The organism is Streptomyces scabiei 87.22 (genome assembly GCF_000091305.1).
Lineage (GTDB): Bacteria > Actinomycetota > Actinomycetes > Streptomycetales > Streptomycetaceae > Streptomyces > Streptomyces scabiei.
In genome coordinates this window covers 690,806-920,735 of record NC_013929.1, presented here as the reverse complement: position 1 = coordinate 920,735, position 229,930 = coordinate 690,806, and the positions used below count along the sequence as shown (strand labels likewise).

Here is a 229,930-nt window from a genome sequence, read left to right as displayed (position 1 = left end):
ACGGACTCCACCGCCATCTGCCAATGTCCGGACAAGCGCTTTCTAAGTCGGCCGGGACGCCGACTTGGGGTGAGCCTCCCGCCTGTACTCGATGTCTCGAAGTACGGCAACCGCACGAGGGCGTGCCCGTGCGGTGACGGCCGGTACGGCCGGGGATTCCGCCCCGTGAGGACGACGCGGCCGGGCGAGGCCGTGGCCCCCGGAAAGCAGCCTTCCTGCACAATGCACCCGTGCCGCCTCGGTCGGCGCCGTGCTCCGTCCCCTACCGAAAAAAAGGGATCGAAGATGACCACTGTGGGTGTGCGGCGCTCAAGCCGACTCGGCCGCGGCGGTATGCGCCGCCTGGTTCCCCTCGCTGCCGGTGTCTCGGCCGCGACCCTGCTGCTCTCCGCCTGCGGAGGCGGCTCCGACTCGGGCGGCACCTCCAAGTCGCTGACGTTCTGGATCTCCACCGTTCCGGGCCAGGACGCGGGCTGGAAGAAGGTGGTGGCGCAGTACAAGAAGGAGAAGGGCGTCAAGGTCAAGCTCGTCAACATCCCCTACGACGGCTACACGACCAAGCTGCACAACGCCGCGCAGGCCAACTCCCTGCCCGACGTGGCCGCCGTGCCGGCGCTGGACCCGATCTGGTCGAACAAGCTGATCGACCTCAAGTCCATCGCCGACAAGAAGAGCAACAACATCAACCAGAACTTCCTGGCGAAGGACTCGTCCGGGAAGGTGCTGGCCATTCCCTCGGACGTCACCGCGTCCGGCATGTTCATCAACAAGTCGCTCTTCGAGAAGGCCGGCGTCGACTTCCCGACCTCGCCCGACAAGACCTGGACCTGGACCGACTTCATCAAGGCGGCGAACAAGGTCCGCGAGAAGACCAAGGCCAAGTACTCCCTGACCTTCGACCAGTCGCCGTCCCGGCTGCGCGCCATGGTCTACGAGATGGGCGGCAAGTACGTCCACGCGGACGACTCCGGCAAGTTCTCGGTGGACGACGCGACCAAGAAGGCCGTGAACACCTTCGTCGGGTGGAACGACGACAAGACCATGCCGAAGTCGGTGTGGACCAGCGGCGCAGACCCGTCCGCGATGTTCCAGAGCGGTGACGTCGTCGCCTACTGGTCCGGCGTGTGGCAGGTGCCCGCCTTCGCGGAGAGCATCAAGAAGTTCGAGTGGGCGAGCGTCCCGACCCCGGCCCAGCCGGTGCAGGCCAGTGACGTGAACGCCGGTGGCAACATCGTCGGCTTCAACAACAACGCCGACGCGGCCGGCGCCGCGAAGGGCTTCCTGTCCTGGCTGTACGAGCCCGACAACTACCGGACGCTGTGCGAGGCCTCCGGATTCCTGCCGGTCGAGAGCGGCCTGAACCCGACGTACCCGTTCAAGTCCGAGGCGGCGCAGGCGGCGTACAAGCTCTACAACGAGTCGATCCCGCTGTACGACCCGATCTCCGGCTACTTCAACGGTGCGCAGACCAACTGGGTGCTGAAGGGCAAGAGCCTCACCGAGGACCCGACCAAGACGGAACTCGGCAAGGCGATCAACGGCCAGCAGTCGGCCGACAAGGCCCTGGAGGCCATCGTGGCCGGCTACAACCAGCAGGTCGGCGGCTGAGCGTAGGCGAAAGGGTCCGGGCGGCGGGGTCCAGACGCCGCCGCCCGGACCGGGCGCCCGCGCAAGTCCGGGCTCATGGTGTGAGCCCGCGGGGCTCGCGCCGGTGAGCCCGCAGCAATCCATTCCACCAGCACGGAGTCAGGAAGATGACAAAACGCGCCTCGGCCGTGTCCGCGAGCCCGGCCAGGAGACGGAGCAAGTACACCCTCGCACCGCTCGTCCTCATCGCGGCCAATGTCGTGCTCTTCTCGCTGTTCTTCGTCTGGCCGGCGGTGATCGGGCTCATCTACAGCTTCACGAACTACACGGGAGTGGGGGCGTTCCAGTTCATCGGACTGGACAACTACCACAACCTGTTCGGTGACTCCACCTTCTACGCCGCGCTGACCCGGACCCTGCTGTACGCCGTGCTCTTCGTACCGCTGAACTTCGCGGTCTCGCTGCTCACCGCCAACCTGCTGGTGAGCAAGCACGCCAAGGGCGGGTCGGTCGCCCGCGTCATCTTCTTCATCCCCTGGCTCCTGTCGCCCATCGTCGTCGGTGTCCTGTGGCGCTGGCTGTTCGGCGAGAACTTCGGACTGGTCAACTACATCATCGAGCAGCTCGGCGGCAGCGCCGTTCCGTGGCAGTCCAACGCGGACCTGTCGCTGATCGTGGTCGTGATGGCCGCGTCCTGGGCCTGGACCGGCTTCTCGATGCTGCTGTTCATCGCGGCGATCAAGAACGTACCGGTGTCCTACTACGAGGCCGCCTCGCTCGACGGCGCCGGCCCGTGGCGCCAGTTCTTCAGCATCACCCTGCCGAGCATCGCGCCCACCTCGTTCATCGTCATCCTGCTCAACACGATCAACGCGATGAAGGAATACCCGGTGTTCGTCGCCCTCAACAACGGCGGACCCGGCACGTCGAACAACCTGCTCGTGCAGTACATCTACGAGACCGGCTTCAAACGGGGCCAGATCGGCTACGCGAGCGCCGCGTCGTTCGTGCTCATGCTCATCCTGATGGCCGTCGCGATCATCCAGCTGATCGTCAACCGGCGGGTGGAGAACCGATGACAACCACAGACATCCCCCGCCCGGTCGACACCGGGTCCGCACGGACCGTCTCCAAGAAGCGGCCCCGCGGCACCGCCACCGGCAGCCTCCGGCAGGCCGTGTCCGCGACGACCCTGCTGTGGATCCTGGCGTGCCTCTACGGGCTGCCGGTGCTGTGGTTCATCCTCAGCTCCTTCAAGCCGGCCAGCGACCTGTTCTCCTATCCGCTGACCCTGGTCCCGCACAACCCCACCCTGTCGGGCTTCGAGGCGGCGTGGGACAGCGCCAACTTCTCCCAGTACTTCATCAACACGGCCATCGTGTGCGTGATCACGACGATCCTCACGGTGGGCGTCAGCTGCTGCACGGGCTACGCGCTGGCCAAGTACGACAACCGCTGGCTCAAGGCCTTCTTCCTGTGCATCCTGGCCACCACGATGCTGCCGGGCGAGGTCATGCTCGCCCCCTCGTTCCTGGTGGTCCGTGACCTGGGCCTGTACAACTCGTTCGCCGGCATCATCCTGCCGGCGGTGCTCACCGCGACCGGATGCTTCATGTTCCGCCAGTTCTTCCTGACGGTTCCGGACGAGCTCGTGGAAGCCGCCCGCATCGACGGCGCGCGTGAACTGTCGATCTTCCTGCGGATCATGGTGCCGATCTCCCGGCCCATCATGCTCACCCTCGCCATCCTGTCCTTCCAGTGGCGCTGGAACGACTACATCTGGCCGCTGCTGATGCTCAACGACCCCAACAAGTTCACCGTGCAGATCGGCATCCAGAGCATCGTCGGCGCGCAGAACATCAACTGGTCGGTCCTGCTCGGCGCGTCGGTCATCTCCATGATCCCGCTGATCCTGGTCTTCCTGGTCTTCCAGCGCTACGTCATGGGCGCCGACATCAACGCCGGACTGAAGGACTGATCGTGCCCACCCCGCTCGACCCCGAGTTCGTCCGGTCGGCGGCCCGCGCCGCCGACCGGACGGCCGCCCCGCTCGCGGCCCGCCCCGACGAGGAACCCACCGCGGTGCCGCACCGCGAGCTGGCGCGGCGGGTGAAGACCCTGCTCGCGGCCCACCGGTCCCCGGACTCGGCCCTGCACGGCAGCGGGCAGGCCGTCACCGCCGCGATGACCCACCTGCGGGCCCTGCGGGCCACGCAGACCACCACCGGCCTCTTCGCCGGCGGCGACAACGTGCAGTCCCCGCCGGACTCCGCATTCACCGTCAACGACGTGTGCGACGCGCACGTCCTCGCCGCGGGCGGGGGGCCGGAACTGCGCGAGGCCGCGGCGGCCCTCGCCGAGATCGCCGGAGCCGCCCTCGACAGTCTCCTGACGGGCGGGGTGCACACCCCGAACCACCGCTGGGAGCTGTGCGCGGCGCTGGCCCGCCTGCACCGGTCCTTCCCCGACGACCGGCTGCTCGACCGCGTCGAGGAGTGGCTCACCGAGGGCGTCGACATCGACAGCGACGGCCTGTACTCGGAGCGGAGCGCCAACTACGCGGCCCACGTGTCCAACCCGTCCCTGCTGCTCCTCGCCGATGTGCTCGGCCGCGCCGACCTGCTCGACGCCGTCGAACACAATCTCGCCACCACTCTGGACCTCATCAGGCCGGACGGCACCGTCGAGACCGTTCTCTCCCGGCGGCAGGACCAGTACGCCCCGTTCCCGCTGGCGCCCTACCTGCCGCACTACCGGCTGCTCGCGATCCGCACCGGCCGGGGAGACTTCGCCCGGGCGGCACGGCTGGCGGCCGCCGACGGCATCGACGACCCCGACCTGCTCGCCCAGACCCTCCTCACCCCCGAACTGGGCCGCGCCCTGCCGGCCCCGGCCGCGGAGACACTTCCGCGCGCGCGGTACCTCCCCACCGCCCGGCTGGCCGCACGCGCCTCGGCCATCGCGCACACGGTGGTGTACGGCGGCTCAGATGTGCCCGCGCAGCGGCGCATCCGCTCGGGACTCGCCTGCAACCCCACCTTCCTGCGCCTGTTCGCCGGCGACGCCGTCCTCGACGCGGTCCGTCTCGCCCGAGGCTTCTTCGATCTGGGGCCGTTCCGTGCCGCGGAGACGCAGCAGCTCGCCGAGAACCGGTACCGGCTCACCGAAACCCTCACCGCCGCCTACTACCAGCCGCTCCCGAAGGACCGGCGGCGGGACGACGGCGACTACCGGCTGGTGGACGAGGGCCGTTTCTCGGCCGCGATGGCCTTCCCGGACCGCCCCCGGGACGAGGTCTCCCACACGACCCGCGTCGAGGCCGAACTGCGGGAGGACGGCGCCGACCTGCGGATCGACATCAGCGGCCCCCGGGTGCCCTGGGCCCTCGAACTGACCTTCCGGCCGGGCGGCACGCCGGAGGGCGCCGTACCGATCGGCGACGGCCGCTGGTGCCTGACGGCCGGGCCGATGACCTACCGGGCCGGTGACGACGAGATCCGCGTCGAGGTCGCCGTCGAGGCGGGCGAGCCGCTGGCCGGGCCGGACCGGGGCGAGGTGCTGCGCTACGACCCGGGCCAGGACCACACCGTCGTGGGCGGCACCGACGCCACCACCGGAAACCGTGTCTACCTGGGCGGCATGGGCCCGCACACCCTCACCCTCGCCCTGCGCGCCCACCGGCCCGCCCCCCCTCGCGTGACCGGGACGGACCCCACCTCACCCGCCTGATCGCGGGCCCCCGCACCGGCAGCCCGGCGTTCCTGACGACGCCGGGCTGTCTCATGTCCGGATGCGCTCCGGCATCGCCGACGCCGGCACCACCAGGTCGGCGTGGCATCTGCTCGCCGCCACCGCCTCCGCGTTGCGCCGATCCGGGCCGGCGACCCACGCGACCGCCTCCTCGTGCCCCTTGCCGAACTCCTCGTGCCGGGCCACCAGCCGCCGCACCCGTTCGCCCTCGTCGAGGTCGCAGAACCAGACCTCGTCGAGCCGGGACCGCACACGGGGCCAGACACCCGCCTCCAGCAGGAGGTAGTTCCCCTCGGTGACGACCAGCCGGGCGGACGGCGGCACGGGGATCGAACCCGCGACGGGCTGCTCCAGGGTCCGCTCGAACCCCGGCGCATACACGACGTCGTCCTCGTCCCGGCGCAGCCGCTCCAGCAGGGCCGCGTAGCCCGCCGCGTCGAACGTGTCCGGCGCGCCCTTGCGGTCCCGACGGCCGAGGCGGTCGAGTTCCACGTCCGCCAGATGGAAGCCGTCCATGGGCACATGGGCGACCCGGGGCTCACCGTCGCCGTTGAGCGCCCGGGTGAGCCGCTCGGCGAGGGTCGTCTTCCCCGCGCCGGGGCCGCCGGCGATACCGAGCAGGGTCCGGCGGCCGGGGCGGGCCAGCGAGGCGGCCCGGTGCAGGAGGTCGTCGAAGGTCAGGGGCATGCGGTCGACGGTAGCCCGCGTCCGGCGTACCCGGACAGGGACCGGGCAGACGAGCACCGCTGCCACGGAACGAGAACAGCGGAAGGTGCGCGATGGGAGCGGGACCCAGGCCGGAGGCCCACGGCGAGGACGAGGCGACCCGGGAGGAACTGGCGCGGCTGCGCGCCGAGGTACGCGGTCTGCGCACCCGGACGGAGGGCCGCACCCTGATCGCCCAGGCCCAGGGCATGCTGCGGGAGCGCTACGCCCTGCCGGACGCCGAGACCGCGTTCGCGCTGCTCCAGCGTGCCTCGCAGCAGCACAACGTCAAGCTGCGCACCCTGGCCGGCGCGGCACTGGGCGCGCCCCGGCCGCACAGCCGCACCGGGCTGTGGTTCCCCCGCCGGATCCGGCGGGCGGAGCCGGCCCTCGGCATCGGGGCGGCACGCGAACCCCGCTCCGGCCGGGGCAACCGCAGCGAGGTGCTGGCCGCCGTCCTCGACCGGACCCTCGCCGTCGTCGGCACCGACATGGGCAACGTCCAGATCGCCGACCGGACCGAGGGCGGACTGCGCATCGAACGGCACACGGGACTCACGGCCGACTTCGTCGACTTCTTCGCGTACGTCGGCGACGACGGCACCGCCTGCGCCAAGGCCGCGCGGGAAGCGTCCCAGGTCACGGTCCGGGACGTGGCGACGGACCCGGTGTTCACCGAGGAGGCCCGCGAGGCGATCCTGCGCGCGGGCAGCCGCGCCTGCCACAGCGTGCCGCTCACCACCGCCTCCGGGCTGGTCGTCGGCATGGTCTCGGCGCACTGCGAACGCCCCCTGCGGGACCTGAACCGCGCCCAGACCAAGGAGCTGACCGCCGTGGGCGCCCAGGCAGGCGAATGGCTGGCCTGGTACGACCGGACCGTCGTCCTCGACGCCCTGGAACACCTGCACACCCTCGGCCGCGCCCACGGCGGCGGCGGCGTCAGCAGACGGTGAGCGGTTTCTCGCCCGACCTCCTCACTGACTCCGGCCGCGCGGGGAACCCCGACCCCATGAACGAGACGACCGAACCGACCGCACTGGGCCTGCCCGAACAAATCCGGGCCTGTCTCTTCGACCTCGACGGCGACGCCTTCCGGCCGTTCGATCCGTCCGCCGACGACGAGGTGTACGTGGACGGCCGCCCCCGCGCCGGCCGAGTCAGCCGCAGAACGTGGACTCCAGCGTGTTGTTCACCGTCGCGTACACCGGGCCGTTGTTGGAGGTGTTGGCGAACGCGGTCACGCTGCGCTTGCCGTTCTTCGAGGTGAACGCCCAGGTGTAGTAGCCCTGCACGGTCCCGGTGTGCCCGTACACGGAGACTCCGCAGGACAGGTCGCGCCGGCGCAGCCCCAGCCCGTACGCCTGGGTGCTGTTCACCGGTGTCCACGTCATCATCTGCTTCAGCTGGGCGGCCGAGGTGAGCTTGCCCCGCACCAGCGCCGACATGAACTTGTTCAGGTCCTTGGCGCCGGAGACCAGACCTCCCGCGCTCTGCGCCCACGACGTCGTCTGCAGGGTCGAGTCGATCTTCTTCCCGGTGGAGTCGGCCGTCATGTAGCCGCGGGAGTACGTGCCGGGGATCGTGTTCTTCGGGTGGACGTAGAAGGTGTCGACCAGTTTCAGCGGCTTGATGATCCGGTCCTGGTAGGCCGTCGCCACCGGCTTCTTGGTGATCTTCTCGATGAGCATGCCTCCGACCACGAAGTTCGCGTTCGAGTATGCGTAGGCCGCGCCCGGCTTGCCGGTGCGCGGCTCGGCGAGGGACATGTCCATCAGCTGACGGTAGGTGAACACCTTGTTCCGCACCTTCTCGAACCCCGCCACGCTGGGGGAGAAGAGGGTGTTGGCGTAGTCGTACAGCCCGCTGCGGTGACTGAGGACGTGCCGCACGGTGATCTTCTTGTCCGGCAGCAGCCCCGGCAGATACGTGTTCACCGAGGAGTCGAGCTTGAGCTTGCCCTCGTCGACCAGCTGTAGCAGGACCACCGCCGTGAACGTCTTGGTGACGCTGCCGACCCGGATGCGGTCCCCGGTGCCGAGGGCCCGCTTGGTGGACCGGTTCGCGACACCTTCCGCCAGATGGTGCACCGTGCCGTTGTCGTCGATTCTCGCGAACGCGCCCGGCGCGCCCTGCGACAGCGCCGTGCGCAGCAGTTTGCGCAGCCCGGTCGTGTCGGGCCCCGCCTGCGGGGCCGCGTGGGCGGGGACCGCCACCAGGGACAGGGCGATCGCCCCCAGCGTCGCCACACCCGTGCCCACCGTCGTCGAAACCATCTGACTCGTCTCCCGTCGCTCTCCGTCATCGACAGGGTGCATTGGAGTCCAGCGATCACGGAGAGTCAAGTAGCCGAGTGGGGAGGCGAGTTGAGCGACCCGAAAGAGGGACAGTGACGGCGGGTCGGTTTCAGCCGCCGAAGAGCTGGGTCCAGTAGGTGCCGGCCTCGCCGCCGCCGACGAAACCGACACCTATATGGGTGAAGCCGCGTTTGAGGATGTTCGCGCGGTGACCGGGGCTGTCCATCCAGCCGCGCACCACCTCGGCGGCGGAGCGCTGGCCGCACGCGATGTTCTCCCCGACCGACCGGTGGGTGGAACCGGCCGCCGCCGCGCGGTGCCAGGGTTCACCGCCGTCGGGGGAGGTGTGCGCGTAGAAGGCCCGCGCCACCATGTCGGCGCTGTGCGCCTGGGCGGCGGCGGTGAGGCGGGCGTCGGGGGAGAGCGGTGGCAGGCCGGCCCCGGCCCGTTCGCCGTTGGTGAGGGTGATGACCTCGGTGGCGGTGCGGTGGAGGCCGGCCGGGGAGAAGGGGTGGGCCCACAGGGCCGTCCAGAAGACCGTTCCCGAACGGGGATCGGTGGCCAGGCCGAGGCCGGTCTCGCGCCAGGCGGGGTCGCGGAGGGTGCGTCCGGCCGTGGCGTCGCGACGGCAGTGGTCCACGAACTCGGCGGCGGTGCGGGGGCCGGAGACCAGGTGCTCGCCGATGGTGAGGTAGGTGTATCCCGTACCGGTGACGCGTTGGTGGACGAAGACGCCGTCCCGGCCCTCGGCGGACAGCCGGCCCTGGGCGGCCATCGCGCCGGCGTGCGCCCGGGCGGCGTCCGACAGACGGCTGTCCAGCGAGACGGGCGGAGAACCCGCCTCGGCGCGGACGGAGTTGACCAGACCGAGGAAATCGTCGGGGGCGGGGGAGGGAGAGGGAGCGACGGGGTGCGTGCGGGCCTGTGGGGGCAGGTCGCGTCCCCGGGGCGCGGTCGTGCGGGGCGCGGTCGTGCGGGGCGCGGCTGCGTGGAGCGTGGCCGGGTGACCCGCGGCCCCGCTTCCCGGACGGGGTGGTGGCGCCGGCGTCTCCTCCTCCAGCACCTCCACGCCGAAGTCCCTCGCCACTCCCGCCAGCCCGTCCGCGTACCCCTGGCCGAGGGCCCGCAGCTTCCAGCCCGTTCCCCTGCGGTAGAGCTCCGCGAGGAGCAGTACGGTCTCGCGGTCGGGTCTCGGCGGGGTGAAGCGGGCGATCGTGCGGCCCCCGGGGCCGGTGACGAGCAGGGCCGGGGCGGGCAGACGGCCGAGCGGTGTGCCGGGGGCGGCCGGACTGATCACGAGGGTGAGGCGGGTGGCGCCCGGGCGGAGGGCGGCCGGGGTCACCGTCAGGGTTTCCCCCGCCAGCCTGACCCCCGGGGCCGTCGGCTGGTTGTAGAAGACGAAGTCCGCGTCGCCGCGGACCCTGCCGGTGTCGTCGGTGACGAGGGCCGAGACGTCGAAGGGGCCCGGCACCCCGATCGTCAGGGTGCCGCTCGGCAGGGGGATGTTGCCCCCGGGTACCAGCTCGTTCATCGGTGCCGTCCGTCGCAGTGACCGTCAGCCCGACAACGCCTCATCCCCGTACGGCGGTTCCCGTGCCCTCCTGCCGCTCCATCGCGTCCAGGGCGTCCTGACGGCCGGAGCGCATGGACCTGATCGCCAGCAGGAGGACCCCGATGTCGTCCAGGTACACGGGGTCCGGCACCAGGTCGGTCGGCAGGACGAGATAGAGGACGGCACCCCAGAAGACCCACTTGGGGCCGGTCGGCAGTCCCGCGCGGTTCAGCTCGCGCCGGGTGCGCACCAGCCGCAGCAGCAGCCACACGGCCACGCCGAGGACGGCGGCGGCGATCAGCACGATCGCGGCGATCACACCCCAGGTCCAGGAATCCATCGGTCCGCCCCTCCGTCGGGCCGGGCGGTGCGCCCGGCCTGTGCCTGCCCATCGTCTTCCCCCCCGGGCGGCGCCGTGTACCGCGGCGCGCGGGGAGCGTGAGGGGGTCAGTGCGAGGCGCGGGCGAGGTTGTGGTCCACCAGGGCCCGGCTGACGGCCCGGATGGAGCGGGCCATGTGGCTCAGCTGCATGACCTCGGCGGCGTACATCTTGATGGTGTGCTCGATGACCGACTCGGACATGCCGAGGCTGGGCAGCTCGGAGCGGGCGGTCTGCAGGGCGGTGCGGGCGACCCGGATCTCGTGCTGGACCTGGATCTGGGCGTGGCGGGCGAGCAGCACGGGGTGCCGCATCATCGCCGGGTAGCTGCCGTAACGGGCCGGCACCAGCTCGCGCAGCCACTTGGCCGCGGACCTCTCCCAGTCGTAGCTGCCGGGTGTCTTGACCTGACACGGCCAGTCCGTGCGGAGGGGCGAGGTGGTCAGGGCCATGTGTAACGCTCCGTCTTGCATCGACGCCATTGGGTGCAGCGGGGGTGGAGTCTGGGCGGCCCCGGCATAGGGGATGGCCGGGGCCGCCTCACCCGGGGCGCCGTGGCGGGTAGGAGCGGACGGACCCGGGTGGACGACGTGACCCGGCGTCCACCGGGTCACGATCCGCGAGCAGTATTTATATATACCCCTGAGTATGCAAGGGCATGGAAAAATTCATGCGGGGAGACGGTGGGAGAGGCGGCGAGGCGATCCCCCGCCGCCCCGGCATCCGGGAGGGCGCGGCGGGATCAGTCCCTGAGGAAGAACTGATGCTGCTCCGACACCTGCTCGTACGCCTCCAGCCGCGCCTGGGTGCGCTCGGGGTCCGCGTCCGTCATGGCCTGGAGCAGGGCGGAGGACATCATCACGGGGGCGGCGTACGAGTCGAAGACCAGGCGTGAGCCGGTGCCGATGGCGAAGACGGCGTCGGCCTCGTCCGCCAGCGGGCCGAGCGCCAGGTCGGTGACGAGGGCCACCCGCAGTCCGGCGCCGTGGGCGACGCGCAGCGCCGTCAGTGTCTCCTGCGCGTGCCGGGGCATGGAGAACGCCAGCACCCAGGTGCCGCCTGCCTCCCGGGACTGCAGCAGGGCGTCGTAGGCGACCGTGCCGCCCTTCGTCACCAGCCGGACGTCGGGGTGGATACGGCGGGCGGCGTAGGCGAAGTACTCAGCGAGCGCACCGGAGATCCGCAGCCCGAGGACGGTCAGCGGGGCCGAGCGCGACAGGGCGCGGCCGACCCGGATCACCTGGTCGGGGTCGGCGAAGTCGCGCCGCAGGTTCTCCAGGTTCTCGATCTCGGCGTCCACGGCGGCCTGCAGTTCGTTGCTGCGGTCCGCCGCCGGGACGCCCGGGGCGCTGCCGAGGGTGGCGAGCGCGATGGACTGGAGCCGCTCCCGCAGCGCCGGGTAGCCGCTGAAGCCGACGGCCGCGGCGAACCGGGTCACCGAGGGCTGGCTGACACCGACCCGCTCCGCGAGGTCCGTGATCGACAGGAACGCGGCCTCGGTGATGTGCTCGATCAGGTACTGGGCGATCCGCCGCTGCCCGGGGGAGAGCCGGGGGCCGTCGAACAGTTCCCTGAGCCGGGACGTGGGCGACTGCTCGGTCTCCGGGGCGGTCCGCCCGGACGTGATCGCTGATGCCTGCGCCCGTGCCTGCTGCGGCGATGGCACGCGCGCGCCTCCTTCGTCTCCCACGAGCACTCAACATAGCCCACGCCCCGCGCGCCTCCCGGCGCCCGATCGCGCGACCTGCGAGAACCCCGTTTCGGGCACACCATGGGGGTACTCGGGGTACCCGCATCCTGTCGCCCACACGAGGGAGAAGGCTCGTGACCCTGCCCAGTCTGCCGGTGTCCCAGGTCGAGGTCGTGCTCTGCGACTGCTCGGCCGACGACGCCGAACGCGTCTTCGCGTGTCTGCGCGCCCACTTCGAGACGGACCGGCGCCCCGACGACCCGCCGCACGAGACCGGCACCGGCCGGCCGACCATGTGGACCGGCATGTACGACACGGCCGCCGCCGTCCCCTCCGGCACGGGGGAGCACCCCCGGCCGCCGTCCGCACCCGTCACGGTCGAGGTGCAGGGCAGTCCGCCCGCCGTACGGATGCTGCGCGAGGCGCTGGAGGAGGAGTACAGCGTCCGCCAGGTGGGCGTGGACGCCGGTGATCAGGAAGTGCAACTGCAACTGCGTGTAGAGGGGCGGGAGGGGCGTAGCTGATGACCACTCTGGGGGTGGGGCGCGGACGTGCCGCGCGGAGTTCGGTGACGGAGGGCGCGGCGCGCGCCGGGCTGACGGCGCGCGGCGTCATCTATCTGCTGGTCGGGGCCCTGGCCCTGCAGATCGCCTTCGGCGGAAGCTCGGAACAGGCCGACAGACAGGGAGCGTTGGAGGAGATCGCCGAGAAGCCGCTGGGCTCCGTGCTGCTGTGGGCGCTGGGCATCGGCCTGGTGGGCATGGCGCTGTGGCGGCTGTCGGAGGCGGTGTTCGGCGCGGCGGGCGCGGACGGCCAGAAGTGGACCAAGCGGCTGGCGTCCGCCGCCCGCTTCGCCTTCTACTCCTTCGTCGCCTACTCGATGCTGGCCTTCGCGGCCGGTGAGGGCGGCGGGGGCGGCTCCAGCGACGAACAGTCCCGGGACGTGACGGCACGTGCCCTCGAACTGCCCGGCGGCCAGTGGATCGTGGGCGCGGCGGGTGTCGGGGTCGTCGTCGCGGGCGGATGGATCGGCGTACGGGCCGTGATGCGCTCGTACCACAAGCATCTGCGGCTCGGCGAGATGTCCCGGCGCACGCGGCGGCTCGTCGACGTGAGCGGCGTGGGCGGCGGGGCGGCGCGCGGCCTGGTGTTCGCCGCGGCGGGTGTCTTCGCGGTCCGCGCCGCGATCCAGTACGAACCCGACGAGGCCAAGGGCCTCGACGACACGATCCGTTCCTTCGCGGACGCTCCCGCCGGTCCGGCGCTGCTCGCGTGCGTCGCGGCCGGGCTGGTGCTGTTCGGGGTGTTCTCCTTCGCGATGGCGCGCTGGCGCAAGGTGTGAGGGAGTCGGCGAGGCCCTCCCGGCCGGGAGGGTTCCGCCGGATGGATTCGCTCATGCGAATGAACTGGCGAGAGATGTGCTTGAGGTCCGGGCGTACGGCGTCATGGAGGGAGGGGAACATCGACTGCAGCGGCCGGGAGGGCACGTGAGCGAGGCGCGGGGCGACCGGGGCAGGGGGCGCGACGAGACCGAGGACGAGCGGGCCGACCGCCGCTGGGGCGAACTCATCCAGGAGGTGAGGGTCGCCCAGACCGGCGTCCAGATCCTGTTCGGCTTCCTGCTCACCGTGGTGTTCACCCCGCGGTACGAGAATCTGCCGCAGACCGAGCGGACGATCTACATCGTGACCGTCGTCCTCGGCGCCGCCGCCACCGGCGCGCTCATCGGCCCCGTCTCCTTCCACCGGGTCGTCGCCGGCCGCCGGATCAAACCCGCCGCCGTACGCTGGGCCGCCCGCCTGACCGTCGTCGGCCTGGTCCTGCTCCTCGCCACGATGACGGCGGCGCTGCTGCTGATCCTCCGCGTGGCCACGCACGACGAGTACGTACCCTGGCTGGTGGGCTGCGTCCTGCTCTGGTACCTGCTGTGCTGGTTCGTCCTGCCCGCGTGGATCCGGCGTCGGCACGCGGACGACTGACACCGGGTACGGCGCGCCGGGAGCAGGCGCCGCATGTCGTCCACCTGCTTGATCTCGTCAAGCCCGGCCCTTCACCGTCGCGACGACCTGCCGGCCGGTGATCAAGGGCGTGGCCGGCCGCCGCCCCGTCGACGCCCGCCACCGCCCGCCGTCACCCCCGTGGGTGACATCCCCGGTGGCGTGAATGGCGGTGTTGCCCGTGTGCCGGGCGGTGCGCGAGCGTGCCGTGTCATGGACCGTGACCAGAGTCACCGCACCCCGCCCCTGACCCGCCGTCAACTCCTCGCCGCCACCGGGGCCACCGGAGCCGCCGCGGTGCTCGGCAGCGCCGGTCCGGTCGCCGCCGGGCCGGGCTCCCCCGGTACCGGCCCCTCCCTCACCTTCACCCGGGCGACCAACGGCGCGGCGACCCTCGCCACCGGCGGCGACACCCTGATCGCCGAGGTGCAGAGCGGCCTGTGGTCCCTGCCCCGCGGCGGCGGCAGAGCGGTCCCCCTCACCCCGGCCGGACTCGAACCCAACCGGCCCACCCACTCCCCGGACGGCGACCTGGTGGCGTTCTGCGCCTACCAGGGCGGCGGTTTCCACCTGTGGACCATGCGCCCCGACGGCTCCGAGCTGAAGCGGCGCACCGACGGACCCTGGGACGACCGGGCCCCGGCCTGGTCGCCCGACGGCACCCGGCTCGCCTTCTGCTCCGAACGCGGCGGCGACCCGGACCGCCCCGGCGGCGGATGCCCCTACCGCGTCCACGTCCTCGACCTCGCGACCGGCGAGATCACCCGCGTCACCGGCCTCCCCGGCCAGGACGGCCCCCTTCAAGACGGCGGCTGGGAGGACTTCGACCCCACCTGGTCACCGGACGGCTCCCGGCTGCTGTTCGTGCGCGGCAAGGTCGTCACCACCGGCTCGACCCCGTCCGTCGAGGCCCGCACCGTCGCCGCCGTGGCCGCCGACGGCACCGGCCCGGTGACCGTCGCGCACACGGAGACCGAGGCCGCCCAGGTCATGACCCCCGCCCTCGCCCCGGACGGCCGCCTCGCGTACCTGCGCACCACACCGGCCCCGCACGGCACGTGCACCCTCGTCGTCGCCGGAGAGCCCGTCCCGGTCGACGGCGATCTCGCGCCCGTACCGCCCCGCTGGACGGCCCGCGGAGAGCTGCTGCTCACCCTGGACGGCCGGTTCACCCTCGTACGGCCCGAAGCACCCGCACGGACCGAGACGATCCCCTTCCGGGCCGTCCTCCCCGTGGACCGGCCGCGCCGCCGGACCAAGGAGTACGACCTCGGAGAGGCACGGGTGCGGCCCGCGCGGGGCATCCATCTGCCCGCGCTCTCCCCGGACGGGCGGAGTGTCGCGTTCGCCGCCCTCAACGCGCTCTGGCTGGCGCGGACGGCCGGCGGCCGCCCGCCGAGGCGGCTGCGGCAGTCGCCGCCCACCCGCTGGCTCCTCGCACCCGCCTGGGCGCCCGACGGACGGTCCCTCGTCTACGCCGACGACCGCGACGGCCTCCTCGGCGTGTACCGGCACGATCTGGCCACCGGCGAGGAGACCGCCCTCGCCACGGGCGGCCGGGTCATGCCCGCCCTCTCGCCCGACGGTCGGCGGCTCGCCTGCCTCGACATGGCCGGCCGCCTCGTCGTACGGGACCTCGCGAGCGGCGAGGAACGCGTCCTCGTGGAACCGCTCGGCGGAGGCGGCCTCCCCGGCAGGCCGAGCTGGTCGCCGGACGGCCGGTATCTCGCGCTGTGCGACCGCAACCGGCTCGGCGCCCGCTTCCGCGAGGGCTACAACCTGATCCGGGTGGTCGACGCCACCACGGGCGCCGACCGGCTGCACGCGGTCGCGCCCCACGCCTCGATCGCCGACCGGTACGACTCCGGGCCCGTCTGGTCGCCCGACGGCCGCTGGATGGCCGTGATCGTCGAGTCCGCGCTCCGCCTGCTGCCCGTGACCCCCGACGGCACCCCGCGCGGAAGGCTCCGCACCCTCACCACCGACCCCGCCGACCACCCCACCTGGTCCGGCGACTCCAGGACCCTGCTCCACCAGTCGGGCACCCGCCTCCGGCTCGTCGACGTCTCCGGCGGCCGCCCGCGCACGGTCCGCGTACCGCTCGACCGCACCCGGCCCACACCCGCCGACACCGTCGTCCACGCCGGCCGCCTGTGGGACGGCACCGGCGAGACGGTCCGCGAGGACGTCGACATCGTCGTCCGCGGCGGCCGGATCACCGTCGTCGAACCCCACCGCGGCGGCCGGCGGGCCGCCCTGCGCCGCATCGACGCCTCCGCGCACACCGTGCTCCCCGGCCTGTGGGACACCCACACCCACCCCTGGCAGAGCACCTACGGCAGCCGTCAGGCCGTCGGCCAGCTCACCTACGGTGTGACCACCGCCGTCTCCCTCGGCGGCTTCGCCCACGAACAGGCCCGCATCCGCGAGGAGGTGCACGCCGGACGGCTCGCCGGACCCCGCCTGCTCACCACCGGCGAACTCCTGGACGGCGCGCGGGTCGCGTACAGCATGGGACGCGCCCACCGGACGCGGGCGGGACTGCGCCGCTCGCTGGAGCGGGCCGCCGCGCTCGACTGGGACTTCGTCAAGACCTATGTGCGGGCGCCCGGTTGGGTGATGACCGAGGCCGCCCGCTTCGCCCACGAACGTCTCGGCGTACGCACCGGAGGCCATCTGCTCTCCCCGGGCGTGCAGCTCGGACAGGACCTGACGACCCATCTGCAGGCCACCCAGCGCGCCGAGTTCGGCCACGCCGTCACCGCGGGCGGGCGGGCGTACGAGGACGTCGTGGAGATCTACACCGGGCAGGGCGTGGGCTTCTCGTTGATCGCCACCCCCTTCACGGCCCTGCCTCTCCTCGGCGCGGACCCCTCCCTGGCCGACGACCCCCGGGTCACGGCCGTGATGCCACCGTGGGACGCCGCCTTCGTCCGGCAGGGAGCGGGAACTCCGCCCACGCCCGCCCAACTCGCCGCGCTGCGCACCGAGACCGATGTCTACCGGCGGATCCTCACGGCCGGCGGCATCGTCGCCCTCGGCACCGACCAACCGCTCGTACCCGTCGGCCTCTCCCTGCATCTCGCCCTGCGCGCACTGCACGCCGGCGGTCTCACCCCGGCCGAGACCCTGCGCACCGCGACCGTCCTCCCGGCCCGGCTCTTCGGCCTCGACGACCACCTGGGCACGGTCGGCGCCGGCAAGCTGGCGGACCTGACCGTCGTCGACGGCGACCCCTTCACGGACTTCACCGACCTCCTGCGCACGGTGTCGGTCCTGCGCGGTGGAACGCCGTACGCCACCGAGGAGTTGGTAGCCGCCTACCGGCCCGCGGCCCGGCGCGCGAAGGCCGTCGGGACCGAGGAGGAGTGGCTGGAGGTCGGCCGTCTGATGCGCCGGGACAGCTGCTGCCACGACGGCCCCTGAGCGAGGGCACGGTCCGGCCGCCGCGTCACCGCAGCCCGAACTGCCGTGCCCAGGCCGTGATGTCGGCCGTGGTGGCGTTGCCGCCGCAGACCACCAGACCCAGCCGGGCGCCGTCGCCGACCCGCTCCCGCACCTGCCGGGCCGCGGGCAGCAGGCAACCGGCGGCGGGTTCCGTCCACACCTTGGCGTGCTCGGCGAAGTCGAGGACGCCCTGGACGGCCTCGGCGTCGGGGACCACGAGGACGTCCTCGACGAAGGCGGTCACATGGTCGTAGGTGAGGCGGGAGGCGGACGGCGCGCTGAGCGTGGTGACGACGGAGGACAGGGGGACCGTGACGGGGCCGCCGGCCGCGAGCGCCTCGGTCATGGCCGTCGCGCCCACGGTCTCCACCCCCCAGACGCGGACGCCGGGACGCAGCGCCTCGAAGACCGCCGCGACACCGGCGATCAGCCCGCCACCGCCGATGCTCACGAGGACGTCGGTGAGCGCGCCGGGGCCGTCGGCCGCGCCGGTGTCCTCGACGAACTCCAGGCCGACGGTGCCCTGGCCGGCGATCACCAGCGGGTCGTCGAAGGGGTGGACGAGGGTGAGGCCCTCCTCCCGCAGCCGCTCGGTCAGTGCGAACGCCTCCGCCATGCCGTCCGTGAGCCGCAGCGAGGCCCCGGCCGCCTCGACGAGGTCGATGGCACGGCGCGGGGCGGTCCTCGCCATCACCACGGTCGCCTTGACGTGCAGTGCCGCGGCCATGTGCGCCAGCGCGATCCCGTGGTTGCCGCCGCTGACCGCGACGACGCCGGCCGCCCGCTCGGCGGGGGTGAGCGCCAGCAGCTTCGCCGTGGCGCCCCGGGCCTTGAACGAGCCGGTGCGCTGCAGCAGCTCCAGCTTCGTGGTCACGGGGACACCGAGCAGGTCGGACAGGCCCGGGCTCGGGACGGTCGGCGTCCGCACGATATGGCCGGCGATGGTGGTGGCGGCTTGGCGGATCTCGTCTGTCCCGATCAACACGGTGGCACTCCGTTCGGTGGGGCGGTGTCTGTGGTTCGCGGTGGGGGTGTGGTGGGGGTTTGGTTGCTGGGGCGTCTGCGGGTTCGGTGGGGGCTGGCCGCGCAGTTCCCCGCGCCCCTGAAAAGCGGGGGCTGCGCCCCGCGCTTTTCAGGCCCGCAGGGCCTGTTTTCGGGGGCGCGGGGAACTGCGCGAGAAGCCCCCGGGCCCGCACCCGCGATACTGCCCGAGCCACCCCATCACCTTGCGACATCCGCCCCCCGCGTCACCTCACCGCAGACGATCAGCCCAGTCGTCCGGCACCCGTCCGGCAGGGCCCGGGGCCGGCTGGGCCGTGGGACGGCTGAGCGGCGGGGCCAGGTCCGGTCCGGACTCGTACATCTCGGAGGTCGCGTAGTTCCAGAACCAGGACTCCCCGGGCTCATAGCTCCGCACGAAGGGATGCCCGGCACCGCTCGCGTGCGCCGTCGCGTGCTGCGCGGGTGACGAGTCGCAGCACCCGACGTGACCGCACTGTGCGCAGCGCCGGAGATGGAACCACCAGCCGCCGGCCGCCTCGCACTCCACGCAGCCCTCGCCGCTCGGCGGCACGGCGGGGTCGATTCCGGCGGGCAGGGTCATGGGGCCTCCTCGGGCGCGTCGGGAGAGGGGAGCGGGCGGTCGTCGGGGTCGTCGGCGAGGGTGAGGTCGAGGTCCGCCGCCGGTGCCGCCAGCGGCAGGAACACCTGGAAGCGGGTCTCGCCCGGCCGGGACCGGACCTCGATGTGCCCGTGGTGCTTGTTGACGACGATGCGCCAGGAGATGTCGAGGCCGAGCCCGGTGCCCTGCCCGACCGGCTTGGTCGTGAAGAACGGGTCGAAGATCCGGTCCCGGATGTCCGCCGGGATGCCGGGACCCGTGTCGACGAACTCCACCAGCACCTGGTCACGGTGGTCGAGCGCCGTGCGTACGGTCAGCGTGCCCGCGCCGCCGGTGTCGTTGATCGCGGAAACCGCGTTGTCGATCAGGTTCGTCCACACCTGGTTCAGCTCACCCGGGTAGGCGGGGATGCGCGGCAGGGTGCGGTCGTACTCCTTCACCACCTCGATCCGCTCGCCGATCTTCCCGGACAGCATCAGCAGGGTGCTGTCGAGGAGTTCGTGGACGTCGGCGTTCTGGTAGGGCGCGCGGTCCAGCTGCGAGTACTGCTTCGCCGCGTCGACGAGCTGGCTGACGCGCGTCGTGGAGTCCTCGATCTCGTTCATCAACAGCTCGGTCTCGACGGTGTAGTTGAGCCAGCGGACCGCGCCTTCGAGGGTGTGCTCGTCCACGGCGGCCGCGACCTGGTCCAGCCAGGCGGTGTCGAGCCCGGCCTGGACGAAGGTCGGCGCGAGCTGCCAGCCGCCCGCGATGCCGTGGTCGTCGAGCCAGTCCGACAGCTCGTCCTCCCGGTCGGACGCCTCCAGCGGACTGAGCGGGGTCGCCTTCGCCACCTGCTCGGCCGTCCGCTCCTGGAGGTCGACCAGCGACTCCAGCATCGCCCGCTTGTACGGCCCGGCGGCGATGACCCCGAGCTTGTGCCGCATGCCGGCCACCCGCTCCCGCAGCGCGGAGGTGGCCCGCACGGCCGCCGCGGCGGGGTTGTTCAGCTCATGGGTGAGCCCGGCCGACAGCGAGCCGAGCGCCAGCAGGCGTTCGCGCTGGTTGATGGTCCGCTGGGTGTTCTGATGGCCGAAGAACACGCCTTCGAGCAGGTGTACGGCCATGGGGAACCAGTCGCGCATGATCCGGGCGAAGGCGTCCGCGGGAAGGACGTAGAAGCGGGAGGGGACGGTGACCCGCATGGAACCCTTGTAGCGGGCCTGGTCCGCCTGGTCGCCGAGGTACGCCTGGAAGGCGCCCGCGTACACGCCGACCTGGGAGCTGCGGCTGACCTCGACGTCGTCGTCGCCGACCTGCCGGGACAGCACCACCGTGCCCTCCAGGAGCACGAAGAAGCAGGTGGCCGGATCGCCCTCCCGGTAGACGGGGCCGGGCTCGAACCGCTCCACCCGGCCCTCGCGGCACAGCCGGTCCAACTGCCCGTCGTCCAGCTTCTCGAACAGGAACAGCCTGCCCAGCTCGGCCCGGTCGCACGGGGACGGCTGCCCGCTCACGACGACGCCCCTCGGGACGTCATGACTGCTCCAGATACCTGTGCACCAGCATCACGGCCATCGCTCCCTCTCCCACGGCGGACGCGACCCGTTTCGCGGACTGGGACCGCGCGTCCCCGGCGACGAACACGCCGGGCACATTGGTCTCCAGGTGGTACGGGGGCCGGTCCAGCTCCCAGCCCGGCGGCGGACCCCCGTCGGCGGTCATGTCGGGCCCGGCCACGATGAACCCGCGCTCGTCGCGGAGAACGGTTCCCTCCAGCCAGTCGGTGTGCGGCTCGGCGCCGATGAACACGAACAGCCACTGGGCGTCGACCAGTTCCTCGCGCCCGCTCACCAGGTCCTTGAGGGTCAGCTGCTCCAGCTGGTTCGTGCCGTGCGCGGCCTCGACGACCGTGCCGGGGCGTACGAAGATGTTCGGCGCCTCGCCGAGCTGCTGGATCAGGTAGTGCGACATCGACGCGGTGAGCGACTCCCCGCGGACGAGCAGCGTGACCGACTTGGCGCCCCGCGACAGGTACATCGCGGCCTGACCGGCCGAGTTGGCGCCGCCGACGATGTACACGTCGTGGCCCTGGCAGCCGGCCGCCTCGGTGAGCGCGGAGCCGTAGAACACCCCGCAGCCGGTGAGGTCCGCGCAGCCCGGTGCGGCGAGCTGGCGGTACGACACGCCGGTCGCCAGGATCACGCTGTGCGCGGCGACGGCCGAGCCGTCGGAGAACCGGACCGTGCGGGCCGCCCCGTTCACCTCCAGACCGCTCACCTCGCGGGCCGTGAGGATCTCCGCCCCGAACTTGGCGGCCTGGCGCCGGGCCCGGCCGGTGAGCTGTCCGCCGGAGACGCCGTCGGGGAAGCCCAGGTAGTTCTCGATGCGTGAACTCTGCCCGGCCTGCCCGCCCGTGGCCGACCTCTCCACGAGCAGCGTCCGCAGCCCCTCCGAGGCCCCGTACACGGCCGAGCCCAGCCCGGCCGGTCCGCCGCCGATGACGACCAGGTCGTAGAAGTCCTCGGCCGGTGTCGTGGCCAGGCCCACCCGTTCGGCCAGCTCGGGGTCCTCCGGCGCCAGCAGCGGGGTGCCGTCCGGGGTGACGACCAGCGGCAGCCGCTGCCCGTCCGCGCCGGCCGCCGCGAGCAGCCGACGACCCTCCGGCTCGTCCGACGAGAACCAGCGGTAGGGCACCTGGTTGCGGGCCAGGAACTCGCGTACGCCGGACGACCGCGCCGACCACCGGTGCCCGACCACCTTGGTGGTGCCCGCACAGCTGCGGTCGGCGGCCCGCCAGGCCTGCAGCAGGTCGTCCAGGACCGGGTAGAGCTTCTCCTCCGGCGGGTCCCAGGGCTTCAGCAGATAGTGGTCGAGGTCGATGACGTTGATCGCGTCGATCGCCGCGCCGGTGTCGGCGTACGCGGTCAGCAGGACGCGCCGCGCGCCCGGATGGACGTCCAGGGCCTGTTCCAGGAACTCGATGCCGTTCATCTCCGGCATCCGGTAGTCGGCCAGGATCACCGCCACCTGGTCCCCGCGCAGCTTCAGCTCCCGCAGGGCCTCCAGCGCCGACTGCCCGGACTCCGCCCGCACGATCCGGTACGACTCGCCGTACCTGCGCCGCAGGTCCCGTGCCACCGCACGCGACACCCCGGGATCGTCATCCACCGTGAGGATCACGTTCCGCGCCGGACCGACCGCCTGAGTCATACGCCTCCACCCCGAGCCACTGCGCCCATCGTATGTTCGACCGTCCGGGTTCGCTCGGTTTCCCCGCGCGGGACCGGGGGCGCACGCCGGGGATCAGCTCCTGCGCGGGGCCAGGACGCAGAACTCGTTGCCCTCCGGGTCCGCGAGCACCACCCAGGGCTCGTCGCCGCGCTGCCCGACGTCCGCGTGCCGGGCCCCGAGGGCGAGGAGGCGGTCGACCTCCGCGGCCTGGTCGTCGGGGCGGAAGTCGAGGTGCAGCCGGTTCTTGACGGTCTTCGCCCCCGGATCGCGTCCGAACAGCAGTCCGGGGAGGCGGTCCGGGGCCGGGCGGATCTCGTACTCGTCGGGGGAGTCGTCCACGACGACCCAGCCGAGGGCCCGCGCCCACCAGCGCCCGAGGGCCGCCGGATCGGCCGCGTCCACCACCAACTGCTCCCACTCCAGGGTCATACGGCGAGCGTACGGAAGACTGGGCCCGTCAGCCATGTGACTACAGAGAGGTGGGCGATGACGACGCGCCCGATCACCGCCGCAGTGGACGGTACGCCCGAGAGCCTGGCCGCGCTGGCGTGGGCCGGCCGGGAGGCCGTACGCCGGGACCTGGCGCTGCGGGTGGTGCACGCGTGGCAGTGGGAGCCGCACGAGGCGGTCGCCGTGGACCGGGAGGGACAGGCCCGGTGGGCCGAGGAGGCCCTCGCCGAGGCGGCGCGAGACGTCCGCGAGCGGCACTCCGGACTGGCGGTGACGACGGAACTGCTCCAGGGCCCGCCGGTCGAGATCCTGGCCGGCGTCGCCGGCTCCGCCGAGGCGCTGGTGCTCGGCTCGCGCGGGCACGGCGCGGTGCTCGGCTTCCTGCTGGGCTCCGTCGGACAGCAGGTGATCGTGGAGTCCCCGTGTCCCGTCGTGCTCGTGCGCGCCGAGGACAGCCCGGCGGGCGAGGCCGCCGGACGCGAGATCGTCGTGGGCCAGCAGGGCACGGCGGAGGACAGCGCCGACGTGCTGCGGTTCGCGTTCGAGACGGCGGCGGCCCGCGGGGCGTCCCTGCGCGCGGTCCGGGCGTGGGCACTGCCGCCGCTGTACGCCTACAGCCCCGGCTCGCTGAAGCTCCTCGACGAGGCCGGCGGCCTGGAGCCGTACGAGAAGAAGGCGCTGGCCACCGCGCTGGAGCCGTGGCGGGAGAGGTTCCCCGGGGTCCCCGTCACCGAGCACGTCGAGATCGGCAGCGCCGGGCAGGTGCTGCTGTCCGTGGCGCACCGGGCGCAGCTGATGGTGGTCGGGCGCCGCGCCCGCCGAACGGCCGTCGGCGCCCGGATCGGTTCGGTCACCCACGGGGTCCTGCACCACGCGGGCTGCCCGGTGGCCGTGGTCCCGCACGGGTGAGGGCGGCCGGCGGTCCCGGCCGCCCGGCCGCTCACGCGGGGGCGGCGTCCTCCGCCGGGGGCGGCAGCAGCGCCAGCGTCCTCGGCAGGACGTTGTCGATGTAGTCCTTCACGGCCGTGTCCAGGCCGATGTCGTGCTGGGCCCGCTCGGACAGGTACCAGCGGTGTTCGAGGAGCTGGTGGTAGATCTCCGCCGCGTCCATCGAGCCGCGCAGTTCGAGCGGGACGGCGCGTACGGTCGGCCGGAACACCTCCCGCACCCAGCGGTGGGCCAGCACCTCGGGGCGGGCGCCCAGGGGGTCGCCCGGGGCGTAGTCGTCCTGGGTGGCCATCCAGCTCTCCAGGTCGTTCAGGAGCCGCCGGGCCTGGTTCTCCTCGGTGTCCAGACCGGTGAGCCGCAGCAGCTGCCGCTGGTGGTGGCCGGCGTCGACGACCTTGGGCACGAAGGTCACCGTGTCACCGTTGTCGGCGTGCTCGATCTGCATCTCGGCGACGTCGAAACCGAGTTCGTTGAGACGGCGGATCCGGCGCTCGATGTAGTGGTACTTCCCGGCCGGGTACACCGACCGGCGCGTCAGCTCCTCCCACAGCCCGTGGTAGCGGGAGCAGATCTCGTTGCCGAACTCGATCGGGTCCACCGAGGGGTGCAGCGCGCCGGACGCCTCCAGGTCCAGCAGCTCGCCGCTGATGTTCACCCGGGCGAGATCGAGGTCGTACTCCCGCTGCCCGGAGCTGAGCCGGCTGTGCAGGTCGCCCGTCTCGGCGTCCACCAGGTACGCGGCGTAGGCGCCCGCGTCCCGCCGGAACAGCGTGTTGGACAGCGAGCAGTCGCCCCACGCGAACCCGGTGAGGTGCAGCCGCACCAGCAGCACGGCGAGGGCGTCCATCAGCCGGTGCATGGTGGCCGGCCGCATGGTCGTCTCGAACATCGAGCGGTACGGCATCGAGCCGCCCAGATGCCGGGTGATCAGCACCGACTCCAGCGGATCACCCGCGTCGTCCAGCCGGCCGGTGACCACCCCGAGGGCGTCCACGGCCGGGATGCCGAGCCGGTCCAGGTCGCGCAGCAGCTCGTACTCGCGCAGGGCGGGCCGCTCGGCGAGCTCCTTGACGGCGACGACCTCGTCGCCGGCCCGGGCGTAACGCACCACGTGCCGGGAGATACCGCGGGGGAGCGGCACGAGATGGTGCTCGGGCCACTCCTCCAGCGGCACGTGCCACGGCAGTTCCAGCAGCAGCGCGGGGTGTTCCGGGTTGGTGGCGCTGATCTGCAGTGCCATGGGTCCTGGTCCTCAGCCTTCGTCTGACGGTGGTGCGGAGTGCTCGCGGGGAAGCGGTTTCCCGCTGCCACCCGGAGCATCTCCGCATCCGGAGGACCGTTTCGTCAACAGCAGCCCGGTCCGTGGTCAGGAGGGTGCGGGGGCGGTCGGCTCCCGGCTCGGCTCCTGCCGGGGCCGTCCGAGCGCGGACCGGACGTTCCAGCCGCCCACGGCCAGGCACACCAGTCCGGTGGCGCCCGGGTACAGCCAGACGCCGTTGTCCCGCACGACGGCCGTGGCCGACGACGCGTCGTCGACGTAGGCGGGCACGGGCCCGCTGGGCCTGCTCGCGAACGTGGTGTCGACCTCGACCCGCGGGACGCGGAAGGAGCCGTCGTGGGCCCGGAAGGACCCCTCGCACGACCAGTCGTCGTCGCCGTCCGACTCGGACACCTGGCACCGGGTGACCTCGAACTGCCCCGCCACCCCGTTCAGTTGCGTCTCCAGCCGGAGCAGTGCCGCTCCGAGCAGAAAGGCTCCGCCGCCCAGCGCCGTGACCGTGGTCAGCAGCTTTCTCGGGCCCATACGTGCCATGGATCGTCCCCCTGGTTGGATTCTGTTCGTTCTGGCCGGCTCCGTACGACCGTCTGGTCGGTACGGCGGTGCCGCGGTACGCCGGTGCGGTCAGTGCCGGGCGCGGCGGAAGACGTCGTCGGAGTCCGAGTCGTCCCAGTCCCCGGGCTCTTCCGGCACGCCGCGCCGCAGCGCCCGCGCCGAGGTCGCGTACATCGCCTCGATCTCCGCCTCGTACCGCCGTACGATCGCGTCCCGGCGCAGCTTCATCGACGGGGTGAGCAGGCCGTTGGCGAGGTCGAAGGGCTCGGGCAGGATGCGGTAGACACGGATCGACTCCGCGCGTGACACCGTGCTGTTGGCCGCCGCGATCGCCCGCAGCACCTCCTGCCGCAGCGCGTTCTCCTCCCGTGCCTCCCGGCCCAGCAGCTCACCCGGCGCGGACAGGGACCCCCGCCAGTGCGCGAGGAACTCCGGATCCAGCGTCAGCAGGGCGCCCACGCACGGCCGGTCGTCGCCCACGACCACCGCCTGGTGGATCAGCGGATGCATCCGCAGCTGCTCCTCCAGCGGCGCCGGGGCCACGCCCTTGCCCCCGCTGGTGATGATGATCTCCTTCTTGCGGCCGGTGATCGACAGATACCCCTCGTTGTCCAGCCGTCCGATGTCCCCGGTGGCCAGCCAGCCGTCCTGCAGCGCGGCCCGCGTGCCCGCCTCGTCGTTGACGTAACCCTGGAACACCGAGGGGCCGTTGACGAGGATCTCCCCGTCCCGGGCCACCCGGATCTCCGTCCCCGGCAGCGGACGGCCCACGGTGCCGAACTTCTCCCGGCCCACCGGCTGGGCGGTGATGCCGCCGGCGGTCTCGGTGAGGCCGTACCCGTCGTGGACGAGGATGCCGATGCCGGCGTAGAAGAGCGCCAGGTCGCGGTTGAGCGGGGAGCCGCCGGAGCAGCCGCCGCGCACCCGGCCGCCGAGGGCCCCGCGCAGCTTGCGGTACACCGCCTTCTCGTAGAACGCGTGTTGCAGCTTCAGGTCCATGGCCGGGCCGGCGCCGGTGCCCAGCCGCTGCCGTTCGGCGGCGAGGGCGTAGTCCTGGGCGGTGCGCACCGCGCGCTCGAACAACGGGCCCCTGCCGGCCTGTTGGGCCTTGCGCAGGAAGTTCTTGTAGATCTTCTCGAAGAGATAGGGCACGCCGAAGAGGAAGGTCGGCCGGAAGGAGCGCAGCGAGGCGGACAGGGCCTCCTCGGTCGGGTCCGGTTCGTGCGCGAGGAGCAGCCCGCCGCGCAGGCACATCCCCTGGATCATCAGGCCGTAGACGTGCGAGAACGGCAGGAACGCCAGGATCGCGGGCTGTTCGCCCGGCGCGGCGGTCGTCTGCCGCCACCCGGCGAGCAGCACGTCGCAGGGGCTGGCCAGGCTGCGGTGGGAGAGCGCGCAGCCCCGCGGGCGGCCGGTCGTGCCGGAGGTGTACGCGATCACCGCCGTGGAGTCCGGCATCACGATGCGGCGCAGCGAGTCCACCGTCGCGTCCGGCACCTCCCGGCCGGCCTCCACGAGCTGCGGCAGCGAAGCGGCGTCCAACTGCCAGACGTGGCGCAGCAGCGGCAGCTTGGCGCACACCGAACCGACGGTCATCACGCCCAGTTCGTCCTCGACGACCACGCCCACGCAGCCCGCGTCCCGCAGGATCCATTCGATCTGGTCGCGCGACGAGGTGGGACAGACCGGCACGATCTCGGCGCCCACGGCCCACAACGCGACGGCGAGCAGCGTCCACTCGTACCGGGTGCGGGCCATCACCGCGACCCGGTTGCCCGGACGGATCCCGGAGGCGATCAACCCCTTGGCCAGATCGGAGACTTCGTCCCGTGTCTCGGCCGCGCTCACCCGGGTCCAGGTGTCCGGGAAGGCGGGGTCGCGGCGCGCGATCTGCGGCAGCGCGGGATCACGGTGTGCCGTCTCGAACAGCGGATCGGCCAGCCCTCCGGTCATGACCGGTCCCGTCGGTGGAGCAAGACCGAAGTTGCCCATGCGACGCTCAGAACCTTCCCTGCACGCGACCTCGCCGAGCGGTGCGCCAACCGGCGGTGATCGAACGTAGCGTACGGCCCCCGCCTCGCGCGCGGGGAATCGGCAAGTCGGGCCGCCGCCCATCCGTACGGTGGGCCGTGGACGTGATGTGCGGCACGTGTGCGGCCGCCCGCGCGAGGCCCTCCCGGCAATCGTCGCTGCACACGGCTTGATCACCTCTGACCGGCGGTAATGCCCCGAACCCGGACGTCCGACGGGTGTGGCACTGTGGTGCGCGCGAACGCGGGAGAGGTCCCGCCGATGTGGAGAGGTGGACGGTGCGCGAGCCCAATGTGATCGGGGACTGGCAGGAGTACGACGGTGACCTGGCCGGCCTGCGCGTGCGTGTCCACCAGGTCGAGTGCGCCGAACCCCCTCGGGGCCGCGACGACGCCGCCGAGGGCCTCGCGTACTTCCGGTTCCGGGTGACGGTGGAGAACCGCGGCGCCGAGCACGTCGGGCTGCACCTGGAGGACGGCCAGCTCGACATCCGCACCGGGCCCGACGGCGAGAGCGCCTTCCTCGACTGGCGCAACTCCCGGTTCATCGAGGGCTTCGACCTGTACCCGCTGCGCCGCGCCACCTCCGTCCTCTACGCGGCGGCCCCCGAGGGCCACCTCAGCCAGTTCGACATCCAGGTCCAGCTGCGCGTCGACGAGGAGTGGACCGAGCGGTACCTGTGGTCCGGCGGCATCGGGATCGACGAGGACCTCCTCGATTCGTCGGCCGGTACGGGCCGGGAAGGCATCGCCGGGCAGATCAGCGCGTTCCTGCACGAGGAGGCGGAGCGGGGGGCGGCGGGCTGAACCCCGCCCCGGGAATCACCCCGGGCCGGCGGGCGTGCGGTGCCGGGCGCCCGGGAGCAGCCGTTTCAGCAGCGGCCGGGCCGGCCGCACGGCGATGACCGCGCTCACGGGTTGTTCACCGGGGTCAGGGCCGTGCCGGAGCCGTCGAGGAGGGAGCCGAAGGCGTCCACGTCGGAGCACTCCCATCAGCGGGCCGCCCGGCAGGGGCACCCCGAGCAGGTGGTCGAACAGGACGTACCGACCAGGGGGAGTGCCGGTGGTGTCCGCGTCCGCCGTCACAGCCCCAGCTCCTTCAGCACCGACACCACGCGCTTGTCCTGGGCCTCCAGGAATTCGCCGAACGCGTCGCCGGCCAGGAACGCGTCGTCCCAGCCGTGCCGCTTCAACGACTGGCGCCACTGCGGCGAGTCGTGCAGCTCCTCGACGAGCCGGGTGAGCCTGCCGCGCTGGGCGTCGCTGAGGCCGGGCGGGGCGACGATGCCGCGCCAGTTGGTGAAGCTCACGTCGTAGCCCGCCTCCCGGAGGGTGGGCGCGTCCAGCCCGGCCACCCGCTTCGGGCCCGTCACCGCGAGCACCCGCAGCTCGCCCGCCCTGATCTGGTCCAGGTACTCGCCGACGCCCGACACCCCGAAGGCGACCTTGTCGCCGAGGATCGAGGCGAGCAGTTCACCGCCGCCGTCGAAGGCGACGTAGTTGACGTCCTTCGGCGCGATCCCCGCGGCCCGCGCCATCAGCATCGGCGCCAGATGGTCCGGCCCGCCCGGCGCCGACCCGCCGCCCACCGGCAGCTCGCCCGGGTCCTCCTTCCACGCCGCGATCAACTCGTCGACCGTCTTGTACGGCGAGTCCTTCGCGACCACCACGACGTCCTGCTCCTCGGTGAGGCGGGCGATCGGTGTGGTGTCGGCGAGGGTCTTCGGCGCGTCGTTGGAGCGGACGGCGCCGACGACACCGAGGCCCATCGACATCGCGAGACTGCCGTTGCCGCGCTCGCCGACCAGCCGGCTCAGCCCGACCGTGCCGCCGGCCCCGGGCAGGTTGAACACCTCGATGCTGTGGGTGAGCCCGGCGTCCTCGGCGTTCTTCGCGGCCGTCCGGGCCGTGATGTCGTAGCCGCCGCCGGGCGTGTTCGGCACCATGAAGCGCAGGCCCGGGATCCGGGTGCCGGAATCGCCGCCGCTGCCGACCGTCAGCAGCGGCGGCCCCACGAGCACGAGAGCGGCCGCCCCGAGCAGGGCGAGGGGGGTGCGCAGCCGCACGAATGCCACCACCTGTCGGTCGGGGTCGAGGGGGCGAGTGATCTGGACCACATCGTGCCCAGGGGAAACGGAACCGGCTCCGTTGTGCACACAACGGAGGTTGTGGTCGTAGTGGTCACGGCCCCTGTCACCGTATGAGCACGTCCCGCACACCTCTCTTTCCCGGATCGGGACCGGGCGCCATGATTGTGCGACCCACCGCACAGGCCGGCGCCCGAGCCGCCTGACAAGTGTCGGCACGAGAGAAGAGTCCGTCGTGGTGTTCCGTCGCCATACCCTCGCAGGCGAGATGCTGGTGCTCCAGCTCGCCATCGTCGTGGTGGTGCTGCTGGCGGTCGCGGCGGTCTCGCTCACACAGTCGGCGGCCACCTTCAACCGGGTCGAGGGACGCCGGGTCACCGCCCTCGCCGAGCAGCTCGCCGCGAACCCCCTGGTCCGCGACCGGCTCGCCCAGCCCGTCGCGCACGAGGTGCTGGCGCCCCTGGTGAACTCCGTCCAGACGCAGTCGGGGGTCACGTCCGTGACCGTCGCCGACGCCGACGGCCGGATCGTCAGCTCCACCGACCCCACCGTGATCGGCGAGACGATGCCCGCCGACGGGACGGCGGTGGCGGGCCGTGGCTGGTCCGGCCCGCTGACCTTCGACGGCAACCGTGAACTGGTCGCCCAGGTCCCCGTCCTCGGCGCCACGGTCGACGACGACCTGGGCCGGCTGCTGGGCACGGTGATGATCGGCGAGGCCGCCCCGACCGTGTGGCAGCGCCTCGGCGGAGCCTCCTCCTACCTCCTCGCCTACCTCGGCATCGCCAGCGGTCTCGGCCTCGCCGGTTCCTGGCTGCTGGCCCGCCGCGTCAAACGGCAGACCCTCGGCCTGGAGCCCCAGGAGATCGCCGGCCTCGCCGAACACCGCGAGGCCATGCTCTACGGCATCGCCGAGGGCGTGATCGCCCTCGACCCCCAGCACCGGCTCACCCTCGCCAACGAGATGGGCCGGCGCCTGCTCGACCTGCCCGGGGACTGCGTTGGCAAGAGCCTGGCCGACCTCGGAGTGGAGGGGCGGCTACGGGACGTCCTGGTGGGAGCACAGGAGGCGGGCGGCGGCGCCCGCGACGACGGGACGGGGACGGGCGAGGGCACGGCGGGCCGTGATGCAGCCGAGGTCGCCCGTGCGGGAGAGACCGGTGCCCGCCCCACAGCCGTCGGTGCCCGCCCCGCAGCCGTCGGTGTCCGCGCCGGAGCCGCCGGCTCCGATGAAGGCGGCGCCGAGGAGCCCGACGAGAGCACCGGCCGCCCCGGCGACCCCGCCACGGCCCAGGACGCGCCGGCCGACCGGCGGGACGAGGTGGTCGTCCGTCGGGGCCGGGTGCTGGTGATGAACCGGATGACCGTCACCAAGGACGGGCGTCACCTCGGCTCCGTCACCACACTCCGGGACCGCACCGAGCTGGCCCGGCTCGAACGGGAGATCGGCTCCTTCCGCAGCTCCGCCGAACTGCTGCGCGCCCAGGCCCATGAGTTCGCCAACCAGCTGCACACCATCTCCGGACTCATCCAGATCGGCGAACAGGACGAGGTCGTCCACTACATCCGCGCGCTGAGCCGCCACCGCCACTCCCTCGACGTGACCCTCAGCCGCCGCGTCCGCGACACCGCCGTCGCCGCCCTGCTCACGGCGAAGACCTCCCTCGCCGCCGAACGCCGGGTCACCCTGCGCATTTCGGAGAGCACGGCGCTCGACCGGCTCGCCCCCGAGGACGCCGCCGACGTGGCGACCGTCGTCGGCAACCTCGTCGACAACGCGGTGGACGCGGCCGCCACCACGACCCTGCCCGACGGCCACGAGGCATGGGTCGAGGTGGAACTGCGCCAGGACGCCTCCAGTGTGGAGATCGTCGTCCGGGACTCGGGCCCCGGCGTGGCCCCCGAACTCGCCCGTGAGGTCTTCGCCCACGGCTTCACCACCAAGGCCGCGCGCGAAGGCGAACGCGGCATAGGCCTGGCCCTCACCCGCCTGGTCTGCGAACGCCACGGCGGTGAGATCTCGGTGACCAACACCCCCGACGGGGCCATGTTCACCGCCCGCATGACCGTCAGCCACCTCGCCGACGCGGTGGCGGAAGGAGCGTCACCATGAGCGGCACGAGCGGCACGAACGGCACGAGCAGCCCGCCCGGCACGATCGACGTGCTCGTCGTCGACGACGACTTCATGGTGGCCCGGGTCCACCGCGCCTTCGTCGAACGCGTCGAGCCCTTCCGCGTCGTCGGCGTCGCCAGCACCGGAGAACAGGCCGTGCAGGCCGTCGACGAACTCCGCCCCGACCTGGTCCTGCTCGACCTCTACCTGCCCGACGGCTTCGGCCTCGACGTCATACCCCGGCTGCGCACCGCCGGCCACGACTGCGACGTCATGGTCATCAGCGCCGCCCGGGAGGCCGACAGCGTGCGCGGCGCGGTCCGCCACGGCGTCGTCGACTACCTCCTCAAGCCCTTCGAGTTCGAGGAACTGCGCTCCCGGCTCCAGCGGTACGCGGCCCAGCGCGGCCGCCTGCTCACCACCGTCGTGCGAGGCCAGGCCGACGTCGACCGTGTCCTCGCCGGAGCGGCCGCGCCCGCCCCGGCGGCCGGCGCCCTGCCCAAGGGCATGAGCGTCGAGACCGCCGAACTCATCGAAGGCGCCCTGCGCGGCGCCGACGGCAGCCTCTCCGCCACCGAGTGCGCCACCCTCACCGGCATCTCCCGCGTCAGCGCCCGCCGCTACCTGGAGTACTTCCACGGTACCGGCAGCGCGGACGTCTCCCTGCGCTACGGAGTGGCCGGGCGGCCGGAGCGCCGGTACAGCTGGCGGGTGTGACGGCCCCGGACCGGCCCAGGACCGGCCCCGGCGGCCGCCGGGTCACGCGCCCGCTCGCCCGCCGATGCCCCGTCGCGCCCGCGGCGTCGGTACGCGTTCCAGGACACCGCCCGCGAAGACGTCGTACAGGGGCAGTGTCTCCAGGTGGACGTACCCGATGTGGCAGTCGCAGACGGCCAGCGGGCACGGGCGGGGCGCGAGCGCCGCGCGGAAGGAACCGTCGTAGAGGTTGCCCAGCTCCGCCTTGACGAAGTGGCAGCGCCGCACCGTCCCCTCGCCGTCCACGGACACGACCGTCGAGCCCGTACGGCAGGCGCGGCCGGCCGAGCGGTGCGGGTGACGGCTGAACGGGAAGAGGGGGTCGAGCCCGGTCCACACCGCCGCCTCCTCGTCGGTGTAGGTGTGCCCCTCGGCGGCGTTCACCCACAGGTACACCTCCTCCGGCAGCTCCCCGCGCAGCCGCCGGGCGTGCTCCAGATGCTCGGGCAGCCCGACGACGCCCACGCTGAACCGGATCCCCATCCCGGCCAGCCGCCGCGTCTTGTCGAGGAACCGCTCGTACGGGGTCTGCCCGGGGTGGTAGGTGCACCACAGCGCCACCGTGTCCCGGTCGGCCCGGTCCAGCCACTCCGTGCGGCAGCTGAGGTTCGTCTGGATCGCCACCCGGTCGATGTGCGGCTCGTGGGAGAGGCCGACCAGCGCCTCCCGGTACCAGGAGCGCGTCAGCCCCTCGCCCCACGGCGTGAAGAGGACCGAGAGCCGGTCCCCGGTCTGCTCCCGGGCCCAGCCGGTGAAGCGGTCCAGGTCCGCGCGGTCGGCCCGCAGCCGGTCCGGGGAGTCGCGGCGCTTGGCGAACGGGCAGTAGGGGCAGTCGTAGTCGCAGGAGGCGAGGGGGCCCCGGTACAGAATCGTCAGGTCCATGGGCTCCGTCACCTCGGCTCGTACCCGGCCATCGCGGCCCGCACGGCGGGGGAGAAGAAGCCGGGCCCGATCGCGTCCGAGTGCGCCAGCCCCTCGCCCGACAGGCGCAGCAGCCCCTCGCCCGCCTCCGCCAGCCAGCCGCGCCCGGCCAGCAGCTCCAGCTCCGCTGGGAAGTCCGCGTACGGGTCCGAGCCGAACCGGCTCCGGTACTCCGCCACCGGCATCCCCCGGGCCTGGAGCAGCGACTGCAGCAGATGACGCCGCCGCGCCTCGTCCTCGTCCACCTCCCGGCCGTGCACGGCCTGGCCGAAGTCCTCGGTGGCCGTGTAGTCGTCGATGATCGTGCGGATCCGGCTCATGCCGACCGCGTAGTCGAAGGAGTAGTGCAGCCTCGACGTGTACGACCGGGCGCCGCAGCCCAGGCCGATCATGCCGTCGGTCTGGCAGGCGTGGTCGTCCGGGCCCTGCGCCGGCGCGTCCGCGCGGCGGAACATCCGCATGGAGACCTGCTCGTAGCCCTGCGCGAGCAGATGGTCCCGGCCCTCGCGGTAGCGCCGCAGCCGGGTCTCGTCCCACTCGCGGTCCGCGACCGCCGGGTCCGCGTGGCGCCCGAGCCCCGTCAACGGCCGGACGTACAGCGGATAGAGATAGATCTCCTCCGGCCGCCAGGCGAGGGCCGCGTCCAGGGACAGCCGCCAACTGGCCGCCGTCTGCCCGTCGATGCCGTAGATCAGGTCGATGTTGAGAACGGGCAGGCCGGCGTCGCGGATCCGGCCGAGAGCGGCCTCGACGTCGGAGCGCCGCTGCGGGCGTACGGCCGCACGGGCCTCCTCGGCCACGAAGCTCTGCACACCGAGACTCAGCCGGGTGGTGCCCCGCTCGGCCAGGACCGCCAGCCGGTCGGCGGTCGCCGTGGCGGGGGACGCCTCCACCGACAGCGGGATCGCCCGCAGGTCCGCGCCCAGGTGCCGCTCGGCGATGTCGCACAGCCGCTCCAGCTCGGCGGCCTCCAGATAGGTCGGTGTGCCCCCGCCGAAGGCGGCGTTGGCGAACCGCACCGGCTCCTCGTCGCCGAGGGCCTCCCGCACCGCGATCGCCTGCCGTTCGAGGGCGTCGAGATAGCGGCCGGTCAGCCCGTCCGGAGCGCCGATGCGGGTGAACAGGTTGCAGAAGCCGCACCGCACCTCGCAGAACGGGATGTGCGCGTACAGCGACAGCGCCTGCCGGGACTCCCCGGCCCACAGCCCCGCCAGCCGCGGGGCGCCGGGCAGCTTCCGGTACGCCGTCTTGTGCGGGTAGGCGTACACGTAGTGCTGATAGGGCCGTACCGATGCCGGGGCGTCGGTGCCGGTGTCTGTGTCGGTCACGGTGACGGTCATGCGGACGGCTCCAGGAAGAAGTGGCTGTAGGGGACGGTCCACACGGCCTCGTGGCCGAGCCGGTGTCCGGTGTAGCCGTCCTCGCCGTAGGTGGTCCCGTGGTCGGAGCAGACGACGGCGAAGCAGCGGCGCCGCGCACTCATCGCGGCGAAGAGCCGCCCGATGTGCCGGTCGACGTACTCCAGGGCCGCCGCGTGCGTGGCCAGGCTGTCGCCCGCCTCCCGGGTGGCGCCCGGCAGATGGAACCAGTTCGGCTGGTGCAGCGCCGAGACGTTGAGGAACAGGAACAGCCGCTGTCCGGCGGGCAGTTCGGCCACGATCCGTTCGGCGCGGGCCACCTGGGACTCGAAGGAGGTCGGGGACGCCACGGAGAACTCCGGCTCCCAGTGGCTCTCCTGGAACAGGCCCGGCAGGACGCTGCCGAGGGCCCCCTGTTTGTTGAAGAAGCCGACACCGCCGACGCACACGGTGCGGTAGCCGCGCGCGGCGAGCGCCGACACCAGGTCGGGGCTGTCGAAGACGAACGTGTCGCCCGCGGTGGTCTCGCTGCCCGCGAACCGGCTCGCGAACAGCCGAGGATGCGGGCCGGGCGCCGCCGGGGTGGGCAGGAAACCCGCGAACATCGCCTGGTGCGAGGCGTAGGTGAAGCTGCCGGGCGCGTGGCGCTTCTCCCAGGCGCCGCCCGGCAGCCTGCCGGCCAGGTTCGGCAGCCGGCCCGCCGCGGCCAGCTCCACCGCCACGTCGTACCGCAGCGTGTCCAGGGTGAGCAGCAGCAGGTCGTCGCGGCCCACGACCTCGTTCATGTCGGGGGCGCCGGCCGGGTCAGCAGGGTGCATGGTCGTTCCTCGCGTGGGGGTGGTGCCAGGGGGCCGTGGACGAGGGGCCCGGTGGCGGGGCGTCGCGCACGGCGGCGAGCTGCGCCGCGTAGGTGTCCAGGCCCTCCGCCGGGCCGCCGGGCAGCCCGGTCAGCCGGGGCAGCAGATCACCGAATGCGTTGACCTCGCCCACGGCGAACCGGCGCCAGCCGATCGCCGGGAGCAGGTCCACGCCGACGCTCAGCGTGCCGGGGAAACAGGCGGCGGCCCGCTCGCAGATGTCGAGGGCCTGCCGCCAGCGGTCGCCCGCCGCCTCCACGACGGAGGTGAGATCGCCCCGCGCCCCGCCCAGATGGAGGTTGGTCATCGGGAAGCGGCTGGTGCGCACCACGGCGTGCGTGGCCCGGCCCGCCACGACCAGCACCCGCAGATCGGCCGACCGGCCGTGCGCGGACGCCTTCGGCAGCCAGCGCTCGATGTGCAGGCCGTCGGCCGCGAGCACGTCGACGATGCCGGCGATGTCCCGCTCGTCCGAGTAGCGGCGCACCCGCAGCGAGTTGTGCAGCCGGAGCGGGGCGCGCGGCCCGCCGCCGGCGGCGACCTCCACGGAGGTGGTGGCCCTGATCCGCCCGCTCGTCGACGACTCCACGGCCAGCACCCCGGACGCGGAGGACCCGTGGGCGAGCTTCACGAAGACACGGGGCATGCCGTGCTCCCGCATCGCCGCCCGCACGTCGTCCCAGCCGCGCACCGGCCACGCGCCGCCCGAGGTGGGCGACGGGGGCACCGGGACGCCCGCCGTGTCGAGCCGGGCGTGGCACAGCCGCTTGTCGAACAGCACCGGCAGGTCCGCCGGATCGTCCAGCCGCAGCCCGCCCCGCAACGACCCCACCGCGGCCATGAACCGGCCGTACCAGGTGCCCGACCCCTCCACCCGCGTGGGATCGTCGACGCCCCGCAGCAGCCGGTCCACCTCGGCGTTCTCGCCCGGCGAGTCCAGCCGTACGATCTCGTCCTCGGCGAACGTGTGGCCGCCGTCGCGCAGCACGTCCCGCCACTCGACGACCCGCGGCGTACCGACGCCGGCCGCCTCGGCCGCCGCGCGGAACAGCCCGACCCGCCGGTTCTCCCCGTTCCCGACGACCACCCACCGGTACGGGCCGGGACCCGCCCCCGCCGCACCGCTCCCACCGGACATGCCGCCCCCCTTTTTTCGACCGTGACCGTCTACGTGTTCACTCGCTCACCGCGACGAACCGCCAGACCGTGCCGTCCTCCTCCTCGTCCGACTCGGCGTCGTCGGCGTCGACGTCGACCTGGACCCCCTCGGCCTCCAGGGAGTCCCGGAGGCGGTCGCGCATTCCCGGGCTCAGGTAGTTGTGGTGCAGGTCCAGCGTGCGCAGGTGCGTCAGCGGCTGGCCCGTGAGGAGCGCGGTCGCGCCGTCGTCGGTGAGGACGCCCATGGACACGTCCAGGACGTCGAGGCGGGCCACCACGGGGGCCGAGGCCAGGGCGACGCAGATCTCGTCCTGCATCTCGCTGTTGCGCAGGGCCAGGTGCTTGAGGGCCGGCAGCCGGGTGCCGGCGAGGATCGGCGCGAGGTCGGCGACCTCGGCGTCGCCGCCGTACTCGGACGTCCCCAGCCACAGGTCCAGCTCGACCAGGGCCGGCAGGTCACTGCCCGCGACGCCCCGGACGGCTTCCACGGGCATGCCGCCGGTCTCCACCGTCAGCGAACGCAGCCGTTCGTGCCGCAGCGCCGGGAACCGGAGCTCCTGGCCGCCGCGCACACCGAACTCCTCCAACTCCGGGAAGGCGTCCAGCAGCGGGCCGACATCGCCCTGGTTGATCCAGGAGATCTCGCACTCCTCGCCCACGATGTCGCCGAGGAACAGGGCGCGCAGCGCGGGCAGCCGGTCCTTCGCCGCGATCAGGGCCTCGACGATCGTCTCGGGGCCGCTGTCGTAGGCCTCGTTCCAGGCGCCCACGACCAGCGCCCGCACCTTCTCGGTGGCGACGGAGGCCAGGAACCGGGCGAACGCCTCCTCCCACCCCTCCTCGCTGTCGTAGGCGTCCACGGCGATGCTCCAGGCCACCGACTCGGGGGAGGGCAGGTGCCCGGCTCCCTCGGGGCCCTTCACCGACTCGGGGAAGCGGTGGACCGGCAGGCCGTGGAACTCCTCCAGATGGCTCCCGATGGTCATGTGCGCCCCGCCCCTTCGTCTTCTGTCCATGGACGGAGCCGGGCCTGTGCCCGGACCGTCCGCCTCGCCCCCGCGGCGCAGGGCGCCGCCGGGTAGGGGAGTTCTACCAAGTCCGACTGACACCGTGTGCGGCGGACCCCTGTCCTGGGGACGAACAGCCGTCCGCCCCCTTCGGCGAACGGGCGTGCGCGGACCGATTGTCAGTGGCGGGCCCTACGGTCCTGTCGTGGCACAGCGCGTGCCCGACGGGAGGGAGACCCATGTACCGGCAAGGAGACGTCCTCATCGCGCCGTTGGAGCAGACCGCCGTGCCCGGCGACGCGCTCGACGCCGCCTCGGAGCCGCGGGACGGGCGCGGCCGGCTCGTCCTCGCCCTCGGCGAGGTCACCGGGCACGCCCACGCCGTGGTCGGCCCCGGCCGGCTCGTCCGCGAGGCGGGCCCGTTCGGGCCGATGCTGCTGCACGTGCCGGAGGGAGCCCGCGTCGTCCACGAGGAGCACGCGGCCATCTCCCTGCCCAAGGGCTGGTACCGGGTCGTACGGCAGCGGGAGTACGTACCGGGGTCGGTGCGGATCGTCGCCGACTGAACCGGCGGGGCGGGGAGGGCGGCCGCGGTGTGCGGCGGGCCCGCAGGGACGGACATACGGGATCCAGGAGGAACGGCGTGACGGAACGGACGAGTTGGCGGGCGGTGGCGGCGGCCACGGGGGCGGGCGACCGGGCCCGGGCGGAGGCGGGCGTGCGCCTGGCCTACCGGCGGGCCGGGCTGCGGGAGCCCGGACTGATCGTGTGGGCCCGCTCGCCCCTGGAGGCGGTGCGCCTGCTGTCGGGAGCGCCGGGGGAGGACGGCGAGGCGCTGCCCGCGACCGGGGCGAGCGTCCGCGACGCGGTGCGCAACAGGGCCGTCGCCGCCGAACGGGCCCGGCTGCACACCCGGCTGGGCCCCACCGGCTGGAGCGCCCACTGGACCGCGACGGGCGCCGGCCTGTGGGAGACGACCCGTCCGCTGATCGACCGCGTCCGCACCGGCGTCGTCGAGGCCCTGGCCCCCGCGGACCGCACGGCGGAGACCGGCATCCGTCTGCTCCTCCTGGACGCCGTCCTCGGCCAGCACGACGCGGCCTGGCTGTCCGCGTTCGACACCGCCCCGGGCCTCGACGCACTGGCCGAGGTCGCCCGTACGGCCGGCTGGTGGTGGCCGTACGAGAACGTCGCGGTCGTCACCGAGCGGCCCGTGGAACTGCACCGCGACGAGGCGGGCCGGCTGGACCGCGGCGACGGGCCCGCGCTCGCCTACGCCGACGGATTCGCCCTGCACGCCTGGCGCGGGCTGCCCGTCCCCGGTGCCTTCCTCGACCGGCTGGGCTCCCTGACCCCGGCGGAGATCCGGGCGGAGGAGAACGCGGAACTGCGCCGCGTGATGCTGGAGTTCTACGGCTACGACCGCTATCTGGAGGAGTCCGGCGCGCAGCCGGTGCACCGCGACGAGACGGGCGTGCTGTGGCGCATAGCCCTGCCGGGCGACGAGGACGTGGTGATGGTCGAGGTCGTCAACTCCACGCCGGAGCCGGACGGCACGAGCCGCACCTACTGGCTGCGGGTGCCGCCCGCCACGACCACGGCCCGGGAAGGGGTGGCCTGGACGTTCGGGCTGAGCGCCGAGGCGTACGAGCCGCTGCGGCAGACCTGAGCCGGGCCGCCGCCGGGGTCACTCGAACCGTGAGGTGTCGCCCGCGCCCTTGCGGATGATCTCCGCCTCGCCGCTGGAGAAGTCGATGACGGTCGTCGGCTCGGTGCCGCAGTCCCCGGAGTCCACCACCGCGTCGACCAGGTAGTCCAGGCGTTCCTTGATCTCCCAGCCCTGGGTCAGCGGCTCCTCCTCGTCGGGCAGCAGCAGGGTGCTGGAGACGAGCGGCTCACCCAGCTCGGCGAGCAGGGCCTGGACCACGCGGTGGTCGGGGATGCGCACGCCGACGGTCTTCTTCTTGGGGTGGAGCAGCTTGCGGGGCACCTCCCTCGTGGCGGGGAGGATGAAGGTGTAGCTGCCGGGCGTCGACGCCTTCACGGCGCGGAACACGTCGTTGTCGACATGGACGAACTGGCCCAGCTGCGCGAAGTTCTCGCACACCAGGGTGAAGTGGTGGCGGTCGTCGAGCTGCCGGATCGTCCTGATCCGCTCGATGCCGTCACGGCTGCCCAGCTGGCACCCCAGCGCGAAGCAGGAGTCCGTCGGATACGCGATGAGCCCACCCTGACGAATGCTGTCGGCCACCTGCCCGATGGCACGCGGCTGGGGGTTGTCGGGGTGCACGTCGTAGTACTTGGCCATTGGACGAGCTTATGCCCCTGGGGCCGCGGGCCCCTGAAAGGGGCGCGGGGAACTGCGCGACCGGCCACGGACAACCCACAGCCGAACAACCGCCCGCAGTCCCCCAGCCCTGCCCCGAGCGGAGCGCCTACGCGCCGCTGGCGCGCAGCATGTCCTCACGCTCGACGATCTTCACGCGCTCACGGCCCTGCGGCTCACCGAGCGCCTTCTCGGCGGCGTCGAGCTCGTACCAGCCCTGCCACGTCGTGAAACGCACGTTGCGCTCGGCGAGGAACGCGTCCACGGCCTCCGGGGCGGGCGCGGACGGCTCGTGCAGCCGGCCGTTGGCGAAGTCGTCCAGGAGGTTGGCGACGGTCTCGTTGGCGTCGCCCTTGGTGTGCCCGATGAGGCCCACCGGACCGCGCCGGATCCAGCCGGTGACGTACGTCGACTGCAGGTGCGCGCCGGTCTCCTCGATGACCCGGCCGCCCGCGTCCGGGACGGTGCCCGACTCGACGTCCCAGGGGAGCTTGGGCAGCTTGTCCGAGAGGTAGCCGACCGCGCGGTACACGCCGGTGACGTCCCAGTCCTTGAACTCGCCGGTGCCCTTGACGTTGCCGGTACCGTCGAGGGCCGTGCGCTCGGTGCGCAGGCCGACGACCTTGCCGTCCTCGCCGAGGATCTCGGTGGGCGACTCGAAGAAGTGCAGGAACAGCTTGTGCGGGCGGTCGCCGGTGTCGCGGATCGCCCAGTTCTCCAGGGTCTTGGCGACCATGTCGGCCTGCTTGTTGCCGCGCCGGGTCGCGATGGAACCCTCGTCGTAGTCGATGTCCTCGGGGTCGACGATGACCTCGATGTTGGGGGAGTGGTCGAGCTCCCGCAGCTCCATCGGGGAGAACTTCGCCTGCGCCGGGCCGCGGCGGCCGAAGACGTGGACCTCCAGCGCCTTGTTGGCCTTCAGGCCCTCGTACACGTTGGCCGGGATCTCGGTCGGCAGCAGCTCGTCGGCCGTCTTGGCGAGGATGCGGGCCACGTCGAGCGCGACGTTGCCGACACCGAGGACGGCGACCTTCTCGGCCTCCAGCGGCCAGGTGCGCGGCACGTCCGGGTGGCCGTCGTACCAGGAGACGAAGTCGGCCGCGCCGTACGAGCCGTCGAGGCCGATGCCGGGGATGTCGAGCGCGCGGTCGGCCGTCGCGCCCGTGGAGAAGATCACGGCGTCGTAGAACGCGCGCAGATCGTCCAGGTTGATGTCCCCCGGGTAGTCGACGTTGCCGAAGAGGCGTATCTGCGGCTTGTCGAGGACCTGGTGCAGGGCGGTGATGATGCCCTTGATGCGGGGGTGGTCGGGGGCCACGCCGTAACGGATCAGTCCGAACGGGGCGGGCATCCGCTCGTAGAGGTCGATGGACACGCCGGGCTCGGTGGCCACGTCGGACTTCAGCAGCGCGTCGGCGGCGTAGATCCCGGCGGGTCCGGCTCCGACGATGGCCACCCGCAGAGGGCGGGGCATGTTCAGGTTCCCTTCGAGCGGAGAAAAGCGACTCGACGCCAACCCTAAACTAAGGCAACCCTTACCAGGTACTCGGGTCGGGTCTATGACCTCATAAGGCGATCTTATGCCATCCGGGGGAATGGGCGGACGGCGGGAGTGCCGCCGGGTCCTCGGCCGACACGGTCGTCGAGAGCGTGTTTGCCGGGGCGCGGAGCGGCAACGCGGTCTTCATGACTGGATCGAACAAGGACCCGAACGAGAACTCCGCGTCCACCGGGACGACCGCCGCCAAGGCCCGCCGGACGGCCGCCAAGGCCACGGCACCGGCCTCCGAGTCCGCGAAGACGGCCGCGGCCAAGAGCGAGAGCGCCGCCTCGTCCGTCAAGTCCGGTGCCGGACACGCGGCCGAGGCGACCAAGCGTGCCGCCGACACCACGAGCGCGGCCGTGCAGAGCGCGGCGAAGGGCGTCGAGGCGGGCCGCCAGGCCGTCGTCCAGGCGTCCGGCCAGGTGGCGGCCACCGCCAGGACGGCCATGACCGTCATCGCGCACCGCAAGCTGGTCGCCGCCGGTGTGGGTGCGGGCCTGACGGCCCTGACCGCCGCCTCCTACGCGGTCGGACGCCGCTCCGGACGCCAGGTCCAGGGGCCCCTCACCCGGCTCACCGGCGGCCGTATCTGACGCGCCCGCCGCGGGGTGGACACCCACGCGCGGGAGGCGGCCGGCCGGCCGCCTCGCGCGCGGCGCTCCCTCACGCCCGGCCGTCCTACCAGCGGCCCTCGACCTGCTCCTTGACGCGCCGGTCGTACAGGTCGCGGATCGCCGTGAGCGTCTCGCCGGACAGCTCCGGCAGCGCGGCGGCGGCCGCGTTGGCGCGGGCCTGGTCCGTGGTGCGGGCGCCCGGGATCACCGTCGTGACGCCCGGCAGCTGGACGATCCAGCGCAGCGCCAGCTGGGCCGGGGTGTAACCGTCGGGGGTCAGTCCGGCGAACTCGACGGCCGCCTCGACGCCCGTGGCGTAGTCGACGCCGGAGAACGTCTCGCCCTGGTCGAACGCCTCGCCGTGCCGGTTGTACGTGCGGTGGTCGTTCGCCGCGAAGACCGTGTCCTTCGTGTACTTGCCGGACAGCAGCCCCGACGCCAGCGGAACGCGCGCGATGATCGCGACGCCCGCCTTCTCGGCGGCGGGGAGGACGTCGAGGAGCGGCTTCATCCGGAACGGGTTGAGGATGATCTGCACGCTCGCCACGTTCGGCCGGGCGATCGCCGTCAGCGCCTCCGCGCAGGTCTCCACGCTCACGCCGTACGCGGCGACGCGCTCCTCCTCGACCAGGGTGTCGAGCGCGTCGAACACCTCGTCGGAGGAGTAGACGGGCGTGGGCGGGCAGTGCAGCTGGACCAGGTCGAGCCGGTCCACGCCGAGGTTGCGCCGGGAACGGTCGTTCCAGGCCCGGAAGTTGTCGAGGACGTAGTTCTCGGGGATCTGGTCCGCGCGACGGCCCATCTTCGTCGCGACGAACACATGGAGGTCGGGCCTGCTCCGCAGGAACGTGGCGATGGTCTGCTCGCTGCGTCCGTCGCCGTAGACGTCGGCCGTGTCGAAGAAGGTCACCCCCGACTCGGCGGCCGCCTCCAGCACCGCCAGTGCCTCCGTGTCGTCGACGTCTCCCCAGTCGGCGCCCAGCTGCCATGTGCCGAGACCGACGACGGACGCGTGCTGACCGGACCTACCGAATGCGCGTTCTTCCATGCCGTCAGTCTGTCATCCGCCGGGTGGGTCCGGTCCTGCGGCCGGTCCGGGCGGACGTGTCCTTCGCGCGGCTCCGCGGATTCCCCGGCGGACGCCGGTGACGAGGGGCCGGGGAGGCGGCTACGGTACCGGTCAGTAACCGGACCGCACCGCAGGAGGCCCCATGCCGCAGCTCGAAGTCGACGGCGCCGTGCTGACGTACGACGACGAGGGCCCCCGCGACGGTGACGGCGTGCCCCTGGTCTTCGTGCACGGATGGACCGCGAACCGGCACCGCTGGGACCACCAGGTCGCGCACTTCTCCGGGAAGCGGCGCGTGATCCGGCTGGACCTGCGCGGCCACGGCGAGAGCCGTGGCGCGGGGGTGCGCACGATCGAGGAGCTGGCCGAGGACGTGCTCGCCCTCCTCGACCATCTGGAGGTCCAGCGGTTCGTCCTCGTCGGGCACTCCATGGGCGGCATGATCTCCCAGACGATCACCCTCGCCCACCCGGAGCGGGTCGAGCGCCTGGTGCTGGTCAACTCCATCGGCCGCATGACCTACAGCCGCGGCCGCGGCCTGCTGATGGCCGTCTCCACCCGCGTCCCCTTCAAGCTGTTCGTCGCCGCCAACATCCAGCGGGCCTTCGCCCCCGGCTACCCCCGCGAGCAGATCCGGGAGTACATCCGTGCCTCGGCGGCCACCCCGCGCGAGGTCGTCATGACCCTGTACGGCGCCATGCGCGCCTTCGACGTCCTCGACCGGCTCGGCGAGATCAGCACACCGACCCTGCTCGTCCACGGCTACCACGACATCCAGCTCCCGGTCTCCCAGATGCTGCGCATGGCCACCGCGTGCCAGGACGCCGAGGTGCGCATCCTGGACGCCGGTCACGAACTCCCGGTGGAGAAGCCGGCGGAGCTCACCGCCACCCTCGACCGCTTTCTCACCGGCGCCCGTCCCTGACCCCCCGGCGCGTTCCCGGCATCACACGGCCGGGCGGGAGCGCGTCCGGCCCCGGCCCAGGAGGCCGCCGAGCGAGCGCAGCCACCCGAGGACGGCGCCCACGGCCGCCCGGGTCCGGGGCAGCCGGTCGATGTCCGCGGCCAGGGACAGCGCCGCGCCCGTCCAGGCGAAGCCGAAGGACCAGACGGAGAGCCATTCGCACAGGTACAGGGGGGTGATCGTCCAGTCCTCGCCCACCCCGGTGGCCGCCGCGACGGCCGCGAGCGCCATGAAGACGAGGATCAGCACCCCCGCAACGAGGTAGGGACGCCGGACGTACGACCGTTCCTTGATGCCCGGCGCCCCGTGCATGAAGAGGCAGAACGCCGCCATCGCCGTCAGCAGGGCGACGGCGAGGACCTGGTGCAGGACCGAGACCGTCTGCTGCCCCGCGTCGCCCCCGGATCCCGGCGCGGTGGGGAAGAGGGCGACGCCGAGGGCGCAGAGTCCGGCGACGGTGCCCAGAACGTCGTGGAACCGGTTGAAACGGTAGACGACCAGGAAGATCCCGAGGGCGCAGAGACCGCCGACGAAGAGATCGCGGGTGCTGGTGTGGTACGAGCCGCTCATGGAACCGGGCCAGGCGTCGCCGCCGTCGCCGCCGGTGAGCCGCGCCGCGATCCAGTTGCCGGCCGGCAGCGCCAGGGGCAGCAGGACACCGATGATCCCGACCCCCAGGCGCAGCCGCATGACCGTCCGCGCGTCCTGATCCTTCTTCGAGGCCGCCAGTCTGCGCCGCAGGTTCTCGGCGGCGCTCCCGTTCGTCGCGCTCACGGGCCCTCCTCACGCTCACGGGACGCGCGAGGCGGAGGCGTGCCCGCCACCGGACGATGTCCGGTATAAAGCCCACCTAAACTCGAACGGGCACTCGGGCGGCGTGTGTCAGCCGGTCAGCCGTTCCTCCGCGGCGACGAGCAGCTCCGTCACGCGCAGCGCGAAGGCGGCGTCGCACGGATGCGGACGGCCACCGCGCGCGGCCGCCAGCAGCGCGTCCCCCGCCCGTACGAGTGCCTCCACGGCCCCCTCGTCGGACCCCGGCAGTACGGTCGTCCCGGTCCGGCCGCGCAGCTCGACCGTCGTCCCGGAGGCCGCGGGCGGCGCGGTGAGGCTGAGCGTGAGCGTGCTGGACGCCCCGCCGGCGTGCAGCAGCACCAGGTGGACCGTGTCCCCGGCCCCGCGCACGGCGGCCGCGACCTGCTCCACGTCCCCGAGGACGGGCAGCAGCACCGACAGGGCGTGCGGGCCCACGTCCCACAGGCCGCCCTTCTCGCGCCGCCACGGCGAGTCGGCGAAGGGACTGTCGCTCTCGTCGTCGAACAGCGATCCGAACCACTCCGCACGGGCCGTGAACCAGCCCCCGGCCGCGGCCTGCGCGGTGATCCACGCGTCGACGGCGGCCTGGAAGCGGGCGGTGAAGAAGACGACCGAGGCCACCCCGGACTCCGCCACCGCCTCCACGACGGCCCGCCCCTGCCCGACGTCCGTCGCCAGGGGCTTGTCGAGCAGCAGATGGCAGCCCGCCCGGGCGGCACGCGCCGCCAGCGGTGCCTGGACGGCGGGCGGCAGGGCCACGGCGACCGCGTCCACGTCGGCGAACAGGGTGTCCACGTCCTCGTACACGGGCACGCCGCCGTGCCGGTCGGCGAGTGCCTTGGCCGCCTCCGGGCGCCTGCCCCACACCCCCGCGAAGTCCAGCTCCGGGTGCGCGCCGAGCGCGGGGGCGTAGGCCATGTCGGCCCACGGGCCGGTTCCGAGCAGTCCGATACGCATGCTCCGGTCTCTCCTTGCGCTGTGGCGGCCCCGCCCTCGAACGGCGGGGCCTGTCGAGGACCGTCAGGGCAGTGCCTGTTCGGTCCAGATGGTCTTGCCCGTGGGGGAGTAGCGGGTGCCCCAGCGCTGGGTGAGCTGCGCGATGAGGTACAGCCCCCGGCCGCCCTCGTCGGTGGTCGCGGCGTACCGCAGATGGGGCGAGGTGTGGCTGCTGTCGGTGACCTCGCAGATCAGCCGGCTGTCGTGGATCAGACGGACCCGGATGGGGCCGCCGCCGTACCGGATGGCGTTGGTGACCAGCTCGCTGAGGATCAGCTCGGTGGTGAACTCCAGCTCCTCCAGGCCCCAGGCGGTCAGCTGCCGGGTGGCCTCGGAGCGCGCCCGGCGGACGGCCGCCGGGTCGTCCGGCACCTCCCACTCCACGACACGGTCCCGGTCCAGCGCCCGGGTGCGGGCGACGATCAGCGCGATGTCGTCGCTCGCGCGGCTCGGCGGCAGCGCGTCGAGCACGGCCTCGCAGGTGCCCTGCGGGGAGGTGTCGGCCCCGGTCAGCGCCGTGCGCAACAGTTCGAGACCGTCGTCGATGTCCCGGTCCCGGTGCTCGACGAGCCCGTCGGTGTAGAGCACCAGCCGGCTGCCCTCGTCCAGCTCCAGCCGGGCCGTCTCGAAGGGCAGTCCGCCCAGGCCGAGCGGTGGGCCGGCCGGCACCTCGGGGAACTCCACGGTGCCGTCGGGCCGGGCCACCGCGAGCGGCGGATGACCCGCCCTGGCGACGTCGCAGCGCCGCGAGACAGGGTCGTAGACGGCGTACAGACAGGTCGCCCCGGTGATCGGCGCGGTGCCGTCCAGGGCCGCCTCGTCCTGGTCGATCCGGCTGACCATCTCGTCCAGCAGCCCGAGGATCTCGTCCGGCGGCAGATCCAGCGCGGTGAAGTTGTGCACGGCGGTGCGCAGCCGCCCCATCGTGGCCGCCGCGTGCAGCCCGTGCCCCACGACGTCGCCGACGACGACCGCGACCCGGGTGCCGGACAGCGGGAGCACGTCGAACCAGTCCCCGCCCACCCCGGCCTGCGCCGGAAGATAGCGGTAGGCGACGTCCAGGGCGCTCTGCTCGGGGAGGTTGCGCGGCAGCAGGCTGCGCTGCAGGGCCTCCGCCATCGTGTGCTCGCGGGTGTACCGGCGCGCGTTGTCGATGGACACCGCCGCCCGCGCGACGAGCTCCTCGGCGAGCGCCCGTTCCTCCTGGTCGAACGGCTCGGGCTTCTCCGAGCGCCAGAAGTTGGCGACCCCCAGCACCAGCTGGCCCACCCGCAACGGCACGGTGATCAGCGAGTGGATGCCGTACTCGACGACCTGCGCCGACCGTTCGAGATCCTGCGCCTGCCAGCCAGAGGCCCGGCTGAGGTCGGTCACCAGGGTCGAGGTGCCGCTGTCGATGCTGCGGGCCTGCGGCGAGGAGGCGACGAGGTCGATCCGCTCGCCCACCTTGTACAGGGGGGCGTCCTTGCGGATGCCGCTGCAGGCCGTACGGCGCAGCCGGGTGACCGTGTCGGGCTCGTCGCCGTTGAGCGCCGCCGGGGCGAGGTCCACGGTGACGAAGTCCGCGAACCGGGGGACGGCCACCTCCGCCAGCTCCTCGGCGGTGCGGGTCACGTCCAGGCCGGTGCCGACGCCCACTCCGGCGTCGTAGAGCAGCCGCAGACGCTCCCTGGCCGCCTCGGCGCGCCCGGAGAGGGCACGCAGCTCGGTGGAGTCGCGGAACGTGGCCACGCTGCCGGAGGGCTCGCCCTGCAGATCGGTGGCCCGCTGGTTGACGGCGAGCAGCCGGTCGCCGACGAGGTGCACCTCGTCGTTGGCGACGCGCCCCGAGGCCAGCAGGTCGGCCATGGGGGATTCCAGCCCCAGGGCGTGGACGTCCTGTCCCTCGGCGTCCGCGGGCAGGTCGAGCAGGCGGTGCGCCTCGTCGTTGGCGAGCAGCAGCCGGCCCCCGCCGCCGATGATGATCACGCCTTCCCGTACGGCGTGCAGCACCGCGTCGTGGTGCTCGTACATGCGGGTCATCTCGGACGGACCGAGGCCGTGGGTCTGGCGCAGGAGCCGCTTGCTGACCAGTGCCGTGCCCGCCGTGGCCAGCGCGAGGGCGGCCGCGGCGGCGATCAGCACCAGGGGCAGCTGCTGTTCCGCGACCCCGCCCACGTTCTCGGTGGTGATCCCGGCCGAGACCAGGCCGACCACCTTGCCGTCGGGGTCCTTGACCGGCACCACGGCCTGGACGAGGGGGCCGAGGGTGCCGTTGACCTCCTCGGTGAAGGACTCGCCCTTCAGCGCCGGCCCGAGGGTGCCCACGAACTTCTTGCCGATGCGGTCCGGCTTGGGATGGGTGTAGCGGATCCCGTCGGTGTTCATCACGACGATGAAGTCGACCTTGGACTGGACCCGGGCGGCCTCCGCCCTCGGCTGGAGGATCGCGGTGGGGTCGTCCGCGGCCAGCGCCTCCCGGGTGCCCGGCGCGTTGGCGAAGGTCTCCGCCACGGCGAGCGAACGGTTGTGCGCCTCCTCGCTGCTGTCGTGCCGCACCTGGAGAACCAGCGCCACCACGGCCGACACGACCAGCACCAGCACGATCACCACCTGGAGCAGGAAGACCTGCCCGGCGACGCTGCGCCCGCCCACCGCCGACCGCAGCCCCGCGAGCGGGCCTGCGCGGTGTTCGGGTCCCCGGCTCGCGCCGCCGTCGGTTCCGTGCCGTACCCGCCGGGCGCGGTCGTCCGGGCCCTGCGCGGACCGGCCCTGGGGGCGGCGGGTCGACCGAGAGCGAGATCGACCCAGGAGACGCACCATGTGCCCATGTCTACACTGCCCCGCGCCCGGAGGCGAGAGGGGGTCGCGCGCGGTCACGGCCGGTGCCCTCGACGACACGGTACGGAGAGCGCTTGCTGCCGCTTTGACCATGTGTGGCTTCCCGCTACCTGTCATCTTCCTGTGAATTCCCGGGACGTTTGAACACTTTGGGCTCCGGCTCCGTATGGGGCTGGGGTTTTTCATGTCCGGACCCGATCACGACGTTGTAGGAGCTATCCGTGGGACGCACCACCAGGCGCAGACGCCCGTCAGGAGCACGGCGCGCGACCTCAGCCGCGATCGCGCTGATCTTGGGCGGAGGCGGGCTCATGGCCGTCAACGTCTACGCGTCGGCCACCGAGGAGGACTCGGCCGACGACACCGTCCAGCAGGTGCGTTCCGCCGCCGGCACGATCGACTGCCCGGACGTCGGCGCCAAGTTGACGGAGGTGCCCGACGGGGCCCGCGCCGAGGTCGACAAGGAACTCGCCGCCCTGGACCAGCAGATAGCCGAGGCCTACCAGCGGCTGCAGAACTCCGCGCAGGCCCAGCAGCAGGACGCCGGCTTCGCCGACAACGCGATCATGAACCCGCTCAAGGAGAAGCGGGCCGCGACGATCGAGCGGATCGCGATCGCCATCGGCCGCGTCGGCGACCGCCCCGAGGGACTCGACTCCCTCGCCGCCTGCGCGCTGCGTCCCGCCGAGAACCAGAACGGCGGTGACCAGAACGGCGGCGGTGACCAGAACGGCGGTGACCAGAACGGTGACGGTCAGGACGCCGGCGGTCAGAACGGCGGCGGGGAGGGTCAGGGGCAGGGCGACCAACAGGGCGGTCAGGGCCAGCAGGGCAACGGCGGCCAGGCCGGCAACGGGCCGGTGGCCGCGGACTACGTCGACATCAAGACCGTCCAGCCGAACGCGGGCGACCGGGGCGGGCGGCAGAACGGCTCCACCGGCTCCTTCAGCACCGACTGCGGTGTGAACGCGGGCGGCCTGTTCAACTCGGACAACGTCATCGTCGCCCCCGGCGTCTCCAACGGCGCCCACCACTTCCACGACTACGTCGGCAACCAGGGCAACAGCGCGTTCGCCAGTGACCAGGACCTCGCGGCCGCCGACACCAGCTGCGAGAACCAGGGCGACCGCTCCTCGTACTTCTGGCCGGTGATCCGCCTGCAGAACGGCACCGCCGAGCAGGACGCCAACTCTCCCGGCGGCGGCATCGAGGGCAACGTCGGCGAGATCGTGACGCCCAAGCAGGTCACGATGTCGTTCGAGGGCAGCCCGCGCGGCGACGTCACGGAGATGCCGCGGCTGCTGCGCATCATCACCGGCGACGCCAAGGCGTTCGTCAACGGCACGGCCAACGCCAACGCGTCCTGGAGCTGCACCGGGTTCGAGGACCGGCAGCTGAAGGACAAGTACCCGCTCTGCCCCGCCGGCAGTGACGTGGTGCGCACGTTCCGGTTCCAGAGCTGCTGGGACGGCCGCAACATCGACAGCGCCAACCACCGTACGCACGTGGCCTTCGCCGCGGCGGACGGCGGTTGCGGCGCCGGCTTCAAGGCCATCCCGCAGCTGGTGCAGCGCATCGTCTACGACATCGACGCGCCGAGTCTGCAGGACGGCGGGCGCACGAGCCCGCTGTTCGCCGTGGACGCCTTCCCCGAGCAGCTCCACAAGCCCGTCACCGACCACGGCGACTTCATCAACGTCTTCGACGAAGATCTGATGCGCGCGATGGTGGACTGCATCAACGACGGCCGAGAGTGCGACGCGGCCGACATCGGCGGCGGTCAGGACAATGGCGGCGGTCAGGACAACGGCGGCGGTCAGGACAACGGCGGCGGTCAGGACAACGGTGGCGACCAGGGCGGTGACGACGGCCAGGGCAACGGTGACCAGGGCAACGGCGGCGCTCAGGGCGGTGACGGCCAGGACCAGGGGCAGGAGCAGCCGGGCGGCGGCCAGGACCAGGACCAGGGCCAGGACGAGAACCCGGCCGAACCGACCAGGACCGCTCAGGCCCCCGGCGCCGGGGACGACAAGGCGAACCAGGGCGACGACAAGGCGAACCAGGGCGACGACAAGGAGCCCCAGGTCCTCGGCTCGCTGAAGGCGACCCAGCGCGGCAACCCCGGCACCGACAAGGGTGAGGACAAGGGCGTCGGCGATGACGACCGCGGCGCGGTCGTGGCCCCCGCGCAGACGACGCCCGCCGTCAACATCCCCTCGCCCGCCGGGCAGTCCGGATCGCAGGGGTCGCAGTCGGTGGCGGGCGACCTCGCGGAGACCGGGGCGCAGCTGTGGCCGGCGATGATCGGCGGCGTGGCCGTGCTCGCCGGGATCGTCCTGCTCCGCCGCGTCCGGCGCTGGGACCACTGACCCGCTGGCCGGCTGACCCGCTGGCCCGCGCGAAGGGGCCGGAGGGGATCCCCATGCTCCGTCAACCTTGTTAGTTTGGACGGGAGTCGATCCGGTACCGAACGACCCGGGGCGGAGCATGGCGGAGGTCGGAGTCCGGCGGTTGCCGCCGGGGGACGTCGTGTCGGCCGCCGTCGTGTTCGTGGCGATGGCGGCCGTCCGGCTGGGCCCGGGCAGCGGCACCGACGCCTCCCCGGTCCTGACGGTCGCGCTCGCCGCGGTGATCGCCGGCGGCCTGGCGTTCCGGCGCCGCGCCCCGCTGGCCGGGTTCGTGGTCGGCACGGCCGGGCTCGCCGTCGAGGCCCTGTGGGCCGGCCCCGGTCCGCTGACCCCGGTCGCGAACCTGATCGCCGTCCACGCGCTGGGCCTCGGCGCGAGCCCCCGCCGGGCCGCGCTCGGCGCGCTGCTCGTCCCGCCCGCCGTGCTGGCGTACTTCGCCCCGAAGGACGACCCGCCGGTGGTGCCGGCCGCGGTCGTCCTGGTCTGGCTGCTGGTGTGGGCGGCCGGCTTCTCCACGGCTCGTCGACGCAGGGAGACCGAGGAACTGCGGCGGCTGCTGCGCCGCGAGTCGGTCGTGGCCGAACGCCTGCGCATCGCTCGCGAGCTGCACGATGTCGTCGGCCACTCGGTGAACGCCATGCTCGTCCAGGCCGGAGCCGGACGCCTGGTCCTCGACACCGACCCCGACCGCACCCGGGAGCTGCTGAGCAGCGTCGAACGCACCGGCCGTGACGCCCTCGCCGAACTCGACCGGGTCCTCGGTCTGCTGCGCGCCGACGACGACCTCGGCCCGACCGGCGCGGACCACGACGACGGCACCATCCCGGAACAACCGCCTCTGGACGCACGGCATCTGGACCGGCTCGTGGGCCCCATGGCGGACGCGGGCATGGACGTCCGCCTGCGCATGGAGCCCGAGACGCTGACCCTGCCGGGCACCCTGCGGCCGTCCGTCCACCGGATCGTCCAGGAGGCGCTGACGAACGCCCTGCGGCACGGCCACGCCCGGTCCGCCGAGGTGACGGTCCGCCGACAGCGGTGGGGTGACACCGTGCTCGTCCGCGTGGTGGACGCCGGTCAGGGGCCGAAGCCCCGGTACCGGCCGGGGCGCGGGCTGCGCGGTATCGGGGAACGGGCCGCCGCGCTCGGCGGATCGGTCGCACACGGCCCGGCCGGTGACGGCGGCGGGTTCGCCCTCAGCGTCGAACTGCCGCTGCGGTGACCGCCCGTGCCGCCGCGGGCCCGGTCGTACGTGTGCTGCTGGCCGACGACGACGCCCTGTTGCGCACCGGTGTGGCGGTGACGCTCGGCACCGCGCCGGACATCGAGGTCGTCGGGGAGGCCGCCGACGGCCTACGGGCCGTGGAGCTGTGCCACGCCCTGGCCCCGGACGTCGTACTGATGGACGTACGGATGCCGGGCATCGACGGCATCGAGGCCACGGCCCGCATCGCCGCGGCGGGGCCGGCCGCGCGGGTCCTGGTGCTGACCACCTTCCCCGACGACACCTATGTGTGGCGGGCGTTGCGGGCCGGTGCCAGCGGGTTCCTGCTCAAGCGCACCGCCCCCGAACGCCTCATCGACGCCGTGCGGACGGTGGCCGCCGGGGACACCCTGATCGACCCCTCGGTCACCCGCGCTCTCGTCGAGCACTTCGTCCTGGGAGAGCGGACGGCCCGCGGACCCGCGGACGCCGCGGACCTCGCCGGGCTGCGCGGCCTCACCGCCCGTGAGGCGCAGGTGCTGCGTCTGATCGCCGAGGGACTGTCCAACGCGGAACTCGCCGAGCTGCTCGGGATCGCCGAGTCCACCGCCAAGACGCACGTCAAACGCGTCCTGCACAAGATCGGAGCCCGCGACCGGGCGCAGGCCGTGGTCCTGGCCTACCGCTCCGGCCTGATGGAGTCCGGCGTACCCCCAGGGGGGTAGGTTCCGGCACCCCCTCGGGGGGACGCCCCGCTCGCCGCGCCGTCCTACGGTCGGGCCAGTCGCCGGGGAGGGGGAGCTGGGATGAGCGTGCGGGGTGCGGAGGCGTTGTCGCAGGTGTGGCGGGCCGTACGGCCGCGAGGGAGGTACCAGGGGCTGCTGTGGTGGTGCGGGACGCTCCTCGCGGCCTCCGGACTGCTGCACGCCGTGGTCGCGATCGTGGACCGGGAGCCGTGGTGGGGGCCGGTGTCCTGGCGCAAGCCGGTCGCGTTCGGACTGTCGTTCGCGCTGCTGGTGTGGTCCGTGGTGTGGATCCTGCGGCAGATGCCCGCACGCTGGTGGGTACGGATTCCGGCCGGCCTGGTCGTCCTCGTCGCCGTCTGCGAGGTCGGGCTCATCACCGCCCAGCGCTGGCGCGGCGTCGCCTCCCACTTCAACCAGGCGACACCCACCGACTCCGCGATCTGGTCCGTGATCGGCACCCTGATCCTGCCCCTGATCCTCGGCCTGGTCTGGCTGTTCGTGACCGCGCTGGTCCGGTTCGAGGGCGGTGGCGCCGCCAGGATCGCCGTGCTCGTCGGGCTGGCGGGCGTCCTGGCGGCCGGGTACATCGGCACCGACATGGCCGCCATCGGAGAGACGGCCTTCGAGGACACCGGACAGGTGCCGCGGGAGGTGCTGTTCGGAGCGGCGGGCAGCGCCAAGCTCGCCCACGCCGCCGGTCTGCACGGCATCCAACTCCTCGCCCTGCTCGCGATCCTGGCGGACACGGGCCGGCTCGGGCCCCGGAGAGCGGCGACCGTCGTGGCCGCGGCGGCCCTCGGCTGCACCGCCGCCTTCGCGGCCGTCACCGCCACCGCCTACGCGGGCCGCGCCCCGTACGACCCGACCGTCCCCCTCGGGATCCTGCTCGCGGTCGGCGTCCTCACCACGGGCGCGGCGGCGGTCGTCGTCCTCGCGCAGGCGTCCCCCGCCCGCCCCGGGCCCGATCACGCACCGGACACGGCGAGTTCCCCGCTCGCCGGGCGAACCGGACGGTGACCTTCGCGCGTCCACAGGATGTGGGGCCGCGTCCGTCGCAGGTGACGGGTGGTGCGTGCGACCTCGGTCGATCACCGCCCGTGCGGTGGTCACGAATGGAAATCGATCTCCGCAGACGCCCGGGAAACGCCTGTCGCGGCATCGAGTTTCGGCCGTACACTGACAATTAGTAAGCATGCGGGTGGACTTGACGGGGGGATCCGAGATGTCCGGGGATCAGTACGGCGTAAGAGACCAGGACGGCTGGAGCCACAGCTACGTCGTGCCGCCCGTACCGCCCATGCCCCCGGGGCCGCCGCCCGGTCCCGCGGACGCCTGGCGGGCCGTCGGTGTGGGTCTGCTGAACCTCAGCGGTCTCGGGCTCGGCTACGCCCTGATCCGCCGCCCGCTCCTGACGCTGGTGTGCTGGGCGGCCACCGGCCTCCTGCTCTTCACCGTGCTGCCGGCCGACCCCGACGGTGTCCCGGGCCCGGCGCTCGCCCTCTACGGTCTGTTCCTGCTCCTGGCCGCCGCCCACGGTGCCTTCCTGGGCCTGCGCACCCGCCTGGTCTGGCCCGCGCAGTCCCCGCTCGCCGTCGTGCTCGGCGTCCTTCTCCTCGGCGTCCCGGTCGCGGGCGGTCTGCTGTACGAGACCGCGCGCAAGGAAGCCGTCGAGGAGATGCTCCTGGAGCGGCTGGACAAGGCCGACGACCTCGTCGACAAGGCGTCCGGCGAGTCCTTCTCCACGACCCAGTCCGAGTTCCGCAGGGCACTGACCGCCTACGACGACCTCAGCACCGACCACCCCGGCTCCCGGGCGGCCGAGAAGGTCCCGGACCGGCTGAAGACCTTCTACACGACCGTCGGCGCCCCCTACGAGAAGCAGGAGTACTGCGACGCGGTCGCTCCCCTCGAATACCTGCGCACGGTCCCGCAGACCATGAGCAAGCGCGACCTCGGCTCGCTGGCCGACTGGCCCGACGACCGGCTCGCCACCTCGCTCTACGAGTGCGCCTCCGCCGGCCTGGCTGCCGACACCGCGGGCTGGCAGGACCAGTTCAGCGACCTCCTCACCACGTTCCCCGACTCGGACCAGGCCGCGAAGGTCGAGCCCGACGTGAAGCGGGCCGTCGACAAGGCGGTCAAGGCCGTGGGCGGCGACGAGCCGTGCACCGCCGTGGACCGGCTGAAGACGCTCGGCTCCCAGGTCAAGGCGCTGCCGGGCGACAAGGCGGGAGTGGCCGACGACCTGGCCGCCGACGCCGGACGGGCCGAGGACACCGCGTCCACCGGCGTCTACACCTGCGGCGTCGACCAGTACCGGGACGGTGACTTCGCCGAGGCGGTCACCTCGATGAACGACTTCGTCGACGCCCACAAGAAGCACAGGAACGCGCCGCGCGCGAAGAAGATAGCGATCGCCGCGGAGATCGCGCAGGAGGTCCCGGCGGCGGGCAAGAAGCTGCCCACGACGCGTTCCGGTGGCAGCATCTCCGTCACGGTCAAGAACGACAGCCCCGACGAGATCCAGGTCATGTACACCGGCCCGGTGACCGGCACCTTCACCCTCAAGGGCTGCGGCACCTGCTCCAGCTACAGCTGGAGCAGCACGCTCGTCAGCGGCTTCAAGCCGTGCAGCGGCAACGACAAGTACCCGCAGCGCACGATCAGCCTGCCCGTCGGCACCACGTACTTCCTGCACAAGCCGAAGGGCGGCAGCGCCTCCAGCGCCGCCTCCGACACCGCCAAGCTGCAGTCGGGCTACATCTACACGGAATGCGCCTACGTGACCTCGGGCTACGGCCTGGACTCCTGACGCGCACCCGGCCACGGTGACCGTCACGGGCGGCGGGGACTGCTCAGCCCCCGCCGCCCTCCACCCACCGGGCGACGTCGTCGAGGTCCTTCGCGACCGCCCTGCGCACGGCACGGGCGCCGATCGGGCCCATGACCCTGGCGAGCAGCCCCGCGACGGCACCGGTCGGCTCGGCCGAGAACGTCAGCAGGATCGTCGTCGACCCCGGCCCGTCGGCCCGCAGCAGCCACTGCGAGACATAGCGGGAGCCGTGCGACTCGGCCTCCACCACATACCGCTCGGGCGGCTCGCTGACGGTCACCCACATCTCCTCGGTGGCGTCCTTGCCGAACATGCGCCGGGTCTCCCGCCACCGCGTGCCCACCCCGAAGACCCCGTCCGTCAGGACCTCCACCCGCGTGACACCGCCGAGCATCCGATCCATCCGCCGCAGGTCGGTCAGGGCCTCCCACACCCGCCCCTGGGAGGCGCCGACCCGCCGCTCGACCACGACACTCCTGCTCGTCATGGATTCCATGAAAGCACCGGGCGGCGGCCCCCGCCCCATGACGCCCCCGGCCCGCTCCGGCCGCCGGGTTGCGTAGGAGAGGTGCGTAGTTCTACGGACGACCGGGCGGGAGGCGTTCTGCGAGGCTCGGATCTTCAGGTGCGGCCGACGCCCCGGGGGACCCCCATCCACCACGACACGAGGAGAAGCCGATGACCGACCGCCCCGAGGGTGCGCCGGCGCAGCCCCAGCCGCAGGACCAGCCGTCCGCGTCCCCGGCCTGGCCGCCCCCGGGACAGCCCGGCGCCCAGGCCCAGCCGCCGGGACCCGCCCCGACGCCCACCCAGGTGGAGACACCGGTCCAGGCGCAGCCGCCCACCCAGGCGGCGGTGCCGAGCGCCTACCCCTACCCGAGTCCCCAGTCGCCGGCCGGCTACGGGCCGCCGGTGCCCGCCCAGGCGTCCGGGTACGGCCCGCCGGCGGGCGGATATCCGCCGGGCGGCTACCAGCCCCCCGGCGCGCGGCCCGCGACGGGCGCCGGCGGACGGGCCGTGCTGTGGGCGCTCGTGGGCGCGGTCGTGGCGTCCGCGGCGTGGGCCGGCGGTGTCTTCCTGCTCGGCAAGGACGACACGGAGGCGGACCTGCGCGGCTACCGGGCCGAGTCCGACCTGTGCTCCTCGGTGGACTACTCGTCGTTCAAGAACGAGTACCCGGAGGAGGACACCGAGCCGGTGCACAACGCCCTGGAGCACGAGGCCCTCGACGAGAGCTACTGCAGCATCTCGCTGAAGGAGTCCTCCACCTCCTCGATCTCCGACGCGTACTTCTCGGTCCAGGTGGACCTGCACAAGAAGACCGACCCCGGACCGGAGTTCACCGCCGTCTGGTCCGAGTACGACCAGCGGTACGAGGACTACGACGTGGAGAAGGTCTCCGGCTTCGGCGACGAGGCGTATCTGGTCACCGAGGACACCACGTCGGGGGACGACAACAGCGGCAGCCGGGCGGCGACCCTCGCGGTGCGCGACGGCTGGATGACGTACGAGATGAGGTGGAGCGCGTACGGCTCCACCTATGACGACGGCGCGACCATGCCGGAGGTGAGCGACGTGGTGGAGTGGCTCAAGAGCGACACCAACGCGACCCTCGACAACCTGCGGGAGTCCGACGGGGTGTAGCGCGGACGCCGCACACGCGGGCGCGCACGGAGAGGGGCGGGGCGCTTTGCGCGCCCCGCCCCTCTCGCACCCCGGTCGGCTTCAGTCGTCCTTCGCCTTCGCGTAGTCCTGGGCCATCTGGCCGGCGAAGTCGTACACCAGACACTGCTCGTCGCCCACCACCCACGCGTCGTGCCCCGGCGGGCACACGAAGACGTCGCCGGGACCGACCTCGCCCTCACCGCCGTCGTCCATCCGGATGTGCATGCGTCCACTGAGCACATAACCGTTGTGGTGGACCTGGCAACTCTCCGTGCCCGCGATGGGGCCGACGGACTCCGACCAGCGCCAGCCCGGCTCGAAGGTGGCCACGGCGAAGTCGAGCCCGGTCAGGTGCACGGCCTCGAGGTGCCCCCGGGGGAAGTCGCGCCGCTCGTCCGGCTTCTCGACCGTCTTGATCTCCAGCATGACGGCTCCTTCCGCTAGGCCGCCCCACCTCCCCATGGTCCGCCTGTCAAGCCGGGGCCGCCAACCGGGGGACCGGTGCCCGCCGGAGGTGCCGGGCCCCCGCGGGCGGCGTGTAATGGGGTCCGGAAGATCGCTCCCGGAGGAGAGACGATGCGCTCAAGTCGTTCCGGTGGTGGGCAGGACGGGACCGAGGCCCCGGCGGGCCGGCTGCGCAGGCTCGGCGAGTGGTGCGCCCGGCACTTCGTGGTCGTGATCGTCGCCTGGCTCGTCGCCCTCGCGGCCGTACAGGTGCTGAACCGGGCCTACGGCGGTGACTACTCGGACAACTTCTCCCTCCCCGGCGTGCAGTCCCAGAAGGGCCTGGACGTGCTGAAGGAGCACGATCCGGCGGCCGGCGGCTACGGCAGCCAGATCGTCCTGCACGACAAGGACAAGGCGCTGACCTCGCTCGGCTCCCAGATGTCCCAGACGGTCGGCGACCTGCAGAAGCTGCCGCACGTGCTGTCGGTGCAGAACCCGCTCACCACGCCCGCCATCCAGTCGTCGGACCAGTCGCAGCAGCCGAACGTCGGCCCGCTGTCCTCCGACCAGAAGACGGCGTACATCACGATCCGCTTCGACGTGCAGCCCTCCACCCTCGGTGACGGCTACCTCGACGGGGTGGACGACTCCGTGCAGCCGCTGCGGTCGGCGGGCGCCGAGGTGGAGTACGGCGGACCGCTCGGCGAGCTGGCCCGTCCCGACGCCGACGACCGGGTCAGCGAGCTGATCGGCTTCGCGGTCGCGATCGTCGTGCTGGTGATCGGCTTCGGCAGTGTCATCGCCGCCGGTCTGCCTCTGGTGACCGCCCTGCTGAGCGTGATCGGCGGTCTCGCCTGTCTGGGTCTTCTGGCCGCCGCGTTCACCTTCGCGACCGTCTCCCCGACCCTGGCGACGATGATCGGTATCGGTGTCGGCATCGACTACGCGCTGTTCCTGATCACCCGCCACCGGCAGAACCTCATGGACGGCGACGACCCGGTACGGGCGGCCGGCCGCGCCGCCTCGACCAGCGGGCACGCCGTCCTCGTCTCCGGCTGCACGGTGATCGTCGCCCTCGCCGGACTGTACGCCTCCGGGGTCAGCTTCATCGGCAAGCTCGGACTGGCCGCCGCCGTGACCGTGGTCTCCGCGATCGCCGGCGCCCTCACCCTGGTCCCGGCCCTGCTCGGCCTGATCGGCAGACGGATCGACCGCTACCACGTCCGCAAGCCGGTCGCCGAGACCGGCGCCGAGGCGGGCGAGGAGATCACCGGCACCTGGCACCGCTACGCCCAGCGTGTCGAGCACCACCCGTGGCGGTTCCTGACAGCCGGTCTCGCGACCGTGGCGATCCTCGCGATCCCCCTCTTCTCCATCCAGCTGGGCCACATCGGCGACGGCGCCGACCCCACCTCCTTCACCGACCGCCGCGCCTACGACCTGATGACCGACGCCTTCGGGCCGGGCTCCAACGGGCCGCTCACGGTCGTCATCGACCAGACCTCGGTGCCGTCCTCGGACCGCCAGAGCCTGCAGAGCACCGCGCAGAAGAAGCTGGACGCGGTCGAGGGGGCGTACGCCGTCACCCCGCTCAACCCCACCCAGGACGGGGACGTCCTGGTGGGCACGGTCTACTCGAAGCAGTCGCCCCAGAGCGCCGACACCACGGACCTGACGAACCGCCTGGTCGACGACACCCTGCCCGCCTCGGTCTCCGGCACGAAGGCGCACGGCTATGTCACGGGGACCACGGCCTCCCAGGTCGACTTCCGGGACATCGTGGCGAGCCGGCTGCCCGTCATCATCGCCGTCGTCGTCGCCCTCGCGTTCCTGATCATCCTCGCCGTCTTCCGCGGACTGCTGGTCGCGGTGAAGGCGGCCGTCCTCAACGTCCTCTCCATCGCCGCCTCGTACGGCGTCGTCGTCGCCGTCTTCCAGTGGGGCTGGGGAGGGCCCGCCCTGGGCGTCCACGGCAAGGTGCCCATCGAGAGCTATGTGCCGATGATGATGTTCGCGATCATCTTCGGCCTCAGCATGGACTACGAGATCTTCCTGCTGTCCCGCGTCCACGAGGCCTGGCTGCGCACCGGTGACGCCCGCGACGCCGTGGCCCACGCCCTGGAGATCACCGCCCGGGTGATCACCTGCGCCGCCCTGATCATGGTCAGCGTCTTCGCCGCGTTCATCGTCAGCGACAACATCGTGGTCAAGATGCTGGGTCTGGGGCTCGCGGTCAGCGTCCTCATCGACGCCACGGTCGTCCGCCTGCTCATGGTCCCCGCCGTGATGACCCTGCTGGGGCGTCACGCCTGGTGGACCCCGCGCTGGCTGGACCGGATCATGCCGCACATCGACGCGGAGGGGGACACGCGGGAGCGGCCGGTCCCGCAGGCGCAGGACCGGCCGCTCGGCGGCTGACGTGTCTCAGTGGAACCAGAGGTGACGGTTCGTCAGAAGGTCAGCTTCCAGCTGTTGATGTAACCGGTGTCGAGGCTGGCCACGTCCTGCACCCGCAGCTTCCAGGTGCCCGCGGCGGTCTCGGCGGAGGCGTTCACCGTGTACGTCTCGACCACGTTGTCGGCCGAGTCGGACGAGGCGGAGTTCTTCAGCCGGTAGGCCGTGCCGTCCGGGGCCACGAGGTCGATGACCAGGTCACCGCGCCAGGTGTGGACGATGTTCACGTCCACGGAGAGCGTGCTGGGCGCCGCTCCGGCCCGGTTGACGTTGATCGGGGACTCGACGGTGCCGTTGTCGGGGATCTGGTAGTCGGCGGTGTTCTCGAACACCGACTGGTTCCCCTCCTCGTCCACGCGCCAGGCGAAGGTCGCCTTCCCGGTCTTGTCGGCCGCGTCCGTCACGGTGACGGTCGGCGTGTAGTTCCCGGCCGTGGTCGGGGTGCCCGAGATGCGTCCCGTGGCCGCGTCGATGGACAGCCCGTCCGGCAGACCGGTGGCCTCGTACGACAGGGCGCCGGGGTTGGTGGACGACGCCTGGACGTCGAGCGTGACCGCCTGTCCGGTCAGGGTGTACTGCGCGGCCGGCGGGATGACCGTCACACCGTCGAGGATCCGGGAGCCGACGTTGATCGCGGCCCAGGCGTTGGCGGTGTTGTTGTACGTCGGCGAACCGAGCCCGTACAGGTCGGCGGCGGCGCGCAGAGTGTGGGTCCGGGCGGCGGCGTAGTTGGTCGTGGACGTCATGTACGTGGTGAGCGCCCGGAAGTAGATCTTCTCGGCGGCCTCGCGGCCTATCGGCGTCACCGGCAGTCCGTCGAAGGTCGGCGAGTCGTAGGAGACGCCGTTGACGACCTTCGCGCCGCTGCCCTCGGAGGCCAGGTAGAACCAGTGGTTGGCCGGGCCGGAGGAGTAGTGGACGTCGATGTTGCCGAGCGTGGAGGACCAGTAGTCGCGCGAGGAGCCGTCCTTGCTGGGCTTGTCCATGTAACGCAGCGGCGTGCCGTCGCCGTTGATGTTGATCTTCTCGCCGACCAGGTAGTCGCCGACGTCCTCGCTGTTGCCGGCGGCGAACTCCACGGCGGCGGCGAAGATGTCGGAGGTCGCCTCGTTCAGGCCGCCGGACTCGCCGCTGTAGACGAGGTTGGCGGTGACCGAGGTCAGACCGTGCGTCATCTCGTGCGCGGCCACGTCGATGGAGGTGAGCGGGTTGGCGTTGCCCGACCCGTCGCCGTACGTCATGCAGAAGCAGGTGTCCTGCCAGAACGCGTTGACGTAGTTGTTGCCGTAGTGGACCCGGCTGTACGGGGCGACCCCGTCGTTGCGCAGGCCGTTGCGGCCGTGCACGTTCTTGTAGTAGTCCCAGGTCAGCGCGGCACCGTAGTGCGCGTCCGCGCCGGCGGTCTCCAGGTTGGCGGCCGTGCCGTCGCCCCAGACGTCGTCGCTCCCGCTGAACAGCGTGCCCGTCCCGGACGAACCGCGGTTCAGGTTGTAGGTGCGGTGGTTGCCCCGGTCCGCGTCGGTCAGCGTGTACGACGAACCCGACTGGCTGGTGCCGAGCGACACCGAGCCGCTGTAGCGGGTGTTGCCCGTGCCGGTGTGCACGGCCTCGTACTCGAACAGCTTCTTGCCCGACTGCGCGTCGGTGATGACGTGCAGCTCGCTGGGCGTGTCGTCGTGCTGGAAGCCGCTGACGACCGTCTCGTAGGCGAGGGTCGGCGTGCCCTTGGCGGCCCAGACGACCTTGCGGCTGTTGTCCGGAGCGGCCTTGGTGGACCCCTCCTTCTTCGCCGCCGCCAACGCCTGCTTCTCGGCGCTTGCCTTGCTGACCGCGGGGCTGAGGTCCGCCACCTTCAGCGTGGGCTTGTAGGAGCGGGTGACGCTCTCGATCGCGCCGGACTTCGCGGCGTGGACGACCAGGTCGCCGCCGAGCACGGGGAGTCCGGCGTAGGTGCGCTCGTAGCGGGTGTGAACGGTGCCGTCGGCGTCCTTGACGACGTCGCGGACCCGCAACTCCTCCCGGCCGCCCAGGCCGAGGCGGTCGGCGGTGGTGTCCGTGGCCTTCTCGGCCTTGCGGATGAGGGTTTCGCGCTGACCGGGGGTGAGCTTCGCGGGCAGGGCACCGCGGTCCGGCTTCGCGGCCACGGGACGGGTGGTGCCTTCTCCGCCGTCACCGCGTGCCATCGCCGGGGCGCCGGGGACGGCGACGGCGAGCATGGCCGCCGCGACGACTAGGGCGGCCGTTGCCGTGGTACGTCTGTGGGGGGTGGATCTCACGCGAACTCCTTAGCTGCGGCCGACGTTGGTGGAGCGGCCGTACGAAGGACCCGGTGCACGGGTCGAGGCACCGGGTGGAGCAGGGAGTGCTGCGATGCGGGTGCGCGTGCTCCGTCGTGAGACGGGGTGGGCACAGAGTGACAGATGTGCGGGTGTTGTGTCAGGAGCATGCCAAGTGTTTGGCCGGAAAATGATCGTTCAACCACCGCCGGTGGTCAGGGATTTCCCCGATGTCGGCGGCCTGCCGGAGCCCTCCACCGACACGTTCCGGCCGCCGGACGCGGAGCACGACAGCACAGGGCGCCCGCCCCCTGTGCGGGGGCGGGCGCCGGTCGGTGCGGGGCCGGACGCGGGGTGGCTCCGGTGGAGGCCCGGCCCAGGTGCGCGCGGGTTACGCGCGCGGCGTCCCGGCGCGTGACGTCATGGCACGTGACGTCAGGGCGCATGACGTCAGGGCGTGCGACGTCACGGCTTGCGCGCGAGGCCGCCGTGTTCGGCGATGACCTGCGGGGCGGGGCCGGTGCCGTCCGGACGCCAGAGGGGTACCGAGACCACGCCGGGGTCCAGCAGTTCCAGGCCGTCGAAGAACGAGGCGATCTCCTCGGCCGTCCGCAGGTTGTAGGGCACGGCGCCGCTCTCGTTGTATCCGTCCTGGGCCCGCTCGAAGACCGGGTCGATGCCCCGGGAACCGTCGTTGACGGAGAGGTAGCTGCCGGACGGCAGTGCCCCGAGCAGCCGGTCGACGATGGAGCGCGCCTGGTCGTGGTCGGCGACATGGCCCAGGATGTTGCTGAGGATCAGCGCGGTGGGCCGGTTCAGGTCCAGGGTCTCGGCGGCGGCGGCGAGGATGCGGTCCGGGTCGAGCACGTTGGAGTCGACGTAGGCGGTCGCCCCCTCCGGCGTGGAGTAGAGCAGGGCGCGGGCGTGGGCCAGGACCAGCGGATCGTTGTCGACGTAGACGATCCGCGCCTCGGGGGCGATCCGCTGCGCCACCTCGTGGGTGTTGTCCGCGGTCGGCAGGCCCGTCCCGACGTCGAGGAACTGGCGGATGCCCGCCTCGGCGACCAGGTAGGTGATGTTGCGGCGCAGGAACGCGCGGCTGCTGCGGGCGATGGTCACGATGCCGGGGAACACCGCGGTGTACGCGTCGCCGGCCTGCTCGTCGACGGGGTAGTTGTCCTTCCCGCCCAGCCAGTAGTTCCAGATACGGGCCGAGTGCGGCACCGAGGTGTCGATCTTCTGTTGCGCCGCCGGTCCGGGGGTGGTCGCGTGGTCGGTCATGTCTACCGTCCGTCTTTCAGCCGAAGCGAGGAGTTCCGGACACAATTTACGTCCCGACGGCCGCTTCTCGTACGCCAGTTCACGTTTCTGGTGGGTCGGGGGCGGGTCGGAGCCGGGCGGGAACTTCTCTGACCGCACAGACGTCCGTACGGGTGAAGAGGGACCGCACCCGGTGCGCGACGGAAGTGGGTTGCCATGACGACGATCGACCCGACCACCTTCGAGACCAGGCTGGCCGACGGCCGCCGCATGACGCTGACGCTGCCGCCGACGGACGCGGGATGGGCCGCCGAGGGGATCAGGACCCTCCGTCCCGTCCCGCCCACGCACACCGGCCGGGGCCAGGACCCTCCCGCCCTCCCCGAGCGCCCCGCGCTTCCGCTCGAAGTCGCTCTGCTGGGGTTCGCGCTCTAGGGGGCGGCATGCCTGAGGGATGGCAGTGGGACCGGACGCTCTTCCGGGGCAGCGCGGCCCACTACGGGCGGGGCCGGCTCCCCTATGCCCCGGGCCTTCCCGAGACGCTCGCCGGGGCGCTCGGTCTGGACGGCCGGGGCAGACCCTCGACGTCGGCTGCGGTCCGGGGACCGTGCTGCTGCCGATGGCGCCGTACTTCGAGGAGGTGGTCGGTGTCGATCCGGACGAGGACATGCTGGCCGAGGCGCGACGGCAGGCCGCTCGGCGCGGGGTGGCCGACGCGCGCTGGGTGGCCGCCCGCGCCGAGGAACTGCCCGCGGGACTGGGGGAGTTCCGGGCCGTGGTGTTCGCGCAGTCCTTCCACTGGACGGACCGTGACCGAGTCGCGGCCGTCGTGCGGGAGATGCTGGAACCGGGCGGCGCGCTCGTCCACGTGAGCGAACTGCAGGACCCGCCCCCCGAGCCCGCGCCGCCGCCGTCGCCCGCGCCCCCGTACGAACGCATCGCCGCGCTGGTGCGCCGGTACCTGGGCCCCGTGCGCCGCGCGGGGCAGGGGGTGCTGGTCGACGGCACGCCGGGCGGGGAGGAACACGTCATCGCGCGCGCCGGTTTCGTGGACCTCGCACGCCATGTGGTGCCGGGCGGCGACGTCGTCACCCGCACCACGGACGACCTCGTCGCGTGGACGTTCTCCCGGTCCGACGCGGCGCCGCACCTGTTCGGCGACGAACGGGCCGCGTTCGAACGGGACCTGCGGGCACTGCTGGAGGAGACGGCGCCCGGCCGGCACCCGTTCGCGGAGCGCCTGCCCGCAACCGAGGTCAGGATCTGGCGGAAGCCCCCGAGGTAGGGCGGGCGCCGACGACGGCCCTCCGGCGCTGCCGGTGGCGGCGGGACGGCCGGCTGCCAGGGTCCCGGCCAGGGTCTCGGTGAGCAGCCCGAGAACCTGGGGAGCCTGGTCGACCGGGTAGAAGTAGGCCCGCAGCCCTAGCCGCGAGCGGCCCGGCAGGGGTGGCCGGGAAGGGGTCGGATACGCTCGGCGGCCCAGGGCGACGACCGAGAGGAACCGGCGAGATCATGCACGGCAGCAGGGCCCGAGACCTCACCCCGGGAGTCCGCCGGTGACCGGCGGCGAGGAGGAGCCCGTCCTGCTGCGCACCGTCGGCCGCGCCGCCCACATCGTCCTCAACCGCCCGCGAGCCCTCAACGCCCTCAATCACACCATGGTGCGGCGCATCGACGAGGCGCTGACCGCCTGGGAGCACGACCCGGCCGTGGAGACCGTCGTCATCACGGGCGCGGGGGAGCGGGGCCTGTGCGCGGGCGGCGACATCCGGGTCGTCCACGACGACGCCCGTGACGGGGACGGCACCGCCTCCGCCGCCTTCTGGCGCGACGAGTACCGGCTCAACGCCCGCATCGCCCGCTACCCCAAGCCGTACGTCGCCGTCATGGACGGGATCGTGATGGGCGGCGGTGTCGGTGTCTCCGCGCACGGCAGCGTCCGTGTCGTGACCGAACGGTCCCGGATCGCCATGCCGGAGACCGGCATCGGCTTCGTCCCGGACGTCGGCGGCACCCGCCTGCTGGCCCTCGCGCCGGGCGAACTCGGCACGCTCCTCGCGCTGACGGGCGCGTCCGTCGGCGCCGCCGACGCCCTGCTGTGCGGCCTCGCCGACCACTACGTGCCCTCCGCCTCGCTCGGCGACCTCCTCGACGACCTGGCCGAACTCCCCGCCGGGGAAGCGGTCGCCCGGCAGGTGCGGCAGCCACCGCCCGGCGAACTGGCCGCCCGCCGGGAGTGGATCGACACCTGCTTCGCCGCAGGCACGGCCGAGGAGATCGTCGCCCGGCTCCTCGCCCACGGAGACCCGGCGGCGAAGGAGACCGCCGAGACACTGCTCGCCAAGTCGCCCACCGCCGTCAAGGTCACGCTCACCGCCGTGCGCCGCGCCCGGCGGCTGGACTCCCTGGAACGCGTGCTGGAGCAGGAGTACCGCGTCTCCTGCGCGGCCCTGGCCACCGCCGACCTGGTCGAGGGCATCCGCGCCCAGGTCATCGACAAGGACCGTGATCCGCGCTGGTCCCCGGCCTCCCTCGCGGACGTCACCGACGACGCCGTGGAGCGCTGCTTCCGGCCGCTCGGCGACGGCGAACTCGGGCTCCGCCCGTAGGACCCCCGCCCGGCCCGGACGGGGCGGCCGCACACCGGACCACTCGCCCCACCATGGCCGCCACTAGATGAATGAGTCCAAGGGGTGTCGTTGCGGTCAGTGATCGTAGGCGGTGAGTGACCGTTTGATCGGCTGTCCGGTCTTGTCGTTGTGCCAGATCGCCGCTGTGAGCGCGAGGATCCGGCACAGGACGCGGGCCGCCACCCCTGCCGGGCTCTTGCCGCCGTGTCGTTCCAGGTCGAGCTGGGCCTTGAGGGTCTGGTTGATCGACTCGATGACCTGCCGCAGCGGCTTGAACAGGTGTGCCCCGGCCCGTTCGGCCTCTCCCTTGCGGGCCGGCCGCAGCAACTCAAGGTGACGCTCGGCCAGGTCGTGCTCGAACTCGCGGCCGTAGTAGTTCTTGTCCCCGATGATCGTCTGGCCGGGGCGGGCCGCTGTGACATCGGGCGCGGTGTCGAGCATGTCGCGCAGTGTCTCGCGCTCGTCGGCCTTCGCACCGGTGAGGGCGAACAGGACCGGCAGCCCGCCAAGCGTGCATACCAGATGCAGCCGCAGTCCCCAGAAGTACCGTGAGTGCGACGCGCAGTAGCCGTACTGGGCCCAGCCCGCCAGGTCCGAGCGTTTGGCCGTCTCGCGGGAGCATCCGCAGCCGACCGGGGTGGAGTCGACCAGCCACACGTCATCGCTCCACAGCGAGGTGTCCCGGGCGAGGATCCGGATCATGCTGGTGAGCAGCGAGGAAGCGGCGCGCAGCCGCTTGCTGTAGCCGGACTGCTGGGGCACGTAAGGGAAGAGGCGACCGAAGTCCTTCCCCACACGGCGCAGCCAGCGCCGCTCGGAGGTGTAACCGAGCAGCGCCGACATGACCGCGAGGGTGACCAGTTCGGCGTCACTGAGCGTGGGCGCGATCCCGACGACGGGCCGGTACGGGGCCAGCCACGGCGAAGCCTTCAACTCGTCGTCGATTCGGGCATAGAGTGCCGTTGCGAGGGTGTCCAGGTCTGTCTTCACACACTGACATTGGACGCCCTCGTCCTATGTTCGCAGGCCAACCCTTGGACTCATTCATCTAGGCTTTCCCCGTGACCGGCATCTCCCACGACCTGCGCATCCGCCCCGGCGGCCCCGACGACGCACCGGCCGTCCTCGCCATGCTCGACGGGGCGGTGGCGTGGATGAACGAGCGCGGCAACACCGAGCAGTGGGGCACGATCCCGTACTCGCGGCGCCCCGACGGCCCGGCACGGGTCGAGCGGTACACCACCGAGAACACCCCGTACATCGCGGAACTGGACGGAACACCCGTCGGCGCGCTGATCCTGGACACCGGCCCCAGCCCGCAGCTGCCGATCGCCCCGGCGGGGGAACCCGAGCGGTACGTCCGTCTGCTGGTGTCCGACCGGCGGCAGGCCGGCCGGGGTGTCGGCGCGGCCCTCCTGGCCCATGCCGCCGAGGAGACCCGCCGGGCGGGCGTCCGGCTCCTGCGGGTCGACTGCTGGGCGGGCGGCGGCGGCCGGCTCGTCAGGTTCTACGAACGCAACGGCTTCACCGCCACCGAGCCCTTCCGCTCCGGCACCTGGCCGGGCCAGGTACTGACCCGGCGCATCGACTGACCCGGCGTGTTGACAGACGTGGCGCACGCACCGGCCCCGCGACCGCGAGGGTCAGTGCGCGATGCCGTCGATGAGGTCGCGGGCACCCTGGCGGAGCAGGGCGACGGCGACCGAGGTGCCCAGGGTGGCCGGGTCGAGACGGCCGGCCCATTCGTGGGCGTTGAGGACCGTCTTGCCGTCGGGCGTGAACACGGAGGCGCGCAGCGAGAGTTCGCCGCCCCGGTCCGTGCGGGCGAAACCGGCGATGGGGCTGTTGCAGTGGCCCTGGAGGACGTGCAGGAACATCCGCTCGGCAAGCGTCTCGCGATGGGTGTCGGGGTCGCCGAGACCGCTGACGGTGTCGATGGTGAGGGCGTCGCCCTCCCGGCACTGCAGTGCCAGGACACCCGCGCCGATCGGCGGCATCATCGTCTCCACGGACAGGAACTCGCTGATCACGTCCGCCCGGCCGATCCGCTCCAGCCCGGACACGGCCAGCAGCAGCGCGTCCGCCTCACCGGCGGCGAGCTTCTCCAGCCGGCGGTTGGCGTTGCCGCGGAACGGCACGCACTCCAGGTGCGGGTGCGACGCGGCGAGCTGCGCGGTGCGCCGTACGGAGGAGGTGCCGATCCGGGTTCCCGCGGGCAGCTCGTCCAGGGTGCGGCCGGCGGGGTCCACCAGGGCGTCGCGGATGTCGTCCCGCTTCAGGAACGCTGCGAACATGGTGCCCGCCGGGAGGGGACGGTCGGCGGGAATGTCCTTCACGCAGTGCACGGCGAGATCCGCCTCGCCCGCGACGAGCGCGGCGTCGACCTCCTTGGTGAACGCCCCCTTGCCCTCGACCTGGGAGAGATCACCCATCCACTTGTCCCCGGTCGTCTTCACGGGAACCACTTCGGTGCGCAGCGCCGGGTGCAGCACGGCGAGTTCGGCGCGTACACGCTCCACCTGGGCCAGGGCCATGGGCGAGTCTCGGGAAACGATACGAATCAGGTCCTGCGACATGAAGGCACGATAGCCCCTCGGACCGGGCGCCGTTGACCACCCCCGACCCCGGAACCCGCCCCGGTCCCGCCCTTGTCCTGCCCTGTCGGTGCCCGCACCCCCGACGACCGGCCCGGACGTCCGGTCCCGCACGTCCGGCCCTACACGTCAGCCTGCTGGTACTGCCCGAGAAAGTCGAACTTCCGGCCCACCACGCGGAACAGGAACAGCGCGTCGTGGTTGTAGCCATAGCCCGCGTCGAACGCGGCGGTCCGGCTGATGCCCCGGTAGGTCACCTCGCGCATCCGGCGTACGACCGCGCCGCGCTCGGTCAGGGGCGCGTCCCCGTCCGTGCACGCCTGGGCGAGGAACAGCATCGCGTCGTACGCCTCCGCCGCGTACCAGCCGGGCGCCTTCCCGTACCGGGCCTCGTACGCCTTGGTGAACCCGCGGGCCGCCGGGGTGGCGGCCGGGTCGACGAACGTGGTGGCGAACACCCAGCCGTCGGCGGCCCGCCCTGCCCTCTTCAGGAACCGGTCGCCGAGGGCCCGTTGCGTGGCGACCCGGGCCCCCGAGAACCCGGCCCCGCGCAGCGCCGCCGCGAAGGCCCCCGCCCGCTCCTGGTTCCCGCTGAACACCACGGCGTCCGCGCGGTCCGCGACGGCCTTCCGGGCGAGCGCGGCGGCGTCGAACGTACCGGCCGCGACACTCGTGACGGTCGTGTCCCGCCCGGAGCGGCCCAGCGCGCGCTCCATGAAGTTGCAGAGCGACCAGGCGAAGTCGCCCTCGGCCCGGTCGTCTACGAGGGAACCAACGAGGTATGCCCGTTCCTTCAGGCCGCCACAGATGTCATGGGGTTCCCACTTGGTGCAGCAGCAGGTGCTGCAGTCTGGTGAAGGTGAAGGGGAGTGACGCAGTTCGCCAGCCACGAGCCGCCCCTGCGGACTACCAAGGGTGAGCAGCTGTCGGAAGGTGAACTTATCCCCGCTCTGAAGTATCCAGAGTGGGGATACGCCGTGTGGAAACTGAGAATGAGGATTGGCCGGTGGCGCTGCCTCAGTGGCCAGGGCCGGGCCAGTTCATGCCTGCTGCGACTTCCGCCGTGGATACTCCCCTGGCTATTGCCTGGCTCATGGCAATCTGAGTCTTGGCGAGAACTTGCGACTCGCACTCCGCTTTTTTCATCCGCTGTATGGTCGTGCGGTCGGGCAGTGACCCGCAGTATTCCTCTGATTTGTTAATGTGCCAATTCAAGCTCTTGAGTGCGGCTGCCGCTGGAGTTGCTGTCAAGGTGGCTGCGGCAAGGGCGGCCACCCCCACCGTTAGTCCCGCAGTGAGAGCTCGAACGCGCTTCTTCAACTGGTGCCTCCATGACAATTTGTAGTCGCTTGTTTTCCCTATGTTTGACCTGGGTATCATTCCATATCGGTCCCCTTTGTTTGGGGTTGAATTTCGGCCATTCATGAATGAAATCCAGTCGCCTTCTGATAATTTGAGATATTTTGTCCTGCTGATTGAAAGATTGTGAGGCCAATCTCCCTCGCGCCATGAGTGTAACTCGATGCTCCGAAAGTCGGATGACGCCTGGGTTGATATATGGCCAGTGCCGATATGGGGCGATATTACGGGTGTGTCGCGAGGGCCCGTTCCTTGTAGGTGGGCTGCTTTGGTGGATTGATGGCGGATTTGGCGTAGTTCGGTTGTGATGGTTATTGCGTGAACAGGCTGATATGTGAATATAGATCGGTTCTTAAAGTGTTGCCTGCTCGGCATTCTCCATATACTTTTGTCGTCGGGAGCTGGGTATACCTCCCTCGGTGAATTCGAATCGAGGCCACTTCGTCGCCCACGAGTCAGGTCCGGCGCGGCACATTGTCTGCTCACACCAGCCCTCGTTCCCCGCGCCTCCCATCCCACCCGCGACCGTGTCCTGGAGGCCACCCTCGGCTGTCTCGTCCGCAACGGCCACGGCGGGACCACCGCGCGGGCGATAGCGCAGGCCGGTGGCTTCGCGCCCGGAGTGATCTACTACCACTTCGCGGACCTGGACGACGTTCTGGTGGCGGCGCTGGAACGGACCAGCGGGGCCCGGATCGACCGGTACCGGGCGGAGCTGGCCGGCATCGACCGCGCGGTGCCCACGATCGCGCGCCTGCGCGAGCTGTACGACGAGGACACCGCGACCGGCCACATCGCCGCGGTCCAGGAGCTGTACGCGGGCGCGCGCCCCGGAACCCGGCTGGCCGCCCAACTGGCCCTGGAGACTAAGAAGTGGGAGGACCTGGCCGAGCGTCAACTCGCGGTCCTGCTGCGCGGCAAACCCCTGGGGTCGGTCGTCCGGGTCCGCGCACTCGCCGGCGCGGCGGTCGCCCTCTACCTCGGCATGGAAACCCTCACCCACCTCGACGCCGACCGCTCCCGCCCGGCCACCCTCTTCACCCAGGCGGCCCGCCTCGCCGCGGTCTTCGACCGCGTACCGCGCCTGAGGAGACGGGCGCCCGGGGGGAGATGAACGAGCCGGCCCGCCGCGCGCGGGCTCAGGTCGTCTCGATCCTGCCCTGCTTCACCAGGTAGTGGGCGGGGTCCGAGCAGCCCAGTGACGGGGTGAGCAGCAGGCTCACCGTCAGTGGGGCGGGTTCCGTGCTCGCCGTCGAGAACGTGCAGACCGCGCCCTTGCCCGTGAGGGGGTACCAGAACCAGCCGTCGGCGTCGCCGACGGTCGCGCGGTCCGACTCCTTCCAGGTGCCGCCGGACCGGGTGAAGACCTGGAGGCGCACGGAGGCGGCGTACTCGTCCTGCGTCGAGCGCAGCGCGGTCAGCGTGACCCGGTAGTCCGAGCCCAGCGTGGACGAGGCGATCCGGTGGGTCTGCTGCCGCGCGGCGGAGTCCGCGGTCGACGCGCCGGCTCCGGCGGCGCCGAGTGCGGCCGCCAGCAGGAGGGTGAGGGCCGCGGTGCTGCCGCGGCGGGTGCGGTTCGCGTTCATGTGTTCCCCCGTCGGAACGAGTCGGTACAGGGAGAGAAGGGTCGGTACAAAGGGTCGGTTTGTGCCGTTCGGTGAGGAAGACGAGCCGGGCACCCCTCAGGTTGTACGGCGACCGCCGCCCTCTCTCACGTCGCGTGGATGAGCAGCAGCGCCATGTCGTCGCTGCGCGGCGCGGAGCGGCGGGCGTGCTGGACGAGGGTGTCGGCGACGGCGTCCATGGCGCGGGGCCCCGCCGGATCGGCGCGGGCGAGCGCGCGGGCGAGGCCGTCGACCGCGTCGTCGATGTCGACGCCCGGGGCCTCCACGAGCCCGTCCGTGTAGAGCGCCAGCACGGAGCCGGCGGGCAGTGCGATCTCGGTGGACGCGTAGCCCGCGCCGGGGTCGATGCCGAGCAGGAGGCCGGGCGGCAGCCGGAGGGCCTCGGTGCGGCCGTCGGGGTGGCGCAGCAGCGGGGGCGGATGCCCGGCGGTGGCCAGACAGGCGGTGCGCGCGCTCAGGTCGAGGTGGGCGTAGAGGCAGCTGGTGAACAGGTCCGGGTCGAGGTCGGTGAGCAGCCGGTTGGTCCGGGTGAGGACTTCGTCGGGGGCCGCGCCCGCGGTGGCGTGGACGGCGGTGCGGACCTGCCCCATGAGGGCGGCGGCGTTCACGTTGTGCCCCTGCACGTCGCCGATGGCGGCGGCGGCCGTGGTGGAGTCGAGACGGATGAGGTCGTAGAAGTCGCCGCCGATCTCCATGCCGAGGGTGGCCGGGAGGTAGCGGGCGGCCACGTCCAGACCGGCGACACGGGGCAGCGTGTGGGGCAGCAGCCCGGCCTGCAGGTTGCGGGCGAGCTGGTGCTTGGCGTCGTAGAGCCGGGCCCGGTCCAGGGCCTGCGCGATCAGTCCGGCGGCGGAGATGAGGACGCCACGCTCCTCCGCGGTGAAGGGGTGGGGCCGGTCGTAGGCGAGGACGAGGGTGCCGACCGGGCGCCCCGAGGTGATCAGGGGGAGGAAGGCCCAGGCGGCCCGGGCGTCCGGGAGGAGCGCGGGCGGATAGGCGCGCTTCAGCTCGGCGAAGGAGGCGAAGAACGCGGGCACACCGGTGGTCAGCGCGCGTACGGCCGGGGTGTCCGAGGTGAGCGGGGCCGCGTCGAAGTGTTCCATCAGCTCGGCGGTGTACCCGCGGTAGCCGATGATCCGCAGTCTGCCGTCCTCCGCCGTCATCAGCGCCAGGGCCGAGGCGCCGAAGGCGGGCAGCACCTGGTCGGCGACCTGGTCGACCACGTCCCGCACCCCGACGGCCTCGGTGAGCGTGGCGGCCAGGTGCATCAGGTGGTAGAGCGTGGTGGCGCGTCCCCGTCCGGCGGGGGAGGACGGACGCGACACGGCGGGGGCCGTCACCGGCACATGGGCGTGCGCCGAGTAGGTCGGCGCGATGTGGACGCTGATACCGGTGGCGTCCGGCACGAGGCTGAAGGACAGCCACCGGTCGGGCGGGCGCAGGGCGGTGTAGGACACGGGTTCCTGGCTGAGCACGGCCGCCCGGTAACTGTCCTCGGCGGTCGGCTCGTCGAGCCAGCGCAACGCCTCCCACGGCTTGGCCCCGAGCAGGTCCTCGATCCCGGCGCCGAGCAGTTCGGCGGCCCGGGTGCTGACGAAGGCGATCCGTCCGTCGGCACCGAGGGAGCAGCAGCCGCCCGGCAGGCGCTCGGCGAAGTCCACCGCGGCCTGCGCCTCGTCGGGTCCGGCGGTCCGCTTCCGGGGCGGCGCCAGCAGCACCGGCTCGGCGGCGGGCCGTACCGGGTGGCCGTCCTCGGCCGCCGTCCGCAGGAGCAGCCCCAGACGGTCACAGGCTTCGGTGATCTTCTCCCGTTCCCGCGGGGTCGGCCGCGGCGGATGCGCGGCCGGCCACTGCAGCACCAGACCGCCCCAGACGTCGGTGCCGGTGGTGATCGGCACGGCGACCAGGGTGAAGCGGTACGGCACGATCAGGGCCAGCCGTGGATACCGGCGCGCCAGCTCCTCCTGCCCGCTCACCGACACCGGCCGGCGCTCCCGGACGGCGTCGGACACCGGGGAGGACGTCTTCAGTGCCACCCGCGTCCAGGGCAGGGAGATGTCCCAGGGGATCCCGCCCAGCACCGCCAGCTGCAGCACCGGCTCGTCCGGTACCGGCAGATACGCCGCCGTCGCCGAGGTGCCGCACTCCCGGGCCAGCTCGGCCAGCACGGGCTCCAGCCGTTGCGGACCGTCGGCGCCCGGACCGGGCAACTCCCTCACCCGCCCCGGACCGGCGGCACGACCGTGCCCCGAGCACACCGAACGTCACCCATATGCGGACCATACGCCTCCGCCGCGACACCGGCATGCCGTCCGGCACGCCCGGGGTCCGGGCCGGTCAGCCCGGACCGCCGCCGAAGGCGATCTCGTTCCCGTCCGGGTCCTCGTAGGTGACCTTGCGTACACCGTTCGCGTACGTCTCCCGGGTCCGGGGCTCCAGACCCCGGCCGGAGATCCCGGCGACGCGGGCGTCCAGGTCGTCGACGAAGACGGTCTGCAGGGCGTGGCCGCCGCGCCCCGGGCGGTGCTCGATGTACACGTAGCGGTGCTCGGCCAGCTCCCACACCGCCTCCGCGTCGTTCGGGAAGAACGTCGGCGGGGAACCGAACAGCCGCTCGTACCAGGAGAGCGCCGCGGTGTAGTCGTTCACCGGGATACCTGCGAAGAGGACGACGGGCATGCTCCCATCGTAGGTGCGGCGGCGGAACCGGACACCGCTCCCGGCGACCGCGACCGCGACCGCGACCGCAACCGCAACCGCGACGGCGACGGCGACGGCGACCGCGACCGGGTCTCAGCCCGCGGCCCGCCTGATCAGCTCGCCGATCCGTGCCTCCGTCTCCGCGGTCGCCTCCGTGAGGGCGTAGGTGGTGGGCCACAGCGCGCCCTCGTCGAGCCGCGCCTGGTCGCTGAAGCCGAGCGTGGCGTACCTCGACTTGAACTTCTGCGCGCTCTGGAAGAAGCAGACGACCTTGCCGTCCCTGGCGTACGCGGGCATGCCGTACCAGAGCTTCGGCGCGAGATCCGGCGCGACGGTCCGTACGATCTCGTGCACCCGTTCGGCGAGCACGCGGTCCGCGTCAGCCATCGCGGCGATCTTCGCGAGCACGTCGTTCGTCGCGTCCGCGGCGGCCTTGCGCGGGTCGCGCCGCGCGGACTTCTTCAGCTCCTGGGCGTGCTCCTTCATCGCCTCGCGTTCCTCGGCGGTGAACCCCTCGAACTTCGCCTCGTCCTTACCGGCGTTCCCGGGGGTCTTCTGCGTGGTGGTCATGATGGATCCCTTCCTCGTGCTGTTCTCTGATCGTCCGAAGGTCGGTTGTGCTCGCAGGGGTGGGCCGGGGGCGCGCCCGGCCCGGCGGTTCAGTCGAGCCAGCGGCCGTCGCGCATCAGCTCACGCCCCGTCAACTCGTCCGCCTCGCGCCACGCCTGGACGCGGCGCGGGGTGATACGGAACCACCGGTACGACGTGGCCGACTCCCGGGGGTCGAAGCCGGTGCGCGCCGCGAACCGGTCCCCGCGTTCCCGCGGCAGCGCGCCGATCGGGAGCACCTCGACCCGGCCCTCGATCATGGACACGTCCCGGGTCGCGCCCAGCCCCAGCCGGGTGGTCCGGTTCGCGGCCAGGTTCCGGCCGGTCGGGCTGTCGGCGGGGGTGGCCACCAGCAGCGTCTCGCCGTCCCAGTCGAAGGACAGCGGCACCAGGTACGGCACCCCGTCCGCCGAGGCACTGGCCACCCAGACGTCGACGTCATGGGCGAGCCGGTGCTCGGTGTCCAGGCGCCGACGGGTACGGGGGCGGGGGGCGGTGGACGGACCGGTCCTCGTCACTGTCTGCTCCTCGGTTCGGTGGGCGGGCCGCCGACCCTGCCGGGCTGTCCGCCCGGTGCGATCGCCGTGGTCACAGCTTGTCCCCCGGGACCCCTGGCCCGCCTCCGTGGTGAGCACGGAATCCACCACGCACGGAATCCACCACGCGGTCACCACGGAGCAGCGGATAATGAGGCGATGTCCACTCCAGCGGTCTCGGCCCGGGAAGCCGAAGTGCTCGCGCTGCTCGGTGAACACCTCAGCAACGCGGAGATCTCCGCGCGGCTGTTCATCTCCGTGCGCACGGTCGAATCGCATGTCTCCGCCCTGCTCCGCAAGCTCGACGAGCCGGACCGGCGGGCGCTCTCCCGTCGCGCGGCCGGCATGACCCGTACCGAGCGGCCGCGCCCGGCGCCCTCCCTCCCGGTGCCGCTGACCGCGTTCGTCGGCCGGGCCCGCGAGCGCGCCGAGCTGGCGGAGGCGGTGAAGACGCGCCGTCAGGTGACGGCGGTCGGCCCCGGCGGAGTGGGCAAGACCCGTCTCGCGCTGGCGGTCGCGGCCGACGCGGCGGGTGACTTCGCCGACGGGGTGTGGTTCGTCGACCTGGCCCCGGTCACCGACCCGGCACGCGTGGGGGCCGCGATCGCGGCGGCCGTGGGCGTGGGCGAACAGCCCGGGCGCGGTGTCGACGCGTCGGTGCTGACCGCCCTGGCGGACCGTCAGGCCCTTCTGGTGCTGGACAACTGCGAGCAGATACGCGACGGCGTAGCGCCGTTCCTGGAACGGCTGCTGGTCGCCTGTCCGGGACTACGGGTCCTCGCGACGAGCCGGGCCCGGATGCTGGTGCCGTTCGAGTGGGTGTTCCCGGTCCCGCCGCTGTCCTCGGACGGCGGCGCGGAGTCGGACGCCGTGACCTTGTTCCTGGAGCGGGCCGCGGCGGTCGGCCGGCCACCGGAACCCGCCGTACGCGACCGGATCGCGGCCGTCTGCGAACGGCTCGACGGAATGGCGCTCGCCATCGAACTCGCGGCCGCGCGATGGCCCACCCTCGGCCTGGACGGACTCACCGCCGGCCTCTCCGACCAGCTGCGGATCCTGTCCGGCGGGCCCCGCGCGGAGGACCGGCACCGGTCGGTGCGGGCGGCGCTGGACTGGAGCCACGACCTGCTGGAGCCACCGGACCGGGCACTGCTGCGCCGGATCTCGGTCTTCGTCGTACCGTTCACCGCCGAGGCGGCCGGGACCGTCGCCGCGTTCGCTCCGCTGGGCGCCTCCGAGATCACCGACGGACTGGGCCGGCTCGCCGAGCAGAGCCTGCTCACCGTGACATCGACCGCGACCGGCACCCGCTACCAGGCGCTGGAGACCATCCGCCAGTACGGCACCGAGCGGCTCGCCGACGCCGCCGAGCTGACGGACGTCCGGTCCCGTCACCTGGACTGGTGCCTGGCCGGGGCGGCCGCGCTCACCGGCGCCGACGGCGCGGACCTGCGCGCCCGCTTCGACGCCCTGGCCGACGAACTGCGCGCCGCCCTCGCCCGGGCCGCCGACCGCCCGGAACACCGCCCGAAGGCCCACCGCCTGGCGCTCGCCCTGGCCGGGCTGACCTTCACCCGCAACCTGCCGGGCGAGTCCCAGCAGCGCTACGAGCAGGCGGCGGCACTCGCGAGCGATGCCGGCGCCGAAGGCGCGGTGGGCTCGGCCGCCGAGACCGCCGTGGAGAGGGCCGGTGCCGCCGCCGCTGCCGAGGCGCTGCGGCAGGCCGCCGCGGTGGCCGGCTGCCGCAGGCTCGGCGACGACATGTTCCGCCTGCACCGTGCCGCGGCCGAGGCCGCCCGGCGGGCCGGTGACAGCGCCGGAGCGGCGTGCGAGCTGGCGGCCGCCGCCACCGTCGCGTACCGCTTCTCCAGCGAGTTCGCCCGGCTCCCGGCCGTGGACGAGGTGACCGCCCTGCTCGAGCGGGCCCGCCGCCGGTTGTCCGCCCCCGCCGGCGCCGGCCTCGCGCCGGACGCGACGGCGTACCCGCCGCCGGACGCCGGGGCCGATGTGCCGGTCGGGGCACCCGCCGCCGGGGACGAGCCGTGGGTGGCGGCTGCCGAGGATGTCTCCGGACCGGTCCATGGGGAGGCCGATCGGTCGGCGGGGCCGGTGTTCGTCTCGTCCGCCGCCGCCGGCCTCGCGCCGGACGCGAAGGCGGACCTGCCGCCGGACGCCGGGGCCGATGTGCCGGTCGGGGCACCCGCTGCCGGGGACGAGCCGTGGGTGGCGGCTGCCGAGGATGTCTCCGGACCGGTCCATGGGGAGGCTGATCGGTCGGCGGGGCCGGTGTTCGTCTCGTCCGCCGCCGCCACGGCCGCCCTCGCCCTCGCCGAGGCCGCGGTCGTCGCGGATGCCTTCGGCGCGGTGCAGGGGGACGTGGACAACACCGCGCAGGAGACGGTCGGTTACGCGGAACGCGCCGTCGGTCTCGCCCGGCGGGCGGGGGACCCGGTGGCCGAGTCCGCCGCCCTCGACGCGCTCTCCGGTGCCTTGACCTGGGCCGGTGACTCCTTCGGCGCGGCCGCCGCCGCCCGGCGCCGGATCGAGGTCCTCGCCCCGGTACCGCCCACCCCCGCCCGCACGCACGAGCGGATGGACGCCCTCGCCATGGCCGCCGGGACCGCCCTCGGCGTGGGCCGGCTGCCGGAGGCCCGGCGCTGGGCCCGGCAGCTCGCCGACCAGCAGCTGTTCGCCGAGGTGCAACACCACGCCACGGCCTGGCTGCTGGTCGTGGACGCCTTCGCGGGCCACGCCGGCGACGTGCTCACCGCCAGCGAAGCCTTCCTCGACGCCTGGCGGCGCAGCGACCGCAAGCGCTCCTTCTCCCTCGGCCCGGCCGCCGCGTCGGTCGCCCTGGTCCACGGCCTGCGCGGCGACCACGAGGCACGGGAGGCCTGGCTGGGCATCGTCACCGAGGCGGGCACCGCGGCGGAGCACCACCACGGCTACGGCGCGGTCTTCGACGCCATGGTCCTGCTCCACCACGGCGACCCGGAGGCGGCCCTGCGACGGCTCGCACCGGCCCCGGACGAGGTGTGGAAGTGGGTCTCCTGGATCTGGCTGCACTGGTACGTGGGCCTGCGGGCGGAGGCGTCGGTGCTCACCGGCCACCCCGAGGCCCGCGAACGGGTCGCCGCGGGCCGGACCCTGGTCGCCGGGAACCCCGTCGTGACGGCCCAACTCGACCGCGCGCAGGCCCTCCTGGACGGTGACCTGCCCCACCGGACCGCCCTCGCGAAGGCGTTCGACGCGGCGGACTGCCCCTACCAGTCGGCCCGTACGCTGCTGCTCGCCGGGGACGGCCACACCGCCGCCGGCACGACGGCACTCGCCCGCCTCGGCCTCGCGCCCGGCTCCTGACGCGGACCGCCCGGGTCAGCGGCTCTTGCGCACCCGGGCCGCCGCGCGGGCCTCCGCCGCCTTGCGGGCCTCGGCGGCCTTGCGGGACTCCTTCGCGGGACGGCCGGGACGGGTGCCCATGCCGCGGAAGGGCGCGTTGCCGCCGCTCGCCTTCGGCGCGGCCGGAGGCCGTCTGGCCCCGGTGATCGCGGTCAACTGCGCCTCACCGGACCGCACCTGAGTGACCGTCGGGCGGATCCCGGCGTCGGACATCATGCGGTTCACGTCGCGCCGCTGGTTGGGCGTGACCAGCGTGACGACCTTCCCGGACTCGCCGGCGCGCGCCGTGCGGCCGCCCCGGTGCAGATAGTCCTTGGCGTCCGCGGGCGGGTCGACGTTGACGACGAGGTCGAGCGCCTCGATGTGGATGCCCCGCGCCGCGACGTTGGTCGCCACCAGCACGGTGATCAGGCCGTCCTTGAACTGGCCGAGCGTGTGCGTGCGTTGCGGCTGCGACTTGCCGCTGTGCAGGGCCCCCGCCCGTACCCCGCTGGCCCGCAGATGGCGGGTGAACTGGTCGACGCCGGCCTTGGTGTCCAGGAACATCAGCACCCGGCCGTCCCGTGCGGCGATCTCGGTGGCGGTCGCGTACTTGTCGGCGCCGTGGATGTTCAGCACATGGTGTTCCATCGTGGTGACCGAGCCCGCGACCCGGTCGACGGAGGCGGGCACCGGGTCGTGCAGATGGTCGCGCACCAGCTGGTCGACGTCACGGTCGAGGGTGGCGGAGAACAGCAGCCGCTGCCCGTCGGCGGGGACCTGCTCCAGGATCTCCGAGACCTGCGGCAGGAAGCCCAGGTCGCACATCTGGTCCGCCTCGTCCAGCACCGTGATCCGTACCTGGTTCAGCACGCAGTCCCGGCGCGACACCAGGTCGGCGAGCCGCCCCGGCGTGGCCACGAGGACCTCGGCGCCGGCCCGCAGCGCGGCCTGCTGCTTGTTGATCGACAGCCCGCCGACCACCGTCGTCAGCCGCACCCCCAGGGTTTCCGCGTACGGCGTCAGCGCGTCGGTCACCTGCTGCGCGAGTTCCCGGGTCGGCACCAGGACCAGGGCGAGCGGACGCTTGGACTCGGCCCGCCGGCCCGCCGTGCGGACGAGCAGCGCGAGTCCGAACGCCAGCGTCTTGCCCGACCCGGTCCGCGCCCGGCCGAGGACGTCCCGGCCGGCCAGTGCGTGCGGCAGCGTCGCCGCCTGGATCGGGAAGGGTTCCGTCACGCCGAGGTCGGTCATCGTCCGCAGCAGCGCCGGCGGCAGCCCGAGCGCGTCGAAGGACGCGGCCGGCGGCAGGTCCCCGGTGGGCCGTCCCGAGGGGGCGGCGGAGGAGGGCCCGGAGGCCGGCGGCTTGGCGTTCATGGAGAACCTTTCCTGGTCTGTCGCCCGGAACGCGCCGGGGCCCGTACCCCTTGGGTACGGGCCCCGACGCTGACGAAGCGCGCCCCCATTTTACCAGCGGACACCCACCGGCCCGCCCGCGTCGCCCCCGGCCCGCGCGACCTCCCTCGCCGCGTCGGCTAGAAGCTGCCGTAGTTCACCTGCCAGGTGGGCAGCCCCATCCGGCGCCACACGGCGACCACCCGGTCGCGGTCGTCGAGGGAGACCCGCACCGCGTAGCGGTGGCGTACGTGCCGGTCGAAGAGCTCCGCCTTCACCACGTCGTCACGACGCTGGTCACCGGCGGCCCGCATCCACAGCTCGTCGTACGGCACCTCGTGCGCCCGCAGCCACGCCTCCGTCCGTCCCCGGTGCTCCTCCCCGCGCCCGGAGAGCAGGACGACGGCGTCGCCGTCGGCACCGCGGAAGGCACGCAGCGCGCCCCGCACCGACACGTTCAGCAGATCCTCCTCGCAGCGGGTGAAGTCGTACGCGCCCCGGTCGCCCCGCAGGGCGAGGGTGCCGTCGATGTCGCACATGACCGCGGAGGGGAGCGCGGGGTCGGCGGTGTACGGCTCGACGGGGTGCTGGTCGTTCAGCCACTCCGCGGTGAGCCGCCAGCCGCCCCGGCGGGACTTCTCGTGCTTGTCCGCGAGGATCCGGATGATCTCCTCTCCGACCGGGCGCTCCCGCGCGGCGTCGCGCCGCAGGCACTCCTCCAGCGGCACGTCGGTGAAGTCGTGCACGACGAACGTGGCCAGCCCCGCCACCGCCGCCTTCAGCCGCTTCGGGATGTGCGGTGTCATATGGGTGTTGTCCACCACGACGTCGAAGCCGCCGTCCACCGCCGCCCGCACCGCCGCGTCCTGGATCGCCAGCACGGTCTGCTCGTGCGCGTACGACCGGCGCCCTGCCCCCTCCGGCAGCGGGACGTCGAGCATCGCCCGCAGATCGTCGAGGTTGACGCGGCGCATCCGCCCCTCCGCCTCCGCCTGCAGCCCGCGCGCGGCGGTCGTCTTCCCCGAGGCGGGAAGGCCCGTCATGACGTGTACCACGGGCACGGTCAGTTCTCCTCGTCGTTCTTGAAGGGGTCGGACGCCTCCGGCCGGGTGGAACGGTACGTCACGAGTTCGGTGGGCCGGTCGTCCAGGCGCAGGAACATCGCGGGGCGTACGGCGGCGTCGGGCAGCTCCCGCACCGCGCGGGCGAAGGCCCCGCGGTCGCCCGCGAGAGGGGCGAGGGCCCGGAACGCCTCGTCGATCGCCCGCTCGCGGTCCTCCACCTGCTTCTCGATGCCCGCGACGACCCCGCGCACCCAGGCGTCGAACTCGTCGGGGACCTGCTCCAGCAGCGCGTCCAGGGGCCTGCCGCCGGACGCGACGACGTCCTCGGCCGAGCAGTTCAGCGCCTGTGCCACCTGCTTGGCGGGCAGGCCGGCGAACCGCTGGATGCCGTGACCGCGCCAGATGTCCCGCTCGGTCACCCCGGTGAGCACCTTGTGGAGCCGTACGTACTCGGCGAACTTGGCCTTGGCACGGACACCCGAGGCGAAGCGCAGCACGAAGCCCTCCGCGTCGGTGCCGGTGGTGGCCCCGCCCTCCGGGAGCCGGTTGCCGTCCGTCATGGCCAGCAGTTCGGTGAGCGGCAGGGCGGGCCGGACGGTGACGACCGAGCCGATGCCGTGCCAGCCGGCCGCGGCCTCCGCCAGGGCGACCTCGGTGCCGTCCTTGGCGAACGCGGCCAGCAGGACCATGTCGCGCCGGTCGCCGTAGTCCACGACGATCCGGTTCTCCGGGTACAGGATCTCGGCGAGGTAGGTGACCCCCGGTACGAGTCCGGAGGTGTCGCTCCGGTCGAGCAGCCGCTGCGCCCAGGTCGCCTGCACACTGACGAACGACCCCTTGGACGCGACCCGCCACCGGCCCGCGTAGTGGAAGACCACGGCCAGGCTGCCGTCGACCTTGTCGTACACCTCGAACGGCTCGTCGGGGAGGCCGGGGGCGTACGGCTGACCGGACTCGTGCTCCCCGACGTTGAAGAACTTCGGCAGCGGCAGCGCGACGATCTCACCGGTGGTGTCGTCGGCCACGAGACCGCGGCAGCGGGTGGTCACGCGATTCCACACACGCTCGTACTGGCATGTCCTCGTGTACGTGAGGATGGAGATCGGCAGCGACGGATGGGCCTTGCGCGTCACGTGGCCGGCAACGATCGCCGTCTCAAGGTCACGGAGGCTGAACAGGTCAGAGAGCTGCATGGCAGCCTCCGTTGATGTCCTCGGACAATGCCGCGATCGACTTCTTCCCCATACAGCTCGATGATTTCTGCCGCCCACGCGACGAGATCACTTGCGCGTTGGCCCGATGGCCGGGACCTGACCCAGAGCTCAAGGTTTTCGGGCCGGTTGTCGAGCCGGTCGCCGTTCTTGTGGTGGGCGCTTTCCCCCGGCCGGAGAGCGCGGCCGAGCTTGTCGGCCAGGACCTTGCGGTGTTCGAGGATCCTGCCATGCCGATTGGCGTTGGGACGGCCTGGCGCGGAGATCCGCCTGAAGTGGTTTGGGGTGTGCATATGTAGATGGACAGCGGCGGTTCCGGGTGCGCCTTGCGCGTGACGTTCCCCGCTTCGAGCGCCGCCGCGAGCTCCTCCGGCGGCAGCAGCTCATGAAGAGTCAGGTGGGCCCGGCTCATGTGTTCCTCCCCTTGCTGGTCCCTGATTGTCACGCGGGGGAGGGGCCGCGAAAACCGAGTTTCTCGGTGCCCCGGCCTGTGGTGGCTGCCTAGCCTGTCGCTCCAGGAACTTGATCAGCCTGGTGTCGTTCCGCACCAGACGCTCCCGCTCGTCGGCGGGCAGCGAGGCCAGGGGATCGACGATGACCTCCGTGCGGGGCACGTGGACGAGTGAGCCGCAGTAGATCCGGCAGCCGTTGCACCACGCGAGCCCGATGCGCCGCTCGTACCAGACGGACTCGGGCGGGTAGAACCGGTACTTGTACGAGCGGACGGGCGTCCCGCAGTCGGCGCAGATCCGCCGGTCCCCGTCGGCGACCGACGCATCGCCGCCGACCGCCATCGGTGGTGGTAGCGGCGGCAGTGGCACGAACGCTCAGCGGGCTCTCGTCTCCGCCTCGTGCGTCACCTCCCGCTGGGACAGCGTCAGGCGTGGCCCGTCACGGATGTCCCGTCGCATCTGCCGGTCGTGCGTGGCCACGACCACGGCGGCCTCCGTGGCACGCAGGGCCTCCGTCAACTCGTCGACGAGGGCGATCGACACGTGGTTGGTGGGCTCGTCCAGCAGCAGGACGTGCGGTTGCGTGGCGAGCGCCGGAGCAAGGCCGAGACGGCGCTGCTGAGAAGGGGGCCGGGGTGTCCCCGTCGAGGTCGACGTGGACGTGGCAGGTGGCGCGCATCGGGTTGCCGCCGCAGTCGGCGGGCCACGGCCGCTACGCGGCGAGCGCGGCCGGTTCGCCGAGGTGGGCGGCGGCCGTGCGCCAGGCGGCCGTCACCGCGGCATGCGCCCGCCGGGTGTCCGCGGTGTGGCCGCCGGTGAGGGTGAGCGGCGCCCCGACGTGGACGTGCAGGCCGGGGCGGCGCAGCGGGGCGGTGACCAGCCCCGCGAGCTGCTTGGCTGTGCTGCCCGACGTGATCCGGCGGGCGCCTGCCTGGCCGACCGGGACGACGGGCGCGCCGGTACGCGCGGCGAGCCGGGCCAGGCCGCTGCGGAAGGCCCGGGGCGCGGCCTCGGCGGAGTCCGGGCGCGACGGGATCCCGCCCTCGGCGTAGATGAGGACCGTCCGCCCGCTCTCCAGCGCGGCGGCAGCGAGGTCGAGCGCGTCGGCGGCGCGCGGGTCGCCCCGGTACACGGGCACGTACCCCTCGCGGGAGAGGGCATGGCCGAGCAGGGGGATGCGCCACAGGCCCGCGGCGCCCAGGGCGACCGGCCGGACGCCGAGCCGGTGCAGCGCGGCGAGCACGACGGCGGGATCGGCGAGCGAGGTGTGGTTGGCGACGACGATGCTGCCCGGCGCCACCTCGGATCCGGCGTCGACGGTCACCGTGAGACGTCCGACTGCGGGGACGAGGACATCGGCGAGGCGGCTGAACATGGGGTCTCCCGGGCTTGACGAGGCAGGACCCCATCCTCGGCCGCGCCCGCCGCACCGGTCCTGAGTGCCCGTACTCAATCGCCGGCGTGCCCGTACCCAGACGGCACCGGCCTGCGTCCCCAGGCCGAGATCATCGGGGAGGTCGCGAGGTCCAGCTCGCCCGCCGCGACGTGGGCGAGGTGGGTGTCGATCTCCACGGGTGTCGCATGGCCCCCGGCCACCAGCCGGTCGCGGACCTGCCGCACGGTGGCCGCCTCCAGCGCCGAGCAGGCCGGGCCGGAGACGGGGAAGTAGGCGTCCGCCCGGACGTCGGTCAGCCCCGCCTCGCGCAGCAGCCGGGGCAGACGGCGGCCGTAGGACAGCTCCGCCCCGCTTTCGGCGAGGAGCGCGCGGAAGCCGTGGCGGAGCTTGTTGGCCAGCCGCTGCGCGGGGCCGGACTCGTCGGGGCAGATCAGCGGCTGGAGCGCGGGGTCGGCGTCCTCCAGCAGCAGCCACCCGCCGGGCCGCAGGGCCTCGGTCATCACGCGCAGGGCCCGCTCGCGGTCGGCGACGTGGACGAGGACCAGCCGGGCGTGCACCAGGTCGAAGGGGCCCGGCGGGGGCTCGTCGACGGCGACGTCGTGGCGGCGCAGCTCGACCTGCGGCGCCGTCGCGGCCGTCATCCACGAGGTGTCGATGTCGGTCGCCAGGACGTGCCCCGTGGGCCCGACCCGCTCGGCGAGACCCCGCACCACCGAGGAACCGCCGGCGCCCACCTCCCAGCAGCGCCGGCCGGGCTCGATCCCGAGGTCGTCGACGTGCCGGAAGGTGGAGGCGTCGAACAGGGCGGCGAGAGCGTCGAAGCGCTCGCCCGCCTCGGCCTGCCGGTTGTCGAGGAGATATCCGTCGTCCGTGTGTCCGTCGTCCGTGTGTCCGCCGTCCGCGCTCTGGCTCATCCCCCGATCATGGCACCGCCCGTTTCGGCCGAGGTCCTCGCCCACCTGCGCACGCGGGCCTCGCGACACGCTCGGCGCACCGGCGGGCCCTGGTTCGATCCGCTGCCCCACGGGGCCCGACCGCTTGCCGAGGCTATCGACATTCGATAGATTCCTATCGTTGTTCGGTCGCGGGAGGGTGTCATGGGGAAGCTGACGGTGCTGGCGTTGCGTGCCGTGATCGTGGGGCTGTTCGTCGGTTCGCTGTTCGTGCAGGGGGTGATGGTGCCGCTGCTGGCCGCGGATCTGGACGGTCTCGGCGCGGAGGCGGCGCAGGTGCGCACGCCGGTCCTCGTGATCGTGGTGCTGGGGGTGGTGACGGTCCAGGTCGTCCTGGTCTGCGTGTGGCGGCTGGTGACGATGGTCCGGCGGGAGACGGTCTTCTCCCAGGCGGCTTTCCGCTACGTGCACGGGGTGATCGGCGCGATGGTCGCGGCGGCGGTCCTGGTGTTCGCGCTCGGCGTGGTCCTGGCGCCCGGCGAGGCCGTGGCCCCGGGGGTCGTGCTCCTGCTGGGCGGCGTGTCCCTCGCGGTGCTGGGGATGGCGCTCATCGTCCTCGTCCTGCGCATGCTGCTCGCCAAGGCCGTCACCCGCGACATCGAGGCCACGCACCTGCGGGCCGAGCTGGCCGAGGTCATCTGATGCCGGTCGCCGTCGACATCGACGTGATGCCGGCCAAGCGGAAGATGTCCGTGGGCGACCTCGCGGACCGTGTGGGGATCGCCCCCGCCAACCTGGCGGTGCTCAGGAACGGCCGAGCCGAGGCGGTCCGCTTCACCACCCTCGCCGCACTCTGCGAGGCACTCGAATGCCGGCCGGGGGACCTGCTGCGGTGGGAGTCATGACCGGTGGCGGGGGACGCCCGCTGCTCTTCCTGGACGTCGACGGAACGCTCCTGCCCTACGGCGGCGGGCGGCTCCCCTCGGCACCCGAGGAGTGGGTCGCCTGGCAGCACACGTCCAACCCCCAGCTGGCGAAGATCGACCTCACCCACGGCCCCCGCCTGCTGCGGCTGCCCTGCGAGCTGATGTGGGCCACCGCGTGGATGCACGACGCCAACGAGGTGGTGGCCCCGCTGCTCGGACTGCCGGCGCTCCCCGTCGTGGACCTGCCGGAGTGCCCGGAGGAGGACAGTGCCGATCTGCTGCACTGGAAGACCCGCGCCCTCGTCCGGGAGGCGGCCGGGCGGCCGTTCGTCTGGGTCGACGACGAGATCACCGGCCTCGACCGCGCCTGGGTGGCACGCCACCACCCGGGGCGGGCGCTCCTCCACCGCGTCACGTCCGAGGTGGGGATGACCGCCGCCGACTTCACCGTGATCCAGGCATGGGTGGCCGCCGCGTAGCGCGGCACCTCGTCGGACCTTGCCGGGCGCATGCCGGAGGGCGCGGGCTCTTGTCGTACGCGGGCCCGCGCCCTCCGGAGGGAACCGGGCCGCTACCGGGAATCATGCGCAGTGCTCGGGCCTTCAGGCCGGGGGTGAAGCAAATCTCGTGGCTGCGACGCGGAGCGTCGCGGTGTCGTTCCGGCGGAGCCGGACCCTGCTCTGTGACGGTGACGGGTCGTTCACATGTTCCCGGTGGCGACGTGGGTTCGATGTGCCTAGTGTGATCGTCATGCAGCTCAGGTACGCCTTCAGGTTGTGCCCGAACGCCGCTCAGCAGGCCGCGCTGGCCAGGGCGTTCGGGTGCGCCCGTGTCGTGTTCAACGACACGGTGCGCGCCCGGGAGGACGCCCGCAAGGCCGGGCAGCCGTTCCCGACGGCCGGTCACCTGTCCCGCAAGCTGATCACCGAGGCCAAGCAGACAGCCGGGCGGTCCTGGCTCGGCGAGGTCTCCGCGGTGGTGCTCCAGCAGTCCCTGCGGGACGCCGAGAGCGCGTACCGCAACTTCTTCGCCTCCCTCAAGGGCACCCGCAAGGGAGCGAAACTCGGCGCACCGCGGTTCAAGTCCCGCAAGGACACCCGGCAGTCGATCCGGTTCACCGCCAACGCCCGCTGGAGCATCACTGGCAGCGGCCGTCTGAACCTGCCGAAGATCGGCGCGGTGAAGGTGAAGTGGTCCCGCACGCTGCCCGCCACACCTTCCTCCGTCACCGTCGTCAAGGACGCGGCCGGCAGGTTTTTCGCTTCCTTCGTCATCGACACCGACCCCGCCGCCGACGCGGCACGGATGCCGGAGAGCGACCGCACCATCGGCATCGACCTCGGCCTCACCAGGCCCGCCTGAAGGTGGCCCGCGCCCATGCCAAGGTTGCTGACGCACGCCGTGAGTTCCACCACCAGCCCTCCCACAGGCTGATCTCCGAGAACCAAGGGATCGCCGTGGAGGACCTGTCGGTGGCGGGACTGGCACGCACCCGCCTGGCCAGGTCCGTGCACGACGCCGGATGGTCCTCGTTCGTGAACATGCTGGAGTACAAAGCAGCACGGTACGGCCGCACCCTGGTGAAGATCGGCCGGTTCACCCCGACCTCCCAGACCTGCCACGCCTGCGGCACCGTGGACGGGCCCAAACCCCTCGACGTGAGGGAATGGACCTGCACCGCCTGCGGCACCCTCCACGACCGGGACCGCAACGCCGCACTCAACATCAAAACGGCCGCCGGACTGGCGGTATCAGCCTGCGGAGCGCCGGTAGGACCAGGAGCAGTCCCGGCACAGCGCGAAGAAACAGGAAGCCACGGATTCTCCACCGGAAACCGTGCCGCGTAGCGGCACAGCAACCGGCGGAGAAGGCCAGAATCCTTGCCCTTCAGGGCGAGGAGCATGTCAAGGAGTGAGCTTCCAGTCCTGGGAGCCGTCCGTGGTCGCGTTCTGCAGGGTCAGGGGTGCGTCGGGGGACGCGCCCGTCAGGTAGAGGCTCTTGTTCCTGGCCGACTGCAGCTTGACGTGACCGTCCGCGGACTGGACGACGTTCCACGTGCCCGCGGCGCTGTCGTCGACCCACTGGCCGATCCGCTGGCCGGCGGTCGCGCTGCCCGTCCAGACGGACGCCGCCCGGCCGCCCGACTTGTTCAGCAGGGTCACCGCGCCGTCGGACTTGGTGACGACGTGCCAGTACTGGGTGGCCGGGTCGGCGGCCGTCCCGGCGTCCTCCAGGACCACGTCGGGGACGTCGGCGTTGCCGAGGTTCGCGTCGGTGGTGTTGTTGCCCGTGCCGATCACCTGCCCGGTCTTCCGGTTCACCAACTGCTTGTAGGCGCCCGCGGAGTGGCCCAGGTCGATCTCCGCGAACGCGATGACCGACGTGCCCTGGTTGTTGAGGATCACCACGCGGCCGGTGTCGTCCACGTACTGCAGGTTGCGGCTGTAGCCGGCCCGCGAGGTCGTCTGGTACTCCTTCCACACGCCGTCGGAGCGTCCGCTCTCGTTGACCCAGACGCTGCCGCTGTTGGCGGCGTTGTAGACCAGGCGTCCGTCCGGGAGCCCGATGACGACCGGGCTCCCGCCCTGCGCCAGGGGACGCGAACCGGCGACGACCGGCAGCGCGTCGACCCCCATGCCGGTGGGCGAGCCCTGGAAGAACTTCAGCGGGTCGTTCGCGATCCGGTACCGGGTGTTGGCCCCGCCGCCCCAGTACTCGTACGTCAGCAGCCACTTCTCGTCGGCCGTCGGGACGAGGGTCGTCATGCCGGGCCGGCCGCCGCCGATCTCCGTCTTGCCGCCGCCCATGTCCTCCGTCCTGCCGGCGATGTCGACGACCGGCTCGCTCCACTTCTTGCTCTTGCCGTTCCAGGTCTTGTGGACCAGGATCTGGCCGTGCGAGTCCTTGGCGGTGTCGTTCGCCGGGTCCGGTTTCGGGATCCCGGTCGCCGGGTCGAAGCCGACGTAGTCGTTCTCGTCGGAGTAGAAGCAGACCAGCTTGTTCTTGCGGACCATCAGGTACGGCTCCCACAGGGGATCCACCTGCTTGTACGTGTTCGCCTTGGCGATGTTCTGCCCGACCGCGCCCGCGCTGCCGCCCTGCCAGCCACCGGTCGCGACGACGTTGACGACCTTCCAGGTCACGCCGTTGTCGGTGCTGGAGTACAGGGCGATCGCCATGTCCTTGCGGTCACCGTCGTTGGACGGCGTCCAGTTCGGGTCGGCCGCCTTGTGCTCCTTGTAGTACTGGTCGTCGCCGGACACCACGCTCGCCAGCAGCAGCGTGCCCGCCTGCAGATCGCCGACGCGGTCCGGGAGCACGTACAGGAACGGGTTCGTCCAGTTGCTCGTGTACTTCGCGAACGCGGGGTCGTCGGAGAGGTACGCCGGGGCCTTGACCTCGGACAGCGGCTGCCAGGTCGTCCCGTCGTCGTCGCTCTTGTACACCGGCATGGTCTGGCGGTCGGCACTGCCTGTGGCCGTCACGACGGTGGACTTCTCGAACGACGCGACCAGGCGGCCGTTCGGCAGCTGCGCCGACTTGGGGTAGACCGCGCAGTTGCCGCGCCCCTTCAGGCAGGGCTCGCTGCCGAGCTGGTACACGGTCCCGCCCGTCGGGGCGTACGCCTGGGCGGTCAGGGGCATCGCCAGCATCGCCGACGCTCCGACGACACCTCCCAGCGCTCTGCCGAGTCTTCTTCTGTGCACAACCACTCCTTCGGGGATGGAACAGGACGGACGGTGGTCTCGGGCCCGGTGTCGGGCCCCGGTGTCGGGCCTCAGGCGTCGGTGTCGGTGGTGACGAGTACGCGCACGTCCCACGGCCCCAGCTCCAGCGGCGTTCCCGCCGGGAGGTCCGCGCCGGTCAGCGCGTCGGACAGGGGCACCGGGACGGGGACGCTCGCGGGCTCCCAGGCCCAGTTGTGGACGATGTGGACACGGCGTCCGTCGGGCGCGGTGCCGGTCGTCGCGGTGACGGTCTCCGGGAGGCCGCTCCAGGCGTGCCGGGCGTCCGGGGTCAGCCATGCGGCGAGGGCCCGGCCGAGACCGCGGCCGGGGACCGTGCCGACGTACGTGACCCGGCCCTCGCCGTGGCGGCGGGTGGTGACGGCCGGCCAGCGCCCGAAGTGCGGGTGGTCGTAGGTGACCAGCACATCGGCGTCGGTGAGGGTGAGGCCGTCCGCCCAGCGGGTCGCCGTGGCGTCCTCGGGGAGGCGCAGCGGACCGCCCGGCGCCGAACGGACCGGCACCTCCCGGGTGAGGTTGCTGAACTCGTCGTAGCCGACGCCCGCGGCCTCCGTCAGGCGCCCGGGAGCCCGTTCCGCGCGGGCGCGGGCCTCGTGGTCGGCGTAGCCGGTGCGCGGGCCGAGGACGAGGTGGCCACCCGCGTCGGCGTAGGCGGCGAGCCAGTCGAGGGTGGCGTCGGCGGCGACGTACAGCGCGGGGACGACGAGGACCGGGTGGCGGCGCACGGCCTCCTCCGGCGACAGGCCCTCGCGTTCGCCGCTCGGGTCGTGCAGTTGACGGGCGTGGACGATGCGGACCTGGCGGCCCGCCTCGAACGCGCCCCGGTAGAACGGGTCGAAGATGCGGTGGTAGGCGGCCGGGTCCGGCTCGCCGTCCGGGGTGGCGAGCGGCGGGTACTTCTGCATGAGCCACTTGCTGGGCGTCGAGTACACCATCGTGATGTCGGCGTCCGGTTCGAGACCGGCGACGAGCGGCCCCGCCGCCTCGAACTCCGCGCCGAGCCGCGCGAGTTCGGCGTACGTGCGGCCGGGCTGTCCGGTGTGCGGGAGGATGCCGCCCCAGTAGGTCTCGGCGCCGAAGTGCAGGGTGTGCCAGTGCCAGTACTCGATCATCCGCGCGCCGCGGGAGACGAGCGCCCAGGCGGCCTGCCGCCACTGGCCGTCGTAGCCGGGGCGGTTGTCCCACGCCATGCCGATCGAGCCGGCGTTGGTCTCGGTGACGAGGAACGGCTCCTGGAGGGAGGAGAACATCCAGTCGGCGGTCTGGTACAGCGACCACACGCCGGTGGTCTTCCACTTCTGCTCGTGGCCCTCGGGGGTGGGGTCCGGCAGGAGCAGGCCGTCCTGCATGTCGTAGTACGGGTTGCCGGAGGCGATGTCGAGGCGGTTGGTCAGCTCGTCGTCCTCCACGCCCTGACGGGTGTAGGAGATGCAGGTGGTGACGAACTGCTCGGGCGAGGCGTACTCGCGGACGAGGTCGGCCTGCCAGCCGATGAACTCGGTGACCTGCCGGGCCTGGAACTCCCGCCAGGCGACGTCGTACTGGGGCTGCTCGTTGCCGTCCGGCGTCCACAGGTCGGCCCAGGTGGAGAGCCGGTGGGACCAGTAGACCAGGCCCCACTCGCGGTTGAGGGTCTCCACGTCGCCGTACTTCTCGCGCAGATGGTCCACGAAGCGCTGGAAGACACCGTGGTTGTGGAAGAGGTGCAGCCCGGGTTCGTTGTCGACCTGGAAGCCGATGACGGCGGGGTGGCCGGCGTACCGGCCGACGACCTTGCGAATGACCCGCTCGGCGTGGAAACGGAACGCCGGGTGGGTGAAGTCGATCTCCTGGCGTGCGCCCCAGCCCATGCGCTCACCGGTGCGCCGCTCGGCCGTGATCTCCGGGTACTGCCGGGCCAGCCACGGCGGGGCCGCGTAGGTCGGGGTGCCGAGCACGACCGAGATGCCCCGCTCGTGGGCCCCGTCCAGCACGGGCTGGAGCCAGTCGAGGTCGAACGTCCCGTTCTCCGGCTCCCAGGTGGACCACACCGACTCGCCGACCCGGATGACGGAGACATGCGCGTCGGCCATCAGGTCCAGGTCGGTCTTGAGGCGTTCGGCGGGCTGTTCGTACGGCTGGTACTCGTGGTAGTACGCGGCACCGAACAGCACGCGGTCAGGCAGAGCCGCCATGAAGAAGAACCTCCGAGAGAAAGAGTGGGGGGAGTGGTACGCGGGCCGGTGGCCCTACTGCTTGACGCCGCCGGCGGCCAGACCGCTCTGCCAGTACCGCTGGAGCATGAGGAAGGCCACGACCAGCGGGACGATCGAGATCAGGGAGCCGGTCACGACCAGGGCGAGCAGGTCGCTGCTGGCGCCGGCCCCGCCGTTCTGCGCCTGCGCGGCCCAGGAGGCCAGGCCGACCGTGATCGGGTACAGATCCGGGTCGTTGAGCATGATCAGCGGCAGGAAGTAGTTGTTCCAGGTCGCCACCAGCGTGAACAGCAGGACCGTCACCACTCCGGGAGCCATCAGCCGCAGGGCGATCCCGAAGAAGATCCGGGCCTCCCCGGCGCCGTCGATCCGGGCGGCCTCCAGGATGCTGTCGGGGACGGAGTCCGCGGCGTAGACGCGCATCAGATAGAGGCCGAACGGGTTCACCAGCGAGGGCAGGATGATCGCCCAGGGGGTGTTGGCCAGACCCGCCTGCGCGAACAGCAGATAGGTCGGGATGGCCAGCGCGGTCGTGGGCACCATGACCGCGCCGAGGACCAGGTTGAAGGCGAGACGGTCGCCGCGGAAGCGGTACTTGGCGAAGCCGTATCCGGCGGCGGCCGCCAGCAGCGCGGCCCCGACCGAGCTGACCCCGGCGTAGAGGACCGTGTTCAGCAGCCAGCGCACGAAGACCCCGTCGCTCTGGGTGAAGGTCTCCTTGATGTTCGTCAGCAGCTGCGGGGCGTCCGAGAACCACAGGCCGAAACTGTTGAACAGATCCTGTGTGCTCTTGGTCGAGGCGATCAGCAGCCAGAAGAGGGGAAGCAGGAAGTACGCCAGGGCGGCCAGCATGGCGATCGTCAGCGGGGTGCTGCGGCGCTCCGGGCGGCTCTTGCGGTACGCGAGGCGTGCCGGCTTCTTCGCCGCCGCGGTGACCGTGGGCGCGGGGGTGGTCGTCGTCATGGTGTCCTCCTGCGGTTCGCCGTGAGCAGGACGCCGTAGGAGGCGATCACGATGACGAGGCCGAGGAGGAAGGACACCGTGGCCGCGTAGTTGACCTGCTGGCCGGTGAAGGCGAGCGTGTAGGCGTAGAGGTTGGCGGTGTACGAGCTGCTGATCACGTCCGGGGCGAGGTCCTTGAGCAGCTTCGGCTCGTTGAACAGCTGGAAGCTGCCGATCACGGAGAACAGCAGGGTGAGCAGCAACGCCGGGCGGAGCGCCGGGAGTTTGATCGACCAGGCGATGCGCCAGGCCCCGGCGCCGTCCATCGCGGCCGCCTCGTACAGCTCGGACGGGACCGTGCGCAGGGCGGCGTACAGGATGATCATGTTGTAGCCGACGAACTCCCAGGTCACGATGTTCGCGAGGCTGCCGAGCATCCAGCTCTCGCCGAGGAAGTTCGGGACCGGCAGGTCCAGGTTGCGGCCCAGCTGGGCGAACGGCCCGAAGTCCGGGCCGTACAGGTAGCCCCACATCAGCGTGGCGACCACGCTGGGGACGGCGTAGGGGACGAAGATGCCCAGCTGGATGACACGGGACACGCGCAGCAGGCCGCTGTCGAGCGCGAGCGCGAACAGCAGGGCCAGCAGCAGCATCACGGGCACCTGCACCAGGAAGAACAGGGCGACGCGGCCCACTCCGTGCAGGAACTGGGAGTCGCCGAAGGCCTGGACGTAGTTGTCGAGGCCGACGAAGACCGTTCCGCCGATCAGCCGGGTCTGGAAGAGGCTCAGGTAGGCGGCGTACACCAGCGGCGCGAGGAACAGCAGCAGGAACAGCACCAGGAACGGGGCGACGAAGAGGGGTCCCGCCGAGCGGCGGCGCCGGGTGCCCCCGGGCCGCGAGCGGCCCGGGGCGGTGGCAGGGGTGGTGGCCATCTCAGGACCCCTTGACGGTGAAGCCCTGGCCCTTGGCGTACGTGGTCAGGCGGGACTGCCACTGGCCGAGGGCGGCGACCGTGTCCTTCTTGTCGGCGAGGGACTTGCCCACGGTCTCGGTCCAGTCGGTCGCCGCCTGGTCGAGGAACGGCGGCCACTGGAAGGAGGGGTCGACGGTGGCGCTGACGTCGGCGAAGACCTGGTTGACCTTCTGGCCGCCGTAGAAGGACGGCGCGTCGGACACGAAGTCCTGGTCGGCGAGCAGGGCCTTGGTCGCCGGGAAGAAGAACTGCTCGGTGGCGAACATCTTGGCGGTGGTGGGGTCGCTGTTGAGGAACTGCGCGAACACGGCCGCCGCGACGGGGTTCTTGGTGGAGCGGATGACGGCGGTGGTCGAGCCGCCCCAGTTGCCCGCGCTGGGCTTGGCCGCGTCCCACTGGGGGAGCGGGGCCGCGCGCCACTTGCCGGCGGTGGCCTTGGCCGAGCCGGAGAGGAAGGCCGGGCCCCAGGCGGCCGTGATCCAGGTGGCGTACTTGCCCTTGTTCAGCCCGGCGTACCAGCCGTCGGTGAAGTCCGGGTCGGTGCTGACCACGCCCTCCTTCGCCAGTCCGCCCCAGTACGCGCCGAGCTTCTTGGAGACGGCGTCGTCGACGCTGATGGTGATGTCGCCCTTGCCGGAGGTCGTGTAGGGCTTGGCGCCGGCCTGCCACAGCAGTCCGTGCCAGGCGGCGGGCTGGCTGGGCGCGAGGTTGGTGAGGTACACGTCCGGGTCGGCCTTGTGGAGCTTGCGGGCCGCCTCGGCGAACTCGTCCCAGGTGCCCGGCACGTCGATGCCGTGCTTGTCGAAGATGTCCTTGCGGTACAGCAGACCCATCGGCCCGGTGTCCTGCGGGATCGCCCAGACCTCGCCCTTGGCGCCGCTGACCTGGCCCCAGGTCCAGTCGACGAACCGGTCCTTGAGCTTGGCGGCGCCGTACGGCCGCAGGTCCAGCAGGCTGTCGGTGATGGTGAACGTCGGGATGGCCTGGTACTCGATCTGCACCATGTCCGGGGCGCCGCTGCCCGCCTTCAGAGCGGTACGCAGCTTGGTGTACTGCGGGGTGCCCTGGCCGGCGTTGACGACCTTGATCTTGACGGCCGGGTACTTCTTCTCGAAGAGCGCGATCTCCTTGGCGATGTTCGGGACCCACGTCCAGAACGTCAGCTCGGTCGGTGTCTTCATCGCCTTGTCGATGTCGGCCTGGCTGACCGGCTTGGCGCTGCCGGAGGAGCCGGAGGAGTCGTCACCGCCGCCGCAGGCGGTGAGGGCCGCCCCGAGCGACAGGGCACCCGTCGTGGTGAGGAAGAACCGACGGCTCATGGCGGACGAGGCGAAGGTGGACGCGTTTCTGGGCATGGTGAACTCCCGCCGGTGGCGATGGTGGCGGCACGCGTGATGACGGCGTGCGGAGATGTGGGAAAACCGAAGGGGCTGCCGCGAGGAACTGGTTCGAGGGCCCGTGGGCCGGTCCCGCGGCTGCGTGGTCGCGGCCGGGGCGCGTACCGGATGCTGCGGGTACGTGCTGGTACGGCGTCGGGTCGCGGCCGGATGGAGCGGGGCGAGTACCCGGGCGGGTGCGCGGAGTCGGCTCGGGCGCACTGCCCGGTGCGGGGCGGCCCGGATGCGGGGCGCGCCGGAGTGGCGGGGCGTGACGGGTACAGCGGCTCTGTCGGAGGGTCACGCGCCGGCCGTGCGTGGTGAACGTCCGGGTGGGCGGGCGGTGTCAGTGCTGTGGGGCGGCGCCTCCGGTCGGCTGCGAGGCGGGCGTGCCCACACGGACGCGGGGGGCGGCGCGCCGGCCGCGGGCCGGGGTCCTCCGGCTCGGCGGGGGCGCGGTCGAGGCGCGGACGACGAGGTCGACCGGTGGGTCGCTCGGCGGCAAGGGGTCCGTGCCCGGGTTCTCGATGGCGTGGACGAGACGTTTGAGTCCCTCCTGCGCCACGGCGTCGAACGGATGCCGCACCGTGGTCAGGGGAGGTGTCACATAGGCGGCGACGGGAATGTCGTCGAAGCCGACGACACTGATGTCCGCCGGAACCCGTCGCCCGGCCTCCGTCAGCGCCCGGATCAGACCGATGGCCATGTCGTCGTTGGCGGCGAAGACCGCGGTGACGTCACGGTTCCCGGCCAGCTCCCGTCCGGCCGCGTACCCGGACGCGGCCGACCAGTCGCCCCGGACGACCTCGGGAACGTCCCGCCCGTGTGCGGTGAGCGTCGCCCGCCACGCCTCCATGCGGTCCCTGGCGGCGTACCAGCGTTGCGGGCCCGCCAGATGATGGACCGTGGTGTGGCCCAGCTCCAGCAGATGCGCGGTGGCGGTGCGCGCCATCAGGTCGGCACCGTCCCCGGCGCTGAGCACGGTGGGCGCGGTGACGAACGGCGGTGCGCCGATGACCAGCACCGGCACGGTGACCCGCAGAGCCGCGTCGCCGCCCGCCGCCTCCTCTTCGATCGGCTCGGAGATGACGATGCCGTCCACGCCCTGGTCGAGCAGTGAGTCGACGGCTCCCGCGACACCGGCCGGATCGCCCTCCACGGTGTTGACCACGCGCAGCGCGTAGCCCGTGTCGCGGACGACCCGTTCGACCCCCATGAGCAGCGAGGCGGGACCGTACAGGGCTGTCCCGAGGGTGACCACCCCGATGGAGCGGGTCCGCCCCGAGGCGAGCGCCCGGGCGGCGTTGTTACGCCGGTATCCGAGCTGCTCGGCGGCCTCCGTGACCCTTCTGCGCACGTCCGCGGAGACGTACGGCTCGTCATTGAAGACCCTCGACACGGTCTTCTGCGAGACTCCGGCCAGCCTGGCGACATCCGTGCTGCTCGGCGCGGCGTGGCTGCCGCCCCGCCCTTGTCCTCGCGTCATGGTGCCCTCCCCGGTGACCGTCACGAACAGCCCAATGATGTCAGACAGCATTTCTGACTGCGCTGTCATGTCTGCGTAGTCATGTCTACGCAGTCACACGGCTGTCGTCAAGGCTCGGTACCGAACCGTGATGCCGCTGCGGCTCCCGGCCGAGGGCTGCCGGGAGCCGTGCGTCTCAGGCGTCCGGGGCGGCGTGCACGCGTTCCCCGTCCACGAAGGTCTGCAGGACCCGGGTGGCGGCGATGTCCTCGGGCGGCCCCGCGAACGGGTCGCGGTCGAGGACCACCAGGTCGGCCGCCTTGCCGACGGTGATGCTGCCGGTCAGGGCGTCGAGATGGTTGGCGTAGGCGCTGCCGGCCGTGTACGCGGCGAGGGCGGCGCCGAGGTCGAGGCGCTGTCCCGGCAGGAACTCCGGAGTGCCCTCCGGGGCGTCGGGGGAGCGACGGTTGACGGCGACATGGACGGCCTGGAGCGGATCGGGGCTGCTGACGGGCCAGTCGCTGCCCGCCGCCAGGGTGGCCCCGGCGCGCAGCAGATCGCCGAACGGGTACTGCCGGGCGCCTCGTTCGGGGCCGAGGAAGGGCAGGGTGAGTTCGTCCATCTGCGGTTCGTGGGCGGCCCACAGCATCTGCAGGTTGGCGGTGGCGCCGAGTGCCCGGAAGCGCGGCACGTCGTCGGGGTGGACGACCTGAAGGTGCGCCAGGTGGTGGCGGGTGTCGCGCCGGCCGTTGGCGGTGCGGGCGGCCTCCACGGCGTCCAGCGCCTCGCGCACCGCACGGTCGCCGAGGGCGTGGAAGTGCGTCTGGAAACCGAGCGCGTCCAGCTCGGTGACGTACTTCCGCAGCTCGCCCGGTTCGACGAAACTGATGCCTCTGCCGCCCGAGGCGCAGCCGCAGCCCTTGAGATACGGGTCGAGCATGGCGGCCGTGTGGTTCTCGGCGATGCCGTCCTGCATGATCTTCACCGAGCCGGCGCGGAACCGGCCCCCGCTCAACTCCTCGCGCCGTGCGACGAGTTCCGGGATCTGCTCGGCGCCGCGCTCCCGGTCCCACCACAGGGCACCGACGACGCGCGCGGTGAGCAGCCCCCGGTCCACGGCCGTGCGGTACGAGGGCGCCGGGTCCGGCATGTCGGCATAGGCGCCGACGAGGGCGTCCTGCCAGGCCGTGACCCCGTGGGAGTGCAGCACGGCCTGGGCGCGCAGCAGGGCCGTCAGCCGCTCCTCGGAGGTGGGTGCGGGCACCAGCCGCCCCACGAGACGGACGGCGCCCTCCTGGAGCATGCCGGTGGGGTTGCCGTCGGCGTCGCGTTCGATGCGGCCGTCGGCGGGGTCGGGGGTGCGGGCGTCGATGCCGGCCCGCTCCAGGGCCCGGGTGTTGACCCAGGCGCCGTGGTGGTCGCGGTTGGGCAGGAACACGGGCCGGTCGGGGACGACCGCGTCGAGGGCGGCGGCCGTGGGAGCGCCGCCGGGGAAGGACTCCAGGGACCAGCCGCCGCCGGTGATCCACGCGGCATCGGGGCGCGCGTCGGCGTACGCCCGGATCCGCCGCAGGTACTCGGCGGGGTCGGAGGTGTCGGCGAGGTGGCACGCGCCGAGTTCCAGGCCCGCGCCCTGCGGGTGCACATGGGCGTCCTGGAAGCCGGGCAGCAGCAGCCTTCCGGCGAGGTCGACGACCTCGGTGCCGGGCCCGACGAGCGCGTGCACCTCGTCGTGGCCGACGGCGATGATCCGCCCGCCGCGCACGGCCACGGCGGTGGCACGGCTGCGGGCGGGATCGACGGTGTGGACGGGCCCGCCGGTGAGGACGAGATCGGCGGGGCCCGTGACCTGGGACTGCGGCATGGGGGAGGACTCCAGAGGAGAACGCGGGGGCGGAGGGGGCGCGTGCGAACGGGTCGGGCTCAGACGGCGGTGCGGTCCATGGGCAGGCTGATGGCCTCGGCGTCGGTGCCGCGTCCGGTCGCGAAGTACGGCGACCGGCGGACGTACTTGGCGACGGCGGCCATCCCGAGACCCGCCAGGACGATGGCGGCGGGCAGGGAGAACATGAACCACCCGTTGTCGGGGCTCAGTTCGAAGTGGTCGCTCATCGTCAGGTACGAGTACCCGAGGTACACCCCGAGGCCCAGCAGCACCAGCCCGGACGCCCCGGGCACCCCCACCGAGAGCACGGCCGCGCGCGGCCCCTCGCGCAGGGCGGACCGGAAGCGGACGGCGCAGGCGAGCGCGGTGAGGCCGTAGTAGAGGGCGACCAGCAGCCCGATCGCGTTGACGGCGGCCAGCAGCATGTCGCTCAGCCGGGGGAGGGCGACGGCCAGCAGAGCGATCGCGGCGGCCACGGACAGCACGACGACCGTGCCGGCGGCGGGGGTGCCGTAGCGCGGGTGCACCCGGGTCCACAGCGGGCCCATCGTGCGGTCCCGGCCCATCGCGAGCAGCCCGCGTGCGGTCGGGATCAGGGTGGACTGCACGGAGGCGGCGGCGGAGAACATCAGGGCGACCAGGGGCAGCGTGGCCCAGGGCTCGGCGGCCAGCTTCTGCCCGAGGTACGGCAGGGCCTGCGGGCCGTTCTTGATCAGCTCGCCGAGGCTCATCTCCCGCTGGAAGGCGACGGAGGCGAAGAGGAACAGCCCGAGCATGGCGAACAGGGCGATCAGGCCGCCGCGGGCGGCGTCGTCCCGCCTCCTGGTCTCCTCGTTGACACTGAACGCGGCGTCCCAGCCCCAGAAGAAGAACACCGCGAGGACCATGCCCTGGGCGAAGGTGGTGCCGTCGGGGATCTCGAAGGGGTTGAACCAGGAGAAGGAGAAGGGCTGGTCCCCGGTGAGGAGCGCCAGGCCGCAGAAGCCGATCAGCACCGCGTACTCGAAGACCAGCAGCGCGAACTGGAAGCGGGTCGTGGCACGGGTGCCGGTGACGGCGAGCGCGGTGAGACCGAGCAGCAGCACCAGTCCGACGGCCGTGCTCACCCCCGTGGACGCCGGATCGAGGGCGATGCCCGCCAGGCCGGTCAGACCGGCCTTGTTGGCGAAGATCAGGACGACCGAGCCCATGACGGCGCTGGTGTAGGCGCAGAAGACGACCGAGCCGACGAGGGTGACCCAGCCGGTCAGGAAGCCGGGCCAGGGGCCGAGGGTCCGGCCGACCCAGGTGTAGCCGTTGCCGCAGTTGGGCTCCGAGCGGTTGAGCCGGGCGTAGGCGGTGGCGATGCCGAGGACGGGCAGGAACGCGAGGAGCAGGAGCGCCGGGCCCTGCAGCCCCACGATGGCCGCGACCGTGCCCATGCCGATGGCGATGCTGGTGGTGGCGGCCGTGCTGGAGGCGGCGATGGCGACGCCGTCGATCACGCCGAGTGAGCGACGCAGTGGAGTGGATGCCATGGAAGGCTCCTCGTGGGACGGGGACGAGGGTGGAGCCGCGCGGGACTGTGATGGAACACCCGGCGTTCTTCTTGCGTCAATGCTGTTGACATAAGGGGCCCGGGCCCGTTCCATGCCGGTACGCCACCCCGACCGACAGGAGCCCCGCCATGGCCGGCCGTGTCCCCCAGGAGCGCCGACGCCGCCGCCCCACCCGCTCCGGCGTCGTGCTGTCGGAGGAACTGATCGTGGACACCGCGCTGCGACTCGTCGGCGAGCACGGCCCGGAGGCGCTCAGCGTGCGCCGCCTCGGCACCGCCCTCGGCTGCGACCCCAGCGCCCTCTACCGCTACTTCCACGGCACCGACGACCTGGTGCTCGCCATCGCCGACCGCATCATCGGCGACGCGATGGCGGGCTTCGTCCCCGGCGACGACTGGGTGGCGGCCCTGCGCGAGATCGCCCTGCGCGTGCGCGACGGCTACCTCGCCCACCCCCGCGCGGCGGCCTTCGCCTCCTACCGGGTGACCCGGCGCCCCCACGAGATCCGCGCCGTCGACACCGGCATCGGGGTGCTGCTCGCCGCGGGCTTCGGGACGGCCGACGCCACCCGGCTGTACCGGACGTTCATCGACACCGTGCTCGCCCACGCCGCCATGGAGGCCGCCTACCAGGCCCTCCCGCGCGAGCGGCGCGAGGCCGACGACCGGGCGTGGCGGGACGTCTACCAGGGGACGGACCCGGCGTCCCACCCCGCCCTGACCGCCGTACGCCATGAGCTGCCGGCCATGGCCACCAGTTCCTTCGAGGACGCGGTCGGCCTGCTGCTCGAAGCGCTGGCCGCCCGCGCCCCGCACACACGGCCCACGGTCCCCGCCGGTCGCGCCCCCCGGACCGGCGCGCATCCGGACCGGCAGCGCCCCGCCGGATGAAACCCCCCTCGGGCGCTCGTTTCTGATTGACCGTGCCGCCCTCTACGGTGGGATCCGGATGCCGGCGAGGCGGTGGGGAGGACGACGGGCGTGCGCAGGGTTCCACCCGAGATGTTCCGGTTCACGACGGGGGAGACACCCGACCTGGACGGAGCGGTCCTGGACGCCTTCGGCGCGGCCGCCGAGCATCTGGAGACGGAGCTGGGGCCCGACGCGGTCCGTGCGTGGCTGCGCCGGGCGGACCGGGCGACGGCGGCCGAGGACGGTGAACTGCACGAGACGCTGGGGAGACTCGTGCGGTGGGAACTGCTGGACGTGCTGCACGACCACCACGCGGAGCACCACCCTGCGGCGGTGGAGCACGAGCCGCACCACCCCACGGTCGAGGAGCACAAGGCGCACCACCGCACTGCCGAGGAGCACCAGCCGCACCAACCCACGGCCGAGGAACGCGAGCGCCACACCCCGCGGTACGCGCTGACCCTCCGGGGCGAGGCCGCCCTCGCGGGGGTCCGGCGCACGCTGGAGGTTCTCGGCTCCGCGGGGGCGCCGCGGACGGCCGTGCTGGACGCGATCGCCGACCGGCTCGACGAGCTGTGCCTGCTGTCCGGCGAACCCGCCTCGGCCGACCGCCGGATCTCCACCGCCCTGCGCGAGCTGGAGGGCCACATGGAGACCCTGGTGGAGAACGCCACGGCGTTCAACGGCGAACTGCAGCGGCTGTTGCGCGACGGGAGCGCCGACCCTGAGGCGTTCCGCGAGGTCAAGGCCGCCACCGTCGCCCACCTCCAGGAGTTCCTGGCCGACCTCGACCGACGCGGACGGGCGGTCGCCGCCGCCGTGGCCCGGGTCGAGGAACGGGGAAGCGCGGGCCTGCGCGAGCGGGCGCTGCGCGGGGCCGAACCGTTGCCGTCGGCCGGCCCGGACCGCACGGCGGCCTGGCTGGAGAACCGCCGCGCCCGCTGGGCCGTGCTGCGGTCGTGGTTCCGGCCGGAGGACGGGGCGCGGCCCCGGATCGAGCGGCTGCACGACATCGCCCGCCGGGCCGTCGTCTCGCTCCTGGAGGCCCTGGAGCGGATCGACGCCTCGCGCCGCCCCTCCTCCGGCGCCGCGCAGGACTTCCGGGAACTGGCGCGCTGGTTCGCCGCGGCCCCGGCGGAGGAGGACCTGCACCGGCTGTGGTCGGCGGCCTTCGGGCTGGGCCCGGCACGGCACGCACACCTCGCCCACCCCGACCCGGAACTGGTCCCCTCGTCCCGCTCCTGGGCCGAGACCCCGCCGGTGGAGGTGTCGGCGCTGCTGCGGAGCAGCGGACGCACGGAGCGCTTCACCCGGACGGCCCGGGTGCGCGACGTCACGGCGGTCAGGGCGGAGCGTGCCGAGCGGGCCCGCGCGGAACGGGCCGAACTCGCCCTGGCCTGCCGGATGCTGCGGACCCGCGGCCCGGTGCGGCTGTCCGCCTTCGGCGAGCTGGAACCCGCGGTCTTCGACCGCCTGCTGGATCTGCTCGGCCGCGCCCTGTCCACCCGGCCGGACACGGCCGGCCTGCGGCGCGCCACCACGGGCGACGGCCGGGTGGAGATCGTCCTGGCCCCGCCTTCCGACGCCCGTACCGCCCTGCTGCGCACGGCGAGGGGCACGCTGGCCGGACCGGACTACGTCGTCCGCATCACGGAGGCCGGCGGGGCGGCGACACCCCCGGCGACACCCCCGGCCCCGCCGTCGGCGGAGCCGGCACCCGCCCGGCAGCCATGGGCACAGCCCTCGGTGCGGACCGGGCAGCCCGCCGGACCGCCGCTGCGAGGCACCCACCCCGGACACCTCCCGGCCCCCGCCGCCCGGCCGCCCCTGCCACCGTCCTCCGACGTGCCTGTGGCCGCCTTCCCGGCCGGCCACTCGTCCGCCCTGCGCCGGGAGACGGCCGGATGAGCAGCCTCGCCAACCAACTGGCCGCCACCGAGCGGGAGGAGGTCTCCCGCGCCGTCCGTATCCTGCTCGCCCGCCCCCTGCTCACCGAGACCTCCGACCCGGCCGGCTTCGCCCTCGTACGCCGCCGCCGCGAGCCGGTGGCCCGCTGGTTCGACCACACCTGCGGCTGGACCCTGCTGGTGGAACCCCGCCGCGGCTACGCGCGCCTCGTCAAGGTCCGCGCCGACCCGGACGGCTCCCGCCCGGCCCGCGCCGCGCGAGCGGGCCGGGCCCCCTTCGACCGCCGCCGCTACGTACTGCTGTGCGTGACCGCGGCCGAACTGCTGACGGCACCGATGACGACCGTCGGCATGCTCGCCGACCGTGTCGTCCGGGCCACGGCCGCCGACCCGGCCCTGCCCGCGTTCGACCCGGCCCGCCGCGCGGAACGGACGGCCTTCGTGGACGTGCTGGGACTGCTGGAGTCGTACGGCGTGCTGCACGCGGTGGACGGGTCGACCGAGGCGTATGCCGCGTCCCCGCACGCCACGGTGCTCTACCGCGTGGACACCACGCTGCTGACGCGTCTGCCCGCGGCGCCGGTCGGCGCCGCCCGCCCCGCCGTACCCCCGGACGAGATGCCCGCCCGCTTCGGCGACCTCCTCACCGGACTGGTGCGCGAACGCCGCCACGACGGCACGGACACCGGCGACGGCACGGCCGACGACGAGCACGCCGGGACGGCCGCCCCGGACGCCCGGCACGGTCGGCGGCTGCGGCACTCCGTGCTGCGCCGCCTCTTCGACGACCCTGTCCTGTACCGGTCGGACCTCACCGGCGAGGAACTGGCCTACGTCACCTCCCCGGCCGGACGCCAGACCCTGCGCCGCTCGGCCGAACAGGCCGGCTTCCTGCTGGAGGACCGTGCCGAGGGCTTCCTGCTCGTCGACCCGGACGCGCTGGCCACCGACGTCCGCTTCCCCGACGACACCTCCACCGCCCGGGTCGCCGCGCTGCTCCTCCTGGAACCCCTGTGCGCCGAGCCCGCCGGACTCCTCCCCGAGCAGCTCGCCGAGGCCGGCACCGACCTGCTGCGCCGCTTCCCCCGCTGGGCCAGGACCTACCGGCCCGAGGAGGACGGCGGCGCCCGTCTGTCCGACGACGCCGTGGACGTGCTGTGCGACATGGGCCTGGCCCACCGCGCCGCCGGCCGCACCCTCGCCCGCCCGGCCGCACACCGCTACCGCCTGACGGGGACGACGTGTCCGGCCCCGGGCACCCCGGAAACAGAGAAGTCAGCGAAGACAGAGGAAGACGAGCAGTGAGCCTGACAGAGCTTCCCCTGCCCCGGCGGCCCGAGGCCACCGAGCCCGCGCGCCCGGCGGCGCGAGCGGCGGACACACCCGGCGGCCGCTGGCAGCCGCACCGTGCGGGCATCCTCAACGTCTGGCGCTACTACGACGAGACGTTCACCTTCCACCGGGGCCGCCTGCTGCTGCGCGGCCAGAACGGCTCGGGCAAGTCCAAGGCCCTCGAACTGCTGCTGCCCTTCCTCTTCGACGCCAGCCTCCGCCCCAACCGCCTCTCCACGTTCGGCGGTTCGGAACGCACCATGCACTGGAACCTGCTGGGCGAGGGCGCCACCGGCAAGACCCGCGTCGGGTACGTCTGGATGGAGTTCCGCCGCGTCGACGACGACGGCACCGAGCGCTTCTTCGGCTGCGGGGCCCGGCTGCAGGCGAGCGTGCACACCACCGGGGTGCACGCCGACTACTTCACCACCGGCGCCCGGATCGCCCGTCCCGACGGCGTACTCCTCGTCAACGAGGCGGGACAGCCGCTGACCCGCGCCGCCCTCGCCGAAGCCCTCGGCGACAGGGGCGAGGTGCACACCTCGGCCACCGGCCACCGCACCGCCGTACGCCGTGCGCTCTTCGCCGGGATGGGCGAGCAGCGCTACGAGTCACTGCTGTCCGCCCTGCTCCAGCTGCGCCAGCCCAAACTCTCCGAACGCCTCGACCCGTCGCTGCTCTCCACCCTGCTGTCCCGTGCCCTGCCACCCCTGGGCGAGGGCGAGATCGCCGAACTCGCCGCGGGCTTCGAACAGTTGGACCGTCAGCGCGAACACCTCCGCCGGCTCGACGACGAGGTGGCGGCGGCCGAGACCCTCGCCCAGGGGCAGCGGGCGTACGCGCGACGGGTCCTGCGCGCCGGAGCGGCCGCGCTGATCGAGGCCACCGCCGAGACGGACGACCTCACCCGCGCCGCCCGGAAGAGCGCCGAGGAGCTCGCGCAGGCCCTCGCCCAGCGCGAGTCGGCCCGGGCCCTGCGCGAGGAACAGGAACGGCGGGCCCGCGCCCTGGAGGAGACCGTCGAGGGCCTGCGGCAGAGCGAGGCGTACGGGCGGGGCGAGGAACCGGACCGCCTCCGCCGCCGCACCGAGGACGCGGCGGCCGCCGCCGCCCGTCGGCGCGCCCTCGCCCGGGCCGCTCGGGCGGCGGCGGAGCAGGACCGCGCGCACGCCGACGGGACGGCGGGCCGGGCCCGCACCCTCGACGAGCACGCGCGCGCCGCCGCCGAGGAAGCACGCGGATCGGCCCGGCCGGCCGGGCTGGAGTCCGTCCACGACGAGGCCGGCACTCTCCTCGGCGCCACCGACGACCCGCGGCGGGCCGCGGACGACCCGGCGGGCGAGAGCGGGGCCCGGCAGGCCCGCCTGCTGCTGCGCCGCGCGGTCACCGCCCGGCGGCAGCAGCTCACCGCCGTCACCGGGGCGATGGACGAGCACGACCGCGCGGTACGCGACCGGGACGCCGCCGAGGATCTGCTGGACGAGGCCCGGGCCCGGCTCGCGGAGGCGAGCGCCCTGCTGGACGAGGCCGCCGGCGCCTGGGACACCGCCCTGGCCGCCCAGGGCGAACGGCTGCTCGCCTGGGCCGCGAGCTGTACGGAACTGCGTATCGCCGACCCCGGGGAACTCGCGGCGAGCGCGGCGGCCGAGTCCGAGGTGACGGCCCTGGTCGAAGCGGCCGCCCGCCCGTCGGAACGGGAGATCGCCACCGCGGAGGCCACCGTACGGGCCGCCCGTCCCGGCCTGTGGGACGAGCGGGGCAGGCTCGTGGAGGAGGTGCGGCGCCTCGGCGACGAGCCCGATCTGCCGCCACCGGCCCCGGCGACCCGCACCACCGTCCGGTCGGCCACCGCGGGAGCACCCCTGTGGCGGCTGATCGCCTTCCGCGAAGGCGTCCCGATGCCCGTCCAGGCCGCCGTGGAAGCCGCGCTGGAGGCGTCCGGTCTCCTGGACGCCTGGGTCGGCCCCTACGGCGGGATCACGCTGCCCGGGCACGACACCCGCGCCGAGTCCGCCCTGGCCGTCGCCGCCCCGGGGCACAGCCTGCTGGCGGTGCTGCGGCCCGAGGAGGGCATCCCGGTCCCCGTCGACACCGTGAACCGGATCCTCGCCGGTGTCGCGTTCGGAGCGGGCCTGCCCGACGGCCACGCGGCGGCCGTGTCCGCCCAGGGCGCCTGGCGTCTGGCCCTGGCCACCGGCTCCTGGAGCAAGCCGGAACCGGTCTACATCGGCGCCGCCGCCCGGCAGCGGGCCCGGCAGCGCGCGATCGCCGCACTCACCGACGGCATCACCCGCACCAGCGCCTCCCTCGCCGCGCTCGACGACCGCTCGCGCGAGATCGCCGCCCGCCGGGCGAGGCTGGACGCCGACCTCGCCGCCCGCCCCGGCCACCGGGAACTCGACGCGCCGCGCCGCGAACGGGACCGGGCCGAGGAGGCGGTGGCCGCCCACGACGACGCCGTACGCCACGCCGCCGGCCGGCTGGCGCGGTGCGAGGACGCGGTCGCGGGCGCCCTGCGCGAGCTCTCCCGCCGGGCCGCGGAGCACGAGCTGCCCGCCGACCGCGGCCGGCTGCGGGCGCTCGACGCCGCTCTCGGCCGGTTCCGGGACACCGCCGACGGCTGGGTGGACGCCCGCCTCGCCGCGCACGGCGCGGCCGACGCGGCCCGGCAGGCGGCCGCACACGCGGCCAGGTCGGGGCAGGTGGCCGACGAACAGGCCGGGGACGCGGCGGCGGCCGAGGCGGAGGCGGCGGCTCTGCGGGCGCGCCTGGAGGCGGCGCTGGCCGGGACCGGCGCGGACCACCGGCAGATCGTCGCGCGGCTCGCCGAGGCGCGTGAGGAACTGCGCCGCTGCCGGGAGGCGGTCGCCCGGGCGGCCGATCTCCAGCTCCGGCTGGAGGGCCGTGCCGGCGGGCTGCGGGCCGTCAGCGGACAGGACGCCGCACGACACGAACAGGCCGTCCTGGCCCGGGACCGCGCCGCGCACCGGCTCCTGCATCTGTGCCTGGCCGGGCTGGCCGAGGACGCGGGCATCGCCCCCGGACCGGACGCCGGTGTCGCACCCGGACCGGACGCCGGGGACGACCCCGGGGCCGTGCTGGAGACGGCCCGTGCCATCGCGGCGAAGTGGCCCGCGCTCCCGTACGCCCCACGCCACCTGGGTGAGGCCGCGACCCGCCTCTCGGAAGCGGTCCACGAGGCACGCCGGCACCTGGGTGCCCGCGCCGACCTGGACCTGGCGGCCGACGACGACGTCCTGGTCTTCAGCGCCGGCCTGGACGGCGTACGCGTGGGAGCGACGGGACTGCTCCGCGCGCTCGCCCGGCAGCGCGACAGCAGCCGCGACGACCTCACCGGCGGCGAGCGGCATCTGTTCGACCAGATCCTCACCGGGGACGTCCGCCGCCATCTCGCGGTCCTCATCCGCCGGGCCGGTGAACTCGTCGACCGGATGAACGAGCACCTGGAGCGGGTCCGTACCGCTTCCCGAGTCGCCGTCCGGCTCGTCTGGGACGTCCGGCCGGACCTGCCGGACAGCACCCGCACCGCCCGGGAGCTGCTGCTGAAGGATCCCGGCCGGGTCACCGAGTCCGACCGGGAGGCCCTGCACGCCTTCCTCCGTGCCCGGATCGGGGAGGCCGGGGGCAGCGACACGGCCGTGACCTGGGAGGAACAGCTCGGCGAGGTGCTCGACTACACCGCCTGGCACCGCTTCACCGTCCACCTCGACCGGGCCGGTGGCACCGGCTGGCAGCCGTTGACGAAGAAGCTGCACGGCGCGCTCTCCGGAGGTGAGAAGGCCATCGCCCTGCACCTGCCGCTGTTCGCCGCCGTCGCCGCGCACTACGAGGCGGTGCCCCTGGCGCCCCGGCCGATCCTGCTGGACGAGGTCTTCGTCGGCGTCGACACCGTCAACCGCGGCCAGGTCTTCGCCCTGCTCACCGCGCTCGACCTGGACCTGATGATCACCTCCGACCACGAGTGGTGCACCTACGGCGAGCTGCCCGGCATCGCCGTCCACCAACTCCTCACCGACGGGCACGACGACGCGGTCACCAGCGCCCGCTTCGTCTGGAACGGCGCGGATCTGGAGACGGGATGACCCGCCGGGCCCGTGACCCCGGCCGACCCCGGCGAAGCGGCTGACACCGGCTCCCTGCTGACGGTACGTGTGGAACGTTCCACGTTTGAAACGACTCAACCGCTGCTCAACTGCGAGGAGGGGGCGCCCCGCGCGTCGAACGGACGCGGTCAGCCGCGCGGCGGCGCGGTGCTGCCGCGCGTGACCAGGTGCGGCGTCGAGGCCATGACGACGGCGCGGTCGCGCCGCTTCTCCAGCCGCTCCAGCAGCAGCCGGGCGGCCGTCTCGCCCATCATCGCGCCCGCCTGGTCGACGCTGGTCAGGCTGACCGGTTCCAGTGCGGCGACCGAGGTGTTGTTGTAGCCGGCGAGCGAGAGGTCGTCGGGAACGCGCAGGCCCAGCTCGGCGGCGGCCCGGAAGACCCCGGTCGCGGCGACGTCCGCGCCGGCGAAGATCGCGGTGGGCGGACGCGCGGAGGTGAGCGCGTCATCGCGCCCCGGTGGCCGCCCTCGCCCGAGCCCCGGAGCCGCCCAGACCTCTACCCTCACCTCCAGCACCGGGCGGTACCTGCGGCTGAGGGTCACGAAGCTCGGCAGGCCCGCCTCGGACGAGTCCGGCAAGTACCGGCTCCAGCTCGCCGAACTCCGCGTCGGGTGAGGAACCCGGCGGGCGGTCAGCCCACATGCACCCGGGGGCGTCGGGCGCGGTCCCTCTCGGCCTCGCGCAGGACCTCCCGGGTGACGGGGGCGACCTCGCCCTGGCCGAAGAGGAAGAAGCGGAGGAAGTTGGCGAAGGGGCCGCCCTCGGTCCACTCGAAGTAGATGTGCGGCACGGCGCCGGTCGAGTCCCGGGCGTGCAGGAGCAGGGCGGCCAGCGCGTTGGGGACCGAGGACGACTCCAGGGTCAGCACGCGGTAGCGGCCGTGCATGACCTCGCCCCGGACCGTCAGTTCGGCCTCGAACTCCGAGGGGTCCGTCACCGTCACCTCGACGAAGACGAAGTCCTCGGTGGCGGGGACGTCGTTGTCGTGGCGGATCTGCTCGATCTTCTCGCGGTACTCGGTGAGGTCCCGCTTGTCGGGCTCGTTGGCGATGAAACGGATCCTGCGGTGCGCGATGTCCCGGACGAAACGTTCCGCCATGTCGTCCAGCCGCACACTCGTCACCCGTAGTTCGAAGGCGCGGGCCAGGCGGGACAGCAGGGAGACGAGAATGATCGCCGCGATGAAGCAGGCGCCGATCTTCACACCGTCGGGGCGTTCGGCGACGTTCAGGACGGTGGTGTAGAGGAAGACGGCCGAGATGACGCCGAAGCCGATGGTCCAGCCGCGCTGACCTGCCTTGCGGGCGGCGATGGTCACCGCGATCGCCGCCGAGCTGATCAGGACCAGGACGCCCGTCGCGTAGGCGCCGCCCTGGGCGTCGACGTCCGCGTCGAAGATCCAGGTCACCAGGAAGCCGACCAGGGTGAAGACGATGACCATGGGGCGGACCGCCCGGGCCCAGTGCGGCGCCATGCCGTAGCGGGGCAGATAGCGCGGCATCAGGTTCAGCAGGCCGGCCATGGCGGAGGCGCCAGCGAACCAGAGGATGGCGATCGTGGAGACGTCGTAGACCGTGCCGAAGGCGTTCCCCAGGTAGTCGTGCGCCAGATACGCCAGAGCACGTCCGTTGGCGTCGCCGCCCGGCTCGAACTCCTTCTCCGGGATGAGCAGGGTGGTGATGAAGCTCGTGCAGACCAGGAAGACACTCATGATCACGGCGGCCGCGGTCATGAGCTTCTTCGTCTCGCGGACACGGCCGGCGGGCCGCTCCTCCGTGTCGTCCGCGTCGCCCTGCACGTGCGGCATGACCGCCACACCGGTCTCGAAGCCGGAGAGCCCGAGCGCCAGCTTGGGGAAGACGATCAGCGCCACGCCGACCATCACGAAGACGTTGCCGTGCTCGGCGGTCAGCGCGGTCGTCCAGTCGGTGACGACATGGCCCTCGGTCACGACGTGCCACAGGCCGGTCACCACCACCACGACGTTCAGCGCGAGGTAGACGCCGACCAGGGCCACCGCCACGCCGATGGCCTCCAGGAAGCCCTTGAGGAACACCGCGCCCAGCAGGGCGATCAGGACGAGCGTGATGAGGAGCTGCTTGTCGTGCAGGGCCTCGTTGAGGTGCGGGTTCTCGATCAGATGGGTCGAGGCGTCCGCGGCCGACAGGGTGATGGTGATGAGGAAGTCGGTCGCCGCGAAGCCCAGCAGGGTGAGGACGAAGAGCTTGCCCTTCCAGAACGTCAGCAGACGCTCCAGCATCGCGATCGAGCCCTCGCCATGGGGACTCTCCTCGGCCACGCGGCGGTAGACGGGGAGGGCTCCGGCGAGGGTGACGATCACGAGGACGATCGTCGCCACGGGGGAGAGGAGGCCGGCCGCGAGGGCGGCGATGCCGGGCTGGTAGCCGAGGGTGGAGAAGTAGTCGACGCCCGTCAGGCACATCACCCGCCACCACGGCCGGCCGGTGTGCTCGGACCGGGACGCGGCGGGCGGCCCGGTGCGGCCGCCGCCCTTGCCCATGTCGGACAGACCCTCCAGCATCCATGCCCGCAGGCGGCTGGTGCGGGTGCCCTCCAGGGTGCCCATGAACGCTCCTGACGTGCGGTGATACGAACATTTCCGGCCATCGGAAGGCCGCCGCATCAGCGTAGGCAGCGTGTGAGGCCCAGGCCATGGGGAACCGGGCCGGGTGGCGTCAAGACCTCGTTAAGGTCTTCGCCGGCCGCCGTCCCGCCTGCGGGGACGTGCTCGGGGACGCGCTGTGGACGTGCCGGGGTCCGGGCACGCGCGGTGGTGCGCGGGGTGCCCGCGCCAGGTGTGGGGGAGGTGGCCGGGGGCGCGCGAGGGGCGGGCGCGTCAGGGGTCCGTCAAAGCCGGCGGCATCGCCGTCAGGGACGTGTCAAGGCCGGTCGGTTCCGGCCGCCGAGGAGGTTTCCTCGAAGCGTCCGGTTCTTTTTCGTCCCTCTTCCGCTCTAGGAGTTCGCGATGGCCGATGTGGCCTTCGTCGTCGTCACGGTCGCGGTGTTCGCGCTGGTGGCTCTGGTCGCCAAGGGGGTGACCCGGCTGTGACCGCCGAGAACGTCGTCGGCCTGCTCGTGGCCGTCGCCCTGGTGGGCTATCTCGTCCTCGCCCTGATCTTCCCGGAGAGGTTCTGAGAACCACATGGGTCCCGTACTAGCCGGCGTCCTTCAGCTGCTGGCCCTCATGACGGCTCTGGCACTCGCCCACGCCCCCCTCGGCACCTACATGGCCGGGGTGTACTCCTCCGACCGGCACTGGCGGGTCGAGAAGTGGGCCTACCGGTGCATCGGCGCCGACCCCGACACCGAGATGCGCTGGCCCGCGTACCTGCGCGGTGTCCTGGCCCTCTCCACGGTCGGCGTCCTCTTCCTCTATCTGCTGCAGCGGCTGCAGGGTGTCCTGCCCGGCTCGCTGGGCTTCGACGCGGTCGGCCCGGCGCAGTCGTTCAACACGGCCGTGTCCTTCGTGACGAACACCGACTGGCAGTCGTACTACGGCGAGCAGACCATGGGCCATGTCGTCCAGACGGCCGGTCTCGCCGTGCAGAACTTCGTCTCGGCGGCCGTCGGCATCGCCGTAGCCGTGGCGCTCGTGCGGGGCTTCGCCCGCTCGCGCACCGGCGACCTCGGCAACTTCTGGGCCGACCTCATCCGCGGCACGTTCAGGATTCTCGTGCCGGGCGCGGCGATCGCGGCGGTCGTCCTGGTGGCCTGCGGCGCGATCCAGAACTTCTCCGGCATCCACGAGGTCGGTCAGTTCATGGGCGGCTCGCAGCAATGGAACGGCGGCGCGGTCGCCTCCCAGGAGGCCATCAAGGAACTGGGCACCAACGGCGGCGGCTACTTCAACGCCAACTCCGCCCACCCGTTCGAGAATCCGACGCCCTTCACCAACCTCTTCGAGATCTTCCTGCTGCTGGTGATCCCGTTCTCCCTGACCCGGACCTTCGGGGTCATGGTCGGCTCGGTCAAGCAGGGCTACGCGATCCTGGCGGCCATGGCCATTATCTGGGTCGGCTTCGTCGCCCTGATGATGTGGACCGAGTTCGCCCACCACGGACCGGCGCTGCAGATCGCCGGCGGTGCCATGGAGGGCAAGGAGCTGCGGTTCGGGGTCGGTTCCTCGTCGATCTTCGCGGTGTCCACGACCCTGACGTCGACCGGCGCGGTGGACTCCTTCCACTCGTCCTTCACCGGCCTGGGCGGCGGTGTCACCATGCTCGGCATGATGCTGGGCGAGATCGCGCCCGGTGGCACCGGCTCCGGCCTCTACGGCATGCTGATCATGGCGGTCGTCGCGGTGTTCATCGCCGGTCTGATGGTCGGCCGGACGCCCGAGTACCTGGGCAGGAAGATCGGCACCCGCGAGATCAAGCTCGCGGCCTGCTACATCCTGATCACCCCGGCGCTGGTGCTCGTCCTCACGGCGGTCTCCCTGGCGCTGCCGACCCCGCCGCACTCGATGCTCAACTCCGGCGCGCACGGATTCTCCGAAGTGCTCTACGCCTTCACCTCCGCGGCCAACAACAACGGCTCGGCCTTCGCCGGCCTGAACGCGAACACCGACTGGTTCAACACCATGACCGCGATCGCGATGCTGCTCGGCCGCTTCCTGCCCATGGTCTTCGTCCTGGCCCTGGCCGGTTCGCTCGCCGGGCAGCAGCCGGTGCCGGAGACCGCCGGCACCCTGCGCACCGAGAAGCCGCTGTTCACCGGGTTGCTGGTGGGCGCGATCCTCATCGTCACCGGTCTGACGTATTTCCCCGCGCTCGCGCTGGGGCCGCTGGCCGAGGGGCTGGCGTCATGACCACCCGTACCGAAAGCGAAGAGATGTCCACTCCCACCCTCGCGCCGCACCAGGACGCACCCACCGCGCACAGGGCTCCCGAGGGCCGTGTCGGCGCGGGCCTCTTCGATCCCACGCAGCTGGTCAGGTCGCTGCCGGACGCCTTCCGCAAGCTCGACCCCCGGGTGATGGTCAGGTCGCCCGTGATGTTCGTGGTGTGGATCGGGTCCGTGCTGACCACGGTGTTCTCCTTCAAGGACCCCGGCGACTGGTTCGGCTGGACCATCAGCGTCTGGCTGTGGCTGACCGTCGTCTTCGCCAACCTCGCGGAGGCGGTCGCCGAGGGCCGCGGCAAGGCCCAGGCCGACACTCTGCGCAAGGCCAGGACCGACACGGTGGCCCGTCTCGTGGACGGCACCGAGGTCCCCGGAACGGGGCTGAAGATCGGTGACCTGGTCGTCTGCGAGGCCGGCGACATCATCCCCGGCGACGGGGACGTGGTCGAAGGGGTGGCGTCCGTCGACGAGTCGGCGATCACCGGTGAGTCGGCACCCGTCATCCGCGAGTCCGGCGGCGACCGCAGTGCCGTCACCGGCGGCACCAAGGTCCTCTCCGACCGGATCGTCATCAAGATCACGACGAAGCCCGGCGAGACCTTCATCGACCGGATGATCAACCTGGTCGAGGGCGCGGCCCGGCAGAAGACACCCAACGAGATCGCGCTGAACATCCTGCTCGCCTCGCTGACCATCGTGTTCCTGCTGGCCTGTGCCACGCTGCCGCCGTTCGCGGACTACGCGGGCACCCACCTCACGATGACCGTGCTGGTCGCCCTGCTGGTCTGCCTCATCCCGACCACCATCGGCGCCCTGCTCTCCGCCATCGGCATCGCCGGCATGGACCGGCTGGTGCAGCGCAACGTCCTGGCCATGTCCGGCCGGGCGGTCGAGGCGGCCGGTGACGTGTCGACGCTGCTGCTCGACAAGACCGGCACCATCACCCTCGGCAACCGGCAGGCCGCCGAGTTCGTGCCGGTGCGCGGGGTGACGGACGCCCGGGTCGCCGACGCCGCCCAGCTGTCGTCGCTGGCCGACGAGACACCCGAGGGCCGCTCCGTCGTCGCACTGGCGCGGGAGAAGTACGGCCTGCGCGAGCGCGAACCGGTCGGGGCCGAGTGGATCGCCTTCACCGCGCAGACCCGGATGTCGGGCGTGGACGTCGACGGGCGGAGGATCCGCAAGGGCGCCGCCGGGTCGGTCGTCAGGTGGGTCGAGGAGCAGGGCGGTGAGGTCGCGCCCGACGCGCGGGAGCTGACCGACCGGATCGCCGCGGCCGGCGGCACCCCGCTGCTGGTCGCGGTCGAGGACAGCGATGGCGCCCGGGTGCTGGGTGTCGTCCACCTCAAGGACGTCGTCAAGGAGGGCATGCGGGAGCGGTTCGACGAACTGCGCCGCATGGGCATCAGGACCGTCATGATCACGGGCGACAACCCGCTGACGGCGAAGGCGATCGCCGAGGAGGCGGGCGTCGACGACTTCCTCGCCGAGGCCACGCCCGAGGACAAGATGGCCCTCATCAAGCGGGAGCAGGCGGGCGGCAAGCTGGTCGCGATGACCGGGGACGGCACCAACGACGCCCCCGCGCTGGCCCAGTCCGACGTCGGCGTGGCCATGAACACCGGTACGTCGGCCGCCAAGGAGGCCGGCAACATGGTCGACCTCGACTCCGACCCGACCAAACTGATCGAGATCGTCGGGATCGGCAAGCAACTCCTCATCACCCGGGGGGCGTTGACCACGTTCTCCATCGCCAACGACGTCGCCAAGTACTTCGCGATCATCCCGGCGCTGTTCGCCGCCGTCCACCCGGGCCTGGACAGGCTCAACATCATGGGCCTGTCCTCACCGGACTCCGCGATCCTGTCGGCCGTCGTCTTCAACGCGCTGATCATCATCGCGCTGGTGCCGCTGTCCCTGCGGGGCGTGCGGTACCGGCCGGTCAGCGCCGACAGGATGCTCCGCCGCAACCTCACGATCTACGGCATCGGCGGCCTGATCGCCCCCTTCGTCGGCATCAAGCTCATCGATCTGCTCATCTCCCTCGTCCCCGGGCTGTAACTTTTCCGAAAGCGTGCTGACCGCCATGAACACCTCCGTATCGAACACGGGCCGGTTGCTGTGGGCGGGGCTCAGGGCCCTGCTGGTGCTGACCCTGGTCACGGGCGTCGTCTACCCGCTCGCCGTCACCGGCGTCGCCCAGACCCTCTTCCACGACAAGGCGAACGGCTCGGAGATCTCGTACGACGGGAAGGTCGTCGGTTCCTCCCTGATCGGCCAACAGGGCTACGGCCTCGACTACTTCCAGCCCCGGCCGGCCGACGGACCCGGCCGGAACTCCGTCAACACGCAGTACAGGCTGATCCTCTCGGGCGCCACCAACCTCTCCGCCGACAACAGGAAACTCATCGCATCGGTGGAGGAGGCGAAGGCGAGGGTCGTCGAGGACAACTCCGTGCCCGGCTACACCGTGAAGCCGTCCCAGGTCCCGGCCGACGCGGTCACCTCCTCCGGCTCCGGCCTCGACCCGGACATCTCCCCGGCCTACGCCGACCTCCAGATCCACCGGGTCGCCGCGAGGAACGGCCTGACCGTCGCCCGGGTACGCAAGCTCGTCGACGAGCACACCCAGGGCCGCACGCTCGGCTTCGTCGGCGAACCCCGCGTGAACGTCCTCGAACTCAACATCGCACTCAGGACACTTGCCGCCGGGGGGCCGACGACCCCGTGACCTGCACGCGTCCGGAATCCTTTCTCGCGGCGTGAACCACTCGGGGGGTCTCGTCCGATGAGGGGGTGTGAGCGAGATGAAGCGGGGGAGTCCGGGCGACGCCGAGCTGTTGCGGGCGGTCGCCGACGGGGACCGGCGGGCGTTCGAGGAGCTGTACCGCAGGTACGCGCCGTGGCTCGTGCTGCGGCTGCGCGGCCGGTGCGCCGACCCGGTGCTGGTCGACGACGTCGTGCAGGAGACCTTCCTCGACGTGTGGCGGGGAGCGGCCCGGTACCGGCGCGAGGGTGATGTCGCGGGCTGGCTGTGGCGGATCGGATCGCGCCGTCTGGTGGACGCGCTGCGCGGCGACGGGGCCCGCGGCCGGCTGCGGCAGGCGCTCGCCCGGCTGCGCCAGCGCGAGGAGGTGTCGGCCGAGGAACAGGTGCTGGCCCGGGTGCAGCACGGTGACCTGGCGGGGTCGCTCGCCGCACTCTCGCCGGAGCTGCGGGCCGTGCTGCAGGCGACGGTGATCGACGGACTGACGACCCGTGAGGCTGCCGTCCTGCTCGGCATTCCCCCGGGCACGGTCAAGACCCGGGCCATGCGCGCCCGGAGGCAACTGCGGGAGGGCCTGACATGAGCTGGCACGCCGACGACGGGGACCTCGGGGAGTACGCCCGGGGAGCGCTGGCCGCCCCCCGGCTGTGGTCCGTCGAGACGCACCTCGCGGGCTGCGCCGACTGCCGGGCCGCGCTCTCGTCCCATGTCCCGCCCGCCGAGATCGACGCGGGCTGGGCCAGGCTGGAGGACGAACTCGACGCCCCGAGGCCGGGCCTGGCCGAGTCGCTGCTGCTCAGGGTGGGCGTCGCCGACCACACCGCCCGACTGCTCGCGGCCACCCCGGTGCTGCGCCGCTCCTGGCTCGGTGCCGTGGCCCTCACCCTGCTGCTCGCGGTCGGCGTGGCGCTGGTCGCGTCGCCGCTGATGCTCCTGGCCACGGCACCGCTGCTGCCCCTGGCGGGAGTGGCGCTGTCGTTCGGCCCGGGGCTCGACCCGACCTACGAGACGGCCGTGGTCGCGCCGATGCACACCTTCCGTCTGCTGATGGTGCGCACGGTCGCGGTGCTGTCGACGACGACACTGCTGAGCGGGCTGGCGAGCCTGGCACTGCCGTCGCTCGGCCTGGCGGCACTCGGCTGGCTGCTGCCGGCGCTGGCGCTGACCGCCACGGGCGTCGCCCTCACGGCCCGGCTGGGCCCCGTCCTCGCTCCGGCGCTGGTCGGGGCCGGGTGGACGGCACTGGTGGTGCTGAGCCGTCTGCTGGCGTCCGGCACACCACTGCCCTTCACCGCAGAGGGCCAGGGCGCGGCGGCGGCGGTCGCGACGCTCGCGACGGTGCTGCTGGTCGCGGCGCGGGACCGCTTCGACTCCGGCCGCCTCGGCCCGTCCCCCCGATACCTTCGATTCACAGCCAGGAGGCTGTCATGACACGACCCACGGTCTCCGCCGCCGGGCTGACCCTGAGCTATCGCGGCACCCCGGCGGTGGACGACGTCACCCTGCGGCTCTCCGAGGGGGTCACGGGCCTGCTCGGCCCCAACGGCGCGGGCAAGACCACCCTGCTGCGCGTCCTGGCGACGGCCACGCCCCCGGACCACGGCGCCTTCACCGTCCTCGGACACGACCCGAGCACGGTCCACGGACGGCAGGACGCGCGACGGGTCCTCGGCTACCTGCCGCAGAACCCCGGATTCCATCCCGACTTCACCGCCTTCGAGTTCATCGACTACGTCGCGATCCTCAAGGAGCTGACCGACCGGCGGGCCCGGCACGCCGAGACCCGCCGGGTCCTCGACGCGGTCGGCCTCGCGGAGGTGCGTGGCAAGCGGATACGGCGGCTCTCCGGCGGCATGCGGCAGCGCGTGGCGCTCGCCGCGGCCCTGGTCGGCGACCCGGGCTTCCTGGTCCTGGACGAACCGACGGTCGGACTCGACCCCGAACAGCGCATGCGGTTCCGGGAGTTGATCGCGGAGGCCGGCGAGGGCCGGACGGTGCTGCTGTCCACCCACCAGACCGAGGACGTGGCGATGCTGTGCCACCGGGTGGTGGTGATGGACAGGGGCCGGGTCCGGTTCGACGGCACGCCCGCGGAGCTGACGGCGGTGGCGGACGGCCGGGTGTGGAACAGCGGGGACCGGCAGCCGGGCGCCCGGGCCGGATGGCGCACCGGGACGGGCGAGTTCCGCAACGTCGGGGACCCGCCCGCGGGCGCCCGGCTCGTCGAACCCACCCTGGAGGACGGCTACCTCCTGTCGCTCGGCGGCGATCCGGTGGCGGAGGTGGCCGCGTGACCACGACGACGGGAACGACGGTGACCGCTCCGAAGCCGCAGCCGGTACGGGTCCGCGGCGGCGCGCGGGCGGTGCTCGCGCTGGCCCGGGTGGAGGCGCGGCGCCTGCTGCTGCACCCCCTGGTGCTGGTCGCGCTCGTGACCTACGTGGCCCTGCTCCTGCGGTCGGGCGACGCGGCGGAGGACGCCTATCCGGTGCTCCAGGACATCGACCGTGAGACCCAGATCGGACAACTGCTCCTGGGACTGGCGGTGCTGGTCGCCGTGAACCTGGCGGTGCTGCGCTCGCACCGACGGGGCACGGAGGCGGTATTCGGGGTGCTGGTGCTGCAGCCGTGGCGGCGCACGGTCGCGCATCTGCTGTCGGTGCTGCCGACGGCCGCCGTGGGGGCGCTGATCGTGGCCGGGCAGTTCACGGCGGCGGCGCTGAAGCCCGGGGCCGTGGGCCACGCCTCGCCCGCCGAGCTGGTGACCGGGCCGCTGCTGCTGCTCCTGCCCGCGGCCCTCGGCGTGCTGCTCGGCCGGGTCGCCCGGTCCGCGTTCGTGGCGCCCCTGGCCGTGGTCGCCGTCCTGGCCGTCACCATGGTCTTCGTCGCAGAAGCGGGCAGCCCGGCCTGGCTGCGCGGGCTGACCCCCGTGCTCTTCGACGAGGGGGCCCGGCCCCTGCCGTCCGACCTGGTGGGCCGGCCCGCCGCCTGGCACGCGCTGTACCTGCTGGCGCTCGCGGTGCTGGTGGCCGCCGGCGCGGTCCTGGTGAGCGGCGGCCGGGGACGGGCCCTGCGGGCCACCGCGCTGGGGGCGCTCGGCGCGGTCGTGACCACCGTGGCCCTCCAGGGCACGGCACCGTCGGACGCGGTACGCGAGGCACGCGAGACGGCGACCCGCCACCCGGCGGCGGTACAGGACTGCGAGCGGCGCGGAGCGACGACGTACTGCGCCTTCCCCGAGTTCACCCCCTGGATCGGCGAGTGGGCCCGGGTGACGGAGGCGGTGCGCTCGCTGGCCGGCGCACCGGACGCGACACGCGCGCTCACCGTACGGCAGCGGGTCGCCGCGCTCGACGGACCGTCGGGCGTCGGGGAGCCCGCGCCCGGTGCACCCGGCGAGTCCACGGCGACCACCGCGTGGGGCGGGGAGCGGGAGCTGGAGTTCGCCGCGAGCGTCGCCCGGGGGCTGGTCGTGGGGCACGAGCGGTACGAGGGCGTGTACTGCGACGCGCGGGGCGTGCTGATGGTCTGGCTGGCGGTCCGCGCCACCCCGGACGGCGAGGCGATGTTCGAGAGGCTCGGGCAGGGGCCCAGCAGCCCGGGCGTGATCCAGGCCCCGGTGAGCGCGGTGTCGCTGCGCGGCCGTGAACTCGCCGTGTTCCAGGCGCTGTCGGCCGAACCGCCGAAGGAGGTGGACCGCAGGGTGAAGGCGTCCTGGGCGGAGCTGTCCGCCGCGGGCACGACCACCGAACGCGCGGCCGCCCTGCTGGGCGTCACCGCTCCGGCCGAGACCGCCGACGACCGGGAGTACCAGTGCGCGTGAGCCGACGGCTGACGATGGTGGCGGCCCTGGTGCGGCCCACGGCACGCGCGCTGCCGTGGACGGTGTTCACCGCCGGATGGGCGCTGGGGCTGGCCGTCGCCGCCGTACCGGTGGTGTTCTCCATGGATCTCCCGGCGGTCGTGCTGGCCGACCTGGCCCGGGTGGCCGCGCTGTGCGGGGCGGTGGGGACGGCGTTCGTCCTGGACGATCCGGCCCGGCACACCACGGGCGTCCCTCCGGTGCCGCGTCCGCTGCGGCAGGCGGTCCGTGCGGCCCTCGTCCTGCCGGCGCTCGCGGTCTGGTGGGCGGCGGTGCTGGGTGTCCTGCGGGCGGGCGCCGACGCCGAGGCGTGGGCCGCGTCACCGGTGGGCGCGCTGACGGTCGAGGCCGGTGCGCTGTGCGCGCTGGCGCTCGCCCTGGCCGCGGCGGCGGTGCGGTTCACCGTGCGGAGCGTGCCGGGCCCGGCGGTGTCGGGCGCCGTGACGGCCCTGCCGGTCCTGGCCGGTGTGCTCCTCCCGAAGCGCTTCGCGCTCTTCGTACCGCCGGGCGCCCCGCGCTGGGACGACGCCCATGTGCTGTGGGCGGGCATCCTCGCCGCCCTGCTCGCCGTCTGGCTGCTCTGCGCCCGGGAGCCGTACCGCCGCCGGCTCGGGGCCTTGCACGGGCCTGCCTTGCGCGGGCCTGCCTTGCGCGGGCGTCGCGGCGGCACCGGCTGACCGGCGGCCCCCGGGCCGGCCGGCGTGCGACGGGCGGCGAGCGACGGGGTTGCCGAAGGGGCCGACAGCCGTCCGGGGGAGTGCGTCCGGCCCGCTTCGCGCGGAGGTCGTCCGCCCCGTGCGAAGCGGGCCGGACGCACTGCGGACACGGGGTGGCCCGGCGAGGAGGAGGCGGCCCGGGCCGCACCCGGGCCGCCTCCCCGACGCGGTGCGGGTGCGGGCCGCCACCGGACGCGAGAGCCTTGGGCGCACCACCCGGAGGAGGACGACCATGACCCGACCGGTCCACGAAGCGTCGCCCGGAGTGCGCCGGATCACCCTGGACGCCGCCGGGCTGCCGCTGTCGGCGCTGCTCGCCGAGCCGCCGGGCGGCTCCCCCCGTGCCGTCGTGGTCGCGGTGCACGGCGGTGGCATGAACGCGGGGTACTTCGACTGCCGGGCCCACCCCCAGCAGTCGCTGCTGACCCTGGGGGCGGGCCTCGGCCACACCGTCCTCGCCGTGGACCGGCCCGGCTACCGGCACTCCGCCACCCGCCTGCCCCAGGGGCAGGACCTGGCGGAGCAGGCGGCCTCGCTGCGCGCGGCCCTGCACGACTTCGGCTCCCGCCACGACACCGGTGGGGGCCTGTTCCTGCTCGCCCATTCGTACGGCGGGAAGGTGGCGCTCACCGCCGCCGCCGACTCCCCTCCGCCGCACCTGCTCGGGATCGACGTCTCCGGCTGCGGCCATCGCTACGCCGTCGAGCCGCACGAACTTCCCGGAGCCCACGACGACGCCGGGCGGCTGCGCAGAAGCTGGGGGCCGCTCGGCCTGTACCCCTCGGGCACCTTCCGGGAGAGCGGTGCCATCGTCGAGCCCGTGCCCGCCCTGGAAGGGGCCGAACTGGCCCGCTGGCCGGAGCTCTTCCGCACCACGGCACCCCGCGTCCGCGTGCCGGTGCGGCTGACGTTCGCCGAGCACGAGGCATGGTGGCGCCACGACGACGAGGCCCTGCGCGATCTGGCCGCACACTTCACGGCCGCCCCGCACGTGAGCGTCGAGCGTCAGCCGGCGGCCGGGCACAACATCAGCCTCGGCCGGGCCGCCCGCGCCTACCACCTGCGTGCCCTCGCATTCCTGGAGGACTGCCTGGCGGCCCGCGAGAGGACCCTCGCGCCCGGCGCGGCCGAGCCCGGCGCGGTCCGGGCCGCGCCGCCCGCGACACTCCCCTGACCTGGAGGAACAGCGGGCCCGAGCCGGTCGGCCGAACCCACGGCGGCCCGGGCCGACGGGCTCGGGCCCGCTGGGCGGGGACCACGGACCTGCCACCCGGAGCGCCGCCGGACAGGTACGGCTCCGGCGAGCCGTACCTGTCCGGCGGCGGGGCGGCTCACTCTCCCCGCATCCACGCCCGCGTCCCGAACGAGGCACACGCCCGCGCGGCCACCGTCGCCGCCGCGCGCAGAGCCTCCGTGAAGCCCTCCGGCGTCAGGCCGTTCTGCCCCGCGAGCGCATGCGTGAGCGCCCCGTGCAGGACGTCCCCCGCGCCCAGGGTGTCCACCACCCGTACGGCGGGAACGTCCACCGTGCCCCCCTCGCCGGGACCCGCCCACACGAGGGGGCGAGGGCCCCTGCTGACCGCCGACCAGCGGACTCCGTGGTCCCGCAGCCGGTGCAGGGCGCCGGCGGGGTCGGTCCGCGAGGCGGGCGTACCGGGCGGGCGGAAGTCCTCCGAGACGACCGCGACGTCGATCGACGGCAGCAGCCTCTCCGTACCGGGCTTCCAGCTGCCGCCGTCGAACACCGTCCGACGGCCGGCCGCGCGCGCCGCGCGGGCGGTGGCCACGGCCAGGTCCATGTGATGGCCGTCGATCTCCACGATGTCGTGGTCCGCCACCAGCGCGTCCAGCCCGTCCGGCGGGGCGAGCCTGCGGCCCGTCGCGTTGGTCGAGGCGACGGCCCGGTCGCCGCCCGCCGCCGTGACCAGCACGGACGACACCGCCGGCGGCTCGGCCGAGCCGGCCGCCAGGTCCACCACCGTCACACCCTGCCGGTCCAGGTCCGCCGCGACGGCGACCCCCAGGGGATGGTGTCCGACCGCGGTGAGCAGGGTGGCGGCACCGCCCAGGTGGGCGAACGTCACCGCCGCGTTCGCCGCGGGCCCGCCCGCGGCCACGACCTGCTCACGCGCCGTCAGCTTCTCGTTCGCCCCCGGTACGCGGTCGACGAGCTGTACGACGTCCAGCGTGCACAACCCGACGAACAGCCCCCGAAGGCGCCCGCGCGCCCCCGCCGGGTCCCCGGACTCCACCATGGTCTCCCCGCTCTCCGCCCGCCCGGCCCGACACCGGACCGCCCGACGGACGTTACGTCCCCCGGGAACGGACGAGCGTCACGCGGGCCCCGCGGTTCCCGTGCGCGGGCACCCGTGAAAGCGGGCGCTCCGGGGCGCGTGACGTGGCAGGGTAGGGGCTCGGGGGATCCGGGTGATCGCGCGCCACGCGTGGCGTGTCCGGCGCACAATGAACCCTGGAAGCAGTGCCTTGTCGTCGATCTGTGAGCCCATGGACGACGGCTCCGGTCGTACGGAGAGAAGGAACGATGGGCGAGCACGGTGTCGCCTCGGCCGCGGTCGACGCCAGGGGGCTGGTCACCGCGTGGAGTGCGGGCGCCCGTAGGGTTCTCGGCTACGAGCACGGCGAGGTGGTCGGCAGCCGGGCCGCCGATCTGCTGGCCGGCGGCCTGCCCGCCTCGGCCCGGGGCGCTCTCGCCGAGACCGCGGACTGGCGGGGCTCCCTGCACGCGCGGCACCGGGACGGCCACGGGGTGGAACTGGAGCTGCAGGCCCACCCCCTCCTCGACGCGGCCGGGGACGCCCAGTGGTTCGTGACGGCCACGGTGCCGGAGCCGGCCGTGCGGCTGCGGCGATGGGCCCTGGACCAGCTCCCCGTCCCCATCGCGCTCTTCGACCACGACGGACTCGCGGTGTCCGCGAACTCCGCGATGGAGAAGGTGATGGGCCGGCCCCAGCGGGACCTGCTCGGCCGAAGGGTGGGGGAGTCGGTCGACGGACGGAGACGCCTCCCGGGCTTCGAGGGCCTCGACGAGGCGGTACGGAGCGTCCTGCGCACGGGGGAGCCGATGCCGTTCGAGGCATGGCTGCGCGCACCGGGCGAGGCCCGTGAGCACGCCTGGCTGGTCTCGCTCAGTCCGTTGAGGGACGGCTCCGGCGATGTACGGGGCATGTGCCTGGCAGCGATCGACAGCACGGAGCAGTTCCTGGCCCGCCGACGGCTGAGCATGCTCAACGAGTCCGGCGACCGGATCGGCTCCACCCTGGACGTCACACGCACCGCCGAGGAACTCGCGGAGGTGTGCACGGACCATCTGGCCGACTTCGTCATCGTGGACCTGCTGGACTCCGTCCGGGCGGGCGAGGAGGCCACGGTCTCGCCCGGCACCGACCCGCTGGTCTTCCGCCGCATGGCCCAGCGGTCCGTGCTGGAGGGCTGCCCCGAGGCCGTGATCCCGGTCGGCAGCCGGCACGGGTACGTCGCCGGGTCCCCGCCGGACCGCGCGCTGACCACCGGCCGGGCCGTGCTGTTCGAGGTCGACGACGCCACCGGGCGGCTGTGGGCGGGCTCGGCGGAGCGCGCCCAGAGCATCGAGGCGCACGGCATCCACTCGATCATGGCCGTGCCCCTGCGGGCCCGGGGCCTCACGCTCGGCCTGTCGATCCTCTCCCGCCACCGCACGGCCGAGCCCTTCGGCGAGGACGACCTGCTGCTGGCGGAGGAGCTCGCGGCCCGGGCCGCGGTCTGTGTCGACAACGCCCGCCGCTACACCCGCGAACGTGCCATCGCCCTCGAACTGCAGCGCAGTCTCCTGCCGCACCGCGCACCCCACCAGGCCGCCGTCGAGGTAGCCTCCCGCTACCAGCCGGCCAGCACCCGCGCCGGGATCGGCGGCGACTGGTTCGACGTCATCCCCCTGTCCGGCGCCAGGGTGGGCCTCGTCGTGGGCGATGTCGTCGGGCACGGGGTGCAGGCGTCCGCCACCATGGGCCGGCTGCGCACCGCCGTACGCACCCTGGCCGACGTGGACCTCGCCCCGGACGAGCTGCTCACCCAGCTCGACGACATCGTCCTGCGCCTGGACTCCGAGCGCACGGCCGACGAGGCCGAGGACGCGCACAGCCCGGGGGAGATCGGCGCCACCTGTCTCTACGCCGTCTACGACCCCGTCTCGCGCCGCTGCTCCATGGCCCGGGCCGGCCACCCGCCACCGGCGCTGATCTCGCCGGACGGGGAGGCCGCCTTCCTCGACCTGCCGATCGGGCCGCCGCTGGGCGTGGGCGGTCTGCCCTTCGAGACGGCCGAGTTCGACGTCCCCGAGGGCAGCGTGTTCGCCCTCTACACCGACGGCCTGGTCCAGGCACCGGACCGCGACCTGGACGACGGGCTCGCGCGGCTGCGGCAGGCCCTGTCCGGCACGGACCGTGCGCTGGAGGAGACCTGTGACGGAGTGCTGCGGAGCCTGCTGACGGACCGCCCCGCCGACGACGTGGCCCTGCTCCTGGCCCGCACCCGGGCCCTGGACGCCGACCGGGTCGCCACCTGGGAGGTGCCCGCGGACCCCGCCTTCGTCGGTCAGGCCCGCAAGCTGGCCTGCGACCAGCTGGCCGCCTGGCGGCTGGAGGAGGCCTCCTTCGTCACCGAGCTGATCGTCAGCGAACTGGTCACCAACGCCATCCGGTACGGCGGGTCCCCGATCCAGCTGCGGCTGATCCGGGAGACCACGCTCATCTGCGAGGTGTCGGACTCCAGCAGCACCGCGCCGCACATGCGACGGGCCCGTGCCTTCGACGAGGGAGGCCGGGGGCTCCTGCTCGTCGCCCAGCTCACCCAGCGCTGGGGCAGCCGCCACACCCGCACCGGCAAGACGATCTGGGCCGAGCAGGCCCTTCCCGACCGGGCACGGGACTTCTAGACCACCTCTGGCCACCGATGCACGCCCGGGTCGAGCCGCCGGGCCGGCATCGGCCCCCCTCCCGCGACGGGCCGCCCGTCGTGCTGCCCGATCGCCTGCCTGCAGGATCCTTGACCACGGCTCGGCACTCCACGATGCTGTGTTGCGTTACACGCGATGAGTACCGCGATAAGAAACATCGAACTCAGCTCTCGAACCAGCCGAGGAGTGGTCATGGCTCACCAGGTCCGTGCTGTCGTCGCACGGGGCAAAGGTGCCCCTGTCAGCCTGGAGACGATCGTCGTGCCCGACCCGGGGCCGGGTGAGGCGCTGGTGAAGGTGCAGGCGTGCGGGGTGTGCCACACCGACCTGCACTACCGCGAGGGCGGCATCAGTGACGACTTCCCGTTCCTCCTGGGTCATGAGGCGGCGGGTGTGGTGGAGTCGGTCGGCGCGGGTGTCACGGATGTGGCGCCCGGTGATTTCGTGATTCTCAACTGGCGTGCGGTGTGCGGGAGTTGTCGGGCCTGTCGGCGGGGTCGTCCGTGGTACTGCTTCAACACGCACAACGCGACGCAGAAGATGACGCTGCTCGACGGCACGGAGCTGTCCCCGGCGCTGGGTATCGGTGCGTTCGCGGAGAAGACGCTGGTGGCGGCGGGCCAGTGCACGAAGGTGGACCCGGCGGCCGCGCCTGCGGTGGCGGGTCTGCTGGGCTGCGGGGTGATGGCGGGTATCGGTGCGGCGATCAACACCGGCAATGTGGGCCGGGGTGACACGGTCGCCGTGATCGGCTGCGGCGGCGTCGGTGCCGCGGCGGTGGTCGGATCCGAGCTGGCGGGCGCGGCGAGGATCATCGCCGTCGACATCGACGATCGCAAGCTGGAGACCGCCCGCAAGCTGGGCGCGACCCACTCCGTCAACTCCCGCGAGACGGACGCGGTCGAGGCGATCCGTGAGCTGACCGGCGGTTTCGGCGCCGACGTGGTCATCGAGGCGGTGGGCCGTCCGGAGACGTACAAGCAGGCGTTCTACGCCCGTGACCTGGCCGGGACGGTCGTCCTGGTCGGTGTCCCCACCCCGGAGATGAAGCTCGAACTTCCCCTCCTCGACGTCTTCGGCCGCGGTGGCGCGCTGAAGTCCTCCTGGTACGGCGACTGCCTGCCCGACCGTGACTTCCCCATGCTGATCGACCTGTATCTGCAGGGGCGCCTGGACCTGGAAGCCTTCGTCACCGAGACCATCGGGCTCGACGAGGTCGAGAAGGCCTTCGACCGCATGCACCAGGGTGACGTCCTGCGCTCCGTCGTCGTCCTGTGACGCCTGACGCCTGACGCCCGCGGCTGCGCAACTGACGTTTCGCAGCCGAGTGCTGTGTCCGGCCGTGCGGTGGCCGGGGCCTCCCGCCACCGCCCGGCCGTGCATCCCCGCGCACCCCCGCATACCCCTTGACAGGGGATCGGGGATCACGCTTTCTTGAATGCGTTGCGTATCGCGGCACTGTTGTGCAGTGTGCAACTCGTGCGCGCGAGGTCGGGAGACCCGGCGACGGAACGGCTCTGATTCCCCTACATCCCGGAGTGGCGCCTCAGATGACTCGCAACGCACCTGTCGACGACCCCGGAGACGCCCGGCTGCGGGTCGGCCCCCCGAAGGAGTACGCGGCCGGCATCCCCGCCGTCACCTCCTCGCTCCGGCACGCCGGCGAGCAGATGGGAGCCCGCCGGGGCCTGCTCACCCTCCTGCGCGTCAACCAGAAGGAGGGCTTCGACTGCCCCGGCTGCGCCTGGCCGGAGCCGGAGCACCGGCACGCCGCGGAGTTCTGCGAGAACGGGGCCAAGGCGGTGGCCGAGGAGGCGACCGTGCGCCGGGTGACCCCGGACTTCTTCGCCGGGCACACCCTGGAGGACCTGCTCCCCGCCAGTGACTACTGGCTCGGCCAGCAGGGCCGACTGACCCACCCCATGTACCGCCGGGCCGGCGACGACCGGTACCGGCCCATCTCCTGGGACGACGCGTTCGCCGTGATCGCCCGTGAACTCGCCGCGCTCGACCACCCCGGCCAGGCCGCCTTCTACACCTCCGGCCGGGCGAGCAACGAGGCCGCGTTCCTGTACCAGCTGTTCGTCCGGATGCTCGGCACCAACAACCTGCCGGACTGCTCCAACATGTGCCACGAGTCGAGCGGTTCGGCGCTGACGGAGACCATCGGCATCGGCAAGGGCAGCGTCACCCTCGAAGACCTCCACGACGCCGATCTCATCCTCGTGGTCGGCCAGAACCCCGGCACCAACCACCCCCGGATGCTCTCCTCGCTGGAGACCGCCAAGCGCCGGGGTGCCCGGATCATCGCGGTCAACCCGCTCCCCGAGGCGGGGCTGCTGCGGTTCAAGAACCCCCAGCGGCCGTCCGGCGTCCTCGGTGGCGGCACCCGCCTGGCCGACCGGTTCCTCCAGATCAGACTGGGCGGGGACCAGGCGCTGTTCCAGGCGTTCAACCGCATGCTGCTGGAGGCGGAGGACGAGGCCCCCGGCACCGTCCTGGACACCTCCTTCATCGAGCGGTACACCCACGGCTTCCAGGAGTTCGCCGAGCACGCCCGCAAGGCGCCCTGGGACGAGATCCTGACCGCCACCGGCCTTCCCGAGGCAGAGATCCGGGCCGCGTTCGAGGACGTGCGGGGCGCCGGGAAGATCGTCGTCTGCTGGGCGATGGGCCTCACCCAGCACAAGCACTCGGTCCCCACCATCCGGGACGTCGTCAACTTCCTCCTGCTGGGCGGCAACATCGGCCGCCCGGGCGCGGGCCTCTGCCCGGTGCGCGGCCACTCCAACGTGCAGGGCGACCGCACGATGGGCATCTACGAGAAACCGGACGACGCGTTCCTGGACGCGCTCGGCGCCGAGTTCGCCTTCACGCCCCCGAGGCGGCACGGCCACGACGCGGTCGAGAGCATCCGCGCCATGCGCGACGGTGACGTACGGGTCTTCGTCGCACTCGGCGGCAACTTCGTCGCCGCCGCCCCCGACACCGATCTCACCGAACGGGCCCTGCGCACCTGCCGGCTCACCGTGCAGATCTCCACCAAGCTCAACCGCTCGCACGTGATCGCCGGGGAGCAGGCGCTCATCCTCCCCTGCCTCGGCCGGACCGAGGCGGACCTGCGGCCCACCGGGCCGCAAGAGGTCACCGTCGAGGACTCCATGGGCATGGTGCACCTCTCCCGGGGGCGCCTCGCCCCCGCCTCCGAGCAGCTGCTGAGCGAGCCCGCGATCGTCTGCCGGATGGCACGGGCCGCGCTCGGGGAAGCGGGGTCCCACGTGCCCTGGGAGGAGTTCGAGAGGGACTACGACAGCATTCGCGAGCGCATCGCCCGCGTGATCCCCGGCTTCCAGGACTTCAACCACCGGGTGCGACGGCCGGGCGGCTTCGCGCTGCCCCACCCGCCGCGCGACGAACGCCGGTTCACCACCACCACGGGGCTGGCCAATTTCACGGCCAACCCGCTGGAGCGGCCCCATGTGCCGCCGGGCCGGCTGCTGCTCCAGACGCTGCGCTCCCACGACCAGTACAACACCACCGTCTACGGCCTGGACGACCGCTACCGCGGCATCCACCAAGGCCGCCGGGTCCTCTTCGTGAACCCCGGCGACCTCGCCGACCGGGGGCTGGCCGACGGAGACCTCGTCGACATCGTCAGCGAGTACGACGACGGCGTGGAGCGCAGGGCCCCGGCCTTCCGCGTGGTGTCCTACCCGACGCCCCGCGACTGCTGCGCCGCCTACTTCCCCGAGACCAACGTCCTGGTCCCCCTCGACTCCACGGCGGCGATCAGCAACACCCCCACCTCGAAGTCGATCGTCGTCCGCCTGGAACCGGTGCCCGGCAGCCCGGCCGCGGGGGCCTGACGCCCCCTCGACAACCGGGTCGTGGTCGGAACCCGGTGGCGGCCGCCCCGGCGGCCGGCATGTCTCCCCTCTTGTCCCGCCCCGCCGCGCGACCGTCGTCCGCGGCGGGGTGTCCACCGTCGTCTGTGGAAGGAACGAGCCGATGAGCAGAGCCCGCGAACGGAACGGGAGCGCAGGTCCTCCTGTCGCGGACCAGGAAGCGGGAGGCGGCGCGGCCGGCGGACGCCCCCGGACCGACCCCGTCGTCTTCGGTGTCGCCGCGGCCGTCACCCTGGCCTTCGTCGTGTGGGGTGCGACGGCGACCGACGCGCTGGAGAGCGTGTCGGGGAAGCTGCTGGACGGGACGATCCGCAACGGCGGCTGGGCCTTCGTCCTCGCCGCCTCGGGCTTCGTGGTCTTCGCCCTCTGGCTCGCGATGAGCCGCTACGGGCGGATCACCCTGGGAAAGGAGGGGGAGCAGCCCGAGTTCCGCACCGTCTCGTGGATCGCCATGATGTTCAGCGCCGGCATGGGCATCGGTCTGATGTTCTACGGCGTGAGCGAGCCGCTCTCCCACTTCGTCACCCCGCCGCCGGGCACCGACCCGGCCGACGCCAACCAGGCCATGGAGACCGCCATGGCCACGACCCTCTTCCACTGGACGCTCCATCCGTGGGCGATGTACGCGGTCGTGGGTCTCGCCATCGCCTACAGCACCTTCCGGCGCGGACGCCGCCAGCTGATCAGCGCGGTGTTCACGCCGTTGCTCGGTGAGAAGAGGGTGAACGGATGGCCCGGCCGGGCCATCGACGTCCTCGCCATCTTCGCCACCCTCTTCGGCTCCGCGGCCTCCCTCGGGCTCGGCGCCCTCCAGATCGGCAGCGGCTTCACGGAGCTCGGCTGGCTGGGATCGGTCGGCACCGGACTGCTGGTCCTCGTGATCGCGGTGCTGACCGTGGCGTTCGTCGCCTCGGCGGTGTCGGGCATCGAGAAGGGCATCCAGTGGCTGTCCAACACCAACATGGTGCTGGCGGTGCTCCTCGCGCTCTTCGTGTTCCTCGTCGGCCCGACCATCTTCATCCTCGACCTGCTGCCCACCTCCGTCGGTGCCTTCTTCGGCGACCTCGCCCAGATGGCGGGCCGGACCGAGGCGTCGAGCGGCAAGGGTGTCGCCGACTGGCTGGCGGGCTGGACGGTCTTCTACTGGGCCTGGTGGATCTCCTGGACGCCCTTCGTCGGGATGTTCATCGCGCGCATCAGCCGCGGCCGTACGATCCGGCAGTTCGTCGGGGGCGTCATCCTGGTCCCCAGCAGTGTCAGCCTGCTCTGGTTCGCCGTCTTCGGAGGCTCGGCGATGCACCTCCAGGAGGCGGGCCGTCTCAACGACGCCGGCACCGCCCAGGGGCAGCTCTTCGACGTCCTCCAGCAGTACCCCCTGGCCACGGTGACGAGCATCGTCGTGATGGTGCTCGTCGGCATCTTCTTCGTCTCCGGCGCCGACGCCGCCTCCATCGTGATGGGGACCCTGTCCCAGCGGGGCTCCCTCGAACCCTCCCGGGGCGTCGTGGTGTTCTGGGGCGTGCTGACCGGGGCGGTCGCCGCCGTCATGCTGCTCATCGGCGGCGGCAAGGGCGACGCGCTCACCGGGCTGCAGAACCTCACCATCCTCGCGGCGGCACCCTTCACCCTGGTGATGATCGGGCTGTGCGTCGCGCTCAACCGCGACCTGCGCCACGATCCGCTCATCATCCGCGGACGCATGGGCAAGGAGGCCGTCGAGACGGCCGTGATCGCCGGACACGAGAAGTACGACGGGGACTTCGAGCTGCGCATCGGCCCCGCCACGTCCACGGCCGGCGCGGAGGCCGAACAGCCCCGCCAGGACGAGGAGGCAGCGCCCTCCGCCGTCTGAGAGCGACGGGACCCGCCCTGCGGCGGGGTCGTGGCACCGCCCTGTGCGGCCACGCCCCCGCCGGGCCGGGCGGCCCCGTCCGGCCTCATCCGCCCGCCCTCGCCCCGCGGTTGCCGCGAGCTGAGAAGGCGGGCTGTTGTTGTTCTATGTGAGCCGAGTTTTGGATACCGCAACGCCCGGCGTGACTTACAGGGCCCTCTGGATGCCTTGACAAGGGTTCAGGGCGACTCCAGACTGATGTTGCGCTTACCGCAAACCGTTTCGTTATACGCACCCGAGGTGTCATGATGATTCCCGCGTGCCGTCTCGCGGATCTTCCGCGAGGTGAGGCCTACCGGCTCGACATCGACCCGCCGGTGTCGGTGTTCCACACCGACGACGGCGAAGTCTTCGCCATCGATGACACCTGCACCCACCAGGACGCCTCGCTCGCCGACGGCTGGCTGGAGGGCTGCGAGGTGGAATGCCCGCTGCATGCCTCCAAGTTCGACCTGCGCACCGGCGCGGTCGACTCCCCGCCGGCGAAGCTGCCGGTCCGGACGCACGAGGTCGTCGTCGAGGACGACATGATCTACGTCCGGCTCTCCACGGAGGCCCCCAACCTGCCGCCCTGTATCTCGGCCCGCCTCGCCGGCGGTCCCGCGTGAGGACCGTCGCCGTGGTCGGCGCCTCCCTCGCCGGCCTGTCGGCGGCGCGCTCGCTGCGCAAACAGGGCTTCGACGGCCGGCTGGTCGTCATCGGGGACGAACTCCATCGCCCCTACGACCGGCCCCCGCTGTCCAAGGAGTTCCTGTCCGGCACCCTGGGCGAGGCCGAACTCGCCCTGGAGGCCGAGGGTGAGGACCTGGCGGCGGAGTGGCTGCTCGGCACCCGTGCCACCGGGCTCGACCACACCGCGCGCACCGTCCGTCTCGCCGACGGACGCGAGGTGCGCGCCGACGGCTTCGTCATCGCCACCGGCGCCGTGGCACGCACGCTGCCCGGCTCCGCGGGCCTCGCCGGAGTGCACACCCTGCGCACCCTGGACGACGCCCGCGCCCTGCGGGACGAACTGGCGAGCGGCGGACGCCTGGTGGTGATCGGCGGCGGCTTCATCGGCGCCGAGGTCGCCTCCACCGCTCGCGCCCTCGGCCTCGAGGTGACCGTCGTGGAGGCGGCCCCGACCCCGCTCGCCGGGCCGCTCGGCGCCACCATGGGCGCCGTCGTCTCCGGCCTGCACGCCGACCACGGGGTGCGGCTGCTGTGCGGCGTGGGCGTCAAGGGGCTGAGCGGCGAGCACCGGGTCGACGCCGTCCTGCTGGAGGACGGTCGCAGCCTCCCCGCCGACATCGTGGTCGTCGGCGTAGGGGCCCACCCGTGCGTCGAGTGGCTGGAGGGTTCCGGCATCGCCCTCGACAACGGCGTGAAGTGCGGAGCGGACGGCCGCACCAGCCTGGCCGGGGTGGTCGCGGTCGGCGACTGCGCCAACTGGTACGACCCCAGGGCCGGTCACCACCGCCGCGTGGAGCACTGGACCGGCGCGCGCGAGCGCCCGGAGGCCGCCGTCGCCACCCTGCTGGCGGGCGGCGCGGTCGAGCCCGGCGTGCCGCGGCCGCCGTACTTCTGGTCCGACCAGTACGGCGTCCGCATCCAGTTCGCCGGCCACGCCGCCGAGGCCGACAGCATCACCGTCGAGGCGGGCACGGCGGACGGCCGTGACGTCCTCGCCGTCTACCGGCGCGACGGCCGTCCGGTCGCCGTGCTCGGGATGAACCAGCCGCGGCTGTTCATGCGGGCGCGCAAGCAGCTGGCTGCCGCCACGTCTTGACAGCACCCCGGCGTCACCCCATGCTGCGGTTGCCCACAGCGCGCAGCGTTGCTCCATGTACAACGCCGTCCGGAGTCGTCCTCCCGGCGTCCGAATGACCCCTCCGCGACGTTCACCGAGGAGTGACCCGTGACCTCGACCAGCCTGCCCGACAGCCTGATCGCCACTCTTCCCGGCTCCTCCTACACCGATCCGGCGTTCTTCGCCCAGGAGCAGGAGCACATATTCGAGACCATGTGGTTCTGCGTCGCCCGGGCCTCCGAGCTGGCGAAGCCCGGTGCCTTCCGCACCGTCGACGTGGGCCGCGAGAGCATCCTCGTGACCCGGGCCCGGGACAACTCGATCCGCGCGTACTTCAACGTCTGCCGGCACCGCGGGGCCAAGCTGTGCACCGAGGAGTCCGGCGAGGTCAAGAGGGCCTTCCAGTGCCCGTACCACGCCTGGACGTACGACCTGAACGGCAAGCTGGTCGCCGCGCCCAACCTCACCAAGATGCCCGACGTGGGCCGGACCGAGTACGGCCTGGTGAGTGTCGCCGTACGGGAATGGCTCGGTTATGTCTGGGTCTGCCTCGCCGAGAACCCGCCCTCCTTCGAGGAGGACGTCATCGGCGAGGTCGTCACCCGCCTCGGTGACGTGGAGTCGATCGAGCGGTACGACATCGACGGTCTGTCGGTGGGTCGTCGGATCACGTACGACGTGAAGGCGAACTGGAAGCTGATCATCGAGAACTTCATGGAGTGCTATCACTGCGCGACGATCCATCCGGAACTGACGGAGGTGCTGCCGGAGTTCGCGGACGGGTACGCCGCCCAGTACTACGTGGGCCACGGTGCGGAGTTCGGCGAGGACGTGCAGGGCTTCACGGTCGACGGCTCCGAGGGGCTGGACCGTATCCCGGGCGTCGCGGAGGACCAGGACCGCCGTTACTACGCGATCACCGTCCGGCCGCAGGTGTTCATCAACCTCGTCCCCGACCACGTGATCTTCCACCGCATGTACCCGGTCGCGGCGGACCGCACGATCGTGGAGTGCGACTGGCTCTACCTGCCGCACGTCGTGGAGAGCGGCAAGGACGTCAGCCGGTCCGTGGAACTCTTCGACCGGGTCAACCTCCAGGACTTCGAGGCCTGCGAGCGGACCCAGCCCGGCATGAGCTCACGCCTGTACGCCAAGGGCGGTGTGCTGGTGCCCAGCGAGCACCACATCGGCGCCTTCCACGACTGGGTGAACGAGCGCCTCGGCATCACCCAGGGGTGACTCAGCCCAGGAAACCCATGCGGTGGCTGATCTCGGCGGCGCCCTTGAGCAGCACCGGGGACAGCTCGTGCAGCCGCTCCTCGGTGAACCGGTAGGAGGGGCCGGAGGCGCTGAGGGCGGCGATGACCTCGCCGTCCCGGTTGCGCACCGGCGCGGCCATGGCGTGCAGTCCGATCTCCAGCTCCTCCAGGGTGAAGGCGTAGCCCCGCTCTCGGGCGGCGACGAGGTTCTTCTCCAGCTTCGTCTTCGCGGTGATGGTGTGCGGGGTGACCTTCTTCATACCCACGTTCGTCAGCAGGGTGGTGCGCTCCTTGGCCGGCAGATGGGCCAGCAGGATCTTGCCGCTCGACGTCGCGTGCAGGGGGGTCAGTTGGCCCACCCAGTTGTGCGCGGTGACCGCCCCGGGGCCGCGCACCTGGTACAGGTTGATCGCGTACTGCTCCTGCATCACGGCGATGTTGACGGTCTCGCCGATCTCCTCGGCCAGCCGCTCGCACACGGGACGGCCCTGCTGGGTGATGTCGATACGGCCCGTGACCGCCCCGGCCAGGCGCACGATGCCGAAGCCGAGCCGGTACTTGCCGCGTTCGCCGGCCTGCTCGACCAGGCCGCGCGCCTCCAGGGCTCCGAGGAGACGGAAGGCCGTGGACTTGTGCACCTCGATCTCGGCCGCCACCTCGCTGACACCGGCTTCGCCGCGCTGCGCGAGGATCTCCAGGACGCTGATGGCGCGGTCCACCGACTGCACGCCGCCGGCTGGTGCGTTCGACGTTTCTGTGTCAAGGCTGTAGTTGCTCACAGTGAAACTATACGCGCAGTAAACAACACAGTTGCAAGTAACCGCCCGGAAACGAAGTTCCTTAAGTTGCGCCGTTCGCAACCTGGTGCGTATAGCGCGACCCGGTCTAGCATGCCACGCATATCTACGGCGCGAGCGAGACGAGGCACCATGGCTCCTGTGCAGTACGACTTCGTGATCGTCGGTGGTGGTTCCGCGGGCAGTGCACTGGCAAACAGGCTGTCCGCCGACCCGGCCAACCGAGTTCTGGTCCTGGAAGCGGGCCGGTCGGACTTCCCGTGGGACGTCTTCATCCACATGCCCGCGGCGCTGACCTACCCGATCGGCAGCCGCTTCTACGACTGGAAGTACGAGTCCGAGCCCGAGCCCCACATGAACGGCCGCCGCGTCTACCACGCGCGCGGCAAGGTCCTGGGCGGCTCCAGCAGCATCAACGGCATGATCTTCCAGCGCGGCAACGCCATGGACTACGAGCGCTGGGCGGCCGACGCCGGCATGGAGACCTGGGACTACGCGCACTGTCTGCCGTACTTCCGGCGCATGGAGAACTGTCTCGCGGCCGACCCCGACGACGAGTTCCGCGGTCACGACGGGCCCCTGGTCCTGGAACGCGGCCCGGCGTCGAACCCCCTCTTCGGTGCCTTCCTCAAGGCCACCGAGGAGGCGGGCTACGCCCCCACCGACGACGTCAACGGCTACAGACAGGAAGGCTTCGCCAAGTTCGACCGGAATGTCCACCGCGGTCGCCGGCTCTCGGCCTCGAAGGCGTACCTGAAGCCCGTCCGCAAGCGGCCCAACCTCACGGTCACCACCCGCGCCCTGGTCACCCGTGTCCTGTTCGAGGGCAAGAAGGCCGTCGGTGTCGAGTACCGGCGCGGCAAGGGCGCCCCGAAGCAGGTCCGCGCCAAGGAGGTCATCCTCTGCGGCGGCGCGATCAACTCGCCGCAGCTGCTCCAGCTCTCCGGCGTGGGCAATGCCGAGGAACTGAGGGCGCTGGGCATCGACGTCGTCCACGACCTGCCGGGCGTCGGCGAGAACATGCAGGACCACCTGGAGGTCTACATCCAGTACGCCTGCGAGCAGCCCGTCTCCATGCAGCCGTACCTGGCGAAGTGGCGCGCGCCGTTCATCGGCCTGCAGTGGCTGTTCCGCAAGGGCCCCGCCGCCACCAACCACTTCGAGGCCGGCGGGTTCGCCCGCAGCAACGAGGACGTCGAGTACCCCAACCTGATGTTCCACTTCCTGCCGATCGCGGTCCGCTACGACGGCTCCGTACCGGCCGGGGGCCACGGCTACCAGGTGCACGTCGGTCCCATGTACTCCGACGCCATCGGCTCGGTGAAGATCAAGAGCCGGGACCCGCGCGAGCACCCCGCCCTGCGCTTCAACTACCTGTCCACCGAGCAGGACCGCCGTGAGTGGGTCGAGGCGATCCGGGTGGCCCGCAAGCTCCTCAACCAGCCCGCGCTCGCCCCCTACAACGGCGGGGAGATCTCCCCCGGACCGTCCGTGGAGACGGACGAGGAGATCCTCGCCTGGGTCGCCAAGGACGGCGAGACCGCTCTGCACCCCTCCTGCACCTGCAAGATGGGCACCGACGAGATGTCCGTCGTGGACCCCACCAGCATGCGTGTGCACGGCGTGGACGGACTGCGGGTGGTGGACGCCTCCGTCATGCCCTACGTCACCAACGGCAACATCTACGCGCCGGTGATGATGATCGCCGAGAAGGCCGCCGACCTGATCCTCGGCAAGGAGCCGCTGGCCCCGTCGAAGGCCGCCTACTACCGCCACCGCGACGTCCAGACGCGGGCGGAGTAGACCTTGGCCGCCGCAGGGCTGCGCGCGCTGCTGAGGACGGTCCGCTACGAGGTGCTGCCGGCGGGTGCCACCGAGGAGAAGGTCCTCGCCCATGTCCCGCGCGACGTCGTCGTCACCGTGACGGCGTCGCCGGTCAAGGGCCTGGAACCCACCCTCGACCTCACCGGCCGGCTCGCCGCGCACGGCTACCGTGTCGTCCCGCACGTCCCCGCCCGGCTCCTGCGGGACGACCGGCACCTGAAGGAGGTCGTGGACCGGCTGCGCGAGGCCGGTGTGGACGACGTGTTCGTCCCGGCGGGTGACGCCGACCCCCCGGCCGGGCCCTACGACGGGGCCCTGCCGGTGCTGCGCCGGCTGAGCGAGCTGGGCGGACCGTTCGCCCGGGTCGGGGTCACCGGCTATCCGGAGAGCCATCCGCTCATCCACGACGACGTCACCGTCCAGGCGATGTGGGACAAGCGCGAGCACGCCACGTACCTCGTGAGCAACCTCTGCTTCGACCCGCGGGTGCTGGGGGAGTGGCTGGCGCGCGTCAGGCGCCGGGACGTGACCCTGCCGGTCCATGTGGGCGTCGCCGGGCCCGTGCAGCGGGCGAAGCTACTGTCCATGGCGACGAAGATCGGGGTGGGGGAGTCGACCCGCTTCCTGACCAGGCACGCGTCCTGGTTCGTCCGCTTCGCCGCGCCCGGCGGCTACTCGCCCGAGAAGCTGCTCACCCGCACGGAGAAGGCCCTCACCGACCCCGCGTCCGGGGTGGCGGGGCTGCACCTGTTCACCTTCAACCAGATCGCGGAGACGGAGCGCTGGCGCCGTTCCCTGCTGGACCAGCTGGAGGGCTGAGCGCACCCTCGGACGCGAAACGCCGGACGGGCCTCTCGGCCCGTCCGGCGTTCGTCGTCGTATACGGACGGCTTCGTACAGGGACTGCTTCGTATACGCACGGATGCGTGTACGGACGTCCTCGTGCGAGGACGCCCGTACCGCTCAGCGGAAGACGACCGTGCGGTTGCCCTCGACCATCACCCGGTTCTCGCTGTGCCACTTCACCGCGTGCGCGAGCACCTGGGCCTCCACGTCCCGGCCGACCGTGACCAGCTCGCCGGGGTCCAGCGAGTGGTCCACCCGGACCACGTCCTGCTCGATGATCTGTCCCTCGTCGAGGTCCGACGTCACGTAGTGCGCCGTCGCGCCGACGAGCTTCACCCCGCGGTCGTAGGCCTGGTCGTAGGGGCGTGCGCCCTTGAAGCTGGGCAGGAAGGAGTGGTGGATGTTGATGGCGCGGCCGTCCAGCTCCTTGCACAGGTCGTCGGAGAGGATCTGCATGTAGCGGGCCAGGACCACCAGGTCGATGTCCAGGTCACGGACGAGTTCGAGCAGCCGGGCCTCGGCCTCCGGCTTGGTCTCCCGGGTCACCGGCACGTGGTGGAACGGGACGTCGTAGGTCTCCGCGAGCTTCTCGAAGTCCCGGTGGTTGGAGACGATCGCGGGGATCTCGATGTTGAGCGCGCCCGCCCGCTGCCGGAAGAGCAGGTCGTTCAGGCAGTGCCCGAACTTGGACACCATGATCAGGGTCCGGGTGGGCGTAGAGGCGTCGCTGAGGGACCACGAGATGCCGTACGCCTGGGCGACGGGGCCGAACCGGTACCGCAGGCCCTCCAGGTCGACGTTCGGGTCGGAGACGTCGAAATGGACCCGCATGAAGAACCGGCCCTGGAGCCGGTCGTCGAACTGCTGGCTTTCGAGGATGTTTCCGGAGTTCCTGACGAGATAGCCGCTCACGGCGTGGACCAGCCCGGCACTGTCGGGGCAGGAAAGGGTCAGGACGTACTCACGGCCAGGTTGCGGTCGGGGGAACCTCATGGACACGGTGGCCTCCGTCGGTGCGTATTGCACAACAAGGTGAGCGATACGCAACATGGTCGGCTCGGGGCCGCCTGCGGTCAAGGGTGGGAAGGTAAGTGACCGCATGGCCAAATCGTCATCCGTAAACATCTTGACGTCCGTCTGACCAGCCGACAGGGTGTTCCATCACAAGCAATCGGGTGCACGATGCGCAACGAATTTCAGTCGGAAGGCTCGGCGCGTGGCAGACCTGTATGTGAATGGCGAATGGCGGGCTCCGGTGGCCGGTGGTCACCGCGAGATCCGATGTCCCGCGGACGGCACGCTCACGGCGACCGTCTCGGAAGGAACGCGCCCCGACACCGAGGCGGCGATCGCCGCGGCCCGGGCGGCCTTCGACTCCGGCCCCTGGCCGGGCACCCCCGAGCGGGAGCGCGGCGCACTGCTGCTGCGCACCGCCGACATCATCGAGCGCGACACCAAGAGCTTCGCCCGCGCGGAGTCGCTCGACACGGGAAAGCGGGTGGTGGAGAGCGAGTACGACATCGCCGATGTCGTCTCATGCTTCCGCTACTACGGCGGACTCGCGGGCACCGACGCCGGCCGGGTGATCGACACCGGCCGCGACGACGCCGTCAGCCGGGTCGTCTACGAGCCGGTCGGGGTGTGCGCACTGATCACCCCCTGGAACTACCCGCTCCTGCAAGCCAGTTGGAAGGTCGCCCCGGCCCTCCTGGCCGGCAACACGATCGTCCTCAAGCCCAGCGAGCTGACCCCCTCCACCTCCGTCCTGCTGATGAAGGCACTGGAGGAGGCCGGACTGCCGGCCGGCGCCGCCAACCTGGTGCTGGGCGCCGGCCCCGAGGTGGGCGCCCCGCTCTCCGAGGACCCCCGTGTCGACCTGGTCTCCTTCACCGGCGGCCTGGACACCGGCCGGCGGATCATGGCCACCGCCGCCGCGACCGTGAAGAAGGTCGCGCTGGAGCTGGGCGGCAAGAACCCCAACGTCGTCTTCGCCGACGCCGACTTCGAGACGGCCGTCGACTTCGCCCTCACCGCCGTCTTCCTGCACTCGGGCCAGGTGTGCTCGGCCGGGGCCCGGCTCATCGTCGAGGACTCCCTGCACGACCGCTTCGTCGACGAGGTCGTCCGCCGCGCCCGGCTCATCAGGCTCGGCGGCCCCTACGACGCCGACGCCGAGACCGGGGCGCTGATCTCCGCACAGCACCGGGACAAGGTCGAGGCGTACGTCGCCTCCGGCCTCGCCGAGGGCGCCGTCCTGCGCTGCGGCGGCGCCCGCCCCGACGACCCCGCGCTGGCGGACGGCCACTACTACCTGCCCACCGTGCTCGACGAGTGCCGGCAGGACATGCGCGTGGTGCACGAGGAGTCCTTCGGGCCCGTGCTCACCGTGGAGCGCTTCACCGACGAGGACGACGCCGTACGCATCGCCAACGACACCGAGTACGGGTTGGCCGGTGCCGTGTGGACACAGGACGCCGGCAAGGCCCAGCGGGTCGCCCGGCGGCTGCGGCACGGCACCGTGTGGATCAACGACTACCACCCCTATGTGCCGCAAGCGGAATGGGGCGGTTTCGGGCACTCCGGTGTGGGCCGGGAGCTGGGACCGACCGGCCTGAACGAGTACCGAGAGCCCAAGCACATCTGGCAGAACATCCAACCCCGGCCGCAGCGCTGGTTCAGCGGCTGAACGCCGAAAGAAGGTCGAACATGACCACCCAGACCGAGGTGCCGCAGCGGCGCGGCACGCCCCAGGACTCGGGTCCCACCCCGGTCATCTCCGTGCGCAGCCTGTGGAAGGTGTTCGGGCCGAAGGCCGACCGGGTGCCGCAGTCCGAGGAACTGTGCGGGCTCAGCCGCCGTGAACTGATGGACCGCACCGGCTGCACCGCCGCCGTGCGCGACGTGCACTTCGACGTCTCGCCCGGCGAGGTCTTCGTCGTCATGGGCCTGTCCGGCTCCGGCAAGTCCACGCTGGTGCGATGTCTGACCCGGCTGATCGAACCCACCGCGGGCGAGATCGTCTTCGAGGGCGAGGACATCCGTCAGGCCGACGACAGGCGCCTGCGCGATCTGCGCCGCCGCAAGTTCTCCATGGTCTTCCAGCACTTCGGACTGCTGCCGCACCGCCGGGTCGTCGACAACGTGGCCTTCGGGCTGGAGATCCGCGGCATGGGCCGGGCCGAGCGCACCAGGCGGGCCCAGGAGGTCGTCGAACTGGTCGGCCTCGCCGGCTACGAGAAGTCCTACCCCGACCAGCTCTCCGGCGGCATGCAGCAGCGTGTGGGACTCGCCCGCGCGCTGGCCGGCGACCCGGACGTGCTCTTCTTCGACGAGCCGTTCTCCGCGCTCGACCCGCTGATCCGCCGCGACATGCAGAACGAGGTCATCCGGCTGCACCACGAGGTCGGCAAGACGATGGTCTTCATCACCCACGACCTCTCCGAGGCCCTCAAGCTGGGCGACCGCATCCTGATCATGCGCGACGGCAAGATGGTCCAGTGCGGCACCGGCGACGAACTGGTGGGGGCCCCGGCCGACGACTACGTGCGCGAGTTCGTCAAGGACGTGCCGCGCGGCGACGTCCTCACCCTGCGGTGGATCATGCGGCCGCCGGCGGACGGCGACGCCCTGGACGGACCCGAGCTGGGCCCGGACGTCGTGGTCAAGGAGGCCACCCGCGCGGTGCTCGCCGCCGACAAGCCCGTCAAGGTCGTCGAGAACGGCAAGCTGCTCGGCATCGTCGGCGACGAGGAGATCCTCGCCGTGGTCGCCGGGCAGGAAGGCGGCGCCTGATGACCGTCGTCGTGGAGAAGACCGAGCCGCCGGGGAGACCGGAGAAGACCCGGCCCGTCGAAAAGCCCGCCCCGGCCGCGGAACCCCGCCGGATCAGCCGCTCCATGGTGCTCGGCGCGATCCTGGTGGTCTGGCTGGTGCTGTTCGCCGTCCTGCGCGGCAGGCAGACCCTCACGCTCGGCGCGGCGGACCTGACCGACCTGCACCGGTGGTTCAACGACGTCAACGACTCGATCGGCGCGAACCGCAACTCCAACCCGCTCTTCCTGTACTTCTTCAACGAGATCCGCCTGGTCATAGATTCCCTGGCGGCCTTCGTGCAGGAGCTGATCTCCCAGCCCTCCGTCGGCCGGCCCCTTCCGCAGATCGGCTGGCTCGGCGTCGTCGGCATCGCGGGCTATGTCTCCTGGGCCTTCGGCAACTGGCGGGTCGCGCTGCTGGCGGTGGCCGGCTTCACCTTCCTCGGCCTGCAGGGCCTGTGGCAGGAGAGCATGGACACCCTGGCGCTCACCGTCTCCGCGGTCCTGGTGGCGCTGCTGTTCGGGATCCCGCTGGGTGTGTGGGCGGGGCTGTCCGACCGGGTCAACCGGATCGCCACGCCCCTGCTGGACTTCATGCAGACGATGCCGACCTTCGTCTACCTGGCCCCGCTGACCCTGTTCTTCCTCATCGGCGGAGCCTCCGCGACCATCGCCACGGTGGTCTACGCGGCGCCACCGGCCATCCGGATCACCGCGCACGCCATCCGGACCGTGCCGGAGACGACGGTGGAGGCGGCCGACTCCCTCGGGGCGACCCGACGGCAGGCCCTGTTGAAGGTCCTGCTGCCGATGTCCAAGCGGACCGTGGTGATGGGCGTCAACCAGACCATCATGGCCGCCCTGGCCATGGTGACCATCGCGGCCCTCATCGACGCGCCCGGTCTCGGCAAGACCGTCGTCCAGGCACTCCAGTCGCTCGACGTCGGCACGGCGTTCAACGCGGGTCTGTCCATCGTCGTCATGGCGATCGTCCTCGACCGGGTCACGACCGCGGCGAGCACGCGGGAGGAGGAGGCCCGGCGCTCCAAGAACCGGTTCCTCGCCTGGCGGCGGCCGCTGCTCGGCGCGGGCGCGGTCCTGACGGCCGTTCTGGTCTACATGTCGCACACCTACGTGTGGGCGGCCGAGTTCCCCGGTGAGGGCGGTCTCGGCAGCTCCATCGCGAGCGCGGCGGACACCACGACGACCTGGGTGCAGGACAACCTGTCCGGCGTCACCAACGCCGTCCGCGACCTCATCACCAACGGGCTGCTCAACCCGTTCCAGTCGCTGCTCACGGACTCCCCGTGGTGGCTCGTCGGCGCCGTCCTCGTCGCGCTCGGCGTGGTCCTCGGCGGCCGCCGGGCCGGCATCACCACGGCGGTGTGCGTGGGGCTGCTGGTGGCCACCGGGATGTGGTCGGACAGCATGACGACGCTGGCCTCGACCGTGGTGGCCACCATCCTCGTGATGCTGCTCGGCGTCGGCTTCGGCGTCTGGATGGGCCGCAGCCGGCTGGTGGACCGCATGCTGCGGCCGAGTCTGGACGCGGCACAGGTCATGCCGCCGTTCGTCTATCTGGTGCCGTTCCTCGCGCTGTTCGGCGCGACCCGTTTCACGGCGATCGTCGCCGCGATCGTCTACGCGGCGCCCGTCGCCATGAAGATCATCGCGGACGGGGTGCGGAACGTGCCCGCGACGACCGTGGAGGCGGCCACCTCCGCCGGGTGCAACACCTGGCAGATCATCACCAAGGTCCAGCTGCCGATGGCGCGCGGTGCCCTGACTCTCGCCACGAACCAGGGTCTGATCTACGTGCTGTCGATGGTTGTGGTGGGCGGCCTGGTAGGTGCCGGCGCCCTCGGCTACGACGTCGTGGCCGGTTTCTCGCAGGGCCAACTCTTCGGGAAGGGGCTCGCCGCAGGGCTCGCCATCGTCCTTCTCGGAGTCATGTTCGACCGCATCACTCAGGCCGCGGCGCGGCGAACCAGCGCATGAAGGAGCAAGTCACCATGGCAAGGCAAGCAAGACGATGGAGAGTCGGCGCGGCCGGCATCGCGGTTCTCGGCCTCACCCTCACCGCCTGCGGCGGTGCGAAGGTCGGTGACGAGTCCTCGGACACGGGCGGCTCGGGCGGCTCCGCCAAGTGCGGCACCTTCAACCTCGCGGTCAACCCGTGGGTCGGCTACGAGGCCAACGCGGCGGTCATCGCCTACGTGGCGCAGAACGACCTCGGCTGCAAGGTCACCAAGAAGGACCTGAAGGAGGAGATCGCCTGGCAGGGCTTCGGGACCGGTGAGGTGGACGCGGTCGTCGAGAACTGGGGCCACGACGACCTGAAGAAGAAGTACATCACCGACCAGAAGACCGCCGTGGACGCCGGCGCGACCGGCAACGAAGGACTGATCGGCTGGTACGTGCCGCCGTGGCTGGCCAAGGCGCACCCGGACATCACCGACTGGAAGAACCTGAACAAGTACGCGGCGAAGTTCAAGACCTCCGAGTCCGGCGGCAAGGGCCAGCTCCTCGACGGCGACCCGTCGTTCGTCACCAACGACGAGGCGCTGGTCAAGAACCTGAAGCTGGACTACAAGGTCGTGTACGCGGGCAGCGAGACGGCCCTCATCCAGACCTTCCGCAAGGCGGAGAAGAACAAGGAATGGGTGATCGGCTACTTCTACGAGCCCCAGTGGTTCATGTCCGAGGTCCCGCTGGTGAAGGTCAAGCTGCCCGAGTACAAGCAGGGCTGCGACGCCGACGCCGAGAAGGTGGCCTGCGACTACCCGGTCTACACGCTGGACAAGGTCGTGGCCAAGAAGTTCGCCGAGTCGGGCAGCCCCGCCTATGACCTGGTGAAGAAGTTCAGCTGGACCAACGACGACCAGAACATCGTGGCCAAGTACATCGCCGTGGACAAGATGACCCCCGAAGCGGCGGCGAAGAAGTGGGTCGACGCCAACCGCGTCAAGGTCGACGCCTGGCTCAAGTAGACCCCCGGACCGGACGCGGGAATCCGGTCGGACCATGCCCGGTGGGCGGTGCACGCGCCATGCGTGCCGCCCACCGGGCATCGCCGTGTCCGGGCCCCGTTCTCGCCCTGTTTTCCGAGGTCCCGGGACCCTTGACACCCACCTGCGCGGAGGGCACATTGAGTTGCGCAACCTGAACCGCGTTGCGTAAACAGCAACTCGATCGGCTCGACTGATCAACAGACCGGAGGTGCGGCGATGGCGGGACCCCGAGTGGTCATCATCGGAGCGGGAGTCGTGGGAGCGGCTCTCGCGGACGAGATCTCCGCGCGAGGCTGGACCGAGGTGACCGTGGTCGACCAGGGCCCGCTCCCCGCCACCGGGGGCTCCACGTCACACGCCCCGGGCCTGGTCTTCCAGACGAACTCGTCCAAGACGATGACCGAGCTGGCCCGGTACACCGTCGAGAAGTTCTGCTCCCTCGACGTGGACGGCAAGCCCTGCTTCCTCCAGGTCGGCGGACTCGAAGTGGCCACCACCCCCGAGCGCCTGACGGAACTGCGGCGCCGCCACGGCTGGATCACCGCCTGGGGCATCGAGTCGCGTCTGCTCACCGCGGACGAGTGCCTCGAACAGCACCCGCTGGTCAACCCCGACAAGGTCCTCGGCGGCCTCCTGGTCCCCACCGACGGCCTCGCCAAGGCGGTCCTCGCCGTCGAGGCACAGATCCGCCGGGCCACCGAGCGCGGTGTGACCTTCCTGGCCCGCCACGAGGTACTCGACGTCCTGAAGGCCGACGGCGAGGTCACCGGTGTCCTGACCGACCAGGGCGAGATCCCGGCCGACATCGTCGTGTGCTGCGCCGGCATCTGGGGCCCGAAGATCGCCAGCATGGCAGGCATGAACCTCCCGCTGACCCCGCTGGCCCACCAGCTCGCCTGGACCGGCCCGGTCCCGGCGCTCGCCGGCCAGACCGAGGAGGCGGTCCGCCCGATCCTGCGCCACCAGGACGCCGACCTCTACTACCGCGACCGCTTCGACGGCATCGGCATCGGCTACTACGGCCACCGCCCCATGCCCATCACCGCCGACGAGATCCTCTCCGTGGACGAGGCCGCCGGCATGCCGTCGGTCCTGAAGTTCACCGAGGACGACTTCGCGGACGCCTGGACCGAGACCCAGGCACTGCTTCCCTCCACCAAGGAGGCGAAGATCGAGGAGGGCATCAACGGCCTGTTCTCCTTCACCACCGACAACTTCCCGCTGCTCGGCGAGTCCAGGGACGTCAAGGGCTTCTGGGTCGCCGAGGCGGTCTGGGTCACCCACTCCGCCGGCGTCGGCCGGGCCATGGCCGAATGGTTGGTCGACGGCCACTGCTCCTCCTTCGACCTGCACGAGTGCGACGTCAACCGCTTCGAGCCGCACCAGCTCTCCCCGGAGTACGTCCTGGCCCGCGACTGCCAGAACTTCGTCGAGGTCTACGACATCCTCCACCCCCTCCAGCCCTCCGGCGACCCGCGCCCGATCCGCACCAGCCCCTTCCACGCCCGCCAGCAGGAGCACGGCGCCTTCTTCCTGGAGGCGAACGGCTGGGAGCGCCCGCAGTGGTACGAGGCCAACGCCGGCCTCGTCGAAGGCCGCTCCATCCCCACCCCGAACGACTGGGCCGCGCGGTTCTGGTCCCCGATCGTCGGCGCCGAGGCCCAGGCCACCCGCGAGACCGTCGCCATGTACGACATGACGGCCCTCAAGCGCCTGGAGGTGAGCGGCCCCGGCGCCGCCGACCTCCTGGAGCGCCTGTGCACCGGCAAGGTCGCCAAGTCCGTCGGCTCGGTCACCTACACCCTCTTCCTCGACCACGACGGCGGCATCCGCAGCGACGTCACCGTCGCCCGGCTCGCCCACGACACCTTCCAGATCGGCGCCAACGGCAACATCGACCTGGACTGGATCACCCGCCACCTCCCGGCCGACGGCACGGTCCAGGTCCGTGACATCACCCCCGGCACCTGCTGCATCGGCCTGTGGGGCCCGCTGGCCCGCAAGGTCCTCCAGCCCCTCACCGACGCCGACTTCAGCAACGACGGCCTGAAGTACTTCCGCGCCAAGCAGGCGTACATCGGCTCGGTGCCCGTCACCGCGATGCGCCTGAGCTACGTCGGCGAACTCGGCTGGGAGATCTACACCACCGCCGACCAGGGCCAGAAGCTCTGGGACACCCTCTGGGAGGCGGCCAGGCCCCTCGGCGGCGTCATCGCCGGCCGTGGCGCCTTCAACAGCCTCCGCCTGGAGAAGGGCTACCGCTCCTTCGGCACCGACATGACCTACGAGCACGACCCCTACGAGGCCGGCGTCGGCTTCGCCGTCAAGCTCGACAAGGACGACTTCATCGGCAAGGACGCGCTGCTGCGCCGCAAGGAGAACGTCCGGCGCAAGCTGTCCTGCCTCGTCGTCGACGACCCCCGGTCGGTCGTCCTCGGCAAGGAACCCGTCCTCGACGGGGACCGGCCGGTCGGCTACGTCACCAGCGCCGCCTACGGCTACACCATCGGCAAGGGCATCGCCTATGCCTGGCTCCCGACGGAACTCACGGCCCCCGGAACCGTGCTGCACATCGGCTACTTCGACCAGCGCGTCGAGGCCGTCGTCACCGAGGAGCCCCTGTTCGACCCCACCATGTCCCGCCTCCGTGGCTGACACCCGCCACGACCGCAGAGGGAAGGAACACCGCCGGTGAACGCACAGCTCCTCGACGGCAAGGCGACGGCCGCCGACATCCGCCGCGAACTCACGGAACGCGTGGCCAAGCTGACCGCCGGCGGCGGCCGCCCGCCGGGTCTCGGCACCGTCCTGGTCGGGGAGGACCCCGGCAGTCACGCCTATGTCGCGGGCAAGCACCGCGACTGCGCCCAGGTCGGCATCGCCTCCATCCGCCGCGACCTGCCCGCCGACGCCACCCAGCAGCAGGTCGAGGACGTCATCGACGAGCTGAACGCCGACCCGGCCTGCACCGGCTACATCGTCCAGCTCCCGCTGCCCCGCCACCTCGACGCCAACGCCGTACTGGAACGCATGGACCCGGCCAAGGACGCCGACGGACTGCACCCCGTCAACCTCGGCCGGCTCACCCTCGGCGTCGACGCCCCGCTGCCCTGCACCCCGCGCGGCATCGTCGAACTCCTGCGCAGGCACGACGTTCCGCTCGCCGGCGCCCGCGTCTGCGTGGTCGGCCGCGGCATCACGGTCGGCCGCCCCATCGGCCTGCTGCTCACCCGCCGCTCCGAGAACGCCACCGTCACCCTGTGCCACACCGGCACCAAGGGCCTGGCCTGGCACACCCGGGAGGCCGACATCGTCATCGCGGCCGCCGGCTCACCCGGACTGATCACCAAGGACATGCTGCGCAGCGGCGCGGCCGTCCTGGACGTCGGCATCACCCGCACCGACCAGGGGCTGGTCGGCGACATCCACCCGGACGCCGCCCAGGTCGCCGGCTGGATCGCGCCGATGCCCGGCGGAGTGGGCCCCATGACCCGCGCGATGTTGCTGGCCAACGTCGTCGAGGCCGCCGAGAGGAACGCCACCGCCGTATGAACGCGCACGCCCCCGCCTGCCCGCACCACCCGTACCCTTCGGAAGACGGAGACGTCCGATGAGCCCCCGTACCCCAGGCGCCGACCTCCCCGAGCACCCCGACTGGCTGTGGCGTGACCCCGAGCCGAAGAAGTCGTACGACGTAGTGATCGTCGGCGGCGGCGGCCACGGTCTGGCCACGGCCCACTATCTGGCGACGAACCACGGCATCACCAATGTCGCGGTGCTGGAGAAGGGCTGGCTCGGCGGCGGCAACATGGCCCGCAACACCACGATCATCCGCTCCAACTACCTGTGGGACGAGAGCGCCGGCATCTACGAGCACGCCCTCAAGCTCTGGGAGGGACTGGAGGAGGAGCTCGACTACCCGATCCTCTTCTCCCAGCGCGGTGTGCTGAACCTCGCGCACAGCCTCCAGGACGTCCGCGACAGCGTGCGCCGCGTGGAGGCCAACCGCCTCAACGGCGTGGACGCGGAGTGGCTCGACGCGGACGGCGTCAAGGAAGTCTGCCCGATCGTCAACATCTCGCCGGACGTGCGCTATCCGGTGCTGGGGGCCACCTACCAGCCGCGCGCGGGCATCGCCAAGCACGACCACGTGGCCTGGGGCCTGGCCCGCTCGGCCGACGCGGCCGGCATCGACATCATCCAGAACTGCGAGGTCACCGGCCTCGACGTGGTCGACAACCGCGTCGTCGGCGTGCAGACGACCCGGGGCCGCATCGCGGCCGGCAAGGTCGCGCTCTGCTCGGCGGGCCACACCTCGGTCCTCGCCGCGATGGCGGGCATCCAACTGCCCGTCCAGTCCCACCCGTTGCAGGCCCTGGTCTCCGAGCTCCTGGAGCCGGTGCACCCCACGGTCGTGATGTCCAACGCCGTCCACGTGTACGTCAGCCAGGCGCACAAGGGCGAGCTGGTGATGGGCGCGGGCATCGACGCGTACAACTCGTACACGCAGCGCGGTGCCTTCCACATCATCGAGGAGCAGATGGCCGCGGCCCTGGAGCTCTTCCCGATCTTCGCCCGCGCCCATGTGCTGCGCACCTGGGGCGGCATCGTCGACACCAGCCCCGACGCCTCGCCGATCGTCGGGCTCAGCCCCGTCGACAACCTCTACCTCAACTGCGGCTGGGGAACCGGCGGGTTCAAGGCCACCCCGGGCGTCGGCTGGGTCTACGCCCACACCATCGCCCACGACACCCCGCACGCCCTCAACGCCCCCTTCTCGCTCGACCGTTTCACCACCGGCGCGCTCGTCGACGAGCACGGCGCGGCCGCGGTGGCCCACTAGGGAGCCCCACACATGCTGCTCATCACCTGCCCGTGGTGCGGGCCCCGCGACGAGGCCGAGTTCCACTACGGAGGCCAGGCCCACGTGGCCTACCCCGAGACCCCCTCGGCCCTCACCGACGAGGAGTGGGCCCGCTACCTCTTCTTCCGCGACAACACCAAGGGCCCGTTCGCCGAACGCTGGAGCCACGCGGCGGGCTGCCGCCGCTGGTTCAACGCGGTCCGTGACACCTCCACGAACGAGATCCTTTCGGTGTACCGCTCGGGCGAGGAACGCCCGGAGACTCCCGAGCCGAGGCCGGCACGCCCAGCCTGTCCGGCGTTTGAGGACGAGGCCGTTCGGGCCGAACGGGGGTCTGGGGGCACAGCCCCCAGGGATGGGACGGGTAGGGGCGGCGGGGGCGAGACAACTCAACCCTTCCGCCACCCCACCCGAGGCCGCGTCGACCGCGACACCGTCCTCACCTTCACCTTCGACGGCACGGAGTACCAGGGCCACCAGGGCGACACCCTCGCCTCCGCCCTCCTCGCCAACGGCGTCATCCAGGCGGGCACCAGCATCAAGCTCGGCCGCCCCCGGGGCATCTTCTCCGCCGGCGTCGAGGAACCCAACGCGGTCATCCAGATCGAGGAACCCTTCCCCGAGCCGATGCTGCCCGCGACCACCGTCGAGCTGTACGACGGCCTGGTCGCCACCAGCCTCCCCGGCCAGGGCCGCCTCGCCACCGAGCCCGACCCGGCCCGCTACGACGCCGTCCACGCGCACTGCGACCTGCTGGTCGTGGGCGCGGGCCCGGCCGGCCTCGCGGCGGCCGCCGCGGCGGCGAACAGCGGCGCCCGCGTCATCCTCGCCGACGACCAGCCCGAACTCGGCGGCAGCCTCCTCGGCACCGCCGAGCACCTCGACTGGGTGGGCGAGACGGCCGCACTGCTCGACGCCGCCCCCGAGGTCCGCGTCCTGCGCCGCACCACCGTCTTCGGCTACTACGACGACAACCACCTCCTCGCCGTCGAACGCCGCACCAACCACCTCGGCGGCGCGGCCCCCGCGGACGTCTCCCGGGAACGCGTCTGGCGCATCCGCGCCCGTCGCGTCGTCCTCGCCACCGGCGCCCACGAACGCTCCCTGGCCTTCGCGGACAACGACCGGCCCGGCGTGATGCTGGCCTCCTCGGCCCGCACCCACGTCAACCGCCACGGCGCCCTGCCCGGCCGTCACGCGGTCGTCCTCACCACCAACGACAGCGCCTACGCGGCGGCCCTGGACCTCGCCTCGGCGGGCCTGGGCATCGCGGCGATCGTCGACACCCGCCCCGAGCCGGGGGAGTGGGCCGAGCGTGCCACGGCCGCCGGCATCGAGGTCCTGGCCGGGCACGCCGTCACCGGCACGGAGGGCGCCCCCCGCCTCACCGCCGTGACCGTCGCCCCGTACGGGGAGTCCGCCGGGCAGCGGGAGTTCGCCGCCGACCTGCTGCTGGTCTCCGGCGGCTGGAACCCCGCGGCGCACCTGTTCAGCCAGTCCGGCGGCAAGCTGCGCCACGACGAGACGCTGGGCTCCTTCGTCCCCGACACCGGCCGCCAGGCCGTCGAGGTCGTGGGCAGCGCGAGCGGTCTCCTCGACACCGCCGGTGTCCTCGCCCAGGGCGCCGCCGCCGGTGCCCGCGCGATCGAGGCAGAGGGGTACACGTCCGAGGAACCCCGTCTGCCCGGCGTGCCGGCGCAGCCCCGGCCGACCCCGGCGATGCATGTGTACATCGTGCCGGGCGAGTCGGACGCCCCCCGGTTCGTCGACCTCCAGCGCGATGTCACGGTCGCCGACCTGGCCCGTGCGACCGGCGCCGGCCTCCGCTCGGTGGAGCACACCAAGCGGTACACCACGGCCGGCACGGCCAACGACCAGGGCAAGACCTCCGGTGTGCTGGCCAGCGGTGCCGTCGCCGACCTCCTCGGCGTGGACGTCTCGTCCCTCGGCACGACCACGTTCCGCCCGCCGTACATTCCGGTCTCCTTCGCCGCGCTCGCGGGCCGCGACCGGGGCGTGCTGAGCGACCCGGTCCGCACGACCGCCCTGCACGAGTGGCACGTCGGGCACGGCGCGCTGTTCGAGAACGTCGGCCAGTGGAAGCGCCCCTGGTACTACCCGCGGGACGGCGAGGACATGGAGACCGCCGTGCTGCGCGAGTGCGCGGCGACCCGGGAGGGCGTGGGCTTCATGGACGCCTCCACCCTCGGCAAGATCGACGTCCAGGGCCCGGACGCCGGGGTCTTCCTCGACCTGCTCTACACCAACATGATGAGCACGTTGAAGGTCGGCATGATCCGCTACGGCGTCATGTGCCGCCCCGACGGCATGGTGTTCGACGACGGCACGGTCATCCGCGTGGCCCAGGACCGCTACCTGGTCACCACGACGACCGGCAACGCGGCCACCGTGCTCGACTGGATGGAGGAGTGGCTCCAGACGGAGTGGCCCGAACTCAAGGTCCACTGCACCTCCGTGACCGAGCAGTGGGCCACGGTCGCCCTGGTCGGCCCGAAGTCCCGCGAGGTCATCGGCTCCCTCGCACCTGAACTGGCCGTGTCCAACGAGGACTTCCCGTTCATGGCCTGGCGCGGGACGACCGTCGCGGGCATTGAGGCCCGCGTCTGCCGGATCAGCTTCTCCGGCGAACTCGCCTACGAGATCAACGTCTCGCCCTGGGAGGCGCTGACGCTCTGGGAGGCGCTGTACGAGGCGGGCGCCCCGTACGGCATCACCCCGTACGGCACCGAGACCATGCACGTCCTGCGGGCCGAGAAGGGGTACCCGATCATCGGCCAGGACACCGACGGCACGGTCACCCCGCAGGACCTCGGCATGAGCTGGGTCGTCTCCAAGAAGAAGTCGGACTTCGTCGGCAAGCGGTCCTACACCCGCCCCGACACCGTCCGGCCCGACCGCAAGCACCTGGTCGGCCTGCTGCCCGAGGACCCGGGCGACTTCCTCCCCGAGGGCACCCATCTGGTCGCCGACAGCGTGCTGCCGGCCCCGCCCGTCCCGATGCTCGGCCATGTCACCTCCAGCTACCGCAGTGCCGCCCTCGGCCGGACCTTCGCGCTCGCCCTGGTCAAGGGCGGCCGGGACCGCATCGGCGAGCGGCTGTACGCCCCCGTGGGCGACCGGCTGGTCCCCGTGACCGTCGCGAGCCCCGTCCTCTACGACCCCGAGGGAGCCCGCCGCGATGGCTGACACCGCCCTGACCGCCCGGCCCCGCAGCCCCCTGTCCGGGGCCGCGGACCGGCTGGCCGCCGCCACCCGTGCCTCCGGGGGCGCGATCCGGCTGGCCGAACTCCCCTTCCTGACCCAGCTCGACGTGCGTCTCGACCCCAAGGGGGCGGCGGCGGACGCCGTCGGCCTCGCGCTGGGCCTGCCCCTGCCCCTGGAGCCCGACACCGTCGTCCGCGCGGGGGAGCTGACCGCGCTGTGGCTCGGCCCCGACGAGTGGCTGCTCGTGGGGCCGCCGGGCGGCGCGCGCGAGCTGGAGAACCGGATCCGTGAGGCCGCCGGAGAGGAGCACATCTCCGTCACGGACGTCTCCGCGCAGCGCACCACGGTCCTGGTCGCCGGCGCGGGCGCCCGTGACCTGCTGGCGCACGGCTGCTCGCTGGACCTGCACCCGAGGGCCTTCGGCCCCGGCCGCTGCGCCCAGACCACCCTGGGCCGCACCCAGGTCGTGCTGGTCGCACGCGAGGAGCCCGGCGCGGGCTTCTGGGTCCTGGTCCGTTCCTCGTTCGCCGGCTACCTGGCCGACTGGCTGCTCGACGCGGCGACGGAGTACGTCTGAGGTATGCGGGTCCCTGTCAGCACGTCGAAAGTCGGACACCGGTGACCGTCACGATCCACGCCCCCGCCACGCCCGCGCACCCGGGCACGCCGGACCTGCACCCGCACGGGCTGCCGAGGCCCGGCCGGACGCTGGTGATGGGCGTCGTGAACGTCACGCCGGACTCGTTCTCCGACGGCGGGCTGTCGTTCGCGGCCGACGCGGCCGTGGCCCATGGCCGCGCCCTGCTGGAGCAGGGCGCGGACCTCGTGGACGTGGGCGGCGAGTCGACCCGCCCCGGCGCGGCGCGCCCTCCGGTCGAGGAGGAGCTGCGCCGGGTGCTGCCCGTCGTCCGGGCCCTCGCGGCGGACGGCGCGGTCGTCAGCGTCGACACCATGCGGGCCGAGGTCGCCGCACGCGCCCTGGAGGCGGGCGCGCGGCTGGTCAACGACGTCTCGGGGGGCCTCGCCGATCCGGGGATGCTGCCCCTGATGGCGCGGGCGGGGGTGCCGTACGTGCTGATGCACTGGCGTGGCCACTCCGCCGGGATGCAGGCGAACGCCCTCTACCGCGACGTGGTCGACGAAGTGCTCGGCGAGGTCCGGCTGCGGATCGACGCGGCCCTGGAGGCGGGCGTCCCGCCCGGCTCGCTGATCGTCGATCCCGGGCTGGGCTTCGCCAAGACGCCCGAGCACAACTGGGAACTGCTGGCCCGTCTCGGGGAGGTCCGCGCGCTGGGCCGTCCCGTCCTGCTGGGTGCGTCCCGCAAGGCGTTCCTGGGACGGCTGCTGGCCGACCGGACGACGGGGGAGCCGCGCCCGGCGCGGGAGCGTGACGCCGCGACCGCCGCCGTGTCCGTGCTCGCCGCCGCGCAGGGCGTCTGGTGTCTGCGCGTGCACGACGTCGTCTCGACGCTGGACGCGGTGCGGGTGACGGCCCGCTGGGGCGCCGAGGCGTCGGTGGCGGTGCGGGCGCCGCTGCGCTGAGCGTTCCGCGCGGGCACCCCTGGGCCGCACACGCGGCGCGGGCGGTCAGCCCAGATGGCCCATCCGGCGGCTGATCTCCTCGGCGCCCCGCGTCAGCGCGGGCACGAGCGCGCCCATGCGCTCCTCGGTGAAGCGGTAGGCCGGTCCTGAGGCGCTGAGCGCGGCGATGACCTCTCCCTCGCGGGAGCGGATCGGGGCCGCCATCGCGTGCAGTCCGATCTCCAGCTCCTCCATCGTCACCGCGTAGCCGCGGGTCCGTGCCTCGGCGAGGTCCTTCTCCAGCTTCGTGCGGGCGGTCAGGGTGTGCGGTGTCAGTTTCCGCAGCCCGGACGCCTCCAGCACCTCGGCGCGGCGCCGCTCCGACAGATGGGCCAGCAGGATCTTGCCGCTGGACGTGGCGTGCACGGGGGTGAGCTGGCCGACCCAGTTGTGGGTGCCGACCGCGCCCGGTCCGCGTACCTGGTGGAGGTTGACCGCGTAGTGCTCCTGCAGCACCGCGATGTTGACGGTCTCGCCGATCTCCTCGCTGAGCCGCTCGCAGACCTGCCGGCCCTGCTGGGTGATGTCGAGCCTGCCCGTGACGGCGCCGGCGAGCCGTACGATCCCGAAGCCCAGCCGGTACTTGCCCCGCTCGGCCGTCTGCTCGACCAGTCCGCGTGCCTCCAGCGCCCCGAGGAGCCGGAACGCGGTGGACTTGTGGACGTCGATCTCGGCGGCGACCTCGCTGACCCCGGCCTCGCCGCGCCGGGCGAGGATCTCCAGCACGCTGACGGCGCGGTCGACGGACTGCACACCGTTCGCCGCGGGCCCCGTTGTTGCGCCCTCTGCCGCGTAGTTGCTCATAGTGCAACTATACGCAGTCGCGCCCGAAGATCCCGAGAGGGTCGCGCTTCCGGTCGGACCTGGCCGGAACCGATCGCCCGCATGGTTGCACGGCCCTTCCCGTCCGGGGAAGAGGGCGGCGCCGGGGGAGTCCGGGCAAGTCGGTGCGACCGACCTCTTGACAGTGGGTGTCCCCAAGGAGACAGTTTGGTCGTCGTTGCTCATAGCGAAGATGGTTGCGCTATATGGAACACGGCGACGGTGGTTCGGCCACGGTCCCCCGTCCGGGCGTCGACGTAGTGACTCCCTCCCTTCCTGCCCCCTCCCTCGCCGACAGCTCCGGGGAGCGATCGGCGTCCACCCGCCATCCAGCACATCCGGCCGAAGCACGGATTCGGCCGTCCCTCGACGAGGAGATCGACCGTGACACACGAGGTACGCGCCGTCGTCGCCCGCAAACAGGGCGCCCCGGTCTCGGTGGAGACCGTCCTGGTGCCGGACCCCGGCCCCGGAGAGGCGCTGGTGCGGGTGCAGGCCTGCGGTGTCTGCCACACCGACCTGCACTACCGGGAGGGCGGCATCAACGACGACTTCCCGTTCCTGCTCGGCCACGAGGCCGCGGGCGTGGTGGAGTCGGTCGGCGAGGGCGTCACCGACGTCGCGCCCGGCGACTTCGTCATCCTCAACTGGCGCGCCGTCTGCGGCACCTGCCGCGCCTGTCGCAGGGGCAGGCCCTGGTACTGCTTCGCCACCCACAACGCCACCCAGCCGATGACCCTGGCGGACGGCACCCCGCTCTCCCCGGCCCTCGGCATCGGCGCCTTCGCCGAGAAGACCCTGGTCGCCGCCGGACAGTGCACCAAGGTGGACCCGATGGCCGCGCCCGCCGCCGCCGGCCTCCTCGGCTGCGGTGTGATGGCGGGCTTCGGCGCGGCGGTCAACACCGGCGGCGTGGGACGCGGCGACTCCCTCGCGGTGATCGGCTGCGGCGGGGTGGGCATGGCCGCGATCGCGGGCGGCAAGGTCGCCGGCGCCGGCCGCATCATCGCCGTCGACGTGGACGAGCGGAAGCTGAAGTGGGCCGAGCGGTTCGGCGCCACCGACACCGTCGACGCGTCCAGGACCGACGCCGTCGAGGCGATCCGCGACCTCACCGGCGGCTTCGGCGCGGATGTCGTCGTGGACGCGGTGGGCCGCCCCGAGACCTTCAGACAGGCCTTCTACGCCCGCGACCTGGCCGGCACCGCCGTCCTGGTGGGTGTCCCCACGCCCGAGCTGAAGCTCGAACTGCCGCTGCTGGACGTCTTCGGCCGCGGTGGCGCGCTGAAGTCCTCCTGGTACGGCGACTGCCTGCCCTCCCGCGACTTCCCCGCCCTGATCGACCTCTACCTCCAGGGCCGCTTCGACCTCGGCGAGTTCGTCACCGAGACCATCGGCCTGGACGACGTCGAGGCCGCGTTCGCCAAGATGCACCACGGCGACGTCCTGCGTTCGGTGGTGGTCCTGTGACCGCCCGCATCGAGCGCCTCGTCACCTCCGGCACCTTCGAACTGGACGGCGGCAGCTGGGAGGTCGACAACAACGTCTGGCTGATCGGTGACGACGAGGAGGTCCTGGTCGTCGACGCCGCACACGACGCGGACGCCGTCTCGGCCGCCGTCGGCGGCCGGCGCCTGGTCGCCGTGGTGTGCACCCACGCCCACAACGACCACGTCAACGCCGCCCCGGCCGTGGCCGCCCGCCACGGCGCGCCCATCCTGCTCCACCCCGCCGACACCGTGCTGTGGAAGATGGCGCACGGCGAGGACGCCCCCGACTTCCGGGAACTGGCCGAGGGCGAGACCCTGACCGTCGCCGGCGTCGAGCTGACGGTGCTCCACACGCCCGGCCACGCGCCCGGCGCGGTCTGCCTCCACGCGCCCGCGCTGGACGCCCTGTTCTCCGGCGACACCCTCTTCCAGGGAGGCCCCGGGGCCACCGGCCGGTCCTTCTCGGACTTCGGCACCATCATCGCCTCCGTCCGGGACCGGCTGCTGACGCTCCCCGCCGGCACCACCGTCCACACCGGTCACGGCGACACCACCACGATCGGGGCCGAGGCGCCCCGCCTCGACGAGTGGATCGCCCGCGGCCACTGAGCACCCCCGCCACCGCTTCCCGAATTTCCCGAAGGTGACTCGATGACCCTCACGAATCTGCCGCCCAGCCTCATCCCCACGCTGCCCGGCGAGTACTACACGGACCCCGGAGTGTTCGCCCAGGAGCAGGAGCGGGTCTTCGAGGCCATGTGGTTCTGTGTGGCCCGCGCCTCCGAACTGGCCAAGCCCGGAGCCTTCCGTACCTACCAGGTCGGACGGGAGAGCGTCCTCGTCTCCCGCGCCCGGGACGGCTCGGTCAAGGCGTTCCTCAACATCTGCCGGCACCGCGGGGCCAAGCTGTGCACCGAGGAGTCCGGCGAGGTCAAGCGGGCCTTCCAGTGCCCCTACCACGCCTGGACGTACGGCCTGGACGGCAAGCTGGTCGCCGCGCCCAACCTGACGTCGATGCCGGACATCGACCGGACCGAGTACGGCCTGATCAACGTCCATGTGCGGGAGTGGCTGGGCTATGTGTGGGTCTGCCTGGCCGACGAGGCGCCGTCCTTCGAGGCGGAGGTGCTGGGCGCGGTCGTCGAGCGGCTCGGTGACGTGGAGTCGATCGAGCGTTACGACATCGACGGTCTGTCGGTGGGTCGTCGGATCACGTACGACGTGAAGGCGAACTGGAAGCTGATCATCGAGAACTTCATGGAGTGCTATCACTGCGCGACGATCCATCCGGAACTGACGGAGGTGCTGCCGGAGTTCGCGGACGGGTACGCCGCCCAGTACTACGTGGGCCACGGTGCGGAGTTCGGCGAGGACGTGCAGGGCTTCACGGTCGACGGCTCCGAGGGGCTGGACCGTATCCCGGGCGTCGCGGAGGACCAGGACCGCCGTTACTACGCGATCACCGTCCGGCCGCAGGTGTTCATCAACCTCGTCCCCGACCACGTGATCTTCCACCGCATGTACCCGATGGCTGCGGACCGCACGATCGTGGAGTGCGACTGGCTCTACCTGCCCCATGTCGTGGAGAGCGGCAAGGACGTGGAGCGCTCGGTGGAGCTGTTCCACCGGGTGAACCAGCAGGACTTCGACGCCTGTGAGCGCACCCAGCCGGCGATGAGTTCCAAGGCGTACGCCAAGGGCGGCGTCCTGGTGCCCAGCGAGCACCACATCGGCGAGTTCCACACCTGGCTGCAGAACAAGCTCGACGTCGGCCCCGCGCACTGACCCCGCGGCGCCCCGCGAACCCCCGTCCACCTGCCGATCCGGTCCCTCCGGCAGGTGGACGGGCCAGGAAGAGGGAGTTGCGTTCGATGCAACTCGGAGCGCCATCGGGAACGCTCGGCGGGTCCGCCCTCTTGACACTCCCGAACTCCACCGAAACCATGTTGCGCATAACGCGTGTCGTTGTGCCATGTGAGACATCCCTTCGTCAGGAGCCCGCATGAGGAGCATCACCGTCGTCGGAGCGTCACTGGCGGGCCTGAGCACGGTCCGCGCGCTGCGCACCGAGGGCTACGACGGCGAGATCGTCGTCGTGGGGGAGGAGCGCCACACCCCCTACGACCGCCCCCCGCTGTCCAAGGACTTCCTGAAGGGCGACATCGACGCCGACGCGCTCGCGCTCGGGGACGCCGCCGAGTACGACGACCTGGACGTGCAGTGGCTGCTCGGCGAACGCGCGGTCCGTCTCGACCCCGTGGCCCGGACCGTCACCCTGACCGGAGGACGCCAGGTCCGCACCCACGGTGTGGTCGTCGCCACCGGTGCGAGTCCCCGCACGCTCCCCGGTGCCGACGGACTGGCCGGCGTCCACACCCTGCGCACCCTGGACGACGCCCTCGCCCTGCGGGCCGAGTTGCTGGACGGCCTCCCCAGGGTCGTCGTCATCGGCGCCGGCTTCATCGGCGCCGAGGTGGCGTCCACCGCCCACCGGCTCGGGCTGCACGTCACCCTCGTCGAGGCGGCCGAGGTGCCGCTGGAGCGTCAACTCGGCCGCGAGATGGGCCTGGTCTGCTCCTCCCTGCACACCGATCACGGCGTCGACCTGCTGTGCGGCACGGGCGTGGCCGAACTGCTCGGCCGGGACCGGGTCACCGGCGTCCGGCTGGCGGACGGACGCGTGCTGCCCGCCGACGTGGTCGTGGCCGGTGTGGGTGTCCGGCCCAACACCGACTGGCTCGCGGGCTCCGGGGTCCTGGTGGACGACGGCGTGGTGTGCGACACCGGCTGCGCGACCACCGTCCCGGGCGTCGTCGCCGTCGGTGACGTGGCCCGCTGCCCCCACCCCTTCACCGGACGCCACGCCCGCATCGAGCACTGGAGCAACGCCACCGAGCAGGCGAGGACCGCCGCCCGGACCCTGCTGACAGGGGTGTCCGCCCCGGCCCCGCTCACCGCCCCGTACTTCTGGTCCGACCAGTACCGCACCCGCATCCAGCTCGCCGGGTACGTCGTCCCGGGCGCCGAGCCCGAGATCGTCGAGGGCGACCTCGACAGCCGTACGTTCACGGCCGTCTACCGGCACGAGGGCAACGCCGTGGCCGTGCTCTCCCTCAACCAGCCGAAGTTCTTCAACCGGCTCCGCCGCACGCTCGTCCCCGCCGCCGCGGTCGCCGTGTCCTGAGCGCTCCGCCCTCGAACGCCCCGCCTCCTCCCTCCGGAACCCGCACAGGAGACCGCCGATGTCCCTGCTCAACCAGTCCCTGCACGACCTCGACCCCGAGGTCGCGGCCGCCGTCGACGCGGAGCTGCACCGTCAGCAGTCCACGCTGGAGATGATCGCCTCGGAGAACTTCGCCCCTCTGGCGGTCATGGAGGCGCAGGGCACGGTCCTGACCAACAAGTACGCCGAGGGCTATCCGGGCCGCCGCTACTACGGCGGCTGCGAGCACGTCGACGTCACCGAGCAGATCGCGATCGACCGGCTCAAGGAGCTGTTCGGCGCCGAGTACGCCAACGTGCAGCCGCACTCGGGTGCCTCCGCCAACCAGGCCGCGCTGTTCGCGCTGGCCCAGCCCGGCGACACCGTCCTCGGCCTGGACCTCGCCCACGGCGGCCACCTCACCCACGGCATGCGCCTGAACTTCTCCGGCAAGCAGTTCAACGTGGTCGCCTACCACGTGGACGACTCCGGCCTGGTCGACATGGACGAGGTCGAGCGGCTCGCCAAGGAGCACAACCCGAAGGTGATCATCGCGGGCTGGTCGGCGTATCCGCGGCAGCTGGACTTCGCCGCGTTCCGCCGGATCGCCGACGAGACCGGCGCGCTGCTGTGGGTGGACATGGCGCACTTCGCGGGTCTGGTCGCGGCCGGGCTGCACCCCAACCCCGTCGAGTACGCCGACGTGGTCACCTCCACCACCCACAAGACCCTCGGCGGCCCGCGCGGCGGCATCATCCTCGCCCGGAGCAAGGAGTTCGCCAAGAAGCTCAACTCCTCGGTCTTCCCCGGCTTCCAGGGCGGCCCGCTGGAGCACGTGATCGCGGCGAAGGCGGTCTCGTTCAAGGTCGCCGCGAGCGAGGAGTTCAAGGAGCGCCAGCGGCGCACGGTCGAGGGCGCGAAGATCCTCGCCGAACGGCTCACCGCCCCCGACGCCCGCGAGGCCGGCGTCGACGTGCTGTCCGGCGGCACCGACGTGCACCTCATCCTCGTCGACCTGCGCCACTCCGACCTGGACGGGCAGCAGGCCGAGGACCGCCTCCACGAGGTCGGCATCACCGTCAACCGCAACGCGGTCCCCAACGACCCGCGTCCGCCGATGGTGACCTCCGGCCTGCGCATCGGCACCCCGGCCCTGGCCACCCGCGGCTTCACCGCCGAGGACTTCACCGAGGTCGCCGACGTCATCGCCGAGGCCCTCAAGCCCTCCTACGACACCGAAGCCCTCAAGGCCCGGGTCAAGGCCCTCGCCGACAAGCACCCGCTCTACCCCGGCCTGTGACCGACAACCTCCCGCAGGGCGCGCGCCGTCACCGCCGGCGCGCCCCTTCAACTCCACGGAGCGTGGCGTGGCAATCAGCGTCTTCGACCTCTTCTCGATCGGCATAGGCCCGTCCAGCTCGCACACCGTGGGCCCGATGCGTGCCGCCGGGATGTTCGTCAGGCGGCTGAAGCAGGACGGGATGCTCGCCCAGACCGCCGCCGTACGGGCGGAGCTGTTCGGTTCACTCGGCGCCACCGGCCACGGCCACGGCACCCCCAAGGCGGTGCTGCTCGGCCTGGAGGGCAACGAGCCGCACACGGTCGACGTCACGCAGGCCGACGTGGACGTCGAACGCATCCGTGCCACCGGGCGCCTGCGCCTCCTCGGCGCGGAGATCGGTCCCGCCCACGAGGTCGCCTTCGACGCCTCGACCCAACTCGTCCTGCACCGCAGGCGGTCACTGCCGTACCACGCCAACGGCATGATCCTCTTCGCGTGCGACGGCGACGGTGTCCCCCTGCTGGAGAAGACGTACTACTCCGTCGGCGGCGGCTTCGTCGTCGACGAGGAAGCCGCCGGCGCGGACCGCATCAAGCTCGACGACACCGTGCTGCCCCACCCGTTCAGCACCGGCGACGAACTGCTGCGGCTCGCCCGGGAGACGGGGCTGTCGATCTCCGCGCTGATGCTGGAGAACGAGAAGGCGTGGCGCACCGAGGACGAGATCCGCGCGGGCCTGCTGGAGATCTGGCGTGTCATGGAGGCGTGCATCTCCCGGGGGCTGGGCCGCGAGGGCATCCTCCCCGGCGGCCTGAAGGTCCGCCGCCGGGCGGCCGCGGCCGCCCGTGCCCTGCGCAGCGAGGGCGATCCGCTGCCCCGCGCCATGGAGTGGATCACGCTCTACGCGATGGCCGTGAACGAGGAGAACGCCGCCGGTGGCCGGGTCGTCACCGCGCCGACGAACGGCGCGGCCGGCATCATCCCCGCCGTCCTGCACTACTTCCTGGAGTTCGTGCCCGGCGCCGACGAGGACGGCATCGTCCGTTTCCTGCTCGCGGCCGGCGCGATCGGTCTGCTGTTCAAGGAGAACGCCTCCATCTCCGGCGCCGAGGTCGGCTGCCAGGGCGAGGTCGGCTCCGCCTGCTCCATGGCCGCGGGCGGCCTCGCCGAGGTCATGGGCGGCAGCCCCGAGCAGGTGGAGAACGCCGCCGAGATCGGCATGGAACACAATCTCGGCCTCACCTGCGACCCCGTCGGCGGCCTCGTCCAGATCCCCTGCATCGAACGCAACGGCATGGCCGCCGTCAAGGCCGTCACCGCCGCCCGGATGGCCCTGCGCGGCGACGGCCGTCACCATGTCTCCCTCGACAAGGTCATCAAGACCATGAAGGAGACCGGCGCCGACATGAAGGTCAAGTACAAGGAGACCGCCCGCGGCGGCCTCGCCGTCAACGTCATCGAGTGCTGAGCGTGCCCGGGGAGCACCGGCCGCGGACCCGACGACAGAACTGGGAGTGAGGCCGCATGGGCCGGGTCACCGAGCGCCGTCGGGTGCTGCGGATCAGGGACGGGGCGCTGAGCACCCGCCCCGACACGCTGGTCGCGGAAGAGCCGATGGAGATCCGGCTGGGCGGCAGACCGCTGGCCGTCACCATGCGCACACCCGGCGACGACTTCGCCCTGGCCGCCGGGTTCCTGGTGAGCGAGGGCGTCGTGAGCAGGGCCTCGGACGTGGCGAACATCGTGTACTGCGCGGGCGCCACCGAGGACGGCCGGAACACCTACAACGTCGTCGACGTCCGCCTCGCCCCCGGTGTGCCGCTGCCCGACATCACCCTGGAGCGCAACGTCTACACCACCTCCTCGTGCGGCCTGTGCGGGAAGGCGAGCCTCGACGCCGTACGGACCACCGCCCACTGGCCCATTGCCGACACGCCTCCGGTCCGGGTCACCCCCGAACTGCTGGCCCTCCTGCCCGACCGGCTGCGGGCCGCGCAACAGGTGTTCGACCGGACCGGCGGGCTGCACGCGGCCGGACTGTTCTCCCCCGAGGGCGACCTGCTGGACCTGCGGGAGGACATCGGCCGGCACAACGCCGTGGACAAGGTGATCGGCCGCGCGCTCCGGTCCGGTGAACTCCCGCTGTCCCGGACCGTTCTGCTGGTCTCCGGACGGGCGTCCTTCGAACTGGTCCAGAAGGCCGTCATGGCGGGCATCCCCGTCCTCGCCGCCGTCTCCGCGCCGTCCTCCCTCGCGGTGGACCTGGCCGTCGAGACCGGACTCACCCTCGTCGGCTTCCTGCGCGGCGGCTCCATGAACGTGTACGCGGGCGAGCACCGGCTCGACCTGAAGGCGCAGGCGCCGGCCGTCTCCGGCGCCTGACCCCCTCTCGCCCACCGGCGGGGGCCCTGTCAGCTTGGTAAGGCTTACCTAATAGACTGATCGCGCCCCCGGATGCCGCGGCCGCGCACCGGGGGCGCGATCCGCCCGCCGCACGACAGGACCGACCATGCGCACCACCACCCGCCGCCTTCTGACGGCCCTCGCCCTCACGCCGGTGCTCGCCGGCTGCTTCGCCTCCGGAGAGGACGGATCGGGTGCGAGCGGGGCGCAGGGAGCCGGCGCCCGCCTGCGAATAGCCCTCGCGGTGCCGCCCGTCCAGGCCCTGTCGCCGTACAGCAACGACGCCACCGTGCTCAGCAAGCTCTCCGTGGCCGAGGGACTCACAGCCCTGGACGAGAACGGCGCCGCCGCACCCGCCCTGGCGACGTCCTGGGCACGGAAGAACGACACGACCTGGGTGTTCCAGCTGCGCAAGGCCACCTTCCAGGACGGCACCGACGTCACCGCCGAGTCGGTCGTCAACGCGCTCCGCCGCGCGAACGAGGCCGAGACCAAGCCGCGGGTACTGAGCGACATCACGCTGACCGCCGAGGCGGACGACAAGGACACCGTCACCCTCACCACGAAGACGGCCGACCCCGTCCTCCCGCTGCGGCTCGCCAGCCCCGCCCTCGGCATCCTCGCCGAGAAGGCGTACGCCGACGACGGCACCGTCAGCCCCGTCGGCACCGGCACCGGCCCGTTCACGATCACCAGGCTGACCGGAAAGACCAGGGCCACGCTCGACCGCTACGACGGTTACTGGGGCGGCAGGGCCAAGAGCCCCGGCATCGACGTCAGCTGGATCGCCGACGGCACCGCCCGCGCCAACGCCCTGCGCGGCGGCGACGTGGACATCGCCGAGTGGATCCCCACCGCCCAGGCGAAGCTCCTCGACGCGAAGACGCGTCACGAAGTGCCCTCCGTACGCACCGACAGCCTGATCCTCAACACCCGCGGCGGCCTCCTCGCCGACGACGGACTGCGCGCCGCCGCCCGTGCGGCCGTGGACGGCGGTGTCCTCGTCGACTCCGTCTTCGGCGGATACGCGGACCCCGCCGTGGGGCTGTTCGGGCCGGCCGTCCCCTGGGCCGCCGACCGGCGGGTCGAGGTGACCGGCCGGGCGAAGGCGGCGACCACCGCGCAGGTGAAGTCGGAGACCAGGGGCAGGACCCTGCGCCTGGCCACCTACACCAACCGCGCCGAACTCCCCGAGGCCGCCTCGGTCCTCCAGCAGCAGCTGGAGAAGGCCGGGTTCACCGTGAAGCAGGACGTGCGCGAGTACACGCAGATGGAGGCCGACCTCCTCGCGGGCAGGTACGACGCCCTCGTCTTCTCCCGGGTCACGCTCCTCGACACCGGTGACGCGGTGGCCTACCTCGCCAGCGACTTCACCGGGGAGGGCGTCTACAACATCGCGGGCCTGAAGGACACCGCGGTCGACAAGGCCGTCAAGTCCGCCGCCGCGGAGGGCGACACCGCCGAGCGGCAGAAGAAGATCATGCGGGCCGAGGCGGAGATCCTGCGCACCGACGCCGTCGTCCCGCTGGTCCACGAGAAGGTCGTCCAGGGCATCTCCGGTGATGTCGAGGGCGTCCTGCTCGACCCCCGCGAGCGCTCCCTCGTCGACGTCGACACCCACCTGAAGTAACCGCCGATGAGCACCCTGCCGCCGGCCGGCGCCCGAAGCCTCCCGACCCGGTGGCGCGCGGGCGCCGGCCGGGTCACGGCGGCGGCCGCGCTGCTGGCCGCCGTCGCCTTCCTGCCCTGGCTGTCCGGCATCGACCCCGCCCTGACCGTGCTGCGCGCCCGCTCCGCCGACCAGGACCCCACCCCCGCCCAGCTGACCGCCGTACGCGAACAACTGGGCCTGGAAGAGGGGCCGTTCGCCCATATCGGGCGATGGGCGGCCGGGCTGGCGCGCGGCGACGCCGGCGTCTCCTGGGTGTCGGGTGAACCGGTGCTGCCGCAGGTGACGACCGCCCTCGCCGTCTCCGTGACGCTCATGCTCGGCGCGTTCGCGGTCACCGTCGTGGTGGCCGCGCTGGTGTGCGCCCGCACCCTGCGCCTCGGCGCGCGGCGCGGACTGCGGCGCACGCGGGCGGGGACCGGTGCCGCCGTCCTCGCCGCGCTGCCCAAGTTCCTGCTCGCCTCCCTGCTGGCGACGGTGTGCGGGGTGTGGCTCGGCTGGTTCCCCTCCCAGGGCTGGGAGGGGCCGGGCTCGATGGTGCTGCCCGCCCTCGCCCTCGGCGTGCCCTCCGGAGCGATGATCGGCGGGCTGCTCGACCAGTCCCTGCCCGCCGCCTTCAACGAGCCGTGGGCCCGCACCTGGCGCGCCTTCGGACACAGCGGAGCCCGCATCGCGCGCACCGCGCTGCGGCGCGCCCTGGCCGGAGTGCTCCCCCAGCTCCTGCCGACCGTCGTCGCCCTGGTCGGCGGCGCGGTCGCGGTGGAGAAGATCTTCAACATCCCGGGCCTCGGCCGGCTCGCGCTGGACGCGGCCGTCGCCCAGGACCTGCCGCCGCTGCAGACCGCGACCCTGGCCCTGGTCCTGCTCGGCGTCTGCGCCGGCTTCGCGATCCGGGCGGCACGCCACGCCCTGCTCGGCCCCGCCCTGCGGGACGGCGCCCTGCCCGCCCTCCATCCGCCCAGGCTCGTACGGACCCGTGCGCTGCCCTGGGTCATCGGCTGCTGCGCGATCACCCTGCTCGCCCTGGTGGTGTCCGGTCTGCTGCGCGATCCCCTCCAGGTGGAGACGACGGCCCGCCTGCTGCCCCCGTCCCTCGCGCACCCGCTCGGCACCGACGCGCTCGGCCGCGATCTGCTGGCCCGGCTCGGCCACGGTGCCCTGCGCACGCTCGGCGTGGCCCTCGTGGTGACCGTCGCCGCTGCCCTCGTCGGGCTGGTCGTCGGGACGGCGACGCAGGTGGGGGCCGGGCTGACCGAAGTGGTGTCCACGCTGCCCGCCGTCCTCGCCGGGCTGCTCACGACCGCGGTCACCGGACCGTCGGCCTGGGGCGCCGCGTGCGCGGTGTGCCTGGTGGCCTGGACGCCGTACGCGGCGCAGGCGGCCGCCCTGCTCGAACAGGAACGGGCCAGCGGCCACCTGCTCGCGGCGGTCTCCTTCGGCGCGGGCCCCGCCTACCTCCTGCGTCACCACCTGCTGCCCGCGGTCCTGCCCGCGCTGGTGCGCAACGCGCTGCTGCGCCTGCCCACCACGGTCCTCGTATTGGCGTCCCTCGGCTTCCTCGGACTGGGCGAGCAGCCGCCCACCCCGGAGTGGGGGCGCCTGCTCTCGGAGAACCAGCCCTACGCGGAGCTGGCCCCCTGGACCGTCCTCGGCCCGGCCGCCGCCCTCGTCCTGCTCTCCGTGCTGTCCGTCTCCGCCACGGCATGGACCCGCACCCGGACGGCGCCCACCGTCTGACGCCGTCCCGCCCGTGGCCGTCGAGGACCGCGCCCCACGCCGAAGCGGCTCAGGAGGCGGCGGCCGCCTCGGCCGCCTCGGCGACCTCGCCGGCGCGCGCCGCCTCGTCCTGCGCCATGCGCAGGAAGCGCCGGATCGCCTCGACGGACATGTCGAGCGCCTCGGACGCGGCGTCCTCGTCGCCGAACATCTGAACGGCCTCGGTGACGGCCACGGCCAGTTCCGTCTCCGCCTTGCGGACCTTGCCCTCGGCCTTGTCCACGGTGTCGACGACCGCCAGCTGGCGGCGCTGCTTCTCCTGGAGTCGCTGTTTGCGGGAGAGTGTCTTGTCGGAGTTCTGCACAGTCATGACCAAGATCATAAGGTTCGGGCGCGCCCCCAAGAAATCGCCAACCGGCCTGCCGTACGGCGGTGTTGGGGGCGCGATCCGCCCTACACCGCCACGCGGGACACGAGAAGGGGGAACATGCGTTCTCTGGCCTTCGTCTTCGGTACGGGACGCAGCGGGTCGACCGCGCTGTCCCGCATCCTCAACTCCCACCCGGACGTCCTGAGCCTCAACGAGTACATGGCCTCGGTGGGAGACGCGTCCTTCCCCACGGGCGAGGTGGACGGCGAGGAGTTCTGGCAGGCCCTCTTCCGGCCCGCACCGCATTTCGAACGCATGATCCTCAGCGGGGTGCCGCTGCCGGAGTTCCTCTACACCCGCGCCCCGGGCCGCTACGCCGCGGAGACGACCGGCATCCCCGCGCTCTCCCTGATGGTGCTGCCCCATCTGACCGACGACCCGGACGGACTGCTCGACGAACTCGGCGCGGCGGTCACCCGCCGGCCGCGGCGCACCGCCGCCGAGCATCACCGGGCCCTGTTCGGCCTGCTCTGTGACCGGTTCGGCCGCACGGCCGTCGTGGAACGCTCCGGCTACTCGACCGGCTGGGCGCCGGGACTGCGGGACGCCTTCCCCGAGGCCGGGTTCGTGCACATGTTCCGCGACGGCCCGGACTGCGCCCTGTCCATGAGCCGTCATCCCGGGTACCGCGCGATCTCCCTGCTCCGCGAGATCAAGGCCCGCTCCGGCGTCGACAGCTTCGCCGACCTGACCCCCGAACACGTGCGCGCGCTGCCCCCGGACCTGGCGCCCCTGCTCGGCGAACGCTTCGACCCCGCGCTCGTACGCGACCGCGTCATCCCCCTGCGCACCTTCGGCGCCCTGTGGTCCGAACTCGTCGTCGAGGGAACGGAGTTCCTCGCGGGTCTCCCCGCCGACCGGCGTCGCACGGCCCTCGCCTACGAGAATCTGCTGGACGACCCGGCCGGAGAACTGACCAGGCTGGCGGACTTCATCGGCGTGGCCCCGCGCCCCGAGTGGCTGCGCACCTCGTCCGCCCTGCTGGACCACGGCCGACGCGGTTCGGCCCGCGGCCTGCCCGCCGCCGAACTCGCCGAACTGCGGGCCGCGTGCGAGCGGGGCGAACAGGCCCTCCGGGCCTGGCGTTGACCCCGCGGTGACGCGGCGGGCGGGGGCGGCGGGAACATCCGGACGCGCCGTCTCGTTGCCCCCGCGTCCCTTCCCGCCGACCTCCCTGGGAGCATCGTGCCGAAATCCACGCCCGCAACCTCCGTGGTCCTGCCCGTACTTCCGCCCCTGAGCGCACAGGCCGAGCGACTGATCGAGCTGGGCGTGCACGAACGCGCAGGACTGTCCGCCGACGAGGTGCGTTCCTACGCCGAGGCGGCCGAGGCGGCCGAGGCCGCAGAGGCCGTTGCGGCTCCGGTGTCCGGTGCCGGCGTCCTGCTCGCCGTCCACCCCGATCGCGCCCCGGCCTCCGCCCTCGCGCCGTTGATGCGCCGGGGCGAAAGGCCCGGGTTCGTCGTCACCGACATGTCCGACGTCGACCGTTTCACGCCCTCCGGCGTCGAACTGCCCGAGACCCCCCTCTACCTCGTCGGCGGTCTCGACCGGGGTGACCACATGGCCGACTGGAGCCCCGACGAGGCCCTGCCCGCCCTCGCCGAGGAGGGCCGCACCCCGCTGCTGCTCACCGAAGGCATCCACTGGGTGCTCCAGGGGCCGGAGGTCCTGGAGCGCAACCACTGCTTCATGACCATCGGCTCCCGGCTGCGCAAGGACAACGGCACACCGGACGCCCGGACCCCCGCGATCTGGATCAGCAACGGCACCGGGCGCGACGGCGTCGAGCGCCGTGACGCCCCCAAGGTCGGCTGGTGCTGGTGGGGCAACCGGCACACCTGGCTGGGCTTCGCCTCCGCGACGGGACGCGCGGGCGCGGGCGTTCCACGGGGGAGCGGGCCCGCGGCAGGAGCGTGACCGCCCCTCCGGGCGTGACCCCTCACGCCGTACGGAGCCCCCGGCGACGTGATGTCCCCCGCCACCCGGCGGGGGACACACCCCCCGGGTGGCGGGGCGGGACCGGACGCCCGCCGGATACCGGGTGCCCTGCCCGCTCGCCAGCCTGGAGGAATGACCCAGAACGCAGACGCCACGACACTCGCGGCACCGGCCGACGACGGCCTGGACGAGGCCGTCGGCACGGAACGGCCCGAGGCCCCGCAGGGCGCCCGGCCCTCGGTGGGACGTCTGGTCGGTGTGGACCTGGCCCGGGGGCTCGCGGTCTTCGGGATGTACGCGGCGCACGTCGGCCCCGACCCCTCCGAGGGCGGCACGACCGGCTTCCTCATGGAACTGGCGCACGGACGGGCCTCCGCGCTCTTCGCCTTCCTGGCCGGCTTCTCGATCATCCTGATGACCGGCCGCCGCGCCCCGAAGACGGGCCGCGCCGGCCGGCAGGCGATGGCCAAGGTCGTGATCCGGGCGCTGGTCCTGCTGGTCGTGGGCACCGCCCTGACGATGAGCGGCACGCCGGTCGAGGTGATCCTCGCCTTCTACGGCCTGTACTTCCTGCTCGTCCTGCCGCTGTACCGGCTGGGCGCCCGCGCACTGGCGATCATCGCCGTCGCCGGAGCCCTGATACTCCCGCAGCTGCTGTACGTCGTCCAGGGCGCGCTGCCCGATGAGGGGGCTTCAGGAGTCTGGGCCTGGCCGGCGGACGCCGACGGGCTCGTCTCGCTGCTGTTCACCGGCAGCTACCCGGCCCTGGCCTGGATCCCCTTCGTCGTCGCGGGCATGGCCGTGGGCCGCCTCGACCTGGCCGCAGGGGCCGTCCGTATCCGCCTTGCCGTCACCGGCGTCGCACTGGCCGTGCTCGGCCACGGCGGCTCCTGGCTGGCCCTGCACCTGGTCCCGGGGGCGCTCAGGACGCTCGGTGAGGCCGCCTGGGGCGACAGCGGCTCGGTCTCCTCGGCCTGGTGGTCCGACATCTGGGGCTACCCGAGCGGTGACAGCGCGGTCGGCCTGCTGGTCGCCTCCCCGCACAGCGAGACCACGCTGTCGGTCCTGGCCAACACCGGTGTGGCGATCACGGTCCTGACCGCCTGCCTGGCCGCCGTCGACGCCTTCCCCAGGGTCCACCGGCTCGCCCGCCCGGTCATCGCGGTCGGCACGATGTCGCTGACCGCCTACGTCTTCCACATCGTCGGCATCCGGCTGCTGGGCATCGAGGAACTGCCCGGCTCCCCGGCCCGCGTCCTGCTGGGCTTCCTCGTGGCCGTGACCGTGTTCGCGACCCTGTGGTCCCGCTTCTTCCGGCGCGGGCCGCTGGAGTGGCTGCTCGGCAAGGCGACGAAGCCCGCGGAACTCGTCCGCTGACCGGCGGACGCGTGCGCGGTGGCAGCCCAGGGTGGCCGCCGCCGCGGGCGTCAGGGGGTGAAGACCTCGTCGAGGCGGTCGATGGAGCCGTCGGCGCCGAGGTGGTAGGTGAACACCAGGCCGGAGTCCGGGTGGGCCTCCAGCCAGTCCAGGAACTCCTGGACTCCGATGGGCTGGTTCTCCGTGCTCTCCACGACGGGGTTGGTCACGGTGATGTCGGCGGCCTGGTCCAGCGGGATGAAGGTCTCCTTGCCGACGGTCTCGAACGGCGCTCCGTCCGAATCGGGGGTGCCGCAGCCCCAGTTGCCGTGCTTGACGATCAGACTGAGGAAGCCCCCCTCCGGGGTGTAGCGGTAGACCGCGATCTCGTCCGGGGAGATCGGCATCTTGTGGTCGCAGTCGTCGGTCCCGCCGTCGCCGCCGGCCGGCGGGGTGGCTGCGGAGGCAGGGGACTTGGAGGCGGCCGGAGGGTCCGCGGGGGCCTTGTCCGCGCCGCCCGGGCCCTCGGACGCCTTCGCGTCGGGCTTGTCGGCCGTGGTGTCGGCCTTGGCCCCGCTCTTCTCCTTGGTGCCGCTCGTCGCCGTGGCGGTCGCCTTCGCGTCGCCCGCGGCGTCCGCCGCGGTGCCGTCCCCCGAGCATCCGGCGAGGCTCAGCGCCCCCGCGGCGCACACCCCCAGCACGGCCGCCCTGACGGCGCCCGGTCTGCGGCGGCTGTTCCTCGGTGTACGGATCATGACGCGTCCCCCTCGTGGGTGTGCCTGGTCTCCCGCGACCGTGTCGGCTCGGGAGCAAGGGACGAGTTTCAGCCGTCGGCAGTTGCACGTCCTGGCTAGATTGTGCACGTTGCCGACGACGGGCCGGACCGCGGCCTCGCGGTCCGGCCCGTCGCGGAGTCTCACGCCTCGCAGGCGCTCTTGGTGTCGCTCGTGTCGGCGGTGCAGGTGTCGGTGTTGGTGCCCCCGTTGAGGGAGTCGTTCCCGAACACGCCGTCCACGGCGTCGAGGGTGTCGTTGCCCGCGCCCCCGCTGTGGCTGTCGGCGCCGGCGCCGCCGACCAGGGTGTCGTTGCCCGATCCGCCCACCAGCAGGTCGTTGCCCCCGAAGCCGGACAGAATGTCGCCCGCCGTGCCCCCGGTGAGCGTGTCGCCGAACTGGCTGCCGTAGACGATCTCGACGTCCGTGAGGACGTTGTCGCCCTCGCCGCCGATGCCGTCGTCGGCCGCGTTGTCGATGTCCACCACGACGCCGGAGGTGCTCTCCAGGTAGCTGGCGATGTCGCTGGTGCCGCCCCCGCCGCTGAGCCGGTCGGCGCCCGTGCCGCCGATGAGGAGGTCGAAGGTGACCCCGCCGTTCAGGGTGTCGTTGCCCGGGCCGCCGTTGAGGATGTTGCTGCCGGGGCTGGGGCCGCCGTTGACGACGTCGTTGCCGGACTCGCCCCGCAGGTCTCCGCGGACGTTGCCGGTCTTGGTGATGATGTCGTTGCCGTCACCGGCGTTGACCACGACCGTGTCGCTGTTCAGGTTCACCGGGCAGGCCACCGAGCCGTTGCCCTGGACCGAGCAGCCGACACCGGCGGTCAGGGTGTCGGAGGTGTCCTGGATGACGACGTTGCTGCCGGACAGGCTGACCGTGATGTTGTTCGCGCGTCCCGCCGCCGCGTTCACCACCACATTGGTCCCGCTCTTGAACACACCGGTGGCCGCACTCGCGGTCCCTCCGGTCAAGGTCACCGCGGAACCGGCCATCGCCGCCACCACCACGACCCGGAGTAACGCTTTACTGCCCATGGGTTCCCTCTCACTCGCCCGAACCGTCCCGGCCGCCCCACCGGGGGTGCGGCGAACCGGTGTTCACCGTGTCAGGCGGACCCGGTCGGCACATGGGGGAACGACCCCCATGTAGCCGCGGGTAGGGGGAGCGGCGTGGGGCGGCGGTGAGGAGGGCTCAGACGTAGACGCCCGACTCGAAGCCCAGTTCCTCCCAGCGCTCCTCGGTGAAGGGCACGCCTCCGTCCACGGACACCAGGCAGGTCACGTCGATGTCCCAGCGGCCGTCGTCGCCGACGAGGACGCTGTCGACGTTCACGACGTCGTAGGTGTCCAGACGGATGCCCAGCCCGGGGAAGGGCGGGACGGGCAGCCGCAGTTCGCGCAGCCAGGTGCCGTCGGGGGTGTAGGCGACGAGCAGGGCCCGCAGGGGACCGTCGGCCAGCCTCTTGCTCACGGAAACTTCTCTCTCGCGATGGTCGGCCCCCCCGGCGCGCGGCGGGCCCGCTGTCACGCTATCAGCCGGTTCGCCCGGTCAACCACCTTGTCTCCCGGCCGAGTTGAGAGCACACGGCAGCCCCGCCGCGCCCTCCCGACCGGGACGGGCGCGGCGGGGCCGCCGGAGCCGATGTCAGACGTTGCGGCGGTACTGGCCGCCGACCTCGAAGAACGCCTCGGTGATCTGCTGGAGCGAGCAGACCCGGGCGGCCTCCATGAGGACGGCGAAGACGTTCCGGCCGCTCACCGCCGCGTCCTTGAGCGCGGTCAGGGCCGCGTGGGCCGGGTCCCGGTGGCGGGCCTGGTGGTCCCGTACGCGGTCCAGCTGGGACCGCTTCTCCGTCTCGGTGGCGCGGGCCAGCTCGATGACGGCGGGCTCGGCGGTGTCCGCGTGGGGGTTGCGGAAGGTGTTGACGCCGATGAGGGGCAGGGTGCCGTCGTGCTTGCGCTGCTCGTAGAGCATCGACTCGTCCTGGATACGGCCGCGCTGGTAGCCGGTCTCCATCGCGCCGAGCACACCACCGCGTTCGCTGATCCGCTCGAACTCCTGGAGGACCGCCTCCTCGACCAGGTCGGTGAGTTCGTCGACGATGAACGACCCCTGCAGGGGGTTCTCGTTCATGGCCAGGCCCCACTCCCGGTTGATGATCAACTGGATGGCCAGGGCGCGCCGTACGGACTCCTCCGTGGGGGTGGTGACCGCCTCGTCGTAGGCGTTGGTGTGCAGGCTGTTGCAGTTGTCGTAGATCGCGATGAGGGCCTGGAGGGTGGTGCGGATGTCGTTGAAGTCCATCTCCTGGGCGTGCAGGGAGCGGCCGGAGGTCTGGACGTGGTACTTGAGCTTCTGCGAGCGTTCGCCCGCGCCGTACTTCTCCTTCATGGCGACGGCCCAGATACGGCGGGCGACCCGGCCGAGGACCGTGTACTCGGGGTCCATGCCGTTGGAGAAGAAGAACGACAGGTTCGGGGCGAAGTCGTCGACGCGCATGCCGCGGGCGAGGTACGCCTCGACATAGGTGAAGCCGTTGGCCAGCGTGAAGGCGAGCTGGCTGATGGGGTTCGCCCCGGCTTCGGCGATGTGGTAGCCGGAGATGGACACCGAGTAGAAGTTGCGGACCTGGTGCGCGATGAACCACTCCTGGATGTCGGCCATCATCCGCAGGGAGAACTCGGTGGAGAACAGACAGGTGTTCTGGCCCTGGTCCTCCTTGAGGATGTCGGCCTGGACCGTGCCGCGGACGTTCGCCAGCGCGTACGCGGTCAGTTCGGCCGCCTCCTCGGGCGAGGGGTCACGGCCCTCGGCGGTGCGGAACCGGTCGGTCTGCTGGTCGATGACGGTGTTGAGGAAGAACGCCAGGACGGTCGGCGCGGGCCCGTTGATCGTCATGGAGACCGAGGTCGTGGGCGCGACCAGGTCGAAGCCGTCGTAGAGCGCCTTCATGTCCGCCAGCGTGGCGACCGACACCCCGGAGGTGCCGACCTTGCCGTACACGTCGGGACGCTCGTCCGGGTCGCGGCCGTACAGGGTGACCGAGTCGAACGCGGTCGACAGCCGGGTGGCCGGCTGGCCCTCGGAGAGCAGCTTGAAGCGCCGGTTGGTACGGAACGGATCGCCCTCGCCGGCGAACATACGGGCCGGGTCCTCGCCGTCGCGCTTGAAGGGGAACACCCCGGCGGTGAAGGGGAAGTGGCCGGGCAGGTTCTCCCGGCGCCAGAAACCGACGAGTTCCCCGTGGTCGGTGAACCGGGGCAGGGCGACGCGGGGGATCCTGTTGCCGGACAGCGACTCGCGGGTCAGCCGGGTGCGGATCTCCTTGTCCCGGACCCTCACGACCTGCTCGTCGCCCGAGTAGGAGGCGACCACGGCGGGCCAGTTCGCGATCTGCTCGCCGAGTTCGTGCGGGAGGCGTCGGCGGGCGTCCTCCAGCAGCGCGGCCACGTCGTCCGCGCCGAGCCCGGCGTCGAGAAGCTCGCCCCTGACCAGGTCCAGGCGCTGCACCCGTCGTGCGGCCTCGGCGAGGCGGACGGTCTCGGCGTGGTAGGCACGGACCGCGTCGGTGATCTCGGCGAGGTAGCGCACGCGGTCGGCGGGCACGACCTGGCGGATGCCGGAGGAGTGCCGGGAGTCGACCTGGGGCAGGGTGCCCGCGGACAGCGGCAGGCCCCGGTCGGCCAAGGAGCCCTTGAGGTGCTGGTAGAGCGCGGTGACCCCGTCGTCGTTGAAGGTGGCCGCGGAGGTGCCGTACACCGGCATGTCCTCGGGGCGCTTGCCGAACGCCTCGCGGTTGCGGACCAGTTGGCGGCCCACGTCACGCAGCGCGTCCTTGGCGCCGCGGCGCTCGAACTTGTTGATCGCCACGACGTCGGCGAAGTCGAGCATGTCGATCTTCTCCAGCTGCGAGGCGGCCCCGAACTCCGGCGTCATCACGTACAGCGAGGTGTCGACGAACGGCACGATCGCCGCGTCGCCCTGGCCGATGCCCGGCGTCTCCACGATCACCAGGTCGAACCCGGCGGCCTTGACCACGTCGATCACGTCGGACAGGTGCTCGGGCAGCTCGCGGCTGCCGCGGGTGGCCAGGCTGCGGAAGAAGATCCGGGCGCCGTCCAGGGAGTTCATCCGGATCCGGTCGCCGAGCAGGGCGCCACCGCCCCGGCGACGGGTCGGGTCCACGGCGATCACCGCGATCCGCAGCTTGTCCTGCTGGTCGACGCGGAACCGGCGCACGAGTTCGTCGGTCAGCGAGGACTTGCCCGAGCCGCCGGTGCCGGTGATGCCCAGCACCGGGGTCACCCGGGCCGAGGCGGCCGCCCGCAGCTGGGCCAGGAACTCCGCCGGCAGCTTCCCGAGTTCCGCCCCGGTGACCATACGGGCGATCGCGAACCGGTCTCCGGCGAGGACGCCGGCGACATCGGCCGGCTTGCCGTCCCACAGATCGAAGTCGCAGTCCCGCACGACCGAGTTGACCATGCCGGCCAGCCCCATCCGCTGGCCGTCCTCCGGGGAGAAGATGGTCACCCCGCTCGCGCGCAGCCGGGTGATCTCCTCGGGCACGATGACACCGCCGCCACCGCCCACCACGCGGACGTGGTCGGCTCCCTGCTCGCGCAGCGACTCCACCAGGTACTCGAAGTACTCCACGTGTCCGCCCTGGTAGGACGAGACCGCCACACCGTGGGCGTCCTCCTCCAGCGCCGCGTCCACGACCTCCCGGACGGAGCGGTTGTGTCCGAGATGGATCACCTCGGCGCCCTGGGACTGGAAGATCCGCCGCATGATGTTGATCGACGCGTCGTGCCCGTCGAACAGGGCCGAAGCCGTGACCAGACGGACGGGGTGCACGGGCTGGTGCAGGTCGCTCATGGGGGCCTTCCCGGACGGGGCGCTGGAACTCTGCTGTAGAGATACTAGGACGTCCTAGTAAATCGCCGGAAGAGGCGGCGCGGATGTGAGCGGCGGCACAGGGCCGATCGGGTGACGCCGGCCCGCCCCGGAGGAGACTTCAGACGATCAGGGTCACCGCCGTGCCGATGAGCCCGGCCGCGATCAGGGCGGCCACGACCAGGATCAGGACGATCGGCATCGGTCCCCACCCCTTGCTGCGCAGCTCGGGCGGCTCAGGGTGCGAGATGCCGTGGGTGCCCCCTTCGGCGGGAGGGGTCTCGCCGGGTGGCACACCGCCGCCCGGCTCGGCCCCCGGGACGCGTCGTGGGCGAGGATCAGGAGTGGTCATGACACACGCTTCTTCCGTGGAGGGGCGCTTCCTCCGCGCCCGGGACGATGCGTACGACGCCCGGCCCGCCGGGTACCCCTGAGCACGGGAGTGCACACGGCCGCCCGCCGGGCAGGGGCGGCACCGACCGTGTCGGAACAGGGCGCGCGGCAGCAGTCCCGGGGCGGCCCGGGCCCAGTGCCGCCCCGGCCGGCCCGATCGCGGCTCCCACGGCCACGCCGGCCGGGCAGTGCGCCCCGCTCCGCAGCCGCCGAGCCCCCACGGGCACCGCGACCGCCCCGCAGGCGGCACCGACGGCCGGCCGGGCCGGTGCGACCGCTACGAAGAACGCGACCGCCGCGGTGGTGTGCCCGGACGGACCCTGTTGGAAGCACCTCGGCCGCTGCCGTCGCGGCCACCCCGGCGGCAGCGGCCCTGCGGCCCCGTCGGCCCCTGGCGGCGGCCATCGTCACGGCGGCCGCCCACCACAGCTTGGTGTGCTCGGCCGCCTCCTCCACACCGGCCCCCGCCCGCCGCAGCCGGTCCGGCCCCCAGGCGATCAGCCGAGCGGTCAGACGCCGGTCGCGTGCGCGCACGGCACTCACCGTCCGCCCAGGCCCGCGCATGCGCCACCTCCCTCCCGGGCGACGGGGACGGCCCGTGGCGCCCGTACCTCGTGCGGGTATCCGGTCCGGTGGCCCGCGTACACCGGCCACGAGCCCTTGCGCCGCAACGCCGCTGTCACTCCGCGATGTGCCGCTGGATCCAGTCGGCGGCGGTCCGGCGGAAGAGCCGGCGGCTGTCCGCGCGCAGGAAGTCGTGGCCCTCGTCGCGGAGCATCAGCAGTTCGGCCTCCAGACCGCGTTCGCGGGCCGCGCGGACGAACTGCTCGGACTCGCCGAGCGGCACGTTGGTGTCGTGCTCCCCGTGGACGGTGAGGACGGGAACCCGCAGCGCGTCGACCCGGGTCATCGGGGACAGCGCGCGCAGCAGTGCACGGTCGTGTTCCGGATGGCCGTACTTGTGCGCGGCCGACTCCGCGATCCACGGCTCGGTGCCGGCGTAGAAGGTCGCGAAGTCGGACATGCCGCAGGCCGCGACACCGGTACGGAAGAGGTCCGGGTGCCACACCAGGCAGGCCATCACCAGGTAGCCGCCGTACGAGCGCCCCATGACGGCCAGCCGTCGCGGGTCGGCGAGGCCGCTCAGGACGACGTGGGCCGCGCAGTCGGCGACGTCCTCGATCGCGGCGAACCTGCCGGTACCGAGGTCGGCGTCGACGAACGACCGGCCGTGCCCCGACGAGCCGCGAACGTCAGGCGCGAAGACGTCCACACCCCGGCCCAGCAGTTCGTGGTAGAGCGGGTTGAAGACCGGGCGCTCCTGTTCCTCCGGGCCGCCGTGCAGATGCAGGACGCAGGGCGCCGGCACCCCGGAACCCCGGCCCGGCGCCCGGTAGTACCAGCCGTTCAGCGGCAGCCCGTCGCGCGCCGCCAGCCGCAGCGCAACGGGACGCACGGGGGGCCGGCCGGGCGGCACGGCGTCCTCGTCGCGGGACGACCACGGCGTGCGCCGCGCCGTGCCGTCGGCGAACCACCACACGCCCGGCCGGCGCTGCGAGCCGGACAGGGCCAGCACCAGCCCCGCGTCGCCGCCGACCCGCGGGATACGGGTCACCACCTCGTGCGGCAGCGCCACCGTCTGCCGCGGCCCCGTCCGGGCGTCCTCGCCGTCCGTCGCCGTGACGGCGGTGACCTCCAGCTCACTGGCCCCGCGCACGTTCCAGGACAGTGCCGCGGTACGCCCGTCGTGCCCGAAGGCCAGCAGTTCCAGTCCGCAGTCCTCGCGCTCCGCGGCGACGGACAGCCCGAGCCGTTTCCCGCCGGGGCCCAGGCGGACGGCGAACAGCGCCGCGAACTCGCGGGACGCGTCGCTGCGCAGCCACAGCGTGCCGCCGTCCGGGGAGAACCGGCCGATCCAAGGGTCCCCGTCGGCGACGGGGAGGGCGAAGACGGCCCGCAGATCGGTGGTGCGGACGACGAGGGCCTCGCGGCGGCCGCGCGGTCCCCGGCGCACCAGGGCCAGCCTTCCGTCCCGGCTGATGTCGCACACGCGCAGGGTGGCGGCGCCGCGCTCGACCGCCAGCAGGGCGGGGGCCGCCACGCCCAGGGGATCGACGAGATAGGCGGCCAGCCCGCCGCCGGCAGCGTCGGCGGAGGCCGTGTCCGATCCGGGCGACGGCCCGGGCGACGGTCCGGGCCCGGACGGGTTCGCCGGGCCGTGGGCGGCCCCGCCGGCCTCCCCCGCCGGCGCGTCCACGGTGTGGGCGGGGCCGGCGTCGCCGTGGTGCGGGCCGCCCAGCAGCACCGCCCGGCCGTCCCGGGCGGCCCACCCCGGCGGGCGGCGGGCCGTGTACGTCCGGGGGTCGGCGAGGCCGGGCTCCGTGAGGGCCGGCCACTCCTCGGCCTCGCCCTCGCCCGGCGCGGGCACCGGCTCGGCGACCGTGACGGCCACGGCCGAGCCGTCGTGCTGCCAGCAGCCCAGATACGCGGAACTGCCGGGCTCGGCGCCGGCCAGGATGTGGCGCCCGGTGCCGTCCGGGCGTACGCACAGCACGCGGGTGTGCTCGCCGCCGCCCGGCGCGGTGGTGTAGGCGATCCAGCGGCCGTCGGGCGACCAGGCCACCTCCTTGACGGGGTGGGGATCGGAGTCCAGCAGATGGACCTCGTGTCCGCCGACCGGGCCGCTCCACAGCTGCGGCACGCCCCCGCGGTCGCAGATGAAGGCGACGTGCGTGCCGCTCGGGTCCACCGACGGATACCAGCAGCCGTGGGACCGCAGCGGCTGCGGCGTGTCCAGCGGGCCGGCGTTGTCGGGCAGCGGGACCTGCGACGGCGCCGGAACCGTGGCGGACGTCGTCGGGGGCGCGGCCCTCGCCCCGACGGCCGAGGACGTGCCGTGCTCCTCGACCCGCCACGGCACGCCGTCGACGGTGTCCTCGCCGGCGGAAGCACGGGAGGGGGCGCGGGAAGGGGTGCCCGGCAGCGGACGCGCCACGGCGTCCGTCGCGGGGTATCGGTCCTGGGTCTCCCGCACGCCGGTCAGCTGATTCCGTGCGTCTGCAGCCATATCTCCAGCAGAGCCACCTGCCACAACTGGTTCGCCCCGCGCCGGGTGCGGTGCTCGTCCGGCGCCGCCAGCAGCCGTTCCACGTACGCGTCCCGGAAGACGCCCCGTGACCTCGCCTCGGGTGCCGTCATGGCCTCGCGGACCCGGCTCAGCACGGGTCCTGCCATGTGCTTGACGGCGGGCACGGGGAAGTAGCCCTTGGGCTGGTCGACGACCGCGGACGGCAGGACCCTGCGGCCCGCGGCCCGCAGGACGCCCTTGCCGCCGTCCGCGAGTTTCAGCTCCGGCGGGCAGGCGGCAGCCAGTTCCACCAGCTCGTGGTCGAGGAAGGGGACGCGGGCCTCCAGCCCCCAGTCCATGGTCATGTTGTCCACCCGCTTGACGGGGTCGTCGACGAGCATCACCTCGGCGTCGAGCCGCAGTGCCGCGTCGAGCGCGGTCTCGGCACCCGGCCGGGCCATGTGTTCCGTCACGAAGCGGCCGGACACGTCGTGGCCGGGCAGCAGACCGGGCTGCAGGATCCCGGCGAGATCGGTGTGCGAGCGGTCGAAGTACGTCTCGGCGTACGCCTCGTGCGCCCGCTCCCGTGCGACGGCGGCCATGTCCGGGTACCAGTGGTAGCCCGCGAAGACCTCGTCGGCGCCCTGGCCGCTCTGGACGACCTTGACCTCCTTCGCCACCTGCTCCGACAGCAGATGGAAGGCCACCACGTCATGGCTGACCATCGGCTCGCTCATCGCCTCGATCGCCGCGTCCAGCGCCGTCGACACCCGGTCCGAGGGAACCATCAGCTGGTGGTGGTCCGTGCCGAAGTGCCGGGCGACCAGGTCGGAGTAGGGGAACTCGTCCCCGCTCTCGCCGCCCTCGGACTCGAACCCCACGCTGAACGTCGCGAGATCGCGCTGCCCCTCGTCGGCCAGCAGGGCCACGATCAGACTGGAGTCGAGACCGCCCGACAGCAGGACGCCCACGGGCACGTCGGCGACCATCCGCCGGCGTACGGCCGTGCGCAGCGCGTCCAGGACGGCGTCCCGCCAGTCGTCCGCGTCCATCCCCGCGTGCTCGGGGCGGCGGGTGTAGGAGGGCCGCCAGTAGCAGTGGTCGCGGTGGCTGCCGTCCGGCTCGACGACCCGCACGGTGGCGGCGGGCAGCCTGCGTACGCCGGTGAGGACGGTGCGGGGCGCGGCGACGGTGGCGTGCCAGCTCATGTACTGGTGCAGCGCGACCGGGTCGAGCGAGGTGTCGACACCGCCGCCCGCCAGGAGGGCCGGCAGCGAGGAGGCGAACCGCAGCCGCCCCGGCGCCTCGGCCAGGTACAGCGGCTTGATGCCCAGCCGGTCACGTGCCAGCACCACACGCCCGGTGTTCAGTTCGACGATGACGAAGGCGAACATGCCGTAGAAGCGGTCGACGCAGTCGGTTCCCCACTGCTGGTAGGCCTTGAGCACCACCTCGGTGTCGGAACCGGAGAAGAAGCGGTGGCCGAGACCGCGCAGTTCCGCGCGCAGTTCCCGGTAGTTGTACACACAGCCGTTGAAGACACCGGCGATCTGCGCCTCGGGGTCGGCCATCGGCTGGGCGCCGTGCTCCGACAGATCGATGATCTTCAGCCGACGGTGCCCCAGCGCGGCGGGGCCCTGGGACCACAGGCCCCTGCCGTCCGGTCCTCGCGGAGCGAGACGGTCGGTCATGCGCTCCACGGCCGCCAGATCGGGCCGTCCGCCGTCGAAGCGGATCTCTCCGCTCAGGCCGCACATCAGGCCGCACCCCCTCGCAGGGGCCGGCCGCCGGCCGCGCTCGGGGGCGGACCCACGAGCGCGTACGAGCCGCTCGGATTCGCGTGCGTGTCGGTATTGCTGCTGGGCATGCGAGCCACTCTCCTTGATCGCGGGCGGCACCGCACCACGGGCGGAGGACGGCCTTTCCGTCCGGTTTCCCCGCTCCGGGGTGTGTCATCGAGGGCGACGGCGGGTGCCTGCCTTCCTGCATGACCGCTCAGGGGTTCAGCCGCCGAGGGTCCCCACCGAGAACGGCGCCGGGGCCCCGGGAGGAACCGCTTCGGCCACCGTGACGGGGCGGCGTACGGCCTTGGCCGCGGGGCGCCGCCCGCGCTCCCCGCGGGTCTCGGCGACCAGCGTGCCGACGCAGGCCGGCAGCCCCCGTTCCCCGGCCACGCGGCGCAGCCGGTGCGCCGCGCTGCCCCGGGCCAGGGCCTCCTCCAGGAGGACGGGCACGGTGTCCCAGTCGCCGGCTGCCTCCAGGGCCGGCCGCAGCCGGCGGAGCATCCCGCGCAGGACGGCCGGCGCGGGCGCGGCGCCTCGGGTGACGGGGTCGACCAGGTCGCCCTCCAGGCCGGAGCGGGCGGCGCGCCAGACGGCGGACCGCAGCCACTCGTGCCCGCCCTCGCACACCCGTTCCGGTTCCCGCTCCAGCAGGCCCCGGGCGTCCTCGACCAGGGCCCGGAACAGTCCGGTGACGAGCACGACCGTCTCGGGCCGCGGGCTGGCGTCGCAGATGCGCAGCTCCAGGGTGCGCTGGTGCTCGCTCGGCCGGAGGTCGTAGTACACCATTCCCGAGTCCTTGATCACGCCGGAGCGGATCAGCCCCTGGACGGCGGCGTCGTACTCGGCGGCCCCGGCGAAGCAGCCGACCGGCCCGGCGGTGGGCCAGCGCTGCCACAGCATCGTGCGCCAGCTCGCGTATCCGGTGTCGGCGCCCAGCCAGAACGGCGAGCTGGCGGTCAGGGCCAGCAGCGGGGGCAGCCAGGGCGAGACGGCGCACATGATCCGTACGGCGGTGTCCCGGTCGGGTACGTCGACGTGGACCTGCGCGCTGCACACCAGGTGTTCGTCCGCGACCCGCCGGTACTCCTCGGTCATGTACCGGTAGCGGAAGTCGGGGGTCGTGTCACCGGGCGTGAGCCGTGCCAGCGGTACGGTCCCGGCCGCGACGACGGACAGTCCGAGCCCGGAGGCCGCCGCGGCCAGCCGTCGCCGCGCTCCGGTCAGGTCCGTGTGCAGGGACTCCAGCGAGGCGTGCACGGGGCTGTTCCACTCCACCGCCGACCGCTGGAGCTCGGCCTTGAACTCCGGTCCGCCCAGCCGGCCGAGAATCGCACCGGCTCCTGGCACCAGCCGCCCGTTTTCCGCGTCCAGAACATGGAACTCTTCCTCTACGCCCACACGAACGGTCACGGTCACTCCCTCGTCCGTCGCCCGAGGCCGCCCGCCGGGCCGAAGCCCCGCCGACGACCGCTGCGCACCCCGAGTTCCCCACAAATGCTCACATAAGCATCACCGGTGCACATCTGCGCGGGTGTGATGGCCCGGGGACACGCCCTGGCGCCGGCCTCTGCCGCCACCCGTGCGGGATGGGGTTTCCTGGTCGGTGCCGGGCCGGATGCAGGGGAGTGGGAGACAGATGCGCGTTCCGATGACGATGGCCGACTTCCTGGACAGGGCGGAGCTGGGGTTCGCCGACAGTCCGGGGGTGATCGACGAGCCGGACCAGCCCGCGGTGCCGGTGCCGCCCTCGACGTACGGGCGGCTGGGGGAGCGGGTGCGGGCCTGGCAGGCGGGGCTGGACGCCCTGGGAGTGGGCGAGGGCGAGCGGGTGGCGGTGGTCAGCCACAACTCGGCCCGACTGCTCGAACTTCTGTTCGCTGTACTGATGAGCGGGCGTATCTGTGTTCCGGTCAACTTCCGGCTGAAGGCGGAGGAGATCGAGTACGTGGTGCGGCAGAGCGGTGCCTCGGTGCTGCTCGCCGATCCGGAGGTCGAGGACACCGTCGCCGGGGTGGAGGTGGCCCACCGGTTCACTCTGGGGGAGCGGACGGACGAGGAGCTGATGCGCTTCGGCGTGGAACCGAGGCGCTGGTCACGGCCGGACGAGGACGCCACCGCGACGATCAACTACACCTCGGGCACGACGGCACGTCCCAAGGGGGTCCGGCTCACGCACCGCAACATCTGGGTCAACGCACTGACCTTCGGCCTGCACACCCGGGCCTGGGAGCGCGACGTGTACCTGCACACGCTGCCGATGTTCCACTGCAACGGCTGGGGCATGCCGTTCGTGATGGCCGGCCTCGGCGCCGCGCAGGTGGTGCTGCGCAAGGTCGACGGCGCCGAGATCCTGCGCCGGGTGGACGAGCACGGTGTGACGCTGATGTGCGGCGCGCCGGCGGTGTGGAACGCGGTGCTGGACGCGGCGGCGGGCTGGGAGGGCCCGGTCCCGGGACGCGACCGGGTGCGGATCGTGTGCGCGGGAGCGCCGCCGCCCAGCCGCACGATCCAGCGGGTCGAGGAGGAACTGGGCTGGGAGTTCACCCAGATCTACGGACTGACGGAGACCTCCCCGCTGCTGACGTTCAACCGCGCTCGGCCCGCGGACGACGCGCTGCGGGGCGAGGAACGGGCACGGAAGCTGTCGCGGGCGGGGCTGCCGGCGCTCGGTGTGCGGGTGCGGGTGGCGGACTCCGGTGAGGTGCTGGCACGGTCCAACGTGGTCCTCGACGGGTACTGGGAGAAGCCCGAGGAGACGGCCGCCGTGCTGGAGGACGGCTGGTTCCACACGGGCGACGGCGGGAGCGTCGACCCGGAGGACGGCCATCTGACGATCTCGGACCGCAAGAAGGACGTCATCATCACCGGCGGCGAGAACGTGTCGTCCATCGAGGTCGAGGACACCGTCTTCGGTCACCCCGGGGTGGCCGAGGTCGCGGTCATCGGCGTGCCGGACGCCCGCTGGGGCGAGACGGTCAAGGCACTGGTCGTCCGCGCCGAGGGCGCGACGGTGACCGAGGCGGAGATCATCGCCCACTGCAAGGAGCGGATGGCGGGTTTCAAGGCCCCGACGAGCGTCGAGTTCCGGGACGCCATCCCCCGCACGGCGACCGGGAAGATCCAGAAGTTCAAGCTGCGGGAGCCGTACTGGTCCGGGCACGACCGGGGCGTCGGCTGACGGCGAGAACGCGTCGAGTTCCGTCGGGAAACGGAGGGATCTGCGGGGTTCCGTCGCCGACGGCGCCCGTGGCGGCCTATGTTCACGGCGGCAACCGCTGTCGTACCCGCCCCGCAGGAGGTCCCATGCGCCGCACGTTCCGCACCGCCGTCGCCGGGGCGGTGACCGCCGCCGCCCTCGTGACGGGCGGCACCGCCCACGCCACGCCGGCGGGCCCCGGGGTCTCGGGCCGGGTGATCAGCCAGGTCACCGTCCACGGCACGGACTACGTCCTGCGCGAGGTCACCGTCCCGCCCGGCCAGGCCACCGGCTGGCACTACCACGACGGGCCGCTGTACGGCGTGGTCGAGCGGGGCACCCTCAGCCACTACGACTCCACCTGCGAGACCGACGGCGTCTACCGCCCCGGCGACACCATCCGGGAACCGGCCGGAGCGGACTACGTCCACATCGGCCGCAACCTCGGCGACACCCCGCTCGTCCTGCGCGTCCTCTACGTCCTCCCGCACGGCTCCCCGTTCTCCGAGGACGCCCCGAACCCGGGCTGCTCCTTCGAGTGAGCCCCCGACGGGCGGCCGGACCGCCGCGCCGAGTTCAGGCGCGTCGCCCCACGGCGATGTACGTGTTGCCGAAGAAACGGAGGCCGGACAGGGACCGTTCGGCCGCCCGGAACTCCTCGTCCCAGCGGGCGAGGTCGTCCGGGGTGACCAGGCCCTCGGCGAGCAGGGTGTCACGGGCGGCCCAGGCGGGCCCCCGCATACCGGGCGGCGGCGTCATGACGTTGATGTGCCCCTCGTAGACGCCGACGTCGAGGCCCGCCGCGGTGAGGAGTTCGTCGAGCCGGGTGCCGACGGCCAGGTCGTTGCCCTGACGCCGGTGCAGTTCGAGGTAGCGCTCGCTCATCTCCTCGTACGCGGCGGGCGCGCCCCGCAGCCGGAAGGCGGTCGCGTCGATGTCGACGAGGTACACCGTGCCGCCGCCGGGTCTGGCCAGCTCGGCCAGGTGGTCCACGATCGCCCGCTCCCGGCCGCCGTTGTGGGCGAGGACGTGCCGGAGCATCACCACGTCGAAGGTGCCCCCGGGCAGCGCGGTGGCGTCGGCGGAGCCGGTGGAGGTGTGCACGGGAACGCCGGAGCGTTCGGCGAGCGCGGCGGCGACGGCCAGCGCTCCGGCGTCGCGGTCCACGGCCCAGACGCCGCCCCCGGGGGCGGCGATGTCCGCCAGCCGCACCGAGAGCGCGCCCGGACCGCACCCCACGTCCGCGATCCGCGCCCCGGACACCACCCCGGCGGCGGTCCACAGCTCGCGTTCCCGCCGCTCGGCCAGGTCGGCCATGAGCCGGTAGCGCGCGATCTCCGAGTCGTCCAGTGCCAGTGAGTAGTCGGCCACGGAAGGGTCCTTTCCCCTGTGCGTCGGTGGCTCATTGTGGTCCGGGAGCCGCTGTCGCGGACCATGACGCACAGGACGTTCCGCCGGTTGACGGGTGCTGGGGCGAAAGAGGTGCGAGGGGCGCGCACGGAGCCCGGGCCGCAGCCGCCCGGACCCCGGACCGTTGGCCGCGCGCCCGGTCAGAACATCGCCCGGATGATCCCCACGGTGCGCTCCAGATGAGGTTCGGCGCGCTCGGCGCGGTGGGCCACGGCCAGCTCCACCCTCGCGTCGGCCCCGGCCAGCGGCAGATAGGCCACGCCGTCGAGCGCCAGCGCGGTCACGGGCTCGGGCACCACCGCGACACCGAGGCCCCCGGCCACGAGCGTGACCAGCGTCGACGTCTCGCCCACCTCGTGGCGGACGTGCGGCTCGACGCCCGCGTCCCGCAGGAGCCCGACGACCACGCCGTACATCACCGACCGCCGGTCCGCGGAGTGCACGATCAGATCGGCGCCGGCGAGATCCGCGACGCGCAGCCGTCTGCGGCGGGCGAGCGGATGGTCGACCGGCACGGCGACCACGAGCCGGTCCCGGCGCAGTGCGTGCACGGTCAGGGACGGGCCGGCCACCGGGGGACGCAGCAACGCCACGTCGATCGCACCGGTGCGCAGTGCCTCGGCCTGGTCGGGCGCCAGCATCTCGCCGCGGAAGGAGAAGTCGACGCCGGGCAGCTCCTCCGCGAGCCGCCGCGACAGCGCGGGCAGGAGGCTGTACGTCGCCGAGCCCACGCAGCCGATCGCGAGGTGGCCCACCGTACCGGCGGCGACCCGGCGCGCATGGTGGGCGGCCTCGTCGACCTCGGCGAGGATCGCCCGCGCCCGTTCCAGATAGGCCCGGCCCGCCTCGGTGAGGTCGACCCGGCGGGTGGTGCGGTGGAGCAGCTCGACGCCCAGCTCGGTCTCCAGGCGGCGGATCTGCTGCGACAGCGGCGGCTGCGCCATGTGCAGCCGCTCGGCCGCGCGACCGAAGTGACGCTCCTCGGCCACCGCCACGAAGTACCGGAGATGCCGCAGATCCATATGTCGTCCATATCAATCGGTCGGGATATGCGTACTTCAGAATATTGTGGCCGGGCAGTAGCGTCGCTGCCATGAGTGCTTTCCTGTACGCCGCGACCCGGACGCCCTTCGGCCGCTTCAACGGCGCGCTGTCCGGGGTCCGTCCCGACGACCTCGCCGCCGCCGCGATCACCTCGACCCTCGCCGGGGTGCCGGGCCTCGACCCCGCCGCGATCGACGACGTGGTCTGGGGCAACGCCAACGGCGCCGGCGAGGACAACCGCAACGTCGGCCGTATGGCGGCGCTGCTCGCCGGGCTCCCGGTGAGCGTGCCCGGCACCACGGTCAACCGGCTCTGCGGCTCCAGCCTCGACGCGGCGATGGCGGCCAGCCGCACGATCGAGTCCGGGGACGCCGAGGTGGTGCTGACCGGCGGAGTGGAGTCCATGACCCGGGCGCCGTGGGTGCTGCCCAAGTCGGCGAAGCCGTTCCCGGCCGGCGATGTCACGGCGGTCTCGACCACGCTCGGCTGGCGGCTGGTCAACCCGCGGATGCCGAAGGAGTGGACGGTCAGCCTCGGCGAGGCCAACGAGCGGCTCGGGGAACGCTTCGGCATCTCCCGCGAGCGGCAGGACGAGTTCGCCGCCCGCTCCCACCGACTCGCCCACCAGGCCTGGGAGTCGGGCTTCTACGACGACCTCGTGGTGCCGGTCGAGGGCGCCGACCTGACCCGCGACGAGGGCATCCGGCCCGGATCGACCCCCGAGGTGCTGGCCGGGCTCAAGCCGTCCTTCCGTACGCCGGAACAGGGCGGCACCATCACCGCGGGCAACGCCAGCCCGCTCAACGACGGGGCCTCCGCCGTCCTGCTGGGCAGCGAGCGGGCCGCGGCCGCCATCGGGGCCGACCCGCTCGCCCGGATCGCCGGCCGCGGTGTGATGGCCCTGGAACCGGAGGCGTTCGGCTACGCACCGGTCGAGGCCGCGAACCGCGCGCTGGCCCGCGCCGGGATCGGCTGGGACCAGGTCGGCGCGGTCGAGATCAACGAGGCATTCGCCGTGCAGTCGCTCGCCTGCCTCGACGCCTGGAAGATCGACCCCGCCCTCGTCAACCAGAAGGGCGGCGCCATCGCGATCGGCCACCCGCTGGGCGCTTCCGGCGGGCGCGTCCTCGCCACCCTGGCCAAGGTGCTGCGCGAGACGGGACGGCGCTACGGCGTCGCCGCGATCTGCATCGGCGTCGGCCAGGGGCTGGCCGTCGTCCTGGAGAACTGCGACGCGACGGGGGAGGCGGCATGAGCCGGGCGGAGATCGTCGAGAGCGCCGACGCCGCGGTCGCCGGGGTCGAGGACGGCTCCACCGTCCTCGTCGGCGGCTTCGGCATGGCCGGGATGCCGTTCGACCTGATCGACGCGCTCATCCGGCAGGGCGCCAAGGACCTCACCATCGTCTCCAACAACGCCGGCAACGGCGATGTCGGGCTGGCCGCGCTGCTCGCCGCGGGCCGGGTGCGCAAGGTGCTCTGCTCCTTCCCGCGCCAGGCCGACTCCTGGGTCTTCGACGGCCTCTACCGCGCGGGGAAGGTCGAACTGGAGGTGGTGCCGCAGGGCAACCTGGCCGAGCGGATGCGTGCGGCCGGCGCCGGCATCGGCGCCTTCTACTGCCCCACCGCGGTCGGCACACCGCTCGCCGAGGGCAAGGAGGTGCGGGAGATCGACGGCCGCACGTACCTGCTGGAGTACCCGATCAAGGGCGACTACGCGCTGATCGGCGCCCACATGGCGGACACGCTGGGCAACCTCGTCTACCGCAGGACCGCGCGCAACTTCGGCCCGGTCATGGCGACCGCCGCGACGACGACCGTCGTCCAGGTGGAGCAGGTCGTCGAGGCCGGGAAGCTCGACCCCGAGGCCGTCGTCACGCCGTCCATCTATGTCGACCGGGTCGTCCAGGTGGAGGCCCGCCGCTACACCGTGCAGGGGGCCCGATGACCACCACGTCCCGCGGACAGGCGTACGCCGCCGTGCCGAGGACCACCGACCACCGGCTCTCGACGGACGAACTGGCCGCCGTGATCGCCCGCGACATCCCGGCCGGCGCCTTCGTCAACCTCGGCATCGGCCAGCCGACCCGGATCGCCGACCATCTGCGGGCCGACTCCGGGGTGGTGCTGCACACCGAGAACGGCATGCTCAACATGGGGCCGAAGGCCGAGGGCGACGCGATCGACCCGGACCTGACCAACGCCGGCAAGGTGCCGGTGACCGAGCTGCCGGGAGCGGCGTACTTCCACCACGCCGACTCCTTCGCCATGATGCGCGGCGGCCACCTCGACGTCTGCGTCCTCGGCGCCTACCAGGTCGCCTTCGACGGCGACCTGGCCAACTGGCACACCGGCGCCGCCGACGACATCCCCGCCGTGGGCGGTGCCATGGACCTCGCCATCGGCGCCAAGGACGTCTACGTGATGATGACGCTCTTCACCCGTTCCGGAGAGCCGAAGCTCGTCCCCCGCTGCACCTATCCGCTCACCGGCGTCGGCTGCGTCAGCCGCGTCTACACCGACCACGGTGTCTTCGACGTCGGCCCCGAGGGCGTACGCGTCCGGGAGACGTACGGCATCGACGCCCGGGAACTCGCGGAGCGGCTCGGCCTCACGCGGGCCTAGGCCGCCGGCCCCCCGGTCCTCGACCCCGTTCCCCGTCCCTCGTCCCGCCGGCGCGTGCCTCGCGCCGGCGGTTCGCGTTCGCCCGGAGACGTCCCCCGCTCCCGCACGGCGGACACGGCGCAACGGCGGTCGCGGTGACCGCGGTCACGTCCGACCCGGAGGCCCGCGCACCACGGTGTCGAGAGTCACGCCTGACTCCGCATCGGAGGGGGACCGCGATGTGGACAGACTGTACGACCCATGTGGTTGAATCGTGGACATCCGGCCAGGTGGCTCGAACCTGTCGACCGGCCCACCCACTCTGCCCCCAGGCAGGGATCTCACGTGGCCCGGTGACAGGTGTCAACCAGGCCGGGGCGCACCGCTCGTGCGTCGGGGGAGGGAACAGGGGACAGGGGGCGTCTTCCATCGGCTCTGCGGTCAGGCCCGGGATGCCTGGCCGGCTGGGAGCCGGAAACCCTGGTACCGCGTCGCCACGGCCCGCGACCCGGCAGCAGGTGCGCCACACCACTGTGCCGGCACACCCGTGCCTCGCCGCCGCCTGCCGGCATGCCTGCGAAGGGAACCCGCGTTGAACGCCACCGTCTCCAATTTCTATTACGGCGCAGCGACCCCGGTCGCCGCCTACCTCATGGCCTGCCTCGGCGCCGCGCTCGGTCTGCGGTGCACGACGCGGTCGCTGCGGCGACCGCAGCGCAGGGCCGGATGGCTGTGCCTCGGCGCGATCTCGATCGGCTGCGGCATCTGGACCATGCACTTCATCGCCATGATCGGGTTCAGCGTGCAGGGCGCACTCGTCACCTACGACCTGACGAAGACGGTCCTGAGCCTCGCGGTCGCCATCGGTGTCGTCTCCCTCGGTGTGTTCCTCGTGGGCTACCGAGGCGCTTCCCCGATGACCCTGGCGACGGCGGGCACGGTCACCGGCCTCGGCGTCGCGGCCATGCACTACCTCGGCATGGCGGCCGTCCACACCAGCGGCACGGTCCACTACGACACCCTGACGGTCGTCCTGTCCGTCGTCATCGCCGTCGTCGCCGCCACGGCGGCGCTCTGGGCCGCCGTCTCCATCCACACGCTCTGGGCCAGCATGGGAGCGAGCCTGGTCATGGGCATCGCCGTCACCGGTATGCACTACACCGGCATGGCCGCCGTCTCCGTCCACCTCGCCGGCCCGTCCGCCGTCTCCCAGTCCTCCGCCGACCTGCTGTCGTTCCTGCTGGCGATGCTCGCGGGCCCGCTCGTCGTCCTCCTGATCGCCGCGGTCATCGTCATGTTCGACCCCGACATGGTGCTCGGTGACGACGACGACTGGAGCCGGACCGCACCCGCGCCCGCACGCGCCCGGCACGACGGCGGGGACCACACCTCCGCACAGCGGTCCACCCCGCCCTACACCCCCTGGTGACCCCCTGGCCGTGAGCGACGCCGACACCGGCGCCGACGCCCGTCAGCTCTGGGCGGGCGCCCCGTAGTTGAGGTGCCGGTTGGAGCGCAGGTGCTCCCGCAGGGCCTGTTCGGTGTTGCTCACGTGCAGCAGGGCCGCCGCCTGGCTGAGGCCGGAGTCGCGGGTGACCAGGGCGGCGTAGATCGCCTCGTGCTCGGCGAGGGTCCGGCCCGCGGCCTCGTCGTCGACCAGGCCACGCCAGATCCGGGCGCGCAGCGTACGGCCCGAGACGCTCTCCAGCAGGGTCAGCAGGGTCTCGTTGCCGGTCGCCGCGACCACGGCACGGTGGAAGGCGGCGTCGTGCCGGTTGAGCAGTTCCACGTCGTCGCGGGCGTCACGCATGGCGTCCAGGTGCCCTTTGACCTCGGCCAGCTGATCGTCGCCGATCCGCAGAGCGGCCAGCCCGGTGGCGACGGGTTCGAGGAGCCGACGCACCTCCATCAGGTCCTGCAGCGCGGCCGAGTCGCCCTGCAGCAGCTCCACCGCGCCGCCCAGCCCCTCCAGCAGCAGGCTCGGCTGCAGGCTCGTGACGTAGGTGCCGTCTCCGCGACGGACCTCCAGGACCCGCGCCACGGCCAGCGCCTTGACTGCCTCCCGCGCGAGGTTGCGGGACAGGCCCAGCTGCGCCGCGAGATCCGGTTCCGGGGGCAGCTTCGATCCCGGAGGCAGCGCACCCGTGCGGATCAGCTCACGGATCTGATCGATGGCCCTGTCCGTCAGAGACACTGCGAACTCCTCGCGCTACCGCCCCTGCCGGGCACGTCCGACCTGATCAGCCCCTGGGCACGGAGATCGTCCCAGAGCTCTTCGGGGATGTGCCGCTGATGGAGTTCCACGTTCCGTCCGACCTGTTCCGCAGTCCGCATACCGAGGGTGACATTGATGATAGTGGGATGGGTGAGCGGGAAGGCGATGGCGGCCGCGGGGAGGGTCGTTCCGTGGTCCGCGCAGACGTCGGCGATGGCGCGGGCCCGGTCGACGAGGGTGGTGGGGGCGTCCTGGTAGTCGTACTTCATGCCTTGGGTGGGCCGGTCGCGGGAGAGGAGGCCGGAGTTGAAGACGCCGACGGCGACGACGCTCTTGCCGTGTTCGTGTGCGGCGGGCAGGACGTCGTCGAGGGCGGTCTGGTCGAGGAGGGTGTAGCGGCCGGCGAGCATGACGATGTCGGCGGGGGTCTCGCGCAGGAAGCGGGCGAGCATGGCGGACTGGTTCATGCCGGCGCCTATGGCGCCGATCACGCCCTGGTCGCGGAGGTCGGCGAGGGTGGGCATGGCCTCGTCGGCCGCCTGCTGCCAGTGGTCGTCGGGGTCGTGGAGGTAGACGATGTCGAGCCGGTCCAGGCCCGTGCGGTCCAGGGTCTCCTCGATGGACCGGAGGACGCCGTCGCGGCTGAAGTCCCACTGCCGGCGCAGGTCGTCCCGGACGACGAAGCCCTCGGAGTCCATGCCCCGGGGCGCCTCGTTGGGGACGAGGAGGCGGCCGACCTTGGAGGAGACGACGTACTCGCCGCGCGGACGGTCCCGCAGGGCAGCGCCGAGGCGCCGCTCGGAGAGGCCGAGACCGTAGTGCGGGGCGGTGTCGAAGTACCGGATGCCCGCGTCCCAGGCGGTCTCGATCGCGGCGCTCGCGTCCTCGACCGGGGTGACCCGGTAGAGGTTGCCGATGACGGAGGCTCCGAAGCCGAGTTCGGTGAGTTCGACGGAGGTGTTCGCGATCTTCCGGCTACCGCTGGTCCGATGCCTCAACTGTGCTCCTGGTGACTACGACTACGACTGTTGTGGATGAGCGGGTCAGCGCCTGACGGCGGCCGACGTGCCCGCGATCAGGGCCTCGACCTCGGCGAGCGAGGCCATGGAGACGTCTCCGGGGGTGGTCATGACCAGGGCGCCGTGGGCGGTGCCGTAGGCGAGGGCCTGTTCGAGGGTGGTGCCGGTGAGGAGGCCGTACACGAGTCCGGCGGCGAAGCCGTCACCGGAGCCGATGCGGTCCAGGACGTGCAGTCCGGGCATCCGGGGCCCGGTGACCAGGCCGGTCTCGGGCGACCAGGCGGCCGAGCCCCAGTCGTTGACCCCGGCCGAGGGGACCTCGCGCAGGGTCGTCGCCAGCACCTTGGCGGACGGGACCCGGGCGGCGACCTCGGCGAGCGCGTCCCCCACCTCGTCGTCGAGCACCTGAACCTCACCCGGACGCGGACCGGCCAGGCCGAGGGCACCGGTGACGACATCGGCGTGGCGGGCGAGGCGGAGGTCGGTCTCGCGGGCGCGGTCGGGGCCGCCGCGGCCGGTCCAGAGGCTGGGGCGGTAGTTGGGGTCGTAGGAGACGGTGACCCCGTGGCGGCGGGCGGCTGTCATGGCTTCGTCGGCGACGTCGGTGGTGGTGTCGGACAGACCGGCGAAGATGCCGCCCGTGTGGAACCAGCGCACACCGGCGGACAAGACGCCGTCCCAGTCGACGTCTCCCTTGCGGAGCCGGGAGGCGGCGGTGTGGGCGCGGTCGCTCACACCGAGGGCGCCGCGGATGCCGTAGCCGCGTTCGACGAAGTTGAGGCCGTTGCGGGCGGTCCGGCCGATGCCGTCGTCGGGGGTCCAGCGGATCAGGGAGGCGTCGACGCCTCCTTGGAGGATGAGGTCCTCGACGAGGTGCCCGACGGCGTTGTCGGCGAGGGCGGTGACGACGGCGGTGCGCAGCCCGAAGCACCGGCGCAGTCCGCGGACGACGTTGTACTCGCCGCCGCCCTCCCACACCTGGAAGGTGCGGGTGGTGCGGATGCGTCCCTCGCCGGGGTCGAGTCGCAGCATGACCTCGCCGAGAGCCAGGACGTCGGTCATGAGGTGCTCCGGTTGCTACGGGTGCTCCGTCGGACGGCTTCGGCGGTCAGGCGGCCGATCTCCGCGTACTCGCCGTGTTCGAGGTGGGCGGGGGTGGCCATCCAGCTGCCGCCCACGGCCACGACCGACGGCTCGGCGAGGTAGCCGGTCAGCAGGTCGGGGCCGATGCCGCCGGTCGGCATGAAGTGCGCCTGCGGGAAGGGCGCGGCGAGCGCGCGCAGCGTCCGCAGACCGCCGATCGCCTCGGCCGGGAACAGCTTGACCGTGTCGACACCGGCTCGCAGGGCCCGCATCAGCTCGGTGGCCGTGGCCACGCCGGGGACCACGGGCACTCCCAGTTCCCGGCACTTCGTGACGACGTCGTCGTCGAGGCCGGGGGAGACGACGAAGCGCGCCCCGGCCGCCACGGCACGTTCCGCCTGGTCGGGGGTGAGGATCGTGCCCGCGCCCACGACCAGCCCGCCGTGTGCGGCCATCGTCTTCACGGCCTGTTCTGCGCCCGTCGTGCGGAAGGTGACTTCGGCGCAGTGCGCGCCGCCGGCGGCCAGGGCGTCGGCCAGGGGAGCGGCGGTGGCCGGATCGGGCACGGTCAGAACCGGCACGATCCGCGCCCCGCCCAGCAGCTCGGTGAGGTGGGTGGTCATCGGCCGAGCCAGCCGCCGTCGACGGGGAGGGTGGTGCCGTGGATGTAGGCGGCGGCGTCGGAGGCGAGGAAGACGGTGGCGCCGGCGAGGTCGTCGGGGTTGCCCCAGCGTCCGGCGGGGATGCGGTCGAGGATGGCTCTGCTGCGGGTGGGGTCGTCCTGGAGGGCCTGGGTGTTGTCGGTGGCGATGTAGCCGGGGGCGAGGGCGTTGACGTTGACGCCGTGGGGTGCCCATTCGTTGGCAAGGGCTTTGGTGAGTCCGGCGATGCCGTGTTTGGCGGCGGTGTAGCCGGGGACGGTGATGCCGCCCTGGTGGCTGAGGAGGGAGGCGGTGAAGATGATTTTGCCGTGGCCGCGGGCCACCATGGTCGCGCCGATGGCGCGGGTGAGGGTGAACTGGGCGGTGAGGTTGACCTGGAGGACCAGGTCCCAGTCGGTGTCGGGGTGGTGGGCGGCGGGTGCGCGGCGGATGGTGCCGGCGTTGTTGACGAGGATGTCGACGGGCCGCTCGCGTCCGGCGAGGTCGGTGGCGAGGGTGCGTACGGCGGTGGGGTCGGCGAAGTCGGTGCGGAGGGCTTCGAAGGTGCGGCCGGTGGCGTGGACGTCTTTTTCGATGTCGCTGCCGGTTTCTTCGAGGGTGGCGCTGACGCCGATGATGTCGGCGCCGGCTTCGGCGAGGGCGCGGGCCATGGCCCGGCCGATGCCGCGGCGGGCGCCGGTGACGACGGCGAGCTTCCCGGTGAGGTCGAACAGGCTCATGCGTCGGCCCCCTGGGTTTCCGTGGTGCAGTCGACGAGGATCTTCATGACGTTGCCGCCGCCTTCGAGGGCTTCGAACGCGGCGGGTGCCTCGGTGAGGGGGACGACCTTGCTGATGAGTTTCGCGGCGGGGACGGTGCCGTCGGCGACGAGGGCGACGGCTTGCTCGAAGTCGGCGCGGTCGTACAACCGGGCGCCTACGAGGGTGAGTTCGCGCCAGAAGAAGCGGTGGAGGTTGATCTCACGGGGGCGGGGGTGGATGGCGACCAGGCACAGCCGACCGCGCACGCCGAGGACGTCGACGGCGGTGTCGACGCCGCCGGCGGCGCCGGACACCTCGAAGGCGACGTCCGCGCCCGCGTTCCCGGTCCACTCGCCGACGAGTGCGGTGACGTCGGCGGCGGACGGGTCCCACGTGGCAAGGCCGAGGTCTTCGGCCAGGAGCCTGCGGTGGGGGCTGAGTTCGATGACGCGGACGTCCGCTCCGGCGTTGCGGGCGACGAGGGCGATGAGGATGCCGACGGGTCCGCCGCCGACCACGACGACCTTCTCGCCGTCACGCACGGCGGCGCGGTCGACGTCGTGGACGGCCACGGCGGTGGGCTCGACGAGCGCGGCGTGGTCGAGGGGGACGGAGCCGGGCAGGCGGACGAGAGTGGAGGCAGGCACCGTCCAGCGTTGCTGCATGGCGCCGGGGGAGTCGATGCCGATGAAGTCGAGGTTGTGGCAGATGTGCTGGTTGCCGGCCTGGCAGGCGGGGCAGGTGTTGTCCCAGCGCAGGGGCATCACGGTGACCGCGTCCCCGGGCGCCCAGCCCTCGACACCGTCGCCGACGGAGACGATCCGGCCGGACATCTCGTGTCCCAGAACGGCGGGTGTCTGGACGCGGGCGTCCATGTCGCCGTGGAAGATGTGCAGGTCGGTACCGCAGATCCCGACGAAGGCGGGGGCCACCTCCACCTCGCCGGGACCGGGCGTGGCGGTGGCGGCGGGAGCGGTGTCCAGGGTGCGGGCGGACAGATAACGGACAGCGAGAGTCATCGTGAGGTCAGGGTCCCTTCGGCGCGCACGCCGATCGTCAGCAGCAGATTGGCGTACGTACGGGTGTCGGCGGTGACGATCGCCAGCGCGACGTCGGAGTAGCGGGCGGCGTCGTAGAACTCGAAGCGGCCGAGCGTCTCGACCGGGACGGGGGCCAGACGGTCGCGGTACTCGGCGATGGCCGGCGGCTCCGGTTCGCCCTTCGGCGGCACCATCACGTGCGCGGACTCGATGGGAATCGCCCGCAGCAGGACGTCCAGGACGGTGGTGACGTCCAACAGGCCGGGGGCCAGGTTGAGGTGGACGATCCGGGCGCGTTCGCCGGTCGCGGTGCTCGCCGGGTAGTGGCCGTCGGCGAGCAGCACACGGGAGCCGTGGCCGGCGCCGGCCAGGGCTTCCAGGATTCCGGGGTGCAGCAGGTCGGTCAGGAGCACGCAGTGCCCTCCTTCCTCGTCAAGGGTTCTTCGGGGCAGGGGAGTTGAGCTGGTAGAAGGCGGTCGCGGTGTCGGCGAGGACCGCCGACGTCTCGGTGGCGGAGCAGCCGTCGAGCAGCTCCTCGACGGTGGCCGCCCAGCGGTTCCAGCCGCCCGCGAGGACACAGACCGGCCAGTCGGAGCCGAACATCAGGCGGTCGGGGCCGAAGGCGGACAGCAGGACGTCCCACACGGGGCGGATGTCGTCGATCGTCCATCCCCGCGGGTCGGCCTCCGTGACCAGCCCCGAGACCTTGCAGCGCACCTGAGGGTGCGCGGCCAGCCTCCGCAACCCCCTTTTCCAGTCGCCCGGTTCACCTCCGGCGATGGGTGGCTTGCCCGCGTGGTCGAGGACCAGCGGCAGGTCCGGGAAGCGCTCCGCCAGCTGGACCGCCTGGCCGAACTGGTGGCTGCGGATCAGTACGTCGTATGCCAGTCCGCGTTCACCGACGGCCCGCAACCCCCGCTCCACGGAGGGCTGTTGTAGCCAACCCGGGTCGGGTTCGCCCTGGACGAGGTGCCGTACGGCCCGCAGGTGTCCGCCGCCGGGACCGGCCCGCAGCTCGTCGAGCACGTCGCCGATCGAGGGGGAGGACAGGTCGGCCCAGCCGACGACTGCCCCGATCAGGGGGTCCCGCTCGGCGAGGGCGAGGAGTTCGCGGGTCTCCGGCACGGAGGTGATGCACTGGACGACGACGGTGCTGCCCAGTGACCGGCCGGCGACCGGCCGGGTCGCGGCCGAGCGCAGGTCGTCCGTGCCGAAGGTGCGGCGGATCGGTTCGTGGCCGGGCTCGTCCAGCCAGGGCTGTGGCCGGTGGGCCAGGTCCCACACATGATGGTGGGCGTCCACCAGCGCCGCGGTGTCAGACACGGGAGGACCAGACCGGGCCGTCGGGGTACGCGTACTCCTTCAGGGACTCGGGGTGCATCTCCGCGCTCAGGCCGGGGCGCTCGGGCGCCAGGTAGTGGCCGGCGGCGATGCGGACCGGGTCGACGAAGTGCTCGTGCAGGTGGTCGACGTACTCGATGACACGGTCCTCGGTCGTGCCGGAGACGGCGACGTAGTCGAACATCGACAGGTGCTGGACCATCTCGCACAGGCCGACCCCGCCGGCGTGCGGGCAGACCGGCACCCCGAACTTGGCGGCGAGCAGCAGGATGGCGAGGTTCTCGTTGACGCCGCCGACCCGGGCGGAGTCGATCTGCACGATGTCCACCGCCTGCGCCTGGAGGAGCTGCTTGAAGACGACCCGGTTGGCGATGTGCTCGCCGGTGGCGACCTTGATGGGGGTCACGGCCCGGCGGACGGCGGCGTGCCCGAGGATGTCGTCGGGCGAGGTGGGCTCCTCGATCCAGTACGGGTCGTAGGGGGCCAGTTCGCGCATCCAGTCGATGGCGGGCTGGACGTCCCACCGCTGGTTGGCGTCGACGGCGATGCGGATGTCCGGGCCGACGGTCTCGCGGGCGGTGCGCATGCGCCGGATGTCGTCCTGGAGGTCCGCGCCGACCTTCAGTTTGATCTGGGTGAAGCCGTCGGCGACGGCCTCGCGGGCCAGGCGGGACAGCTTCTCGTCGGAGTAGCCGAGCCAGCCGGGGGTGGTGGTGTAGGCGGGGTAGCCCCGCTCCAGCAGGCGGGTGATCCGCTCCTGGCGGCCGGGCTCGGCGCGGCGCAGGATCTCCAGTGCTTCCTCGGGGGTGAGGGCGTCGGACAGCCAGCGGAAGTCGACCTGCGTGACCAGTTCCTCGGGTGTCATCTCGGCGAGGAAGCGCCACACGGGCTTCCCGGCCCGCTTGGCGGCGAGGTCCCAGGCCGCGTTGACGACGGCTCCGGTGGCCATGTGGATGGCGCCCTTCTCCGGTCCCAGCCAGCGCAGTTGGGGGTCGTGGACGAGGGTGCGGGAGAACGCGCCGAGGTCGCCGCAGACCTCGTCGACGGACAGGCCGACCACATGGGGGGCGAGGGCCGCGATGGCGGCGGCCTGCACGTCGTTGCCGCGTCCGGTGGTGAAGGCCAGGGCGTGGCCCTCCAGTCCGTCTCCGGCGTCGGTGCGCAGGACGACGTAGGCGGCCGAGTAGTCGGGTTCGGGGTTCATCGCGTCCGACCCGTCCAGATGCTCGGACGTGGGGAACCGCACGTCGAGGACGTCCAGGGCGGTGATACGGGGGGAGACGGACTCAGCGGAGGACATGGCAACTCCTGTGCGAGCGGGGGACGAAAGAGCCCCTGCGACGAGATGGGAAGACCGGGGCGCGGCGGCCGGGCCGGCACCGTGGTTCGGGCGGCTGCCGCCCGGCGTCACTCCTGGACCTTGCCGCCCGTGATGCGGGAGATCATGAGCGCGACCAGGATGATCAGACCGTTGAGGGCGCCGATCCACTGGGCGGGGACGCCGGCCAGGGTGAGTACGTTCTGGATCATGAACAGCAGCAGGATGCCGCTGAACGCGCCGAACATCGTGCCCTTGCCGCCGTTGAGGCTGATCCCGCCGATCACGGCGGCGGCGAAGACGGTGAAGATGTAGCCGTTGCCCTGCGCGGAGGCCACCGAGGCCAGGCGTCCGGAGAGCAGCAGTCCGGCCAGGGCGGCGAGGAGGCTGCCGGTGACGATGACGATCCACAGCACCCGGTCGGTCCGGATACCGGCCGCCTTCGCCGCGTCGACGTTGCCGCCGATGGCGTACAGGGAGCGGCCGAAGCTGGTCCAGCCGAGGACGACGACGGCGACCGCGAACAGGGTGAGGCAGAGCCAGATGGAGGCGGGCACCCCCAGCCACTGGGCCGTGCCGAGGTAGAGCATCGACTCCGGCAGCTGGAAGAAGGTCTGGCCGCCGGAGATCCCGGTCAGGACGCCGCGCAGGACGATCAGCATGCCCAGGGTGACGATGAAGCCGTTGAGACCGAAGCGGATGATCAGCAGGGCGTTGATCACGCCGATCAGCGCGCCCACCGCGAGGGTGACAGGGATGGCCCAGGCGCCCGGCAGAAGCCCGAGGCCGTGTCCGGCGCCGGTCGGTACGACCAGCCAGGCCGCGACACCGGGCGCGAGGCCCATGGTCGACTCCAGGGACAGGTCCATCTTCTTGACGATCAGGATCATCGTCTGGGCGAGGACCAGCAGAGCGATCTCGGACATGGTCTGCAGGACGTTGATGAGGTTGTCGCCCTGAAGGAAGACCGGGTTGACGATCTGGCCGACGATCGCGATGACCACGATCGCGGGGACCAGCGCGAGGTCCCGCAGCCGGGCCAGGGGGATGCGGCCGCCGAACAGCGCGGTCCCCTTGGCCCGGGGCTCGGTGGCCTTGGGGGCAGGTGTGTCCGCGAGGACGGTGTCAGGCATGAAGGTCCACTCCTTCCATCGCGGCCACGAGGTCGTGGTCGTGCCAGCCGCGGGCGATCTCTGAGGTCACACGGCCCTGGAACATCACCAGGACCCGGTCGCACATGCGCAGGTCGTCGAGTTCGTCGGAGGCGATGAGCACTCCGGTGCCGGTCTGCGCGGTCTCCTCGACCTTGCCGAGGAGGAACTCCTTGGAGCGCACGTCCACGCCCGCGGTCGGGTTGATCAGCACCAGCAGCCGGGGATCGTCGGCGAGGGCGCGGGCCATCACGACCTTCTGCTGGTTGCCGCCCGACAGGGAGGAGACGGGCAGTTCGGGGCCGGGGGTCTTGATCGCCAGCTTCTCGATCATGCCCTCGGCGAGCCGGTCGCGGGTGCGGCCGCTGAGGAACCCGTTGTGCCCGATCCGGTGCGGTACGGACAGCGTGGCGTTGTCCGCGATCGACATGTCGGGGACGTACCCCTGGTGGTGCCGGTCCTGCGGGACGAACCCGGCGCCCGCGGCGAGCGCGGCGGGGACGCTGCCCGGCCGGGGACGCGTTCCGGCGATCTCGACCCGGCCGCCGTCGGCGGTCCGCAGTCCCACGACGGTCTCGGCGACCTCGGTGCGGCCGCTGCCGGCGGCCCCGGCGAGACCGACGATCTCCCCGGCACGCACCTGGAAGGAGACACCGCGGTAGGCGTCGCCGTCCAGGCCGCTGATGTCCAGGGCCGCGGTGGCGTCCGTGTCCAGTGAACTCGTCCGCTCCTGGCTGCGGTCGGCGGCGGCCTCGCCGGTCATGGCGGCGACGAGTTCGGTGCGGGGGAGGTCGGCGACCGGCGCGGTCAGGATGTGCCGGGCGTCCCGGAACACCGTGACCATGTCGCAGATCTCGTAGATCTCCTGGAGATGGTGGCTGATGAAGAGGAAGGTGACACCCTGGCGCTGCAGGTCGCGGATGCGGTCGAAGAGCCGGTTGATCGCCGCGCCGTCGAGCTGGGCGGTCGGTTCGTCGAGGATGATGAACCGGGCGCCGAACGACAGCGCGCGGGCGATCTCCACGAACTGGCGCTGCTCCACGTCGAGTTCACCGGCCGGTGTCTGCGGGTCCACGTCCACCGACCAGGTCGACAGCAGTTCCTGGGCGCGGCCGCGCAGCCCCCGCCAGCTGATCAGCCGGTGCCGGCCGTGGTCGTGCCGGTTCAGGAAGAGGTTCTCGGCGACGGTCAGGGTGGGGATGATCGTCGACTTCTGGTAGACGCAGGCCACCCGCTGCCGCCAGGCGTCCCGGTCCGCGAGGCGGGGCGCCGGGGCGCCGTCGAAGGTGACCGTGCCCTCGTCGGGGGCCTGCAGCCCGGTGAGGACGGAGACCAGGGTCGACTTGCCGGCGCCGTTGCGGCCGACGAGCGCGTGGGTCTCGCCGGACCGGATGGTGATCCGGGCGCCGTTCAGGGCCACCGTCGGACCGAATCGCTTGACTATGCCCGTCGCCTCGACGACGGCCGGGCCCGCCGGGGCCCGTCCGCCGTCCGCCGGGGCGGGCGCGGGGGTGACTGTTCGCTCCCCGTCGCTCATCTCAACCGCCTATGACTCGGTAGCCGTTGGGTTCTGGAGGAGGCCATCAGCCGAGGTTGTTGCCCCACAGGGACGTGTCGTCGCTCTTGACGCTGGGCACACCGCCGTAGGTGCCGCCGTCCGCCGTGACCAGCGGCGCGGAGAGCTGGTCCTCCAGCAGGCCGTCGCGGACCTTGATGATGGTGCTGTCGTGGTCGGTCTTGCCGGGCTTGAAGGTCTTCCCGTCGATCGCGGCCTTGAGGTAGTACAGGGCGTACTTGGCGTAGAGGTCGGCCGGCTGGGACACCGTGGCGTCGATCTTGCCCGCGGCTATCGACTTCAGCTCCTCGGGGATGCCGTCGTTGGACACGACGAACACGTGCTTCTTGTCCTTCGGGTCGACCAGCAGACCCTTCTGCTTGAGGACCTGGAGGGTGCCGGACAGGGCGAAGCTGGACTGCATGTAGATGCCCTTGATGTCCGGGTTGGCGGTGAGGTCCGTCTGCAGCTTCTGCGCGGCGACGGCGCCGTCCCAGTTGGTGGCCTCACCGAACACCTTGATGTCCGGGTAGTTCTTCTTCATGCACTCGTTGAACGCCTCGGTGCGGTCACGGCCGTTGATGGAGTCCAGACCGCCCTGGAGCATGACGACCTTGCCCTTGCCGCCGAGCTTCGTGCCCAGGTACTGGCACGCCTTCTCGCCGTAGGCCCGGTTGTCGGCCCGGACGACCATGAACACCTTGCCGGTGTCGGGGCGGGTGTCGACGGTGACGACCGGGATCTTCTTCGCCTCCAGCTGCGCCAGGCTCGGTGCGATGGCGGCGGTGTCCTGCGGGGCCATCGCCAGGCCCTTGACGCCCTGGCTGATGAAGGTCTGCGCGTTCGCGGTCAGCTTGGCGACGTCGTTCTGCGAGTTGGTGGTCTTCAGGGAGAGGCCCAGCTCCTTGGCGTACTCCGGCGTGTACTTGATGTACGAGTTCCAGAAGTCGGTGTCGGAGCGCGGGTAGTCGACGCCGACCAGCGGCTTGTCGCCCGACGACGCCGCGGTGGTGCTGCCGGAGCCGCCGCAGGCGGTCAGCAGTGTCAGGGCGGAGAGGGCGGAGGCAGCAGAACAGAGGGCGGTTCTGACTCTCATCGGTGATTCCTCACGCTGGTCCCGTAGCGGGAGATGTTTCGTGAGCGACGGCTGTGTGTCGTCGCCAGGGGAGAGATGGGATGTATGTATAGGCCGGGATTCGCGTCCTGTCCAGCCCTTCGTATGTTTTGCCTGAAAGTATCGGTTCATTCGGGACTTCTCCGGCGAGAGCAGCCCTGAAGTGAGGGGAATCCATCCCATCAATCGTGACCGGTCCGTGACCGGCCGGGGTGGGGTCGAGTCGGCAAAACATGCGATGTCTCAGCATGCAGAAATCAGAGCAAAATGAAGTTAATCGGATGAAACATCTCCCTGATTGACCACTTTCATCCCTGCACGCCCGTTGACACCGTGAGGGGACGTGCGGTGACCTTCATGCGTGACGAGCGGCGCCACGGAGCCCGAAGGCCGCATCGATCGCCCTCCCCCTGTCTCCCCTCCGCATCAGGGACGTCCCATGTCGAGTTCGATCAGCAGACGCCGGCTCCTGGCCGGTGCCACCTGTGTGGCCGCGGCCGCCGTCGCCGGAGGCGTCCTCGGCGCCGGCACGGCACAGGCCGCGCCCAGCACCTACACGCCCGACTGGAGCTCGGTCGACCAGCACCCGCCGGCCCCCGAGTGGTTCCAGGACGCCAAGTTCGGCATCTACTTCCACTGGGGCGCGTTCAGCGTTCCCGCGTACGACAACGAGTGGTACCCGCGCTCCATGTACCAGAGCGGGAGCAACGCCAACAAGCACCACACGGCGACCTACGGCAGCCCGTCCTCCTGGCCGTACCGCAACTTCATCGACGGCGCCCGGGACCTGGCGGGCAACACCGTGAAGTTCGCGCCGAAGCTCAAGTCGGCCGGCGGGAACTTCGACCCCGACGAATGGGTCCAGCTCTTCGTCGACGCGGGCGCGAAGTTCGCCGGCCCCGTCGCCGAGCACCACGACGGCTTCTCCATGTGGGACAGCCAGGTCAACGAGTGGAACTCGGTGGACAAGGGCCCCGGGCTGGACCTCCTGGACCTGTTCGCGACGGCGATCCGCGGCAGGAACCTCAAGCTCCTGGTCGCCATGCACCACGCGTACAACTACAACGGCTTCTACGAGTTCGCGCCCGCGCAGAGCGACACCGGCCTCAAGAAGCTGTACGGGCAGCTGAGCCGGGCGGCGGAGGACCAGCTCTGGTACGACAAGCTCAAGGAGGTCATCGACCGGGCCAAGCCGGACATCCTCTGGCAGGACTTCAAGCTGGACGCCGTCGACGAGACCCAGCGGCTCAAGTTCCTGTCGTACTACTACAACCAGGCCAACAGCTGGGGCCGTGAGGTCGTCGCCACGTACAAGGACGGCATGAACGGCAAGGGCGAGATGTTCGACTACGAGCGCGGCGGGCCGGGCGACCTCACCGCCCCGTACTGGCTCACCGACGACAGCATCTCCAGCTCCAGCTGGTGCTACACCCAGGGCATCGGCTACTACAGCACCCAGCAGATGCTGCACTCCTTCCTCGACCGGGTCAGTAAGAACGGCAACGTGCTGCTGAACATCGCGCCGATGGCCGACGGCACCATCCCCCAGGCCCAGAAGAACATCCTGCTCGGCATCGGGGACCATCTGAAGCGCTTCGGCGAGTCCGTCTACGCCACCCGCGCCTGGACCGCGTACGGCGAGGGCCCGACCAAGATGGGCGGCGGGTCCTTCACCACCCCGCACGCCGGCACCGCCCAGGACATCCGCTTCACCCGCAACAAGGCGGGCACCGTCCTGTACGCCACCGTCCTGGGCTGGCCCGGCGGCTCCGTGACGATCAAGACGCTCACCTCGGACCGGATCAGTCTGTCGTCGCTGACCTCGGTCAAACTCCTCGGCACCACCGCCGGCACCTACACCGACCTGCCGGCCCCGGTCCAGAACTCCTCCGGGCTGACGGTCACCCTGCCCTCGTCGGCGCCGTACACCGCCGACGCGTACGTCCTGAAGCTCACCTTCTCGGGGCAGATCCCCAGCCTCCGGCCGCTCGCCGGGGCCGTCGCCTTCAGGGACGTCGACTACGCGGGCACCGGCGCCGTACTCCCCGTCGGTGACCACACCGCGGACGCGCTGACCGCGGCAGGGCTCGGCACGCTCGCCCTCTCCTCGCTCCGGCTCGCCCCCGGGTACCAGGTCGTCGGCTATGCCGGGGACGGCTTCACCGGTACCTCCTGGACGTTCACCGCCGACAACCCCGACCTGCGGGTGACCGGCAACAACGACAAGGTCACCTCCCTGCGGGTGCAGTTCAGGCCCACGACGTACTTCCGCATCGACAACGTCACCAACGGCCTCTCCCTCGACAGCGGCGGCAACGTCGCCTCCGGCTCCGACCTCAAGCAGTGGACCTGGGACGGCCACAACAACCTGCAGTGGCAGGTGGTCGACGTCGGCGGTGGCTACGTCAGGCTCGTCAACCGCACCAACGGCATGGTCGCCGACGGCTGGGGCGCCACCGCCAACGGCTCCGCCGCCCGGCAGGCCGCCTGGAACGGCTCCGCCAACCAGCAGTGGAGGATCACCCACCGGGGCGACGGCCGGCACTCGATCGCCAACCGGGGCACCGGCATGGTCCTCGACGGCGCCGGCAACGCGGCCTCGGGATCCGTCGCCAAACAGTGGGCGTACGACAGCAGCACCAACCTGCTGTGGACCTTCACGGCACTGTGACCCACCCCGGCCCAGGACGACGGCCGGCCGGTACGCGTGCGTGCCGACCGGCCCGGCGGGGGAGAATGGGGGCCGAACCCAACGGTCGGCCAGTGCGGAGGAACGGGACATGCAGGACGCGCGAGCAGGACAGGTCGCCGGACCCGAGGATCTCGTCGATGTGGCCCGCCTGGTCACGGCGTACTACGCACTCCACCCCGACCCGGCCGAGCCCGGGCAACGGGTCGCCTTCGGCACCTCGGGACACCGCGGTTCCTCCCTCGCGGCCGCGTTCAACGACGACCACATCGCCGCCACCAGCCAGGCGATCTGCGAGTACCGCACCGCGCAGGGCACCGACGGCCCCCTCTTCCTCGGCGCCGACACCCATGCCCTGTCCGAGCCCGCCCGGATCACGGCCCTGGAGGTGTTCGCCGCCAACGACGTGAGCGTCCTCATCGACCAGGCCGACGGCTACACACCCACCCCGGCGGTCTCGCACGCCATCCTCGCCCACAACCGCGGCCGTACGTCCGGTCTCGCCGACGGTGTGGTGGTCACCCCCTCGCACAACCCGCCCGCCGACGGCGGCTTCAAGTACAACCCGCCGAGCGGCGGCCCCGCCGGCTCCGAGGCCACCTCGTGGATCCAGGACCGGGCCAACGAGATCATCACCGGTGGCCTGAAGGACGTACGCCGTATCCCGTACACCCGCGCCCTGGCCGCGCCCGGCACCGGTCGCCACGACTTCCTCGGCGCCTACACCGCCGACCTGCCGAACGTGCTGGACCTGGACGCGATCCGGTCCGCCGGTGTGCGCATCGGCGCCGATCCGCTGGGCGGTGCCTCCGTCGCCTACTGGGGCCGGATCGCCGAGGAGCACCGGCTCGACCTGACGGTGGTGAACCCGCTCACCGACCCCACCTGGCGGTTCATGACGCTGGACTGGGACGGCAAGATCCGTATGGACTGCTCCTCGCCCCACGCCATGGCCTCGCTCATCGAGCGGCGCGACCGGTTCGACATCTCCACCGGCAACGACGCCGACGCCGACCGGCACGGCATCGTCACCCGGGACGCGGGCCTGATGAACCCCAACCACTATCTGGCGGTGGCGATCTCCTACCTCTTCGCGCACCGGGAGCGGTGGCCCGAGGCCGCCGGGATCGGCAAGACCCTGGTGTCCTCCTCCATGATCGACCGGGTCGCCGCCGACGTCGGCCGGCGTCTGGTCGAAGTCCCCGTCGGATTCAAGTGGTTCGTCGACGGCCTGTCCGGCGGGACGCTCGGTTTCGGCGGTGAGGAGTCGGCCGGCGCGTCCTTCCTGCGCCGCGACGGATCGGTGTGGACCACCGACAAGGACGGCATCATCCTGGCGCTGCTCGCCTCCGAGATCACGGCCGTCACCGGCCGGACCCCCTCGCAGCACTACACCGCGCTCACCGACCGCTTCGGCGCCCCCGCCTACGCCCGCGTCGACGCCCCCGCCTCCCGCGAGGAGAAGGCGCTGCTGGCCCGGCTCTCGCCCCGTCAGGTCACCGCCGACACCCTCGCCGGGGAGCGGGTCACCTCGGTCCTCACCGAGGCTCCGGGCAACGGCGCCGCCCTCGGCGGCATCAAGGTCGGCACCGACAACGCCTGGTTCGCGGCCCGCCCTTCGGGCACGGAGGACGTCTACAAGATCTACGCGGAGTCCTTCCTCGGCCCCGACCACCTGCGCCGTGTCCAGGAGGAGGCCAGGTCCGTGGTGCTCGCCGCGCTCAACGCGTGACGAGGACGGCTCCCGCCGGCCCGGCCCGGACCGCCCTGGCCAGGTTGACTTTCTTTCAAATACCGTCATGCACAAGGCTGTTGGCGGTCATTTTCCCGCAGTGAACGGGCACGCGCACGTCCCTCGGCGGTGTAGCTTCTCCCCGTCAGTAGGGGCTTGAGCAAGGGTGGACGTGTGGGTGCCTCTCCGCATGCGGAAAAGTTTGCCGCCTGCCTTCGGATGCTGAAGGACCGCAGTGGCCGGGGCTACGACCGCCTCGGCAAGGAGGCCGGTGTCAGCGGCTCCAGCCTGCACCGGTACTGCTCCGGACTGAGCGTGCCGACGGACTACCGGGTCGTGCACGCCTTCGCCAAGGTGTGCGGCGCCGGCGCGGAGGAACTGCGCGAACTGCACCGGCTGTGGGCGCTGGCGGACACCGAGCGGGACGCGCCGCCCGCGACGGCGGACGCGAGCGCCGGGCCCGGGGCGCCCGCCGAGCGCGGGCCCGCCCCGGAGACCGCCCTCCCGGACGGCGCCGCCCCGGAGGCCGCCACGTCGGCGGAGCGTTCCCCGGACGACACCGCCGCGCCGGAGACCGTCGGCGGCGGGCCCGGGCGGTCGCCGCGGTCCCGGATCACCGAGAGACTCGCCTCCCGTTTCGCGCTCCTGGCCGCCGTGGTCGTGGCGACGCTGGTCGCCGGCCTGGTGTGGTGGCCGGCCGGGGCTCCGGCCGGAGCCTCGCCGCCGTCCGACGACAGGCTGCTGTACTCGCCCGCCTGCGCGTCGGTGAGCATGGGACAGCACGACGCGTGCGTACGCGAGGTGCAGGTCCTGCTGACCCGGGCCGGGGGCCGCCTCGCCGTCGACGGGGACTTCGGTCCGGAGACCCTGCGCCGGCTGACCGCGTTCCAGGTGCTGGCGGGCGTGTCGGCCCGCAGCGTCGTCGACGACGCCACGAAGAAGGCGCTCTACGCGGGCAAGGTGCGCATGGCGAGCTGGTCGCCGGACAAGGTGACGAAGCGGATCCGTCAGGTGTTCGTCGAGGATCCCGGCACCGCCGTGGCGATCGCCCGCTGCGCGTCGTTCCTCGACCCGCTGTGGGTGCTGCCCAACACCAACGGCAGCCGCAACTGGGGCGTGTTCCAGATCTCCGACGCCAGCCTGCGGGAGCTGGACGGCACACCGCGACGGGCCTTCGACCCGGAGTGGAACATCGAGGCGGCCCACCGGCTGTGGAGCGTGCGGCGCGACTTTCACGACTGGCCCGCCTGCGAGGCCGCGCTGAAGGACACTCCCAAGAAGAGCTGAGGCCCGGGAGGGCCGGGCACCGCCGCCGCGGCACCCGGCCCTCCCGGTTCCTGTGATCAGGGGCGGACGGCCTCAGACCGTGCCGCTCTCCCACCACCAGTCGCGGCCGAGGTCCGCCCGGCTGTCGACGTGCTGGTGGTCGACGGTGTACCGCTCCAGCCCGGAGAACCCACAGGTCTCCGCCTTCTGGTAGACGGTCTTGGTGGCGACGCCGGGCACGTCGAGGTCGGCCGCGGTGCCGTACAGGTGCATGCTGTCACTGGCCCCGCCGATCTCGGCGTTGTGCGCGATGCTCCGGAAGCCGGAGTTGACCGTGATCGGCTTGTCGCCCAGCTTCTTGCGCAGCGCCTCCAGCTTGTACATGCAGCGGCGGGCGTTCTCCTTCACCTGCGCGGCGCTCGCCTTGCCGCCGTTGAAGGTGCCGCTGGACTGGTCCACGAACTCGCTCCAGTTGAAGTGGGCCGTGGAACCGTCCGACTGCTCCAGCGCGTTGAGCTTCGCCTGGGTGTTGGGGCCGGCGACGCCGTCGGCGGTGAGACCGTACGCCGCCTGGAACCTGCGGACGGCCGCGGCCGTGCCGGGGCCGAAGTCCCCGTCGACGCCGACCCGGCTGTGGCTCGGGCTGTCGGCGGCCCAGCCGGCGACCCTGACCTGCAGTTCGGTCACGTCGGCGCCGCTGTCGCCCTGGTTCATGGTGCGCGACCACGCGTAGGCCTGCGCGGTGCCCGAGAACAGCAGCTGTCCGAACGCGAGGCCGGCGCCGGCGGCCACGGTGCCCCGCAGCAGGCTGCGGCGGTCGAACGGGCGGAAGGAGGAGGTCATCTGGGTCGTACCTTTCCGGAACGGTGGTGAACGGTGGGGCGGGCGGTGCGGAAGGAGGTCAGTAGGCGAGCTGGAAGTTCACGTTCTGCGCGTCGGTGTCGTAGGGGCCGACGCGCAGAACGAAGCGGGTGCCGTCCCTGACATCGGTGGCGACCGTCGCCCACGGGGTGCCGTGGAGGGAGTACGTGTTGTCGTGGTTGCACCTGGTGGTGTGGTCGACGAACACCACACAGGCGTAGAGGAATGCGCCGTTGTCCGTGGTGAGCCGCATGTTGATGTCACCGCACCGGGAGGACGTGGTGAACGGCCCGTAGTCCTTGGGGCCCACCTGGTAGCGGTAGTTGAGGTTCTTCGCGCCGCCGTAGCAGCTGGTCGCCGCGGCCGAGGACTGTGCGGCGGCGGGCGCGGCACCTGCCGCCAGCAGTGCGGCCACGGTGACGAGAGCCGAGGCGAGCGCTCGGGTCCTGATCATGGCGGTCTCCGTTCGGTGAAGTGGGCGAGACGTCAGAAGGCGATCTGGAAGGTGGCGGAACTGCCCTCCAGGTCCACGCCGTTGGGCACGGTGAATGTGGTCCCGTTGAGGACGTCGGTGGCGATGGTCGTCCAGCTGCGGCCGATCTTGGTCCAGTAGTTGCAGCCGCCGGCCCGCGCGAACTTCACGCAGGCCCAGCCGAAGTCGGCGTCGCCGCCGGTCATCCGCATGTTGATGTCCGTGCAGCGGCTCGTGGTCACGTACGGGCCGAAGTCGCGGACCTCCCCGTAGCGGACCGTGACCGCTCCGCCGTAGCAGCTCGTGGCGGCGGCGGCCGAGGCGGGCGCCGGGACGACGAAGCCCAGGACGGCGAGCACGGCGACGAGGGCCGCGCGGGAGAGGCGGTCGGTCATGGTGTTCTCCTCGGTAGGGCGATGGCCACGGGCGGGATCACCGGTTGGCCAGTCGGTCCAGGTCGGCCTGCGTGCCGTTGAACACGTCCGCGGTCGCCGGGGCTTTGATGCCGGGGAAGATCGCGGCGTCGGTGTACTGCCACATCGCCCAGGCCGCCGAGCCCTTCGGCAGGGGCGGCTGGGTGATCGACTGGCGGTAGTCCGCGAGTTGCAGCGGATAGCGGGCGAAGGCGGTGGTGGAGCCCAGGCAGTCGTCCAGGAAGGACTTCTGCGTGTAGATCATCGGAGTGCGGCCGAAAGCCGCCTCCACCCGGTCGAGCCAGACCTTGGCGTCGTCCACGGTCCCGAAGGTGGGACAACGGCCGCTGCCGTCGTCCATCCGCTCCAGGTCGAAGATCGGGGGCAGGTCGCCCGCCCGCTGCCCGGTGTAGCCGGTCGCCCGCACGGCGGCGATGAACCGGTCGGCCTGCGCGCCACCCGTGTCGGCCGACGTGCCCGTGTAGAAGTGGTACGGCGCCACGGCCAGCCCCGCCGCCCGGGCCCCCTGGAGGTCGGCGGTGAGGTAGTCGTCGGTGACGTTCAGGCCCCGGGTGGCCTTGACCGTCGCGAACTCCACCCCCGAGGCCCGTACGGCCTTCCAGTCGATCGGCGCGCCGCCCGGGTGCTGGTACTTGGCCGTGTCCAGGCCGTCGATCGGGTAGCCGGCCGGGCGGGGCGGGGTGCAGTACGTGTCACGGCCGGACCAGTCCACCAGCTTCGCCCAGGTGTTCGGGCCCACGACGCCGTCGGCGCCGAGGTTGGCGCAGTGCTGGAACTCGACGATCCGGGACTCGGTCCCGCCCCCGAAGTCGCCGTCGATCGACAGCGGCGGGTAGTGGAAGGGTTCCATGGCCAGGTTCAGCCGGCACTGCACCTCCTCGACCTCGACGCCCTTCGCGCCCTTCCGCAGCGTGGGGCGCGTGTCGGTGTGGCCGCACACGGCCGTCTGCGCGGTGCCCGAGGCGCCCCGGTCGGCGCAGGTGCGCGGTTGCTCGGCCCAACTGTTCAGCGCGGACCAGGTGTTGGGGCCTAGCACCCCGTCCACGCCGAGTCCGGCGCACCGCTGGAAGTCCCTGACGCGCGCCTCCGTCGCCGCCCCGTACGTGCCGTCCGCCGCGATCGGCGTGTACCGGCTCGGCTTCGTCGCGAGGTTCAGCTGGCACTGCGCCTCGGACGTCGGGTCCCCTGTCGATCCCCGCTGCAGCGTGGGCTGTGCGCTCGTGTGCCCGCAGACCGCCACCGCGGTGACTGCGGCAGGCGCCGCCTGCACCGCCGTGGGCCCGTACAGGGGCAGGACCGCTGCCACGGCGAGGGTCAGGCCCCGCAGAAGCGTCCTCTGTCCCATCTGGTGTTCCCCCTCTGGTCGGTGGCCGGTGGTCTCCGGCCGCCGCTCATGCTGGCAGCGGCCGTCCCGTGGCAGGACCCCCGGCAGACGGGCTGGGACGCCGGGACGGTCACGCGTCTCTGACCTGCGGCGACGGAGGACTGCTGGGACGCACGCGGGATACGGGCACCGGACCCGGGCACCGGATCGCCCGTCCCGGAGGGGGAACAGGGCCGTCCGCGCGGCACCGGTTCGGGCGGAGTTCGGCGTCCACCGCTGAACCGTGTCACCGGCCGGGACGTACTTCCGGGCGAGCGAGTGGACCGGATCTTCCGGCGCGGGCGTTGAGCACGGAGCCGCGGAGGGCCGTATCGACGGTACGGAACAGGGAGGAGACCCGATTCATGGATGGTGCTCCCGTGGTGGCGGCTCCGCACGGCGGACGAGGGCGTGTGGCGCCCGGCGGGGAGGTGGGTCATGAGCCCGCCGTGCCCGCGGAGTTCTCGGACGTGGGCCACGAGCCCGTCGTGCCCGCGGAGTTCGCGCAGACGGAGTCCGTGGAGGCCGGGGGCGCAGCCGGGGTTCCCTCGGCCGCTGAACTGCTGGCACTGCACGGCACGTCGGTCCTGCGGTACGCGTCCCTGTGCGTGGAGCGGAACCCGGGCGCGGAGCAGGACCGGGGGACCGCGGAACGGCTGGCCGGTCTGGCCTTCCGGACCACCCACGGCGACGTGGCGGCCCATGCCGGCGCGGACTTCCCGTGGCGGCCGCGCCTGCTCTCCGCGGTCCTCGACGCCGCCGGGGAGTGGAACGCGGACGACAGGCGCTCCTCCCTCCACCCCGATCTGCGGGGCGACCTGGCCGGCGACGCCCGCCGGCCCCTGCCCGGCGGGGACCGGGGGAGCGGTGCCAGGAGTCTGGTCCTGCGCGCCTTCCACAACCTGCCGCACCGCGCCCAGACGCTGCTGTGGCACACCGTCGTCGAGGCCGAGGACATCGGGACGGTCGCCGCCCTGCTCGGCGCGGACCCCGCCCTGCTGAACCCCGAACGCGCCCGCACCCAGCTGCGCGACGCGTGCGGACGCCTGCATCTCGACCGCGCTCGCGACGAGCGCTGCCGCCGCCTGCACCGGCTCATCGACGTCCACGCCCGCCGGGGAGCCACGGAGGTGATGGCGGAGGTACGCGACCATCTCGACGGCTGCTCCTACTGCCGGGCGGCCGTCGACCAGCTCGACCAGTCGCCGGAACGGCTCCCCGCGCTGCTCGCGGAGGCGGTCCTGGGATTCCGCGCGGCGGACTACCTCGCGACGCGGCCCGTCCGTCGGGAGCGGCCGGGACCGTCGGCCGACGCCCCCGCCCGGGTATCGGACGACGCCCGGCCGGAGCCCACCGCGCGGCCCGCTCAGGCGCAGGCCCGGCCCGCGGAGGGGGACCGTTCCGCGCCGCGGCGGCTCCGGTGGCCGCTGCCGGCCGCCCTGGGGGTGCTGCTGTGCGGGGTGATTGCGGCGTCTCCGATGGCCCTGGGCGGAGCCGGCGGCGACAGCGAGACGGTGGGCGGTTCGGTGGCCGTGCCGACGCCGAGTCCGTCCGCGACCGCCTCCGCGCCGTCCGGCGTTGCTCCGGCCCCGGACACGCCCCCGGACACGTCCTCTTCCCCGGGTGGGAACGAGGCCCCGGCGACGCGGTTGCGGAATGTGCGGACGGGGCTCTGCCTCGACCTGCGCGGCTCGGCCGCGGTGCTGGGTACTCCCGCGGTGACGGCCCGGTGCGAGGGGTCGGCGAGCCAGCTGTGGCGGTGGGACGGAGAGGGGCGCCTGCGGAACCAGGCGGCTCCCGAACTGTGTCTGAACGCCGAGCCCCAGGGCACCGTGGCCCTGCGGCCGTGCGCGGCCACGGAGGAGGGCGAGGAGCCGGCGAACGGTGAGGGCACCACGGCCGGAGGGAACGCCACGGCCGAAGAGGACGCCACGGCCGGAGAGGAGTCGGCGGACACGCGTTACGCCCTGGCGTCCGACGGACTGCTCACGCTCGTCGCCGAGCCCGGCGTGGCCGTGACGCCGGTGCGCCGGGCCGAGGGGGCGGTCATCCTCCTGGAGCCCGTTCCGCAGGACCGGGTCCGCAGGTCCCAACGCTGGCTCACCGACGAGGGGTTCGCCGGCGCCGTCTCATGAGCGCGAACGCCGCTCGCCCCGACACCCCTCGACGAGGAGCGCCGCCGATTGACGGATTCACCTCCGTCACGCCGGGCAGGCAGCCAATAATGTCATGAGCACGACTGCCCCTTTCCCCCACGAGGAGGTCGATCATGCACGTCCGTACGCTGACCGGTGCCCTGACCGCGGCGCTGGTGGTGTCCCTGTCCCTGACCGGCGGCCAGGCCGTGGCCGCTTCCGCCGACCCGGCCGAAGTCCCGGTGGCCGCCCGTGTCTTCACCTACGACGCCGGCGGTTCGGCGGAGTTCAGAAGCGCGGTCGACCGCGGCGCGGCGATCTGGAACGAGAGTGTCGACTCGGTCGAACTGCGTCCGGTCGCCACCGGGCAACGCGCGAACATCCGGGTCCTCGCCGACAACGGCTGGCCGCGCGCCCTGCCCACGACCCTGGGCAACGGCACCGTCTACATCGGACGGCAGGCCGTCGACCAGGGCTACAACACCATCCGCATCTCCGCCCACGAACTCGGGCACATCCTCGGCCTGCCCGACCGCAAGCCCGGACCGTGTTCGAGCCTGATGTCCGGCTCCACGGCGGGCATCGCGTGCACGAACCCCTATCCGAACGCCGCGGAGAAGTCGGAGGTCGAGGGCAACTTCGGCGGCCTGCTCGTCGGGCGGACCCCGGCGGCGCGTACCGGGGTGATCGTGGACTGAGGCAGGCCGCACCACAGGTGAGCGACCGCCCGGCGCCCGTCGGCGCCGGGCGGACCCGCGCGGAGAGGTATCGCCGGGCCCGTCACCGGGTGGCCCGGTGCCCGGCGCGTTCCGTGGCCGCTCAGCGCGCGAAGACGTCCGCGAACTTGCGGCCCGCCACCACCGGGTAGCCGAAGTCCGTCGCGTTGAACGAGGTCGCCGAGGTGGTCGTCAGTCCGGACGCCGAGCCTCGCAGCACCCAGGCCGCTCCGTCGTCGTAGCCGTTCGGCAGGATGTCCTCGCCGTCCGCGCCGATGGCCAGATCCGCCTTGCCGTTGCCGTTGATGTCGCGCAGGCGGAGCGAGGAGCCGAAGTGGTCCCCCGCCTCGGCCGCGCCCGGCACTCCGGCCGTCGCCTGGTGGAAGGACTGGGCCCCGGTCGTGGTCAGTCCGTTCGGGCCGCCCTTGAGGAGCACGACGTCGCCGACGTACCGCTTGCCGTCCACGGTCTCGTTAGGGGCGCCGATCGCGAGGTCCGCACGGCCGTCGCCCGTCACGTCACCCAGGGCGAGCGCCGCGCCGAACCCGTCGTGGACCTCGTCGGTGCCCGGGACACCGGGGGTGTCCTGGTGGTACGTGCGGCCCTTGTGCGGCAGACCGGACGCCGAGCCGTAGCGCACCATGACCGAGCCGCCCTTGACGCCCGCCTCGTCGGCGGTGACCAGGTCCTCGTACCCGTCGCCGTTGATGTCGCCGGTCGCGACGGCCGCCGACCGCCACGCGGCGGAGCCGGTCGTCCCGTCGTCGCTGAGGGTGGCGTGGACGGAGCCGACGTCGCCGGGGCCGCCGCGCAGCACACCTGTATAGCCGGGGAGGGGGGAGCCGTCGGTGTCGTACTGACGGCCGTGCAGGACGTACTCGTAGCCGTTGCCGCCGTCCTTGGAGGAGAAGTGACCCGCCACGATGCCGTCGAGCTGGACGCCGTCCGGCAGGAAGTCCACCTCGGGGGCGAACGCGCCGTCCTGCGTGGGCCCGCCGTCGCCGTACCACCAGAACGTGTCGCTGCCGACGACGGCGAGCTGCGGGCTGCCGTCCCCGTCGAGGTCGGCGAAGGCCGCGCCCTCGCCGAAGCCGTCCGCCTCGGCGGTGGGCGCGGTCAGCGCCATGCCGCCCGAGGTGAACGGCTTCGCGCCGCCCCAGACGATCGTCACCGAGCCGCGCGGCTTCCCGGTGACCTCCTCGCCGGGCGCCCCGACGATCAGATCGGCGTAGCCGTCGTGGTTCACATCGCCGCTGGTGACGTTCTCGCCGAACCTGTCCACGCTCTCCGAGGCACCGGGCACGCCCGGGGTGTTCTGAGTGATGTTCACCGACCGGCTCGGGCTGACGCCGGCGGCGGAGCCGAAGAGGACGGTGACCGTGCCGCCGCTCGCCTTGGGCGTACCGATGGCGAGGTCGCGGTAGCCGTCGCCGTCGAAGTCGTCCGCCAGACCGGAGGGCGCCGCGACGGCCCCGGGTGCGCCGAGCCCGGTGACGGCGAGGGCGAGGGCGGCGGTGGCCGTGGCCACGGTCAGGGTGCGTCTGCGCAACGTACTGCTCCTGTCTGAGATCCGACGCCCGTACGACCTTCCCGGTGCACAAACGGTTGTACGAGACGGAGGACGAGGTCGGTGGAGAGTACGTCAGTGGTACGAGGTCAGGAGAAAAGGGCGTCAGTGGTGGGCGTGGACCACGGCATGGCCCTTGCCGCGTCCGATCATCCACTTGTTCACGGGCGTGGTGATCAGGAAGGCGACCGCGAACCCGCCCAGGAGCGCCGACCAGAAGAGACCCTCGTCGAGATGGGCGTCCATGGCCCCCGGGGTGAGGGCGATGATCGCGTTGTCGACCAGCTCCATCACGGCGATCGAGACGGTGTCGGCGGCCAGGGCCACCTTCAGCGCGCTCTTCCAGTCCAGTCCGGCCCGGCGCACCGCGAACAGGGTGAACGAATAGCCGAACACGAACGCGAGCGCGATGGCCAGCACCATGGTCGGCACATTGCCCCACAGCAGGGCCGTGCCGACGACCATGCCGAGGATCTCGCCGAGGGCGCACCCGGTCAGACAGTGCAGCGTCGCCTTCGCCGCCATCGCCCAGGAGGCGCCGCCGTGCCCCGGCCCCCGGGGTGCCTCCTGGGCGGAGTGGCCGTGGTGGTGCGCGCCGGCGTGGTCATGCCCGGCGCCGTCGTGGTGAGCGCTGTGGTCCATGCCCGTTCATCCCCTTCTCGTCCGTGTGGTTCTGTCCCTCGATCGCCATCAGGTTATACCCCTGGGGGGTATATGGCGAGGACTGCTCGGCCCTTCCCTCCGAAACGTCGCGCACGCCCGGTGAGCGGGTGCGTCGATCAGTACGTACTAAGTAGATACGTAGTGACCGACGAACGGAGCGGCGGGCCGGAATCCGGTGCCGCGAAGGAGTGGTGACATGACGGGAGACCTGCTCGGCTGGACGCTGACGACGCTGGGCGCCGGGGTGGCCGTGGGGAACCTCGTACGCGCGGCACGGATCGGCGGCCGGGCCCGGTTCGAGGCGGGGGCCGAGGCCGTGATGGGCGCGGGGATGGCCGTGATGGCGGCACCTCCGACGGCGGTCCTCTACGGGACGTACGGCATGTGGTGGGCGGCGGTGTTCGCCGCGCTCGGTCTCACGGGTGCGGCGCTGTCCGTACGGCAGGCCGCCGAGAGCGGCGTGCGGCACCTCGGGCACGCCGCCCATGTGGTGATCGGCAGCGCGGCCATGGTGCTGATGACGCTCGCCGTGCCCGGGGCCGCCTCGGGTCCCACGCTCGCCCTGGCGGGCTCATCCGGGCACGGGCACGGAGCCGTGGCCGGGACGGCGGCCACGAGCGCCCACGGCATGACCGAGGCGGCCGCCGTGTCCGGCTCCGCGCTCCTGTGGCGCGCCGTCTTCTGGGCGCTGGCCGCCTACTTCGTGGTCGTCGTGGCCCTGGCCGTACGGGCCCGGACACGCCACCCGGGCGGAGCGTCCGTCCCGCCCGCCGGGAGGGCCCGCCACCGCCGAGCCACCCGGAGCCCCGGGATGTTCTCCGCGCCCAACGCGCGCCTGGCCGGACAGGTGGGCATGGGCGGCTCCATGGCGACGATGCTGCTGATGATGGCCGTGTGACCGTGCCCGCGCGACCGTGTCCGGGCGGACCGGGCGCACCTCGCGAGCCGCGTCCGCACCGCTCAGCCGACGCCGGGCGGGCAGGCGACCAGCAGCGGCAACAGCGGTACGGCGGCGGTCGCGGCCGCCAGGGCGCCCCGGAGAGCGGGGTGCGGGGCGGTGCGCGGGCCGAGCACCCGCCGTATCCGGATCAGAACCGTCCGGCCGCCCGCCGCGAACGCGTCCCGCGGGGCCCGGGCCGCCGCCATCGCGTACATCGCCGTCGCCAGGGCCCCGTCGGAGTGAGCGCGCAGGGCCCGGTCGTCGGCGATCATCTCCAGCAGGAGCGCGGTCTGTTCGCGAACCTGGCGGGCCAGGGGAAGCAGGGGGAAGACCGAGTGGAACGCCGCCGCGCCGGCGAGCGCCAGATGGTGACGGCCGGCGATGTGGGCCCGCTCGTGCGCCAGTACGGCCGCGAGCTCCTCCGGCGCCAGTTCCCGTACGGCCGCCTCACTGACCACGATCCTGGGCCGGCGGCCGGGCAGGCAGTAGGCGGCGGGAACGTCGTACGGCAGCACGGTGGCCCCCAGCCGGACCGAACGGCGGCCCACCAGGTCCACCGCCTCCCGGTGCCGGGTCAGCGCCAGCCTGGCCCGTGCGACGTGGAAGGCGAAGCCGCCCGCGAGGGCGATCCCCGGTACGGCGGGCAGTGCGACGGAGAGGCGCCCCGCGGTGGCGTGGGCGGGGCCGCCCACGCCCGGGTCGAAGCCCAGGTCGAAGCCCAGGTCGAAGCCGCAGGAATGCAGCAGGCCCCACAGCCCGTCGTGCGCGTGAGCCATGGGCATGAAGAGGTGGTACGCGGTCAGTGCGGTGCCGAGCGCGAAGGAGAGGGCCAGGGCGTGCCAGACCGCCAGGGCCAGGGCCGGTGCCCGGTGCGGCCAGTCCGACCGCAGAAGGAGGGGCGGGGCGGCGAAGCCCACGAGGAGCGTGTAGGTGCCGAGAGCGAGGGCCGCGTTCACGGCTTCGCCTGCCGTCCCACCGCGCGCAGCGCCTTGCGCAGGGCGGCCTGCTCCTCCTCGGTCATGTTCTCGACGAAGTGGACCAGCGCGGCCGGGCGGTCCTTGCTCGCGCCCAGGCCGTCCTCCATCAGGGCGGCGGCATACGCCTCACGGCTGCGCACCGGTGAGTACAACCAGGCGCGGCCCTGCTTGCCCCGCAGCAACCAGCCCTTGTTGTAGAGGATGTTGGTGACGGTCATCACGGTGGTGTAGGCGACCGGGCGGGTCCTGTTGAGATCGTCCACGACCTCGCGCACCGTGGCAGGACGGTTCCACGTCCACAGGCGGTCCATGATCTCCGCCTCCAGTTCCCCCAGCCGTCGCATGACCCCGACTCCCTTTCGCCGCCCGCGCGCAGTGAATACGCAAGGGCATAGTAGAGCGCGTCCGGAAGGGCGGTGATCGCGCCGGGCGCCCCCTCGCGGCGCGAGCACGGTGCGAGCACGGCGCGAGCCGACCGGGTCGGCTCGCGCCAGGGGTCCGTCAGAGCCGGTCGAGGATGTCCTTCAGCCGCTCGACCTCGGCGGACTGGCCCTTCGCGATGTCACCGGCCATGGCCGTCGCGTCGGTGTGCTCGCCGTCCCGCTGCTCGTCCCGGGCCATGGTGATGGCGCCTTCGTGATGCTCGATCATCATCTCGGCGAACATCGCGTCGAACTCGGCGTCCTTCAGACCCTTGAGGTGCTCCATGTCCGAGTCGGCCATCATGCCGCTTCCGTCACCGCCACCATGCTCCATACCGGGCATGGACGCGACGGCGGTCGGCTCGTCCCAGGACTTCAGCCATCCCTTCATCGTCCTGATCTCGGGGTCCTGGGCCTTCTCGATCGTCGCCGCGATCTCCTCGATCTCCGTGTCGGACGCCCGGCCCTCGGCCAGCCGGGCCATCTCCAGAGCCTGCTCGTGGTGCGGGATCATCATCTGCGCGAACGCGACGTCGGCCTTGTTGAAGTCGTCGGAGGCGGCCCCGCCGGTCGAGGACGCCGTCGGCGACGCGGAGGTCCTGCCGCTGCCGTGGTCCACGCCGTTCGTGGCGTTGCCGCAGGCGGTCAGGAGCAGGGTCCCGGCTGCGACGATACCGACGGCGACGGCTCGTCGTACGGGCCGGCGGCGCGGGGTGTACGGGGTCTGCGGGGGGCGCGGGAGTGCGGTCATGTCGGTTCACCTCGTGGTGTGGGTTCAGCGGCTGGTGGAGAGCAGGCGAAGCCGCGGGTCCGCGCAGGTCGCGCGCCCGCGAGAGCGGTTCGGCCTACAGCCGCAGAACGGACAGACGGGTGGGATCAGGGCCGCGTGGTGGAGGGTTCGGCCGAGCGGCGGCGACCCTGGCGAGCAGCCGGGCCGACCGCGTCCTGCAGCGCGTGAGCGCCGACGCGAGCAGCGCGGAGAGCACCCAGCCTCCGAGCAGCACCGCCACACAGAGCGACAGCATGTCCATCGCCATGGCCGGCCCGTGCGACGACGACGGATCCGACGCGCCGGCGACGCCATGGCCGTCGGTGGTCCCGCCCACGGCCGACCCCGTCGGCCCGTGGTGCGCGGCGGACGCGCCGAGCGGATCCGTCGCCGCCATGGCGGACGCGCGGCCCGTGGTGGAGTGCGCCGACTCTGCGGGATGACCCATGCCGTGCATTACAAGGACCCCCAGCGCGAGCACGGCGACGAGCAGCAGCTGCCCCAGGGCACCTCCTGCGCGCACACACCTGCCGGCCCGCATACGGGACTCCTTCAGTGATGGTTCGACCTCTCCGATCCGACGGTATCCAAAGGGAGTCGCCCCTGCTGGAGGAGCGGGCGATTTCTACTGATCTACTAAGCGGTTTAGTGACGAAGCCCACTGTGCCGACGGTGTTGCGCCGGTCACCCCGACCGGCCAAAACGGACGCACCACGTGATTCGGCGGAGTCTCGGGGAAGAAGGTGCGGCAACCGACGGGAGGTTGTCGTGGTGGAGGGTGGAGATCTGGAGCTGGGCGAGTTGCTGGCCGCCGCGGAGGCGGCCCCGCCCGGTGAGTCTGTCGATGTGGTGGCACACGACCTGCAGAAGCGGTTCGGTGCGGCGCGTGTGTCGTTCCTGTTCGTCGACCTCATCGGTCAACAACTGGTACGGCTCGTCGCGACCGGTGAGGAGGAGGCGGACGGCGCCGGTTCCCTGCCCCTGCGAGGCAGCGTCTACGACCGCGTCCTGCGCGAGCAGCGGCAGTTCGTGGAGGACGACGGCCAGGGCGGACTGAGGGTCGTCACACCGGTCAGCAACCGCGGTGACTGCATCGGCGTCCTGGAGGTGACCCTGCAGTCCGCCGACGAGGCCGTACTCCGGCAGGTCCGGGACGCGGCGCACGCGCTGGCGTACATCATCGTCACCGACGGCCGTTTCACCGACCTCTACCACCTGGGGCGGCGCACCACCGAGACCAGCCTGGCGGCCGAGATCCAGCACCAGTTGCTCCCCTCGGCCTCCTGCTGCGAGGCGCCGCAGTTCACCCTCGCCGCCGGGCTGGTTCCCGCCGACGACATCGGCGGAGACACCTACGACTACACACTCGACCGCGACCTGCTCCATCTGTCCATCACCGACGCCATGGGGCACGACACCGAGTCCGCCCTGCTGGCCACCCTGTTGGTCGGCGCACTGCGACGTGCGCGGCGCAGCGGCTGTGACGCCCTCAAGCAGGCCGACCACGCCCACCAGGCCCTGCTGCGGCACAGCAGGGGCCTGGCCACCGGCCAACTGCTCTGCGTCGACCTGGAGACAGGGCGGTGCGAACTGGTCAACGCCGGCCACCCCTGGCCGCTGCGGGTGCGCGACGGCATCGTCGAGGAAGTGCCACTCGCCGTGAACCTGCCCTTCGGTGTGGCGGCGCCCACCCCGTACCGCCTCCAGGAACTGCGGCTGCTCCCCGGCGACCGCCTGATCCTGCTCACCGACGGCATGCAGGACCGTGGTGCCGCGGCCGCCGACCTGTTCTCGGTCGCGCACGACACCCGCGCGCTGCATCCACGGGAAGCCGTACGGAGCATGACCGCCGCCGTGCTCGACGCCTGTCACGGCAACCTCAAGGACGACGCCACGGTGCTGATACTGGACTGGCACGGCACCCCGGACAGACCGGCCGACACCCCGCCGGAACCCCGTAGTTGACCGTCCTGCCGTCCTGCCGTCCTGCCGTCCTGCCGTCCTGCCGTCCTGCCGTCCTGCCGTCCTGCCGCCCCACCGTCCTGCCGCCCCACCGTCCATCGCCCGGAGCCATGCGCCGCACCCGTGACGGCGTGAAGGCCCGGGCCTTTGCCGTGAGTTGTCCGCTCGGCTCCTCGGGCGGTCCTCCGGATGCGCAGCCGGCCGCCGTCCACGACAGGGGTGGACGACGGCCGGACCGAGGGTCGGACGGGTTCTAGCGCAGTTGCAGATGGGCGACGATCTGCTTGCCGGATTGCAGGGCGACGGTCTGCAGGTGGTCGCAGAGCCGGGCGACCAGGTACAGCCCGTGGCCACCGACCCGGCGCGCGTCATGTGCCCTCGGTTCGGGCGGGCGAGGGGAACTGTCCCGTACGGCGATGCGCAGAAGGCCCGCGTCGGGCGTCACCTCCAGTGCCAGGGCGCCCGGACCGGGCGCGTGTCGCAGTGCGTTGGTGACCAGCTCACTGACGACGAGCTGAGCGTCCTGACTCGGCCGGTGGCAGGGATCGTGTCCGGCCCGCGCCAGCAGCGCGCGGACGGCCGAGCGGGCGCCGGCGATCGACGCGTCCGCCGTGTCCCAGGCGGCGCTGTAGCGCAGGGGCGTCGCGGGTTCCTCTTCCTCCGATGCCCGATCTTCAAGCGGGGTGACCATAGAACTCTTCCCGTGGGTCGTTCCTTGTCTTTTCATCACGAGTTGCCGGTATCGCGTCATTCGCCTACCCGCTGGCGTCCCGTTCATGAGGTACTTCTCGTGGGGCTCCCTGCACGGGTCCTTCATGCACCGCCCACAGGTCGTTCCCTTTCCCGGAGCACCCCCCGGGACCTGCGAGACTGTCCCGATGGACATCGGCCGCAGGAACAACGTCAACGTCATCGGCAACCCGCAGGGGCGCACGGTGGTGCTGGCTCACGGGTTCGGCTGTGATCAGAACATGTGGCGGCTGACGGTCCCGGCTCTGGTGGAGCGGTACCGGGTGGTGCTGTTCGACTACGTGGGTTCGGGCCGTGCGGATCCCTCCGCGTTCTCGGAGAGCCGGTACGCCTCCCTGGACGGCTACGCCCGGGACGTGGTGGAGGTGTGCGAGGCGTTCGACATCCGCGACGCGGTGTTCGTGGGGCATTCCGTCAGCGCGATGATCGGGGCACTGGCCGTCGGCATGGCCCCGGAGGCCATCGGGGCGCTGGTGATGGTCGCCCCGTCGCCGCGGTACATCGACGACGACGGTTACCGGGGCGGATTCAGCGCCGCGGACATCGACGAACTCCTGGCGTCGCTGGAGTCGAACTACCTGGGGTGGTCGGCCGCGATGGCTCCCATGATCATGGGCAACGCGGAACGGCCCGAGCTGGGTGAGGAGCTGACGAACAGCTTCTGCGCCACCGACCCGGACATGGCGCGGGTCTTCGCGCGGGCGACCTTCCTGTCCGATTCACGGGACGACGTGAAGACCGTGCGGGTGCCGACGCTGGTGCTGGACTGCACCCAGGACGTCATCGCCCCGCGCGAGGTCGGCGCCTACCTCCACCAGGTGATCCCCGGCTCGACCCTGGTCACGCTGGACGCGACCGGACACTGCCCGCACCTGTCCGCGCCGGAGGCCACCAACGAGGCGATCACCGGCTTCCTGGCCGGCCTGCGGTGATGTGCCGCATCGGACAGCAGCCGGACCCGCGGGGCAGGGACGACGAGGAGACGGCGAACGGGGCGTTCGCCGCACTGCTGGAGGACAGCGCCGAGGACCTGTACGAGAGCGCGCCGTGCGGTTATCTGTCCACGCTCATGGACGGCACCATCGCGAAGATCAACGCCACCCTGCTGGGATGGCTCGGCCTGGAGCGCGAGGCCGTGGTGGGCCGGATGCGGTTCACCGACCTGCTGACCATGGGCGGCAAGCTGTACCACGAGACGCACTTCGCGCCGTTGCTGCGTCTGCAGGGCGAGATCGGCGGCATAGCCCTGGAGATCAGGCGGGACGGCGGCGGACGCATGCCCGTCCTGGTCTCCTCCACGGTCAAGCGGAGCGACAGCGGCCAGCCCGTACTGATCCGCACCACCGTCTTCGATGCCCGGGACCGGCGCGCCTACGAGGAGGAGTTGCTGCGCGGCCGCAAGGCCGCCGAGGAAGCGCGCGCACAGGCCGAGCAAGCGCGAGCCCAGGCCGAAGAGGCGCGCGCACAGGCCGAGGCCGACCGCGCCCGCCTCCAGGACGCCCTCGCCGTCCTGCAGCAGTCCCTGCTGCCCACCACCCTGCCGTCCCTGCCCGGGATGGAGACGGCCGCCCATTACCACACCGCCTCGCCCGACCGGCTGGGCGGCGATTTCTACGACGTCTTCCCCGTCGACGGCGAACGCTTCGCCTTCTTCCTCGGCGACGTGTGCGGCAAGGGCCCCCAGGCCGCCGCGCTCACCTCGCTCACCCGCTACACCCTGCGCGCGGCGGCCCTGCACGACCCCGATCCCGTCTCCGCCCTGACGACCCTCAACCGGGTGCTCCACGAGCGGTACGCCCAGGGCGGGGACCCCCGCTACTGCACGGCCGTCTTCGGCGTCCTCGAACCGGACCCCACGGCGGGCAAGGTCACCGTCCGGCTCGCCTCGGGCGGCCACCCCCCGGCCCTCGTCCTGCGCGCGGACGGCACGGCCGACTTCCTGTCCACCCCGGGCGGGCTCCTCGTCGGTGTCGTGCCCTTCGCGCCCTTCGTCGGCGCCACCACCGTCCTCGCTCCCGGCGACACCCTGCTGCTCTACACCGACGGCATCACCGAGGCCCGCACCGGTGCGGACCGCACGGCCCTGTTCGGGGACGAAGGGCTCCTGGCGTTCGCCGCCGACCGGGCCGGCCTGCCCCCGGCGGACGTCGTCCAGGCCCTGACGGACCTCCTGCACGGCCTCGGTGACGGCCTCGACGACGACACCGCCCTGCTCGCCCTCGGCGTTCTCGCCCTCGACCGACTGACGACAGCCCCGCGGACGACAAACCCGCAGACGACCGACCCACTGACGTCAGACCCACAGACGACCGCCCCACAGACGACCGACCCACGATGAGCCCGCTGAAGATCACCACACGCCACGCAGCCACCGGTCCCGTCCTGGAGATCGGCGGTGAACTCGACCACACCAGCGCACCCGAGCTGCGCGTGCTGCTGAGCACGCTCACCCTCCAGCCGGGACGGCGGCTCGTCCTGGACCTGGACGCCATGGAGTTCTGCGACTCCAGCGGCATCACCGCGCTGCTCGCCGCCCGCAGCCACGCCCTCGCCGCCGGGGCGGACATCGCCCTCGCGGCCGTCCCTCCGCACACCCTGCGCGTGCTGCGCATCGTCGGCCTCGACCAGATCTTTCCGATCCATCCCGACGTCCCTTCGGCCACCCGGCCCTGACTCCTGCGGTGTTCCGCACACGGGCGAGGGCCACCCCGCAAGTCCTGCGGGGTGGCCCTCGACGGTGCGTGAGACGTCAGTGCTTGAACGCGTCCTTGGTCTTCTCCTTGGCCTCGCGCGCGTCACCCTTGCTCTGCTGCGCCTGTCCCTCGGCGGCCATCCGGTCGTTGCCGAGGGCGCGTCCCAGGGCCTCCTTCGCCTTGCCCTCGGCCTGCTCGGTCTTCGCCTTGGCCTTTTCGCCGGCACTCATGGAACATGCCTCCTCGTAGCGTCCTGTGCCGCTGTCGCGGTAGTGCTGCAGGTGCCCCGACCATGCCTTCACAAACAAGGAAATTGTGAGGAGTGGAGGAGCATCGGCAGGGCAGACGGAGCGCAGGAGGTTGATGACTATGGTTCCCCTGCTTCTTGTTCTGCTTCTCGCGGTGATCCTTTTCGGTGCGGGCTTCGCCCTGAAGATTCTGTGGTGGGTCGCCCTCGCCGTACTGGTGCTGTGGCTGCTGGGCTTCGTGATGCGCTCCACCAACGCGGGCGGTGGCCGCGGCCGTTGGTATCGATGGTGACCTGAGACGCACCGCATCCACGCGCGGGGCCCGGCCGTATCCGACGGCCGGGCCCCGCGCGTGCGACCACCGCCGAGGGCCTGCCACCTGCCGCCCTCCGTCCATGTTTCCGTCGCTTCTTTCGGGTCAAGGGATGTCATGACCAGTACGCATGAACCGTCCGAGCTGACGTCACATGTCCCCGGCCGGCCGGGTGCACCGTCCGTGCCGGACACACCGTCCGTCGAGTACCGGGTCACACGGATACGCCGACGCCTGGAGCGCCTGATCGGGGTCGCCGCGACCGAGGGCAACACGCTCACCGCGTTGCGCAACGGAGACGAGATCTTCGCCGCGATGCTGACCGCCATCCGCCGCGCCGCACACACGGTGGACATGATGACGTTCGTGTACTGGCGCGGGGACATCGCCCGGGAGTTCGCCGAGGCCCTCGCCGAACGCGCCCGCGCGGGCGTCCGGGTGCGGCTGCTGCTCGACGGCTTCGGCAGCCGGCTGATCGAGACCGAGCAACTGGAGACGATGGAGCGTGCCGGTGTCCAGGTGGCCTGGTTCCGCAAGCCGCTGTACCTCTCCCCGCTCAAGCAGAACCACCGCTGCCACCGCAAGGTCCTCGTCGTCGACGAGGAGATCGCGTTCACCGGCGGGGTGGGCATCGCCCAGGAATGGTGCGGCGACGCACGCGACGAGACCGAGTGGCGGGACACGCACGTCGAGGTCCGAGGACCCGCGGTGGACGGTGTGGCCGCCGCGTTCGCGCAGAACTGGGCCGAGTGCCACGACGAACTCTTCGACGAACGGGACCGGTTCATCGAACACCGCCCGCAGGGCGACGCGATCGTCCAGGTGGTGCGCGGCTCGGCCAGCATCGGCTGGCAGGACATGCAGACCCTGATCCGCGTCATGCTGGAGTCCGCCGAGGAGCGCTTCCGCCTGGCCACCGCCTACTTCTCGCCCGACGTGTACTTCGTCGAGCTGCTGTGCGCGGCCGCCCGGCGCGGGGTCCGGGTGGAGATCCTGCTGCCGGGACCGCACACCGACAAGCGGGTCTGCCAGCTGGCCGGCCAGCACCACTACGAGGAACTCATCGCCTGTGGCGTGAAGATCTACCAGTACCAGCCGACGATGATGCACGCCAAGGTCATCACCGTCGACGGCGTCGCCGCGCTGATCGGCTCGACCAACTTCAACCGCCGCTCCCTGGACCACGACGAGGAGATCATGCTCGCCGTCCTCGACGACGCGTTCACCTCCACGCTCGACGACCACTTCGACGCGGACGTCGAGGTGAGCGAGCCGGTCCGGGCCGGTCGCTGGAGGAGACGGTCGGTCGTGCAGAGAGCCAGGGAGATGGCGGTGCAACCCATCCGACGTTTCCTGTGACACCGCCCCGCGCCGGGGTAGAGGGATGTCGATCCGGCCCCGTGGAGAAAGAGTTGAGGATGACCGACGACGCCTACCTGTTCCTGCTCGACGACGTGTCCGCGCCGCTCGGCGTGGCCCCGGCCGCCGTCGAGGGTCTCACGTGCATGGAGACTCCGGCGGTACGTGCCTGGCTGGACGCCCAGGGCAGCGCGCCGAACTCCCCGCACCTGCGCCTGTTGCCCCCGGAGGAGACCGCCGCCATTCCCGAGGGCGCGGAGCGCCTGCCCGTACCGCTGAGCGACGAGGAACTGAGCCGGGTACGCCATCGGTTGACACCCGAACCGCTCGCCCGGGTCGAGGAGGAACTGCTCGCCTACCGCGACAACGCGGACGGCCGGGACGGGCTGATCGCACGCGCGCTGGCCGCCGGCGTGCCGCCGCACCGCATCGTCGAGCTGACCGGGGTGGACCCGGCCACGGTGACGGCCGCGGCGAACGGCTGACGACGGGCCGCACACGCCGGTGGTGACAGCCTCCCGGGATGCGAGGCGGCGGCCACGGGATGCCCCTGGCCCTCACCCCGCGTTCAGCCCGCCCACGGATCGCCCCCGCTACGGCCCGCGAGGCTCCCGGGGGCAACCCCCTCGGCCGACAGCAGCACGCGACGCGCCTCGATCTCGACCGCGACGATCCGTACCGTCACCTCCTGGCCCACGCGGACGGTGCCCGCCGGGTCTTCGGCCGTCCCGGTGACGGGTACGAGCCCCTCCACGCAGTCGGCGACACCGACGAAGTACCCGAGCGGTGTGCGCTTCGTGACCGTGCCCGCGACGACCTGGCCGACGCGCTCGGCGAATCCGGGAAGAAGGTCCTCGTGCTCGGCCCATTCGCTCAGTTCGATGCCGACCTGGTGCTGGTGATCGGCGTGCCAGACCACCTTGCCGGTGACCCGCTCTCCCACGAGCGGCAGTTCACGGCACCGGGGCATCCGGTCGATGCGTGCCAGGCCCACCGCCTCGGGGTGGCCGTCGACGGCGAGGAAGGCGCCGAAGGGCTGTCTGCCGATGACCTCACCGGCGACCGGTGTGCCGACCGGCAGGGCACGGACCGTCGCGGTCCAGGCCGCGGCGCCGCCGGCCGTCGTGGGCCGGCCGTTCTCGTACGGCCAGGAGTACGCGGACATGAACCGATCATGACATGAGGCGGGCCGGGGGAGGGGCGACGGTCAGGCGCCGGCCCGGGCGAAGCGCAGGGTCGCGGAGATGGTCGCCGGGCCGCGCATCATGCCCAGTTGGTTCCAGCCGATGCCGAACTGCTCGCGGTCCACGGTGAACGCGGTCTCCAGGGTGAGACCCGCGGCGCTCGCGTCCGTCAGGCGCGCGGTCAGCGAGTGCGACCTGCTGATGCCGCGCACGGTGAGCTGACCCACCACCTGCACGGTGTCCCCGTCGCGGAGTTCGGCGCTGCGGACCGCGAAGGTGATCTCGGGGTGGTGCTCCACGTCGAAGAAGTCGGCGGAGCGCAGGTGCTCGTCGCGCTTGGCGTTCTTGGTGTCCAGGGAGGCGGCGTCGAAGGCCACCACG

The 229,930-nt window shown here is 72.4% G+C and carries 196 protein-coding genes and 2 pseudogenes (2 of these 198 cut by a window edge); 99 read left to right on the top strand and 99 right to left on the bottom strand.

Translation table 11 applies throughout. The features are described 5' to 3' along the window. From SCAB_RS03860 to SCAB_RS03840, 5 genes are all read left to right on the top strand, one after another. Position 1, top strand: partial view of an ROK family protein gene (locus tag SCAB_RS03860; RefSeq protein WP_012998739.1) — a 1-nt sliver only. The gene continues 1,121 nt to the left of window position 1, outside the view; only 1 of the gene's 1,122 nt is visible here; the start codon falls outside the window, past its left edge; its stop codon straddles the left edge of the window (only 1 of its three bases is visible, at position 1). Between the two features lie 284 nt (positions 2-285). Then, positions 286-1,608 carry an extracellular solute-binding protein gene (locus tag SCAB_RS03855; protein ID WP_012998738.1) on the top strand — a complete coding sequence of 441 codons (1,323 nt, stop codon included), beginning with the start codon at positions 286-288 and terminating at the stop codon, positions 1,606-1,608. A gap of 146 nt (positions 1,609-1,754) precedes the next feature. Then, positions 1,755-2,666: a carbohydrate ABC transporter permease gene (locus tag SCAB_RS03850; protein WP_037726712.1), complete on the top strand. Its 912-nt coding sequence runs from the start codon at positions 1,755-1,757 to the stop codon at positions 2,664-2,666. Then, on the top strand, positions 2,663-3,565 hold the full coding sequence (locus SCAB_RS03845) for a carbohydrate ABC transporter permease (RefSeq protein ID WP_012998736.1): 903 nt from the start codon (positions 2,663-2,665) through the stop codon (positions 3,563-3,565). Before SCAB_RS03850 ends, SCAB_RS03845 begins: the two co-directional genes overlap by 4 nt. Before the next feature lie 2 nt (positions 3,566-3,567). Next, entirely contained in the window at positions 3,568-5,316 is a 1,749-nt protein-coding gene (locus SCAB_RS03840; protein ID WP_012998735.1) for a hypothetical protein, read from the top strand. Between the two features lie 51 nt (positions 5,317-5,367). Here SCAB_RS03840 and SCAB_RS03835 read toward each other — a convergent pair whose 3' ends face one another. Beyond that, a complete protein-coding gene (locus tag SCAB_RS03835; RefSeq protein ID WP_012998734.1) occupies positions 5,368-6,024 on the bottom strand; it encodes a nucleoside/nucleotide kinase family protein in 657 nt (218 codons plus the stop codon). Between the two features lie 92 nt (positions 6,025-6,116). Here SCAB_RS03835 and SCAB_RS03830 point away from each other — a divergent pair, with 92 nt between their 5' ends. After that, positions 6,117-6,995, top strand: coding sequence for an ANTAR domain-containing protein (locus SCAB_RS03830; protein WP_012998733.1), 879 nt, complete (start codon positions 6,117-6,119; stop codon positions 6,993-6,995). 204 nt (positions 6,996-7,199) lie between these two features. Here the strand turns inward: SCAB_RS03830 and SCAB_RS03825 are convergent, their stop codons facing one another. The 5 genes from SCAB_RS03825 to SCAB_RS03805 form a co-directional block, all read right to left on the bottom strand. Next, complete coding sequence (locus SCAB_RS03825) at positions 7,200-8,315, bottom strand: serine hydrolase domain-containing protein (RefSeq protein ID WP_037726704.1); 1,116 nt, start codon at positions 8,313-8,315, stop codon at positions 7,200-7,202. A 130-nt stretch (positions 8,316-8,445) separates the two neighbouring features. Continuing rightward, positions 8,446-9,867, bottom strand: coding sequence for a CAP domain-containing protein (locus SCAB_RS03820; RefSeq protein WP_012998731.1), 1,422 nt, complete (start codon positions 9,865-9,867; stop codon positions 8,446-8,448). 40 nt (positions 9,868-9,907) lie between these two features. Further along, the gene (locus SCAB_RS03815; RefSeq protein ID WP_037726700.1) at positions 9,908-10,228 is read right to left on the bottom strand and encodes a YkvA family protein; all 321 of its coding nucleotides are present in this window, start codon (positions 10,226-10,228) and stop codon (positions 9,908-9,910) included. Between the two features lie 107 nt (positions 10,229-10,335). Beyond that, on the bottom strand, positions 10,336-10,719 hold the full coding sequence (locus SCAB_RS03810; RefSeq protein WP_012998729.1) for a hypothetical protein: 384 nt from the start codon (positions 10,717-10,719) through the stop codon (positions 10,336-10,338). 290 nt (positions 10,720-11,009) lie between these two features. After that, complete coding sequence (locus SCAB_RS03805) at positions 11,010-11,933, bottom strand: MurR/RpiR family transcriptional regulator (protein ID WP_037726698.1); 924 nt, start codon at positions 11,931-11,933, stop codon at positions 11,010-11,012. Positions 11,934-12,091: 158 nt separating this feature from the next. Between SCAB_RS03805 and SCAB_RS03800 the strand changes: the two genes are divergently transcribed. From SCAB_RS03800 to SCAB_RS03780, 4 genes are all read left to right on the top strand, one after another. Further along, a complete protein-coding gene (locus tag SCAB_RS03800) occupies positions 12,092-12,481 on the top strand; it encodes a hypothetical protein (RefSeq protein ID WP_012998727.1) in 390 nt (129 codons plus the stop codon). After that, complete coding sequence (locus SCAB_RS03795) at positions 12,481-13,299, top strand: DUF1206 domain-containing protein (RefSeq protein ID WP_049875646.1); 819 nt, start codon at positions 12,481-12,483, stop codon at positions 13,297-13,299. The genes SCAB_RS03800 and SCAB_RS03795 overlap by 1 nt, the downstream gene beginning before the upstream one ends. A 145-nt stretch (positions 13,300-13,444) precedes the next feature. Continuing rightward, entirely contained in the window at positions 13,445-13,936 is a 492-nt protein-coding gene (locus tag SCAB_RS03790; RefSeq protein ID WP_041668874.1) for a DUF6328 family protein, read from the top strand. Between the two features lie 231 nt (positions 13,937-14,167). After that, positions 14,168-17,380 (top strand): amidohydrolase family protein, encoded by a 3,213-nt coding sequence (locus SCAB_RS03780; RefSeq protein ID WP_012998724.1) that lies wholly within the window; start codon positions 14,168-14,170, stop codon positions 17,378-17,380. Between the two features lie 25 nt (positions 17,381-17,405). On the opposite strand, the gene SCAB_RS03775 is transcribed toward SCAB_RS03780, so the two are convergent. The 5 genes from SCAB_RS03775 to SCAB_RS03755 form a co-directional block, all read right to left on the bottom strand. Next, the gene (locus SCAB_RS03775; RefSeq protein ID WP_037726688.1) at positions 17,406-18,383 is read right to left on the bottom strand and encodes a threonine/serine dehydratase; all 978 of its coding nucleotides are present in this window, start codon (positions 18,381-18,383) and stop codon (positions 17,406-17,408) included. A 270-nt stretch (positions 18,384-18,653) separates the two neighbouring features. Then, complete coding sequence (locus tag SCAB_RS03770; RefSeq protein WP_012998722.1) at positions 18,654-19,004, bottom strand: UBP-type zinc finger domain-containing protein; 351 nt, start codon at positions 19,002-19,004, stop codon at positions 18,654-18,656. Beyond that, positions 19,001-20,518 (bottom strand): ATP-binding protein, encoded by a 1,518-nt coding sequence (locus SCAB_RS03765; protein WP_012998721.1) that lies wholly within the window; start codon positions 20,516-20,518, stop codon positions 19,001-19,003. Before SCAB_RS03765 ends, SCAB_RS03770 begins: the two co-directional genes overlap by 4 nt. A gap of 19 nt (positions 20,519-20,537) precedes the next feature. Next, positions 20,538-22,214, bottom strand: a complete 1,677-nt coding sequence (locus tag SCAB_RS03760) for an FAD-dependent oxidoreductase (RefSeq protein ID WP_037726684.1) — start codon at positions 22,212-22,214, stop codon at positions 20,538-20,540. 93 nt (positions 22,215-22,307) lie between these two features. Next, on the bottom strand, positions 22,308-22,664 hold the full coding sequence (locus SCAB_RS03755) for a VOC family protein (protein WP_037726683.1): 357 nt from the start codon (positions 22,662-22,664) through the stop codon (positions 22,308-22,310). A 57-nt stretch (positions 22,665-22,721) separates the two neighbouring features. On the opposite strand from SCAB_RS03755, the gene SCAB_RS03750 reads away from it, so the two are divergent. Next, positions 22,722-23,594: a universal stress protein gene (locus SCAB_RS03750; RefSeq protein ID WP_037726681.1), complete on the top strand. Its 873-nt coding sequence runs from the start codon at positions 22,722-22,724 to the stop codon at positions 23,592-23,594. Positions 23,595-23,625: 31 nt separating this feature from the next. On the opposite strand, the gene SCAB_RS03745 is transcribed toward SCAB_RS03750, so the two are convergent. The 3 genes from SCAB_RS03745 to SCAB_RS03735 all read right to left on the bottom strand — a co-directional run bounded on the left by SCAB_RS03745 (position 23,626) and on the right by SCAB_RS03735 (position 27,459). Next, the gene (locus tag SCAB_RS03745) at positions 23,626-24,873 is read right to left on the bottom strand and encodes a DUF4032 domain-containing protein (RefSeq protein ID WP_012998718.1); all 1,248 of its coding nucleotides are present in this window, start codon (positions 24,871-24,873) and stop codon (positions 23,626-23,628) included. Between the two features lie 126 nt (positions 24,874-24,999). Further along, a complete protein-coding gene (locus tag SCAB_RS03740) occupies positions 25,000-25,446 on the bottom strand; it encodes a DUF3592 domain-containing protein (protein WP_231884891.1) in 447 nt (148 codons plus the stop codon). 90 nt (positions 25,447-25,536) lie between these two features. Then, positions 25,537-27,459, bottom strand: coding sequence for an AMP-dependent synthetase/ligase (locus SCAB_RS03735; RefSeq protein WP_012998716.1), 1,923 nt, complete (start codon positions 27,457-27,459; stop codon positions 25,537-25,539). 317 nt (positions 27,460-27,776) lie between these two features. On the opposite strand from SCAB_RS03735, the gene SCAB_RS03730 reads away from it, so the two are divergent. Next, on the top strand, positions 27,777-28,304 hold the full coding sequence (locus tag SCAB_RS03730; protein ID WP_037726680.1) for a hypothetical protein: 528 nt from the start codon (positions 27,777-27,779) through the stop codon (positions 28,302-28,304). A 15-nt stretch (positions 28,305-28,319) separates the two neighbouring features. Here SCAB_RS03730 and SCAB_RS48240 read toward each other — a convergent pair whose 3' ends face one another. Both SCAB_RS48240 and SCAB_RS03720 read right to left on the bottom strand, forming a co-directional pair. Next, positions 28,320-28,583: a hypothetical protein gene (locus SCAB_RS48240; protein ID WP_012998714.1), complete on the bottom strand. Its 264-nt coding sequence runs from the start codon at positions 28,581-28,583 to the stop codon at positions 28,320-28,322. Then, positions 28,580-29,563, bottom strand: a complete 984-nt coding sequence (locus SCAB_RS03720) for a Bug family tripartite tricarboxylate transporter substrate binding protein (RefSeq protein ID WP_012998713.1) — start codon at positions 29,561-29,563, stop codon at positions 28,580-28,582. The genes SCAB_RS48240 and SCAB_RS03720 overlap by 4 nt, the downstream gene beginning before the upstream one ends. A gap of 289 nt (positions 29,564-29,852) precedes the next feature. On the opposite strand from SCAB_RS03720, the gene SCAB_RS03715 reads away from it, so the two are divergent. Then, a complete protein-coding gene (locus tag SCAB_RS03715) occupies positions 29,853-31,697 on the top strand; it encodes a sensor histidine kinase (protein WP_012998712.1) in 1,845 nt (614 codons plus the stop codon). Then, positions 31,694-32,416, top strand: a complete 723-nt coding sequence (locus tag SCAB_RS03710) for a response regulator (RefSeq protein ID WP_012998711.1) — start codon at positions 31,694-31,696, stop codon at positions 32,414-32,416. The genes SCAB_RS03715 and SCAB_RS03710 overlap by 4 nt, the downstream gene beginning before the upstream one ends. A gap of 42 nt (positions 32,417-32,458) precedes the next feature. Here SCAB_RS03710 and SCAB_RS03705 read toward each other — a convergent pair whose 3' ends face one another. Genes SCAB_RS03705 through SCAB_RS03685 form a run of 5 tightly spaced genes read right to left on the bottom strand, consistent with a single transcriptional unit; the run spans position 32,459 to position 37,735 of the window. Next, positions 32,459-33,337, bottom strand: a complete 879-nt coding sequence (locus tag SCAB_RS03705) for an STM4011 family radical SAM protein (RefSeq protein WP_012998710.1) — start codon at positions 33,335-33,337, stop codon at positions 32,459-32,461. Positions 33,338-33,345: 8 nt separating this feature from the next. Further along, complete coding sequence (locus SCAB_RS03700) at positions 33,346-34,716, bottom strand: STM4012 family radical SAM protein (RefSeq protein WP_012998709.1); 1,371 nt, start codon at positions 34,714-34,716, stop codon at positions 33,346-33,348. Further along, positions 34,713-35,519 carry an STM4013/SEN3800 family hydrolase gene (locus tag SCAB_RS03695; RefSeq protein ID WP_173402957.1) on the bottom strand — a complete coding sequence of 269 codons (807 nt, stop codon included), beginning with the start codon at positions 35,517-35,519 and terminating at the stop codon, positions 34,713-34,715. The genes SCAB_RS03700 and SCAB_RS03695 overlap by 4 nt, the downstream gene beginning before the upstream one ends. 19 nt (positions 35,520-35,538) lie before the next feature. Further along, positions 35,539-36,729 (bottom strand): STM4014 family protein, encoded by a 1,191-nt coding sequence (locus SCAB_RS03690; RefSeq protein ID WP_012998707.1) that lies wholly within the window; start codon positions 36,727-36,729, stop codon positions 35,539-35,541. Positions 36,730-36,766: 37 nt separating this feature from the next. Next, complete coding sequence (locus SCAB_RS03685) at positions 36,767-37,735, bottom strand: STM4015 family protein (RefSeq protein ID WP_012998706.1); 969 nt, start codon at positions 37,733-37,735, stop codon at positions 36,767-36,769. Positions 37,736-37,995: 260 nt separating this feature from the next. On the opposite strand from SCAB_RS03685, the gene SCAB_RS03680 reads away from it, so the two are divergent. Beyond that, positions 37,996-38,322: a hypothetical protein gene (locus SCAB_RS03680; RefSeq protein WP_012998705.1), complete on the top strand. Its 327-nt coding sequence runs from the start codon at positions 37,996-37,998 to the stop codon at positions 38,320-38,322. Between the two features lie 77 nt (positions 38,323-38,399). After that, positions 38,400-39,425: a DUF6745 domain-containing protein gene (locus SCAB_RS03675; protein WP_012998704.1), complete on the top strand. Its 1,026-nt coding sequence runs from the start codon at positions 38,400-38,402 to the stop codon at positions 39,423-39,425. An 18-nt stretch (positions 39,426-39,443) separates the two neighbouring features. On the opposite strand, the gene SCAB_RS03670 is transcribed toward SCAB_RS03675, so the two are convergent. Together SCAB_RS03670 and SCAB_RS03665 are read right to left on the bottom strand one after the other, a co-directional pair. Beyond that, positions 39,444-40,064, bottom strand: a complete 621-nt coding sequence (locus tag SCAB_RS03670; protein WP_012998703.1) for an L-threonylcarbamoyladenylate synthase — start codon at positions 40,062-40,064, stop codon at positions 39,444-39,446. A 127-nt stretch (positions 40,065-40,191) separates the two neighbouring features. Continuing rightward, the gene (locus SCAB_RS03665) at positions 40,192-41,556 is read right to left on the bottom strand and encodes an FAD-dependent oxidoreductase (protein ID WP_037726674.1); all 1,365 of its coding nucleotides are present in this window, start codon (positions 41,554-41,556) and stop codon (positions 40,192-40,194) included. Between the two features lie 212 nt (positions 41,557-41,768). Between SCAB_RS03665 and SCAB_RS03660 the strand changes: the two genes are divergently transcribed. Next, positions 41,769-42,218, top strand: coding sequence for a hypothetical protein (locus SCAB_RS03660; protein WP_060905819.1), 450 nt, complete (start codon positions 41,769-41,771; stop codon positions 42,216-42,218). An 85-nt stretch (positions 42,219-42,303) separates the two neighbouring features. Here SCAB_RS03660 and SCAB_RS03655 read toward each other — a convergent pair whose 3' ends face one another. Then, entirely contained in the window at positions 42,304-43,287 is a 984-nt protein-coding gene (locus tag SCAB_RS03655) for an aldo/keto reductase (RefSeq protein WP_012998700.1), read from the bottom strand. A gap of 163 nt (positions 43,288-43,450) precedes the next feature. On the opposite strand from SCAB_RS03655, the gene SCAB_RS03650 reads away from it, so the two are divergent. After that, positions 43,451-44,233, top strand: coding sequence for an alpha/beta fold hydrolase (locus SCAB_RS03650; protein ID WP_012998699.1), 783 nt, complete (start codon positions 43,451-43,453; stop codon positions 44,231-44,233). Positions 44,234-44,254: 21 nt separating this feature from the next. On the opposite strand, the gene SCAB_RS03645 is transcribed toward SCAB_RS03650, so the two are convergent. The 3 genes from SCAB_RS03645 to SCAB_RS03635 form a co-directional block, all read right to left on the bottom strand. Next, entirely contained in the window at positions 44,255-45,046 is a 792-nt protein-coding gene (locus SCAB_RS03645; protein WP_012998698.1) for a hypothetical protein, read from the bottom strand. Positions 45,047-45,154: 108 nt separating this feature from the next. Beyond that, entirely contained in the window at positions 45,155-46,042 is an 888-nt protein-coding gene (locus SCAB_RS03640; protein WP_012998697.1) for a Gfo/Idh/MocA family protein, read from the bottom strand. Positions 46,043-46,105: 63 nt separating this feature from the next. Continuing rightward, positions 46,106-48,883 carry a SpoIIE family protein phosphatase gene (locus SCAB_RS03635; protein ID WP_012998696.1) on the bottom strand — a complete coding sequence of 926 codons (2,778 nt, stop codon included), beginning with the start codon at positions 48,881-48,883 and terminating at the stop codon, positions 46,106-46,108. Between the two features lie 329 nt (positions 48,884-49,212). Between SCAB_RS03635 and SCAB_RS03630 the strand changes: the two genes are divergently transcribed. The 5 genes from SCAB_RS03630 to SCAB_RS03605 all read left to right on the top strand — a co-directional run bounded on the left by SCAB_RS03630 (position 49,213) and on the right by SCAB_RS03605 (position 56,071). Beyond that, positions 49,213-51,270, top strand: coding sequence for a DUF1996 domain-containing protein (locus SCAB_RS03630; RefSeq protein WP_012998695.1), 2,058 nt, complete (start codon positions 49,213-49,215; stop codon positions 51,268-51,270). 118 nt (positions 51,271-51,388) lie between these two features. After that, positions 51,389-52,531, top strand: coding sequence for a sensor histidine kinase (locus SCAB_RS48025; protein ID WP_012998694.1), 1,143 nt, complete (start codon positions 51,389-51,391; stop codon positions 52,529-52,531). Further along, entirely contained in the window at positions 52,528-53,238 is a 711-nt protein-coding gene (locus SCAB_RS03620) for a response regulator (RefSeq protein WP_012998693.1), read from the top strand. Before SCAB_RS48025 ends, SCAB_RS03620 begins: the two co-directional genes overlap by 4 nt. 81 nt (positions 53,239-53,319) lie before the next feature. Next, positions 53,320-54,276 carry a hypothetical protein gene (locus tag SCAB_RS48235; protein ID WP_012998692.1) on the top strand — a complete coding sequence of 319 codons (957 nt, stop codon included), beginning with the start codon at positions 53,320-53,322 and terminating at the stop codon, positions 54,274-54,276. Between the two features lie 205 nt (positions 54,277-54,481). After that, the gene (locus tag SCAB_RS03605) at positions 54,482-56,071 is read left to right on the top strand and encodes a hypothetical protein (protein ID WP_231884890.1); all 1,590 of its coding nucleotides are present in this window, start codon (positions 54,482-54,484) and stop codon (positions 56,069-56,071) included. A 43-nt stretch (positions 56,072-56,114) separates the two neighbouring features. On the opposite strand, the gene SCAB_RS03600 is transcribed toward SCAB_RS03605, so the two are convergent. Further along, positions 56,115-56,579 carry an SRPBCC family protein gene (locus tag SCAB_RS03600; RefSeq protein ID WP_037726667.1) on the bottom strand — a complete coding sequence of 155 codons (465 nt, stop codon included), beginning with the start codon at positions 56,577-56,579 and terminating at the stop codon, positions 56,115-56,117. A gap of 191 nt (positions 56,580-56,770) precedes the next feature. Here SCAB_RS03600 and SCAB_RS03595 point away from each other — a divergent pair, with 191 nt between their 5' ends. Further along, a complete protein-coding gene (locus SCAB_RS03595; RefSeq protein WP_012998689.1) occupies positions 56,771-57,736 on the top strand; it encodes a hypothetical protein in 966 nt (321 codons plus the stop codon). A gap of 81 nt (positions 57,737-57,817) precedes the next feature. Here SCAB_RS03595 and SCAB_RS03590 read toward each other — a convergent pair whose 3' ends face one another. Beyond that, complete coding sequence (locus SCAB_RS03590) at positions 57,818-58,183, bottom strand: cupin domain-containing protein (protein ID WP_012998688.1); 366 nt, start codon at positions 58,181-58,183, stop codon at positions 57,818-57,820. Positions 58,184-58,333: 150 nt separating this feature from the next. Here SCAB_RS03590 and SCAB_RS03585 point away from each other — a divergent pair, with 150 nt between their 5' ends. After that, entirely contained in the window at positions 58,334-60,622 is a 2,289-nt protein-coding gene (locus SCAB_RS03585; protein ID WP_012998687.1) for an MMPL family transporter, read from the top strand. 32 nt (positions 60,623-60,654) lie between these two features. On the opposite strand, the gene SCAB_RS03580 is transcribed toward SCAB_RS03585, so the two are convergent. Both SCAB_RS03580 and SCAB_RS03575 read right to left on the bottom strand, forming a co-directional pair. Next, positions 60,655-62,934 (bottom strand): M4 family metallopeptidase, encoded by a 2,280-nt coding sequence (locus SCAB_RS03580; protein WP_041668873.1) that lies wholly within the window; start codon positions 62,932-62,934, stop codon positions 60,655-60,657. Positions 62,935-63,399: 465 nt separating this feature from the next. Further along, positions 63,400-64,215, bottom strand: a complete 816-nt coding sequence (locus SCAB_RS03575; protein WP_012998685.1) for an SAM-dependent methyltransferase — start codon at positions 64,213-64,215, stop codon at positions 63,400-63,402. Positions 64,216-64,410: 195 nt separating this feature from the next. Here SCAB_RS03575 and SCAB_RS03570 point away from each other — a divergent pair, with 195 nt between their 5' ends. From SCAB_RS03570 to SCAB_RS03560, 3 genes and pseudogenes are all read left to right on the top strand, one after another. Next, positions 64,411-64,629 (top strand): hypothetical protein, encoded by a 219-nt coding sequence (locus tag SCAB_RS03570; RefSeq protein ID WP_037726661.1) that lies wholly within the window; start codon positions 64,411-64,413, stop codon positions 64,627-64,629. A gap of 8 nt (positions 64,630-64,637) precedes the next feature. Continuing rightward, positions 64,638-65,479 (top strand): annotated as a pseudogene (locus SCAB_RS03565) (class I SAM-dependent methyltransferase). Positions 65,480-65,750: 271 nt separating this feature from the next. Beyond that, positions 65,751-66,803, top strand: a complete 1,053-nt coding sequence (locus tag SCAB_RS03560; RefSeq protein ID WP_012998683.1) for an enoyl-CoA hydratase/isomerase family protein — start codon at positions 65,751-65,753, stop codon at positions 66,801-66,803. 96 nt (positions 66,804-66,899) lie between these two features. Here SCAB_RS03560 and SCAB_RS03555 read toward each other — a convergent pair whose 3' ends face one another. Beyond that, positions 66,900-67,814, bottom strand: coding sequence for an IS982 family transposase (locus SCAB_RS03555; protein WP_012998283.1), 915 nt, complete (start codon positions 67,812-67,814; stop codon positions 66,900-66,902). Positions 67,815-67,954: 140 nt separating this feature from the next. On the opposite strand from SCAB_RS03555, the gene SCAB_RS03550 reads away from it, so the two are divergent. Next, a complete protein-coding gene (locus tag SCAB_RS03550; RefSeq protein ID WP_078580292.1) occupies positions 67,955-68,416 on the top strand; it encodes a GNAT family N-acetyltransferase in 462 nt (153 codons plus the stop codon). Positions 68,417-68,467: 51 nt separating this feature from the next. On the opposite strand, the gene hemC is transcribed toward SCAB_RS03550, so the two are convergent. Both hemC and SCAB_RS03540 read right to left on the bottom strand, forming a co-directional pair. After that, positions 68,468-69,400, bottom strand: a complete 933-nt coding sequence (hemC, locus tag SCAB_RS03545) for a hydroxymethylbilane synthase (protein WP_041668872.1) — start codon at positions 69,398-69,400, stop codon at positions 68,468-68,470. Positions 69,401-69,540: 140 nt separating this feature from the next. Continuing rightward, positions 69,541-70,308 carry an ABC transporter substrate-binding protein gene (locus SCAB_RS03540; RefSeq protein ID WP_012998680.1) on the bottom strand — a complete coding sequence of 256 codons (768 nt, stop codon included), beginning with the start codon at positions 70,306-70,308 and terminating at the stop codon, positions 69,541-69,543. A gap of 803 nt (positions 70,309-71,111) precedes the next feature. Between SCAB_RS03540 and SCAB_RS48965 the strand changes: the two genes are divergently transcribed. Beyond that, positions 71,112-71,891, top strand: coding sequence for a TetR/AcrR family transcriptional regulator (locus SCAB_RS48965; RefSeq protein ID WP_267893203.1), 780 nt, complete (start codon positions 71,112-71,114; stop codon positions 71,889-71,891). 25 nt (positions 71,892-71,916) lie between these two features. Here SCAB_RS48965 and SCAB_RS03530 read toward each other — a convergent pair whose 3' ends face one another. The 5 genes from SCAB_RS03530 to SCAB_RS03510 all read right to left on the bottom strand — a co-directional run bounded on the left by SCAB_RS03530 (position 71,917) and on the right by SCAB_RS03510 (position 76,229). Continuing rightward, positions 71,917-72,363, bottom strand: coding sequence for a hypothetical protein (locus SCAB_RS03530; protein WP_012998678.1), 447 nt, complete (start codon positions 72,361-72,363; stop codon positions 71,917-71,919). A gap of 125 nt (positions 72,364-72,488) precedes the next feature. After that, on the bottom strand, positions 72,489-74,621 hold the full coding sequence (locus SCAB_RS03525) for a SpoIIE family protein phosphatase (protein ID WP_012998677.1): 2,133 nt from the start codon (positions 74,619-74,621) through the stop codon (positions 72,489-72,491). A gap of 118 nt (positions 74,622-74,739) precedes the next feature. Continuing rightward, complete coding sequence (locus SCAB_RS03520; RefSeq protein WP_012998676.1) at positions 74,740-75,081, bottom strand: VOC family protein; 342 nt, start codon at positions 75,079-75,081, stop codon at positions 74,740-74,742. 114 nt (positions 75,082-75,195) lie between these two features. Further along, positions 75,196-75,672, bottom strand: a complete 477-nt coding sequence (locus SCAB_RS03515) for an iron chaperone (protein ID WP_012998675.1) — start codon at positions 75,670-75,672, stop codon at positions 75,196-75,198. 89 nt (positions 75,673-75,761) lie between these two features. Beyond that, positions 75,762-76,229: a pyridoxamine 5'-phosphate oxidase family protein gene (locus SCAB_RS03510; protein ID WP_012998674.1), complete on the bottom strand. Its 468-nt coding sequence runs from the start codon at positions 76,227-76,229 to the stop codon at positions 75,762-75,764. A gap of 177 nt (positions 76,230-76,406) precedes the next feature. Between SCAB_RS03510 and SCAB_RS44415 the strand changes: the two genes are divergently transcribed. Then, complete coding sequence (locus SCAB_RS44415; protein ID WP_012998673.1) at positions 76,407-79,607, top strand: LuxR C-terminal-related transcriptional regulator; 3,201 nt, start codon at positions 76,407-76,409, stop codon at positions 79,605-79,607. A gap of 15 nt (positions 79,608-79,622) precedes the next feature. Here SCAB_RS44415 and SCAB_RS03500 read toward each other — a convergent pair whose 3' ends face one another. The 8 genes from SCAB_RS03500 to SCAB_RS03470 all read right to left on the bottom strand — a co-directional run bounded on the left by SCAB_RS03500 (position 79,623) and on the right by SCAB_RS03470 (position 86,057). Next, positions 79,623-81,002 carry a DEAD/DEAH box helicase gene (locus SCAB_RS03500; protein ID WP_012998672.1) on the bottom strand — a complete coding sequence of 460 codons (1,380 nt, stop codon included), beginning with the start codon at positions 81,000-81,002 and terminating at the stop codon, positions 79,623-79,625. A gap of 158 nt (positions 81,003-81,160) precedes the next feature. Continuing rightward, the gene (locus SCAB_RS03495) at positions 81,161-82,081 is read right to left on the bottom strand and encodes a phosphatase domain-containing protein (RefSeq protein WP_162934696.1); all 921 of its coding nucleotides are present in this window, start codon (positions 82,079-82,081) and stop codon (positions 81,161-81,163) included. 2 nt (positions 82,082-82,083) lie between these two features. Continuing rightward, positions 82,084-83,277 (bottom strand): T4 RnlA family RNA ligase, encoded by a 1,194-nt coding sequence (locus tag SCAB_RS03490; RefSeq protein WP_012998670.1) that lies wholly within the window; start codon positions 83,275-83,277, stop codon positions 82,084-82,086. Then, entirely contained in the window at positions 83,214-83,588 is a 375-nt protein-coding gene (locus tag SCAB_RS49350; RefSeq protein ID WP_078580290.1) for an HNH endonuclease, read from the bottom strand. The genes SCAB_RS03490 and SCAB_RS49350 overlap by 64 nt, the downstream gene beginning before the upstream one ends. Positions 83,589-83,678: 90 nt before the next feature. Further along, on the bottom strand, positions 83,679-84,116 hold the full coding sequence (locus tag SCAB_RS44405; RefSeq protein ID WP_148274174.1) for a hypothetical protein: 438 nt from the start codon (positions 84,114-84,116) through the stop codon (positions 83,679-83,681). 6 nt (positions 84,117-84,122) lie between these two features. After that, on the bottom strand, positions 84,123-84,290 hold the full coding sequence (locus tag SCAB_RS03480; protein WP_012998668.1) for a hypothetical protein: 168 nt from the start codon (positions 84,288-84,290) through the stop codon (positions 84,123-84,125). Positions 84,291-84,459: 169 nt separating this feature from the next. Next, positions 84,460-85,122: a lysophospholipid acyltransferase family protein gene (locus SCAB_RS03475; RefSeq protein ID WP_012998667.1), complete on the bottom strand. Its 663-nt coding sequence runs from the start codon at positions 85,120-85,122 to the stop codon at positions 84,460-84,462. Between the two features lie 74 nt (positions 85,123-85,196). Further along, positions 85,197-86,057 (bottom strand): methyltransferase, encoded by an 861-nt coding sequence (locus SCAB_RS03470; RefSeq protein WP_012998666.1) that lies wholly within the window; start codon positions 86,055-86,057, stop codon positions 85,197-85,199. A gap of 183 nt (positions 86,058-86,240) precedes the next feature. Between SCAB_RS03470 and SCAB_RS03465 the strand changes: the two genes are divergently transcribed. The 4 genes and pseudogenes from SCAB_RS03465 to SCAB_RS03450 all read left to right on the top strand — a co-directional run bounded on the left by SCAB_RS03465 (position 86,241) and on the right by SCAB_RS03450 (position 88,809). Further along, positions 86,241-86,738 carry a DUF2975 domain-containing protein gene (locus tag SCAB_RS03465; RefSeq protein WP_012998665.1) on the top strand — a complete coding sequence of 166 codons (498 nt, stop codon included), beginning with the start codon at positions 86,241-86,243 and terminating at the stop codon, positions 86,736-86,738. After that, a complete protein-coding gene (locus tag SCAB_RS03460) occupies positions 86,738-86,941 on the top strand; it encodes a helix-turn-helix domain-containing protein (RefSeq protein ID WP_012998664.1) in 204 nt (67 codons plus the stop codon). The genes SCAB_RS03465 and SCAB_RS03460 overlap by 1 nt, the downstream gene beginning before the upstream one ends. Further along, positions 86,938-87,441, top strand: a complete 504-nt coding sequence (locus tag SCAB_RS03455; protein ID WP_037726647.1) for an HAD domain-containing protein — start codon at positions 86,938-86,940, stop codon at positions 87,439-87,441. The genes SCAB_RS03460 and SCAB_RS03455 overlap by 4 nt, the downstream gene beginning before the upstream one ends. A gap of 271 nt (positions 87,442-87,712) precedes the next feature. After that, positions 87,713-88,809, top strand: a pseudogene (locus SCAB_RS03450) (RNA-guided endonuclease InsQ/TnpB family protein). A 57-nt stretch (positions 88,810-88,866) separates the two neighbouring features. Here SCAB_RS03450 and SCAB_RS03445 read toward each other — a convergent pair. The 8 genes from SCAB_RS03445 to SCAB_RS03410 form a co-directional block, all read right to left on the bottom strand. Beyond that, a complete protein-coding gene (locus SCAB_RS03445) occupies positions 88,867-90,615 on the bottom strand; it encodes an RICIN domain-containing protein (protein WP_012998662.1) in 1,749 nt (582 codons plus the stop codon). A 125-nt stretch (positions 90,616-90,740) separates the two neighbouring features. Further along, a complete protein-coding gene (locus tag SCAB_RS03440; protein WP_037726645.1) occupies positions 90,741-92,882 on the bottom strand; it encodes a beta-galactosidase in 2,142 nt (713 codons plus the stop codon). A gap of 54 nt (positions 92,883-92,936) precedes the next feature. Then, complete coding sequence (locus SCAB_RS03435) at positions 92,937-93,866, bottom strand: carbohydrate ABC transporter permease (protein WP_012998660.1); 930 nt, start codon at positions 93,864-93,866, stop codon at positions 92,937-92,939. Further along, entirely contained in the window at positions 93,863-94,780 is a 918-nt protein-coding gene (locus SCAB_RS03430; RefSeq protein WP_012998659.1) for a carbohydrate ABC transporter permease, read from the bottom strand. Before SCAB_RS03430 ends, SCAB_RS03435 begins: the two co-directional genes overlap by 4 nt. A 1-nt stretch (position 94,781) precedes the next feature. Next, positions 94,782-96,176, bottom strand: coding sequence for an ABC transporter substrate-binding protein (locus SCAB_RS03425; RefSeq protein WP_012998658.1), 1,395 nt, complete (start codon positions 96,174-96,176; stop codon positions 94,782-94,784). 367 nt (positions 96,177-96,543) lie between these two features. Further along, positions 96,544-97,683 carry a LacI family DNA-binding transcriptional regulator gene (locus SCAB_RS03420; RefSeq protein ID WP_049875835.1) on the bottom strand — a complete coding sequence of 380 codons (1,140 nt, stop codon included), beginning with the start codon at positions 97,681-97,683 and terminating at the stop codon, positions 96,544-96,546. A gap of 175 nt (positions 97,684-97,858) precedes the next feature. After that, positions 97,859-99,526, bottom strand: coding sequence for an amidohydrolase (locus tag SCAB_RS03415; protein ID WP_012998656.1), 1,668 nt, complete (start codon positions 99,524-99,526; stop codon positions 97,859-97,861). A 59-nt stretch (positions 99,527-99,585) separates the two neighbouring features. Next, positions 99,586-101,064, bottom strand: coding sequence for an APC family permease (locus SCAB_RS03410; protein ID WP_012998655.1), 1,479 nt, complete (start codon positions 101,062-101,064; stop codon positions 99,586-99,588). A gap of 149 nt (positions 101,065-101,213) precedes the next feature. Between SCAB_RS03410 and SCAB_RS03405 the strand changes: the two genes are divergently transcribed. The 4 genes from SCAB_RS03405 to SCAB_RS03390 all read left to right on the top strand — a co-directional run bounded on the left by SCAB_RS03405 (position 101,214) and on the right by SCAB_RS03390 (position 109,338). Then, complete coding sequence (locus SCAB_RS03405) at positions 101,214-101,975, top strand: TetR/AcrR family transcriptional regulator (RefSeq protein WP_012998654.1); 762 nt, start codon at positions 101,214-101,216, stop codon at positions 101,973-101,975. A 111-nt stretch (positions 101,976-102,086) separates the two neighbouring features. Beyond that, positions 102,087-103,904 carry a TIGR02677 family protein gene (locus SCAB_RS03400; protein WP_012998653.1) on the top strand — a complete coding sequence of 606 codons (1,818 nt, stop codon included), beginning with the start codon at positions 102,087-102,089 and terminating at the stop codon, positions 103,902-103,904. After that, on the top strand, positions 103,901-105,208 hold the full coding sequence (locus SCAB_RS03395) for a TIGR02678 family protein (protein WP_012998652.1): 1,308 nt from the start codon (positions 103,901-103,903) through the stop codon (positions 105,206-105,208). The genes SCAB_RS03400 and SCAB_RS03395 overlap by 4 nt, the downstream gene beginning before the upstream one ends. Then, the gene (locus SCAB_RS03390; protein WP_012998651.1) at positions 105,205-109,338 is read left to right on the top strand and encodes a TIGR02680 family protein; all 4,134 of its coding nucleotides are present in this window, start codon (positions 105,205-105,207) and stop codon (positions 109,336-109,338) included. Before SCAB_RS03395 ends, SCAB_RS03390 begins: the two co-directional genes overlap by 4 nt. Before the next feature lie 149 nt (positions 109,339-109,487). On the opposite strand, the gene SCAB_RS03385 is transcribed toward SCAB_RS03390, so the two are convergent. Together SCAB_RS03385 and SCAB_RS03380 are read right to left on the bottom strand one after the other, a co-directional pair. Then, complete coding sequence (locus tag SCAB_RS03385; RefSeq protein ID WP_012998650.1) at positions 109,488-109,937, bottom strand: substrate-binding domain-containing protein; 450 nt, start codon at positions 109,935-109,937, stop codon at positions 109,488-109,490. Between the two features lie 53 nt (positions 109,938-109,990). Further along, positions 109,991-111,946, bottom strand: a complete 1,956-nt coding sequence (locus SCAB_RS03380) for an APC family permease (protein ID WP_012998649.1) — start codon at positions 111,944-111,946, stop codon at positions 109,991-109,993. Between the two features lie 479 nt (positions 111,947-112,425). On the opposite strand from SCAB_RS03380, the gene kdpF reads away from it, so the two are divergent. The 10 genes from kdpF to SCAB_RS03330 all read left to right on the top strand — a co-directional run bounded on the left by kdpF (position 112,426) and on the right by SCAB_RS03330 (position 122,741). Beyond that, the gene (kdpF, locus tag SCAB_RS43980; protein ID WP_037726638.1) at positions 112,426-112,515 is read left to right on the top strand and encodes a K(+)-transporting ATPase subunit F; all 90 of its coding nucleotides are present in this window, start codon (positions 112,426-112,428) and stop codon (positions 112,513-112,515) included. Positions 112,516-112,522: 7 nt separating this feature from the next. After that, positions 112,523-114,187: a potassium-transporting ATPase subunit KdpA gene (kdpA, locus tag SCAB_RS03370; protein ID WP_012998648.1), complete on the top strand. Its 1,665-nt coding sequence runs from the start codon at positions 112,523-112,525 to the stop codon at positions 114,185-114,187. Then, complete coding sequence (gene kdpB / locus SCAB_RS03365) at positions 114,184-116,283, top strand: potassium-transporting ATPase subunit KdpB (RefSeq protein WP_012998647.1); 2,100 nt, start codon at positions 114,184-114,186, stop codon at positions 116,281-116,283. The genes kdpA and kdpB overlap by 4 nt, the downstream gene beginning before the upstream one ends. A gap of 25 nt (positions 116,284-116,308) precedes the next feature. Then, positions 116,309-116,953 (top strand): potassium-transporting ATPase subunit C, encoded by a 645-nt coding sequence (locus SCAB_RS03360; protein WP_041670354.1) that lies wholly within the window; start codon positions 116,309-116,311, stop codon positions 116,951-116,953. Positions 116,954-117,029: 76 nt separating this feature from the next. After that, entirely contained in the window at positions 117,030-117,572 is a 543-nt protein-coding gene (locus SCAB_RS03355; protein ID WP_086022926.1) for an RNA polymerase sigma factor, read from the top strand. Next, positions 117,569-118,420, top strand: a complete 852-nt coding sequence (locus SCAB_RS03350) for a zf-HC2 domain-containing protein (protein ID WP_012998644.1) — start codon at positions 117,569-117,571, stop codon at positions 118,418-118,420. The genes SCAB_RS03355 and SCAB_RS03350 overlap by 4 nt, the downstream gene beginning before the upstream one ends. Further along, positions 118,417-119,283, top strand: a complete 867-nt coding sequence (locus SCAB_RS03345) for an ABC transporter ATP-binding protein (RefSeq protein WP_012998643.1) — start codon at positions 118,417-118,419, stop codon at positions 119,281-119,283. Before SCAB_RS03350 ends, SCAB_RS03345 begins: the two co-directional genes overlap by 4 nt. Continuing rightward, complete coding sequence (locus SCAB_RS03340; RefSeq protein WP_012998642.1) at positions 119,280-120,812, top strand: hypothetical protein; 1,533 nt, start codon at positions 119,280-119,282, stop codon at positions 120,810-120,812. The genes SCAB_RS03345 and SCAB_RS03340 overlap by 4 nt, the downstream gene beginning before the upstream one ends. Further along, positions 120,809-121,528 (top strand): hypothetical protein, encoded by a 720-nt coding sequence (locus SCAB_RS03335; protein ID WP_012998641.1) that lies wholly within the window; start codon positions 120,809-120,811, stop codon positions 121,526-121,528. The genes SCAB_RS03340 and SCAB_RS03335 overlap by 4 nt, the downstream gene beginning before the upstream one ends. Before the next feature lie 271 nt (positions 121,529-121,799). Continuing rightward, positions 121,800-122,741 (top strand): alpha/beta hydrolase, encoded by a 942-nt coding sequence (locus SCAB_RS03330; protein WP_049875645.1) that lies wholly within the window; start codon positions 121,800-121,802, stop codon positions 122,739-122,741. 157 nt (positions 122,742-122,898) lie between these two features. On the opposite strand, the gene SCAB_RS03325 is transcribed toward SCAB_RS03330, so the two are convergent. Continuing rightward, positions 122,899-123,822: a PfkB family carbohydrate kinase gene (locus tag SCAB_RS03325; protein ID WP_012998639.1), complete on the bottom strand. Its 924-nt coding sequence runs from the start codon at positions 123,820-123,822 to the stop codon at positions 122,899-122,901. A gap of 287 nt (positions 123,823-124,109) precedes the next feature. Between SCAB_RS03325 and SCAB_RS03320 the strand changes: the two genes are divergently transcribed. The 7 genes from SCAB_RS03320 to SCAB_RS03290 all read left to right on the top strand — a co-directional run bounded on the left by SCAB_RS03320 (position 124,110) and on the right by SCAB_RS03290 (position 135,342). After that, positions 124,110-126,497, top strand: a complete 2,388-nt coding sequence (locus tag SCAB_RS03320; protein ID WP_012998638.1) for a SpoIIE family protein phosphatase — start codon at positions 124,110-124,112, stop codon at positions 126,495-126,497. A 213-nt stretch (positions 126,498-126,710) separates the two neighbouring features. After that, complete coding sequence (locus tag SCAB_RS03315) at positions 126,711-127,796, top strand: S-(hydroxymethyl)mycothiol dehydrogenase (protein ID WP_041668864.1); 1,086 nt, start codon at positions 126,711-126,713, stop codon at positions 127,794-127,796. Between the two features lie 272 nt (positions 127,797-128,068). After that, on the top strand, positions 128,069-130,384 hold the full coding sequence (locus tag SCAB_RS03310) for an FdhF/YdeP family oxidoreductase (protein ID WP_041668863.1): 2,316 nt from the start codon (positions 128,069-128,071) through the stop codon (positions 130,382-130,384). Positions 130,385-130,526: 142 nt separating this feature from the next. Beyond that, a complete protein-coding gene (locus SCAB_RS03305) occupies positions 130,527-132,275 on the top strand; it encodes a BCCT family transporter (RefSeq protein ID WP_041668862.1) in 1,749 nt (582 codons plus the stop codon). A 284-nt stretch (positions 132,276-132,559) separates the two neighbouring features. After that, entirely contained in the window at positions 132,560-132,922 is a 363-nt protein-coding gene (locus SCAB_RS03300) for a bifunctional 3-phenylpropionate/cinnamic acid dioxygenase ferredoxin subunit (RefSeq protein ID WP_012998634.1), read from the top strand. Beyond that, positions 132,919-134,082 (top strand): NAD(P)/FAD-dependent oxidoreductase, encoded by a 1,164-nt coding sequence (locus SCAB_RS03295; protein WP_012998633.1) that lies wholly within the window; start codon positions 132,919-132,921, stop codon positions 134,080-134,082. The genes SCAB_RS03300 and SCAB_RS03295 overlap by 4 nt, the downstream gene beginning before the upstream one ends. A 129-nt stretch (positions 134,083-134,211) precedes the next feature. Then, complete coding sequence (locus SCAB_RS03290; RefSeq protein ID WP_012998632.1) at positions 134,212-135,342, top strand: aromatic ring-hydroxylating oxygenase subunit alpha; 1,131 nt, start codon at positions 134,212-134,214, stop codon at positions 135,340-135,342. A gap of 1 nt (position 135,343) precedes the next feature. On the opposite strand, the gene SCAB_RS03285 is transcribed toward SCAB_RS03290, so the two are convergent. Continuing rightward, entirely contained in the window at positions 135,344-136,090 is a 747-nt protein-coding gene (locus tag SCAB_RS03285) for an IclR family transcriptional regulator (protein ID WP_037723388.1), read from the bottom strand. A 201-nt stretch (positions 136,091-136,291) separates the two neighbouring features. On the opposite strand from SCAB_RS03285, the gene betA reads away from it, so the two are divergent. Both betA and SCAB_RS03275 read left to right on the top strand, forming a co-directional pair. Next, positions 136,292-137,962 carry a choline dehydrogenase gene (betA, locus tag SCAB_RS03280; protein WP_037723389.1) on the top strand — a complete coding sequence of 557 codons (1,671 nt, stop codon included), beginning with the start codon at positions 136,292-136,294 and terminating at the stop codon, positions 137,960-137,962. 3 nt (positions 137,963-137,965) lie between these two features. After that, positions 137,966-138,802, top strand: a complete 837-nt coding sequence (locus SCAB_RS03275) for a methylenetetrahydrofolate reductase (RefSeq protein WP_012998629.1) — start codon at positions 137,966-137,968, stop codon at positions 138,800-138,802. A 144-nt stretch (positions 138,803-138,946) separates the two neighbouring features. Here SCAB_RS03275 and purU read toward each other — a convergent pair whose 3' ends face one another. Continuing rightward, on the bottom strand, positions 138,947-139,822 hold the full coding sequence (purU, locus tag SCAB_RS03270) for a formyltetrahydrofolate deformylase (protein ID WP_037723391.1): 876 nt from the start codon (positions 139,820-139,822) through the stop codon (positions 138,947-138,949). Between the two features lie 223 nt (positions 139,823-140,045). Here purU and SCAB_RS03265 point away from each other — a divergent pair, with 223 nt between their 5' ends. The 10 genes from SCAB_RS03265 (at position 140,046) to folP (ending at position 155,283) form a co-directional block, all read left to right on the top strand. Beyond that, complete coding sequence (locus SCAB_RS03265) at positions 140,046-141,515, top strand: aldehyde dehydrogenase family protein (RefSeq protein WP_012998627.1); 1,470 nt, start codon at positions 140,046-140,048, stop codon at positions 141,513-141,515. A 20-nt stretch (positions 141,516-141,535) separates the two neighbouring features. Then, complete coding sequence (locus tag SCAB_RS03260) at positions 141,536-142,621, top strand: quaternary amine ABC transporter ATP-binding protein (protein ID WP_012998626.1); 1,086 nt, start codon at positions 141,536-141,538, stop codon at positions 142,619-142,621. Further along, positions 142,621-144,639 (top strand): ABC transporter permease, encoded by a 2,019-nt coding sequence (locus SCAB_RS03255; protein WP_012998625.1) that lies wholly within the window; start codon positions 142,621-142,623, stop codon positions 144,637-144,639. Before SCAB_RS03260 ends, SCAB_RS03255 begins: the two co-directional genes overlap by 1 nt. Positions 144,640-144,653: 14 nt before the next feature. After that, a complete protein-coding gene (locus SCAB_RS03250) occupies positions 144,654-145,631 on the top strand; it encodes an ABC transporter substrate-binding protein (protein ID WP_037723395.1) in 978 nt (325 codons plus the stop codon). A gap of 237 nt (positions 145,632-145,868) precedes the next feature. After that, entirely contained in the window at positions 145,869-148,307 is a 2,439-nt protein-coding gene (locus tag SCAB_RS03245) for a GcvT family protein (protein ID WP_041668861.1), read from the top strand. Positions 148,308-148,343: 36 nt separating this feature from the next. After that, complete coding sequence (locus SCAB_RS03240; RefSeq protein ID WP_012998622.1) at positions 148,344-149,204, top strand: bifunctional methylenetetrahydrofolate dehydrogenase/methenyltetrahydrofolate cyclohydrolase; 861 nt, start codon at positions 148,344-148,346, stop codon at positions 149,202-149,204. A gap of 58 nt (positions 149,205-149,262) precedes the next feature. Continuing rightward, entirely contained in the window at positions 149,263-150,495 is a 1,233-nt protein-coding gene (locus tag SCAB_RS03235) for a sarcosine oxidase subunit beta family protein (RefSeq protein WP_012998621.1), read from the top strand. Positions 150,496-150,507: 12 nt separating this feature from the next. Beyond that, complete coding sequence (locus tag SCAB_RS03230; RefSeq protein WP_012998620.1) at positions 150,508-153,723, top strand: sarcosine oxidase subunit delta family protein; 3,216 nt, start codon at positions 150,508-150,510, stop codon at positions 153,721-153,723. Beyond that, entirely contained in the window at positions 153,716-154,318 is a 603-nt protein-coding gene (locus SCAB_RS03225; protein ID WP_012998619.1) for a sarcosine oxidase subunit gamma, read from the top strand. Before SCAB_RS03230 ends, SCAB_RS03225 begins: the two co-directional genes overlap by 8 nt. Before the next feature lie 41 nt (positions 154,319-154,359). Further along, a complete protein-coding gene (gene folP / locus SCAB_RS03220) occupies positions 154,360-155,283 on the top strand; it encodes a dihydropteroate synthase (protein WP_012998618.1) in 924 nt (307 codons plus the stop codon). A 45-nt stretch (positions 155,284-155,328) separates the two neighbouring features. Here the strand turns inward: folP and SCAB_RS03215 are convergent, their stop codons facing one another. Further along, a complete protein-coding gene (locus tag SCAB_RS03215; protein WP_012998617.1) occupies positions 155,329-156,126 on the bottom strand; it encodes an IclR family transcriptional regulator in 798 nt (265 codons plus the stop codon). Between the two features lie 402 nt (positions 156,127-156,528). Between SCAB_RS03215 and SCAB_RS03210 the strand changes: the two genes are divergently transcribed. The 9 genes from SCAB_RS03210 to SCAB_RS03170 all read left to right on the top strand — a co-directional run bounded on the left by SCAB_RS03210 (position 156,529) and on the right by SCAB_RS03170 (position 167,927). Then, on the top strand, positions 156,529-157,614 hold the full coding sequence (locus SCAB_RS03210; protein ID WP_012998616.1) for an S-(hydroxymethyl)mycothiol dehydrogenase: 1,086 nt from the start codon (positions 156,529-156,531) through the stop codon (positions 157,612-157,614). Further along, entirely contained in the window at positions 157,611-158,243 is a 633-nt protein-coding gene (locus tag SCAB_RS03205; RefSeq protein ID WP_012998615.1) for an MBL fold metallo-hydrolase, read from the top strand. The genes SCAB_RS03210 and SCAB_RS03205 overlap by 4 nt, the downstream gene beginning before the upstream one ends. 42 nt (positions 158,244-158,285) lie before the next feature. Further along, positions 158,286-159,419: an aromatic ring-hydroxylating oxygenase subunit alpha gene (locus SCAB_RS03200; protein WP_012998614.1), complete on the top strand. Its 1,134-nt coding sequence runs from the start codon at positions 158,286-158,288 to the stop codon at positions 159,417-159,419. A 217-nt stretch (positions 159,420-159,636) separates the two neighbouring features. Continuing rightward, a complete protein-coding gene (locus SCAB_RS03195; RefSeq protein WP_012998613.1) occupies positions 159,637-160,818 on the top strand; it encodes an NAD(P)/FAD-dependent oxidoreductase in 1,182 nt (393 codons plus the stop codon). A 58-nt stretch (positions 160,819-160,876) separates the two neighbouring features. Continuing rightward, entirely contained in the window at positions 160,877-162,136 is a 1,260-nt protein-coding gene (gene glyA, locus SCAB_RS03190; protein WP_012998612.1) for a serine hydroxymethyltransferase, read from the top strand. Positions 162,137-162,203: 67 nt separating this feature from the next. Next, entirely contained in the window at positions 162,204-163,586 is a 1,383-nt protein-coding gene (locus tag SCAB_RS03185) for an L-serine ammonia-lyase (protein WP_012998611.1), read from the top strand. A gap of 56 nt (positions 163,587-163,642) precedes the next feature. Continuing rightward, complete coding sequence (gene fdhD, locus SCAB_RS03180; RefSeq protein WP_012998610.1) at positions 163,643-164,500, top strand: formate dehydrogenase accessory sulfurtransferase FdhD; 858 nt, start codon at positions 163,643-163,645, stop codon at positions 164,498-164,500. Positions 164,501-164,627: 127 nt separating this feature from the next. Beyond that, positions 164,628-166,151, top strand: coding sequence for an ABC transporter substrate-binding protein (locus SCAB_RS03175; RefSeq protein ID WP_012998609.1), 1,524 nt, complete (start codon positions 164,628-164,630; stop codon positions 166,149-166,151). Positions 166,152-166,157: 6 nt separating this feature from the next. Continuing rightward, positions 166,158-167,927: an ABC transporter permease subunit gene (locus SCAB_RS03170; protein WP_012998608.1), complete on the top strand. Its 1,770-nt coding sequence runs from the start codon at positions 166,158-166,160 to the stop codon at positions 167,925-167,927. Positions 167,928-167,976: 49 nt separating this feature from the next. Here the strand turns inward: SCAB_RS03170 and SCAB_RS03165 are convergent, their stop codons facing one another. Further along, the gene (locus tag SCAB_RS03165; RefSeq protein WP_012998607.1) at positions 167,977-168,276 is read right to left on the bottom strand and encodes a hypothetical protein; all 300 of its coding nucleotides are present in this window, start codon (positions 168,274-168,276) and stop codon (positions 167,977-167,979) included. A 117-nt stretch (positions 168,277-168,393) separates the two neighbouring features. Here SCAB_RS03165 and SCAB_RS03160 point away from each other — a divergent pair, with 117 nt between their 5' ends. The 3 genes from SCAB_RS03160 to SCAB_RS03150 all read left to right on the top strand — a co-directional run bounded on the left by SCAB_RS03160 (position 168,394) and on the right by SCAB_RS03150 (position 171,654). After that, complete coding sequence (locus SCAB_RS03160) at positions 168,394-169,425, top strand: sulfotransferase family protein (protein ID WP_012998606.1); 1,032 nt, start codon at positions 168,394-168,396, stop codon at positions 169,423-169,425. Positions 169,426-169,521: 96 nt separating this feature from the next. Continuing rightward, a complete protein-coding gene (locus SCAB_RS03155; RefSeq protein WP_046773566.1) occupies positions 169,522-170,256 on the top strand; it encodes a DUF5701 family protein in 735 nt (244 codons plus the stop codon). Positions 170,257-170,409: 153 nt separating this feature from the next. Next, positions 170,410-171,654, top strand: a complete 1,245-nt coding sequence (locus SCAB_RS03150; protein WP_012998604.1) for a DUF418 domain-containing protein — start codon at positions 170,410-170,412, stop codon at positions 171,652-171,654. 50 nt (positions 171,655-171,704) lie between these two features. On the opposite strand, the gene SCAB_RS03145 is transcribed toward SCAB_RS03150, so the two are convergent. The 9 genes from SCAB_RS03145 to SCAB_RS03110 all read right to left on the bottom strand — a co-directional run bounded on the left by SCAB_RS03145 (position 171,705) and on the right by SCAB_RS03110 (position 183,953). Then, the gene (locus SCAB_RS03145; protein ID WP_012998603.1) at positions 171,705-172,388 is read right to left on the bottom strand and encodes a hypothetical protein; all 684 of its coding nucleotides are present in this window, start codon (positions 172,386-172,388) and stop codon (positions 171,705-171,707) included. A gap of 161 nt (positions 172,389-172,549) precedes the next feature. Beyond that, positions 172,550-173,440: a calcium-binding protein gene (locus SCAB_RS03140; RefSeq protein ID WP_041668860.1), complete on the bottom strand. Its 891-nt coding sequence runs from the start codon at positions 173,438-173,440 to the stop codon at positions 172,550-172,552. Positions 173,441-173,597: 157 nt separating this feature from the next. After that, positions 173,598-173,876, bottom strand: a complete 279-nt coding sequence (locus SCAB_RS03135; protein ID WP_012998601.1) for a hypothetical protein — start codon at positions 173,874-173,876, stop codon at positions 173,598-173,600. A gap of 174 nt (positions 173,877-174,050) precedes the next feature. Beyond that, the gene (gene icmF, locus SCAB_RS03130) at positions 174,051-177,281 is read right to left on the bottom strand and encodes a fused isobutyryl-CoA mutase/GTPase IcmF (protein ID WP_012998600.1); all 3,231 of its coding nucleotides are present in this window, start codon (positions 177,279-177,281) and stop codon (positions 174,051-174,053) included. Positions 177,282-177,420: 139 nt separating this feature from the next. Beyond that, positions 177,421-177,651, bottom strand: a complete 231-nt coding sequence (locus SCAB_RS03125; protein ID WP_012998599.1) for a DUF6480 family protein — start codon at positions 177,649-177,651, stop codon at positions 177,421-177,423. Continuing rightward, entirely contained in the window at positions 177,638-178,060 is a 423-nt protein-coding gene (locus tag SCAB_RS49345) for a phosphatase PAP2 family protein (RefSeq protein WP_148274254.1), read from the bottom strand. The genes SCAB_RS03125 and SCAB_RS49345 overlap by 14 nt, the downstream gene beginning before the upstream one ends. Positions 178,061-178,371: 311 nt before the next feature. After that, positions 178,372-180,759, bottom strand: coding sequence for a S9 family peptidase (locus SCAB_RS03120; protein WP_041668858.1), 2,388 nt, complete (start codon positions 180,757-180,759; stop codon positions 178,372-178,374). Then, positions 180,732-182,516 carry an N-acetylglutaminylglutamine amidotransferase gene (locus tag SCAB_RS03115; protein ID WP_012998597.1) on the bottom strand — a complete coding sequence of 595 codons (1,785 nt, stop codon included), beginning with the start codon at positions 182,514-182,516 and terminating at the stop codon, positions 180,732-180,734. The genes SCAB_RS03120 and SCAB_RS03115 overlap by 28 nt, the downstream gene beginning before the upstream one ends. 246 nt (positions 182,517-182,762) lie before the next feature. Further along, positions 182,763-183,953, bottom strand: a complete 1,191-nt coding sequence (locus SCAB_RS03110; protein ID WP_041670352.1) for a carboxylate-amine ligase — start codon at positions 183,951-183,953, stop codon at positions 182,763-182,765. Between the two features lie 226 nt (positions 183,954-184,179). Between SCAB_RS03110 and SCAB_RS03105 the strand changes: the two genes are divergently transcribed. Next, on the top strand, positions 184,180-185,721 hold the full coding sequence (locus tag SCAB_RS03105) for an AMP-binding protein (protein ID WP_037728988.1): 1,542 nt from the start codon (positions 184,180-184,182) through the stop codon (positions 185,719-185,721). A 125-nt stretch (positions 185,722-185,846) separates the two neighbouring features. Then, positions 185,847-186,281, top strand: coding sequence for a cupin domain-containing protein (locus tag SCAB_RS03100; protein WP_012998594.1), 435 nt, complete (start codon positions 185,847-185,849; stop codon positions 186,279-186,281). 34 nt (positions 186,282-186,315) lie between these two features. Here the strand turns inward: SCAB_RS03100 and SCAB_RS03095 are convergent, their stop codons facing one another. Both SCAB_RS03095 and SCAB_RS03090 read right to left on the bottom strand, forming a co-directional pair. Next, complete coding sequence (locus SCAB_RS03095) at positions 186,316-187,110, bottom strand: methyltransferase domain-containing protein (protein WP_012998593.1); 795 nt, start codon at positions 187,108-187,110, stop codon at positions 186,316-186,318. Positions 187,111-187,289: 179 nt separating this feature from the next. Then, complete coding sequence (locus tag SCAB_RS03090; RefSeq protein WP_012998592.1) at positions 187,290-188,171, bottom strand: LysR substrate-binding domain-containing protein; 882 nt, start codon at positions 188,169-188,171, stop codon at positions 187,290-187,292. Between the two features lie 71 nt (positions 188,172-188,242). Here SCAB_RS03090 and SCAB_RS03085 point away from each other — a divergent pair, with 71 nt between their 5' ends. From SCAB_RS03085 to SCAB_RS03070, 4 genes are all read left to right on the top strand, one after another. Continuing rightward, entirely contained in the window at positions 188,243-189,448 is a 1,206-nt protein-coding gene (locus SCAB_RS03085; protein ID WP_012998591.1) for a thiolase family protein, read from the top strand. Further along, on the top strand, positions 189,445-190,140 hold the full coding sequence (locus SCAB_RS03080; protein ID WP_012998590.1) for a 3-oxoacid CoA-transferase subunit A: 696 nt from the start codon (positions 189,445-189,447) through the stop codon (positions 190,138-190,140). The genes SCAB_RS03085 and SCAB_RS03080 overlap by 4 nt, the downstream gene beginning before the upstream one ends. Continuing rightward, positions 190,137-190,817, top strand: coding sequence for a 3-oxoacid CoA-transferase subunit B (locus tag SCAB_RS03075; protein ID WP_012998589.1), 681 nt, complete (start codon positions 190,137-190,139; stop codon positions 190,815-190,817). Before SCAB_RS03080 ends, SCAB_RS03075 begins: the two co-directional genes overlap by 4 nt. Positions 190,818-191,388: 571 nt before the next feature. Then, complete coding sequence (locus tag SCAB_RS03070) at positions 191,389-192,225, top strand: MHYT domain-containing protein (protein ID WP_012998588.1); 837 nt, start codon at positions 191,389-191,391, stop codon at positions 192,223-192,225. 42 nt (positions 192,226-192,267) lie between these two features. On the opposite strand, the gene SCAB_RS03065 is transcribed toward SCAB_RS03070, so the two are convergent. The 12 genes from SCAB_RS03065 to SCAB_RS03010 form a co-directional block, all read right to left on the bottom strand. Further along, positions 192,268-192,990: a FadR/GntR family transcriptional regulator gene (locus SCAB_RS03065; RefSeq protein WP_012998587.1), complete on the bottom strand. Its 723-nt coding sequence runs from the start codon at positions 192,988-192,990 to the stop codon at positions 192,268-192,270. Next, positions 192,981-194,009 carry an aldo/keto reductase gene (locus SCAB_RS03060; protein WP_012998586.1) on the bottom strand — a complete coding sequence of 343 codons (1,029 nt, stop codon included), beginning with the start codon at positions 194,007-194,009 and terminating at the stop codon, positions 192,981-192,983. The genes SCAB_RS03065 and SCAB_RS03060 overlap by 10 nt, the downstream gene beginning before the upstream one ends. 45 nt (positions 194,010-194,054) lie before the next feature. Further along, on the bottom strand, positions 194,055-195,092 hold the full coding sequence (locus tag SCAB_RS03055; protein WP_012998585.1) for a sugar kinase: 1,038 nt from the start codon (positions 195,090-195,092) through the stop codon (positions 194,055-194,057). Beyond that, positions 195,089-195,736 (bottom strand): bifunctional 4-hydroxy-2-oxoglutarate aldolase/2-dehydro-3-deoxy-phosphogluconate aldolase, encoded by a 648-nt coding sequence (gene eda, locus SCAB_RS03050; protein WP_012998584.1) that lies wholly within the window; start codon positions 195,734-195,736, stop codon positions 195,089-195,091. The genes SCAB_RS03055 and eda overlap by 4 nt, the downstream gene beginning before the upstream one ends. Beyond that, entirely contained in the window at positions 195,733-196,494 is a 762-nt protein-coding gene (locus SCAB_RS03045) for an SDR family oxidoreductase (protein WP_012998583.1), read from the bottom strand. Before SCAB_RS03045 ends, eda begins: the two co-directional genes overlap by 4 nt. Beyond that, positions 196,491-197,534, bottom strand: coding sequence for a zinc-dependent alcohol dehydrogenase (locus tag SCAB_RS03040; protein ID WP_012998582.1), 1,044 nt, complete (start codon positions 197,532-197,534; stop codon positions 196,491-196,493). Before SCAB_RS03040 ends, SCAB_RS03045 begins: the two co-directional genes overlap by 4 nt. Next, positions 197,531-197,968 (bottom strand): RbsD/FucU family protein, encoded by a 438-nt coding sequence (locus SCAB_RS03035; protein ID WP_012998581.1) that lies wholly within the window; start codon positions 197,966-197,968, stop codon positions 197,531-197,533. Before SCAB_RS03035 ends, SCAB_RS03040 begins: the two co-directional genes overlap by 4 nt. Before the next feature lie 19 nt (positions 197,969-197,987). After that, on the bottom strand, positions 197,988-198,878 hold the full coding sequence (locus SCAB_RS03030) for an amidohydrolase family protein (protein WP_012998580.1): 891 nt from the start codon (positions 198,876-198,878) through the stop codon (positions 197,988-197,990). Next, entirely contained in the window at positions 198,871-200,196 is a 1,326-nt protein-coding gene (locus tag SCAB_RS03025) for an L-fuconate dehydratase (protein WP_012998579.1), read from the bottom strand. The genes SCAB_RS03030 and SCAB_RS03025 overlap by 8 nt, the downstream gene beginning before the upstream one ends. A 107-nt stretch (positions 200,197-200,303) precedes the next feature. Then, the gene (locus SCAB_RS03020) at positions 200,304-201,347 is read right to left on the bottom strand and encodes an ABC transporter permease (protein ID WP_012998578.1); all 1,044 of its coding nucleotides are present in this window, start codon (positions 201,345-201,347) and stop codon (positions 200,304-200,306) included. Further along, the gene (locus SCAB_RS03015; protein WP_012998577.1) at positions 201,340-202,902 is read right to left on the bottom strand and encodes a sugar ABC transporter ATP-binding protein; all 1,563 of its coding nucleotides are present in this window, start codon (positions 202,900-202,902) and stop codon (positions 201,340-201,342) included. The genes SCAB_RS03020 and SCAB_RS03015 overlap by 8 nt, the downstream gene beginning before the upstream one ends. 46 nt (positions 202,903-202,948) lie before the next feature. Continuing rightward, entirely contained in the window at positions 202,949-204,016 is a 1,068-nt protein-coding gene (locus SCAB_RS03010) for a sugar ABC transporter substrate-binding protein (RefSeq protein ID WP_012998576.1), read from the bottom strand. Positions 204,017-204,473: 457 nt separating this feature from the next. On the opposite strand from SCAB_RS03010, the gene SCAB_RS03005 reads away from it, so the two are divergent. From SCAB_RS03005 to SCAB_RS02995, 3 genes are all read left to right on the top strand, one after another. After that, the gene (locus tag SCAB_RS03005) at positions 204,474-206,705 is read left to right on the top strand and encodes an alpha-L-fucosidase (protein ID WP_012998575.1); all 2,232 of its coding nucleotides are present in this window, start codon (positions 204,474-204,476) and stop codon (positions 206,703-206,705) included. A gap of 109 nt (positions 206,706-206,814) precedes the next feature. Continuing rightward, entirely contained in the window at positions 206,815-208,455 is a 1,641-nt protein-coding gene (gene pgm / locus SCAB_RS03000) for a phosphoglucomutase (alpha-D-glucose-1,6-bisphosphate-dependent) (protein WP_012998574.1), read from the top strand. A gap of 174 nt (positions 208,456-208,629) precedes the next feature. Further along, positions 208,630-209,742: a helix-turn-helix domain-containing protein gene (locus SCAB_RS02995; RefSeq protein WP_041668856.1), complete on the top strand. Its 1,113-nt coding sequence runs from the start codon at positions 208,630-208,632 to the stop codon at positions 209,740-209,742. A 72-nt stretch (positions 209,743-209,814) separates the two neighbouring features. On the opposite strand, the gene SCAB_RS48960 is transcribed toward SCAB_RS02995, so the two are convergent. Genes SCAB_RS48960 through SCAB_RS02975 form a run of 4 tightly spaced genes read right to left on the bottom strand, consistent with a single transcriptional unit; the run spans position 209,815 to position 212,833 of the window. Further along, positions 209,815-210,564: a D-Ala-D-Ala carboxypeptidase family metallohydrolase gene (locus SCAB_RS48960; protein WP_012998572.1), complete on the bottom strand. Its 750-nt coding sequence runs from the start codon at positions 210,562-210,564 to the stop codon at positions 209,815-209,817. Positions 210,565-210,622: 58 nt separating this feature from the next. Continuing rightward, a complete protein-coding gene (locus tag SCAB_RS02985) occupies positions 210,623-211,036 on the bottom strand; it encodes a hypothetical protein (protein ID WP_012998571.1) in 414 nt (137 codons plus the stop codon). Between the two features lie 32 nt (positions 211,037-211,068). Next, entirely contained in the window at positions 211,069-211,449 is a 381-nt protein-coding gene (locus SCAB_RS02980) for a hypothetical protein (protein WP_012998570.1), read from the bottom strand. Positions 211,450-211,486: 37 nt separating this feature from the next. Further along, complete coding sequence (locus tag SCAB_RS02975) at positions 211,487-212,833, bottom strand: GH25 family lysozyme (protein ID WP_012998569.1); 1,347 nt, start codon at positions 212,831-212,833, stop codon at positions 211,487-211,489. Between the two features lie 383 nt (positions 212,834-213,216). Here SCAB_RS02975 and SCAB_RS02970 point away from each other — a divergent pair, with 383 nt between their 5' ends. Both SCAB_RS02970 and SCAB_RS02965 read left to right on the top strand, forming a co-directional pair. Further along, positions 213,217-214,986: a ricin-type beta-trefoil lectin domain protein gene (locus SCAB_RS02970; RefSeq protein ID WP_106437226.1), complete on the top strand. Its 1,770-nt coding sequence runs from the start codon at positions 213,217-213,219 to the stop codon at positions 214,984-214,986. Positions 214,987-215,120: 134 nt separating this feature from the next. Further along, on the top strand, positions 215,121-215,684 hold the full coding sequence (locus SCAB_RS02965) for a snapalysin family zinc-dependent metalloprotease (protein WP_012998567.1): 564 nt from the start codon (positions 215,121-215,123) through the stop codon (positions 215,682-215,684). Positions 215,685-215,805: 121 nt separating this feature from the next. On the opposite strand, the gene SCAB_RS02960 is transcribed toward SCAB_RS02965, so the two are convergent. Beyond that, entirely contained in the window at positions 215,806-217,251 is a 1,446-nt protein-coding gene (locus SCAB_RS02960) for an FG-GAP and VCBS repeat-containing protein (RefSeq protein WP_041668855.1), read from the bottom strand. Positions 217,252-217,374: 123 nt separating this feature from the next. Next, positions 217,375-217,911 (bottom strand): DUF4396 domain-containing protein, encoded by a 537-nt coding sequence (locus SCAB_RS02955; protein ID WP_012998565.1) that lies wholly within the window; start codon positions 217,909-217,911, stop codon positions 217,375-217,377. Between the two features lie 217 nt (positions 217,912-218,128). Here SCAB_RS02955 and SCAB_RS43610 point away from each other — a divergent pair, with 217 nt between their 5' ends. Continuing rightward, entirely contained in the window at positions 218,129-218,830 is a 702-nt protein-coding gene (locus tag SCAB_RS43610) for a DUF5134 domain-containing protein (RefSeq protein WP_012998564.1), read from the top strand. A 62-nt stretch (positions 218,831-218,892) separates the two neighbouring features. Here the strand turns inward: SCAB_RS43610 and SCAB_RS02945 are convergent, their stop codons facing one another. The 4 genes from SCAB_RS02945 to SCAB_RS02930 form a co-directional block, all read right to left on the bottom strand. Next, the gene (locus SCAB_RS02945) at positions 218,893-219,828 is read right to left on the bottom strand and encodes a M56 family metallopeptidase (protein WP_012998563.1); all 936 of its coding nucleotides are present in this window, start codon (positions 219,826-219,828) and stop codon (positions 218,893-218,895) included. After that, the gene (locus SCAB_RS02940; protein WP_012998562.1) at positions 219,825-220,193 is read right to left on the bottom strand and encodes a BlaI/MecI/CopY family transcriptional regulator; all 369 of its coding nucleotides are present in this window, start codon (positions 220,191-220,193) and stop codon (positions 219,825-219,827) included. The genes SCAB_RS02945 and SCAB_RS02940 overlap by 4 nt, the downstream gene beginning before the upstream one ends. 157 nt (positions 220,194-220,350) lie before the next feature. After that, on the bottom strand, positions 220,351-221,022 hold the full coding sequence (locus SCAB_RS02935) for a DUF305 domain-containing protein (RefSeq protein WP_012998561.1): 672 nt from the start codon (positions 221,020-221,022) through the stop codon (positions 220,351-220,353). 94 nt (positions 221,023-221,116) lie between these two features. After that, a complete protein-coding gene (locus SCAB_RS02930; RefSeq protein ID WP_041668854.1) occupies positions 221,117-221,581 on the bottom strand; it encodes a DUF6153 family protein in 465 nt (154 codons plus the stop codon). Between the two features lie 230 nt (positions 221,582-221,811). On the opposite strand from SCAB_RS02930, the gene SCAB_RS02925 reads away from it, so the two are divergent. Then, entirely contained in the window at positions 221,812-223,005 is a 1,194-nt protein-coding gene (locus SCAB_RS02925) for a PP2C family protein-serine/threonine phosphatase (protein ID WP_041670345.1), read from the top strand. Between the two features lie 250 nt (positions 223,006-223,255). Here SCAB_RS02925 and SCAB_RS02920 read toward each other — a convergent pair whose 3' ends face one another. Continuing rightward, positions 223,256-223,693, bottom strand: coding sequence for an ATP-binding protein (locus SCAB_RS02920; RefSeq protein ID WP_012998558.1), 438 nt, complete (start codon positions 223,691-223,693; stop codon positions 223,256-223,258). A gap of 187 nt (positions 223,694-223,880) precedes the next feature. Here SCAB_RS02920 and SCAB_RS02915 point away from each other — a divergent pair, with 187 nt between their 5' ends. Genes SCAB_RS02915 through SCAB_RS02905 form a run of 3 tightly spaced genes read left to right on the top strand, consistent with a single transcriptional unit; the run spans position 223,881 to position 226,425 of the window. After that, entirely contained in the window at positions 223,881-224,684 is an 804-nt protein-coding gene (locus tag SCAB_RS02915) for an alpha/beta fold hydrolase (RefSeq protein ID WP_012998557.1), read from the top strand. After that, positions 224,684-226,090: a PP2C family protein-serine/threonine phosphatase gene (locus SCAB_RS02910; RefSeq protein ID WP_078580047.1), complete on the top strand. Its 1,407-nt coding sequence runs from the start codon at positions 224,684-224,686 to the stop codon at positions 226,088-226,090. Before SCAB_RS02915 ends, SCAB_RS02910 begins: the two co-directional genes overlap by 1 nt. Next, positions 226,087-226,425 (top strand): STAS domain-containing protein, encoded by a 339-nt coding sequence (locus SCAB_RS02905; protein ID WP_012998555.1) that lies wholly within the window; start codon positions 226,087-226,089, stop codon positions 226,423-226,425. The genes SCAB_RS02910 and SCAB_RS02905 overlap by 4 nt, the downstream gene beginning before the upstream one ends. Positions 226,426-226,501: 76 nt before the next feature. On the opposite strand, the gene SCAB_RS44390 is transcribed toward SCAB_RS02905, so the two are convergent. Beyond that, complete coding sequence (locus SCAB_RS44390; RefSeq protein WP_078580046.1) at positions 226,502-226,675, bottom strand: CsbD family protein; 174 nt, start codon at positions 226,673-226,675, stop codon at positions 226,502-226,504. Between the two features lie 139 nt (positions 226,676-226,814). Here SCAB_RS44390 and SCAB_RS02900 point away from each other — a divergent pair, with 139 nt between their 5' ends. The 3 genes from SCAB_RS02900 to SCAB_RS02890 all read left to right on the top strand — a co-directional run bounded on the left by SCAB_RS02900 (position 226,815) and on the right by SCAB_RS02890 (position 228,850). Beyond that, entirely contained in the window at positions 226,815-226,985 is a 171-nt protein-coding gene (locus SCAB_RS02900) for a hypothetical protein (RefSeq protein WP_012998553.1), read from the top strand. A gap of 138 nt (positions 226,986-227,123) precedes the next feature. Next, positions 227,124-228,365, top strand: coding sequence for a phospholipase D-like domain-containing protein (locus SCAB_RS02895; RefSeq protein ID WP_078580044.1), 1,242 nt, complete (start codon positions 227,124-227,126; stop codon positions 228,363-228,365). 59 nt (positions 228,366-228,424) lie between these two features. Continuing rightward, entirely contained in the window at positions 228,425-228,850 is a 426-nt protein-coding gene (locus SCAB_RS02890; RefSeq protein WP_037729654.1) for a DUF6003 family protein, read from the top strand. Between the two features lie 83 nt (positions 228,851-228,933). On the opposite strand, the gene SCAB_RS43605 is transcribed toward SCAB_RS02890, so the two are convergent. Beyond that, on the bottom strand, positions 228,934-229,530 hold the full coding sequence (locus SCAB_RS43605; RefSeq protein ID WP_012998550.1) for a S1 RNA-binding domain-containing protein: 597 nt from the start codon (positions 229,528-229,530) through the stop codon (positions 228,934-228,936). Between the two features lie 42 nt (positions 229,531-229,572). Beyond that, positions 229,573-229,930, bottom strand: partial view of a YceI family protein gene (locus SCAB_RS02875; protein ID WP_037729652.1) — the 3' portion only. 158 nt of this gene lie beyond the right edge of the window; 358 of the gene's 516 nt are visible here — the last part of the coding sequence; its start codon lies off the right edge, out of view — the gene reads right to left on this strand; it ends in the stop codon at positions 229,573-229,575.

Coding starts and splice junctions, on each gene's coding strand:
- SCAB_RS03855 (WP_012998738.1), top strand. CDS start 286: ATGACCACTGTGGGTGTGCGGCGCTCAAGCCGACTCGGCCGCGGCGGT.
- SCAB_RS03850 (WP_037726712.1), top strand. CDS start 1,755: ATGACAAAACGCGCCTCGGCCGTGTCCGCGAGCCCGGCCAGGAGACGG.
- SCAB_RS03845 (WP_012998736.1), top strand. CDS start 2,663: ATGACAACCACAGACATCCCCCGCCCGGTCGACACCGGGTCCGCACGG.
- SCAB_RS03835 (WP_012998734.1), bottom strand. CDS start 6,024: ATGCCCCTGACCTTCGACGACCTCCTGCACCGGGCCGCCTCGCTGGCC.
- SCAB_RS03830 (WP_012998733.1), top strand. CDS start 6,117: ATGGGAGCGGGACCCAGGCCGGAGGCCCACGGCGAGGACGAGGCGACC.
- SCAB_RS03825 (WP_037726704.1), bottom strand. CDS start 8,315: ATGGTTTCGACGACGGTGGGCACGGGTGTGGCGACGCTGGGGGCGATC.
- SCAB_RS03820 (WP_012998731.1), bottom strand. CDS start 9,867: ATGAACGAGCTGGTACCCGGGGGCAACATCCCCCTGCCGAGCGGCACC.
- SCAB_RS03815 (WP_037726700.1), bottom strand. CDS start 10,228: ATGGATTCCTGGACCTGGGGTGTGATCGCCGCGATCGTGCTGATCGCC.
- SCAB_RS03810 (WP_012998729.1), bottom strand. CDS start 10,719: ATGGCCCTGACCACCTCGCCCCTCCGCACGGACTGGCCGTGTCAGGTC.
- SCAB_RS03795 (WP_049875646.1), top strand. CDS start 12,481: ATGACCACTCTGGGGGTGGGGCGCGGACGTGCCGCGCGGAGTTCGGTG.
- SCAB_RS03780 (WP_012998724.1), top strand. CDS start 14,168: ATGGACCGTGACCAGAGTCACCGCACCCCGCCCCTGACCCGCCGTCAA.
- SCAB_RS03770 (WP_012998722.1), bottom strand. CDS start 19,004: ATGACCCTGCCCGCCGGAATCGACCCCGCCGTGCCGCCGAGCGGCGAG.
- SCAB_RS03760 (WP_037726684.1), bottom strand. CDS start 22,214: ATGACTCAGGCGGTCGGTCCGGCGCGGAACGTGATCCTCACGGTGGAT.
- SCAB_RS03755 (WP_037726683.1), bottom strand. CDS start 22,664: ATGACCCTGGAGTGGGAGCAGTTGGTGGTGGACGCGGCCGATCCGGCG.
- SCAB_RS03750 (WP_037726681.1), top strand. CDS start 22,722: ATGACGACGCGCCCGATCACCGCCGCAGTGGACGGTACGCCCGAGAGC.
- SCAB_RS03745 (WP_012998718.1), bottom strand. CDS start 24,873: ATGGCACTGCAGATCAGCGCCACCAACCCGGAACACCCCGCGCTGCTG.
- SCAB_RS03740 (WP_231884891.1), bottom strand. CDS start 25,446: ATGGCACGTATGGGCCCGAGAAAGCTGCTGACCACGGTCACGGCGCTG.
- SCAB_RS03735 (WP_012998716.1), bottom strand. CDS start 27,459: ATGGGCAACTTCGGTCTTGCTCCACCGACGGGACCGGTCATGACCGGA.
- SCAB_RS03715 (WP_012998712.1), top strand. CDS start 29,853: ATGCTGGTGCTCCAGCTCGCCATCGTCGTGGTGGTGCTGCTGGCGGTC.
- SCAB_RS03710 (WP_012998711.1), top strand. CDS start 31,694: ATGAGCGGCACGAGCGGCACGAACGGCACGAGCAGCCCGCCCGGCACG.
- SCAB_RS03705 (WP_012998710.1), bottom strand. CDS start 33,337: ATGGACCTGACGATTCTGTACCGGGGCCCCCTCGCCTCCTGCGACTAC.
- SCAB_RS03700 (WP_012998709.1), bottom strand. CDS start 34,716: ATGACCGTCACCGTGACCGACACAGACACCGGCACCGACGCCCCGGCA.
- SCAB_RS03695 (WP_173402957.1), bottom strand. CDS start 35,519: ATGAACGAGGTCGTGGGCCGCGACGACCTGCTGCTGCTCACCCTGGAC.
- SCAB_RS03690 (WP_012998707.1), bottom strand. CDS start 36,729: ATGTCCGGTGGGAGCGGTGCGGCGGGGGCGGGTCCCGGCCCGTACCGG.
- SCAB_RS03685 (WP_012998706.1), bottom strand. CDS start 37,735: ATGACCATCGGGAGCCATCTGGAGGAGTTCCACGGCCTGCCGGTCCAC.
- SCAB_RS03680 (WP_012998705.1), top strand. CDS start 37,996: ATGTACCGGCAAGGAGACGTCCTCATCGCGCCGTTGGAGCAGACCGCC.
- SCAB_RS03670 (WP_012998703.1), bottom strand. CDS start 40,064: ATGGCCAAGTACTACGACGTGCACCCCGACAACCCCCAGCCGCGTGCC.
- SCAB_RS03665 (WP_037726674.1), bottom strand. CDS start 41,556: ATGCCCCGCCCTCTGCGGGTGGCCATCGTCGGAGCCGGACCCGCCGGG.
- SCAB_RS03660 (WP_060905819.1), top strand. CDS start 41,769: ATGACTGGATCGAACAAGGACCCGAACGAGAACTCCGCGTCCACCGGG.
- SCAB_RS03655 (WP_012998700.1), bottom strand. CDS start 43,287: ATGGAAGAACGCGCATTCGGTAGGTCCGGTCAGCACGCGTCCGTCGTC.
- SCAB_RS03650 (WP_012998699.1), top strand. CDS start 43,451: ATGCCGCAGCTCGAAGTCGACGGCGCCGTGCTGACGTACGACGACGAG.
- SCAB_RS03640 (WP_012998697.1), bottom strand. CDS start 46,042: ATGCGTATCGGACTGCTCGGAACCGGCCCGTGGGCCGACATGGCCTAC.
- SCAB_RS03635 (WP_012998696.1), bottom strand. CDS start 48,883: ATGGTGCGTCTCCTGGGTCGATCTCGCTCTCGGTCGACCCGCCGCCCC.
- SCAB_RS03630 (WP_012998695.1), top strand. CDS start 49,213: ATGGCCGTCAACGTCTACGCGTCGGCCACCGAGGAGGACTCGGCCGAC.
- SCAB_RS48025 (WP_012998694.1), top strand. CDS start 51,389: ATGGCGGAGGTCGGAGTCCGGCGGTTGCCGCCGGGGGACGTCGTGTCG.
- SCAB_RS48235 (WP_012998692.1), top strand. CDS start 53,320: ATGAGCGTGCGGGGTGCGGAGGCGTTGTCGCAGGTGTGGCGGGCCGTA.
- SCAB_RS03605 (WP_231884890.1), top strand. CDS start 54,482: ATGTCCGGGGATCAGTACGGCGTAAGAGACCAGGACGGCTGGAGCCAC.
- SCAB_RS03600 (WP_037726667.1), bottom strand. CDS start 56,579: ATGACGAGCAGGAGTGTCGTGGTCGAGCGGCGGGTCGGCGCCTCCCAG.
- SCAB_RS03595 (WP_012998689.1), top strand. CDS start 56,771: ATGACCGACCGCCCCGAGGGTGCGCCGGCGCAGCCCCAGCCGCAGGAC.
- SCAB_RS03590 (WP_012998688.1), bottom strand. CDS start 58,183: ATGCTGGAGATCAAGACGGTCGAGAAGCCGGACGAGCGGCGCGACTTC.
- SCAB_RS03585 (WP_012998687.1), top strand. CDS start 58,334: ATGCGCTCAAGTCGTTCCGGTGGTGGGCAGGACGGGACCGAGGCCCCG.
- SCAB_RS03575 (WP_012998685.1), bottom strand. CDS start 64,215: ATGACCGACCACGCGACCACCCCCGGACCGGCGGCGCAACAGAAGATC.
- SCAB_RS03570 (WP_037726661.1), top strand. CDS start 64,411: ATGACGACGATCGACCCGACCACCTTCGAGACCAGGCTGGCCGACGGC.
- SCAB_RS03550 (WP_078580292.1), top strand. CDS start 67,955: ATGCTCGACGGGGCGGTGGCGTGGATGAACGAGCGCGGCAACACCGAG.
- hemC (WP_041668872.1), bottom strand. CDS start 69,400: ATGTCGCAGGACCTGATTCGTATCGTTTCCCGAGACTCGCCCATGGCC.
- SCAB_RS03530 (WP_012998678.1), bottom strand. CDS start 72,363: ATGAACGCGAACCGCACCCGCCGCGGCAGCACCGCGGCCCTCACCCTC.
- SCAB_RS03520 (WP_012998676.1), bottom strand. CDS start 75,081: ATGCCCGTCGTCCTCTTCGCAGGTATCCCGGTGAACGACTACACCGCG.
- SCAB_RS03515 (WP_012998675.1), bottom strand. CDS start 75,672: ATGACCACCACGCAGAAGACCCCCGGGAACGCCGGTAAGGACGAGGCG.
- SCAB_RS44415 (WP_012998673.1), top strand. CDS start 76,407: ATGTCCACTCCAGCGGTCTCGGCCCGGGAAGCCGAAGTGCTCGCGCTG.
- SCAB_RS03500 (WP_012998672.1), bottom strand. CDS start 81,002: ATGAACGCCAAGCCGCCGGCCTCCGGGCCCTCCTCCGCCGCCCCCTCG.
- SCAB_RS03490 (WP_012998670.1), bottom strand. CDS start 83,277: ATGCAGCTCTCTGACCTGTTCAGCCTCCGTGACCTTGAGACGGCGATC.
- SCAB_RS49350 (WP_078580290.1), bottom strand. CDS start 83,588: ATGCACACCCCAAACCACTTCAGGCGGATCTCCGCGCCAGGCCGTCCC.
- SCAB_RS03475 (WP_012998667.1), bottom strand. CDS start 85,122: ATGTTCAGCCGCCTCGCCGATGTCCTCGTCCCCGCAGTCGGACGTCTC.
- SCAB_RS03470 (WP_012998666.1), bottom strand. CDS start 86,057: ATGAGCCAGAGCGCGGACGGCGGACACACGGACGACGGACACACGGAC.
- SCAB_RS03465 (WP_012998665.1), top strand. CDS start 86,241: ATGGGGAAGCTGACGGTGCTGGCGTTGCGTGCCGTGATCGTGGGGCTG.
- SCAB_RS03460 (WP_012998664.1), top strand. CDS start 86,738: ATGCCGGTCGCCGTCGACATCGACGTGATGCCGGCCAAGCGGAAGATG.
- SCAB_RS03455 (WP_037726647.1), top strand. CDS start 86,938: ATGACCGGTGGCGGGGGACGCCCGCTGCTCTTCCTGGACGTCGACGGA.
- SCAB_RS03445 (WP_012998662.1), bottom strand. CDS start 90,615: ATGCTGGCGATGCCCCTGACCGCCCAGGCGTACGCCCCGACGGGCGGG.
- SCAB_RS03440 (WP_037726645.1), bottom strand. CDS start 92,882: ATGGCGGCTCTGCCTGACCGCGTGCTGTTCGGTGCCGCGTACTACCAC.
- SCAB_RS03435 (WP_012998660.1), bottom strand. CDS start 93,866: ATGACGACGACCACCCCCGCGCCCACGGTCACCGCGGCGGCGAAGAAG.
- SCAB_RS03430 (WP_012998659.1), bottom strand. CDS start 94,780: ATGGCCACCACCCCTGCCACCGCCCCGGGCCGCTCGCGGCCCGGGGGC.
- SCAB_RS03425 (WP_012998658.1), bottom strand. CDS start 96,176: ATGCCCAGAAACGCGTCCACCTTCGCCTCGTCCGCCATGAGCCGTCGG.
- SCAB_RS03420 (WP_049875835.1), bottom strand. CDS start 97,683: ATGACGCGAGGACAAGGGCGGGGCGGCAGCCACGCCGCGCCGAGCAGC.
- SCAB_RS03415 (WP_012998656.1), bottom strand. CDS start 99,526: ATGCCGCAGTCCCAGGTCACGGGCCCCGCCGATCTCGTCCTCACCGGC.
- SCAB_RS03410 (WP_012998655.1), bottom strand. CDS start 101,064: ATGGCATCCACTCCACTGCGTCGCTCACTCGGCGTGATCGACGGCGTC.
- SCAB_RS03405 (WP_012998654.1), top strand. CDS start 101,214: ATGGCCGGCCGTGTCCCCCAGGAGCGCCGACGCCGCCGCCCCACCCGC.
- SCAB_RS03400 (WP_012998653.1), top strand. CDS start 102,087: ATGTTCCGGTTCACGACGGGGGAGACACCCGACCTGGACGGAGCGGTC.
- SCAB_RS03395 (WP_012998652.1), top strand. CDS start 103,901: ATGAGCAGCCTCGCCAACCAACTGGCCGCCACCGAGCGGGAGGAGGTC.
- SCAB_RS03380 (WP_012998649.1), bottom strand. CDS start 111,946: ATGGGCACCCTGGAGGGCACCCGCACCAGCCGCCTGCGGGCATGGATG.
- kdpA (WP_012998648.1), top strand. CDS start 112,523: ATGGGTCCCGTACTAGCCGGCGTCCTTCAGCTGCTGGCCCTCATGACG.
- kdpB (WP_012998647.1), top strand. CDS start 114,184: ATGACCACCCGTACCGAAAGCGAAGAGATGTCCACTCCCACCCTCGCG.
- SCAB_RS03360 (WP_041670354.1), top strand. CDS start 116,309: ATGAACACCTCCGTATCGAACACGGGCCGGTTGCTGTGGGCGGGGCTC.
- SCAB_RS03355 (WP_086022926.1), top strand. CDS start 117,030: ATGAAGCGGGGGAGTCCGGGCGACGCCGAGCTGTTGCGGGCGGTCGCC.
- SCAB_RS03350 (WP_012998644.1), top strand. CDS start 117,569: ATGAGCTGGCACGCCGACGACGGGGACCTCGGGGAGTACGCCCGGGGA.
- SCAB_RS03345 (WP_012998643.1), top strand. CDS start 118,417: ATGACACGACCCACGGTCTCCGCCGCCGGGCTGACCCTGAGCTATCGC.
- SCAB_RS03330 (WP_049875645.1), top strand. CDS start 121,800: ATGACCCGACCGGTCCACGAAGCGTCGCCCGGAGTGCGCCGGATCACC.
- SCAB_RS03325 (WP_012998639.1), bottom strand. CDS start 123,822: ATGGTGGAGTCCGGGGACCCGGCGGGGGCGCGCGGGCGCCTTCGGGGG.
- SCAB_RS03320 (WP_012998638.1), top strand. CDS start 124,110: ATGGGCGAGCACGGTGTCGCCTCGGCCGCGGTCGACGCCAGGGGGCTG.
- SCAB_RS03315 (WP_041668864.1), top strand. CDS start 126,711: ATGGCTCACCAGGTCCGTGCTGTCGTCGCACGGGGCAAAGGTGCCCCT.
- SCAB_RS03310 (WP_041668863.1), top strand. CDS start 128,069: ATGACTCGCAACGCACCTGTCGACGACCCCGGAGACGCCCGGCTGCGG.
- SCAB_RS03305 (WP_041668862.1), top strand. CDS start 130,527: ATGAGCAGAGCCCGCGAACGGAACGGGAGCGCAGGTCCTCCTGTCGCG.
- SCAB_RS03300 (WP_012998634.1), top strand. CDS start 132,560: ATGATGATTCCCGCGTGCCGTCTCGCGGATCTTCCGCGAGGTGAGGCC.
- betA (WP_037723389.1), top strand. CDS start 136,292: ATGGCTCCTGTGCAGTACGACTTCGTGATCGTCGGTGGTGGTTCCGCG.
- purU (WP_037723391.1), bottom strand. CDS start 139,822: ATGAGGTTCCCCCGACCGCAACCTGGCCGTGAGTACGTCCTGACCCTT.
- SCAB_RS03260 (WP_012998626.1), top strand. CDS start 141,536: ATGACCACCCAGACCGAGGTGCCGCAGCGGCGCGGCACGCCCCAGGAC.
- SCAB_RS03255 (WP_012998625.1), top strand. CDS start 142,621: ATGACCGTCGTCGTGGAGAAGACCGAGCCGCCGGGGAGACCGGAGAAG.
- SCAB_RS03250 (WP_037723395.1), top strand. CDS start 144,654: ATGGCAAGGCAAGCAAGACGATGGAGAGTCGGCGCGGCCGGCATCGCG.
- SCAB_RS03245 (WP_041668861.1), top strand. CDS start 145,869: ATGGCGGGACCCCGAGTGGTCATCATCGGAGCGGGAGTCGTGGGAGCG.
- SCAB_RS03235 (WP_012998621.1), top strand. CDS start 149,263: ATGAGCCCCCGTACCCCAGGCGCCGACCTCCCCGAGCACCCCGACTGG.
- SCAB_RS03230 (WP_012998620.1), top strand. CDS start 150,508: ATGCTGCTCATCACCTGCCCGTGGTGCGGGCCCCGCGACGAGGCCGAG.
- SCAB_RS03225 (WP_012998619.1), top strand. CDS start 153,716: ATGGCTGACACCGCCCTGACCGCCCGGCCCCGCAGCCCCCTGTCCGGG.
- SCAB_RS03215 (WP_012998617.1), bottom strand. CDS start 156,126: ATGAGCAACTACGCGGCAGAGGGCGCAACAACGGGGCCCGCGGCGAAC.
- SCAB_RS03200 (WP_012998614.1), top strand. CDS start 158,286: ATGACCCTCACGAATCTGCCGCCCAGCCTCATCCCCACGCTGCCCGGC.
- SCAB_RS03195 (WP_012998613.1), top strand. CDS start 159,637: ATGAGGAGCATCACCGTCGTCGGAGCGTCACTGGCGGGCCTGAGCACG.
- glyA (WP_012998612.1), top strand. CDS start 160,877: ATGTCCCTGCTCAACCAGTCCCTGCACGACCTCGACCCCGAGGTCGCG.
- fdhD (WP_012998610.1), top strand. CDS start 163,643: ATGGGCCGGGTCACCGAGCGCCGTCGGGTGCTGCGGATCAGGGACGGG.
- SCAB_RS03175 (WP_012998609.1), top strand. CDS start 164,628: ATGCGCACCACCACCCGCCGCCTTCTGACGGCCCTCGCCCTCACGCCG.
- SCAB_RS03170 (WP_012998608.1), top strand. CDS start 166,158: ATGAGCACCCTGCCGCCGGCCGGCGCCCGAAGCCTCCCGACCCGGTGG.
- SCAB_RS03165 (WP_012998607.1), bottom strand. CDS start 168,276: ATGACTGTGCAGAACTCCGACAAGACACTCTCCCGCAAACAGCGACTC.
- SCAB_RS03160 (WP_012998606.1), top strand. CDS start 168,394: ATGCGTTCTCTGGCCTTCGTCTTCGGTACGGGACGCAGCGGGTCGACC.
- SCAB_RS03150 (WP_012998604.1), top strand. CDS start 170,410: ATGACCCAGAACGCAGACGCCACGACACTCGCGGCACCGGCCGACGAC.
- SCAB_RS03145 (WP_012998603.1), bottom strand. CDS start 172,388: ATGATCCGTACACCGAGGAACAGCCGCCGCAGACCGGGCGCCGTCAGG.
- SCAB_RS03140 (WP_041668860.1), bottom strand. CDS start 173,440: ATGGGCAGTAAAGCGTTACTCCGGGTCGTGGTGGTGGCGGCGATGGCC.
- icmF (WP_012998600.1), bottom strand. CDS start 177,281: ATGAGCGACCTGCACCAGCCCGTGCACCCCGTCCGTCTGGTCACGGCT.
- SCAB_RS03125 (WP_012998599.1), bottom strand. CDS start 177,651: ATGACCACTCCTGATCCTCGCCCACGACGCGTCCCGGGGGCCGAGCCG.
- SCAB_RS03120 (WP_041668858.1), bottom strand. CDS start 180,759: ATGGCTGCAGACGCACGGAATCAGCTGACCGGCGTGCGGGAGACCCAG.
- SCAB_RS03115 (WP_012998597.1), bottom strand. CDS start 182,516: ATGTGCGGCCTGAGCGGAGAGATCCGCTTCGACGGCGGACGGCCCGAT.
- SCAB_RS03105 (WP_037728988.1), top strand. CDS start 184,180: ATGCGCGTTCCGATGACGATGGCCGACTTCCTGGACAGGGCGGAGCTG.
- SCAB_RS03100 (WP_012998594.1), top strand. CDS start 185,847: ATGCGCCGCACGTTCCGCACCGCCGTCGCCGGGGCGGTGACCGCCGCC.
- SCAB_RS03090 (WP_012998592.1), bottom strand. CDS start 188,171: ATGGATCTGCGGCATCTCCGGTACTTCGTGGCGGTGGCCGAGGAGCGT.
- SCAB_RS03085 (WP_012998591.1), top strand. CDS start 188,243: ATGAGTGCTTTCCTGTACGCCGCGACCCGGACGCCCTTCGGCCGCTTC.
- SCAB_RS03080 (WP_012998590.1), top strand. CDS start 189,445: ATGAGCCGGGCGGAGATCGTCGAGAGCGCCGACGCCGCGGTCGCCGGG.
- SCAB_RS03075 (WP_012998589.1), top strand. CDS start 190,137: ATGACCACCACGTCCCGCGGACAGGCGTACGCCGCCGTGCCGAGGACC.
- SCAB_RS03055 (WP_012998585.1), bottom strand. CDS start 195,092: ATGACCGACGTCCTGGCTCTCGGCGAGGTCATGCTGCGACTCGACCCC.
- eda (WP_012998584.1), bottom strand. CDS start 195,736: ATGACCACCCACCTCACCGAGCTGCTGGGCGGGGCGCGGATCGTGCCG.
- SCAB_RS03045 (WP_012998583.1), bottom strand. CDS start 196,494: ATGAGCCTGTTCGACCTCACCGGGAAGCTCGCCGTCGTCACCGGCGCC.
- SCAB_RS03040 (WP_012998582.1), bottom strand. CDS start 197,534: ATGACTCTCGCTGTCCGTTATCTGTCCGCCCGCACCCTGGACACCGCT.
- SCAB_RS03025 (WP_012998579.1), bottom strand. CDS start 200,196: ATGTCCTCCGCTGAGTCCGTCTCCCCCCGTATCACCGCCCTGGACGTC.
- SCAB_RS03020 (WP_012998578.1), bottom strand. CDS start 201,347: ATGCCTGACACCGTCCTCGCGGACACACCTGCCCCCAAGGCCACCGAG.
- SCAB_RS03015 (WP_012998577.1), bottom strand. CDS start 202,902: ATGAGCGACGGGGAGCGAACAGTCACCCCCGCGCCCGCCCCGGCGGAC.
- SCAB_RS03010 (WP_012998576.1), bottom strand. CDS start 204,016: ATGAGAGTCAGAACCGCCCTCTGTTCTGCTGCCTCCGCCCTCTCCGCC.
- SCAB_RS03005 (WP_012998575.1), top strand. CDS start 204,474: ATGTCGAGTTCGATCAGCAGACGCCGGCTCCTGGCCGGTGCCACCTGT.
- pgm (WP_012998574.1), top strand. CDS start 206,815: ATGCAGGACGCGCGAGCAGGACAGGTCGCCGGACCCGAGGATCTCGTC.
- SCAB_RS48960 (WP_012998572.1), bottom strand. CDS start 210,564: ATGACCTCCTCCTTCCGCCCGTTCGACCGCCGCAGCCTGCTGCGGGGC.
- SCAB_RS02985 (WP_012998571.1), bottom strand. CDS start 211,036: ATGATCAGGACCCGAGCGCTCGCCTCGGCTCTCGTCACCGTGGCCGCA.
- SCAB_RS02980 (WP_012998570.1), bottom strand. CDS start 211,449: ATGACCGACCGCCTCTCCCGCGCGGCCCTCGTCGCCGTGCTCGCCGTC.
- SCAB_RS02975 (WP_012998569.1), bottom strand. CDS start 212,833: ATGGGACAGAGGACGCTTCTGCGGGGCCTGACCCTCGCCGTGGCAGCG.
- SCAB_RS02970 (WP_106437226.1), top strand. CDS start 213,217: ATGGATGGTGCTCCCGTGGTGGCGGCTCCGCACGGCGGACGAGGGCGT.
- SCAB_RS02965 (WP_012998567.1), top strand. CDS start 215,121: ATGCACGTCCGTACGCTGACCGGTGCCCTGACCGCGGCGCTGGTGGTG.
- SCAB_RS02955 (WP_012998565.1), bottom strand. CDS start 217,911: ATGGACCACAGCGCTCACCACGACGGCGCCGGGCATGACCACGCCGGC.
- SCAB_RS43610 (WP_012998564.1), top strand. CDS start 218,129: ATGACGGGAGACCTGCTCGGCTGGACGCTGACGACGCTGGGCGCCGGG.
- SCAB_RS02940 (WP_012998562.1), bottom strand. CDS start 220,193: ATGCGACGGCTGGGGGAACTGGAGGCGGAGATCATGGACCGCCTGTGG.
- SCAB_RS02935 (WP_012998561.1), bottom strand. CDS start 221,022: ATGACCGCACTCCCGCGCCCCCCGCAGACCCCGTACACCCCGCGCCGC.
- SCAB_RS02930 (WP_041668854.1), bottom strand. CDS start 221,581: ATGCGGGCCGGCAGGTGTGTGCGCGCAGGAGGTGCCCTGGGGCAGCTG.
- SCAB_RS02920 (WP_012998558.1), bottom strand. CDS start 223,693: ATGGTCACCCCGCTTGAAGATCGGGCATCGGAGGAAGAGGAACCCGCG.
- SCAB_RS02915 (WP_012998557.1), top strand. CDS start 223,881: ATGGACATCGGCCGCAGGAACAACGTCAACGTCATCGGCAACCCGCAG.
- SCAB_RS02910 (WP_078580047.1), top strand. CDS start 224,684: ATGTGCCGCATCGGACAGCAGCCGGACCCGCGGGGCAGGGACGACGAG.
- SCAB_RS02905 (WP_012998555.1), top strand. CDS start 226,087: ATGAGCCCGCTGAAGATCACCACACGCCACGCAGCCACCGGTCCCGTC.
- SCAB_RS44390 (WP_078580046.1), bottom strand. CDS start 226,675: ATGAGTGCCGGCGAAAAGGCCAAGGCGAAGACCGAGCAGGCCGAGGGC.
- SCAB_RS02900 (WP_012998553.1), top strand. CDS start 226,815: ATGGTTCCCCTGCTTCTTGTTCTGCTTCTCGCGGTGATCCTTTTCGGT.
- SCAB_RS02895 (WP_078580044.1), top strand. CDS start 227,124: ATGACCAGTACGCATGAACCGTCCGAGCTGACGTCACATGTCCCCGGC.
- SCAB_RS02890 (WP_037729654.1), top strand. CDS start 228,425: ATGACCGACGACGCCTACCTGTTCCTGCTCGACGACGTGTCCGCGCCG.
- SCAB_RS43605 (WP_012998550.1), bottom strand. CDS start 229,530: ATGTCCGCGTACTCCTGGCCGTACGAGAACGGCCGGCCCACGACGGCC.